Raw genomic sequence first — 223,483 nt, 5'->3', positions numbered from 1 at the left:
CGCGGACGACCGGAACTTCATCGAGAAGCTGTTCGGCCTCGGCGATTGATCGTCGGTGTAGGCCTCGGAAAGGCCTCGCCGGCATCGCTTGCAACGTCAGAGGGGTGCGCCGGACTTGCGATTGACGAAGCGTTCAGCATGTTGATCAGTCTTTCTACTACAGATTGGGCGCGTTAGGCTAAAATACTTCTCTCGCTTGCATCATCGTCGTGAGGCTTCGAGTTTGGGTCCGCGGTCGATGTCTGCCAAATCGATGTTTGCCAGCAAGGCGAAGCTTTCCAGGTCGGTGCTCGCCGACCTGGCGTCCGCCGCGACGGCGCCCCTGCGGAAGGACCGTGCCTCCCTGTTGATCGCCCGGTTCGGCATCGGCGTCACCGCCTGCCTCGCGATCCTCGGCGCCTACCTGATCTACGACCTGCGCGACGGCGCGTGGCGGCGCGCCGAGACGAACGCACAGAACCTGCTCGGCATGATCGAGGAGGCCGTGTCCCGCAACGTCGTGATGTACGACCTGTCGCTCCAGGCCGCCGCCGTCCGCGCCACCCAGCCGAACCTGATCGAGCTGCCGCCCGACCTGCGGCGCGAGGTGCTGTTCGACAACGCCGCCTCGGCGGCGGGCCTCGGCGTCATCGCCCTGGTCGACTCCTCCGGCCAGGTCCAGATCACCTCGGACCCGGAGACCACGAGCCGCCACTCGGTCGCCGACCTGCCCGAGTTCCAGCGCCTGAAGGCCGACCCGCAGGCCGGGCTGGTGATCACCGGCCCGCGGACGTCGCGCATCTCGGGCCGGTCGATCATGGGCCTGAGCCGGCCGATCGTGAAGGCGGACGGCACGTTCGGGGGGATGGTGAGTGGGGCGATCCACCTGTCGTACTTCCAGTCGCAGTTCGCACGGCTGCGGATCGATCCGGGCGCCCACATCAACGTCTTCCACCAGGACGGGACGCTGATGCTGCGGCATCCCTACGGGGCAGGCTACGTCGGGCGCAACGTCGCGGACGGGCCGGCCTTCCTGCGGCACCGCGAGGAGCGGCGCGGGATGTTCGTCGGCACCTCCACGCTCGACGGCAAGGACCGCCTCTACGCCTTCGCCAACCTCGAAGGCCTGCCGCTCGTCGTCAACGTCTCGACCGGCGTCGACAGCATCCGCGCCGTCTGGCTTTCGAAGGCGCTTTGGATCGCGGCGCTGATCCTGGGCCTGATCTGCGTCACCCTGGGCTCGATGCTGGTGCTCCACCGGGAGATGACCCAGCGCACGGTGGCGGAGGATTCCGCGCGCACCGCCAACGCCGAGCTGTCGCGCCTCGCGCTCACCGACAGCCTCACCGGCCTGCCCAACCGCCGCCGCTACGACGCGGCCCTCGACGAAGCCTGGCAGCGCGCCGTGCGCCATCGGGAGCCGATCGCGCTGCTGCTGCTCGACGCCGACCACTTCAAGCGGTTCAACGACCATTTCGGCCATCACCGCGGCGACGCGGTCCTCCAGGCCCTGGCCGCGTGCGTGCTGCAGCGCCTGGCCGGCCTCGACGCGGTCGCCTGCCGGATCGGCGGCGAGGAGTTCGCGGTGATCCTGTCCGGCCTGCCCGACGACGCGGTGCGCGCGCTCGCCGACCGCATCCGCCGCGCGGTGGTCGGGCTTCAGATCGCGCACGCCACCGATGTCGGCGGCGTCGCCACGATCAGCGTCGGCCTCGCCTGCCGGGTGCCGGGACCGGGCGACGACGCGGCGGCCCTGTTCGCCGACGCCGACGCCGCGCTCTACGCGGCCAAGCGCGCCGGCCGCAACCGCGTCCGCGCGGCGGCCCACGCTGCGCCGGCCGAGCCGGTCGCCCTGACCGCCTGAGGCGCGCCCGCCGACCGGAGCGAGGGCCGGATCGGCAACGCACATCCACCTACCAATTCACTTCCACCTACCAATTCAAAGCCACTCACCAATTCCATTGCACTTATCGAGGCACTTGCACCGACCCCGCGGCGTCCCCTCACCAGGCGACCTGGAACCGCCCGATGAACACGTCGGTGTCGATCGCGCGGCCGCCCTGGAGGGCGGAGGGCGCGGCCCGCGACCGGACGTAGTCGGCCATGATCCGCACGTTGCGGTCCGGGTACCAGTTCACCCCGACGCTCACGTCGCGCTCGATGCCGCCGCGGATCGCGCCGTCGTCGAGGTCGATCGCGCTCACGCGGGCGGCGAGCTCGAACACGCCGATGCCGCCGCGGCTCACCCGCGCCTCCTCGCCGACCTTCACCGCCTCGAAGATCGCGTAGGTCGTACCGTAGTTCGGCGTCACGGCGTAGGCGCGGCCCTGGCCGTTGAGCACGTAGCTGGCCTCGACGTAGCCGCCCTGGAACGAGACCGACCGGGCGCCGTCGAAGCGCGACACCTCGGTGCGGATGTACTCGGCCTGGATCAGCAGGCGTCCGGTGCGGTAGGCGGCCTCGAGGCCGAGCCGGCCGACGCTCGCCGCGTCGCGGATGTCGCCGGTGTTCACGAAGGGCCGCGCGAACAGGAACGCCTCCGAGCGGCTCGACAGGGCGAGCGGCGACTCGTCCCGCGGCAGGCTGCGGAAGCTTCCGGCGATGCCGAGATGGAGCACCGCGTCGTCGGTGTGGATCGGCGCGAAGGTCGCGCGCGTGGTCGAGGCGACGCCCTCGCTGCGGATGCCGGTGTTGGCGTTGCCGCCGAAGACGCTGGTGACCACGGTCCAGTCCTGACCGGACCGGCCGATCGCGAAGCCGAAGTTGCGGGCCGGCGCGAATGCGTCGGCGAGCGAGCGTTCGGTGAAGACGGTGTTGTTGTCGCTGGTCAGCTGGTCGAGGCTGAAGGGCTCCTTCATGTTGCCGACCGTGAGGATCATGCCGGGGATGCCCTTCCAGGCGATCGCCGCATCGTTGATCGGCCGCATCGGGTCGGCGAAATCGTACTGGAACGCGAGCTCGATGGTCTTGCCGAGGGTCAGGTAGCTCTCGATCCAGGAGCGCCGGACGCCCACGTTGTCGGAGAATGGCTCGGGGAACCCGGTCTGGCGGATGCCGGCCGCCCCGAAATCGAGCTGCAGCTTGCCGCCGATCCGAAGCTTGGCCGCGTCGTCGGGAAAGCGCAGCGTGATGCCCTTGTCGTCGACGGTCAGCGTCTCGCCGTAGGGGCCGGCAAGCGGCGACCCTTCGGCGGCGCCGGCAGGCGCCGCGCATCCGAGCAAGGTCGATCCGAGCAAGGTCGATCCGAGCAAGGTCGATCCGAGCAAGGTCGATCCGAGCAAGGTCGATCCGAGCAAGGCGGCGCGCGGGCCTAACCGCAGGATCGAACGGTCCGCCATCGCAACCTCCGCGGGCGCCGAACCAGGACCCGGGGCAAGGGATAGCGCGAAATCGCTGACGATATCGCGACACGCGGGCAACGGTCGCGCGGGTTTCACAGCATGGGAAGCGTCCGCGGACGCGGGCCGCGGGGAAACTGCGCCTCGATCATCGCGATCTCGGCCGCGTTGAGGTGGAGGGAGGCCGCGCCGGCATTCTCGACCGCCCGGGAGGCGCGGCCGGTCTTCGGGATGGTGAAGGTGTTCTCCATCCGCGTCAGGAACGCCAAAGCCACCGCGTAGGGCGTCGCGCCGTGCGCCTCGGCGATGCCGGCCAGCACGCGGCCGCCGGGGCTGGCGGGGTTCGGGAAGTCGCCGCTGCCGAAGGGTGAGTAGCCGACCAGCGCGACGCCGTTCTTGGCGCACCACGGCAGCACCGCGTGCTCGATCGCACGCTCGCCGAGATGGTACAGCACCTGGTTGCAGGCGATGCGGTAGGGGCCGGCGATGCGCAGCGCCCGGTCGAGGTCCTCGACGTCGAAGTTGCTCAGGCCCCAGGACAGGATCTTGCCCGCCTGCCGCAGGTCCTCGAAGCCGGCGATGGTCTCCTCCAGCGGGTGGTGGCCCGGCCAGTGCAGCAGGTAGGCGTCGAGGCGGTCGGTCCCGAGGCGCCGCAGCGACTGCTCGCAGGCGCGCGCCACCCCGCGGCGCGTGGCGTTGCCCGGCACCACCTTGGAGACGAGGAAGATTTCTTCCCGCGCGCCCCGGATCGCCTCGCCGACGATGGCCTCGCCGTCGCCGTACATCTCCGCGGTGTCGATATGGGTCATGCCGGCGTCGATGCCCGCGCGCAGGGCGGCGACGGCCGCCTCGCGGGCGGCGGCGTCGATCCGCCAGGTGCCCTGGCCGACCACCGAAACGTTGAGGCCCGTCGCGCCGAAAGGTCTGGCGTGCATCACGTGGATCCTGTCTCCAAAAGGCGCACCGTGCGCCCGGGAAGAGGCGCGCCGTGCGCCCCGAAGGTCCGGTCTCGTGGGCGCGGCCGCTCCATCGCCGGAACGGATGGCGCCTGCGCCTTAATCGCGCCATCATGGGACGTTGAGCAATGGCCCGGCACCAAGTCCGGACCTAGACTTTGGTCGATGCCCCGTTCCTGTGGCGGGGCGCCGTCCAGCCCGCTTCGTTCCGCACCGGGTCGAGAACGCTTCAGGATCGGTTTCGTGCACGCTGCCTGTCCGCCTCACGCCTCGTTCCTCGCCCAGGCGGACCACTGAATGCTCCCGCAGCATCGCTGGTTCTGGGCTCTCATCGTCGTCGCATCCGGCGGGGCGGGCCTCCTCTACAACCTGCTGTTCGTCGGCGGCACCTCGCTCGCGGCCGGCACGATCTACGGCCTCGCCGTCGGCGTGACGGTGCTGGCCTTCGACCGGGGCCTGATCCTCTCCGGCCTGCAGACGCGCCTGCGCCGCCTGCCGGCGATGCTGTACGTGCCCTCTGCCGAACTGCTCTACGTGCTGATGATCGCGCTCGGTTGCGCGCTCGGCGGCTCGGTGGTCTGGGCGCTCGGCCTCACCGACGACACGCTGTCCTCCGCGGTGCGGATCACCCCGCGGGTGCTGGCCTATTCGCTCGCGGTCTCGGCGCTCCTCGTCTTCGTCGTGCGGATGCGCGACCTCATCGGCGGCGAGGTGTTCGTGAACTTCCTCGTCGGGCGCTATCACAAGCCGGTGCGCGAGGAGCGGATCTTCCTGTTCCTCGACGTGGTCGGCTCCACCGCCTTCGCCGAGACGCACGGCGACCTGCGGGCGCAGGAATATCTCGGCGCGATCTTCGCCACGCTGGCCGAGCCGGTGCGGCGCAATGCCGGCTCCACCGACGACTACATCGGCGACCTCGCCATGATCACCTGGCCGATGGCCCGCGGCCTCAAGGACGCGCGCTGCGTCGCCTGCGTCTTCGACGTGCTCGACCGGATCGAGGCGGACGCCGCCGCCTGGACCACGCGGTTCGGCACCGTGCCGCGCCTGCGCGCGGCCCTGCACGGCGGCTCGGTGGTGACGGCGGAAGTCGGCGTCGATCGGCACAAGATCGCCTATTTCGGCGACGCGGTGAACGTCACCTCGCGGATCGAGGCCCTGTGCCGGCCGCTGGGCGTGAACATGCTGATCTCGCAGGACCTGCTCGACCGCCTCGACGCCTTGCCGGCGGGCATCGCGGCGCGGTCGCTCGGGGCGCACGCCCTGCGCGGGCGCGGCCAGCCGCTCTCCGTCGCGACCCTGGAGCGGGCCGCCCCCGAGATGCCGCAGCCTATCGAGACGGAGCGCCCGGCGCTTCGGATCGCGCGATGAGCGCACCCTGGCTCACCGGCCTGCGGATGGCGCTGCGCTTCGGCCTGCCGCTTCTGGGCATCCTCGTCGTCGGCCGCGCCATCGTCCTGTCGATCGGCGGCGAGATTTCGAGGGCGCAGTTCGCGCTCGGCGTGCTGCTGATGGCGGCCGGGTTCTCCGCCCGCCTCGTGCCGAAGCCGCGGACGCCGAAAGCGGCTGCGGGGAAACGTTCGTCGTGACCGGCCCGATCGCGATCTACGTCGACGCCGACGCCTGCCCGGTGAAGGACGAGACCTACCGCGTCGCCGCCCGCTACGGGCTGCACGTCTACGTCGTGGCCAACAGCTTCCTGAACGTGCCGCGCGAACCCTGGATCGAGCGCGTCGTCGTCGGCGACGCGATGGATGCGGCCGACGACTGGATCGCCGAGCGGGCTGGGCCGGGCAGCGTCGTCGTCACGGCCGACGTGCCGCTGGCCAGCCGCTGCGTGAAGGCGGGCGCGACGGTGATCGGCCCGAACGGCAAGCCGTTCTCGGAATCGGCGATCGGCATGGCGCTCGCCACGCGCAACCTGATGCAGGACCTGCGCGAGGCCGGCACGATCACCGGCGGGCCGCGCCCGTTCTCGGCGCGCGACCGCTCGGCGTTCCTCGGCGCCCTCGACCGAGCGGTGAACCGCATCCGGCGCGGCACCGCCTGATCCGGGACCCAGCACCATAAAGGGGCCGCGTCGGCGGCTCGACATGTACGGCGCAAGGGTTTCGACGCTTCGCGACGTCCCGAGCTGGGTCCCGGATCGCATTCCGCTGACGCCTCACCCGTCCGGGAAAACGGGCGCCGTACTCACCGAGCCGATCAACCGAAAATCCGATGATCCGGCGTGTTTCAGGCCGAGGCGATCGCCTTGAGGGCGTCGTTGATGCGGTCCTGCCAGCCCGGGCCGTCCTTCTGGAAGTGCGCCAGCACGGCGCTGTCGATGCGCAACGTCACCGACTCGCGCGCACCCGGGGCGGCCTGTGGCTGGCGCGGTGCCGGCGCCGCCGCCGCGGGCGCCGGGGCCGGCTTGGCGGTGGTCGCCGCCTTGAAGGCGGCCTCGGCCGCCTGGCGCGGATCGGTGATGCGGCGTGTCCGGTCGAAGGCCATGGTCGCGCCTCAGGCCTTCTTGGCGGCTTTGGCCGCGCTCTTCTTCGGGGCGGCCTTCTCGGCGCCGGCCTTCTCGGCCGCCTTCTCAGCGGCTTTGGCGGCTTTGGCGGCGGCGGCCTTCGTCAGCGGCTTGACCTCGGCGGCCTTCGCCTGCGCGTCGGAGGCCTCCTTGGCGAGGCGCAACGCCCGCAGGCGCACGGTGCGCTCGTCGACGGCCTTGATCGAGGCGATGTGCTCGGCCATGGCCTGGGCGCCCTCGCGCTGCATGCGCTCGGCCCGCTCCGCGCGTTCGGCCCGCTCCTCGGCCTTGTGCTTGGCTTCCTCTTCCGGAGTGCGGACTTCGTCCTCGGTGTCCGCGCCGGTATCGATCTCGTCGCTCATCGTATTCCTTTCGTCCCTGCCGGTGCCGTCGCGCCAAGGGCGCTCCACGTGCGAAGGGAGCGCTCCCGGTCGTCGGAATGGGCGGGTTCGGCGCGACCCGAGGACAGGTGGGCGGCCGGTTCGCATCGTCTCCGCCGGTCCGCCGCGAACCCGTCGCGGCGTGCGGAACTCAAGGTGGTGTAGCATGTCGGGCGCCCCGATGGCGAATGCCGCGGCGGCACGGACGGCAAGTCACGGCGACTTTTCCCGTGCCGTCGTAGCCTCGGGCGTCGTCGAAGCCGCCCGTCAGACCCGCCGGCACCTTGCGCCGGCGGCGTTTTCCTCTGTTCAACGCACGCGATAGTTGAGCGGGATCGTCACCGACAGGCTCGACTGGGTCACGCCGGGGGGCGCGGCCGGCAGGCTGCCGCGCACGGCGCCCAACGCCGCGCTGTCGATCTGGCCGACGCCGCTGCTGCGCGCGAGGCCGGCGCTCGTGACCTGTCCGGAGCGCAGCACGGTGAAGCGCACCATCGCCGTGCCGCCGGCGGTGCCGGCCGCCGCGCCCGGGTTCATCCGGCCGTGGATCGCCGAGCTGATCGCGCCGGTCCACTGGCGCATCGCGCTCGGATCGCTCCCGGCCGAGGCCCGGCCTGCCGCGTTCTCGCGCGAGGACGAAGCGGAGCTTCGGGTCTCGGCGCCCGCGCGGGCCTGGGCCTGCTTGGCCTTCGCCTCGCGCGCGGCCTTCGCCTTGGCCTCGCGGATCGCCTCCTTGCGCTCCTCGATCGCCTCGCGGCGCGCCTCCTCGATCTGCTCCTGGCGCTTCTGCGCCCGGATCTTCGCCTCGCGCTCGGCCTTGAGCTTGGCGAGGTCGACCTTCGGCTTCTCCGGCTCGGCCGGCTTTGCGGGCTCGGGGGCCTGCGCGACCACCGGCGGCGGGGGCGCCAGCGGCTCGGCCTGCTCGGCCTGCGAGGTGATGACCTGGCTCTCCGGCTCGACCGGGACGGCGTCGGGCGGCACCTCCGCGACGGTGGCCGGCGGCGGGGGCGCGACCACCGCCTCGTCGGGCTTGGCCTCGGCGGCGTCCGGCGGCGGCTTGGTCGGCTCCGCCTCGGCGGGCTCGTCCACGGGCTTGGTCTCGGGCGGGGCGGCCTCGCTCGCCTGGGTCTCGCTCGGCGCCTGCGTGTCCGCGTCGGTCATCAGCGGCGCGAGGTCGATCGAGATCTGCTGCTCGCCGGGGGGCGTCGGCGGCGTCAGCTTGAACAGGGCGAGGCCCGCCAGCGCGGCCAGATGCAGGGCGAGCGCGACGAGGAAGGCGGGAACGAGCCCCGACGAGCGGGAGTCCGGCCCGGTGTCGACGATGGCGGACATGGCTTACCGCGCCGCCCCGTTCGCCGGCGCGGCGGCGGGGGCGCCCGGAGCCGGTCCGCCCGGAGCAGGTCCGCCCGGAGACTGCGCGATCAGCGACACCTTGGTGAAGCCGGCCTGGCCGACGAGGCCCATGACCTCCATGATCTTGCCGTAGGCCACGTCCTTGTCGCCGCGGACCAGCATCACCTGGTCCTTGTTCTCGGCCGCCATGGCGCGCAGGCGCGGCACCAGCGTCTCGTTGGTGAAGACCTCCTTGGCGATCGAGGGCTTGCCGTCCTTGTCGATCGTCACCTCGACCGGCTTCTGCGACTGCGCGACCTTGGCGGCTGCGGTCTTCGGGAGCTGCACCGGCACGCCGGTGGTCATCAACGGCGCCGCGACCATGAAGATGATCAGCAGCACCAGCATGACGTCCACCATCGGCGTGACGTTGATCTCCGACATCGGAGCGGTGTCGAGGTCGTCGTCGTCGGAACCGCTCGCGCGGATCGAACCCATCGCCATGCGGCGTCCTCCGGGGTCGGCGGCTCGGGCCCCCAAGGGGCGGCCGCGTCGGGAATGGAAGGCCCGGCCGCCTGAGCGGGCCGGGATCGCGGGTCTCGGATGGTCGCGCGGCTATTCGGCGGCGGCGCGGTGCTGGACGCCGCGGTCGCGGGCGAGGCGGTTGCCGAGCAGGCCGATGCCGGAGACGAAGGTGCTCTGGATCCGCCCGACGTCGTTGGCGAGCTTGTTGTAGGCCATCACCGCCGGGATCGCGACGACGAGGCCGATCGCCGTGGCGAACAGCGCCTCGGCGATGCCCGGCGCCACCACGGCGAGCGAGGTGTCCTGGCTGCGGGCGATGGACGAGAACGAGTTCATGATGCCCCAGACCGTGCCGAACAGGCCGACGAAGGGCGCCGTGGACCCCGACGTCGCCAGCAGCGCCAGGCCGTTCTGAAGGCGCTTGACCTCGAGGGTCAACGCGCCGCGCATGGCGCGCTCGATCCGGTCGCGCCGCTCGGCGCGGGTCTCCGAGGCGTCCTGGTCGCGCCAGGCGTCCAGAGCCGCCTTCACCACGTGGCCGGCGATGCCCGGCATCCCCGTCTCCAGGCTGCCGCCCGAGCGCACCAGCGCGTCGAACGCCTTGGCCTGGCGCCGCGCGGCGGCGAGGCGGACGACCTTCTCGAACACCACGGTCCAGCAGGCGAGCGAGGCGACCACCAGCAGGATCATCACCCCCTTCACGATCGGGTCGGCCTGCAGGAACAGGCCCACGAACGAGAAGTCGTGACCGGCGTCGATCGGGGCGGAGGTCGGATCCATTGCGAGTTCCTTGCAAGGTCGTTCGGGTGCGGCGACGGCCGCGGGCCGCCCGGCGGCTCTGGGCCGCCGGCCGGTATCGGTTCTCAGGGGCGGCCGGCGTCGCGCGCCGGGCCGGCTCGGCTCAGCGGTCGAACGGAATGTTCGCCTTGGTCTCGGTCTCGGTGCGTTCGAGGCAGGCTTCGCGGGTCGCGTCGCCGCCCTCGCAGGCGAGCACGTCGCTGAGCAGCACCCGGCTCAGCTTCGGGCAGGCGATCCCGGGGAAGTTGAAGATCTTGACGGTGGTCTTGCGGGCCGGGATCGGCCCGAGCTCGGCCGCGACCCGCTTCTGCACGATCCCGTCGGTGTCGAAGGCGAACAGGTCGAGCTTGTACGACTTCAGCGCAGCCCCGCGGCTGTTGTCGACGACGATCGTGGCCCGGCAGGAATCCTCGACGGATTCGAGCCGGTTGAGCTGAAGCTTGAGCGGCGCGGCCTTCTCGCCGGCCGGCGCATCCTGCGCCATCGCGGACACGGCGAGCGAGGACGCGAGCACGAGGGAGAGCCCCACGCAGGCGGCGGTGTCCAGGGCGAGCCGCCTGATGCGGAGCCGGTTAAGCGGGACGCCTCGCCCGAGCATCTGTTGAGCCATCGAAACGCTTCCCATCCTCCGCTCCGCGGGCGGCCCGTCCGGCGCCCCGCGCCGTGTCGAATTCGTCTGCCGCCGGGTCCATCCGGTTCGCGAGGCACGAAGCGGACGGCCGCGGCCGCGAAGCGGGCGGCCGAGAGGACCGGCGCCATCGCATCGCCGTCTCGGACCCTCCCTCGGACCACGGCCTCGGCGCGTGTCTGGAAAGGGGCGATGCGGTCGTCCGGCCTCGCGAAGATGCGCGCCCCGGCGCGATCTCCCGCAAGAGCGGAATGCAATGTGCCTGCGCGGCGGAAGTATCCGAGGTGCAGGGCAAGGATCAAGAGCGGCGCTGAAAATCAGAGCCGTTCCAAACTGTTACGAATACATCTCGCGTTGCGGCGTGCATCCTTGCCGAATGGTCCCGGCCTGCCTTGCCGGATCTGCCCGGCCGCCTGGTGGGATCGCGGCCGGCGGCTCTCTTGATGGGGCGGGCATGCTCGACCATATCGTTCCGGGCCGGATCGATGGTCCGGAAGGGGTGCCGCTTGCGGGCCCCGCAACGAGGTGCCCGCCGGCATTCCGGTCACGGGGCCTCCACAGGGGCGTTGCCGATGACCCGTCCATCCCCGTTCGGACACCCGTTCCTGCTCGGATTCGACGAGATCGAGCAGGCGCTGGACCGGGTCTCGAAGGCCGCCAACGACGGCTACCCGCCCTACAACATCGAGCGCCTCGTCCGCACCGACCAGGAGCCGGACCGCCTCCGCATCACCCTGGCGGTGGCCGGCTTCACCCGCGACCAGCTCGACGTGATGCTGGAGGAGAACCAGCTCGTCGTCCGCGGGCGTCAGGTCGACGACAAGGAGCGGCTGTTCCTCCACCGCGGCATCGCGGCGCGCCAGTTCCAGCGGGCGTTCCTGCTGGCCGACGGGATGGAGGTGCTGGGTGCCGACCTGTCGAACGGCCTGCTCTCGATCGACCTCGCCCGTCCCGAGCCCGAGCGGGTGGTGCGCCGCATCGCCATCCTCGAGCGCGATTGATCCGCCGGCGAAACACCCCACATTCGATTCAGGCCCACGATCGCCGGATCGGTTCGATCAAGACGGGATCGTTTCCGGGCTGTTTGCTCTGCCTCGAAAGGAGGGCACGACATGACCGACCTCACCACCTCCCCGCTGACGGCCGCCGACCTCGACCCGGCCGAGTTCAACGCCGCCGACCTCGCGGCGCTCGGCGAAGGCCACATCGCCTACGTCCGCTCGATCCGGTCCGACGAGGTGATGCGCCTTTTCCCGCAGGCGCCGCAGCTCACCCCCGGGCTCGACCTGTTCGCCCTGCTGTCGGCGAGCGGCGCCCCGATCCTGCTCGCGGATTCGCGCGAGGTGATCCTCGCCAACGCCGCCGAGCACGACCTCTACCCGGTCAGCCTGCACTAGAGCATTTTCAAGCGAGGTGGATGCCGGCTCGCGTGAAGAAAATACGACTACACAGTCAGTTAGAGCATTTTCCGTGATCCGGAGATCATGGAAAATGCTCTAGCGGGCGTCGCCATCTCCGCCACCGCCGAGAGCAGCCGCGCGACGTCCTGCGGCCGCGACAGGCGGTGGTCGCCGTCGGCGATCAGCGTGAGAACCGTGCCCGCCGCCGGCAGCCTTTCGAGGATGCGAAAGGCATGCGGGTGCGGCACGTCCGGGTCGTTCATCCCCTGAAGGATGTGGACCGGGCAGCCGAGGTCGAGCGGACCGGTCAAAAGGCGGTTGCGCCGGCCATCCTCGATCAGCGCCATGCTGATCGCGTCGGGCTCCGGAGCGTAGGCGCTCTGGCGCAGCCAGACGCCGTCCTGTTCCAGCGTCCTGCGGATTTCGGGCGAGAATTTGTCCCACATCAGGTCCTCGGTGAAGTCGAGGGCCGGCGCGATCAGCACGAGGCCGGTCGGCGCCGGCTCGCCGCGCGCCGCGCAGTTGCGCGCCGCCAGGCAGGCGATCCAGCCGCCCATCGACGAGCCGATCAGCACCGGCGCCTCCGGTGCGTGCGCGGCGAGCACGGCTTCCGCGTCTTCGAGCCAGGTCGAGATCGTGCAGGCCGCGAACGCGCCCTCCGACTCGCCGTGGCCGGAATAGTCGAACCGCACGAAAAGCCGCCCCTCGGCGGCGGCGAAGGCGTCGACCGCCATCGCCTTGGTGGCGCCCATGTCGGAGTGGAAGCCTCCGAGCCAGACGATCGCCGGGCCGACGCCGTCGCGCACCCGCACCGCGATCCGACGTGCGTCCGCCCCTTCGCCTACCGTGACGTGCTCCAGCGTCGTGCCGTCCCGCATCCCGTTCTCCCGCCTTCGTCGAGGCCTGCGTTCCCGACCTGAACGCCGCGTCTTCAGCCGCCGTTTACCAGACCGTAAAGCGTACCCGTGATCCTATGACAATGAACGCTTCCCTGCGGCCGCGGCCCGCCTGCGCCCTCTCGCCGCGCGATCCCTCATGACGGAGGATCACCGGCCGGCGGTCGGATTTCCCGGCGACGCCGCGCCGCTGGCCGGCGCCTGCGTCCTCCAGATCATTCCCGAGCTCGATGCGGGTGGCGCCGAGCGCACCACCGTCGACATCGCAGCCGGCCTCGCCGCGGCCGGCGCGCGCGCGCTGGTCGCCACGGAAGGCGGCCGACTCGTCGGCGAGCTGCAGGCCAAGGGCGGCATCTGCCTGCCGTTTCCCGCCGCCTCGAAGAACCCGCTCCAGATGGCGCTCAACGTCGGCCGGCTGGCCCGCCTGTGCCGGCGCGAGGGGGTGCAGATCATCCACGCCCGCTCCCGCGCCCCGGCCTGGGTCGCGCTCGGCGCCGCGCGGCGGCTGAAGCTGCCCTTCGTCACCACCTATCACGGCAGCTATTCCGGCCGGACGGGCGTGAAGGTGCTCTACAACTCGGTGATGGCGCGCGGCGACGTGGTGATCGCCAACTCGCACTACACCGCCGACCTGATCCGGCGCCTGCATGCCGAGCAGGCGGGCGACCGCGTGCAGGTGATCCACCGCGGCACGGACCTCTCCGCCTTCACCCCCGTGGCGGTCGGCGCCGCCCGCGTCGAGGCGTTGCGCCGGAGCTGGGGCGTCGCGCCGCACGAGCGGGTCGTGCTGCTGGCGGCGCGTCTCACCGCCTGGAAGGGTCAGCGCATCCTGATCGAGGCGGCGGCGCTGCTCAAGGCGCAAGGGGTCGGCGACTTCGCCATCGTGCTCGCGGGCGACCCCCAGGGCCGCGTCGCCTACGAGCGCGAGCTCGACGCGCTGGTCGCGGCGCGCGGGCTCGAAGGCGTGGTCCGGCGGGTCGGGCATTGCACAGACATGCCGGCGGCCTTCCGGGCGGCCTCCGTCGTCGCGGTGCCGTCGGTGGAGCCCGAGGCGTTCGGCCGCTCGGCGGTCGAGGCCCAGGCGCTGGGCACGCCGGTGGTGGTGTCCGACCTCGGCGCGGTCCCCGAGACCGTCCTCAGCCCCCCCGAGGTTCCGGCCGGGCAGCGCACCGGCTGGCGCGTGCCCGCCGGCGACGCGGCGGCGCTCGCGGGCGCGCTGGCCGAAGCGCTCTCGCTCGGCGCCAGCGCCCGCGACGCGCTGGCGCGGCGCGAACGCGCGCATGTCGAGGCCAACTTCTCCCTCGCGCGCATGGTCGACGACACGCTGGCGATCTACGCCGGGTTGCTCGGCCGAGCGGGGCCGGCGTGACCGCGCGCCGACGGGAAGTTCTGCTGGGGGGCTTGTCTTTTTGCCCCGGACCTTCACATCACACGAAAGGCTTTCGCGTCGCGGAAGTCGGCATCGTGTCGAGTCGATCCCCGACATGTGTTGACTTGCCGCACGGTTCGGCCAAGGTAAGCTGTCCGGGATAGGCCGGAGCGATCGGTGGTCAGGGTAGCCCGGAACGGGATGCCAGCGGCCGCCGTTTCGTCGTTGCATCAGGAGAACACCGCCATTCGTAGACCCATGAGAGCCATGCCGGCCCCGCAGAAGGACGGGCCTCGCGCCAACCGGGACATCCGCGGCGTGCGCGACGTGCAGCTCATCGACGACACCGGCCTGAACCGGGGCGTCGTCGCCTTCTTCGACGCCTTGGCGCTAGCCGAAGAGGCCGGCCTCGACCTCGTCGAGATCGCGCCGAACTCCGTCCCTCCCGTCTGCAAGCTGCTCGATTACGGCCGCTTCCGCTTCAACGAACAGAAGAAGCAGAACGAGGCCCGCAAGCGGCAGAAGACGGTCGAGGTCAAGGAGATCAAGCTCCGTCCCGGCATCGACAAGCACGACTACGACACCAAGATGAAGTCGGTGCAGCGCTTCTTCGAGGAGGGCGACAAGGTCAAGGTGACCCTGCGCTTCCGCGGTCGTGAGATGGCGCACCAGGACATCGGCCTGCGCCTGCTCGAGCGGGTGAAGACCGAGACCGCCGAGATCGCCAAGGTGGAAAGCGAGCCGATGCTCGAAGGCCGCCAGATGATCATGATCCTGGCGCCGCGCTGATCCGTTCGCGCGCGTCACGAGATTCCGAAGCGCCGTCTCGCTCAGCGAGGCGGCGCTTTTCTTGTGCGAACCTACCCTGCGTTTCCGGGGCCGTGCATTCCGTGGATCCAGGCTTTCGCCGATCCGGCCCCCGGCCTATCTGCACGGGATGGCCCTGAACCCCGACGAGATCGAACGCTACGCCCGCCACCTGGTGCTGCCGGAGATCGGCGGCCCGGGGCAGGGCCGGCTGAAGGCGGCGCGGGTGCTGGTGGTCGGCGCCGGCGGGCTCGGCGCGCCGCTGATCCAATATCTCGCCGCCACCGGCATCGGCACGATCGGCATCGTCGACGACGACACGGTGTCGCTCTCCAACCTGCAGCGCCAGATCATCCACGGCACGCCGGACGTCGGGCGGCCGAAGGTCGAGAGCGCGGCTGACGCCGTCGCCCGCCTCAACCCGCACGTCGCGGTGGTCGCGCATCCGATTCGGATCGACGCCGCGTCGGCCGAGGCGCTGGCCGCCGACTACGACGTGGTCGCCGACGGCTCGGACAACTTCGCCACGCGGTACGCGGTCTCGGATGCCTGCTACCGAGCGCGCCGGCCCCTCGTCACCGCCGCGCTCGGCCGTTTCGACGGCACGCTCACCACGATCCGCGCCCACGAGACCGGGCCGGACGGCCGCCCGAACCCGACCTATCGCTGCCTCTTTCCGAACCCGCCGCCGCCCGGAACCGTCCCGCCCTGCGCCGAGGCCGGGGTGCTCGGGGCGCTCGCCGGCGTGATGGGCTCGTTGATGGCGATGGAGGTGATCCGCGCCGTGACGGATTTCGGCGAACCGCTGGTCGGCCGCCTGCTGATGGTCGACGCCCGCGCGATGCGGTTCGAGACCCTGGGCTACGCCTTTGACGAGGCGAACCCGCTCAGCGGTTCGGGATCTTCCCGAGAAGGCTGACGATCTCGCTCATGTCCCGCTGGTCCGCCTTGCCGAGGCAGCACTTCTTGAACTTCTTGCCGCTGCCGCACGGGCACGGATCGTTGCGCCCGACATCCTTGAACGGGTTGACCGCCGGCATGCCGTAGCCCTCGCGGGTCCAGGCGAGCTGAGTGATCGGGTCGTCCAAGTAGCCATGGTTCCACGGGTCGAGGCGCTCGCGGTCGTCCGGCTTGCGCTCGGCCTCGCGCAGGGTCTCCTTGAACCACGCGGCGTCGCTGAATTCGTCGGTGATGCGCTTGTCGCGCCGCGCCGCCTCGGCCCGCGGGGCGAGCTCGCGCAAGCCGAGGAAGGCGATCGCCTCCTCCCAGCCGATCCAGCCCATGCCGTCCTCGACGGCCGCCTTCGCGTCGTCGAAGCGGACCAGCAGGTCGCGCATGGCGCCGCGGTCGATCCGGCCCTCGATCGTGAGGTAGACGCAGGCGCCGAGCAGGGCCTGGCGCACGGCGTCGTCGACGGTGCTGTCGAGGACGAGCGCGAAGAGCGGGTCGGTCCGGCCGTCGAACAGGCTCGCCACCATCCGCGCGAGCGTCGTGGTGACGGCGTCGCCCAGGATCGCGTCGACGGTCTCCTCGTCCTGCTTGAGGAAGCGCAGGAGCGGTTCGAGCAGCCGCGCGTCGCGGGCGTGGGCCAGCACGTGCACACCCCAGAACAGCAGGTTCTCCTGCTCGGGCGTCAGCTCCGCGCCGGCGCCCGCCTCGGAGAGCAGGCGCAGGGTCTCGCCGGCGACGAGGTCCGGCTCTGCGAGCGCGCGCCGCAGCAGCGGCTCGGGCAGGGTCTCGGCCAGGGACAGCGCCTGACACAGGGATTCGGCGTCGGTCATGATCGGGGTCGCCTCGGTTGGGGTGGGATCAGCCGCGCAAGGTCGCGCCGGTCTTGCGGCCGACCTCGGCGACGATCCGGGCGCTCGCGGCCTCGATCTCCGCGTCGGTCAGCGTCCGCTCCACCGGCTGCAACCGCACCGCGATCGCCACCGACTTCGAGCCTTCGGGCACGCCGGCGCCTTCATACACGTCGAACACCTCGACGCCGGCGACGAGCTTGCGCTCCGCGCCCGCCGCCGCCTTGACGATCTCGCCGGCGGCGACGTCGCGGCCGACCACGAAGGCGAAGTCGCGCGACACCGGCTGGAAGTCCGAGAGCATCGCGGCGCCCTTGGTCTTGGTCGGCTTCTGCTTCGGCGCCGGGATCGCGTCGAGCACGATCTCGAAGGCCACCAGCGTGCCCTTCAGGTCGAGCGCCTTCATCACCCGGGGGTGCACCTCGCCGAAGTGGCCGACCTGGTTCTTCGGGCCGAACTGGAGCGTGCCCGAGCGGCCGGGATGCAGCCAGTCGGCGCCGGCGGCCACGACCTGGAGGCCGCCGGTCGGCACGCCCAACGCCGCGAGCATCGCCAGCGCGTCGGCCTTGGCCTGGAAGGCGTCCACGGTCGGCGCTGTGCCCTCCCAGTGCCGACCGCCGCCGGCGAGGTTCGCCGACCCCCGCCGCACGGCCGCGGCGCGGATGGTCTGACCCTCCGGCGCGTCGTCGGCGAAGCACTGCCCGACCTCGAACAGGGCCGCGTCGGGATAGCCGCGGTCGGCGTTGCGTTGCGCGGCGCGGAGCAGGCCCGGCACCAGGCTCGGGCGCATGTCGGAGAGCTCCGACGCGATCGGGTTGGCCAGGACGAGGTCGGCGCCGCCGCCGCCGAACAGCACCGCGTCGTCGTGCGGGATGAACGACCACGTCACCGCTTCCATCAGGCCGCGGCTTGCCAGCGCGCGCTTGGCGCGGCGGGTGCGCTTCTGGATCAGGGTCAGCGTCGGGCGCGTGATCCCCGCCAGCGGCGGCAGCGGCTTCGGCTCGATCCGGTCGAGGCCCGCGATGCGGATGATCTCCTCGACGAGGTCGGCGTTGCCCTCCACGTCCGGCCGCCAGGACGGCGGCACCACCTTCACCCGGTCGCCGGTGCCGGAGACCCGGAAGCCGAGGGCTTCGAGCGTCACCGTCATCTCGGCGCGGGACAGGTCGAGCCCGGCGAGGCGACGCACCTCGGACCAGGGGAAGTCGATGGCGTGGTCGCTCTCGGGCATCGCACCCGCGACCGTCGCCTCGGTCGGCGTGCCGCCGCAGAGGTCGAGGACGAGCTGCGTCGCCCGGTCGAGCCCCGTCAGCGTCGAGGCCGGGTCGACGCCGCGTTCGAAGCGGTAGCGGGCGTCGGTGATGACGCCGAGGCGCCGGCCGGTCTGCGCGATGTTGGCCGGATTCCACAGGGCCGATTCGATCAGCACGTCCGTGGTCGCGGCGTCGCAGCCCGAGGCCGCCCCGCCGACGATGCCGGCGACCGACTCGACGCCGTCGTCGTCGGCGATGACGACCATATCGCCGCCGAGCGCGTGGTCGCGCCCGTCGAGGCCCTTCAGGGTCTCGCCGGCGCGGGCGAGCCGGACGACGACGTCGCCCGCGACCTTCGCGGCGTCGAACACGTGCAGCGGCCGGCCGCGGTCGAAGGTCATGTAGTTGGTGATGTCCACGAGCGCGTTGATCGGGCGCAGCCCGATCGCCCGCAGCCGCGCCTGCATCCAGTCCGGCGATGCACCGTTGGTCACGCCGCGCACGAAGCGCAGCGCGAAGTGCGGGGCGAGGCCGCTCGCCGCCGGCACGTCGAGCGACACCGCGACGGGGCAGGGGCCTTCGCCCAGGATCTGCGGCTCGGCCGAAGATTTCAGGGCGCCGATTCCGGTGGCGGCGAGGTCGCGCGCGATCCCGAGCACCGAGGCGCAATCCGGGCGATTGGGGGTCAGGTTGATCTCGATGACCGGGTCGTCGAGCCCGGCCCAGAGGGCGTAGGGCGTGCCGACCGGCGCGTCCTGGGCCAAGTCGAGGATGCCGTCGTGGTCGTCGCCCAAGCCGAGTTCGGCCCCCGAGCATAGCATGCCGCGGCTCTCGACGCCGCGGATGTTGCCGACGGACAGGGTGATGTCCTTGCCCGGCACGTAGGTGCCGGGCGGCGCGAACACGCTCAGCATGCCCGCCCGCGCGTTCGGCGCGCCGCAGACCACCTGGAGCGGCTTTCCGTCCCCGGCGTCGACGCTGCAGACCCGGAGCCGGTCGGCGTTGGGATGCGGCTCGGCGCTGAGCACCTTGGCGATCACGTAGGGCTTGAGCGCGGCGGCCTTGTCCTCGACGCCCTCGACCTCGAGCCCGATCCGGGTGAGCGTCTCGGCGATCACGTCGAGGGACGCCTCGGTGTCGAGGTGGTCCTTGAGCCAGGAGAGGGTGAATTTCATGGGATTCGAGACGCTTCGGTTCAGGCGGCGCGCTGTCGCGCGATCGGAAGGATGGCGAGTTGCAGACGCTTGGGCGCTTCGAGGCCGCTCGACAGAGAAACGGCTTCCTGCGCATCCGCAACGAGCGTCAACGTCTGGGTTCGGCTGAAAAGGGGTGAGGGAGGAGCGTAATCGGCGGCATGACGCTGCTCCTGCAGGCTGCCGAACAGGAAGGCGACGCGTTCGATCCGCTCGTCGATCTGTCGGGCTTCCCGGCTTCGCAGCTTCTTGAGAACGGGTCCATGATCGAGCGAGCGATAGATCGGCGCCAGGATCGACGCCTTGCTCCATCCGACGAGGGCGTCGGAAAAGGTCGCGCACGGGGCGTGGAACACGGCGTCATACGCGCCGCTCACGGCACGCCGCATGCAGGCCTGCCGGAACGTCGGCTGCCCGGGACTCGCGGCGAGCAGTTCGGCCGTCGCGATCAGGTCGGCGACGAGGGGCCCTGGTATCCGGCGAGGCTTCATTCCGCGGCCTGGACGTCGTCCGAATACGGGGGCGGATCGTCAGGGAACGCGTAGATCAGATACGGGAAACGGTGTTCGCCGGCGGCTTCCAGAGCGTGCCCGAGTGCGACCATGGCTTCGCCGGTCACGCCGCCGCCCGTGACGCCTGCGCCGGGCTTGAAGCGCACCGTGATGAAGAGCGCATCCTCGCCTGCGGAGTTGGGACGTGCCTCGACGTGCGCTGCATCGAAACCCGCACCGTGCAACGACGCGCCGAGGACGCGCTGTGCGATCGTCTGGACCTCGAACTCGGTCATCGAAACCTCCCGAGACGTTTACCCCGTCAGCCCGCCGATCAAGCTCGGCACGTCGAGCGGGCGGAAGCCGTAATGCTCGATCCAGCGGATGTCGGCCTCGAAGAACGGCCGCAGGTCCGGCATGCCGTACTTGAGCATGGCGATGCGGTCGATGCCGACGCCGAAGGCGAAGCCCTGGAACTCGTTCGGATCGAGCCCGCAATTGGTCAGCACGTTCGGGTGCACCATGCCGCAACCGAGGATCTCGAGCCAGTCCGTGCCCTCGCCGAAACGGATCTCGCCGCCCTTGCGCGAGCACTGGATGTCGACCTCGGCCGAGGGCTCGGTGAAAGGGAAGAACGAGGGCCGGAAGCGCATCTTCACGGCGTCGACCTCGAAGAACGCCTTGCAGAACTCTTCCAGGACCCATTTCAGGTTGGCGATGTTGGCCGCCTTGTCGATCACCAGCCCCTCGACCTGATGGAACATCGGCGTGTGGGTCTGGTCGGAATCGTGCCGGTAGGTCCGGCCCGGGATGATCACCCGGATCGGCGGCTTTTGCGCCCGCATGGTGCGGATCTGGACCGGCGAGGTGTGCGTGCGCAGCACCTTGCGCTTCCCTTCCGCGTCGGGCGCGAGGAAGAAGGTGTCGTGCATCTCGCGCGCTGGGTGGCCCGGCGGGAAGTTCAGCGCGGTGAAGTTCAGCTCGTCGGTCTCGATGTCCGGGCCTTCGGCGACCGAGAACCCCATGTCGGCGAAGATCGCGGTGATCTCGTCGATGACCTGGCTGATCGGGTGGATGCGCCCGCGCGCTTCCGGCGCCTCGCGCAGGGGCAGCGTCACGTCGATGCGCTCGGCCGCGAGCCGGGTTTCGAGGGCCGCCTCGGCCAGCGCCTCGCGGCGCTGCGCGATCGCGCCCTGCACCCGGTCGCGCAGGCCGTTGATCAGGGGGCCGCGCGCCTTGCGCTCCTCGGGGCTCATGGCGCCCAGCGTCTTCAAGAGCTCGGAAACACTGCCCTTCTTGCCGAGCGCCGCGACGCGCACGGCCTCGAGCGACGCCTCGTCGGCTGCGGACGCGACCTGGGCAAGCAGGTCGCCTTCGAGGGTGTCGAGATCGGTCATCGCGGTCCCATCGCGTGCGGGTCGCCGCCCGGCGCAGCGGCGCGGGCTGGCGGACAAGGGGTCTGCGAACATGACGAAGGCGCGGCGCCCCCGAGGGAGCCCCGCGCCTTTCGCCGGTTCGTCGCTCGGATGGGGCTCAGGCCGCCTTGGCGGGCTGCGCGGCCGGCAGCGCGGCCTTGGCCTTCTCGACCACGACGGCGAAGCTCGCCGGCTCGTGGATCGCGAGGTCGGACAGCGCCTTGCGGTCGACGACGATGCCGGACTTCGCCAGGCCGTCGATGAAGCGCGAATAGGTCAGGCCGTGCTCGCGGACGGCGGCGTTCAGGCGCTGGATCCAGAGGGCGCGGAACGTACGCTTCTTGTTCTTACGATCGCGGTAGGCATACTGCATGCCCTTCTCGACCGCCTGCTTGGCGATGCGGATCGTATTCTTGCGCCGGCCGTAATAGCCACGGGCGGCCTTGAGGACTTTCTTGTGCTTGGCGTGACTGGTCACGCCGCGTTTGACGCGGGCCATGTTGTATCTCCTGGATCGAAAAAAGCAGTCTCGGCGGTCGTGAAGCGCTTACCGGCTGTTGGGCAGGAAGTACTTCTTCACGTTGGCGGCATCGCCCTCGAATAGGGTGGTGGTGCCGCGCAGGTTGCGGATCTGCTTCGTCGTCCGCTTGATCATCCCGTGGCGCTTACCGGCCTGGGCGTACATGACCTTGCCGGTCCCGGTGATCTTGAAGCGCTTCTTGGCGCCCGATTTGGTCTTCAGCTTGGGCATTTGGCTCTCCGCTGCGCGAAACCCCTGCCGTCCGACGATGGCCGGAGGGGTGCGCTCGATGGATGCTTCTGGTGGAGCAGCATGAACCGCCACGGCAGCCCTAACCGGCCGGGCGGTTCCACGCGGGGCGGCTTATGGCAGAAACCGCGCTCCGCTTCAATGCCTTCGCGGATGCCCGATCGATCCCGACGTTCCCGCCGGAGCGTCCGGAGGCCGGGTCACAGCTTGGCGGTAATGGTGGCGAGCACGGAGAGCGGCGCGCCGGGTGCGTTGTTGAACTGGTTGAACGGCTGCTCGATGTAGCGCCGGTCGGTGAGGTTGCGCGCGTTCAGCGAGAAGCGGCCGTGCTCGTCGAAATCGTAGAACAACGCCGCGTCCAGGTGCGCATAGCCGCCGACGGAGTAGCTGTTGTTCAGGTCGCCCGTGCGCCGCCCGACATAGGTGATGCCGCCGCCGACGGTCCAGCCGCGCAGGAAGCCGTCCTGGAACTGGTAGGTCGACCACAGGCTGGTGCTGAAGCTCGGCACGCCGACGAGGCGGTTGCCCACCGTGAAGGTCGTGTCCTTGGTGATCCGCGCGTCGAGCTGCCCGATGCTGCCGATGACCTTCCAGCCGGGCAGGATCTGGCCGGCCAGGTCCGCTTCGACGCCCTGCGAGCGCTGCTCGCCGGTGATCACCGAGAAGCCGGTGTTGGCCGGGTCGGTGGCGGCGACGTTCTGGCGGGTGATGCGGAAGGCGGCCGCGCTCAGGGTCAGGTCCGGCGTGAGGTCGAGGCGGCTTCCGACCTCGATCTGGTCGCCGGTCTCGGGGGCCGGGTTCGAGACGTTGAGGACGTTGGCGGTCTGCGGTTTGAACGAGGTCGTGTAGCTCGCATACAGCGTCAGCGGATCGAACGGCCGGTAGACGAGGCCGACGCGCGGCGAGGTTCCCGACAGCTCCTGGTCCGGCGGCACCGCGCGCGAGGTCGGCGTCCGATTGAAGTAGAACTGCGTTCCGGTGTCGTAGCGGACGCCGAGCAGCAGCTGCAGGCCGTAGCCGAGGTCGACCTGGTCCTGCACGTAGAGGCCGTAGAGGTCGTTGTTCTGCCGGAGGTCGCCCTGCAAGGTCGTGCCGACGACGGCCGAGCCGAAGGTCGGGTTGAGGAAGCCGACCGACGGGTAGCCGGTGCTCTGCGTCGTGTAGGAATGGCGATAGCCGTTGGTATACTCGAACCCGACGAGCACGGTGTTGCGCAGGCCGAACAGGTCGAACTTCGCGACCATCTCGGTCTGGCTGTCGATCGAGGCGTAGGCCGAGCGCACGGCGGTCTCCCGGCGTGCCACGATGCTGTTGTTGTTTGTCAGGCCGGTCGCGCGGGTCGCGATCAGGTCGAAGGCGCCGCCCTGGGCGCTGAAGACCTCGCGCAGGGTGACGTTCTCGTTCACGTCGTGCTCGATGCGGAGCAGACCGAAATTCGCCGTGCCGTTGTAGCGGCTGAAGGGCTCGCCGTAGTACCGGCCGATGTCGTCGAGGGGCACGCGCCCGTTCCGGGCGATCAGGCCCTCGTCGTATTGGGTGTCGGTGCGGGTGAACTCGCCGAGGAACGACACGCGGGTGTCGGGCGACGGGTTCCAGGTGAAGGCCGGCGCCACGAAGGTGCGGGAATTGTCCCGACCGCCGTAGTTGCGGAAGGTCGGGTCGGACTGCCCGGCGAAGCTGATGCGGGCCGCCAGGCCCTCGACGCTCGGGATCGGGCTCGACACCGAGCCCTGCACGCGGCGGAAGCCGAAGCTGCCGCCCTGGATGCTGAGGTCGCCCGAGGGCACCAGGGTCGGCTGGCGGGTGACGACGTTGATCAGGCCCCCCGGCTCGCCGCGGCCGTAGAGCACGGAGGCCGGCCCCTTCAGAACCTCGATGCGCTCCACGTCGGCGAGGTCGCGCTGGACGGTGTGGAAGTTGCTCGCCTGGTTCAGCAGGACGCCGTCGATCGCGTAGGTCTGGGTGGCGAAGCCGCGGATGATGAAGGTCTCGCTGCGGCCCTGCAGGGTGCCGCCCGGCTGCACGTTGCTGACGTTCTGCAACGCGTCGGCGAGGCGGACGTCCTGCTGGTCCACCAGCACGTCGCGCGGCACCACCTGGATCGATTGCGGCGTGTCCCGCAACGCCGTGTCGGTGCGGGTGGCGGTGGCCGAGCGTGCGGCGCGATAGCCGGCGACCGGGCCGCCGGCCCGCTCGGCGCTGACGCCGGTGACGCTCAGCTCCGACAGGACGACCTCGTCCGCCGCCGGGGCGGTCTGCGCCTCGGCCGCGGAGGCGAGGCCGGCCGTCAGCGAGACCACCGAGGCCAGCAAGCAACCGGTGGTCTCAGCGCGTCGTCGTCTCGTATCTCCGCCGTCCCAGACCATCGTTCTCGCTCGCGCTCATAGTGTCGGAGGCGATCGGCCCCGCTCGATCCCTTGGCGGATCATGGGCGGTACTTGCAATGATCGGACGAAATAAAGCGACGTATAAGCAAGATCCTTCGCGATGCGTCGCCCAAAGGGCACAACATCGATTTGGAATACTTCAAAACTATGATTTTACGATCTTGGTTTCCGCAAATGGCTCGGCTCGGTGTTTTCGGCCGACTTCGGCACCGTACAGGCTGTTCGCGCCGCCGGGTTCGCGTCGGGTCCGCGTCGGGTCCGAAGGGGCTTCGAGGATACCGGGGACAAGTCGCGGCGACGCCGACAGAGAGCTGCCTTCGCACCGCACAAGGAACCATAACCTTGGCCGTGGGTTTCGTTCATGTCCCACTCAGCCCGGGTCGGGTTAGATCCCCGAAACGCTGGCTACTCAGGAGACCTTTCGTGCGCATTGCCCAGATCGCCCCGCTCTCGGAAGCCGTACCGCCGAAGTTCTACGGCGGCACCGAGCGCGTCGTCAGCTGGATCACCGAAGAGTTGGTCCGCCAGGGCCACGACGTCACCCTGTTCGCGAGCGGCGATTCCGAGACCTCGGCCAAGCTCGCGGCCTGCACGCCCGAGGGTCTGCGCCTGCTCGGCTACCGCGACCACACCGCGAGCCACCTCGCGATGCTGCATCAGGTCCATCGCCGGGCGCACGAGTTCGATATCCTGCACTTCCACATCGACCTGCTTCAGTACCCGATGTTCGAGGACCTGAACCACAAGTGCATCACCACGATGCACGGTCGCCTCGACGTGCCGGACTTCATGCCGGTCTACAAGACTTTCACCGGGATGCCGCTGGTGTCGATCTCCGACAACCAGCGCGAGCCGATGCCGCCGAACGTCAACTGGCTGTCGACGATCCATCACGGCCTCCCGGCCCAGAACTGCCCCTATTCGCCGGAGGCCAAGGGCGGCTACCTCGCCTTCCTCGGCCGCATCTCCCCCGAGAAGCGCCCCGACCGCGCGATCGAGATGGCGATCCGCTCCGGCACGCCGCTGAAGATCGCCGCCAAGGTCGACAAGGCCGACCAGAAGTACTGGGACGAGGTCATCGAGCCGATGACCCACCACCCGCTGGTCGAGTACATCGGCGAGATCAACGAGGATCAGAAGAAGGAATTCCTCGGCAACGCCCTGGCGCTGGCCTTCCCGATCGACTGGCCGGAGCCCTTCGGCCTCGTCATGATCGAGGCGATGTCGGCCGGCACCCCGGTGATCGCCTTCCGCAACGGCTCCGTGCCGGAGGTCATCGCCGACGGCGTCAGCGGCGTCCTGTGCGAGACCATGGACGACGCGGTCGCCGCGGTCGCCAAGGTCAAGACCATGAGCCGCGCCGGCGTGCGCCGCCACTTCGAGACCGCCTTCACCGCCGAGTGCATGGTCAAGAAGTACGTCGCCGCCTACGAGCAGCTGCTTTCCGCCCGCGATTCGGTCATCGCGCTGCCGGGCGCCGCGTCCTTCGCCCCGCATTACGGCGAGATGAACGGCTCGGCCCGTCCGGCGATCTCCATCGCCGCGATGCCGGCCTGATCCCACACCTCCGGCATCCGGCTTGCTTCGGGCTGGATGCGGATGAGCTGACCGACGCGGACGAGGGTTTTCTCCGTCGGCTTGGCGTCGTACAAACGGCTCAATCAGACGGTCACCAGGGCCGCCGCATCGCAAATTCGCGATCCGGCGGCCCTTTCGATTCGCACTCCTGGATGCGCGGAGCAGGTCACGCATGGCGGACACGACGACGGCAAAGGCGCAGCTCGGCGGCGACGGATCGCGGACGGTCGCGCACGGCTTCCAGGATGCCGACGAGGTGCTGCCGCAGTACCATATCGAGGCGCAGACCTCCCTGGTCGACCGGCCGCTGCGCTCGCTGAAGTTCGGCGAGGCCTTCGCGGTGCTCGATTCCTTCGGCGACATCGGCGTGCAGCCGGGGCCGGAGGGGCTGTACTTCCAGGACACGCGCTACCTCTCGCGCCTGCACTTCACCATCGAGGGCCAGCGCCCGCTGATGCTGTCCTCGGTGATGCAGGACGACAACGGCGCGCTCTCCGTCGACATGACGACGCCGGACATCCGCCTCGACGGCGGCGACGAGATCACGCTGCCGCGCGAGATCATCGCCATCGAGCGCACCAAGTTCCTGTTCCGCGGCGCCTGCTACGACCGGATCGGCCTGCGCTCCTACGATTCGCGCCACCGGACGCTCCGGATCGAGGTGACGTTCGACGCCGACTACCGCGACCTGTTCGAGGTCCGCGGTACGGCCCGCACCAGCCGCGGCAAGCGCGCCGTGCAGGTCGCGAGCGAGCACGAGGTCCAGTTCCGCTACGTCGGCCTCGACGAGATCGTCCGCACCACCGCCCTGCATTTCGGGCCGAAGCCCAAGCTGCTCGAGCCCGGCCGCGCGGTGTTCGAGGTGACGCTCGCCCCCGAGGGCCGCGCCTCGCTGTTCGTCCGCGTGGTCTGCGAGGCGCACCGCGCCTTCACCAGCGCGCCCTCCGTCGAGAAGACCGGCGAGGACGCCGCCGCCGCGCTCTCGCTGGCCTCTGGCAGCACCGCGGTGAAGCCGCCGAAGGGCCTTTACGAGGGCATGGTCTTCGCCCGCGCCTACCGCGACGCGCGCCGGGACCTGCGCGAGCTGACCGCCGGCATCACTACGATCATCTCGTCGAACGACCAGTTCAACGAGGCCGCCTGCCGCGCCACCGCCGACCTTTACATGCTGGCCAGCCGCACGCCGGAGGGCATCTACCCGTTCGCCGGCATCCCCTGGTACTCCACGGTGTTCGGGCGCGACGGCATCATCACCGCGATGATGGCGCTGTGGATCGACCCGAAATTCGCCAAGGGCGTGCTGCGCTACCTCGCGGTGACGCAGGCCAAGGCGGTGGACCCGGCCGCCGACGCGCAGCCGGGCAAGGTGCTGCACGAGACCCGCCGCGGCGAGATGGCGATGCTCGGCGAGGTGCCGTTCCGGCACTATTACGGCACCATTGACGGCACGCCGCTCTTCGTGATGCTGGCCTCAGAATACTACGCCGTCACCGGCGACCGCGAGACGATCACCCGGATCTGGCCGGCGCTCGAGCTCGCGCTCGCCTGGATGAACGATTACGGCGACCGGGACGGCGACGGCTTCGTCGAATACGCCCGCGACACCGACAAGGGGCTCGAGAACCAGGGCTGGAAGGACAGCCACGATTCGATCTTCCACGACGACGGCCACCTCGCCAAGGGTCCGATCGCGCTGTGCGAAGTCCAGGGATACGTCTACGCCGCCAAGAACGGCATGGCCAAGCTCGCGGCGATGCTCGGCCACGACGCGATGGCCGAGACCTTGACCCTGGAGGCGGACGCCCTGAGGGATGCGTTCGACGCCGCGTTCTGGAACGAAGAGATCGGCACCTACGCCCTGGCGCTCGACGGCGAGAAGCGGCAATGCGCCGTGCGCTCGTCGAATGCGGGTCACGCCCTGTTCACCGGCATCGCCAAGCCCGAGCGGGCGGCGCAGGTGGCGGCGACGCTGCTGTCCAAGGACGGCTTCAACGGCTGGGGCGTGCGCACGATCGCCCGCGGCGAGGCGCGCTACAACCCGATGTCGTACCACAACGGCTCGATCTGGCCGCACGACAACGCGATCATCGCCATGGGGCTCGCGCGCTACGACCTCAAGCACGAGGCCGCGCGCATCTTCCAGGGCATGTTCGAGACCGCATTGTACCAGGACCAGAAGCGGCTGCCGGAACTGTTCTGCGGCTTCATGCGTCGGCGCCAGCGCGGGCCGGTTTCCTATCCGGTGGCGTGCAGCCCGCAGGCCTGGGCGGCGGCGGCGCCGTTCGCGTTCCTCTCGGCCTGCCTCGGCCTGGAGCTCGACCACGCCCGCAACCGCGTCCGCCTGCGCAACCCGATCCTGCCGGCGTTCCTCGACGGCGTCTCGCTCTACAACGTGCGGCTGGGCGAATCGCGGGTGGATCTCCGCTTCCACCGCCACGGCGACGACGTCACCGTCAGCGTGATGCGCCGCGTCGGCGACGCGCAGGTGGTGGTCCTCAAGTAGCTGCGCCGGGCATCTCGGGTGCAGGCATCTCGGGTGCAGGCATGTCGGCGTCGGATGTGTCGGCGTCGGGCTTGGCGACAGCCAGCACGACGCCGGCGAAGTCGCCGCGCTGCCATTGGCGCGCGACTGCGTAGGCGACGGCCTGCCCCGGGATCGCGAGCGTGACCTCGGCGGGCAGCCGGTGGCGGCGCGAGATCGCGAGCTTCGCGCCCGTCGCCGACATGTCGCGGATCACGCAAGGATGGGTCGCCCCGTCGGGGCAGACGATCGTGGCCGGCATCATCACCGCGTTGCGGCGGCCGCCGGAACGCTTCTCCGACGGCGCGGGCACGAGGCTGAGATGGCTGCCGGCCTTGGCCGGCTCGGACCCCGCCTTCGCATCCATGCCTCGGTGCTCCCTTCGCGTGCGCGACCCGTCGGGCGGCTTTTGTCCCGGCCCCATGTTGTCGTAAGCTTCGTTTCTCAAGAAGGGTTGAAGATGCAGGCTCCGCGCTCCGGGACTACGTCGTCTTGCGCGAGCAGGCCGACCTGCCCGACCATCCCCGGGCCTCCGGTCGTCGGGCGCCCGGCGTGAGCGTGCAAGCGAGCCCCCTCGATCTGGCGCAGGCGCTGCTCCGCTGCCCCTCGGTGACCCCCGAGGAGGGCGGCGCCCTGGCCCTGCTCGACCGGGTCCTCACCGAGGCCGGGTTCTCCGTCGCGCGTCCGGTCTTCTCCGAGCCCGGCACGCCCGACGTCGAGAACCTCTACGCCCGGATCGGATCGGGCGGCCCGTGCCTGCTGTTCGCCGGCCATACCGACGTGGTGCCGCCCGGCGACGCGGCGGCGTGGCGGAGCGGACCGTTCGACGGTGCGATGGCCGACGGCATCCTCTACGGGCGCGGCGCCGTCGACATGAAGGGCGGCATCGCCTGCATGCTCGCCGCCGCCCTGCGCTTCCTGCAGGCGCGCGGCCCGAATTTTTCCGGGTCGATCGCGTTCCTCGTCACGGGCGACGAGGAGGGGCCGGCGGTCAACGGGACCGTCAAGCTCCTCGATTGGGCGAAGGCCCGGGGCGAGCGCTTCGACCATTGCCTGCTCGGCGAGCCGACGAACCCGAGCACGCTCGGCGAAATGATCAAGATCGGGCGGCGCGGATCGCTCACGGGCAAGCTCACGGTCCACGGCCGGCAGGGCCACGTCGCCTACCCGCACCGGGCCGAGAACCCGATCCCGGGGATGCTGCGCCTCGCCTCGGCGCTCGCCGCCGACCCGCTCGACGGCGGCACCGCGCATTTCGACGCCTCGAACCTCGAATTCACGACGATCGACGTCGGCAACAAAGCCACCAACGTCATCCCGGCGGATGCGCGGGCGGTGTTCAACATCCGCTTCAACGAGGGCTGGGATGCCGAGACGCTCGGCGCCGAGATCCGCCGCCGCCTCGATGCGGCCGCCGGCAACGCCGTCCGCTACACCCTCGACCTCGCGCCCTCGAATTCCCCGGCCTTCCTCACGCGGCCCGACGCCTTCGTCGACCTGGTCTCGGACGCGATCGCGGCCGAGACGGGCCTGCGCCCGACGCTCTCCACGACGGGCGGCACCTCGGACGCGCGCTTCATCAAGGACGCCTGCCCGGTGATCGAGTTCGGCCTCGTCGGCGAGACGATGCACCAGGTCGACGAGTGCGTGCCGGTGGCCGACCTGGAACGGTTGACGGCGATCTACGTGCGGATGCTCGACGCCTACTTCCCAACCGGCGCCTGAGGAAGAGGCTCAGGCGCGCTCGCCCCGAATCCCGCGGCAAATCCAGCCCTTGCGCGACCGATTCCGGCACAGCACCCGGTAGCCGCCGCCGCGGAAGCGGCGGCTCTTCGAGCCGAGCCGGTCGCCGACGGCGATGTAGATCTGTCGCAGGCGCTGCACATGCGGGTCGTCGAGGCGCAACTCGATGCTCGCGCGGACGAGGGCGGCGGTGGCGGCGCGATCCTTCGGGTCGAGGGGCACCAGCGCCTCGCCGAGGATGATGCGCCCGACCTCCAGCAGAAGCGCGTCCTTGGACGGGTCCTTACCGGCGGCGAGCCGTTCGAGGTCGAACAGCGTCCGCACGCCGAGCGGCCACAGCCGCACGATCTTGTCCCGCCCGACGGAGCAGCAGAGCTGCGCCTGCGCGACCCAATCCATGATCTGGTAGACGCCGTAAGGTGTCTCGACGAACAGCATCAGGGGGTTGGCCGCAGCGAGGTTCTGCGTCGAGTGGATGTGGTGGTCGTCGAGCCGGACCCGGATCTCGCTGTCGATGCCGTCGACGATCTCGACCGGGGTGATCTTGAACGCCCGGAAGACCTCTTCTTCCTCGCGCTTGAAGTTCTTCAACTGGTCGCGCTGGATGATGCTGCGCAGGACGACCTCCGGCATGACGCCGGCGACGAAGCAGGCGGTGATGGCCGCGGCCGCCGTCACCGCGGGCGAGACCGGCACCACCAGCGTCACGAGCTGGCTTCCGAACCAGATGATCGAGGTGGAGACGATCGGCCCGAGGACGAAGCTGATGAGGATCTTGTTGGTCTCGTTGGCGATCATGCCTGGGCTGAGGTCGAAGTTCTTGATCGCGCGGTACAGGCTGCGCAAAGCCGTGATGTAGCTGCCGGCGAAGGCTGCGCAGATGCCGAGCAGCCAGACCATGCCGACGCCCGTCGGCGTCGGGTAGCTGAAGCCGCCCCAGCGCAGGCCGCTCGGCTCGGTCATATGCTCGGCGAGCACCGATAGGAGCAGGGACAGGCCGTAGAAGGTCGAGGTCGCCGCGAGGATTCCGAATGGGGCGGAGCCGATGATCCACGCGATCACCGAATAGTCCTCGCGCTTGCCGCGGGTCTCTTCCGCCCAGACCGTGCTCCGCTCGCCCTCCGCCCGGCCGGCCGCCGGGTCCCGGCTTCGGCGGGCGCCGACGAAGTACTTGTATTTCACGAACTCGAATGACGGAATCAGGTTGGTCCCGGCCGGGTCACCGATGTCGAACACGGTCGCGAGGTCGGTGATGATCTCCTGGCGGTGCTTCTTGATCGATTCCCGCACGGCGATGAAGATCAGCGGCGAGAAGAACGCGAAGCACGTCGCCAGATAGACGATGATCTGAAACGGGCCTTCCATGGTCGTCGCCCCCCCGGGTGCGCAAACAGCGCCCTCCACTTGCCGGGGGATCATCGCTCTTCGTGCTAGAAAAGCAATCTCAGATTAATTAAATGCGAAATCGTTAATCTCAGGTCGATAATCGACGCCGACGAAGCACAGCCCATGGGCGGGGGCCATCGGGCCGCAGCGGCTGCGGTCGCGGGAGGCGAGGATGTCTGCGACGCCGGCCGCGTCGAGGCGGCCGCCGCCGGCGAGCATCAGCGTGCCGACCATGCTGCGGACCTGATGGTGCAGGAACGAGCGCGCGTCGGTCTCGACCACGATCTCCTCCATTGACCCCATCGGCCGGCGGGTCACGTCGAGGCGGTCGAGGGTGCGCATCGGGCTGTTGGCCTGGCACTCGGCGGCGCGGAAGGCGGTGAAGTCGTGCAGGCCGAGGAGGCTCTGCCCGGCCGCGTGCATCGCCGCCGCATCGAGCGGCCAGGGCACGTGCCAGACCTGGCCGCGGGTGAAGGTCGGCGGGCTGCGCCGGTCGAGGATGCGGTAGCGATAGTGCCGGCGGATCGCCCAGTGCCGGGCGTTGAACGCCGGGTCGACGACCTCTGCCGAGAGAATCGAGACCGGGACCCGCTTCAGGTGCGCGTTCAGCGCGTCGCGCACCACGTCCGTCCGCCAATCCTTGGACAGGTCGAGATGGGCGACCTGATGCGTCGCGTGCACCCCGGAATCGGTGCGCCCGGCGCAGGTCAGCCCCTGCGTCTCGCCCGAGAACCGCGTCACCGCCGCCTCGATCGCGCCCTGCACGCTCGGATCCGCGGCCTGCCGCTGCCAGCCGCGAAACGGCGCGCCGTCGTACTCGATGACGAGCTTGTAGCGCGGCATCAGGCGGCCGGTTCGGTGCGGCGAGGGGCGGCGCCCTCCACGATCCCGGTCATACCAGGCGCGCCCCGGCTTCGAGCCGCGCGCCCCGCATGAACTCCGCGCCGCTCGCGGTGCCGCCCTTGCCGGCGCGGCGGAGTTCGAGAAGCCGCACGGCGCCCGAGCCGCAGGCGACCGTGCCCTCGGAGTCGAGCAGCGTCCCGGCGGCGGCGGAGCCGGGGGCGACCACGGCCCGCAGCACCTTCACCCGCTCCGCGCCCTTGCCGAGGTCGGCCTCGAAGAAGGCGCCGGGAAACGGGCTGAGACCGTTCACATGCGCCGCGACCGCCGCGGCATCCTGCGCCCAGTCGATCCGCGCCTCGTCGTTGCTGATCTTGCGGGCGTAGAGCACGCCGACCTCGTCCTGCGGCCGGAAGGTCAGGGTCCCGGCCTCGAGCGCCCGCAGAGCCCGCGCCATCAGGTCGGCGCCGAGCGGCATCAGGGCGTCGTGCAGGTCGCCGGTGGTCATGCCGGGCCGGATCGGGATGCGGTCTTCCAGCGCCACCGGCCCGGTGTCGAGCCCGGCTTCCATCCGCATCACGCCGACGCCGCTCGTCGCGTCACCCGCCATTACCGCGCGGTGGATCGGCGCCGCCCCGCGCCAGCGCGGCAGCAGCGAGCCGTGCAGGTTGAGGCAGCCGTGGCGCGGGATGTCGAGGATCGCCTGCGGCAGCAGCATGCCGTAGGCGACGACGACGGCGACGTCGGCGCGATGCGCGGAGAAGGTCTCGGCGGCCTCTCGGTCCTTCAGGGTCGAGGGCGTCAGCACCGGAAGCCCGAGCCGGTCCGCCAGCGCGTGGACGGGGGAGGGGCGGAGCGCCATGCCGCGCCCGGCCTTGGCAGGCGCGCGGGTGTAGACCGCCGCGATCGAATGGCCGTCCTCGGCCAGCCGCGCGAGCGTCGGCACCGCGAAGTCCGGGGTGCCCATAAAGACGACGCGCATGGTTGCTGTCCGCTCAGGCCGCGTCGCGCTTGGCCGCCTTGGTGAACTTCTTCACGATCCGGTCGCGCTTGAGCTTCGACAGGTGATCGATGAACAGCACGCCGTTGAGGTGGTCGATCTCGTGCTGGATGCAGGTCGCGAGCAGGCCCGCCGCCTCGATCTCCTGCACCGCTCCGTCGAGGTCGCGGAAGCGCACGCGCACCTTGTCGGGCCGCGCGACCTCGCCGTAGACCTCGGGGATCGACAGGCAGCCCTCGTCGTAGACGCGCGTCTCCTCCGAGGCCCAGACGATCTCGGGATCGAGGAACACCTGCGGGTTGCGTGACCCCTCCTCCTTCGAGGTGTCGATCGTCACCACCCGCTTGGTCACGCCGATCTGGATCGCGGCGAGCCCGACGCCGGGGGCGTCGTACATCGTCTCCAGCATGTCCTCGGCGAGCGTGCGGATCTCCTTCGTCACGGGGCCGACCGGCTCCGACGGCAGACGCAGGCGCGCATCGGGCAGGATCACGAGGGGACGGATCGTCATGGCTCGACCGGGTGGCGGGGCAGGTGAGGGGACAGGCGTGTCGCCGGAATAGGATGCGGGGGGAGGGCGGTCAAATGCCGCCGGCGCCCTCCACTTCGGTGCGATTCAGAACGCGGTTCGGCTGCGGATCGCCGCGGTGAGCGTGCCCTCGTCGAGGTAGTCGAGCTCGCCGCCCACGGGCACGCCGTGGGCGAGCCGCGTGACCTTCAGACCGAGCGCCTTGATCGCGTCGGTGACGTAGTGGGCCGTGGTCTGCCCGTCGACGGTGGCGTTCAGCGCGATGATGATCTCGGTCACCTCAGGGTTCGCCGCCCGCTCGGCGAGGCTGGCGATGTTGAGGTGCTCCGGCCGCACGCCGTCGAGGGCCGAGAGCACGCCGCCGAGCACGTGGTAGCGCGCCTGCACCGCGCCGGAGCGCTCCAGCGCCCACAGGTCCGACACGTCCTCGACCACCACCAGCACCGTCGGGTCGCGCTTCGGGTCGCTGCAGATCGTGCACGGGTCGCAGGTGTCGACGTTTCCGCATTCCCGGCAGACGACGATGCGCTCGACCGCGACCCGCATCGCGTCGGCGAGCGGCGCGAGCAGGGTGTCGCGCTTCTTGATGAGCTGCAGGGCGGCCCGCCGCGCGGAGCGGGGGCCGAGGCCCGGCATCCGGGCGAGCAGCTGGATCAGGCGCTCGATCTCGGGGCCGGCGACGGCTTGCGGCATGAAGGGTTCGATCGTCTCGGGACGGATGGGGGGCGTCCCCTCCGATACCCGCCTTCGCGCCCGGGTTGAAGGCGGCTTGCGGTCCCACGCGCCATGCGCGTCGCGATCGGCACCTTACAGGTGTGCCGAGGCCTGACAAAGCGGCCTCCGTCTGTCCTCCTCCCTCCCGGGTCCAGGTTGACGCGATTGCCTTACCGCCTGATCCAGAACGGGCCGGGAGCGGCGAACCAGCGTGCGGCGGTCCTGTACGACCGCACGGACGCTCCCTTGATCCGGCGCCGCGCGGCCCGGACCAGCGACACGGCGCGAGCAGGGGCCCGGGAGAGAGACCATGAGCGACATCGGCGATCACAACGCGGCCCACGGCGCCGAGGCGATCGGCCTGCGCAACCTGAAGGCCGTGCACTGGAACCTGGAGGCCCCGCGCCTCTACGAGGAATCGCTGGTCCGCGGCGAGAGCCGCCTGGCGCGCGGCGGCGCGCTGGTGGCCACCACCGGCAGCCACACCGGTCGCTCGCCCAAGGACAAGTTCGTGGTCCGCGACGCGAGCACCGAGAACGAGATCTGGTGGGAGAACAACGGCGCGATCACGCCCGACCAGTTCGCCACCCTGCTCGCCGACTTCCAGGCCCACGCCGAAGGCCGCGAGCTGTTCGCGCAGGACCTCTACGGCGGCGCCGACGCAGGCTACCGGGTGAAGGCGCGGGTGTTCTCGGAATTCGCGTGGCACTCCCTGTTCATCCGCAACCTGCTGATCCGGCCAGCCCGCGCCGAGATCGCCGGGTACGTGCCGGACATGACGATCATCGACCTGCCGAGCTTCGAGGCCGACCCGGCCCGCCACGGCTGCCGCTCCAAGACCGTCATCGCCATCGATTTCACGCGCAAGATCGTGCTGATCGGCGGCTCGGCCTATGCCGGCGAGATGAAGAAGTCGGTCTTCACCTACCTGAACTACATCCTGCCGGGCGCGGGCGTGATGCCGATGCACTGCTCGGCCAACGCGGCGCTCGACGCCGAGGGCGGCTCGGCGATCTTCTTCGGGCTGTCGGGCACGGGCAAGACCACGCTCTCGAACGATTCCTCGCGAAAGTTGCTGGGCGACGACGAGCACGGCTGGAGCCCGGAGGGGATCTTCAACTTCGAGGGCGGCTGCTACGCCAAGACCATCCGCCTCTCGCGCAACGCCGAGCCCGAGATCTACGCCACCACCGAGCGCTTCGGCACGGTGATGGAAAACGTGGTGATCGATCCTGAGACGCGGATCCCCGACTTCGACGACGCCTCGCTCACCGAGAACACCCGCTGCGCCTACCCGCTCGACTTCATCGCCAACGCGAGCGACACCGGCCGCGCCGGGCACCCGAAGAACATCGTCATGCTCACCTGCGATGCGTTCGGGGTGATGCCGCCGATCGCCAAGCTCACCGGCGCGGAGGCGATGTACCACTTCCTCTCCGGCTACACCGCCAAGGTCGCGGGCACCGAGCGCGGCCTGACCGGGCCCGAGGCGACGTTCTCGACCTGCTTCGGCGCGCCGTTCATGCCGCGCCACCCGAGCACCTACGGCAACCTGCTGCGCGACCTCATCGCCCGGCACGACGTCGATTGCTGGCTCGTCAACACGGGCTGGACCGGCGGCGGCGTCGGCACCGGTCGGCGGATGCCGATCCGCGTCACCCGCCGGCTGCTCTCGGCGGTTCTCGACGGCTCCCTGTCGAAGACCGAGTTCCGCCGCGACCCGTATTTCGGCTTCGCGGTGCCGGTCTCGGTGCCCGGCGTCGAGCCGCACATCCTGCAGCCGGTCAAGACCTGGGCCAACAAGGCCGCCTTCGCCGAGACCGCGAACCGCCTCGTCGGCATGTTCAAGGAGAACTTCAAGCGCTTCGAGCAGCACGTCGACGACGACGTGCGCGCGGCCGAGCCGAACGCGCAGTCGATGGCGGCCTGAGGTCGGGTCGGGCGGCTCCGTTCGGGGTCGCCCACCCATCCAAACCCGTCATTCCGGGGCTGCGCAGCAGAGCCCGGAATCCAGAGCCGCGACGGGTCCAGGGGCGGCGCCGGAGCTTGCGATCCGGCGAACGCGGCGGCTCTGGATTCCGGGCTCGCCTTCGGCGACCCGGAATGACGGCGCGGGGGGGCGAGGGCGCCTCAGCCTGGCCTGCGCTCGGACAGGAACGTCTTCATCCGCTCCAGCGCGCGCAAGATGTTCTCCGCCGAGTTGGCGTAGGAGAGGCGGATGTAGCCTTCGCCGTGGACGCCGAAATCCGGCCCGCCGATGACGGCGACGCCGGCTTGCTCCAGCAGCGACGCGGCCAGGGCTTTCGCCTTCCAGCCGGTGCGGCTCACGTTCGGGAAGGCGTAGAACGCGCCTTTGGGCACGATGCAGGACACGTCCGGCAGGTCGTTGAGGCCGTCGACCACGATCGTGCGGCGCCGATCGAATTCGGCGACCATCTCGGCCACGCAGTCCTGCGACCCGTCCAGCGCGGCGATGCCGGCCCACTGGGTCGCGGCGTTGACGCAGGAATGGGCGTTGACCGCGAGCTTGCGCGCCGCCTCGTAGAGCGGCTTCGGCCAGACCGACCAGCCGAGCCGCCAGCCCGTCATCGCGTACGTCTTCGACGCGCCGTCGAGGTAGATCAGCCGGTCGCGAATCTGTTCGTACCTGAGCAGCGAGTGATGCGCCTCGCCATCGTAAGTCATGGTGCCGTAGATCTCGTCCGACAGGATCGCGACGTCGGGATGGTCGGCGAGACCCTTCGCCAGGGCGTCGATCTCGGCCTTCGGCGTCACGCCGCCCGTGGGGTTCGCCGGCGAGTTGACGATGAGCAGCCGGGTCCGCGGCGTGATCAGCGCAAGGGTCTCCTCGGCCGAGAACGCGAAGCCGTTGGCCTCGCGGATCGGCACCGGCACAGGCGTCGCGCCGGTGAACTCGATCATCGACCGGTAGATCGGGAAACCGGGGTCCGGGTAGAGGATCTCGGCTCCGGGCTCGCCGAACATCAGGATCGCCATGAACATGGTGACCTTGCCGCCGGGCACGATCATCACGCTCTCAGGGGAGACCTCGACGCCGTGGCGCCGGTGGATGTCGCGGGACACCGCCTCGCGCAGGGGCAGGATGCCGGTGGCCGGCGTGTAGCCGTGGTGCCCGTCGCGCAGCGCCTGGATGCCGGCCTCGACGACGTGGGCCGGGGTTGGCATGTCGGGCTGGCCGATTCCGAGGTTGATGACGTCGCGTCCTTGAGCGGCGAGCGCGTTGGCACGGGCCAGCACCGCGAAGGCGTTCTCCTCGCCGATGCGTCCGAAGGCCGGAACGATCTGCATCATGGAAACGTCCTCCCGGTTCGCGCGGCCGGGCCGTCGAACGCCCGGCCGACCCGCCCCTTACTGCACGGAGCGTCCCGCGTGCACGGAGCGTGCCGCGGCGGGCGAGGCGATCAGTGCTTCGAGCGCTCGGCGAGCTTGCTCGCGCCGAACGACAGCGCGACGGCGATGGCGCCGAGGATCACGAAGGTCTTCACCGAGGCGTAGAACAGGGCCGGCTCGATGCCGGTGTCGGTGTAGAGCACGAGACCGATCGCGGCGAGCGGCAGCGAGATCAGGATGAAGAGCGGAACGAGCGGGTTCATGAACGGCACTCAGGTCGTGCGGGGCGGCGAAGTAACCCACGCGCTTGGACGGATCGCCCGTCCATAGCACCCCGGCGCGGTCGTGGGGACACCCGCCGCACCGTTTTTTTGCCGCGCATCGGGCCGAACCAGCCGCCGGCCTCAGGCCGGCACCCGCACCGTCGCGCGTAAGCCGCCGAGCGGACTGTCGTGGAGCGAGACGTCGCCGCCATGCGCGCGGGCGATGTCGCGGGCGATCGACAGGCCGAGCCCGGAGCCGCCCGCATCCTGGCGCGCGTCGTCGAGGCGCACGAACGGCTTGAACACCTCCTCGCGGCTTTCGACCGCGATGCCCGGGCCGTCGTCGTCGATCGAGACGAAGAACGCCCGCGCCTCGGCCCGGCCTGAGATCGCCACCGTCTCGCCGTAGCGGGCGGCGTTGGCGGCGAGGTTGAACAGGCAGCGCCGGAACGCGTCGGGCCGCACGGTGACGGAGGGCGACCCGGCGAGCTCGAAATCCGAGACCTGGGCGCCCAGGCGTTCCACGTCGGTGCGCAGGTCCTCGAGCAGGGCGCGCATGTCGGTGGGCGCCGCGTTCTCCGCCGAATCGCCGCGGGCGAAGGCGAGGTAGCCCTCCAACATGCGGCTCATCTCGTCGACGTCGCGCGAGAGCTCGTCGATCTCCGGGCTCTGGTCGATCAGAGCGAGGGAGAGCCGGAACCGGGTGATGATCGTGCGCAGGTCGTGGCTCACGCCGTTGAGCATCGTCGTGCGTTGCTCCATCGCGCGCTCGATGCGGCGCTTCATCTCGATGAAGGCGTGGCCGGCCTGCCGGACCTCGCGGGCGCCGCGGGGGCGGAACTCGATCTCGCGGCCCTTGCCGAACCCTTCCGCCACCGCGGCGAGCCGCAGGATCGGCTTGATCTGGTTGCGCAGGAACAGGATCGCGACGCCGAGCAGCACCATCGACGAGCCGATCATCCACACCAGGAAGATGTGCGAGTTCGAGGCGTAGGCCTGGGAGCGGCGCGCGGTGATGCGCATCACCCCGTCGGGAATCGCGACGCGAATCTCGATCAGGTTCGATCGGCCGACGGTGTCGATCCAGAACGGGCGGCCGATCTGGCGCTTCAGCTCGTCCGACAGCGCCTCGTCGAGGATCGAGAAGAACGGCCGCGGCCCGGGCGGCGGGATCTTGGCGCCCTTCAGGATGTCGAGGTCGAGGTTCAGCCGCTCGCCGGCGATGCGCGAGAGTGTCTCGGTGTCCTTGTCCTGGGGGTAGACCTCGTAGATGTCGATCAGCGCCGCGACGTCGGCCGTGACCGCCGAGGACAGGCGCTTGGTCACCAGCTGCCAGTGCCGCTCCATGAAGGTGTAGGCGATCACCGATTGCAGCAGCACCACCGGCGCGATGATGATGATCAGCGACCGGGCGTAGAGGCCCTTCGGCAGCAGGTCGCCGACGGCGCGCGAGACCCGCTTCCACAGGGTCCGCGGGTTAGCCAGCCGGCGCGAGGCCGAGCGGCGCGCGGGCGCGAGGTCCGGCGCGTTCACGGCGCGCGCCTGTCGGTGGCGAAGGATGTCGGGGCCGGCGGAAGGCGGCGCATCGGGCGGGGGTCCGGGCGAGGCCCCGGGATCGGGACGTCTCGGCCTTATGCCACCCCCGACGCGGCGCTCCAATGCGCGCCTGGTCCCGCGGTCGATCAGGTCGCGGGCGCCGGGCAGCACGAGGCCGCGGTCAGCCCGTCCTCGCGGACCTCGTGGGTGCCGGCCTCGGTGCTGCGGATGCGATAGCCCGGCGCGCCGGCATCGGCCGGCAGCAGGCCGATCACCTCGAAGATGCGGTTGCCGTTGCGGGCCGCCGCGAGGTCGCGGCGGCGGACGAGTTGTCCGAGATGAAACTTGTGGCCCATGTCGTGCCCTCCCACGCTCGCGCTCCCTTACGCATCGCGGGGCGGCTTCGGTTTCGCCTCGGGGATCGGGGACCGCGAGAGCGAGAGGATCGTCCGCTGCGGACGCCCGGACTTCTGGGCGATGTCCTCGTCCTGCGCCGAGATCACCTCGCGAGCCGGATCGTCGCCGTCGAGGCCGCCGAGGATTTCCATCGGGACGCGGCGGTTGGAGGCCTGCGAACCGTCCTCGTAGACCACGTCGAACAGCACGGAGCCCCGCTCCTGCGGCCTTTGCCTGGTGCGCTTACTCATTGCCTGCTTGGGGTTGGGGCCGACGTGAAACGCCGCCCGGGGATGGAACGGCTCCCGGTCCGGAGACGGGGCACGAAACGCCGCCCGGTCCGTCCCGCAAGAGCCGCGTGCGGCCGGCAGACGAGGCCGTGGCCGGCACGGAGCGTGAGATGGCGCAGGATCGGGCGTTTGGCAACGCACGGCACGCCCGCGCGCCCTGCAGACGTCGCGCAGACGTGACTCGCTGGCGGTGGTGTCGGTCTGATCAGCCGGCGAGGGACAGCTCGCTCTCGGTCGCGGCGCGCTCGCCGGCCGAGGACTTGATCCGGTAGCCCGGCTCGCCGGTGCGGTCCTCGGGCATCAGGCGGACGATCTCGCAGAGCAGGCCGGACGCGTCGTCCTTCACGGAGCCGAAGCCGCCGCGCGACTGACGGACACGCTGGCCGAGCTTGAACTTGTGGGACATCGAACATCACTCCTGGTCGCCGCGACGCCGGGTATCGAACCCGGGACGGGCGCGACGGATGCGGAGACGGATTCGGCTAGGGCTGAGGGCGCCGGCCCGAACGCCCGCGGGGTGAACCGCTGGCGGAGGGGCCGTCGCCGGGTTTCGGCTCGGCGAGCCGGTCTCGGTCTTACTTGCGGGCGCGGAGCTTGCGGGCGGCGAAGCGGGCGTCGCGCGCCTCCTTCTGCTCGGCGGCGAGGGCGGCCTGGCGCTCGGCCTTCTCTGCGGCGATGCGCAGCACCTCGGCGGCTTCGAACTCGCGCTGGGCCTTCGCCTCGGCGATCCGCTGGACCTCGGCGGCGAGCCGGGCGGCCTCGCGCTCCTTGTTGCGCTCCTCGCGGGCCTCGATCACGGCCTGGCGCTCGGCCTGGCGGGCGACCACGGCGGGATCGTCGGCGGCCGGCCGCGAACGATAGCGCGCCAGCATCGCTTCCCGCGCCTTCGCAGCGGTCTCGAGCCGGTCGGAGAACTGGTTGTCCTTGGATTGATTCACACAAGATCCTTATGCGCCACCGGCCCCATGCCGGATGCGGTCAGACGGGTCGGACCGAGGCGCACAGGTCGTCGCCTGCGGGGCTCGGCGGTGGTCGGCCCCCAGCGCTTGGCTGAAGGCGGTCCGCGGCGAGGTCGCCTCGCCGCGATTCGGTCGCGCCGTTCAGAAACGCGCGAAGCCGTCCCGGGTGGGACGGCTTCGACAACGATCCGAGGCGAACTCGGGTTCAGGCGGCCTGGAGGCTGCCGGCGGACTGCTTGCCGCTGCGACGGTCGGTCTCCATCTCGTAGGAGATCTTCTGGCCCTCGGTCAGGCCGCGCATGCCAGCGCGCTCGACAGCCGAGATGTGCACGAAGACGTCCTTGCCGCCGTCATCCGGCTGGATGAAGCCGAAGCCCTTCTGATCGTTGAACCACTTGACGGTGCCGGTGCTCATAGAAAATTCCGTATCTTATCAGGCGTCATAAGCCGACCGGCGCATGTGAATCACGCGCCAGATCGCTAATCGTCGAATTGTGGGAGAAAACACAGCGCACGACCATTACGGGCGGAGCGGCCGGATATCTGACCAGAAGTCGATGTTGTACTTTTTGCACACCCCGCGACATTTTGCAAACACCAACCGGCACGAACACGAAAGCGTGCCCGGCCGAGCGATGTCGCCGCCGCTCGAACCCGCGGTGCGTCGCCCGCGAATCCTCGGAGCGATCACGCGAAAGCGTGCTAGGTTGAAGTCATGCCCGCCACGCGCTCGTGCGGACGGTCTCTTCCTTCGAGGTGGACATGGCGCGCACCCCCGAGACCGGTGATTCCTCGGTCGTCTCGATGGCGGAGTACGACAAGCGCGCCAAGCGCATCGCCGGGAACACCGGCGCGATCGCCGAGGACCTGAAGAAGAGCCGCCAGGCGACGAGCCTGCGCCTGATCGAGACCGCCGAGCGCAAGGCCTCGACCCCGCGCCTGACGCTCGTCGAATCGGGCGACGAGCCGGCTGGCGCGGAGTAGGGCGCCGGAGCATTTTCAAGCGACGTGGATGCCGGCTCGCGTGGAGACGATGCGACCGCACGGATAATGCTCTAGGCGCCGGCCAGGCTCCGGCGCGCGCGGCGGCGCTGCAGGAGGAGGCTGGCGGCGAGCGCCGTGCCGATCACCAGCGCCGAAACCGCCGTCGTCAGGCTTCCCAGCGCATAGATCTCCGGCGTCGTCACCGTGGTGGTGAGCCCCTGGAGTTCGAGCGGCAGGGAGTTGCGGCCGCCGATCGCCTGGCTGGTGCGGGCGAGTTCGTCGAAGGACAGGGTGAAACCGAACAGTGCGACGCCGACCAGTGCGGGGGCCAGGATCGGCACCACGACGTGGCGCAGCGTCTGCGCCCCGGTCGCGCCGAGGTCGCGCGCCGCCTCCTCGTAGGCCGGATCGAACCGGTTGAAGACCGCGAACATGATCAGCAGGCCGAAGGGCAGCGTCCAGGTCAGGTGAGCGCCGAGCGCCGAGCTGTAGAGCCCCATCGCGGTGCCGTGGTCCTGCAGCCAGCCCCAGCCTGTGGCGGCGGCCAGCGCGTTGATCGCGTCGTCGACCAGCCGGAACTCGAGGCCGATCCCGAGGGAGACCACGATCGAGGGCACGATCAGGCTCGCCACCGCGATGGCGAAGAGCGCGTTGGCGCCGCGAAAGCCCTTGCGGAAGGCGAGGCCCGCGAAGAACGCCAGCACGACGGTGAGCACCATCACCACGAAGCCGAGCCGGAGCGAGCGCCCGAACGCCGCCCAGATGTCGACGATGCCGCCGCCGGCCCAGAGCTTGCCGAACCAGTGCGTCGAGACGCCGTTCATCGGGAAGGTCAGCCCGCCCTGCGGGCCCTGGAAGCTCAGCGCCAGGATCGTCAGGGTCGGGCCGTAGAGGAACAGCACGTAGAGCGCGAAGAACGCCGCCAGCGCGGTGAAGGCCAGGCCTCGGGGGCGGTCGCTCACGGCTACAGCTCCTTGCGCAGGTCGATCACCCGGGTCAGCCCGAGGATCATCATCAACACGGCAGCCAGCAGCACCACGGCGTTGGCGGCCGCCGCCGGGAATTGCAGGTACGACATCTGGACCTGGATCACCTTGCCCACGGAGGCGATCTGCTGCCCGCCCATCACGCCCACCGTGACGAAGTCGCCCATCACCAGGGTCAGCACGAAGATGGTGCCGATGGCGATGCCCGGCTTGCACAGGGGGACGACGACGCTCCACAGGGTCTGCCAGCCGGTGGCGCCCGCATCGTAGGCCGCCTCGATCAGCGACCGGTCGATCCGCGCCATGCTGTTGAAGATCGGCACGATCATGAACACCGTGTAGAGGTGCACGAAGGCCAGCGTCACCGAGAAGTCGGAATACAGCAGTCCCTCGATCGGCCGCTCGATCACCCCGAGGCTGCGGAGCGTGTCGTTGACGAGGCCGTTGCGCCCGAGCAGCGGGATCCACGAGATCATGCGGATCACGTTCGAGGTCCAGAACGGGATCGTGCACAGCAGGAATAGCGCCATCTGCACCGCGCGCGAACGGACGTGGAAGGCGAGGAAGTACGCCACCGGGAACCCGACCATCAGCGTGAACGCCAGCGTCAGCGCGCAGAACTTCAGGGTCGAGAGGTAGGTCCGCACCGTCGTGCACGGGTCGGCGAGGTTGCCGCACCCCTCGAACACGTCGCGGTAGTTCTGCAGCGTGAAGGCCGGGATGATCTCGTATTCGTTGTATTCCCAGAAGCTGACCATCAGCGTCAGCAGCAGCGGGATCGCGAGGAAGACCACGAACACCAGCGCCATCGGCGCCGCCTGGAGGTAGGGCAGGCGCCGGCGCGGGCGGGCGGGCGTCTCGGTTTGCTCCGTCTTCGCCGGGGCGTCGGCAAGCGCGGGAAGCGCCACGTCGCTCATTGCGAGACCTCCGACCGATGGAGCGCGCGCTCTTCCCTCCCCCCGCTGCGGGGGAGGGTACCCTGCGCAGCAGGGGGGGAGAGGAGAGCGCCGTATCCGGCGCTGTCGCTCCCCTCTCCCGACCCTCGCTGATGCGAGGCCCACCCTTCCCCGAAGAGGGGGGAGGGAAGCGGCGTCGCGGATATGGAAAGAACCCGCGTCACGCCGCGATGAACTCATTCCACTTGCGGACCATGTAGGTGTTCTCGTCCATCACCGCGTTCCAGCACGCCACCGCGCCCATGCGGGCCTCGAAGGAGCCGCCGTCGCGGGTGGCGCCGGCCTTTTCGAGCAGGCCGCCGTCGGGGCCGTGGATGTCCTTCTCGGCCGGCTTGCCCTCCATCCAGTAGGCCCACTCGTAGGGCTCCATCTGGGTCTTGGCGGTCTCGGGAACGGCGGAATAGTAGCCCTGGCGGTTGAGGTAGGCGCCGGCCCAGCCCGAGAGGAACCAGTTGACGAAGTCGTAGGCCGCATCGAGCTTGCGGCCGGTCAGCGTCTTCGGCAGGCCGAAGCCGGTGGCCCAGGCGCGGTAGCCTTCCTTCAGCGGCTGGTAGGTGCAGGCGACGCCCTGCGTCCGCACCTTGGTGACGGCGGGCGACCACATCGACTGGATCACCGTCTCGCCCGACGCCATCAGGTTCACGGATTCGTTGAAGTCCTGCCAGAAGGCGCGGAACTGGCCGGCGCGCTTGGCCTCGATCAGGAGCTTGATCGTGCGGTCGATCTCCGCCTTCGTCATGTTGCCCTTGTCGCCGTAGGTGTAGTCGCCGGTCGCCTCCACCACCATCGCCGCGTCCATGATGCCGATGGAGGGGATGTTGAGGATCGAGGCGCGTCCCTTGAACTCGGGATTCAGGAGCTCCCTCCAGCTGGTGATCGGGCGCTTGATCAGGTCGGGGCGGATGCCCAAGGTGTCGGCGTTGTAGGTGGTCGGGATCAGGGTGATCCACTCCGTCGGCGACGAGGCGAAGGACTTGCCGGTCTGGCCTTCGAGGTAGAACACCTTCTTCGGCGCGGTGCCCTGGTCGCCGATCGCCTTGCCGGCGATCTCGCCCTTGGTGAAGATCGGCGTGATCTTGTCCGCGTTCTTGATCCGGCGCGCATCCATGCCGAGGATGTTGCCCGAGGGGACGATCTTCTTCAGGCTGAAAAACTCGGTGTCGATCAGATCGAACGAGTTCGGCTGCGTCACCGCCCGCTTGGTGACCTCGTCGGTGACGACTGGGATGTACTCGATCGTGATCCCGAGATCCTCCTTCACCTTGCGGGCGATGTCGCCGGACTGGTTCACGGCGGTGCCGAGATAGCGCAGCGTCACCGGCTCGGCGGCGTGGACGGCGGGAAACCCGGTGATCGGCCCGGCCGCGAGCGCGGTGCCTGCCCCCTGGAGCAGCGTGCGCCGCGTGAACTTGATGCCGTTGGTCATCCGCGTGCTTTCCTTAGTCTATGTTGAGCGGTCGCGTCAGGCGTCGAGGCGGTGGGCGGCGTCCGGGTCCCAGCCGAGCGCGACCCGGTCGCCCGGCGCCAGCGGGCGGCCGGCGAAGGTGGCGTCGTCGAGGACCGCGCTCAGGCCGCCCGGCTCGGTCATCCCGTCCGCCTCGAGCGCCACCTGCACGCTGGCGCCCTGGTATTCGACGGCCAGCACGCGGGCCTGCACCGCGCCCGCGCCGGCCTCGGCCCCGAGCCGCATCCGGTCGGCCCGCACCGCGACCTTGCCCTCGGGCAGGGCGATGACGTTGTGGCCGCCGATGAAGCGGGCGACGAAGGCCGAGGCCGGGCGCTCGAACACCGTGCGCGGGTCGCCCGCCTGCTCGATCTTGCCGCCGTTCATCACCACCACGAGGTCGGACAGCGCCATCGCCTCCTCCTGGCTGTGCGTGACGTGGATGAAGGTGAGCCCGAGTTCCGCCTGGATGCGCTTCAGCTCCACCCGCATCCGCACCCGCAGGAACGGGTCGAGGGCCGAGAGCGGCTCGTCGAGGAGCAGCACCTTCGGGCCGGTGACCAGCGCGCGGGCCAGCGCCACGCGCTGCTGCTGCCCGCCAGAGAGTTGCGCCGGCAGGCGGTCCGCGAGGTGGCCCATCTGCACGAGGTCAAGCATCGCGTCGGCCTTCGTGCGGCGCTCGGCCTTGGCGACCCCGCGCATGCGAAGCGAGAACGCGACGTTGTCGCGGCAGGTGAGGTGCGGGAACAGCGCGTAGCTCTGGAACATCATCGCGGTGCCGCGCTCGGACGGCGGCGCGTCGCCGACGGCGCGCGGGCCGATCACCACCGCGCCGGAGCTGACGGCCTCGTGCCCGCCGATCATCCGCAGGGTCGTGGTCTTGCCGCAGCCGGACGGCCCGAGCAGGCAGCAATAGGCGCCCGACGGGATCTTGAGGTCGATCGCGTCGACGGCGAGCGTCGAGCCGTAGCGCTTCGTCAGCTGGATCACCTCGACGTTCATGCGGGTCCTTCGGTCGGCACGCCCTTCGCGAAAACCGGGGAGCAAGCCGCGGGCCATCACGGGCGCGGCGGCGTCGTAAAAGCGATGCCCGGGCCGTCGCACCGGGCGCCGGCGCATGGAGGCGATGCCCTGTCCGCAGGCGGGCCGGCGCCGGCATGCTTGTGGAGCCGGTCGCTTCGGTCTAACCCTCGCTCCCTCGGACACCCTGCCCGAACACCCTGGATGCGAGACGGCCGGAGACGGCGCGTCGGTCAGCGCCCTCCGCACGCGCGGTGGGTCCGCCGGAGTCCCACGAGTCCCATGCATGTCCCCCGCAGCGACGCCTACGTCCCTCCGAAAACGCCCGGCGCCCGGGTCCTCGTGGTCGAGGCGCGCTTCTACGACGGCCTGTCCGACGACCTGCTCGCCGGGGCGCTCGGCGCCGTCGCGGCGGCGGAGGCCCACGCCGCGGTCGTGACCGTGCCGGGCGCGCTGGAGATTCCCGCGACCGTCGCCATCCTGCTCGAGGCGGCCGAGGCGGCCGGCACGCCCTACGACGCCGTCGTGGCGCTCGGCTGCGTCATCCGCGGCGAGACCGGGCATTACGACATCGTCGCAGGCGAGAGCGCGCGGGCCCTGATGGACCTGTCGGTGCGCCTGCGCCTGCCGCTCGGCAACGGCATCCTGACCGTGGAGAACGAGGCGCAGGCCCACGCCCGCGCCCGCGTCTCCGAGATGAACAAGGGCGGCGGCGCGGCCGAGGCCGCCCTCGCGGTGCTCGCGCTCAAGCGCGCGGCCGCCGTCGCACGAGAGCCTGAACCCGCATGACCAAGATCAACCCGCGCACCGGCGCCCGGCTCTCCGTCGTGCAGGCGCTCTACGACATGGAGATCTCCGGCAAGGGCGTCCTCGACGCGCTCGCCGAGTTCGAGACCTTCTGGCTCGGCAAGGAGATCGACGGCGTGGTGCATCCGCCGGCCGAGACGGCCTTCTTCCGCGACCTGCTGCGCGGTGTCGTCGAGGAGCAGCGCGCGATCGATCCGCAGATCGACCAGGCCCTGAGCCAGGGCTGGCCGCTGAAGCGCATCGAGGTCGTGCTGCGCGCCATCCTGCGCGCCGGCACCTACGAGCTGATGTTCCGCCGCGACGTGCCGGCCCGCGCCGCGATCTCGGAATACGTCGACGTGGCCCACAGCTTCTACACCGGCGACGAGCCGGGCATGGTCAACGCCGTGCTCGACAAGGTCGCGCGCCAGACCCGCGCGGCGGAGCTGGCCGGCGCCAAGCAGGGGTGAGCGGCCGGGCGGGCGATCACGTGATTTCCTCGCGTCCCACCGAGGAGGCGCTGATCGCGCGCTACTTCGCCCCGCTCGCCGGCCCCGGCGCCGACGGCTTGCGCGACGACGCGGCGAGCCTCGCGCCGAGCCCCGGCCACGACCTCGTGCTGACGGCGGACGCGATCGTCTCCGGCATCCACTACTTCCCCGACGACCCGCCGGAATCGCTCGCCCGCAAGGCGCTCGGGGTGAACCTCTCCGACATCGCCGCCAAGGGCGCCGTCCCGCGCGGCTTCCTGCTCACCCTCGCCCTGCCGGCGGACTGGACCGAAGCCTGGCTGGCGCGCTTCGCCGAAGGGCTCGGACAGGCGAGCCGGGCGTCCGGCTGCCCGCTGCTCGGCGGCGACACGGTGAAATCCGGCGGGCCGGCGCTGATCGGCGTCACCGCGATCGGCGAAGTCCCTGCCGGGCGCATCGTGCGCCGCGCGACCGCGCGGGTCGGCGACAGGATCTGCGTCAGCGGCACCATCGGCGACGCAGCGCTCGGCTTGCGGATGCGGCTCGATCCCGATGCCGGCTGGGTCCGGGCGCTCGATGCGCCTGCGCGCGCGCACCTCGCCGACCGCTACCTGCACCCGCAAGCCCGCCTGGGTCTCGCCGACGCAGTCCTGCGCTTCGCGACCGCTTCGATGGACGTGTCGGACGGGTTGGCCGGCGACCTCGCCAAGATGCTGGCCGGCGCCGGCGCGACGGCCGAGATCGACGCGGCGGCGGTGCCGCTGTCCCCGGCTGCCACCCGCGCCATCGCGAGCCGGACGGACCTGTTCGACGTCGCCGTCACCGGCGGCGACGACTACGAGATTCTGTGCACCGTGGCCCCCGATTCCTGCGACGCGTTCCGCGCCGCGGCCGCTGCGGCCGGCGTGCCGGTCTCGGTCGTCGGCACCGTCGGATCAGGCAGCGGACTACCCGGCTTTCGCGATGCCGAGGGCGCCGCGCGCGTTTTCGCGGCGGGCGCGTTCAGCCATTTCTGAAAACGCCTCGGAGATCGTCCGGACCTTGGCGGGCGCGGTCGGCGCGACGGCCACGGGCGGATGGCCGAGCTGGCGCCGCACGTCGTCGATCAGGTGCGTCGCGACGATCGGGGTCCAGCGCGCGAGGTCGGCCTCCTGCACCGCAGCGCCGCCGCGCTCGTCCGCGTAGCTCTGCGCCGGAACCGAGAGCGAGCGCTGCAGCACCTGAAGCAGGGCGCCGTGCAGCGCCGGCGGTTGCATGCTCACGCGCTCCGCAATGAGGAACTGCACGGCGCTCGTCAGCACGTCGATCGTCGCCGCGAGCTTCGCCACCTGATCGCTGCTCATCGTGAAGCACTCTCTCCTTTATGCAACCAAGAGTAGTAGTTGCTATGGTTAATGCTGGGTTAACGCTCGGCTGAAGCGGCGATCGGCGATGCGGCCGCCCGCCGTCGCCGCCTAGACGGCCACTCACCCGGCGACCAGCGCCCTTCCGAAGAACAGAATTCAAAAGTCTATGCTGCAGCGCAGCAAGATCTCGTGGGGCCGATCGAAAGTCGCGTTTGCGCTCGACCGCGAAGTTTGGCAATCAAGTCTGGCACTTCTGCGAAGGAATGCCGAACCCGAGCCGATCGAGGGGACCCTGAGGGTTCGGCTCGACGACGACCAAGCCGACGCCACGCATCACGAGAACCAGGCATCACGAAAACAAGGGACGGGTGCATGACCGCTTTGCTGCTGATCATCCTGGGCGGGCTGTGCGCCGTCGCCTACGGAATCGTGACGATCAACGACGTGATGAAACGCGACGCCGGCACGCAGCGGATGCAGGAGATCGCCGCCGCGATCGCCGAGGGCGCGCAGGCCTACCTCAAGCGCCAATACGCCACCATCGGCCTCGTCGGCATCGTGCTCTTCGCAGCGCTCGCCTTCTTCCTCGGAATCAAGGTGGCGGTCGGCTTCCTGATCGGCGCGGTGCTGTCGGGGGCTGCCGGATTCATCGGCATGAACGTCTCGGTGCGCGCCAACGTGCGCACGGCGCAGGCGGCCTCGACCTCGCTCGGCGGCGGCCTCGAGGTCGCGTTCAAGTCCGGCGCCGTCACCGGCATGCTGGTCGCGGGCCTCGCGCTGCTCGGCGTCGCCTTCTACTACCTCTACCTCACCCGCGGGGCCGGCCTCGCGCCGGCCAGCCGCGAAGTCATCGACGCCCTGGTGGCGCTCGGCTTCGGCGCCTCGCTGATCTCGATCTTCGCGCGGCTGGGCGGCGGCATCTTCACCAAGGGCGCCGACGTCGGCGGCGACCTCGTCGGCAAGGTCGAGGCCGGGATCCCGGAGGACGACCCGCGCAACCCGGCCACCATCGCCGACAACGTCGGCGACAACGTCGGCGATTGCGCCGGCATGGCCGCCGACCTGTTCGAGACCTACGCCGTCACGGTCGTCGCCACGATGGTGCTCGCCGCGATCTTCTTCGGCGGCCAGGTCGACGTCGCGGGCCGCAACGTGCTCGAGGCGATGATGATCTATCCGCTGGCCATCGGCTCGTCCTGCATCCTCACCTCGATCGCCGGCACCTACGCCGTGCGGCTCGGGGCCAACCAGTCGATCATGGGGGCGCTGTACAAGGGCCTGATCACCGCGGGCGTGCTGTCGATCGTGGCGATCGCGGCGGTGAACTTCGCCCTGTTCGGCGGCCTGTCCACCAGCTTCACCACCTCCACCGGCGTCAGCTTCACCTCCGGCGGGCTGCTGGGCTGCGCGGTGATCGGCCTCGTCATCACCGCGCTGATCGTGGTGATCACCGAATTCTACACCGGCACCAACTTCAGGCCGGTGAAGTCGATCGCCGACGCCTCGGTCACCGGCCACGGCACCAACGTGATCCAGGGCTTGGCCGTCTCGCTCGAATCGACGGCGCTTCCGGCGCTGGTCATCGTCGGCGGCATCATCTCCACCCATGCGCTCGCCGGCCTGTTCGGCATCGCCATCGCGGTCACGGCGATGCTGGCGCTGGCCGGCTTCATCGTCGCGCTCGACGCCTTCGGCCCGGTCACCGACAACGCCGGCGGCATCGCCGAGATGGCGGGGCTGCCCTCCGAGGTCCGGCGCTCGACCGACGCCCTCGACGCCGTCGGCAACACCACCAAGGCCGTCACCAAGGGCTACGCCATCGGCTCGGCGGGCCTCGGCGCGCTGGTGCTGTTTGCCGCCTACACCTCAGACCTCGACTACTTCATCGCCAACGCCAGCGACACGCAGTACCGCTTCTTCAAGGGCGTCACGGTCGATTTCTCGCTGTCCAACCCCTACGTCGTGGTCGGGCTGCTGCTCGGCGGGCTGATCCCGTTCCTGTTCGCCGGCATGGCGATGACGGCGGTGGGACGTGCCGCGGGCGCCGTGGTCGAGGAGGTCCGCCGCCAGTTCCGCGAGAAGCCGGGCATCATGGCCGGCACCGACCGGCCGGATTACGGCCGCGCCGTCGACATGCTGACCCGCGCCGCGATCCGCGAGATGATCGTGCCGTCGCTGTTGCCGGTGCTGATGCCGATCGTGCTGTTCTTCGCGATCCAGCTCGTCGCCGGCAAGTCGCAGGCCTTCGCCACGGTGGGCGCGAGCCTGCTCGGCGTCATCCTCACCGGCCTCTACGTCGCGATCTCGATGACCTCGGGCGGCGGCGCCTGGGACAACGCCAAGAAGTACATCGAAGACGGGCACCACGGCGGCAAGGGCTCCGACGCCCACAAGGCGGCGGTCACCGGCGACACCGTCGGCGACCCCTACAAGGACACCGCCGGCCCGGCGGTGAACCCGGCGATCAAGATCACCAACATCATCGCACTGCTGCTGTTGGCGATCCTGGCGCACGCGTGAGGCGTGTCGATTCCCTCCCCCCTCCGCGGGGGAGGGAAGGGCGCCGTTCAACCGACCTTCCCGATCACTTCACACCGGAACGCGCCGTAGGCGCCGCGGGCGAGGCGGTCGGCCAGGGCCGGGAGGAACAGGGCGGCTTCCTCGGCGAGCCGCCAGGGCGGGTTGACCACGATCAGGCCGTTGCCGGTGAGCCGCGTGTCGTCGGGCCGATCGATCATCAGGTCGAGGCGGAGCGCCGGGCGGACGAGGGCGCCGTCGAGCACGCCCGCCATGCGATCGACGGCGGCGAGGTTCTTGATCGGATACCACGCCAGGAACACGCCGGTCGGCCACTTCGCCACCGCCTTGGCGAGGTGCGCGCCGAGGCGGTCGATCTCGCCCGGCACCTCGTAGGGCGGGTCGATCAGGACGAGACCGCGGCGCTCGGGCGGCGGGATCATCGCGTTCAGCGCGGTCCAGCCGTCGAGGTGGAGCACCTTGGTGCGGGCGTGTTCGTTGAAGCGCTCGCGCAGCACCGCATGGTCGGCGGGATGGAGCTCGACGAAGACGCCCTGGTCCTCGGCGCGCAGGAACTCGCGGATCAGCGCCGGCGAGCCGGGATAGGTCGTGGCACCGTGGCGCGCCCGGACCGCGGCGACGGCGGCGCGATAGGGCGTCAGCAGGTCCTCGACCGCTTCCGGGAACGGATCGTCGAGACGGCCCCAGCCGTCCAGCCATTCGGCGGTGCGGCCGGCCTCGTCGGCGGTGAGGTCGTAGAAGCCGAGGCCCGCATGGGTGTCGACGGCGCGGAAGGGAGCGGGCTTCAGGCAAAGGTGCGCGAGCACCCGCGTCAGCACGAGGTGCTTGAGCACGTCCGCGAAGTTGCCGGCATGGAAGGCGTGGCGATAGTTCATGTCCGCTGATCAAGCGGATCGCGCGGCCCGGGTCCAGCCGTCCGGCGCGGATTTCACCGCGAGGATCAGCGCGCGGCGCCGACCGTGATCTCGGGCGAGCGGCAATTGCCGCGCGCGACCTCCGGGCAGGAGGCGAAGCCGCGCAGGTCCTTGGTGAAGCAGATCCGCACCTCCTGCAGCTGCCCGCGGGCGCAGGACACCGCCATCATGTCCGGCCGCAGACCCTGGTTCGCGGTCACGAACTGCCGGGCGATCTCGATCGGCGCCAGGCGGCGCTCGGAGCCCGAGGTCTTGAGGTCGTCGGGAATCGTCACCGCCAGGCGTGCGGTCCGCGCGGCGTTGAAGTAGGCGGTCGGGTCGAGGCCGGAGCAGGTGCCGTGCTTGCGCCACTCGTAGCGGGCCAGCCCCTCGCTCGGGTAGACCTGGCCGGCCACCTCCATCGCCTGCGGGGTCGGCGAGCGCTGCACGGCCGAGCAGTTCTGCGGATAGCCGCGGGTGTATTGCGGCCACAGCCCGTGCACCACGAAGCCGAGGCCGCGCCCGGCCGCGCATTGGCGGTCGTCGCGCTGGCCGGCGGTCTCGCAATAGGTCGGCGACCAGGACAGGGCCAGGACGTAGAAGTCGAAGCTGCCGGGCGCGTCGTTGCCGCGGCCGTAGCCGCCGTAATCCTGAGCCTGCGCGCCTGCCGTGAGGAGGCCGGCCGTCAAGGCGGCGGAGCGGGCAGCCGCGATTGCGAGGCCGGCACGCCTCACGGGCGTGCCATGCGGCAGGCGGTGGCGTAGGCGTAGCTCAGGTCGCGGTCGAGGCCGTGGACGCAGAACTCGACGCCCCAGGTCGCGCCGATGATGCCGAGGCTCTCGCGCACGGAATAGTCGACCTTGCGGCGGACGCCGTCCGAGGTGGTGGCGGTCGCGCTGCAGAACCGGCGCGGGATGTAGTCGAGGCCCCAGGGCCGCCACGCCGTCCGCTCGATCGTGTCGTAGGACACGATCGTCAGGGACGAGTTCCAGAACTTCGCCTCCTTCTCGGCGAACTGCGTCGAGACCTTCTCCAGCACGCCCGCATCCTGGCAGGCCGGGATGTTCGCGTCGAACGGGAAGGCGCGCTCCTCGGAGGGCTCGATGTCCTCCCGCGCCGAGCGCGCGAAGGCCGGCTGGAGACAGCCGGCGAGGGTGAGGCCGACGCCGACGGCGACCGAGAGAGCGTTCGAGCGCATGGCGGGTGCTTTCCGCGAGGTGTCCTGCATCCGGCGACGTTGGCCCGGGGCACGCTCAAGTCAAGCCGGACGACCTTGGCGGCCACGCTTTCGCGATCCGGTGGGGCACGCGAGGCACACTCGTCGCTTCCTTGGCGCTCAGTAGATCGGCCCCGACGACAGCCCGGGGGCGGCCAGCGAAAGCGGCTCCTCGAATCCGCCCGGGTCTTCGCCGGGCAGGGCCGCCGCGACGCGCGGGGCGGGTCGTGCCGGCATCGGGCGCGGTGCGGGCGCCGAGGCGTAGGCCGAGGGCGCGACCGGGCGGGCCGGCGCGCGGGGGCGGGCCGGCGCGCGGGCGGCGCGCGACGTCGGCGAGGCGCCGTAGGGATCGTCCTCCTCGATATCCACCGGGGCCTGCGGCGGCGCCGGCTGGCGCTCGGGCGGGCGGGGGCGGGACATCGGCCGCGGGTTGTCGGAGCCGAGCTGCGGCGTGAACTTGATCAGCGGCTGGCAGATCCGCTTCAGCCCGCGCGGGTCGTGGCGGGCGAGGTCCACGTGGATGTGGTCGTAGTGGAACACGTTGGAGCCCGGCGCCAGCACGGTGGTGAAGCGCTGGCACGCGCCGAGGAAAACCTCGCGCAGGAAACCCTGCTCGGCTTCGGTGCCGCGCCAACCGCCCTTGACGGTGATGACGTAGCCGTCGGCGAGCTTGAACGACATCACGTCGATCGCGTTGCCGAAGGAGTGCTCGGAGAGCTTGGCGCCGACCTGGTTGTTCCTCCCGCGGCAGGCGTAGGAGCCGGCGTTGATCTCGGCGACCGGCTGCCCGAAATACAGGGCGGCGGCCGGCTGGATTGTGTCGGCGAGCCAGGCCTCGGCCTCGGCCAGCGCCGGGCAGCCGAGCGTCATCTTCTGCTTCAGGATCACGGCGCCGCCGCCCAGCCGCGTCACCCGGAACGGCTGGGTCATGCCGCAGGGGCCGGGTCCGTCGATCTCCTTGGCCGGCACGACGAACTCGGTCGGCTCGACCAGCTTCTTGGCCAGGCACACCTGTTCCGCCTGGTCGCGCCAGGCGTCGCGGCGCTCAAACTTGTTGATCGCACAGCCGGTGAGCCCCGCGCCGAACAGCGCAAGGGCGGAGAACGCGAGTACGCTACGCCACATGGTGCGGAGAATGCTCACGATCGCGTAAATGCGGTGCTAACGCTGCCGCCGTCGCGACGCGGGCCTTCGCATGGTAGGGCCTGCAAATGGCGGTCGCGTTCGTGCCATCGCGCATGAAACCTGCACGGGCTTGCGCGCCGCTGTCGCCGGCGCCGCCCCCGAACCGATAAGTCCAAGTCGCTCAAGTCAAGGACGCGTGATGCTCTCGTTGGTCGACCTGCGCCGCCGCATCGAAGCCGGCACCCTCACGCCCGAGGGCGCGATCCGGCTGTCGCAGGAGGCGATCCTCGCGCGCGATCCTGTGGTGCGCGCCACGGTGGTCACCGATCCCGCCCCCGCCGTCACCGATGCCGGACCGCTCGCCGGGATCGCGGTGGGCGTGAAGGACATCATCGACACCGCCGCGATGCCGACGCAGATGGGCTCGCCGATCTACGAGGGCTGGCAGCCGAAGACCGACGCCCCGATCGTGATGCGCCTGAAGGCCCTCGGCGCGGTGGTGCTGGCCAAGACCACGACCTCGCCCTTCGCCAGCGTCGACCCCACCGAGACCACGAATCCGCACGATCCCGGCCACACGCCCGGTGGCTCCTCGGCGGGCTCGGCCGCCGCGGTCGGGGCCGGGATGCTGCCGCTGGCGCTCGGCACGCAGACCGGCGGCTCGGTGATCCGCCCGGCAAGCTTCTGCGGCTGCGCCGCGATCAAGCCCTCGTTCCGGCTGCTGCCCACGGTCGGCGTCAAGACGTTCTCGTGGGCGCTCGACACGCTCGGCCTGTTCGGCGCCGGCGTCGGCGACGTCGCCCACGCGCTGGCCCTGATCGCCGCCCGCCCGGCAATCGACCTGGGCGGCACCCCGCCCGGCACGCCGCGGGTGATGGTCGTGACGCAGGACTTCGCCGAGGCTCCCGCGCCGGAGGCGAAAAGCGCGCTCGACCGGGCGCGGCAGGCCGCCGAGCGCGCGGGCGCGCTGGTGCGCGACTTCGCGTTGCCGCCGGAATTCGCGGCCGCGTTCGAGAGCCACGGGACGATCCAGGATTTCGAGGCGCGCCAGGCGCTTGCCTGGGAATACGCCCACCATCGCGACGCCTTGAGCCCGCGGCTCGGGCCGCAGCTCGACGCCGCGCAGGGGCTGGACGCCGCCGCCTACGACGACGCGCGCCGCAAGGCGCACCGGGCGCGGCGCCTCCTCAAGACGCTGTTCTCGGACTTCGACGCGATCCTGACCTATTCGGCCCCCGGCTTCGCCCCGCGGACGCTGGCCTCCACCGGTGACGCCCGCTTCAACCGCCTGTGGACGCTGATGGGCGTGCCCTGCGTGAACGTGCCGGTGCCGGGCGACGGCCTGCCGGTCGGCGTGCAGGTCATCGCGCGGTTCGGCGGCGACGGGCGCGCGCTCGCCGTCGCCGCGATGATCGAGGGCGCCCTGGAACGCTAGAGCATTTTCCGTGATCTCTGGATCACTGAAAATGCTCTAACCTGCTGTGTGGTCGCATTTTCTTCACGCGAGCCGGCATCCACCTCGCTTGAAAATGCTTTAGCGCCTCAGACCGTGGCGTCCTCGCCGAGCGTGTCCTCGACGTAGAGCTGCTCCAGCAGCACCTTGATCACCGCCATCATCGGCAGGGCCAGCGCGATGCCCCACAGGCCGAAGATCACGCCGAGCACGAGCTGCCCGGCGAAGATCGTGGCCGGCGGGATGTCGAGGGCGCGCTTCTGGATGAACGGGGTGAGCCCGTAGCTCTCCAGGCACTGCACCGCCAGGTAGACGCCGAGCGCGCCGAGCAGCGCGTTCGTCCCCGAGGCGAGGCTCGCCAGAAGGATGATCACGCCGGCGAGCAGGGGCCCGACCGTCGGCACGAAGGCCAGCAGGCCCGCCTGCAGCCCGAGGATCAAGGAGCCGCCGATACCGAGGAAGCTGAGGCCGGCCCAGATGCAGACGAAGATCACCGCCATCGTGATCAGCTGGCCGAACAGCCAGTGCCGCAGGGTCTCTCCGGCGCCGTCGAGCACCTTGGCCCAGCGCCCGCGCTTCTTCGGCGGGATGAAGCGCAGCACCCCGTCGCGGTAGCTGCCCGGGTCGGCGGCGAAGGACAGGCCGAGGAACACGATCACCAGCACGTTGCCGAGCGCGCTGAACAACCCGACGAGCACCGTGGCCGCCGGGCCGAGGACATTGCCGGCATCCGACAGCAGCGAGCTGGGGCTCTTGATCGCACCGGAAGCGAGGCCGGCGAGCCCGCCGGACTTCTTGTCGTCGTCCTTCGGCGCGGGCTTCTCGTCCTTACCGGGGCCGTTCTGGCCCGTGCCGTTCTGCCCCTTGTCGTCCGAGCCGCCGCCCGGTTCGAGCATCGGCAGGTCGATCCCGTAGGAGGACAACCACCCGGTGACGGTGCCCGCCTGGCCCTTGATCGTCTGGCCGAGGTCGCGGCCCTGCTGCACCACCGTGGCGCCGCCGAACCCGATCAGGCCGATGGCCGCGGCCGCCACCGCGAGGCTGGCGATCGTCAGCCTCAGGCCGCGGGGCAGGGGCAGGAGGTGGCCGAGGCCGCGGGTGAGCCCGTCGAGGAACACCCCGAGCAGCACCCCGGCGAAGACCAGGAACAGGGTGCCCACCGACATCCAGGCCAGCGCCAGGAACGCCACGAACGACACCACGGCGATGCCGGATGCGGCGAGCGGCAGGGTTCCCCGCCACGGGCCCACGGGGCCGGCGAACGCTTCGGTCTTGGGCTCGGCCATGTCGTCTTTCGTAACTGATGCGAGGTCGGCGCTCACGAGCGCTTGTGCGGCGTCGCGGTCAACCCTCGGTCGTCGCGGCGTCACCGAGGATCGCGGCCCAGCGCGCGGCGGCCGCGTCGTCCGCCTCCGCCGCCTCGACCCAGCCGCCCTTCGTCCCGTCGATCAGGTGCTCGCGCTTCCAGAACGGGGCCCGGGTCTTCAGATAGTCCATCAGGAAGCTCGCCGCCTCGAAGGCCGCGACGCGGTGGCTCGACGCGGTGATCACCAGCACGATGCCGTCGCCCGGCGCCACGAGGCCGTAGCGGTGGATCACCCGGACCGCCTGCAGCGGCCAGCGCGCCTCGGCCGCCGCAGCCACCCGCCCGATCTCGGCCTCGGCCATGCCGGGATAATGCTCCAGCTCGAGCGCCTCGAGCCGTCCGCCCTCGTCGCGGCACAGCCCCGTGAAGGTGACGACCGCGCCGGCGCGGCCGGCGAGCCGCCCGTTCAGCGCGGCGATCTCGGCGGCCACGTCGAACGGCGCGGCCTGGATCGCGACGGTGGGCAGGGGCGCGGCGCTTGGTGCGGCGGAGGGCGGAGGAGCGGGCGACATCGGGTTCTCGGCGCGGCGCAGCGGGGTGACGGTGACGGTGGCGCGACGACGAAACACGCTTGCGCCTGACTCGGCCATCGCCTGCGCCTATATGGCATATCGGCTCGCCGCCAGAAGGCGTGGGCCGATCGGCCCCGAAGGACGAAGACGTGACGCCCGAACTGATCCTTCCCTATGACGGCGTCCTGCCGGAATTCATCAGCCGCCCGGTCTGGTGCGGGCGCGGCAGCACCGCCATCGGCGCCGTGCGCCTCGGCAGCCAGGCCTGGATCGGCGACGACGGCGTGATCCGCGCGGACGGGCAGCCGGTCACCCTCGGCGACCGGTTCTGGCTCGGGCACCGCTCCACCGTCCACATCGCCACCTTCACCCACGGCACCACCGTCGGCGACAGGGTCACGGTGGGGCGCAACAGCGTGGTGCACGCCTGCACGGTCGGCTCCGACGTGGTGATCGAGGACGACGTCGTGATCCTCGACGGGGCCAGCATCGGCGACGGCGCGGTGATCGAGGCCGGCGCGACGGTGTTTCCGCGGGCGCAGCTCGCCGGCGGCTTCGTCTACGCCGGCAGCCCGGCCAAGCCGCAGCGCCCGATCGACCGGGCCGAGATCGACGAGCGCGCCGAGCGCCTGCGCGAGGCCGCGGGCGACCCGGCGCCCGTCGCGGCCGGCGATCCGCCGGAGGTGGAGGACACGGTCTACGTCGCCAGCACGGCCCGCGTCCGCGGACGCGTCAGCCTCGGTGCCGGATCGAGCGTGCTGTTCTCCTGCGACCTCCACGCCGAGGTCGGGCCGATCCTCGTCGGCGCCGACACCAACATCCAGGACAACACCGTGATCCGCACCCGCGGGGAGGGCGTCGTCATCGGCCGCGACACCACCATCGGCCACAACGTCCGCATCGGCGACAGCCGCATCGGCGCCCGCTCGCTGATCGGCATCGGCGCCTCGGTCGCCCCAGGCACGGTCATCGCCGACGACGTCATGCTGGCGGCAGGGAGTACCACCGATCCCGGCCAGCTCCTCGAAGGCGGCTACCTCTGGGGCGGCCGCCCGGCCCGCATCCTCGCCCCGCTGGACGCCGAGAAGCGCGCGATGATGGTCCGGATCGTCGAGGGCTATTGCGAGCACGGACGGGAATACCGGAAGGCCGAAGCCGGCCGGGGGTAAGCGCGGGGCGCGCACGAACCCCGCCGCGGCCACCGATTGCCCGGCTTCGGTGCTGTCCAAGGTGCGCGCATCCCCTCGCCCCGCCTGCGGGGAGAGGGCTTTGCCGACCTCGTCGTCGGCGAAGCGAGGCCGCAGCCGAGGGTGAGGGGGCTTCGACGGGGAAGCCTCATCCGGCACCTTCCCCTCACCGCCGCGTCGGCTCCGCCTCCGCTTCCTGCAGGCGCGACGCGGTGCCTGCAGGCCTCTCCCCGCCCGCGGGGAGAGGGGGCGTCTCTTCCTTCAGATCAATCCTGCGTCAATCCGCGAACGCCCTACCTCAATCCTCCAGCCCGATCAGCTGGAAGCTGGTGTGGAGGTCGTTCGACATCGGCACGTTGAGGCGCTCGCCGTTCGGCAGGCGCTTGAGGAACCAGCGCTCGTAGGTCCAGCGCAGCTCGCGGCTCTCGGCGAGGCGGCTGAAGGTGGCGGCGACCGCGCCGGCCATCTCCGGGTCGTCCTTGCGGAACATGATGCCGTAGGGCTCGAACGAGAGCTTGTCCGGCAGCACCGTGTACTTGGCGCCGTCGGTCCCGTCGTTGGCGATCAGGCCGTAGAGCAGGATTTCGTCGGTGGCGAAGGCGTCGGCCCGGCCGTCCTTGACCATGGCGTAGGATTCCGCGTGGTCCTTTCCGGTCAGGATCTCGGCCTGCAGCTTGAGCTTGGCCAGGATATCGCGCACGGCGCGCTCGTTGGTGGTGCCGGCCGTGACGACGACCTTCTTGCCGCCCAGCTCGCGATAGGACGCGATCGCCGAGGCCCGCGGCACCAGAAGCTTCGTCGCGCTGATGAACGTCACCGGCGAGAACGCCGCCGTGCGGCGGCGTTCGGCGTTGGCGGTGGTCGAGCCGCATTCGAGGTCGACCCTTCCCTCGGACACCGCCGCGAACCGCGTCTCGGAGGTCACCGGCTCGTAGCGGACCTTCAGGTCGGTGCGCCCGGTCTCGCGGCCGATCTCGTCGACGATCTCGCCGCAGAGGTCGATCGCGTAGCCGATCGGGCGCGGGCTGCCGTCGGCCCGCTTGCCCTCGACGAAGGAGAACGGGACCGAGCTGGTGCGGTAGCCGATCACCACCTCGCCCTTGGCGGCGATGGTCTTGAGCGAGCCGGTGAGCACGTCGACCGCCCCCGCCGGCCCGGGCGTCGCGATGAGCCCGACCGCTATCAGCCCCGCCGCCAACGCCGCGATCACCTTGCCTGACGCCATCGCGATACTCCTGGATACGGCAGGCAAAGCCCGGTCGGGACGGAGGCCTACTCGGCGGCGGCCACGGCGCCGACATGGTCGAGCCGCTGGTCGCTCGTGGTCAGCTGGCCCTCCCATTTCGCGACGGCGACGGTGGCGATGCTGTTGCCGAGCACGTTGGTCGCCGAGCGGCCCATGTCGAGGAACTGGTCGATGCCGATGATCAGCAGCAGCCCGGCCTCCGGGATGTTGAACTGCGTCAGCGTCGCCGAGATCACGACGAGCGAGGCGCGCGGCACGCCGGCCATGCCCTTCGATGTCACCATCAGCAGGAACAGCATCGTGAGCTGCTGCCCCCAGGTGAGCGGGATGTTGTACGCCTGCGCGATGAACATCACGGCGAAGGTGCAGTACATCATCGAGCCGTCGAGGTTGAACGAGTAGCCCATCGGCAGCACGAACGAGGTGATGCGGTTGGGCACGCCGAACTGCTCGAGGTTCGTGAGCATCTTCGGGTAGGCCGCCTCGCTCGATGCGGTCGAGAAGGCGAGCACGAACGGCTCCTTGATCAGGTTGAACAGCCGTTTGATCCCGGCTCCCCCGAGCATCAGGAAGCCGACGCCCATCAGCAGGCCCCAGAGCACGCCGAGGCCGATGTAGAACTCGACCAGGAACTTGCCGTAGGTGACGAGCACGCCGATGCCCTGCGTGGTGATCGTCGCCGCGATCGCCGCGAACACCGCGACGGGCGCGAACAGCATCACGTAGCCGGTGACCTTGAGCATCACGTCGGCCACGCCCTCGATGCCCTTGGCCAGGAAGTGGCCCTTCTCGCCGAGCGCCGCGAGCGCCACGCCGAAGAAGATCGAGAACACGACGATCTGCAGGATTTCGTTGTTGGCCATCGCCTCGACCGCGCTCTTGGGCACGAGGTGGGTGACGAACTCCTTCAGCGACAGCGAGGCGGCCTTCAGACCGGTGCCGGCGCCGACGTCGGGCAGCGGCAGGTTCAGGTTGTGGCCGGGCTGCATGATGTTGACGAGGACGAGGCCCAGCATCAGCGAGCAGAACGAGGCGCCGACGAACCACAGCAGCGCCTTGCCGCCGACGCGACCGACCGAGGCCGTATCCCCGAGATGCGCGATGCCGACGACGAGCGTCGAGAACACCAGTGGCGCGATGATCATCTTGATCAGCCGCAGGAAGATGTCGCTGATCAGCGCGATGTAGCCGGCGATCTCCTTGGAGGTCTGCGGATCGGGCCAGGTGATGCTACAGAGATAGCCGACCGCGATGCCCAGTAGCATGCCCACGAAGATCATGGTCGTCAGCCGCGAACCTGTCATCGGGAACTCCTGGGCGAATGCGAGCCGGCGCACGACTGTCCGTTAAGAGAATGTGAAGCAGGAAGCGCGCCATGCGCAAGCGGCTGCGCAGCTTTAATCCCGTCGTTTCAGACCTTTTGTTTTTTGCCGGGATCGGATGATCCGGCGTGGCATTCTCGTCGCGCCGCGGGCTATGCTTGGCCGCGGTCCCGCTGAAACTGCAGTCGCCGCGCCTTGTGGCCGCCGAGCCACAGGTGCGGTACGGGACTTGCCATGAATACGGGACTTGCCATGAATGCGGGACTTGCCCTCAAGGCACGGCGCGCAGACGGAGAGACGGGCACACGATGGATGTCTTCGTACAGCAGTTGATCAACGGGCTGACGCTCGGGTCGATCTACGGCCTGATCGCGATCGGATACACGATGGTGTTCGGCATCATCGGCATGGTCAACTTCGCCCACGGCGACGTCTTCATGGTCTCAAGCTTCATCGCCTTGATCGGCTTCCTGATCCTCACCACCTGGCTCGGCGTCTCGTCGATCGCGCTGGCCTTCCTGATCGTGCTCGTGGTCTCGATGGTGCTCACCGCGCTCTGGGGCTGGGCGATCGAGCGGGTGGCCTATCGTCCCCTGCGCGGCTCCTTCCGGCTGGCGCCGCTGATCTCGGCGATCGGCGTCTCGATCTTCCTCTCGAACTTCGTCCAGGTGGCGCAGGGCGCGCGCAACAAGCCGCTTCCGCCGATGCTGTCGGGCGGGATCACCCTGTTCGAGACCGACGGCTTCCAGGTGTTCCTGTCCTACAAGCAGTGCCTGATCATGGCGGTGACCGCGGTGCTGCTCACCGGCTTCTGGTACCTCGTCCAGCGCACGCCCTTCGGCCGGGCGCAGCGCGCCTGCGAGCAGGACCGCAAGATGGCCGCGCTGCTCGGCATCGACGTCGACCGCACGATCTCGCTCACCTTCGTGCTCGGCGCCGCGCTCGCCGCCGTCGCCGGCGTCCTGTACCTGATGTATTACGGCGTGGTCTCGTTCTCGGACGGCTTCGTGCCGGGGGTGAAGGCGTTCACCGCGGCGGTTCTGGGCGGCATCGGCTCGCTGCCGGGCGCGGTGCTCGGCGGCCTGATCATCGGCCTGATCGAGACGTTCTGGTCGGCCTACTTCTCGATCGAGTACAAGGACGTCGCCGCCTTCTCGATCCTTGCCGTGGTGCTCATCTTCATGCCGTCGGGGATCCTCGGCCGCGCCGAGGTCGAGAAGGTTTGATGGCCGCCGCCACACGCGGGGCCGTCGGCCTCCCCGGCATCCTCAAGGACGCCGCCTTCTACGCGCTCGGCACCTTCGCGCTGTGCGTGCCGGTGGTCGCCTTCCGGACCGATGCCGGCCCGACCGGCGGCCTCGAGCTGACGCCGCGCTGGGGCCTCGTCCTCGCGCTCTGCGCCGCGATCTTCCTGGCCCGCCTCGCGCAGCGCCTGATCCTGATGCGCCGCGACGCCCGCCGGGCGCTCACCCCGGCGCGTTCGCAGGCAACGGAGGCGGTCGGCGCCACCCCGAATGCCGGGCAGCGCGTCTCGATGCTGGCGCTGTGGCTGTTCATCGGCATCGCGCTGACGCTCCCCGTCGTCGCGGCGCTCGCCAGCGGCAGCCTCGGGGAGGGGCGCTACTGGATCGACCTCGGCATCCTGATCCTCACCTACGTGATGCTCGGCTGGGGCCTCAACATCGTCGTCGGCCTCGCGGGCCTGCTCGACCTCGGCTACGTCGCGTTCTACGCGGTCGGCGCCTATTCCTACGCACTCCTGTCCACAACCTTCGGCCTGTCGTTCTGGGTCTGCCTTCCGCTCGCCGGCCTGTTCGCCGCCCTGTGGGGCATGCTGCTCGGCTTTCCCGTGCTGCGGTTGCGCGGCGACTACCTCGCCATCGTCACGCTGGCCTTCGGCGAGATCATCCGCCTCGTGCTGATCAACTGGGTCGACGTCACCGGCGGCGGCGCCGGCATCTCGTCGATCCCGCGCGCGACCTTCTTCGGCATCCCCTTCACCGCGGGCGAGGACGGGTTCGCGGCCCGCTTCGGGCTGACCTTCGACTCGATGCACCGAGTCGTGTTCCTGTACTACCTGATCCTGGCGCTCGCCCTGATCACCAACGTCGTGACGCTGCGGCTGCGACGGCTGCCGATCGGCCGCGCCTGGGAGGCGTTGCGCGAGGACGAGATCGCCTGCCGCTCCCTCGGCATCAACACCACCACGACGAAGCTCACGGCCTTCGCCCTCGGGGCGGCCTTCGGCGGGTTCGCCGGCTCGTTCTTCGCCGTGCGCCAGGGCTTCATCAGCCCCGAGAGCTTCAACTTCCTCGAGAGCGCGATCATCCTGGCGATCGTGGTGCTCGGCGGCATGGGCAGCCAGGTCGGCGTCGCGATCGCGGCGGTGGCCATGGTCGGCGGCCCCGAGATGCTGCGCAACCTCGGGTTCCTGAAGGCGGTGTTCGGCCAAGGCTTCGATCCGAACGAGTACCGCCTGCTGCTGTTCGGCCTCGCCATGGTGGCGATGATGGTCTGGCGCCCGCGCGGGCTGATCTCGGAGCGAACGCCCTCGGTGGCGCTCGGCGAGCGCCGCGCGATCTCGGGCGCCCACGTCAGCGAGGGCCACGGTTGATGACGCGGCCTTCCCCCGACGCCGAGGCGGTGCTCACCGTCGACCACCTCACCATGCGCTTCGGCGGGCTCGTCGCCGTCGGCGACCTGTCCTTCAAGGCCCGGCGCGGCGACATCACCGCGCTGATCGGCCCGAACGGCGCCGGCAAGACCACGGTCTTCAACTGCATCACCGGCTTCTACAAGCCGACCGAGGGCAAGCTGACGCTGGCCCACGCCGACGGATCGAAGCACCTGCTCGAACGTCTGCCGAACCATGCCGTCAACCGGATCGGCCGGGTGGCGCGCACCTTCCAGAACATCCGCCTGTTCCAGGGCATGACGGTGCTGGAGAACCTTCTCGTCGCCCAGCACGCCCCGCTGATGCGGGCGTCCGGCATGACCGTGCTCGGACTCCTCGGCCTCCCGGTCTACCGCCGGGCGGAGGCCGCGGCGATCGAGCGGGCCAAGGACTGGCTCGGCCGCATCGACCTGATCGACCGGGCCGACGACCCGGCCGGCGACCTGCCCTACGGCGCCCAGCGCCGCCTGGAGATCGCCCGGGCGATGTGCACCGAGCCGGTTCTGCTCTGCCTCGACGAGCCCGCCGCCGGCCTGAACCCGCGCGAATCGGGCGAGCTCAACGCGCTGCTGCGCCACATCCGCGACGCGCACGACACCTCGGTGCTGCTGATCGAGCACGACATGTCGGTGGTGATGGAGATCTCCGACCACGTCGTGGTGCTCGATTATGGCGTGAAGATCGCCGACGGCACGCCCGGCGAAGTCCGCGCCGACCCGCGGGTGATCGCCGCCTATCTCGGCGTCGAGGACGAGGAGGTCGAGGCCGTCGAGGCCGAGGTCGGCCTCACCGTGACCCATCTGGAGGTCGAGGCTTGAGCGTCGCCGGCATCAACGTCCTCGTCGAGGAGACCCGGGCGCTCGCCGCCGAGAAGGCCGGGGTCCGCAAGACCCTGCTCTCGGTGCGCGGGGTCTCGACCTATTACGGCAGCGTCGCGGCTCTGCGCGGCGTCGACCTCGACGTCACCGAGGGCGAGATCGTCACGCTGATCGGCGCCAACGGCGCCGGCAAGTCGACCCTGATGATGACGATCTTCGGGGCGCCGCAGGCCCGCGAGGGCACGATCACCTACGACGGGCGCGAAATCACCCGCCTGCCGACCCACGAGATCGCCCGCCTCGCGATCGCGCAGTCGCCGGAGGGCCGCCGGGTCTTCCCGCGCATGAGCGTGCACGAGAACCTGCAGATGGGTGCCGCGCTCCACAACGGGCAGTACTTCGCGCAGGACCTCGAGCGCGTCTGCGCCCTGTTCCCGCGGCTGAAGGAGCGCCTGACCCAGCGCGCCGGCACCATGTCGGGCGGCGAGCAGCAGATGCTGGCCATCGCCCGCGCCCTGATGAGCCGCCCGCGCCTGCTGCTGCTCGACGAGCCCTCGCTCGGGCTCGCGCCGCTGGTGGTGAAGGGCATCTTCGATGCGGTGCGCGACCTCAACCGGCGCGACGGCATGACGATCTTCCTCGTCGAGCAGAACGCCTACCATGCGCTCAAGCTGGCGCATCGCGGCTACGTGCTGGTCAACGGCCGCATCACCATGAGCGGCACCGGGCGGGCGCTGCTCGCCGACCCCGCGATCAAGGCCGCCTACCTCGAAGGCGGGCACGGCGCCCCGGTGGAGGCCTGAAGCGATGCAGGGTGTGATCTACGAGGAAGAATCGATCGCGCTGTTCCTCCTCGTCACCGTGGCGATGGGCGGCTGGGCCGGGTGGATGGCCGCCCGGGGCCTCGCCAAGGCGTGGCGGCCGCTCTGGCAGATCGTGCCGGCGCTCCTCGCGGTGGCGGCGGCGGTGCGCTTCATCCACTTCGCGCTATTCGGTGGGACGCTTCTGTCACTGCACTACTATGCGGTCGACGCCGTCGTCGTCATGATCGTCGGGCTGGCGGGCTACCGCTGGACCCGGACGCGGCAGATGACGACCCAGTATCGCTGGCTCTACGAGCGGACCTCGCCCCTGACCTGGCGGAGCCGTGCGCCGGCGGCCGGCGAACCTTGATCGCGACCGCGGCGAGGCGCGTGCCGAGCGCACGATTCTTGCCCTTGGCCCGCGGTCCGAATTCAGATCACAACCAAGGGGATTTGCGATGAGAGCGATACTTCTGGCCGGCCTCGGTCTCGGTGCCATGCTCGCGGCGGCGCAAGGCGCAGAGATCAAGCTCGGCATCGCCGCGCCGATCACCGGCAACAGCGCGGCGATCGGGACGCAGCTCAAGAACGGCGCGACCCAGGCGGTCGAGGACCTGAACAAGTCCGGCGCGGTGAAGGGCACCACCTTCTCTGTCCTCGTCGGCGACGACGCGTCCGACCCCAAGCAGGGCGTCTCGGTCGCCAACAAGTTCGCCTCGGACGGCGTGAAGATGGTCGTCGGCGACTACAATTCCGGCGTGTCGATCCCGGCCTCCGACGTCTACCAGGACGCCGGCATCATCCAGGTGACCCCGGCCTCGACGGCGGTGAAGTTCACCGAGCGCGGCCTCTGGAACGTGTTCCGCACCTGCGGCCGCGACGACCAGCAGGGCGCGGTGGCGGGCGCCTACCTCGCAACGAACTTCAAGGGCAAGAAGATCGCCTTCGTCCACGACAAGACCCCCTACGGCAAGGGCCTGGCCGACGAGACACTGAAGGCGCTGAAGGCCAACGGCGGCAAGGACGCGATCTACGAGGGCATCAACCCGGGCGAGAAGGACTATTCGGCCCTCGTCTCGAAGCTGAAATCCAACAAGATCGACGTGGTGTATTTCGGCGGCTACTATACCGAAGCCGGTTTGATCCTGCGCCAGATGAGCGACCAGGGCTTGAAGGCGCCGCTGATGGGCGGCGACGGCCTCGTCGACAAGGAGCTGGTGGCGATCGCCGGCCCGGCGGCGGAAGGCACCCTGACCACGTTCCCGCCGGACGCGCGCAAGAACCCCAACGCCAAGGACGCGCTCGCCGGCTTCAAGGCCAAGGGCATCGATCCCGAGGGCTACACCCTCTACTCCTACGCCGCGGTCCAGGTGCTCGCCAAGGCGATGCAGGAGACCGGCTCGACCGACGGCAAGAAGCTGGCGGAGTGGCTGCACATGGGCAAGCCGGTCGACACCGTCGTCGGCCCGATCGCCTACGACAAGAAGGGCGACATCACGAAGCCCGACTACGTGATGTACCAGTGGAAGAAGAACGCGGCCGGCAACATCGACTACGCCGGCAACGAAGTCACCAAGTAGCGCTCGTCGCTCCGAAGACCGAGCCGTCCCGTGCCCTGCGGGGCGGCTCGTTCGTCTCCGTTCCGCGAGACAGATTGGCGGCTTTCCAGGCATAATCGCCGCCGAGCCGCGAAATCCCGGTGCGTCCGCCCGGGAATCGTGCACATTGCATCCCGCATGGGCGAAAACGCCCGGCTCCGACGTTCGGATCGACAACCGGGTGGACCCTGTGAACGCCGACGCGCCACGGCCTCGATCCGTGCGGGCAGACCGCACCCGGCCGGAGACGGCCCGGTTCCGGGTCATGAGTGCGTTTACTGCTTCGGTTCCGATGCGCGGCGCAGTTGTCCCCAGCCCATCGGCCAAGCTCGCTTCGCCGAGCCTCGTTCCGGCACCATCATTGCAGAGGCCCGGCCAGCGCCGGCCGCCCTCTGTGCGTCCGCCACACGCCGCACTGTCCGTGCGGCTCGTCACGGGAGTTTCGTCTTGACGCAATCCAACCTCGACCGCCGCGGGATCGTCGCTGGCCTCGCGCTCGGCGCGGCGCTGTTCGCAGCCGGCGCCCAGGCCCAGGAACTGACCGGCACGCTGAAGAAGGTGAAGGAGACCAACGCCCTCACCATCGGCTACCGCGATTCCTCGGTGCCGTTCTCCTACCTCGACGGCGACCAGAAGCCGGTCGGCTACGCGATGGACATCTGCCTGAAGATCGCCGAGGCGGTGAAGAAGGAGCTCAAGCTTCCGGGCATGGAGGTGAAGCTCAACCCGGTCACCTCCGCGACCCGCATCCCGCTGATCGCCAACGGCACGATCGACCTCGAGTGCGGCTCGACCACGAACAACGCCGACCGCCAGAAGCAGGCTTCGTTCACCAACACCCACTTCCTGACGGCGACCCGCTACGTCTCGAAGAAGGACGCCAAGCTGCACACGATCGACGACCTCAAGGGCAAGACCGTGGTCTCGACCTCGGGCACGACGAACATCAAGCAGATCAACGAGGCCAACACGGCCAAGAGCATGGGCCTGACCATCTTGCCCGCCAAGGACCACGCCGAGGCGTTCCTGATGGTCGAGACCGGCCGCGCCGTGGCCTTCGTGATGGACGACGTGCTGCTCGCCTCGCTGATGGCCGGCTCGAAGACCCCCGACGCCTACGAGATCTCGACGGAAGCCCTGTCGAAGCCCGAGCCCTACGGCATCATGCTGCGCAAGGACGACGCGCCGTTCAAGGCCGTGGCCGACGCTGCGACCAAGGCGCTGTACGAGAGCCCCGAGGGCAAGGCGCTCTACACCAAGTGGTTCGAGAAGCCGATCCCGCCGCGCAACATCAACCTGAAGCTCCCGATGAGCGACGCGATGGTGAAGCAGTTCAAGAGCCCGAGCGACAGCGCCGACCCGGCCGCCTACTGAGCCGGGCCGAGCGGATCCCGGGGGGCGCCCTTCGGGATCCGCGACGCGGATCGATCGAACGAGAAACGGTGAAGCGCGGGCGATGAACTACAACTGGAACTGGGGCATCTTCTTCGAACCATCCCCCGAAGGCACCGGCACCTATGCCGACATGCTGCTCTCGGGCCTGGTCTGGACGATCGCGACCGCGCTCTCATCCTGGGTCATCGCCTTCTTCCTCGGATCGCTCGTGGGCGTGATGCGCACGCTGCCGTCGAAGGCCGCGAACGCGGTCGGCACGGCCTATGTCGAGCTGTTCCGCAACATCCCGCTGCTGGTGCAGATGTTCCTCTGGTACTTCGTGCTGCCGGAGGTGCTGCCGCAATCCTGGGGCAACGCCCTCAAGCAGCTGCCGAACGCGCCGTTCTACACCGGCGTCGTCTGCCTCGGGTTCTTCACCGCCTCGCGCGTCGCCGAGCAGGTGCGCGCCGGCATCCAGTCGCTGCCGCGGGGCCAGGGCCTCGCCGGCACGGCGATGGGCTTCACGGTCTACCAGACCTATCGCTACGTGCTGCTGCCGAACGCCTACCGGGTCATCCTGCCGCCGATGACCTCGGAGTTTTTGAACAACCTCAAGAACACCTCCGTCGCGCTGACGATCGGCCTGCTCGAGCTCACCGCCCGGGCGCGCTCGATGCAGGAATTCTCGTTCCAGGTGTTCGAGGCCTTCACGGCCGCCACGATCCTCTACGTCCTCATCAACCTCTTCGTCATCGTGCTCGCGTCCCTCCTGGAACGCAGCGTGGCGGTTCCCGGGCAGCGCTGATGTTCTCGAACTTCGATTTCGGCGTCGTCTTCGGATCGCTGCCCTACCTTTTCGGGACGGGCATGGTGTTCACCGTGACCCTGACGGCGCTCGCCGCCGGCATGGGCGTGGTGCTCGGCACCCTGCTCGCCATGGCGCGGCTTTCGGGCGTGCCCGGTCTCAAACACGTGGCCAAGGTCTACGTCGAGCTGATGCGCTCGCTGCCGCTCGTGCTGGTGATCTTCTGGTTCTACTTCCTGGTGCCGTATATCGGCGCCTACCTCACCGGCGCCTCGCGGCCGATCCAGGTCGGCGCGTTCTCGTCGGCGCTGATCACCTTCACGCTGTTCGAGGCGGCCTACTTTTCCGAGATCATGCGCGCCGGCATCCAGTCGATCCCCAAGGGGCAGACCGGGGCGGCCTACGCGCTCGGCATGACCTACGCCCAGACGATGATCACCGTCGTGCTGCCGCAGGCCTTCCGCAACATGCTGCCGCTGCTGCTGACGCAGACGATCGTGCTCTTCCAGGACACCTCGCTGGTCTACGTGCTGTCGCTGACCGACTTCCTCGGCGCAGCCTCGAAGGTGGCCCAGCGCGACGGGCGCCTCGTCGAGATGTACCTGTTCGCGGCGGTCGTCTACTTCGCCGTCTGCTTCTCGGCCTCGTTCCTGGTGCGCCGGCTCCAGCGCCGCGTCGCCATCATCCGCTGATCGCCGTTTCACGTGATCGCCGTTTCCAAGTGATCGCTGTTTGAAGGACCGCGCCATGACCTCGACGCCGATGCCGGCCCCGACCGCCACGACGCCCGTCGCCCCCGGTTCGGTCGCGCCATCCGACTCCGGCCTGCAGTCCGGACCGCTGACGAGTCCGCCGCCGCGCATCGCCACCGGCACGCCGATGATCGCCATCGACAACGTCAGCAAGTGGTACGGCGACTTCCAGGTGCTGACGAACTGCACCACCCAGGTCGCCAAGGGCGAGGTCGTCGTTGTCTGCGGACCGTCGGGCTCCGGCAAGTCGACCCTGATCAAGTGCGTCAACGCCCTGGAGCCGATCCAGAAGGGCCAGATCACGGTCAACGACACCAAGGTCGTCGACAAGGCCACTGACCTGCCGAAGCTCCGCTCGCGGGTCGGCATGGTGTTCCAGCACTTCGAGCTGTTCCCGCACCTTTCGATCACCGAGAATCTCACGGTCGCCCAGCGCAAGGTGCTGAAGCGCCCGGCCGAGGAGGCGAAGAAGAAGGGCATGGACCTGCTCGCCCGCGTCGGGCTGTCGGCCCACGCCGACAAGTATCCCGGCCAGCTTTCCGGCGGCCAGCAGCAGCGCGTGGCGATCGCCCGGGCGCTCGCCATGAACCCGGTGGTGATGCTGTTCGACGAGCCGACCTCGGCGCTCGACCCGGAAATGGTCGGCGAGGTGCTCGACGTGATGGTCGAACTCGCCAAGGAGGGCATGACGATGATGGTCGTGACCCACGAGATGGGCTTCGCCCGCAAGGTCGCCGACCGGGTGATCTTCATGGATCGCGGCGAGATCGTCGAGGACGCCCGGAAGGAGGACTTCTTCGGCCAGCCCCGCAGCGAGCGCGCGCAGCAGTTCCTGTCGAAGATCCTGCAGCACTGACCGTTTGGTTCGGCGAGCCCGGCGCGACATCCACGCACCGGGCTTGGAGGCTCAGCGCTCGATCTGCACCGGGCCGTCCATGCCCGGCCAGTCCGAGTATCCGTTGGCGCCGCCGCCGTACCAGTAGGGTTTGGGCGCCTCCGCGAGCGGCGCGCCCGAGGCCAGCCGCGCGACGAGGTCGGGGTTGGCGATGTAGGGCCGGCCGAAGCTGAACAGGTCGGCGTGGCCTTCGGCCAGCTCCTTCTCGGCCAGATCCAGGGTGTACTGGTTGTTGCCGACATAGGCGCCCGAGAAGCGCTTGCGCAGGTCGAGGAAGTCGACGCCGTCCGGCACGTCGCGCGTCTGCTGCGTCACGCCCTCGATCGTGTGGATGTAGAGCAGGCCGAAATCGGACAGCGCGTCGACATAGGCGCCGAAGGTGGCATGCGGGTCGCTGTCCAACGGCGTCTTGCCGGGCTCGGTGGTCGCGGGCGACAGGCGGATGCCGACGCGGTTTCCCCCACCCCAGACCTCGGTGACGGCCTTCACCACGGCCAGCGGGAAGCGCAACCGGTTCTCGATGGAGCCGCCGTATTGGTCGGTGCGCGTGTTGGTGGAATCGCGGACGAACTGTTCCAGCAGGTAGTTGTTCGCCGAGTGGATCTCGACGCCGTCGAAGCCGGCGCGCTTGGCGTTCTCCGCCGCGCGGCGATAATCCCCGACGATCCCGGGGATCTCGTCCGTCTCGAGGGCGCGCGGCGTCACGTGCGCCTTCATGCCATCCTCGGTGAAGGCGGTGCCCTTCGGCTTGATCGCGGACGCCGAGACCGGCAAGCCGCCGTCCGGCTGAAGGTCTGGGTGTGAGATCCGGCCGGTATGCCAGAGCTGCAGGAAGATGCGGCCGTCGTTGGCATGCACCGTCGCGACGATCCTGCGCCAGGCCTCGACCTGCGCATCGGACCAGATGCCCGGGGTGTAGGCGTAGCCCACGGCCTGCGGCGAGATGTTCGTCGCCTCCGAGATGATCAGCCCGGCGTTGGCGCGCTGGCCGTAATAGTCGGCCGCGAAGTCCGGCGGCACCCCGGCGACGGAGGACCGGCTCCGCGTCAGCGGCGCCATGACGACCCGGTTCTTCAGCGTGAGGTCGCCGAGGGTGAAGGGCTGCAGCACGGGGCTGTCGGAGCGGGACATGCGAATCCTTGGCGGTGAATGTCGAGCGGCGCCATCACCAACGCCGGCGCCTCGATGCCGGAACAACGTTCCGCCCGCCGTGGAGTTCGCCGCAGCGCACCAACCCCTGGGCGGCTACTTCCCCGTCCAGTCGTGCCCCGCCACCAGCGCCTCCACCGGCTTCTGCCAGGTCGAGGGCTGGTCGTCGGAGCCGGAGCCGAGGGCGCATTGCACCATGACGCTGTCGCTCCAGCGGCCGTACTTGTAGCCGACCGCCGGCAGGTGGCCGACGCGGACGAATCCGCAAGCCTCGTGCAGGCGCAGCGACGCCGCGTTCTCCGAATCGATGTAGCCGATCATCTGCCGGTAGCCGCCCGCGGCGCAGGCCTCGATCAGCGCCGGCAGCAGGCGCCGGCCGATGCCGGCATGCAGATGCTCGGGATGCACGTAGATCGAGTGCTTCAGGGTGTAGCGGTAGGCCGGCCGCTTGCGGAACGGCACCGCGTAGGCGTAGCCCGCGACTTGCCCGTTCCGGTCGGCGACGAGGTGGGGCAGGCGCTTCTTGCGCATGGTCTTGCGCCGCCGCCGCAGGTCGTCCGGCAGCAGCCGGTCCTCCTCGAAGTCGCCGACGTCGCCGACGCCGCGGCGGATGTGGTGCTCGTAGATTGCCACCATCGCCGCGAGGTCGCCGTCCGATGAGGGGCGGATGACGATGTCGGCGCAGGGCGCGGCCGGCTCTGGCGTCGCGAGGGCGCCCGGCGCCGCGGCGTCCTCCATCAGCGCGCCTCGCGCATGACGTAGGTGTGGAAGCGGATCTGCCCGTCCGGCTCGACCTGCCGGTAGACGCCCTGGATCTCGGCCTCGAAGCCGGGGAACAGGTTGGCGGAGCGCTCGAACATCTTGAAGTAGTCCAGCATCGGCTTGGCCCGCTCATCGATCCGCTCGCCGGGCAGCACCGTGCCGATCCCGGGCGGGTAGACCAGAAGCAAGGTCGTCGCCACACGGCCCTCGGCCTCCGCGATCGGCACGAAGTCGACGTTGTTTCGCGTCAACATCTGGGCCGCGGCCTTGGGCGCCATCACCATCTCGGGCAGGTGCTGCGGCTGGAACTGCTTGCGCTGCAGCGCCGAGGTGCCGTGCTCGCGGTGGAAGGCGTGGAAGTCGGCGCAGAGGTCGCGCAGGCGGATGCCGCGGTAGCGGTTCGGCCGCCGCCGCACGAACTCAGGCATCGCGTCCTCCAGCAGCACGTTGTCGTCGTGCAGGCGCTTGAAGGCGACGAGCCCCGAGATCAGCGTGCCGGCCTTGGACGATTCGACGCCGGGCGTCAGCAGGAAGAGCAGCGAGTTGAGGTCGTTCTTCTCGGCGACGATCCGGTTCTCACGCAGGTACTGCGCGACGATCGGCGCCGGCACGCCGTGGGCGGCGTATTCCCCAGTCGCCCGGTCGAAGCCCGGCGTCAGCACCGTGAGCTTGTTCGGGTCGGTCATGGCGTAGCCGGGCGAGGTCTCGGGCCCGACATGGGTGAAGCCGTGCCAGCGCGCGCCGGGACGCAGCTCCCAGTGCTTCGGGTCCGAGGCGAGCACGTCCGTCGTCAGGCTCTCCCACGGCACGTCGACGCCGTCGGGGCCGGGCGTCACGTCGGGGACGAAGGGGTCGAAGAACCAGCGCCGGCTCGGATCGCCCTCCTTCTCCTCGAACTCGCGGCGGATGGCGCGGACCTTCTTGCGCCACTCGATCCCCAGGCGGATCGTGTCGTCCCACAGGATCATGCCGGACCGGCCCTTCATCATCTGCGCGCCGACGTCGAGCGAGGCGAAGATCGGGTAGAACGGCGAGGTCGAGGCGTGGACGAGGAAGCTCTCGTTGAGGCGGCGATGCTCGACGCGTCGGGTCTGGCCGCGGATATGACCGTCCTTGGTGTGGATCTGCGAGGCCTGGCTGAAGCTCGCGAGCTGCTTGTGGGTCGATTGCGTGGCGATGATGCCGGGGGAGGTCTCGTCGAGCCCCTTCAGCCCCATGGCGAACCGGCCCACGAAGAGCGGATGGAACTTCATGAAGCCGGCCCAGGCCTCGTCGAACAGGATGTAGTCGCACAGGTGGCCGATCTTCTCGACGACGCCCTGCGCGTCGAGGATCGTGCCGTCGTAGGTGCACTGCTCGATCACCGCGACGCGGAACGGGCGCTCGCGGCGCCAGGCCTCCTTGTCCTCCACCAGCGGGTTGCGGCGGATTTTTTCGCGAATGGCCTGCTCGTCCAAGGCCTCGTGGTAGATCGGGCCGATCAGGCCGTAGGCGTTGCGGTCGGTCTCGAGGAAGATCGGGATGCCGCCGGCGAGCATCAGCGCGCCGTGGTGGGCCGCCTTGTGGTTGTTGCGGTCGAACAGCACGAGGTCGCCCTCGGCCACCAGCGAGCCCAGCACCACCTTGTTCGAGGCCGAGGTGCCGTTGAGGACGAAGTAGGTCTTCTCCGCCCCGAAGATCTGGGCGGCCTCCTTCTGCGCCCTCAACGCCGGACCCTCGTGGGTCAGCAGGTCGCCGAGGTCGAGGACCGAGTTGTCCAAGTCGTCGCGGAAGATCGCCTCGCCGAGATGCTCGACGAAGATCCGCCCGATCGGCGAGCGGTTGTAGAAGATGCCGCCGTTGTGGCCCGGGCAGGTCCAGAGCTGGTTGCCCTTCTCGGCGTAGTCGACGAGCGCGCCGAAGAACGGCGTCTTCAGGGTCTCGGCATACTGCGTCACGCGGGAGACGAGGCCGCGGGCGATGAACTCGGGCGTCTCCTCGGCGAGGAAGATGTAGCCGTCGATGAAGTCGAGCAACTCGACCGGGATGTCTTCCAGGCGCTTGCGGCGCACGAGGATGACGATCGGCATCTCCAGCCCGCGCCGGCGCATCATGTCGATCAGCGACGCCGCCTTGCCGTCGAGGCCGCGCTTGCCCCAGTCGACGACCATGCAGCCGATCGCGGCGTCGGTCTGGACGGCGATCGCCGCGTCCTCGACGCGACGCGCGCGGATCACCTCGAAGCCGCGGCCCTCGACCGCCGTGACGATCTGCGCGACGCGGACGCCTTCGAGGTCGTCCGGATCGAAGGCCGGCGCGCACATCAGCACGGTGAATCGGCGGTGGAAGTCCATGGCGTGCCTCTGGCGTAGTGGGTCGGCGCCTGCCTGCGACGCCGTCGTGACGGTTGGATGACGGTCGCGCCGAATGGCGCGGGACCCGGCGGGCGCGGGCGGCCGACATCTGGTTCGCCCGGGTAATACGATCGCGTCGCCAAGGCCATGACGACGATGCCGCCGGGCGCCCGGCCGACATCGGATTCGGCGTCGCCTCCCGCGGGACTTCCCCGTTGCGGTTCGCCTCGCTTTCGCCCCAGCGGATGCCGACAAGACATGCGCTTAACGGATCCTTCACCTCAGCGCCGCGAGCGTCCGACCCGCATGAAGCCGAATCTCGCGATCCTTCGTCCTGCCCTCGCCGCCGCGCTGCTGGCGCTCGCGACCCTGCCCGCCGCGGCCCATCCGCACGTCTGGGTGACGGCAAAGGCCGAGATCGCCTACGCCGACGGCAAGGTCGTCGCCGTGCGCAACGTCTGGACGTTCGACGCCGCCTACACGGCCTTCGTCACGCAGGGGCTGGACGCGAACAAGGACGGCAAGCTCACGCCGGACGAGCTGCAGACCCTCGCCACCGAGAACACCGGCAACCTCGCCGAATTCGGCTACTTCACCAAGCTGAAGGTCGGCGGCAAGGAACAGGCCTTCGCCGACCCGGTCGAGCCGCGGATGGCGATGGAGGGCGACAGCCTCACCCTGAGCTTCCGCCTGCCGCTGAAGACGCCGCCGTCGCAGGGGCGCGGCGTGCTGGCGCTCGAAGTCTACGACCCGACCTACTTCGTCTTCTTCGGCCTGTCGGAGGCGCCCGACGCGGCGACGCTCGTCGGCGCGCCCGCCGGCTGCGCCGCCACGGTGACGCGGCCCAAGACGCCCGAGCCGAAGACGGCGGAGGCCGGATCGCCGGGCATGAGCGAGGCGTTCTTCGAGGCGCTGACGGCGGCCTCGGGCTACGGCGTGCAGTTCGCGAACCGGGTGCTGGTCGCGTGTCCGTAGGCGCCGCGCTAGCTGTCCCGCCGGCCCGGCGCCTGCCGCTGCGGCTTTCGCTGGTCGCCGCCGCGATCGGCGTCGCGGCCCTGGTCCTCGCGCTTCTGGTCTGGCTCGTGGCGCCCGGCCTCGCGACGCCACCGCCGCGGTCTCCGTTCGGGATCGGCTTCCGCGAGGCCGCGCCCTCGGCGACCGGGCTCGGCGGCTGGCTCCTGGCGATCCAATCGAGCTTTTCGCGGAGCCTCCAGGCCGCGCTCGCCGCGATCAAGGGCGGCGGCGACTGGACGCCGCTGGTCACCCTCGGTTTCGCCTACGGCGTCTTCCACGCCGCCGGCCCTGGGCACGGCAAGGCCGTCATCGCCGGCTACCTGTTCGCCGGCGAGCGAGCCCTGCGCCGCGGCTTCGGCCTCAGCTTCGCCGCCGCGGTTCTGCAGGCTTTGGTCGCGATCGCGATCGTCGGCACCGGCCGCCTCGTCCTCGGCGCCACCGCCGCCGGCATGACGCAGGCCGGCAACGCGATCGAGATCGCGAGCTTCGCCCTCGTCGCGGCGATCGGCCTCGCGGTGACCTGGCGCAAGGCCGGGCGGCTCGCCGACCTCGGCGCGCCGGGCGGCTGCGGCCCGAATTGCGGCCATGCCCGCCTCGCCGACGCGCGGGCGTTCGAATCCCTCGATACCTGGCGGGAACGCGTTGCCATCGTGGTCGCCGCCGGCTCGCGCCCCTGCGCCGGGGCGGTGCTGATCCTGGTCTTCGCCGCCGCGCAGGGGATGCTGGCGGCCGGCATCCTCGCCGTGTTCGCCATGGCGCTCGGCACCGCGCTCACCACCGGTGCGCTCGCGAGCCTCGCCGTCTTCGCCAAGGGCGCCGCCCTGCGCCTGGCCGGCGGCCGCGGACGGGCCGGCATCCTGGCGCTCGGCGCCCTCGAGCTTCTGGCCGGCGCCTTCGTGCTGGTGCTCGGGCTGGCGATGCTGTCGGGCGTCGCGCTCGACGTCGGCGGCTGATCGCCCCCTCGCCAACCCAACGCCAGCGTGCCACGCTCGCTCCCGGACACGATTCCCGGCAGCTCGAAGGTTTCGCATGGCAGGGTTCGACCACATCCTGAACTGGCGGCTGCTCTCCGGCTCGCACCCGTTTCCGGGGCCCGACGGCGGCACCTGCATCAACGAGGCCGCCCTCGTCGCCGCTGGCCTGCCCTATCGCGCGATCCGGTCCAGCGACGACTGCCCGCCCTGCTTTTCGCGCCCGCTCGCGGCCTATGCGCTCGGCCTCAACGACGCGATGCCGGACGCCGAGCGCCACCGGCTGATGGCCTTCGTCCTGCGCCTGTCGGGATCGGCCGACCTGCCCGCGGTCGAGATCGAGCGAACGGTGTTCCTGGCGCTGGCGAGCATCCGCCGCCTGCTGCCGCCGCTGCTGGAAAAGGCCGGGCTCGTCGACCTCGCCGTCCTTTGCGCCGCCGCGGGCGACATCGACGAGGCGCTGGCCGCCGCGCGCTCGGCCGCATGGCAAGGCGGCGCGCGGGCGCAGGCCGCCTCGGGGCGTCAGGCCTGGATCGCCGGGGCGCTGGCGGCGGCGGTCTCGCGCACGGCGACCGCGGCGATCCGCGCCGCCGACGACCCGCGCTGCGCCGCCGAGATCGCCGAGGGTGCGGCGGCGTTCGTGCCCGGCGCCTGGAGCCTGGCGGTCGACATCCTCGACGACGCCTTGGGGATCGGGCGTCAGGCGCCGGACGTGGACCTCATCGCCGCCCGGGGCCGCCTCGATGCCGCGCGGGCGGTCGCCCACGCCTGAGCGGCGCCGCGCCTCAGGCGGCTGCGGAGGCCGCGTCCAGGTCGAGCTCCACGGTCTCGCAGTTGTCGAGCCAGATCCCGGTCAGGTGGAAGAAGAACGTGCCGTGGCCGACCACCGCGATGGTCGCCTCCGGACGCGCCCGCAGCCATTCGCGGAAGCCGGCGACGCGCTGGTCGAACAGGTGCCGCGGCTCGACAGGATGCCGGCCGTCCTCGACGCCCTCCTCGGCGTGCCACCACACCTCGGGAAGGTGCCCGACATCGAGATGCGGGAATTCCGCCGCGATCTCCGAGGCGACCCGGCCGACGTCGCAGCTGCTCTCCTGGCACTCCCGGTGCAGCACCTCGACCAGGATCTTCGGCTCGGCCGGATGGTCGGCGAAGGCCAGCGCCGTGGTCTCGATCGCCCGTGTCAGGGGCGACACCACCACGAGGTCGAAGGGGATCTCGGCCAACGCCGCCCGCGCCGCGCGCGCCTGCCCCTGGCCGCGCGGGGTGAGGCGGGCGTCGCGGTGGTCGGGATCGCGGCCAGTGGCGCGGTGGGCGGCGTTGAAAGTCGATTCGCCATGTCGGAGGCAGACGATGCGGGTCGGGCCGTTCATGCGGGTCAAAGGTCTCATCGGTTCGGGCGAAGGATCAGGACAACAGTCAGGCGAAGCGGCCGCCGCGCTGGATCACCTCGATCTTGTAGCCGTCGGGGTCGGTGGCGAAGAAGAACGTCCCGAGTTCGGCGTCGCCGTGCTTGAGGGTCTTCACGTCGGTGGCCGGAAGCCCCTCGCGGGTGAAGCGGGCATGCTCGGCTGCTAGGTCTTCAACCACCACGGCGACGTGGCCGTAGCCGTCGCCGAGGTCGTAGGCCTTGGTCCGGTCCTTGTTCACCGTCAGCTCGATCTCGAACGGCGAGTCCGGCGCGCGCATGTAGACCAACGTGAAATCCGGGAAGTCGAAGCGGTCGGACACCCCGAGCCCGAAGGCCGTCTCGTAATAGGCGACGGAGCGCGTCTCATCGCGGACGCGGATCATCGCATGGACGGGCTTGGCCATTCTTCGCTCGCGGCTGGCAAGGTTCTCGGGTCTCCCGGACATGTGGCGCGATCCTCCGGTATGGAAAGGGCAGAAGCCGTGCGCCCCATCGCTGGCAGCCCCGCGCGCTTGCCGTAGAAGGCAAGGCGACCCTGCCGACCGATCGAGGCGCTCCGCATGACCGCTCCCATCCTGCTCGCCACCAGCCAGCCGCCCGACGAGGAAGCCGCCTGGCGCGAGGCGCTGGCCCGCGCGATGCCGGACGAGCGCCTCGTCACCGCCGCCGACGCCTTCGACCGGTCGGCGGTCACCATCGCGATCGTCGCCAACCCGCCGCCGGGGGCGCTCGCCGGCCTGCCGGCCCTAGCCTGGGTCCACAGCCTGTGGGCCGGGGTCGAGCGCCTGTTGCAGGACGCGACGCTACCGCCGGTGCCGGTCGTCCGGCTCGTCGATCCGACCCTGGCCCGCGCGATGGCCGAAACCGTCGCGGCGGCCGTGCTCGCCCTGCACCGCGATCTTCCCGTCTACGCTGCGCAGCAGCGCCGGCGGGAATGGCGCCAGCATCCGGCCCGCGCCGCCGGGCAGCGCCCGGTGGCGATCCTCGGCATGGGCGAGATGGGTCGCGCCTCGGCGGCGCTGCTGCGCGGGCTCGGCTTCCCCGTCCGCGGCTGGAGCCGGTCGGGCGCCGCGATGCCGGGCGTCGCCATGCATGCGGGCCGCGACGGCCTCGCGGCGGCGCTGGACGGCGCGGCGTTCCTGGTCAACCTGCTGCCGCTCACGACCGAGACGCGCGGCATCCTCGATGCCGACGCCTTCGCGCGGCTGGCGCCGGACGCCGGCGTGATCAATTTCGGGCGCGGCGCGCACCTCGTCGAGGCCGACCTGTGGCAGGCCCTCGACGCGGGGCAGGTCGGGCATGCGGTGCTCGACGTGTTCACGCAGGAGCCGCCGCCCCCGGAACACCCGGCCTGGACCCGTCCGGACGTGACCGTCCTGCCCCACGTCGCGGCGCCGACGGACGAGGCGTCCGCGGCCGCGGTGGTCGCAGCCGCGGTGGCGGCCTTCCGCAGCACCGGGCAGGTGCCGGCGGGCGTCGACAGAACCCGCGGGTACTGAGGGCGGCGCGCGCAAGCTCTCGCGCGATGTCGCTGCGTCGTCGTCTTGCGCGCGCGAAATGCACGTCGCCAGGGGAACCGGCGGAAACACGCCGTTACAAATTTGCTGCCGGGACCCGTCTTCGATTGTCGCCCGTCCCGGGCCATAAGGGGTGGCGAAGTCCCGTCGGGACGTGACCGAAGACGACCGCCGCCGATGAACGCGCCCGCCAACCCGCACATCCTGATCGTCGAGGACGACCGCGAGATCGCGAACCTGGTGGCGCGCTACCTGCGCGGCAACGCCTGCCGCGTGACGCTGGCCGGCGACGGCGCCGAAATGGACCGCGCGCTCGTCGACGGCCGGGTCGACCTCATCGTCCTCGACCTGATGCTGCCGGGCGAGGACGGCCTCAGCCTGTGCCGCCGCCTGAGAGAGAATTCCGCGATCCCGATCCTGATGCTCACGGCCAAGGCCGAGGAGATCGACCGTATCGTCGGCCTCGAGATCGGCGCCGACGACTACCTCGCGAAACCCTTCAACCCGCGCGAGCTGCTCGCGCGCATCCGTGCCGTCCTGCGCCGCACCGGCAACGAGGTGGCGGAGGAGGAGGGCGTGCGCCGGATGCACTTCGTCGGCTGGACGCTGGACGTCTCCCTGCGGCAGGTGCTGAGCGCGGAGGGCGCGCGCATCTCGATCACCGGCGCGGAGTTCGACCTGCTCCACGCCCTGTGCCTGCGCCCCGGCCGCGTGCTTTCGCGCGACCAGCTCCTCGACCTGACGCAGGGGCGCAGCGCCGGCCCGTTCGAGCGCAGCATCGACGTGCTCGTCAGCCGCATCCGCCAGAAGATCGAGCGGGATTCGCGCAATCCCGAGATCATCCGCACGATCCGCTCCGGCGGCTACCTGTTCACGCCGGACGTGACCCGGTCATGAGGTTCACATGAGCTTCGGTGGCATCAGGGCGCGGTTGCGGCCGCGCAGCGTCGCCGGGCAGATCGCGCTCCTCGTCGTCGCGGCGATCGTCGTCGCCCACGCGGTCGCGACCACGGCCTTCGTGCTTCTGCGCGAGCCGTGGCGGCCGGACGACCACCCCGGCGTCGCGGCCGGCCGCCTCGCGATCGTCGCGCGCCTGCTCGACTCGGCGGCGCCCCAGGACCGTGCGACTCTCCTCGCGAACGCGGCCCGCAGCGTGCCGAACCTCCAGATCGCCCCCTGGAGTGAGGCCGCGCCGACGGACGACGGCTCCGACCGTCCGGTCGTCCGCCGCCTGCGGAACGGGTTCGGCCGGGCGCTCACCGTGGTCGACATCGGCACGCCCGAGATCCGCAAGGCGGGCTACCTCCGGCTCGGTATCGCGACGCCGAACGGCGCGCGGCTGCAGGCGAGCCTGCCGGACGACCCGCTGCGCCCGCCGCACGAGGGCGCGATTATCTTCACCGTGATCTTCCTCGCCCTCACCCTGGCCCTGCTCTCGGTCTGGGCGACGCGGGCGCTGACGGCGCCGCTGGCGCGGCTCGCGGGCGCGGCCGAAGCCTTCGGCACCGGCGACGACCACGCGGCCCTGCCTGAAGCCGGCCCGCAGGAGGTCATCGCCGTCTCGCGCGCCCTCGACCGGATGCGCAACCGGGTGCGGCGCCTGATCGACGACCGCACGCAGATGCTGGCCGCGATCAGCCACGACCTGCGCACCCCGATCACGCGGCTGCGCCTGCGCGCGGAATTCATCGACGACGATCACGCCCGCACCATGACGCTGCGCGACCTCGACCAGATGAACGCGCTGGTCGAGGCGGCCCTTTCCTTCGTCCGCGACGGGCAGGGCGGCGCGGCGGGCGCGCGGACGCTCATCGACCTCGCCTCGGTGGTGCAGACCGTCTGCGACGGCTTCCTCGACGTCGGCGCCGACGTCGCGGTGACGCAGAGCCGGCACGTGCTGGTGCGCGGCCGGCCGGACGAGCTCGAGCGCGCGATCACGAACCTCGTGGACAATGCGGTGAAGTACGGCGGCGGCGCCCGCCTCGCCATGGAGCAGACGCCGCGCGGCGTCCGCATCGTCGTCGGCGACACCGGCCCCGGCATCCCGGATTCCGAGCGCGACGCCATGCTGCAGCCGTTCGTGCGCGGCGACCGGGCGCGCAACCTCAACGACGCCAGCGGCTTCGGCCTCGGCCTGTCGATCGTGCTCGCCATCGTCGAATCGCACGACGGCTGGCTGACCCTGACGAACCGCCCCGAAGGCGGCCTCGCCGCCGCGATCGAGCTGCCGCTGGCAGCCGCCGTCGCGCCCGAGCGCATCGAGACCCGGATCGCCGCCGCAGCGGAATGAGCGACGCGGCCTGCATCGCAGGCGCGCGAGCGGCGTTGAGGCCGAGAGGCATCGAAAGGCAGCACAGCATGGACGTCGGTTTCATCGGGCTCGGGCGCATGGGGCGCGCCATGGCGGCCAAGCTCATCGAGGCCGGGCACACGGTCCGGGTCTGGAACCGCTCGCCGGGCGTCGCGCAGGAGATCGTGGGCGCCACGCCGGTAGGAACCGCGGCCGAAGCGTTCGCGGGCGACGCCGCCATCACCATGCTCTCGGACGACGCCGCCCTGCGCTCCGTGATCGTCGAGGGCGGCTTGCTCGACGGCGCCGGCCGGCCGGGGCTGCACCTGTCGATGAGCACGATCTCGGTCGCCCTGGCGCAGGAACTCGCGGCCATCCACGCGCGGGCCGGCATCGCCTATGTCGGCGCCCCGGTGTTCGGGCGGCCCGACGCGGCCGCGGCCGGCGCGCTCAACATCGTCGCAGCAGGCGATGCCGCGGCGATCGAGCGCGCGGGTCCGCTCCTCGACGCGATGGGCACGAAGACGTGGCGTTTCGGCACCGAGCCGCATCAGGCCAACGCCGTGAAGCTCGCCGGCAACTTCATGCTGGTCTCCGCCATCGAGGCGATGGGCGAGGCCGCCGCCTTCGCCGAGGGGCACGGCGTGCCGGCCGCCGACCTGCTGACGATGCTCACCGGCACGCTGTTCGCCTCGCCGGTCTACAAGGGCTACGGCGCCTCCATCTCGGCGAGCCGCTACGAGCCGCCGGGCTTCGGGCTCAGGCTCGGCGCCAAGGATATCGGCCTCGTCCTCCGCGCGGCGGAGGCGGCGAACGTGCCGATGCCGTTCGCCGGGGTGCTGCGCGACAGCCTGATCGACGCGATCGCGCATGGCGACGGCGACAAGGACCTCGCGGCGCTGGCCACCGTGGCGACCCGGCGCAGCGGGCGCTGAGGCTCGCGCCGTCCCTCACTCCGCGCGACGGCGCCGTCGCCGGCGCCTTGCGCCCGGCCCGCGATGCCATACCTGAACCGTGCGGCCCGCGGATCGGGCTCTCGCACCCACGGGCCGACGCGCGGCCTTGCCGAGGCACGCCGATGATCTCGACCGAATCCGACATCCTCAACACCGCCGCGGCCTGGCGCCGCGACGGCCGCGCGGTGGCGCTCGCCACCGTGATCGAGACCTGGGGCTCGGCTCCGCGCCCGGTCGGCAGCCACCTCGTCGTCGACGAAGACGGCAACTTCCTCGGCTCGGTCTCCGGCGGCTGCGTCGAGGGCGCGGTGATCACCGAAGCCGCCGACGCGATCGCCGACGGCAAGCCGCGGGTGATCGAGTTCGGCGTCGCCGACGAGACCGCGTGGCGGGTCGGGCTCTCCTGCGGCGGTCGTATCCGCATCTTCGTCGAGCGGATCGACTGACCATGCGCGCCGACATCCTGGAAGGCTTGAACGCCGAGCGCGCCGGACGCCGCGCCGCGATCCTCGTCACCGATATCGCGGACGGCACGCAGCGCCTGGTGCGGGAAGCCGACATCGCCGGCGACGCCCTCGCCGAACCCCTCGGCCGTCACCTCGCCGCCGGCCGCAGCGGCCTGATCGAGGCCGGCGGCCGCACGCTGTTCCTCACGGTGCAGGTGCCGCCGGTCCGCCTCGTCGTGGTCGGCGCGGTGCACATCACCCAGGCGCTTGTGCCGATGGCCGCCGCCCTCGACCTCGCGGTGACGGTGATCGACCCGCGCACCGCATTCGCCAGCCCGGAGCGCTTTCCCGGGGTCGAACTGGTCGCGGATTGGCCTGAGGCAGCGTTCGGCGGCGCGGTGCCGCCGCTCGACCGCTACTGCGCGCTCGCCGCGCTCACCCACGATCCGAAGATCGACGATCCGGCGCTCAAGGCGGCGCTGTCTGCCGAATGCTTCTACATCGGGGCCCTGGGCTCGCGGAAAACCCACGCGGCGCGGGCGGTGCGGTTGATCGAGGCCGGCTTCTCCGAGGCGCAGATGGCGCGCATCCGCGCGCCGATCGGGCTTGCCATCGGTGCCGTGAGCCCGGCCGAGATCGCGCTTTCGGTGTTGGCCCAGGTGGTCGCCGCCCTGCGGCGGGCGCCGCGCGAGGCGGCCTCGTGAAGTTCGGGCCGGTTCCGGTCGAAGCGGCCCTCGGCCTGATCGCGGCCCACACCATCAAGGCCGGCGGCGCGACCCTGCGCAAGGGCCGGACGATCCTGGCCGAGACCGTGGCCGGGCTCGAAGCCGAGGGCGTGCGCGACCTCGTCGCCGTCGCCCTCGAACCCGGCGACGTCGGCGAGGACGCGGCCGCCGAAACGCTGGCGCGGCACCTCGCCGGCGCCGGCCTGCGCAGCGAGGCGCCGTTCACCGGGCGCTGCAACCTGTTCGCGAACGAAGCCGGCGTGCTGGTGGTCGATCGCGCGGGCATCGACGCGGTCAACGGCGTCGACGAGGCGATCACCGCCGCGACGCTGCCGCCGTTCAAGCCCCTCGTCGCCGGCGAGATGGTCGCGACCATCAAGATCATCCCCTACGCGGTGGCGGGAGACGCCTTGGCGCGCGCCTGCGCCGCCGCGTCGCCCGGGGCGCTACGGGTCGCACCCTACCGTCGGCGCCGGGTCGGGGTGGTCTCGACGCGGCTGCCGAGCCTCAAGGAGACGACGATCGACGGCACGCTGTCCGCGCTCGCCGCGCGGCTCGCGCCTACGGGTGCGGAGATCGTCGCCGACATCCGAGTGCCGCATTCCGCCACCGTGGTCGCCGACGCCCTGTCCGCGGCGATCGACCAGGAAGGCGCCGACCTCGTCATCGTGTTCGGCGCGTCCGCCATCGCCGACCGGCGCGATGTCATCCCGGCCGGCATCGAGGCGACCGGCGGCGCGGTCGTCCATTTCGGCATGCCGGTCGATCCCGGGAACCTGCTGCTGCTCGGCGCGTGCCGGGACGTGCCGGTGATTGGTGCGCCCGGCTGCGCCCGCTCGCCCAAGGAGAACGGCTTCGACTGGGTGCTGCACCGCCTGCTCGCCGACCTGCCCGTCACCCGCGCCGACATCGTCGCGCTGGGCGTCGGCGGCCTCCTGATGGAGATCGTGTCGCGGCCCCAGCCCCGGTCCGGCGAGCCGAGCGCGGCCGACGATGCCTGAGGCTGCCGTCGGCGCCGTCCTGCTCGCCGCCGGGCGCGGGACGCGGTTCGGAGCCGAACCCAAGCTGCTCGCTCAACTCGACGGCAAGCCGCTGGTGCGCCACGCCGCGGACGCCGCGCTCGCGGCGAAGGCCCGCCCGGTCGTGGTGGTGCTCGGCGCCCATGCCGCGGCGGTGCGGGCGGCGCTCAACGGGCTCGACGTGGCGTTCGTGGAGAACGCCGCCTTCGCCGACGGCCTCTCGACCTCGTTGCGGGCCGGGCTCGCCGCGTTGCCGCCCGGGACCGACGCCGCAGTGATCCTGCTCGGCGACATGCCCCGGGTGACGCCGGGGCAGATCGATCGCCTCGTCGCCGCCTACCGCGCGGCGCGACCGGCGCCGGCCGCGATCGCGCCGGTGGTCGAAGGGCGCCGCGGCAACCCGGTCCTGCTCGACCGGCGGGTACTCGCCGACGCCCTCGCAGGCCTGTCAGGCGACCACGGCGCCGGCCCGTTGCTGAAGGGCCGCATCGACGTGCTTGAGGTTCCGGGCGAGCCCGGAACGGCCCTCGACGTCGACACGCCGGACATGCTGGCACGCCTCTAGATTCTTGTCGCTGCAAAGGGTCTTCGCGCGCATCGCCATCGGTCGCGGTTAAAGACGCCTTGAGCGCTCAGGCCTTCTTCGCCTCGCTTCGACACCGATCCGAGCAGTAGCGAACCTCGTCCCACACCCGCTCCCACTTCTTGCGCCAGGTGAAGGGGCGCCCGCACTGCGCGCAGATCTTCGTCGGCAGGTCGCCCTTGCGGACCATCTTGCCCGAGCCGTTCTTGCCCGAGCCGTTTTGGCCGGCCTCACTATTGTCTCCGCCGCGCCGCGCCATCCCCGTCATCGTCCGATCTGTTCGGCCTCGGCGACGCCCACCGGCGACCAGCGCGTGATCTGGATGAAGCCGTCGCGGGCCGCGACCACCACGTGGCGCCTGTGGCGGTGGACGACCGTGCCGGGCGCATGCTTGTGCGCCTCGCGCCAACCCGCGGCCTCGGCGACGTAGACGCGGGCGTCGCCGAGGCGCGCCAGCGTCTCGATCGTGCCGAAGGCCCGCACCCGGCGCAGGATCGCGGCGACGTCGGCGCGGAAGTCGAGGGTGCGGTCGACGTCGCTGGCGCGTGCCCAGTACGAGCCGTCGCCCTGCGGCTCGGGCCGCCGCCACCGCGCCGGCAACTCGCGCCCGAGCGGCCCGATGGCGAGGCGCTGCGCCGCCATCTGGCACTTGGCCAGCAGCGTCTCGTGGTTCTCCAGCGTGTCGAGCGGGAACAGGTCCTGGGCGAGGATGTCGCCGGTGTCGAAGCCGTCCTCGGCGAGCACATGGGCGGTCACGCCCCAGGTCTCGAAGCCCTCCTCCACCGCCCGGAACAGCGGGTAGGGGCCGCGCCCCGTCGGCAGCGGCGAGGGGTGAATGTTCAGCCCGAAGGCGGCGCGGGTGCGCCACCCGGTGATCAGCCAGGGATAGCCGGCGACGACGAGCGCCCAGTCGCGCCCGTGGGCGGCGTTCAGCGCATCGAGATCCGACGCGCGCAGGCGCGAGAGCTGGATCGGCACCCGCAGCTGGCGGGCGCGCGCCACCACCACGTCGTTGTGATCGTAGAGGCCGTCGCAGGGGCGGGTGAACAGCTTGATCGGTGTCCAGCCGGCCTCGATCAGGCCCTCGAACACGCCGCCGAGGAAATCGATGCCGGCGAAGGCGAACTTCATGGGCCTGGATTCTCCGGCTGTCCCAACGGGATGCGACCTTGTGGAACGGCCGCGCCGACCGCCGCCGACTCCCCCCTCCACCACGATGCCTTAACTTCATCTTGCCGAACCGTCTCCACCGACAAGGGGCGTTCGGCGCCAAGGGACGTTCTGGGCCAATGGACGTTCTGTGCCATGGACGGGGGAGCGAGCATGCGACGGGTTCTGATCTACGGCGGCACCGGCGGCATCGGCCGGGCGACGGCGGACGCCCTCCGGCACCGCGGCTTCTGCCTGCACCTCGCCGCGCGCGACCGCAGCCGGTTGGACGCCGCCGCGGCGGAGCTCGGCGAGACCACCGTGACGGCCGGCGACGTGACCGACCCGGACTTCTTCGCGCAGGCGACGGCGGAGGCCGGCGACGCCCTCGCCGGGCTCGTCTACGCGGTCGGCACGATCAACCTGCGCCCGCTCGCTCGCCTGACGCGGGCGGATGCCGAGGCGGATTTCCGCATCAATGCCCTCGGCGCCTTCTCAGCGATCCAGGCCGCGGCCGGCGCGCTCAAGGCCGGCGCCGGCGAGGCGGGCGCGGGCGTCGTGCTGTTCTCCACCGTAGCGGTGGCGCAGGGCTTTCCGGCGCATGCCTCCGTCGCGATGGCGAAGGGCGCGGTCGAGGGCCTCGCCCTGTCGCTGGCCGCCGAGCTCGCGCCGCACGTGCGCATCAACGTGGTGGCGCCCTCGCTGACCCGGACGCCGCTCGCGGCCGCGATCACCGGCAACGCCACCCTGGCGCAGGGTATCGCGGCGATGCATGCGCTCCAGCGCCTCGGCACCCCGGAGGACATCGCGGGGCTCGCCGCCTTCCTCGTGTCGGCCGAGGCCGGCTGGATCACCGGGCAGATCATCGGCGCCGACGGCGGCCGCTCGATGTTGCGGACCAAGGGCTGAGGCGCTTGGCTCCACAAAAGTCGGCCCCGCGAAAGTCCCCTCGCGCCAAGACCCTGCGCTTCGTCCTCGGCGACCAGCTCAACCGCCGCGTGTCGAGCCTCGTCGACCTCGACGACGGGGACGTGGTGCTGATCGTCGAGGTGATGGCGGAGGCGACCTACGTCCGCCACCACAAGCAGAAGATCGCGTTCCTGTTCTCGGCGATGCGCCACTTCGCGGTCGAGCTCGAGGCCGAGGGCATTGCCGTCGACTACGTCCGCCTCGACGATCCCGGCAACACGGGCAGCTTCACCGGCGAACTCGAACGCGCGGCGGCCCGGCACGCCCCCACGCGGGTCGTGGTGACGGAGCCCGGCGAGTGGCGCGTCTGGGCGATGATGCAGGACTGGCGCGACGACCTCGCCGTGCCGGTGGAGATCCGCGACGACAACCGCTTCCTGTGCCCGCGGCGCGAGTTCGCCGACTGGGCCGGCGACCGGCGGGCGCTGCGCATGGAGACGTTCTACCGCGGCATGCGCCGCCGCACCGGGCTGCTGATGGACGGCAAGGAGCCGGTCGGCGGCCAGTGGAACTTCGACGCCGACAACCGCAAGAAGCTACCGAAGAACCACGCGGTGCCGAACCGCCTGCGCTTCGCGCCGGACGCGACGACGCGCGAGGTCTTCGCCCTCGTAGAGCGCCACTTCGCAGGGCATTTCGGCGACCTCGACGGCTTCGGATGGCCGGTGACCCGCGGCGAAGCCCTCGACGCCCTGAAGCACTTCATCGCCGACGGGCTGCCGACTTTCGGCGACTACCAGGATGCGATGAAGGCCGGTGCGCCGTTCCTCTACCACGCGCTGATCTCGCCACCGCTCAATGCCGGCCTGCTCACCGCGGAGGAGGTGTGCCGCGCCGCCGAGCGCGCCTACCGCGAGGGCGCCGCGCCCCTCCATTGCGCGGAGGGCTTCATCCGTCAGATCCTCGGCTGGCGCGAATACGTGCGCGGCCTCTACTGGGCGCGGATGCCGGCCTACGCCGAGACCAACGCGCTCGATGCGACACGCGACCTGCCGTGGTTCTACTGGTCGGGCGAGACCGAGATGAACTGCCTGGCGCAGGTCGTGTCCGAGACCCGGGCGCACGCCTACGCCCACCACATCCAGCGCCTGATGGTGACCGGCAACTTCGCTCTGCTTGCCGGCCTGGCGCCGGCCCAGGTCGAGGAATGGTACCTCGTCGTCTTCGCCGACGCCTACGAGTGGGTCGAGCTTCCCAACGTCCACGGCATGGTGCTGTGGGCGGATGGCGGCGTGATGGGCTCGAAGCCCTACGCGGCGTCGGGCGCCTACATCAACCGGATGTCGGATTACTGCGGCGCCTGCCGCTACGACGTGGCGAAGAAGGCCGGACCGGACGCCTGCCCGTTCAACTACCTGTACTGGAACTTCCTGATGGCCAACGCCGACCGGCTCGAGGGCAATCCGCGCCTCGCCATGCCCTACCGCTCGCTCGCCAAGATGACGCCGGCGCGCAAGGCCGAGATCGCATCCGATGCGGCCTCGTTCCTCGACGGCTTGAGCGCGGACGCGCCGTCCGCGTCACGTGCGATTCCCGATGAGGCCGGTAGGCGCTCGAAGGATCAGCTCCGCATCTTCTGATATCGGCCTATCGGAGCGGGCTCCAAACCGACAAAGCCACGTAGGGGCTCGGCCGCCGTGCGTTGCTCTCGATCTGGACGCCGCCCGAGACGCGAAAATTGTAGGCGCTGATTGCGAAGTCGGTGGCGTGGAGCCCGACGTTCCACTTCGTATAGCCGGACCGGTCGGCGTAGAGGCTGGCCTCCGGACCGAGGTAGGCGCCCCAGGCGCGATAGCCGAGGCCGATCCGGGACCAGGCCGAATCGCGGGCCGAGCCGAGCACCAAGGTGGCCTGGACCAGGGTCTCGTCGGTCGGGCGCGCCCAGACCTCGCCGTGCAGGCGCAGGCCCCACTGTACCGGCAGCGTCGCCTCGCTACGGCCGTCGATCAGGGCCTCGATGGCGCCTTCGGGGCCGGCGTAGAGGGCAACCACGCCCCATTCGGAGAACCATTGATAGCCGACCAGCGTCGCACCGAGCGCGGTGTAGCGCGACAGGCGCACGGGCCCGGACGTCGATGCGCAGACGCAGGGCGTCTCGTTGCGCCGTCCCCCGCCGACGCTCGCCAGCACGGCGAAGCCCGGGCGATCGAGCCTGTCGAGCGCGACCTTGGCGCCGACCGATAGGAAGTTCGCTGCGCCCGCATCGAGGCTGCCGAACAGGAGGGTGTCGACCTCGCCCGCGCACGCCGTGGAACATCCCGGCGCTGTGACTGCGAGCACGAGGCCCGCCACGCGCGTAGCGATCCACCGCCGTCCCGTCGATGCAGCCGGGCATCTCAACGCCGCGCCCCTCATTCAGGAACAAGATCTCAGTCTTTCGACGCGACGATGATGATTGTCGCGTGACCCGCCGTCTTCTCGATTCCGTTGCGGGCATCATTTCGGGGATGATCTGTTGTGGATTTATCAACCTCATGGGCGTCGAATTTACTTCAAGTCGGCAAATGCGTAAGCCGAGCAACTTGAAAGAAAATGTTCTTTGAGGTGGGTTTGCCAGCCTATCAACGATCGACGTCCGACGCGCTCGCACGGCCGCGGGGAAGCGGCGCTTGGCGGCGGTGCGGAACTCGGCTAGAGCCCGCGCCGGGACAGCAACCTGCGGCCACGTTTTGTATTCCGGTGCCCGAACGTCCGACGTCCTCACGGTTCTCGCCAACCAGGAGGGGGACCGCCTGACCGTCGGCGACATCGTCGCGGTCTTGCGGGATCGTGCCTTCGCGCTGCTGGTGGTGCTGCTCGGCCTGCCGAACTGCCTGCCGATGCCGCCGCCGATCCCGCTGGTCTGCGGCCTGCTGCTGCTCCTCGTCGCGGTGCAGATCGCGATCGGCAAATCCTCGCCTTGGCTGCCGAAGGCGCTGCTCGGGCGCTCGGTCGCCCGAAAGGACGTGGAGCGCGCGGTCAAGCGCGCCGTGCCGGTGTTGCGGCGGCTGGAGCGGTGGTCGCGGCCGCGGCTCAGCGTGTTCGAGACGGCGCTCGGCATGCGCGGCATGGGCATCGCGCTGCTGACACTGTCGCTCGCCCTGATCGTCGCGGCGCCGGTGATCGGCCAGATTCCCCTCGGCCTCGCGGTCTGCCTCGTCGGCCTCGGGCTGGTCGAGCGCGACGGCATCCTGGTGCTGGTCGGGCTGGGGATCGGAAGCCTCGGCGTGCTGCTCAACGCCGGCTTCGCTTACGCGATCGTCGCAGGGATCATCAGTCTCTTCCACCTCTGAGCCGAAACGCTCCGAATCGCATCGCTTGAGTTCACGCCTCGAGGTGTCTCGGCTTGACGAGGCGGTAGAGCAGACCGCCGCGCGGGCCGGCCAGCATCGACACGAGATACAGGGCACCCGCCGCCAGCACGATCGCCGGCCCGGTCGGCAGGTCGAGATGGTAGGACAGGCTGAGGCCGGAAAAGCTCGCCAGCACCGCGATCAGCATCGAGGCCGGGATCAGCGTGCCGAGGTCGCGCGCCCAGAACCGGGCTGCGATCGCCGGAAGCAGCATCAGGCCGACCGCGAGCAGGGTGCCGAGCGCCTGGAACCCGCCGACGAGGTTCATCACCACCAGGCCGAGGAAGGCGTAGTGCACCGGGCCGCCGCTGCGACTCACCGTGCGCAGGAACAGCGGGTCGACGCATTCCATCACCAGCGGGCGGTAGATCAGGGCGAGGCCGAACAGGGTCGCCGTCGCGATGCCGCCGAGCAGCAGCAGCGCCGGGTCGTCGAGGGCTAGCACCGTGCCGAACAGGATGTGCAGCAGGTCGATCTGCGATCCGCGCAGCGACACCAGCAGGACGCCGGCGGCGAGCGAGATCAGGTAGAACGCGGCGAGGCTCGCATCCTCGCGGATCACGGTGGAGCGTGTGACGAGGCCGGCGAGCAGCGCGACAGTGAGCCCGGCCACCAACCCGCCGAGCGTCATCGCCGGCAGCGACAGGCCGGCCACGAGGAACCCGACCGCGGCGCCGGGCAGGATCGCGTGGCTCATCGCCTCGCTCATCAAGCTCATCCGGCGCAGCATCAGGAACACGCCGACCGGCGGCGCCGAGATCGACAGGGCGAGGCAGCCGACCAGCGCCCGGCGCATGAAGCCGAACTCGACGAACGGCGCAACGAGATCGATCACGCCGCAGTCTCGCGCTGTTCGGTGGAGGCCGAGTGGTGATGTCCATGCCCATGCCCGTGCTCGTGGGCATGGGCGTGGTCGTGCCCGCCTCCCGGTGCGTCGAGCCCCGCCGCGGCTTGAGCGTGGTCGTGGGCGCAGATCGCGGCATCCTCGTCCCAGGCCTCCGACAGGCGGGTGGCGCGGGCGAGGTTCTGCGGCGACAGCACCGACGCGGTCGCGCCCCAGGCCACCGGCTCGCGGGCGAGCAGCAGGGTTTTTGGGAAATGCGCACGCACCTGCGCCAGGTCGTGCAGGGCCGCGACGATGGTCCGGCCCTCGCCGTGCCAGGTGCGGATCAGCGCGATCAGGTCGTCGGTGGTGCGTGCGTCGACCCCGGTGAAGGGTTCGTCGAGGAGGATCACCTGCGCGTCCTGCAGGATCAGGCGGGCGAACAGCGCCCGCTGGAACTGCCCCCCAGAGAGCGTCCCGATCGGGCGCGCCTCGAAGCCGGACAGGCCGACGGCCTCGAGCGCCCGCTGGACGGCGCCGCGATGGCCGAGCAGGCTGCGCCAAGCGCCGGAGCGCCGCCACAGGCCCATGCTGGCGAGATCGAGGACACTCAAGGGGAAGCTGCGATCGATCTCGTCGGCCTGCGGCAGGTAGGCGAGGGTGCGCGCCGGCATGCCACGCAGGATCTGCCCGTCGAGGCTCGGGATGTCGCCGATCAGCCCCTTGAGCAGGGTCGACTTCCCGGCGCCGTTGGGTCCGACCAGGGCGAGCAGGTCGCCGCGGCGGATGGTGCCGTCGAGGTGATGCACCGCCGGATGCCGGTCGTAGCCGAGCGTCAGGCAGTTCAAGCGGATGTCGCCGGGGGTCGGCGCGCCCGCACTCATGTGCCGAGCGTCCAGGCGATCGCCAGCCACAGCGGCCCGGCGAGCGCGGCGGCCAGGCCGAGGCGGAACGCCAAGCCGCTGTGGAACAGCGACGCGGACGAGGAAGCCGGCGGGCGTGATCTGGGTCTCAAGGGAGGCGATCTTGATCGAGGGGCGCGAAGGCCGGGCGTCGATCCGTTGCCCGGACCGGGTGCGCGGCCTATAATCTCCGGTGATACACTGTAACACCGGCAGCGTTCAATCGCGGTCGGGACGCCAAGGCTGGGACGCAAGGAGCGGAATGCACGACCACGCCGGGCACGAGGGAGGCGCGTGCGGGGCCGACCACGCCGCCGCGACCATGGCGCGTGCCGAGAAGCTCTGCCGCGACCGCAGCCTGCACTTCACCAAGCTGCGCCACGACGTGCTCCAGGCCGTCGCCGAGACCGGCAAGCCGATGGGGGCCTACGACATCGCCGAGCGCCTCAGCGGGCCCGAGCGCCGGGTGGCGGCGGTGTCGGTCTATCGCGCGCTCGACTTCCTCACCGAGAACGGCCTCGTCCACCGCATCGCCAGCCGCAACGCGTTCGTCTCCTGCGCGCACGAGCACGGCGCCGGGGAGGGGCTGGTGTTCCTGATCTGCCGAAGCTGCGGCGGCATCGACGAGACCACGTCGCCGGAGATCGAAGCCGGGCTCGGCCGCACCCTGGAGCGGGCAGGCTTCCGCCCCGCGAGCCGCATCCTCGAAGTCGAGGGCGAGTGCGGCGCCTGCCATGGGCGACAGGGCGACGACGCGCATTGAGGGAGACGGCCGGCGGCGGACGATGCGCTCCCTTCCCACCCACCACCTCATCCTGAGGTGCCGCGTCACCGGCCTCGAAGGAGGTCTGCAGAACGCGCACGATCCCTGGAGGGCTCCTTCGAGGCTTCCGCTTCTCGTCCGCACCTCAGGATGACGTGGATGGTAGGATCAGCCGCCTGACAGGAGTCAGCGCCGCCGAAAATCAGACCCTGGAAACGCTCAGAACGCGTTGCGATAGGCGCGGCGCGAAAACACCGTCTGGAACATGATCTGGATGTCGAACCAGATCGACCAGTTGTCGATGTAGTGCAGGTCGTGGGTGACCCGGCGCTCCATGTCGAGATCGGTCAGCGTCTCGCCGCGCAGGCCGTTGACCTGCGCCCAGCCGGTGATGCCCGGGCGGACGTTGTGGCGCCGCGCGTAGAGCGCGATGCGTCGCTCGAAGCTGCGATCGTGGGCGAGCGCGTGCGGCCGCGGCCCGACGAGCGACATCTCGCCCTTCAGCACGTTGAGGATCTGCGGCAACTCGTCGATGTTGGAGCGGCGCAGGAAGGCGCCGACCCGGGTGATCCGCGAATCGTTGCGCGAGGCCTGCTTGAACACCGCGTCGGATTCCACCTTCATGCTGCGGAACTTGAACACGCCGAAGGGCTGCTGGTTGAAGCCGTAGCGCTTCTGCCGGAAGAACACCGGGCCGGGACTGTCGAGCTTGATCGCAACCGCCACCGCCGCGAGCAGCGGGCTCAGTGCAAAGAGGGCGATGGTGGCGAGCGTCACGTCGAGGATGCGCTTGAGCAGAACCTCGGCAATGCTCAGGGGGCGGCGCCCGATGTTGATGCCCGAGAGCCGGCCGACGCGGGAGACTTGCATGTCGGGGAAGCGGTCGAGCACCGAGCCCGGGCGCAGGTGCAGGGCCGCCGGCACCCGAAGGAACGCGTCGATGCAGCGCTCGACCTCGGCGGTGTCGGCCCAGGGCACCAGGATGAAGACGTCGTCGGGTCGCAGGAACCGCACTACGGAGACCGCGAGGTCGAGGTCCTCGGACATCTGGGCGTGGCGGGTCGCCGCGTCGGCCCGGGTGTCGATTCGGCGGAGGTAGCTCGTGCCGACGACGCGCAGGCCGAGGGAGTCGGCTTCGTTGCTGGCGTAGAAGCGGGCGATGTCGTCCTCGAAGCCGACGAGGTGGACGCGGCTGACCGAGCTGGAGGCCGGCGTCACGCCGCGGCGCACGAGGCCGATCATCGCCGCGTGCGCCAGCATCAGCGCCGGCAGGCCGCAGACGAACAGGGTCAACGCGACGACGCGGGAGACGTCGTTGGTAGTCTTGGTGATGAAGCCCACGACCAGGGCGGCCGCCCACGCGACCAGCCACAGGGCGGCGCTGCGCTGGAGCGACGCCTTCTGCGCCAGCATCGCCTCGATCGCGTATTCCTCGCGCAGGGCCGAGGTCGAGACGATGACGAAGGCGAGGAGTCCCGAGAGCTGCAGGCCCCAGCTCGACGACAGCGGCATCACCTCGCCGTTGAGGATGTAGAAGTAGCCGTATTCGATCACCATCGCGGTCAGAACGATCGACAGCATGTCGATCACCGCCACCGAGGCCGAGATGCCGACGCGGAACGCGTCCCGGCTCCGGCGCGGCAGCAGGGCCGCCCAAACCGTGCGCCGCCGCTCGGCCGAGGTCGGCAGCGGTTGGAAGGTCTCGGGCAGACGATCTTGAAACATCTGGCGCGCCATGTTCCGAACTGAACCGGACAGTGTCCCGAAACGACGCACATCGTGGGTCGCAACGAGCACTCTTGGACGACGGAGCAAGCGTAGGGCCGTGATCACGACGCCCGTGACCTTGCGCTAGACTCTTTCGCCATAAGACGCCGACCGGCGCGTCGCAACGTGAGGAAACTACCGAGAAGACCATTTCCCTAAGTTAAGAACGCAAAAGGAAATTGATTATCGTCGTTACCCTACGGATTCGGTGGGGAATGCGTTTCGCGCTCACGCTTCATATCGTCGTGATGATTTAGAAAACATGACTTCGCAGTAGTCAGCGGCCGCGCGGGTCCGCAAGTCGCGTGACGACCCGGCGGCTTCGACGGGGCGCGCAGACTTGCGTGCATAAGGGGATGAGAGCGGACGCCGAGGGCAGGTGAGGCTTCTAGTGAGAGCGGGCTCGACTCCGTCAAAGCCGTGTTCGAGAGCTTGAAGACTTGGCATCGGCCCCGACGGGCGAGTTCGTCCACCGGCCAGGCACAGTCCAAGCGAAGGCTCGGCTAAATCGAAGACTTGGCTGCATCGAAGCCCCGGCCCGCGTGCGCGGAGGCCGGGGCCGCGCGATCATTCGGCGGCGACGGCGTTCTCGGCTCCGCCGACGGTCTGGATGGTCTCGAAGCCCTCGAACTGCGGATGTCCGAGATAGAGCGGCTTCGTCGTCGGCACGCGGCCGTGCGCCTTGCGGAACTGCTCGGAGCGGGTCCAGGCCTCGAAGTCTGCCTTCGAACGCCAGATCGTGTGCGACGCGTAGAGGATGTGGTCGTCCGCCTCCGGTCCGCGCAGCAGGTGGAACTCGACGAAGCCCTCCATCTCGCCGAGGTGGCTGTCGCGCCCGAGCCAGACCTGTTCGAAATCGGTAGCGGAGTCCTTAACGACTTTGAAACGATTCATCGCAATGAACATCAACATCTCCATGATTTGATGGCGTCCGGCCATCGTTCCGAAGTCGGACTGCCGGTCTGCGTAGTTCCCACCCAGGGTTGCGGCCGGACGACGACCGCAAGTCGAGAACTCACTTACTATAGTTTTAGCGCGGGCATGAGGCGGGTAAGCGCGAACGCGGTGACAACCGCCCTGCTGGAACGATCTAAGCTTGCATTCTCGTTTAATTCGTGTCCTAGTTGTTTTTGTTGAAGCGCTCGGGTGGGTAGCCCTTCGCCCTCGCCGGGCGTCGGCAGGGCACCGTCAGGCGCGCGCGAGGCAGGTGGCGGCCTGCGTGACTGGGTGTCAATCGTCCGAGCGGCGGCAGAACCGCGCGAGGATGGCGGTGCGCCCTAAGTTGTGGCCGCGAAACAGGACTGTGTCCGACGATGATGCCGAAACAGACCACCGACGTCGACCGCCTCGTCGGGCTCCGCATCACCGCCCTGCGCAAGGCCCGCGGGTTGAGCCAGACGGCGCTCGGCACGGCGGTGGGCGTCACCTTCCAGCAGGTGCAGAAATACGAAAAGGGCCAGAACCGTGTCGGCGCCGGGCGCCTGCGCGAGATCGCCCGGCTGCTCGACGTGCCGGTCTCGGCCTTCTTCGAGGAGAAGGACGAGGGCGCGGCCCCGAAGGAGGACGTGTTCGGCTTCCTCAGCGCGCACGGCGCGATCGAGCTGCTGCGCGCCTACGCGCTGATCGAGAACGACCAGATGCGCCGCGACGTGCTCGCGATCGTGCGGACGGTGGCCAAGCTCGGTCAGCCGCAAGCCGACGTGGCCGAGGCCGAAGCCGCCGAGTAACGCGATCTGATGGGCACCACGGGGGCGCGGTCCGCTGCGGCCTGCGCGGCGGTCCGCGTCAATCCTCCAGCGCGATCAGGTGGAAGAACGTGCCGGTGACGCGGCCGCGCCGATGCCCGGCGAAGCCGAGGTCGGTTCCTTCCGCATCCGCGACCCGGCAGAACGCCTCGTCCTCCGCCGGCGGTGGGGTGAGTTCGGTGGCGTAGTGGAACTCGTGGCCGACGAGGCGCAGCCCGGCCGGCCCCAGCAACCCGTCGCCGATCGGGTGGGCGACGCGGTATCCGAGATGGAGCTTGCGGGCCTTGTACGAGGTCGCGACCGGCAGCAACCCCGCCATCGGATGCCGGATGCCGGCGGCGTCCTCCAGGCTGTCACCCAGAACCATGTAGCCGCCGCACTCGCCGTGCACCGGCCGCGTCTCGGCGAAGGTCCGTAAGCCGTCGCGGAAGGTCGTGGCTGCGGCGATGCGGCCGGCATGCAACTCCGGATAGCCGCCGGGTAGCCAGCATACGTCGCAGCCGTCGTCCGGCGCTTCGTCGGCGAGCGGCGAGAACGGCACGATTTCGGCGCCTGCCGCCTGCCAGCCCGCCGCCTGATGCGGGTAGAGGAAGCTGAACGCCGCGTCTGCGGCGACCGCGATGCGCTGGCCGGGCGGGCAGGGGAGGGCGCCCGCGCCGACGGGGACCGCACCGCCCGCTGCGGCCAGAATCGCGTCGCAGTCGAGCCCCTCGACGGCGAGGTCGCCGAGGCGGTCGAGGCGGGCGTCGAGGTCGGCGGTCTCGCGCGCCTGGACGAGCCCGAGATGGCGCTCGGGCAGGACCAGCGACGCGTCCCGCATCAGCGCGCCGAGCACCGGGATGCCGACGCGCTGCAGCCCGGCCTCGACGAGGCGGCGATGGCGGGCGCTGGCGACCTTGTTCAGCACCACCCCGGCGATCTTGACGCGCCGGTCGTAGAGAGAGCAGCCGAGCGCGATGGCGGCGGCCGATTGCGCCGCCCCGGAGACGTCGAGCACCAGCAGCACCGGCCAGCCGTAGCGGGCGGCGATGTCGGCGTTCGCCCCCGTGCGGCCCTCGCCGGCGCGGACGCCGTCGAACAGGCCCATCGACCCTTCCGCCACGACGATGTCGGCATCGCGCACGGCAAAGCCCGCGACCGCGTCGAGGAGGGCCGGCCCCATGGCGAAGCTGTCGAGGTTCACGCTCGGATGGCCGGTGGCGGCGGCGTGGAAGGCCGGGTCGATGTAGTCCGGCCCGCATTTCACGCCCCGCACGCGCAAGCCGCGCCGGGCGAGCGCCCGCATCAGCGCGAGCGTCACGGTGGTCTTGCCGGAGCTCGACCGCGGCGCGGCGACGAGGATGCCGGGCACGCTCATGCGTTCGAATCCTCGGCGTCCACCGTCCCGACCGCGCCGCCGGGCCGGAACCGGCGGTCGTAGTCGGCGGCGTAGAGCGCGCTCTCGCGAAAGTCTTCGGCGCCGAGCGCCGGCCCGACGAGGATGAGCGCCGTGCGCTCGATGCCCGACCCCGCCACCAGGTCGGCGATCGTCGCCAGCGTGCCCGTGATCACCCGCTCGTCCGGCCAGGAGGCGCGGAACACCACGGCGGCCGGGCAGGGCGCGCCGTAGAACGGGATCAGCTCGGCGACGACCTTGTCCAGGATGTGGATCGAGAGGTGCAGCGCGAGGGTCGCGCCGGTGGCGGCGAAGGCGGCCAGCGTCTCGCGCTCCGGCATCGCGCTCGCCCGGCCGGAGGTGCGGGTGAGGACGACCGATTGCGCCACGCCCGGCACCGTCAGCTCGCGCTTCAAGAGCGCGGCCGCGGCGGAAAACGCCGGAACGCCCGGCGTGACCGTGTAGGGGATGCCGATGCGGTCGAGGCGGCGCATCTGCTCGGCGAGCGCGCTCCAGATCGAGAGGTCGCCGGAATGCAGCCGGGCCACGTCCTCCCCGCGCGCATGCGCCGCCTCGATCTCGGCGACGATCGCATCGAGGTCGAGCGGGGCGGTGTCGACGATCCGCGCGCCGGGCGGGCACCAGCCGAGGATCTCCGGCGCGACCAGCGAGCCGGCATAGAGGCAGACCGGGCAAGCCGCGATGCGGTCGCGCCCGCGCAACGTGATGAGGTCGGGGGCGCCCGGTCCGGCGCCAATGAAATGGACGGTCATGCGGTCGCGATCTGCGCCGCTCGGGCGCGCTTGGATTCAAGATTCGGGTGTTCGGCGCCCGTCGGCGCCATCGCCGCGAGCGCGCAGGTGACCCGCCCGTCGTCGATGCGGGCGAGGACGAGGCGTCCGCCCTCGCCAGCCACCGCCAGGGCGGTCGCCTCGGCCAGCGAGCCGACGCCGCGCGACTGCTCGATCCGGGCCGAGCGCGTCGGCACGCGCGGATCGACCGAAAGGAGCGCTTCGGGCTCCACCGACGCGGGCACGAGGCCGAAGGCGGCGGCGGCCTCTTGGATCGCCGGCTCGCCGGCGCGGTCGGCGGCGGTGACGATGGCGACGAGGGCGCCCCCGCACGCGGCCTCGTCGAGGGCGCGGCGGATCAGGGCGACGATCGCTTCGGGGGCGACGCCGTGCCGGAAGCCGATGCCGGCGACGAGGCGGGGTCCCGTCACGGCTTGGTCCAGGCCCATTGCGTCACCGGCATCGCCGCCCGCCATCCGTGCAGACCGCCGACCGGGTCGGCGCGGGCGATCGACAGCCGCCGCAGCGACCCGCCCTGCGCGGAGAAGGCGGCGAGCAGCACCGCCTCGCCCTCCAGCGTCACCGCGTTGGCCACGAGCCGGCCGCCGGATCGCAGGGCGGCCAAAGCCGCCGGCAGCACGCCCGGTGCCGAGAGGCCGCCGCCGACGAAGATCGCGTCCGGCGCCGGCAACCCGGCGAGCGCGTCCGGCGCCGGGCCGTGGACGACGGCCAGTCCCGGCACGCCGAGGGTCTGCGCGTTGCGGGCGATGCGCTCGGCGCGCGCGGGATGGGCCTCGATCGCCAGCGTCCGCATGGCGGGATGGCGCAGCATCCATTCGATACCGACCGAGCCGGCGCCGGCGCCGACGTCCCAGAGCAGTTGCCCCGCGAGCGGACGAAGCGCCGCGAGCGTCACGGCGCGGATCTCGGCCTTGGTCAGCTGCCCGTCGTTCTCGAACCAGCCGTCGTCGAGCCCGGCGGCGAGGCCGACCGCGCGACAGCCGGGCTCGCCGACCACCTCGATCGCCAGGGTGTTCAGGGCGTCGATGTCGCCGAGGTCAAAGCCGCGCGCCGGGCTCTCACGCAGGCGCTCGCGCGGGCCGCCCATGGCCTCGCACACCGTGATCCGCGAGGCGCCGAAGCCGCGTTCCGTCATCAGCGCCGCGACCGCGGCCGGCGTCGTCCCGTCCCAGGACAGGACGAGCAGGCGCGCGCCGGGCTGCAGGTGGCGGACGACCTGCGCGAGCGCCCGGCCGTGCAGCGTGACGCAGGCGCATTCGGCGAGCGGCCAGCCGAGGCGGGCGCAGGCGAGGCTGAAGGCGGAGGGAAGCGGGAAGGCGCGGATCTCGGCGGCCGGTACGATCCGGGCGATCTCGGCGCCGATGCCGTAATGGAACGGGTCGCCGGTGGCGAGCAGGCAGGTCGGCGTCCCGCGCCGCGCCAGGATGTCGGGATAGGCGTCCGAGATCGGACTCGGCCAGGCGCGCGATTCCGCATCGAGCCGGCCGGCGAGCGCGAGGTGGCGGCCGCCGCCATAGACCACGCGGGCGCCGTCGAGCGCCGCGGCGGCCGCGGGCGAGAGCCCGGCGCGGCCATCCTCGCCGATCCCGACGATCGCGAGCCACGGCGCGGGCCTCGACACCGGTTCGGGCCTATCGGACAAGGCGGCCATGCGGATCCTCATCCTCGGGGGCACGACGGAGGCCAGCGCCCTCGTCCGCGGCCTTCTCCCCCATCCCGGCCTCGCCGTCACCCTGTCGCTGGCCGGCCGCACCGCGAACCCGGCGGTCGAGGCGGTCCCGACCCGCGTCGGCGGGTTCGGCGGCGCCGAGGGTCTGGCCCGCTACCTGCGCGACGAGGCGGTCGATCGGCTGGTCGACGCCACCCACCCGTTCGCCGCGCGCATCGGCCGGAACGCCTCTGACGCCGCGGCGGCGGCCGGCGTGCCGCTCCTGGCGATCCGCCGCCCGGCCTGGGCGCGCGCGCCGGGCGACCTCTGGAACGAGGTCGAGAGTGTCGCGGACTGTGTCGCGGCGCTGGGCGCGGCGCCCCGGCGCGTCTTCCTCACGGTGGGCCGGATGGAGGTCTCTGCCTTCGCCGCGGCGCCCCAGCACGAATACGTCGTGCGCACGATCGAGCCGCTCGGCGACGCGCTCCCCGTGCCGCGCCTCACGGCGATCCGCGCGCGCGGCCCCTTCGACGAGGCCGCCGAGACGGCGTTGATGCGGGACGCCGCCATCGCGGTGCTGGTGACCAAGAACGCCGGCGGCGCCGCGACCTACGGCAAGATCGCTGCGGCGCGACAGCTTCGGCTGCCGGTGGTGATCGTGCGCCAGCCCTGGAAGCCGGCGGTCGAGACGGTGGCGGACGCAGCCGGGGCCGTGGCGCGGCTCGTCGGCGCGGGCCGGCCTCATCCGACGCTGCGCGGCGTGTAGACGAACGGCCGCTCGCCCGGCCCGCGCGGGATCAGCCGCGTGGTCGAGGCGCCGATGACGACCATCGTCGCCATGTCGGCGGTGGCCGTGCGCGCCTCGGTCAGCGTCATCACGCGGATCGCCTCGTCGGGGCGCGTCACGGCGCGGGCGAACACCACCGGCGTGTCGGGCCGCCGGATCTCGGCGGCGATGCCGAGGGCCTTGCCCAGCTGCCAGGGCCGAGCCGACGAGATCGGGTTGTAGAGCGAGACCACGAAGTCGGCGCGCAGCACGGCTTCGAGCCGGGCGGTGATCACGTCCCAGGGTTTGAGGTTGTCCGACAGCGAGAGCGCGCAGAAGTCGCCCCCCAGCGGCGCGCCGAGGCGGGCGGCCGCCGCCAGCATCGCGGTGATGCCGGGCTCGACGGTGATCGCGAGGTGGCGCCATGCCGGATCGCCGGCCTCCACCGCCTCGAACACCGCCGCCGCCATCGCGAACACGCCGGGGTCGCCGCCCGAGACCACCGCCACCCGCCGGCCGGAGGCCGCCAGTTCCAGCGCATGGCGCGCGCGGTCCACCTCGACACGGTTGTCGCTGGCATGCCGCGTCAGCCCCGGCCGATCGGGCACGCGGGAGACGTAGGGGATGTAGCCGATCAGGTCCTCGGCCGCATCGAGCGCAGCCTGCGCGCGCGCGGTGAGCAGCCCGGCGTCGCCCGGCCCGAGGCCGACGACCGCGAGGCTTCCGCCTCCCGCGACACGTGCGCTCACGGCCTGCGGCCTTCGCCCGGCACGAGCACCATCGAGAAGTAGGGCGCCACGTCGTCAGGTTTGTCCGCCAGCGGCACGACGCGCTCGCCGGCCATGGTGCCGCGCTCGACGTAGACGGCGCGCCCGAGCAGCCCGGCCTCGCGCAGGGCGGCGCGGACCTTCGGCAGGTGGCGCCCGAGCTTCATGATCACGGCGGCGTCGGTGCCGGCGAGCCGCGCGGCGAGGTCGGCTGCCGGCAGGGTCGCCGGCAGCACCGTCAGCACGTCGTCGCCCCAGGTGATCGGCGTGCCGGCCTTGGTCCAGCAGCCCGACATGCCGGTGACGCCGGGCACGACCTCCACCGGGAATCGGTCCTTCAGGCGCCGCCACAGGTGCATGAACGAGCCGTAGAAGAATGGGTCGCCCTCGGACAGGATCGCCACGTCGCGCCCGGCGCCGAGGTGGTCGGCCAACTGTCCCGCCGCGTCGTCGTAGAAGGCGGCGAGCGCCCCGACGTAATCCGGGTGATCCGGGTGCAACTCGGTGGTGTAGGGGTAGGCGAGGGCGAACTCGCGGGCGGGCTCGGGCGGCAGCACCGCGTCGGCGATGGTGCGGGCGTTGCCGCGGCGGCCCTTCTTGCAGAAGTGGACGAGGACCGGCGCGTGCTCCAGCACCCGCATGGCGCGGACGGTGAGGTAGTCCGGGTCGCCCGGGCCCATGCCGACGCCGAACAGCGTGCCGGTGACGGCCGCCGCCGGCCGGTCCGGCTGCGCGGCCGGCGCCTCCGCGAAGCGGTTCTCGCCCGCGTCCATCACTCGATCTCGTTGGCGAGCGCGTTGACGGCGGCGGCTGCCATCGCGCTGCCGCCGCGCCGGCCGTGCACCACGACGAACGGCACGCGCCCGTCGCGCGCCAGCGCCTCCTTCGATTCGGCGGCGCCGATGAAGCCGACGGGGATGCCGATCACCGCCGCCGGCGGCGCGACGCCCTCGTCGAGGAGCTCGAGCAGGCGGAACAGCGAGGTCGGCGCGTTGCCGACCGCCACGACGCTGCCGGGCAGGTGCTCGCGCCACAGCTCCATCGCGGCGGCCGAGCGGGTGGTGCCCATCTCGGCGGCCATGGCCGGCACGCGCGGGTCGGTGAGGGTGCAGATCACGCGGTTCTCGGCCCGCATCCGCGCACGGGTGCAGCCGTCGGCCACCATCCGCACGTCGCAGAGGACCGGCGCACCGGCGCGCAGGGCCGCCTCGCCGGCCTCGGCGAAGGTCTCGGACATCTCGACGTCGGCCGGCAGGTCGGTCATGCCGCAGGCGTGGATCATCCGCACGATCACGCGCTCGGCGGTGCCCGACCAGCGCGAAAGGTCGGCCTCGGCGCGGATCATCGCGAAGGACCGGGCGTAGATCGCGCCGCCGTCGCGCAGGTACTCGTGGCGGGCGCTCATATCGTGGTCCCGATGGTTTGTTCGGCGCTTGGCTGCCGACGGAGGGAAGAGGGGCCGAACGCCTGTGCCAGTGCGCCGGGTTTCGCCCTCCATACGCGCTCCAGCGCCGCGTCGAAAGTCAGTTCCCAAGCCGGCGCATCGCCGGGCGCGCCGTCGAGGACGACGCCGTAGGTCCCTGCGCGCGCGACCAGCGTCAGGTCGGCGCGGCCCGGGTGGGCGCAGCCCTTGGCGCAACCGGAGACGTGCGCCGTCAGCCCCGCCGCGGCGAACGGTCGGAACGCCTCCGCGAGCCGGGCGGCATCCGCCCCCGTCGGCGTCGAGCCGGAGGCGCAGGCCGGCGCGCCGGGGCAGGTGGCGACCGCGCGGCGCGGGTCGTCGGGCGCGGTGACGAAGCCGGCGGCGGCGAGTTCGGCCGCCGCATCGCACCGACACTGCGACCGCGGGCCGCGCACCGGCAGGACGAAGCCGCGCGTCGGCGAGACGCGGATGTCGTCCGCGTCCAGGTCGTCCGCGACCTGCGCCAGCCGGACGAGCATCGCCACGGTGCAGCGTCCGAAGGGCGCTTCGATCGGGAGGAATGGCGGTGCTTCACCGGAGAAGGCGCCTTTCCCTCTCACCTCCCCAGATGAGGGGGGGAAGAGCGTCGCGCCGTTTGCCGACAAAGCCATCACCATCTCGGCACGCGCGTCGGCCGAAAGGTCGCGGACGCGGCGATGGCCGCTCGCGGCGAACCTGCTCAACAGCGCTGCGACCGCTGGCGCGACCCGCTCAGCGTCCCAGGTTCCGACCCACGCGACGCCGGACACTTCGGCGAGGCCCAAAACCGCCACGCCGGGTCCGACCGCTCGCACGTGGATGTCGGCCGCGATCTCCGCCGGATCGAGGCCGGCGCCCTCGATCAGCACCAGGGTCTTCGGCGGTAGGCCGGCGATGGCGATCCCGTGCGCCTCGATCGCGCGGGCGATGCCCGCCACGTCGATCGCCTCGCCTGCCAACCCGGCGAGCGGGCTCGTCAGGGTGAGGCGCTGCGGGCCGCCGTCGGCGCGCACGTCGCCGAGGCCGGCCGCGTCCAACGCCGCGACGAGACCGGGGCGGGTGGCCTCGCTCACGCCGCGCAGCTGCAGGTTGGCGCGGGCGGTGACGTCGACATGGCCGTTGCCGAAGACGCGGGCGGCGTCGGCCACCGCACGGAGCTGCGCCCGCGTCAGGATGCCGAGCGGCGGATGGATGCGCGCGAGCAGCCCGTCGCCGGTCGGCATCGGGCGGGCGAGGCTCGGGCACCAGCCGCGGCGGCTCGAGGCCTCGGGGAGGACGCGGCGGGACGCACTCATTCCGCCGCCTGCGGCATCAGCTCGTCGGCCGGCATCGCGTTGCGGCGGCTGGTCCAGAGCCCGCGGGCGCGGGCCTCGTCGAAGCGCTCCAGGATCGCCCGGGTCGCCGCCGGGTTGGCGGCGCGCAGGGCGTCGAAGGTGTCGAGGTCGGCGATCCAGGCGCCGTAGAGCCGGTCGAAGTCGGCGTCGGTCACGGCGTCGGTGGCGGCGGCGAGCACGAACACTGCGTCGAGCCCCTGGGCCAGCTCCTGCGCGCCGCGATAGCCGTGGCGAAGCTGGCCGGCGATCCAGCGCGGGTTCGCCAAGCGGGCGCGGACGAGGCGGGCGGCGTCCTCGCGGGCGGTGCGCGCCTTCGGCGCCTCGGGATTCGAGGCGTCGAGGCTGTAGAGCGTCGGCGTGCCGCCGGCGAGCGACGCCGCGGCCGCGAACCCGCCCATGGCGTCGGCGGCGGCGTCGCCGTCGAGCAGGTCGCGCTCGGCCACGTCGAAGGCGTGAAAGTAGGCGTCGGCCTGAGCGACCCGCGCGGCGAAGCCCGCATCCGCGCCCTCGGCGTCGCCGTAGGCGTGGCTGCTGGCCGCGAGGTAGGCGCGCCCGAGGTCGTTTCGGTCGGCCCAGGCTCCGTCGAGGGCCGTCTCGGCGGCGCCGGCACCGTAGCGGCCGGGCGCCGCGCCGAAGACCCGGGCCTGCCCCTCGCCGCGGCGGCGGGCGGCGGCGAGCGGGTTCTCGTCGTCCTCCTCGTCGCGCTCGGCGACGGCGCGCGCGGCACGGTCGAGGAGGGCGAGGGTGTCGGGAAAGGTGTCGCGGAACGCGCCCGAGACACGGCAGGTCACGTCGATGCGCGGGCGGTCGAGCAGGGCGAGCGGCAGTACCTCGAAGCCGGTGACGCGGGTGGAGGCGTGGTCCCAGGTCGGGCGCACCCCCATCAGTGCAAGCGCGTGCGCCACGTCCTCGCCGCCGGTGCGCAGGGTCGGCGAGGCCCAAAGGTCCATGACGATGCGGGCGGGATATTCGCCCTCGTCCTGCAGGTGCCGCAGCACGATCGCGGCCGCCGCCTTCTCGCCGAGCAGGGTCGCCGCCCGGGTCGGCAGCGCGCGCGGATCGAGGGTGGTCAGGTTGCGGCCCGTCGGCATCACGTCGGTGCGCCCGCGCGAGGGCGAGCCGGACGGGCCGGGCGGCACGAAGCGGCCGTCGAGGGCAGCGAGCAGGCCGGCGCGCTCCGCGCGCGCGCTCGCGGCGACGGCGTCCGGCGCGCCGTCCGGTGCGCGGCCGAAGACGTGGAGCCCGTCCCGGAACGCGGTCTCGCCGAGGTCGCACAGATGCGCGTCGAGCGCCGCGAGTGCGTCGGCCATGGGCGTGTCGGCGTCGATGCCGGCGCCCCCCAGCAGGCCGGCCGCCTCGGCGTCGTCGAGGATGGCGCGCGCGATCAGCGCCGCGCGGCGCGGGTCGAGGACGCTCGCGGAGCTGTATTCCTCCACGAGCTCGCGCAGGCGCGCCGCCTCGGGATCGAGGCCGCCGGCCTCGACGGCGGGCGTCAGGTGCCCGAGGGCGACGCCGCCGAGCCGGCGCTTCAGCGGGGCCGCCTCGCCGGGATCGTCGACGATGAACGGATAGACCACCGGCAGGGCGCCGACGGCCCGCGCCGGCCAGCACCCGGGCGACAGCGCGACGGCCTTGCCCGGCAGCCACTCCGTGGTGCCGTGCGTGCCGAGGTGAACTAGGGCGTCGAAGTTGCGGCGCAGCCCGAGGTGGAACGCGAGGTAGGCGTGCGTCGGCGGCTCGTCGGGGTCGTGGTAGCCGGCCTTGCGGTCGTCCGACCGGCCCCGGTCGGGCTGGAGGAAGATCGCGATGCGGCCCGCCGCGCCCAGCTCTCCTTCTCCCGCAGAGGGGGGAGGGGATGTGTCGTGGCCGGACCTCACGATCCCGAATCGGAAGGAGCCGTCCCGGATGGCGGGGTCGGCGTCCGGCGCGCCCCAGCGTTCGGTCAAAACCTGGCGCGACGTCTCGGGCAGGGTCGCAAGCCAACCCCTGTAGTCGGCGAGCGACACCGCGAAACCCTGCACGCCGTCCGTCAGCGCGTGCATGAGCGCGGCGGCCTCCGGCAGCGATCCGCCCGCGTAGCCGGCGTCGGCGAGGTCCGACACGATCGCACGGGCGCTCTCGGGCGTGTCGAGCCCGACGGCGAAGCCGGCGCGGCCGCCGCGGGACGGGTAGTCGGACAGCACCACGGCGATCCGGCGTTCCGGCGCGGGCGTCGCGGCGAGGCGCAACCAGGCGGCGGCGCGGTCGGCGAGTGCGGCGATCCCCGGGGCGTAGGGGACCGCGCGGCGCTCGGCGTGCCCGTCGACGGCTTCAGCCTCCTGCTTGAACGAGATCGGAAACCCGGAGAGCCGGCCGTCGAACTCGGGTAGCGCCACCTGCATGGCGAGGTCGGCCGCGTTCATGCCGCGCGCCGAGGCCTCCCAGGCCTCCTGCGGGCTGCCGACCGTGAAGGCCTGCAGCACCGGGCAGTCGGCTGCGTCGAGGACGAAGCCGGCGTCCTCGCGCGCCGAGAAGGCGGTGGCGGCGACGATCAGGTCGGGCTTTCGCGCGCGGATCGCCGCGCGGACGACCTCGACCGCCTCCGGGTCCTTCAGGCTCGCCACCGCGACGGTCAGCGTCGCGATGCCCCGCTGGCGCAGCGCCGCGGCCAGCGCGTCGGCCGGCGCGCCGTCGCCGCCGAGCGCCGCCGAGCGGTAGGCCAGGATCAGCGCGTGCGGGGCGGGCGCGTCGGGTGCCGTCAACCCGAGCGGGGAGGCGCCGACGGACAGGGCGGTCTCCAGTGGCAGCGGCCCGCAGCCCGGGCACCAGGCGAACCCGCGCGGCAGGGTCTCGGGCGGCTCGACGGGTGTCGCGAAACCGATCTCGGCCGCGATCCGCCCGAGCATCCGGCGCAGGTTCTCGGGGCCGCCCGCGCGGAAATAGGCGTCGAGGATCGGGGCGAGGTCGGGCGCGGTCGAGAGCTCGACGAGGCGCGGGTCCGGCCGGTCGCAGCCGGGAAGGATCGCGAGCGGGATGCCGGCGGCCCGGGCCGCGGCGGCGCAGCGTTCGACGCCGTAGCGCCAGTAGTCGAGCCCGCCGAGGCAGCGGATGACGACGACCTTCGCCTTCGCCACCACCGTTTCGACGTAGAGGTCGACCGACATCGGGTGGCGCAGCCGCGACAGCTTGGCCAGCCGCAGAGACGGGAAGTCCGGCCCGCAGGCGGCGTGGGCGTTTGCCATGCCGAGCAGGTCGGAATCGGTGAACGACAGGAAGACGACGTCGCCGGGCTGCTGCCCGAGGTCGACCGCCGCCTCGCCGTCGTCGAGGCTCACCGTATCGATGCGGATCAGGTGCATGCGCTGAGTCAGCCTGCCGATTCGTCGGGCTCGTCGGCGACGAGGCGAGGCCGGTTCGGGAAGGTCACGCCGTCGTAGATTTCCGAGGCCGGCAGGACGATCCCGAGCGCTGAGATAGAGACCGTCGCGGCGAGGCCGAGCAGCCGTGTCTCGGCCCAAGTCCGGTCGGGCTCGCGCGTCCACAGGCGAACTTCCGCCGCGTTGGGCTCGACCAGCACGATGTGCTCGAGGTCGGCCATCGTGCGGTACTCGGCGAGCTTTTCGAACGCGTCGAAGTCCCGCGCGCTCGGCGACAGCACTTCGACGACGACCCGCGGCTGCGCCGCCTTGAGAGCGTTCGGATCGCGCGGCCCACAATCGACGCCGATGTCGGCGCGGCGGATCTGGCCGGGCAGCGTCTCGACGCTGCCGTCACCGGTGAACGGGCGGCATCCGCTGCCGCGCAAGGCCGTGCGCAGCCAAGCAAGGACGTTCACGACGATGTCGTCGTGGACGTTGCGAGCACCCGCCATCATCCGTACCGGCACTCCGCCGACGAGCTCGTAGCGCTCCGCCTGGGCTTCCTGCCAGGCGAAGAACGCATCCAGGCTCATCGGGCTCTCGCGGCGGTCCAGCATCCCGGGATCTGCGGTGGTCGTGAAAACGGGCAGTGTAGCGCGGGCGGCGGACAAGCCCTAGCCGGCCAGCGCTTCCGCGACCGCACCCTGGTCGAAACCCTTGAGGCCGATCACCACCAGGGTGCCGTCGCGCGGCTCGCTCGCGGTCCAGGGCCGGTCGAAATGATGGGTGATGCGGCGGCCGACGCCCTGCACCACGAGGCGCATCGGCTTGCCCTCGACGGCGCAGAAGCCCTTGATCCGCAGGACGCCCTTGGTCTCCGCCGCCTTCTCGACGCGGGCGGCGAGGTCGGCGGCGGTGATCGCGGTGCGGACCGGGAGCGCCACGGTCTCGAAGTCGTCGTGGTCGTGGTCCTCGCCCTCGCCGTGATGCGACGGGCGCGCGTCGAGGTCGTCCTCGGCGGCGGCCTGGAGGCCGAGCAGCACGCGCGGGTCGATCCGCCCGTGGGCGGTCTCGACCACCTTCACCGCGCGGGGAAGCTGGCGCTCCACCTCGACCCGGACTGCGGCGAGGCCGGCGGCGTCCATCATGTCGGCCTTGTTGAGCACGACGAGGTCGGCGCAAAGGAGCTGGTCCTCGAACACCTCTTCCAGCGGGTTGTCGTGGTCCACGGCCGTGTCGGCGGCGCGCTGGTTCGCCAGCGCCTCGGGGTCCTCGGCGAAGGCGCCGGACGCCACCGCCGGCCCGTCCACCACCGCGACGACGCCGTCCACGGTCACCCGCGAGCGGATCGCCGGCCACTGGAAGGCCTGGACCAGGGGCTTCGGCAGGGCGAGGCCGGAGGTCTCGATCAGGATGTGCTCGGGCGGGTTCGGGCGGTCGAGGAGCGCCGTCATCGCCGGCACGAAGTCGTCCGCGACGGTGCAGCAGATGCAGCCGTTGGGCAGCTCGACGATCGAATCCTCGGTGCAGCCCTCGATGCCGCAGGCGGCCAGGAACGACTTGTCGAAGCCGACGTCGCCGAACTCGTTGACCAGGATCGCGAGCCGGCGCCCGCCGGCGTTCTCGACCACGTGGCGCACCAGCGTCGTCTTTCCGGCACCGAGGAAGCCGGTGACGATGGTGCAGGGGATCTTCGCAACGATGGTCATGGGGATCTCGCCGATGGCTCAGGCCGCGCGCGGCGGAAACGGGGGGATGCGGGCGACGACGCCCTTGCGGAACTCTTGCGGGCGCTGCTTCCACGGCACGATCCCGTCGGGCGTGCCGGCGTAGAGCCCGACGCCGTCGAGGATGATGCGTGCCGACGCCGCGGGGTCGAGGTCGCCGTAGACGTAGGTCCAGCGATCCTCCGCCGCCACCGCGACGGTGCAGGGCCGCTTGCAGACGGAGAGGCACTCGACCGCCTCGATCGTCACCCCGTCGGGCGCCGGCAGCGCGCGCAGCGCGTCGAGCAGGCGGGCGCCGGCACGCGGGCCGTCCGGTGCGTCGCCTTCCATGCGGCAGGTGGTGCAGACGTAGAGGACCGTGTCAGCCACGGGCGCCTGCCGCGGTCTTCGGCCCGAAGGTCTGCCACGCGCGGCCGAACGCCAGCCCGATCACCGCCCAGAACACGAAGGCGATGGCGAGCGAGCGCGCGGCGAACTGCGCGGCGAGGCCGGCGGGAAGCTCGGAGGGCGTCGCCGCCACCTCCGGCGCGCCGGCCAGATGCGGCGCGACGATGAGCACAAGTCCGCCGAGGATCGTGATCGGCACCCGGCGGATCGCGATGAGGTAGATCCCCATCGCGGTGGCGGCGGCGGTCATCAGCCACCAGACCTGGCGCGCGACCAGAGGAGCCGCCTCGCTACCGGGCAGCTCCGGCGGCAGGCCCAGCGCCGGCGCGAGCGCCACGGCGAGGAAGCCGGCCACCGCGAAGGCGAGGCCGCGTTCGGGCGACGGCTCGCGGCCGGTCGCCAGCATCACCGCGCCGAGCAGCAGCGCGTAGCCGATCCCGCCGACGAGGGTCGCGAGCCCGGTGAACAGCATGCGCGGCAGGCCCGCGCCCGGCTGCCACTCGGGCGCGGCCTTGGAATCGTGGTCGTGCCCGGCATGCGCCAGCACGATCGGCAGGCGATCGGGCATCGGGGCGACGGCGGCTGCGGAGCCGGGGGTGGCCTGGGTCTCGTAGCGCTCGGCCGCGATGATCAGCGGCGAGGTGAGCGCGAGTTCGAGGCCCGTCACCAGGACGGCCGCGAGGAAGCCGGCGGCGAGCGCCGCCGACAGGAGCCGGATGAGCATGGGAGCGCCTGGGTTCAGGCGGTCAATGGCAGGGGAAGTTCTGCGTGTGCCGGAAGTCGTGCGCCGCGTTGTGCAGCGCCGAGGCGGGCGAGAAGCCGGCGAGGAACACGAGCCCGAGGCCGAGCATGGCGGCGACGGCGATGGCGACGAAGCCTTCGTTCGCGCGGGTGCCGGTTTGGGTGAGGGTCTGGGTGGTCATGTCGACAACATCTCCGGCCGCCCCGCCGGCGGCGTTCGAGAAAGCGCGGGGGACGGCAGGTCTCCTGGCTCGCGGATCGCCGCGCCTGCCGCCTTCCCGAAACATCGGTGGCCGAGGGCAGGAGCTAACCGCTCACAGTTGCGGGGGCAGCCGCGGAATCGGGTTTCCCCTCACCGCATTCCCTTTTCACCCCGTCTCCGGGGCACCGTCTCCACCAGCCATAGCCTGTCCGGCGCACCCGCACAACGGAGGCTTTGACGGGCACGCCACGGTTGGGGCATGGGTCTTCGCCATGCAGCAGGCCGCGCCTCGGACGACCCTCGTGCTCGGCGGTGCGCGCTCGGGCAAGAGCGCCTACGCCGAGAGGCTGATCGAGGCGGAGCCCGGCCCCTGGTTCTACCTCGCAACGGCGCAGGCCTGGGACGACGAGATGCGCGCGCGGATCGCCCTCCACCGGTCCCGCCGGTCCGGCGACTGGATCACGCGGGACGTGCCGACGGCGCTGGCCGCGGCGATCGCCGACGCGCCGGGACCGGTGCTGGTCGACTGCCTCACGCTGTGGCTCACGAACCTGATCCTCGCCGACGCCGACCTCGACGCCGAGACGCAGGCCCTGGTCATCGCCTGCCGGGCGGCGCGGGGCCCCCTCGTTCTGGTCTCGAACGAGGTCGGCCTCGGGATCGTCCCGGACAACGCGCTCGCCCGCCGCTTCCGCGATGCGGCCGGGCGCCTCCACCAGGCCCTCGCGGCCGAATGCGACCGCGTCGTGCTGACGGTCGCCGGGTTGCCGCTGACCGTGAAACCGCAGGGAACGTCATGACCGACGACGCCAAGCCCGACGACGCCAAGCCTGACGACGCCAAGCCTGACGACGCGACGCGCCATCGCGAGAAGATGGAGAAGCGCAAGGCGGTTCAGGACGCCGAGGTGGCGGCCAAGACGATCGAGAAGGGGCTCCTCATCGTCAACACCGGCCCCGGCAAGGGCAAGACCACGGCGGCGCTCGGCCTTGCGCTCCGCATGCTCGGACGCGGGCACCGGGTCGGCATCGTGCAGTTCATCAAGGGCGCCTGGGACACCGGCGAGGCGCATGCGCTCAAGGTCTTCGGCGACCGGGTCGCGTGGCACGCCATGGGCGAGGGCTTCACCTGGGAGACGCAAGACAAGGCTCGCGACATCGCCGCCTGCCTCAACGCCTGGAACCAGGCGACCGACCTGATGGCCGACCCCGGCATCCGCCTGCTCATCCTCGACGAGCTCAACATCGCGCTGCGCTACGACTACCTCGACCTCGATGCGGTGGTCGCGACGCTCAAGGCCCGCCGCCCGGACCTCCACGTCGTCGTCACCGGCCGCAACGCCAAGCCCGCGCTGATCGAAGCCGCCGACCTGGTCACCGAGATGGGCAGCGTGAAGCACCACTTCGCAGCGGGCGTGAAGGCGCAGGAGGGCATCGAGTTTTGATCGGTCGTCGGCGCGGCGTGGTGCGCCTTCCAGGCCAGCCAGTCCTCGATGCGCAAATTTTCGACGCGGTCGAACTCGCGGCCGTTGTCCGCGAATGCGGGCAATGTGCGAGCGCCGCGCAAGCATCGGCCTACAAATCCACTGGGTCCGGCTCTGCCCGATCGACAGGCTCGATATCGCCTTCGCGATCGAGCGATGGAAGCCCGTCGAGCGGGGCGATCAGGGTCGGGTGCACGATCGTATCAATGGCGAAATGGTCGCCGTCGCTTTGCATGACGGCGTGGTTCCGATTTTCAGGAAGCACTCTGATCGTTCGCTTCATTGCATCCGATCGCTCCGCTTTCTGGCGAGCTTATGCCGCGCGGAAGGAGGAAGGACATCTTTCTTCCTTCGCCATGCCTTCGGTGACGGCATGACCCGCGCCCTGATGATCCAGGGCACCGGCTCCGACGTCGGCAAGTCGCTGATCGTCGCCGGGCTCGCGCGGGCCTTCACCCGGCGCGGGCTGCGCGTGCGCCCGTTCAAGCCGCAGAACATGTCGAACAACGCCGCCGTCACCGCCGACGGCGGCGAGATCGGGCGGGCGCAGGCGCTGCAGGCGCGGGCGGCCGGCGTCGCGCCGTCGATCCACATGAACCCGGTGCTGCTCAAGCCGCAGAGCGAGGTCGGCTCGCAGGTTGTGGTGCAGGGCCGCATGGTCGCGACCGTGAAGGCACGCGACTACCAGGCCTGGAAGCCGAGGTTGCTGGAAGCGGTGCTCGACAGCTTCTCGCGGCTGAAGGCCGAGGCCGACCTCATCCTCGTCGAGGGTGCTGGCTCGGCCTCCGAGGTGAACCTGCGCGCCGGCGACATCGCCAACATGGGCTTCGCCCGCGCCACCGACACGCCCGTGGTGCTGCTCGGGGACATCGACCGCGGCGGGGTCATCGCCAGCCTCGTCGGCACCAAGGCGGTGATCGACCCGGACGACGCCGCGATGATCGTCGGCTTCCTGGTCAACCGCTTCCGGGGCGACCCGACCCTGTTTTCCGACGGGATGGACCTGATCGCGCGCCACACCGGCTGGGCGAGCCTCGGCCTGATCCCGCATTTTCCGCAGGCCGCGCGCCTGCCGGCCGAGGACGTGCTCGGGCTCGTTGGGTCGGCCGGCCCGGCCGCGACCCGCATCGCCGTGCCGGTCCTGCCCCGGATCGCCAACTTCGACGACCTCGATCCGCTTCGCGCCGAGCCGGCGGTGGAGGTGGTGCTGGTGCGTTCCGGCGAGCCGATCCCGGGCGACGCGGCCCTGGTGCTGCTGCCGGGATCCAAGACCACGATCGACGACCTCGATTTCTTCCGCGCGGAGGGATGGGACGGGGATCTGCGGGCGCATCTACGCCGCGGCGGGCGGGTCCTGGGGCTGTGCGGCGGCTACCAGATGCTCGGGCGGACGCTGTCCGACCCAGACGGCATCGAGGGCGCGCCGCGCACCGTTCCGGGGCTCGGGCTGCTCGAGGTCGACACGGTGATGACGCCCCTGAAGCGCCTCGAGGCGGTTTCCGGCACGAGCCTGCCCGACGGCATCCCGTTCTCCGGCTACGAGATGCATGTCGGCGACACGACCGGCGCCGATTCGAGCCGGCCGCTGCTGCGCCTGGCCGACGGACGCGCCGACGGGGCGGTGTCGGCCGACGGGCTGGTCTGCGGCACCTACGTTCACGGGCTGTTTTCCGACGACCGGCAGCGGGCCGCCTGGCTCGCCCGCCTCGGCGCGCGATCCGACGGCGCCTCCTACGAGGCCGGCATCGAGCGGGTGCTCGACGCGCTCGCCCTGCACCTCGAACGCCACGTCGACTGCGACCGGCTGCTGGCGCTGGCCCGGTAGGGACTCGCGCGCGTGACAGGCGAGCGGGTCCTGTTCCCGTCGCGGGTGATACGCGCTCCGAACCGCGCCACCGCCCGATAGGCAGGCGCCGCGTCCCGGCCTAGGCTCCGCCGAAAGCGCGGTCCTTCGCGAAGGGACCGCCGGACGCCGAGGAACGCCCTATGACGCCCATTGACACCGCGGCCGACGACGCGCTCGCCCGGCGCACGATCGCGACGGTGACGTGGCGGCTGATGCCGCTGCTCGGGGTGATGTACCTGGTCGCCTACATCGACCGGCAGAACATCTCCTACGCCAAGCTGCAGATGGTCGGGGATCTGGGATTGAGCGAGAGCGTCTACGGGCTCGGCGCGTCGCTGTTCTTCCTCGGCTACTTCCTATGCGAGGTGCCCGCCAACGTCATCCTGGAGCGGGTCGGCGCGCGGCTGTGGTTCGCCCGGATCATGGCGACCTGGGGCCTGATCACGGTGCTGCTCGGCTTCACCCAGAACACGGTGATGTTCTACGTGCTGCGCTTTCTGCTGGGCGTCGCCGAGGCCGGCTTCTTCCCCGGCGTGCTGTTCGTGCTGACCCTGTGGTTCCCGCAGAAGCACCGCGCCGCGATGATCGGCTGGTTCATGATCGCGAGCGCGGTGGCCAACGCCGTCGGCGCGGCGGTCGGCGGGGCGCTGCTCGACCTCGACGGCGCGCTCGGGCTCAAGGGCTGGCAGTGGGTCTTCGTCAGCACCGGCGTGCCGGCGCTGTTCCTTGCGGTGATCGTCCTGCTCGTCCTGCCGGAGGGACCGGAGAAGGCGCCCTGGCTCGATCGCGCCGGCCGCGACTGGCTCAGCCGGACGCTGGAACAGGAGCGCGAGGCCGGCGGCAAGGTCGAGCACGGCAACCCGTTCGCGGCGCTCCTCGACCGGCGGGTGTGGATGCTCGCCAGCGTCTACGTCGCGTTCCCGCTTGGCGCCTACGGCCTGAGCTACTGGCTGCCGACGGTGGTGCGGAGCTTCGGCGTCACCAACACCGTCAACGGCTTCATCAACATCATCCCGTGGGTGGTCACCGGGTTCGCCCTGTGGTGGGTGCCGCGGCATTCCTCGCGGACGGGCGAGCAGACCTGGCACGTGGTCGGGCCGGGGCTCGTCGCGGCCGCGGCGCTGGCGCTGAGCGTGGTTGTGCCGGGGTCGGGCCTGAAGTTCGCCTGCCTGTGCGTGGCCGCCGCCGGCATCTTCTCGGCGCAGCCGGTGTTCTGGTCGCTGCCGCCGACCTTCCTGAAGGGCGCCTCGGCCGCGGCCGGCATCGCGGCGATCAACTCGGTAGGCAACCTCGGCGGCTTCATCGCACAGAACGCGGTGCCGATGATCCGAGACCGCAGCGGCAGCGACCTCGTGCCGATGATCTTCCTCTCGGCCTGCCTCGTGGTCGGCTCGTGCCTCGTCTTCGTGGTGCTCGGCGCCCTGCAGCGCGACGCCGGCCGCCGCGCCGCGGTTCAGAGCGTAACGAGCAAGGCGCCGACGGTCGCGAGCCCCCACAGCAGTGCGCAGGCGGTGCGGTAGAGGCGCAGCGCCCGCGCGATGTCCTCGGCGGTGGCCGCCGCGCGGCCGTCGCCCATCCAGGCATCCTCGACCGCGACGCCGGCGTAGACCCGCGGGCCGGCGAGCCGCAGGCCGAGCGCGCCCGCCATCGCCGCCTCCGGCCAGCCGGCGTTCGGCGACCGGTGGCGGCGTGCGTCGCGGCGGATCGCGCGCCAGGCGCCGGCCGGCGAGGCGCCGCGATGGAGCCCGGCGGCGGTGACGATCAGCACGGCGGTGAGCCGCGAGGCCGGCAGATTCACGAGGTCGTCGAGGCGGGCCGAGGCCCAGCCGAACGCTTCGTGACGCGGGGTGCGATGGCCGACCATGCTGTCGGCGGTGTTGATCGCCTTGTAGAGCGCACCGCCCGGCAGGCCGCCGAGCCCGATCCAGAACGCCGGCGCGACGATGCCGTCGGAAAAGTTCTCCGACAGGCTCTCGATCGCGGCGCGACAGATCGCGGCCTCGTCCAGAGTCTCCGGATCGCGCCCGACGATCATCGCGACCGCACGGCGACCGCCGACGAGGCCCTCGGCCCGCAGGCCCTCCGCCACGCGGGCGACGTGCTCGTCGAGGCTGCGCTGCGCCGGCAGGCTGGCACTGGCGAAGGCGAGCAGCGCGATCGCGGGAAGCGTGCCGGCCAGTCCCGCCAGCGCCGTGAGGCCGAGCGCGACGGCGCCGACGACGGCGACGAGGATCAGGAGGGCGAGCACCCCGCCGAGCCGCCGCGCCCGGGCAGCCCCTCGGTTCAGCCCGCGGTCGAGCGCGGCGATCAGCCGGCCGATCCAGGTGACAGGGTGGCCGAGCGCCCTGTAGAGCGCGTCCGGATAACCGAAGGCCGCCTCGATCGCGAGGGCGAGGGCGAGGATGGCGAGCGTGTCGGGCGGATGAGCGAGCGCGGAGGACATGGCGTCTGGGATTTCGGTGTGCCCGAGGGGGAGCCGATCGCCCATGGCGGCGACCTCGACGCGGCGCGCCGGATGTTCCCGCAGGCGCCGGAGCCGTGGCTCGACCTCTCGACCGGGATCAATCCGGTCCCCTATCCCTGCCCGCCGCTCGACGCCACCCTGTTCCACCGGCTGCCCTCGGTGGCCGACCACGCGGCCCTGCGCGCGGCGGCGGCGCGGGCCTACGGCGCGGCGGCTTCCTGCATCGTGCCGGCGCCGGGCACGCAGATCCTGATCGAGACGATCCCGCGCCTCGTCGCGCCGAGCGCGGCCGCCGTCGTCGGGCCGACCTATGCCGAGCACGCGGCGGCCTGGGCGCGGGCCGGGCATGCGGTCTCGGCGGTGCGCGACCTCGGCGAGGCCGGGGACGCGCAGGTCGTCGTCGTGGTCAACCCGAACAATCCCGACGGCCGGACCTGGCCGGCGTCGACCCTGCTGGCGGCGGCCGACGACCTGTCCGCCCGCGGCGGGATGCTCCTCGTCGACGAAGCCTTCGCCGACTTCGAGTCCGTCGTGAGCCTGTGTCCCTATCTCCGCCCGGGACTCGTGGTGCTGCGCTCCTTCGGCAAGACCTACGGGCTCGCGGGCCTGCGGCTGGGCTTCGCCGTCGCCGAGGCGGGCCACGCGCGCCGGATCGCCGCCGCGCTCGGGCCGTGGGCCGTCGCCGGGCCGGCGCTGGCGATCGGCCGAGCCGCCCTCGGCGACGCGACGTGGCGCAGCGAGGCCGCAGCCGCGCGCGCCGCCGACGCGGGACGGCTTGACCGCATGATCGCGCGGGCAGGCGGTACGTCGGTCGGCGGGACCGTCCTGTTTCGCACCGCCGACTTCCCCGATGCGCCGGGCCTGTTCCGACGGCTCGGCGAGGCCGGCATCCATGTCCGGCGCTTCACGGAGGCGTCGGCGCGCCTGCGCTTCGGGCTTCCCGCGGACAAGGACGCCTGGTGCCGCCTGTCGCGGATCCTCCGGTGAGGGCGGATCCTCAGGTCAGGGTGGGGCGCCGATCGAACACGGCGACGAGGAGGGCGGCGACGGCGAAGGCGATGCCCACCAAGCAGACCCCGGCCCAGCCGGCGAGCAGGAAGGCCTGCGATCCGGCGTAGGCGCCGATCGCCCCGAACACGAACATCGCCGTGAACAGCACTGTGTTGATCCGCCCGCGGGCGCCGGGGACGAGGGCGTAGGCGCGGGTCTGGTTGGCGATCAGTGCCCCGTTCATGCCGATGTCGATCAGCAGCACGCCGACGGCCACGGCGCCGAGCGACCACGTGCCGCCGGCCCAGAGCACCGCGAAGGCCGCGACGACGAGGAGGCTGCCGCCGACCACCACGGGCCGCGCCCCGCGCAGGTCGGTGAACCGGCCCGAGACCGGTGCCACCAGCGCGCCGCAGACGCCGATCACCCCGAACAGCCCGGCGCCGGCCGCGGTCAGGTTGAACGGCTCGGCCTCCACGAGGAGCGCGAGCGTCACCCAGAACGCATTGAAGGCGGCAAACAACAGCGCCTGCGACAGGCTGGCGTTGCGCAGCACGGGCTGCGTCTTCGCCAGGTGCAGGATCGACAGCATCAGCGCGCGGTAGCGCAGACGCTTGGCCTCCGTGCGCGGCAGGGTCGCCGCCGCGATCGCCGCCATCCCGAGCGAGACCGCGGCGGCCGCGAAGAACACCGCCCGCCAGCCGAGATGCGCGCCGACGAAGCCGCTGACCGTCCGGGCGAGCAGGATGCCCGAGAGCAGCCCGGTCATCACCTGCCCGACGACGCGCCCGCGGCTGGCATCCGGCGCGAGTTCCGCCGCGAAGGGCACCGCCTGCTGCGCCGCCGACGAGAGGAAGCCGATCAGCAGGCTCGCGAGCACCAGGACGGATAGATTCGGGCTGAGTGCCGCGACCACCAACACCACGCTCAGCGCGAGCAACTGCGCGATGATCAGCTGGCGCCGGGGCCAGGCGTCGCCGAGCGGCACGAGGCCGACGATGCCGAGCCCGTAGCCGACGAGGCACGCGGTCGGCACCCACAGGGCGGCGCGCGGCCCGAAATCGGCCACGAGCAGCCCGAGCAACGGCTGGTTGTAATAGATGTTGGCGACCGCACCGCCGGCGATCAGCGTCAGCCCGATCCGCGCGGTCGTGCTCAGAGCCGGATGCGGCGAAACCGTCGAGACGTCGCTCACGAGCGGGCTTTCGGATCGCGCGAGCGGTTCGGCGCTGTGAGCATGTCGGTCGGCTCTCGCATGGTGGGTGATCGAAAGTCGCCTAGGCGGGGTCCGGTGCCATGGCAACGGCGGGTGGCGCGGGGCACGGCCGCGTAGGAGTGGCGCACCCGGTGTCGATTCCGGACCCGCCTCCCTATGTTCCTTTGCGGAACGTTGTTCCGCGCACGGCCCGATCGCTCGCAATCGATTTGTCGATCGAGGCGTTCCGGGTTCTGATGCCGTTCATGCGACGGATGACACCGATTCGTGCCGCGGAGCGCATCCGACGCTTCGAGAAGGAGAGGATTTTCATGCCGAACTACCGGGTGGATTTCGAGAAGCAGATCTTCGGGCTTCCCTTCACCATCGGATCGGTGGAGATCCATCGCGCGCGCGACCCCGACCGCGCCCGGCGGGCCGCCGAGCTGAAGTTCGCCCGCCAGTACGGCCTGGGCGACTGGCGCGAGCGCGCCGACAGCGCCGTGGTGGCGCAGGCCGGCGACGAGCGCCGATAGGGCGTCGTACCTCGCCCGGAGGGTCTGGTCCCGCGCGCCGTCACGCCGTAAACGGTGTGGCCGACGGCATCGCCGTCCGGGACGACCGGGGCCTCCGCGGCGGCCGGTTTCGAGGCGAGACGCGGACGGCGATCCATGGCGGCGATCTCTTTCTTCGGCGACCTCCTCCAGACCATCAGCGATCGCGGTCGCGACCTCATCGGCATCGGCCGCGGCGACCTCGCCGCCCGGGCCAACGCCGCCGAACTGGTCAAACTCTGCGACGACCTGATCTCGCGGCGCGGCGAAGCCTCCGGCGTCGCCCTGGCGCGGCTGATCCTCGACCGTTACGCGACGCTGGGCACCGACGAGCGCCACGCCTTCCTGCGACTCATCGCCATCGAGTTCGACGCGGATCACGACGCGGTGGACGCCGCGATCGAGGCCTACCGCGCCGACCCGACCCGCGCGCGCCTCGGAAGCCTGCACGAATCGGCCGAGCCGCGCTCCCAGGAGCTGATCCGCCGCCTCAATCTCGCCCGCGACGGGACGCTCAGCCTCGTGCGCATGCGCGAGGACCTGTTCGACCTGCGCCGAATCCTGCGCGACGAGGGCGAGCCCAACCTGATCGACGCCGCCGACAGCCTCGATTCGGATTTCGAGCACCTGTTCGCCTCGTGGTTCAATCGCGGCTTCCTGGTGCTGCGCCACATCGACTGGACGACGCCGGCCCACATCCTCGAAAAGATCATCCGCTACGAGGCGGTCCACGAGATCGCCGGATGGGACGACCTGCGCCGCCGCATCCAGCCGGTGGACCGGCGCTGCTTCGCCTTCTTCCACCCGGCGCTGGTCGACGAACCGCTGATCTTCGTCGAGGTCGCCCTGACGAGCGCGATCGCGCCGGCGATCGCGCCGATCCTGTCGCAGGCGCGCGACCCGCTGCCGCTGAAGTCAGCGACCACGGCGATCTTCTACTCGATCTCGAACTGCCAGAAGGGCTTGGCCGGCGTCACCTTCGGCAACTTCCTGATCAAGCAGGTGGTGGAGGACCTCGCCCGCGAGATCCCGACCCTGAAGACCTTCGTCACGCTCTCACCAGTCCCGGGCTTCGCGCGCTGGCTCGACCGCGAGCGGCGCGCGGACGCCCCGCAGGGCCTGACCCGCGACGACATCGAGGCGTTGCGCCAACTCGACGAACCGGATTGGGCGACCGATAAGGCGAAGTCCGACGCCGTGCGCAAGGCGCTGCTGCCGGCCGCCGCCGCCTACTTCCTGCGCGCCAAGAACGAACGGGGCCGACCGCTCGATCCGGTGGCCCGCTTCCACCTCGGCAACGGTGCCCGGCTCGAGCGGATCAACTTCCTCGGCGACGTCTCGGAGAAGGGGCTGAAGCAGTCCTACGGGCTGATGGTCAACTACCTCTACGACCTGTCGGCGATCGAGAAGAACCACGAGACCTATGCCAACCTCGGCACGGTGTCGGCCTCCGGCGCCGTTTCGCGCGAGTTGCGCGCCAACCTGCCGCCGCCGCGCTCCGTCGCCCTCGCCGAGGCGTGAGGCGGGTGGGCCGAAGTCGATCATCCGTTCCGCTGGGCGTTGTGTCATGACGAATCATCTCTTCGCGCTGATCCGCGAGGCCTTGCCGGCGGAGGCCGCGGCCAAGACCTTCATCGAGACTCCGGACGGGCGCCGCCACAGCTACGCCGACATGCTCGCGCGCAGCGGCGCCTACGCGAACGCCCTCGTTGCCGCCGGCGTCCGCCCTGGCGACCGGGTCGCGGTGCAGGTCGAGAAGAGCGCCGAGGTGGTGTTCCTCTATCTCGGCGCGGTCCGGGCCGGCGCGGTCTTCCTACCGCTGAACACCGCCTACACGGCGGCCGAGGTCGCCTACTTCCTCGGCGACGCCGAGCCCGCCCTGTTCGTCTGCGACCCGGCCAAGCGCGCGGCTTTGGCGCCGGTCGCCGAGAATGCGGGTACCACCCGCGTGCTCACCCTCGACGCCGCCGGCCGAGGCACCATCGCCGAGGCGGCTGACGCGCAAGGGGCGGACTTCGCGGACGTGGCGCGGGGGCCGGAGGATCTCGCCGCGATCCTCTACACCTCCGGCACCACGGGGCGCTCGAAGGGCGCCATGCTCAGCCACGATAACCTCGCCTCGAACGCGCGCACGCTGGTCGAGGCCTGGCGCTTCACCGCCGACGACATGCTGATCCACGCGCTTCCGGTGTTCCACACCCACGGGCTGTTCGTGGCGATCAACACCGTGTTGGCCTCGGGCGGCAGCATGCTGTTCCTGCCGCGGCTCGACGCCGGCCTGATCCTCAAGCTGATGCCGCGGGCGACCAGCATGATGGGCGTGCCGACCTTCTACACCCGCCTGCTCAAGGATCCCGGCCTGACCCAGGCGGCGACCGCGCATATGCGGCTGTTCACCTCCGGCTCGGCGCCGTTGCTCGCCGAGACCCACGCCGAATGGCAGGCCCGCACCGGCCACGCCATCCTCGAGCGCTACGGCATGACCGAGACCAACATGAGCACCTCGAACCCCTATGGCGGCGAGCGCATCGCCGGCACGGTCGGGTTCCCGTTGCCGGGCGTCGAGCTACGCGTCGTGGATCCGGACACGGGGTCCGCGCTCGGTCCCGAACAGGTCGGGATGATCGAGGTGAAGGGTCCGAACGTGTTCAAGGGCTACTGGCGCATGCCCGAGAAGACCGCGGCCGAGTTCAAGGTGGACGGCTACTTCGTCACCGGCGACCTCGGCAAGGTGGACGGGCGTGGGTACGTCCACATCGTCGGCCGCGGCAAGGACCTCATCATCACCGGCGGCTTCAACGTCTACCCGAAGGAGGTCGAGACCGAGATCGACGCGATGCCGGGCGTCGTCGAATCGGCGGTGATCGGCCTGCCGCACGCCGACTTCGGCGAGGGCGTCACCGCAATCGTGGTCGGCGCCGAGGACGCCCCCGACGAGAAGGCGGTGCTTGCCTACCTCGAAGGGCGCCTCGCCCGCTTCAAGTGCCCGAAGCGGGTGCTATTCGCCGACGACCTGCCGCGCAACGCCATGGGCAAGGTCCAGAAGAACATCCTGCGCGACCAGCACGCCGGCCTGTATCGCGACGGTGCCGGCGCAGCCTGACCGGTCAAGGATTGAGCGTTCGCCGCGTTCGCTTACCGAGGCGGCGTGCCGCCCGCGCCTCCGGCAGGCGCGTCCGAGCGAGAGCCCGCTGGATCACTCCGCCGCCTGCTGCATCCGCAGGCGCTGGTTCTGTCCGATGGTGCGGGAGATCAGGGAGCGGCGCGCGCTGTAGCTGGCCGAGACCAGGGGATAGTCCACCGGCAGGCCCCACTTGGTGCGGTAGGCCTCGGGCGACAGGCCGCGCAGCGTGAGGTGCCGGCGCAGCGCCTTGTAGGGCTTGCCGTCCTCGAAGCTGACGATCGTGTCCTGGCGGATCGAGGCGCGGATCTGCGCATCGGTCGGCTTGGCCAGCACCGGCTTCGGCGGGGTCGCCAGGCCCGTGAGCGAGCCGTGGACCGTGCGGATCAGGTCCGGCAGGCCTGTCGCCGGTACGGAGTTGCGCGCGACGTAGGCGGTGAGGATCTTCGCGGCGAGGGCGATGGGGTCCGTCGTGGTCTGCACGGTTCGTCTCCTTCCGAAGGCTGTCGGGTCGGTGCGTGTCCAAACGTGCTGTCGCCGGGAACTCGATGTCGGCGTCGTCGATCACCCGGAACGGTCGCGGCAGGTCGGCCTGCCCCGGCACGATTATGCGCGCGGAAGGCCGAAACACAACTTCTGCGCGACTCAATCAGTGATTTAAATCTACTTAGAATTGATTAACAGGCTCAAGTCGGTTGCAATAAGACGCCTCTGAGGTCGTCGCCCTGCGGTTTCGCGTTTGGGAGCATGAGGTTGGCCACCACCGACGCGTCGACGCCTCGACAGTCCAAGCTATACAATTCCCGGTTGCATTTGCGGTCATCGGCCGAGTGCGGCGGTTTGGGCGCGGCTCAGGTCTTTACCGCTGGGCGATCGTCGCCGAGAACCGGATGCGGAGGAGCGCAACATGGAAGTCCTGGTCGTCGGTGCGGGCGTCGTCGGTCTCGCGGTGGCGCGCGCCCTTGCACTGCGGGGACACGAGGTGGTCGTGGCGGAAGCGGCCGAGGCGATCGGCACCGGCGTGTCCGCGCGCAACTCGGAGGTGATCCACGGCGGGATGTACTACCCGGCGGGCTCGCTCCGGGCGAAGCACTGCGTCGCCGGCGCGCGGATGCTCTACCGTCTCTGCGCGAGCCACGGCATCGGCCACCGCGCCTGCGGCAAGCTGATCGTCGCCACGACGGACGCCGAGGCCGGGACGATCGCCGCGATTCGCGATCGTGGCGTCGAGAACGGCGTCGAAGGCCTGGAGCTGCTGGACGCCGCCCAGGCCCGGCGCCTGGAACCCAACATCTCCTGCACCGCAGCGCTGCTGTCGCCGCAGACCGGCATCGTCGACAGCCACGGCCTGATGCTCGCCCTGCAGGGCGAGCTCGAGGATCGCGGTGGGGCGATCGCGCTCCATACTCCCGTCACGGGTTTGGCGCGCAAGGCTGGCCGCTGGGTCGCAACCTTCGGTGGCGCGACGGCGGGCGAGTACCCGTGCGATGCCGTCGTCAACGCCGCCAGCCTCGACGCGCAGACGCTCGCCGCCCACACGGACGGGTACCCGGCCGAGCGGGTGCCGCGTCGCGTCCTGGCCCGGGGCAACTATTTCGGCTTCACCGGCAAGGCGGCCTTCGGACGCCTGATCTACCCCGCGCCGGTCGAAGGCGGGCTCGGCACCCATCTCACCCTGGATCTCGCCGGCCGCATGCGCTTCGGGCCCGACGTCGAGTGGATCGATGCGATCGACTACCGGGTCGACCCGTCCCGCGGCGACGCCTTCTACGCCGCGATCCGGCGCTACTGGCCGGGCCTGCCCGACGGATCGCTGGTCGCGGATTATGCCGGCATCCGGCCGAAGCTCACCGGCCCCGGCGAGCCGGCCGCCGACTTCCGCGTGGACGGGCCGGCGGAGCACGGCCTGCCCGGCCTCGTCCACCTGTTCGGGATCGAGAGCCCAGGCCTGACCGCGAGCCTGTCGCTCGCCGAGGACGTGGCCGACCGGCTGGCGGCGTGACGCGCACGGGCTCGGAAGGCCCGCGAACCGTCAGGACAGGATGCGCAGGGCCAGCGGCACGAAGATCGCGGTGAGGAAAGCGTTCAGACCCATGGCGATGCCGGCGAAGGTGCCGGCGACCTCGCTGACCTGGAACGCCCGCGCGGTGCCGACCCCGTGGGCCGCGAGCCCTACCGCGAAGCCGCGCGCGCGCATGTCCCGGATGCCGAGGGCCTGCATCAGCGGCGTCACCAGGATCGCGCCGGTGATGCCCGTCAGCATCACCAGCACCGCGGTGAGCGTTGGGTCTCCGCCGAGCGCCTCCGAGATGCCCATGGCGACGCCGGAGGTGACGGATTTCGGGCTGAGCGAGACGATCACCGCTTCCGGGATGCCGAGGGCGCGCCCGAGCAGGATCGCGCTTCCCAGGGCGACCGTGCAACCGGAGACCAGCGCCGCCAGCATCGGCAGGAGCGCGCGCATCACCGTGGCGCGGTGCTCATAGAGCGGCATCGCCAGCACCACCGTCGCCGGCCCGAGCAGGAAGTGGACGAATTGCGCGCCGTCGAAATAGGTGGCGTAGGGGGTGCCTGTGAGCGTCAGCACCGTGCTGGTGATCGCGATGGCGATGAGCACCGGGTTTACCACCGGGTGCCGCCCGCTCGCCGCCGAGATCCGGTCGGCCACGAGGTAGGCGACGAGCGTCACCGTCAGCCAAAGCAGCGGCGTGCGCGCGAGGTAGACCCAGACCGCGAACTCGCCGCTCACCGCTCGCTCCCCGTCCGCGCCGTCAACCGCGCGACCCAGAGGAAGACCAGGACGGTGGCGACCAGCGCAGCGGCGGTGGAGACCACCACCACGACGGCAAGGCGCAGGCCCTGCGCCTGGACCACGTCGAGGCGCCCGACGATCCCGGCGCCGGCCGGCACGAACATCAGCGACAGGTTGGAAAGCAGCCCGCGCGCCGTCGTCTCCAGCGTTCCATCGGTGAGCGGCTTCGGCAGGATTTGCGCGAGGCGCAGCGAGCGCCGGTCGCGCAGCACGAGGAAGGCCAGCATCAGCGCCATGCCGAGGACCGGGCCGGGGACGGGCAGGCCGGCGCTGCGAGCGAGGCCTTCGCCCAGCAGCTGCGCCAGCAGGATCAGGGTGAGGCTCGCGATCATCGATCGCCGCCGCTCAGGCCGGATCGAGGGCGATGCCGGGAACACCCTCGCCGCGGGCCCGCGCGATCCCGGCCTCGTCGAAGCCCAGGAGCTTGCCGAGGCGCCAGACCAAGGCCTCCTCGAACTCGTCGATGGTGCCGTCGGCGGCGGCCACCGACCACGCCATCGCCAGGATGCGCCCGCGCTCGCCGGCATCGGCCTCGTGCGGCAGCATCTCGACGAGGCTCGCCACGTCGCGGGTCTCCGAATCGAAGGCGGCGGCGCGTGCGATCAGGGCGTCGGCGGATTCGGCGCTCACGGCGTAGCGCCCGCGCACCAGCCGCGCGAGGCGCTCCGATTCCGCCGGCGCCAGGATGCCGTCGGCCCGCGCCACGTGGACGAGGAGCGCGGTGGCGGCCAGATGGGTGTCGTCGCCCGGCGCCTCGTGCGCGGCGACGCCGAGGGCCTCGGCGGCATAGGCCCGCAGGCGTGCGATCAACGACATGGCGATGTTCCGGCAACCGGCGCGCCCGGTACGACCGGACCCTTCCCGCCACATCCGCGCCCGTCAAGGACGCGCGGGGCCGCTCATGCGCTTCCCCGTCCCGGCGTGTCCCGCCTGCATCGCCGAGCGCGCGCTGCACGGTCTCGCCTTGCCAAGCGGGGACCGGACGGCTATGCACCGTGGCCTCGGCATCCGCCTTCGACGCGGCCGCCGACGGATGCCGCTTTAGCTCAGCTGGTAGAGCACCTCATTCGTAATGAGGGGGTCGGGGGTTCGAATCCCTCAAGCGGCACCACTACTTAGTGCTTTCCTCGTTTCCCTAAGACGATCGCAGGCCGGCGAAGGCTGAGCGGGCTCCACGGAACCGTTCGTCGGATTTCGCTGGAATATTCGAGTCGATGGCGCGACGCACAAGGCGGCGCTAAGGTGCCTGCGCGGCGTACAGGACCCTCGATATGCGAAGCTTCATCCTCGCTCTGGCGATCGCGAGCGCGCCATTCCCCGCGTTCGCGATCTGCAACTGCGCGTGCGTGAATGGCAACGCTGTGGCGCGATGCTCCTCGACGGCGGACAACATCCCGATCTGCCAGGTGCTGTGCCCGCCATCCGTCGCCACGCAGTCTATCTCCGGGCCTTCGGTCGCGCCCCCCGGTGCACCGCAGCGTCGGCCCGACACCGTGATCATCAACCAGCAGAACGACGAGCTGAGATCCCAAGGCATCACGCCAAGAGATGGGCAGCCGCTCCGCTGACCGGCGGACAGTCGGCTGAGGCGGAGCACGCGTTTCGGCGTGACGGAGCGGATGCTGGAGCGCGCGGCGACTGGTTGTTCTCAGGTCTGATCTCGAGTTTCAGAAGGCGCGTCTCCCTTCGGAAACGCACGCGGCGCGGCCGAGGGTCGCTGCGCCGACGATGTCCGGAACGGCGCCCCTGAACGCCGGGTTTGCCACCGACCGAGCGCGGCACGCAGGACGCGCCGCCCGATCGATGGGAAGACACGATGTCCAACAAGCATCTCAAGACCGACGTGCCGACCGATGCCGACCTGAAGGGGAACCCGGGGATCGGGCAGTCGAAGGGCCTGACCGGCCACGACATCGCGGACATCGAGGCGGACTCGACTGTCGAGGGCGACACCGCCAACGAGACCAAGCTCGACGGTGGCATCGATCCGAACCATCGGGGCCGGACGAACAAGTGACCGTGTCGTAGATCGAAGGCTGAGGCGGCTTGCGTCGGATGGCGGCCCGCCTCAGTCCCCGGCCTTCTTCGAACGCGGGCCAAGCGTCGATGCGATGCTCGTCCATCGCCACGGCTTCTGTGCTCTATCATCGGAAAGGTTTTAATCCCGAATGCTGCGTGCGCGTCGGCACGTCGAGACGGAAAGCGGCTCCCCATCTTGGGTTCAGGCAGAGAGAAACGAACCCAAATCCGGGTTTGACCTGCACAGGAGCCACGCCGTCACCATGAAGACCCGTATCGCCGCCTTCGCCGCCGCTGCTATTCTCGGCGTTGCCTCGATCTCGTCCGCGATGGCCTACGAGACCCCTTCCCGCTACACCGGCTATTCGCCCTACGCCGTCGAGACGACGGGTTCGTTCGGCGGATACGGCCCGCGCTTCGACCGCGACCCGGCCAACTGCCGCATGAGCTCGGCGGCCGAGGGCAACGCCAACCAGCAGAACTTCCCGGTGAAGCAGTACGGCCAGACCTCCGGCGGCAACCGCTGCTGATCGGTCGCGCGACACTGAGCGTCAGGTTCGAGCGGCGGGGTGCGAGCCCCGCCGCCTTCGTTTGCGCCTCCGCGGCTTCCCATCCGGCGTCCATGGCGACATGGTCCGCGCAGGTCCGATCCCGCGCGAGCTGCCGATGACCCCGTCCGACCCCGTCGCCGCCTTCCGCACCGCCCTCGGCGAGGGCGGCGTGCTCACCGGCTCCGACACCGCACGCTACACCCGCGACCAGCGCGATTTGATGCAGGGCGAGGCCGACGCCGTCCTGCGGCCGAGATCGGTGGCGGAGGTGCAGGCGCTCGTTTGCCTGGCGAAGGCCGAGGGTTTTGGGCTGGTGCCCCAGGGCGGCAACACCGGCTACGTCGGCGGGGCGACGCCGCAGGCCGGCCGGCGGCAACTGGTGGTGAGCCTGGAGCGGATGGCGCGCATCCGCTCCGTCGACCCGCTCGACTTCACGCTAACCTGCGATGCCGGCGCGATCCTCGCCGACGCGCAGGCTGCGGCGGCCGCGCACGACCTGCTGCTGCCGCTGAGCCTCGGCGCGGAGGGAAGCTGCCGCCTCGGCGGCAACCTCGGCACCAATGCCGGCGGCCTGCAGGTTCTGCGCTACGGCATGACCCGCGACCTCGTCCTCGGCCTGGAGGCGGTGCTGCCGGACGGCTCGTTATTTTCCGACATGAAGCGTTTGCGCAAGAACAACATCGGCTACGACCTCAAGCAGCTCTTCGTCGGCGCCGAAGGCACGCTCGGCATCGTCACCGGCGTGGTGCTGAAGCTGTGGCCGGCGCAAAACCACCGCGCCACCGCATGGCTGCAGCTCGCCGCCGACGCGCCGATCCCCGAGATCGCCGCGTTCCTCCGTCGCGAGACCTCGGACCTGGTCACGACCTTCGAGCTGATCTCGGCCTCCTCGCTCGCGCTGGTCGCCGAGATGCGCGGCGCCCCGACCGGGTTCGCCACCGGGGAGGGCGGAGCGGTGCTGCTCGAGCTCTCGTCCTCGTCTCGGCACATCCGCCTTGACGACGTGCTGATGGCCGCCCTCGAATCGCTGATGGAGCGGGGGTGGATCACCGATGCGGCGTTGGCGAGCTCCGAGGCGCAGCGCCGGGCGATGTGGGCCGTGCGCGAGACCATCCCTGAGGGCGAGAAGCACGCAGGCGGCTCGGTGAAGCTCGACATCGCCGTGCCGCTCTCGCAGCTCGGCGTCTTCCTGGTCCGGGCCGGCGCCGTGCTGGCGGAACGGATGCCGGGCGTGCGCCTGTCGTTCTACGGCCATGTCGGCGACGGCAACGTGCACTACAACCTGATGGTGCCGGCGGGCGAGGACCGGCTCGCCTTCACCCGCCGGGTCGAGGACGGCATCGCCCACGAGATCTACGCGGTGGCGATCGACCTCGGCGGCAGCTTCAGCGCCGAGTACGGAATCGGCCGCTTCAAGCGCGACCTGCTCCATCGCTACGCCGACCCGACCCGTCTGACCTTGATCGAGACGATCAAGCACGGCCTCGATCCGGACGGGCTGATGAACGCCGGGGCGATGACCGAGCGGCCTTGATGCCGGCCGCCGCCTTTCCACGACTCGCGCCTCTCATCGAGTCCACGCTTGGCGCCCGAAGAAAATACATGCATATGCCTGTTTCGGGTGAGGCGCCCCGATTCGCGCGAGGGTGATATGATCGTGGCCAGTCCGTCCCATGCCCTGTCTGGATCGCTCGCCCGCGTTCTGGCGCGCCGCGGGGTACATTACGGCTGGGTCTCAGCCGCGGTCACCTTCCTGACCATGCTGGTGACGGCCGGCGCGGTCGGCGCCCCCGGGGTGCTGATCCTGCCGTTGCAACGGGAGTTCGGCTGGGACACGGCCTCGATCTCGTCGGCGCTGGCGATCCGCCTCGTGCTGTTCGGCTTGATGGGCCCGTTCGCGGCCGCCCTGATGAACCGCTACGGCCCGCGTCGGATCGTGCTCTTGGCGCTGGCGCTGATCGCCTCCGGCCTGCTGGCCTCGCTCGCCATGACCCAGCTCTGGCAGCTGATCCTGCTCTGGGGCGTCGTCGTCGGCGTCGGCACCGGGCTCACCGCGCTGGTGCTTGGGGCGACGGTGGCGACGCGCTGGTTCTCGCACCGCCGCGGCCTCGTCGTCGGCCTGCTCACCGCGAGCTCGGCGACGGGACAGCTGATCGTTCTGCCGGTCCTCGCGGCGCTCACCGAGGCGATGGGCTGGCGTGCGGCCCTGCTCACGATCTGCGGCCTGCTCGGGCTGGCGGCGACCTTCGTGTTCCTGCTTCTGCGCGACCGACCGGAAGATGTCGGCCTGCTGCCCTATGGCGAGACCACCGCGAACGCCGCCCCGCCGCGCGGGCTGGCCGTGGGCGCCATCGCAGCCCTGCGCGGGGCGGCGCGGACGAAGGTGTTCTGGGTGCTGTTCTTCACCTTCTTCATCTGCGGCGCGAGCACCAACGGGCTGATCCAGACCCACTTCATCCCGCTCTGTGCCGACTATGGGCTGCGCCCGGTCCAGGCGGCGAGCGTGCTCGCCGGCATGGGCGTTTTCGATTTCGTCGGCACCGTCGCCTCGGGCTGGCTGTCGGACCGCTACGACAACCGCTGGCTGCTGTTCTGGTACTACGGCCTTCGCGGGCTCTCGCTGCTGTGCCTGCCGTTCTCGGACTTCTCGTTCACCGGGCTGTCCCTCTTCGCGGTGTTCTACGGCCTCGACTGGATCGCCACAGTGCCGCCGACCGTGAAGCTCGCCGCGCAGCGGTTCGGGCGCGAGCGCGCGAACGTGGTCTTCGGCTGGGTCTTCGCCGGACACCAGCTCGGCGCGGCGACGGCGGCCTTCGGCGCCGGCCTGTCGCGCACGGAGCTGCAGAGCTACCTCCCGGCCTTCTTCGCCGCCGGCGCGCTTTGCCTCGTCGCCTCGGCGCTGATCCTCACCCTGAGCCCGCCGCGGCGGGAGGGCGTGCCGGGCGCGTTGCCCGCCGCCGGCTGAAGCCTCATACCGGCCTCCGCGCCGCCGCGACCGGGCATCGACCCCCGTCGCCGCGGCGGCCGCCCACGACGGAGGACCAAGCACGGTGTTCAGCCACATCACGATCGGCAGCAACGACCTCGCCCAGACGAAGGCGTTCTACGACGCGCTCTTCGCCGCGACCGGCGGAGAGCCGGGTTTCGAAGATGCCAAGAGGCGGCTGATCTACGCGCACCGCGGCGGCCGACTGATCGTCACCAAGCCGGTCGACGGGAAGGCCGCGACCGGCGCCAACGGCGGCACCATCGGGTTCACGATGGAAAGCCCGGACGAGGCCAAGGCTTGGCACGACGCCGGCGTCGCGAACGGCGGCACATCGGTCGAGGACCCACCGGGCGAGCGCACGGGGTCCGCCGGCAGGATGTACCTCGCCTACCTGCGCGATCCGGACGGCAACAAGCTCTGCGCGCTCTACCGTTTCCCAAGCTGACGCGGCCGGCGGCTACACCGTCCGGTCGACGAGCCGCCCCTGGCCGGCGGGCGCCGGCGGCGAGGCGGACGCCGCCGTCTCCGCGAGCAGGGTGGCGACCCCTTTCTGCGCGTCGATCTGCTGCCGCGCGACCGCGGTGCCGATCGACTGAGACAGGGCACCGGCCTGCATCTGGACGGCTTGGGCAACGAGGCTGGTCATGCCCCATCCTTGCCCCGCGACGATGAAGGACGGGTTACGCGGGTGCTGCGAGGTTCGTCGCGGGATTCGGCAGGGGGCCGGCTTCGGCCCAACGTCTGCTTCGCGAGCCGAAGCCGGTAACGCCTAGGTCTTCTGCGGGTCCAGCATGACCCAGAGGCGCTCGATCCGGCCGTCGACGACGTCCGCCACGTCCGAGCCGGTGACGACGACGGGTCCGTCGCTGGGGCCGGCACGCCAGCGCAGGACGCCGAAACCGTGATGCCCGACCGCGGCGCCGTCGGGCACGAAGCGGAAGTCCGGCCCGAACTGTTCGAGAAGCTTGCCGGCGACCTCGGAGATCGCCGCACGACCCCTAACGACGTTCGCGGGCTCGTACATGACGGGGCCGGCGCCATAGAGCTCGTCCAGAGCGCACGCACGCATGCTGCCGTCACGTTCGTTGAACACCCGTTCCAGGTTCGCGCGGAGCAGGCGGTCGTAGTCCGGCCCATCCGTCGTCGCGGGCGTGATTGCGTCCGGCACGGTGCATCCTTTCGCGGTAGTGATGTCACACGCGAGCGTATCGGCCGGGATGGCGGGTGAGAAGGTGCGGACGGGTGGAGATCCGCCCATCGCAGACACGACGATTCGCTGTCTCGTCTGGAACCGTCCCCGCCAGGTCACCCGATCACGATCCGCGTCCGCGGCCCCAGCCGCCGCAGCAGCCGCAACAGGTCCGCGCGCTTCAGCGCGACGCAGCCCTCCGTCGGCGTGTAGCCCGGGCGGGCGACGTGCAGGAAGATCGCGGAGCCGCGGCCGGGGCGGATCGGGCCCCGGTTGTGGTCGAGGTCGATCACCACGTCGTAGAGGCCGTCGTCGCGCCACATCCGCTCCGCGCTCACGCCGGGCGCGGGGAGGGCGATCGGGCGGTTGTAGCGCCGGTCGCGGACGTCGTCGCACCAGCCGTCGCCGGGGGCGGTCCGGCGCAAGGGTAGGGCGGTGACGGGGCGGGCGAGGTTGTCCGGCCTGTAGCTGCCGCCGCGCAGGCGAAACCGGCCGCGCGGCGAGCCGCCGTCGCCCTCGCGCTTCACCTGCACGATACCACCACTGCCGAGCGCGCAAGGGATGATTGCGGCGCCCGCCTGCAGCAGGCCCTTGCGCCGGTCGCCGACCCGCGGATGCACCTTGAGCGTCGCCAAGGTTCGGGCCGTCCCGGAATCGCGGTGGCGTTCATGAGGGCGGGGACGCTTCGTCATGATGCTGGGCGAACCTGAGGTGCGGGCGGCCGGAGGGCGGGAACGTGGCGTCCCTGCGCAGTGAAGCGTGGCGGCGGCGGGTTGGCTGTCACGAAAAGGGTCGTATAATTGTGCACAAGCCAATTCCCCGCCGCGAAAAGCACGTTATTCTAAGGCGTCTACCCGGGTCGAAGAACCCTCGGGTCCTTTGGGAGCGAGATCGTCCGAGCACCGGAACTCCGGGGCGCGATCCGTTCCGGTCGTGCCCAGTCGAAGAGTTCCACGGACGATGTCCAACGCCTACCGCCTCCTCATCTGCGACGACGACGCGATCCTGCGCGAGACCCTGACCGAACAGCTCGACCTCTGCGAGGAGTTCACGGTGGTCGCCGAGATCGATGCGGGCCGCGCCATCGCCCGCGTCGCCTCCGACCGGATCGACCTCGCGGTGATGGATGTCGGCCTGCCCGACATGGACGGCCGAGAGGCCGTCCGCCTGATGCGCAAGAACGGCTTCAAGGGCCCAGTCATCATGCTGACCGCCCAGGATTCCGAGGCCGACACCGTCGAGGGCCTCGAGGCGGGGGCCAACGACTACGTCACCAAGCCGTTCAAGTTCGCGATCCTGCTCGCCCGCATCCGCGCGCATCTGCGCAGCCACGAGGCCTCCGAGGACGCGGTCTTCCAGATCGGTCCCTACACCTTCAAGCCGGGGGCGAAGCTCCTGGTCGGCGAGCGCGGCTCGAAGCTGAAGCTCACCGAGAAGGAGACCGCGATCCTGCGCTTCCTCTACCGCGCCGGGCGCGAGGTGGTCGGCCGCGACACGCTGCTCGCCGAGGTCTGGGGCTACAACGCCCAGGTCACGACCCACACGCTGGAAACCCACATCTACCGGCTGCGGCAGAAGATCGAGCCGAATCCCGGGCTCGCCGCGATCCTCGTCACCGAGGGCGGCGGCTACAAGCTGCTGCCGTGATCCCGGCATGAGCGCCGCCCCGTTCGCCCTGCTCCGCGAGACCCTGGCAAGCCCGATCGGGACGCTCGTGCTCCTGACCGATGCCGACGGGCGCCTGCGCGTCGCCGACTTCGACGAGGACCAGGACCGGATGGAGGCGCTTCTCGACCGCGCCTACGGACGCGGCGGCTGGTTTGTCTCCGCATCCCGGCATCTCAGCCGGGCTCTCCGCCCATTGACGCGCTACTTCGACGGCGACCTCACGGCGGTCGACGAGGTCGAGACCGCAACGGACGGCACAGTGCTTCAGCGCGCGGTCTGGGCGGCCCTGCGGACCGTGCCCGCCGGCACCACCGAGAGCTACGGCGCGCTCGCGGCGCGGATCGACCATCCCCGCGCGGTGCGCCCTGTCGGCGCGGCCAACGGCGCGAACCCGATCTGCATCGTGGTGCCGTGCCACCGCGTCGTCGGCGCGAACGGCACGCTCACCGGCTACGGCGGCGGATTGGACCGCAAGCGCTGGCTCCTCGACCACGAGGCGCGCCATGCCGGCGTCGGCGACAGAAAACCGCCCGCCGACTTGTTCGGGGCGGCCCTGCTCCGCTGACCCCGCATCCGCTCGCCCGTGACGACCGGATCACGGACGAATCCAACCCGCTGCGTGGCCGCATTTACTTCATGGGCGCCGGTACCCACCCGGCTCCAAAATGCTCTAAGCATCGTCGATCGGACGCAAAGGATCTCTGCGGGTTGGGCATCGAAGACGACATCGCGATCCTCGCCGCCGCGCCGGTCTTCGAAGCGTTCGGGCGCGACGCCCTGCGCCTGCTCACCTTCGCCGCCGAGCGCCGATCGCTGGAACCGGGAGAGACTCTGTTCAGCCGCGGCGATCCGGCCGACGGCGGCTTCGTTGTCCTGTCCGGCACGATCGCCCTCGCGCCCCGTGTAGCCGGCGGCGACACGGTGCTGGCCGGCCGTTCGGCGCTGATCGGGCGCCTCGCGCTGTTCGTTCGCGGCGAACGTCCGGGCGACGCCGCCGCGCAAGGTGCGGCCGAGGTCATGCGCATCACCCCGACCCTGATGCGCCGCGTGCTGGAGGAGTTTCCCGATGCCGCCGCCGTGATCCACGACGCGCTGGCCGACGACCTTTCCGCGCTGAACCAGGGTTTCGCGCGCGTGCGCGCCATGCTCGACGCGGATTGATCGGGCTCGACGCCTGGTCAGGTTTGCGGCACCAACGCGCGGGCTGCCTCGACCACGGCGTCGCCGCGGATGTGATGAAGCATGTGGCCGATTCCTGCGAGGCGCTCGAAGCGCGCGCCCGGGATCATGCGGGCGGCCAGCGCACCGTGCATCATCGGGTTGACCACGATGTCGGTGTCGCCCGTCAGAATCCGAACCGGCACCCGGCAGGTGGCGTAGGCCGCCGCGCTCCGGCTCAGCGCCGCCCAGAGCGAGAGCGCGTCCTCGGCCTCGGCGACGATCTGGCCCGGGCGCCCGGCGAAGCCGAACGGGAACGCTTCGGCGAAGGCGCGCGGCATGGTCTGGGGCAGGAACATCGCGTTCCACAGCAACGGCAGCAGCGTCGGGTCGGCGGAGGCGCCGAGCGCGTCCGACAGCATCGGCCCCGAGACCGGCGCGGCGCGCGGGCCGAACAGCACCTGCTCGAGGCGGAGTTCCGGAAAGCAGACCGGGGCGAGCGCCACGATGCCCGAGACTGAATCCGGGTAGAGCATCCCGTAGGCGAGGGCGACGGCGCCGCCGTAGGAATGCCCGAGGATGACCGGGCGATGCAGCCCCAACGCCTGCACGGCTGCGTGGATCAGCTCGGCCTGTCGCCAGGGCGACGCGTCGGCGCCGCGCACGCGGGCGCTGTCGCCATGCCCCGGCCGGTCGACGGCGACGACCCGGAAATGCCGGGCCAGCGCCGGCACCGGGCCGAGCCACATGTCCTCCAGCGTCATCAGCGTGCCGTGGATTGCGACGAGGTCCGGCCCGGTCCCTGTCTTGGCGTAGGCGATGGTGCGCCCGCCCGGCAGGTCGACGACCTTGCGCCGGACGATCCGCTCGGTCACCGCGGCGGGACCGGGCGGCCCGGAGGCGTCGAGCAACGAAGCCGCCATCTCAGGTCGAGCGCTCGCGTCCGCGCGAAGAGCCCGGCTTTCCGCTGCCGACGCCCGCGAGGGTCAGGGCCGCAAGGCCGAGGCCGATCAGCCCCGCCGTGGCGGCGACGGGGTGCAAGGTCGCGCGGGTGTAGGCGCTGGTGCGCATCACGTAGCCCGGCTGGGTGCCCCGGACCTCGCCCGCGTCCTTCGGCGCGTGCAGCGCGCCGGACGGGTCGCGCGGGTCCTCGCCGCGCTTCTGCATGGCGATGATCGCGGGGGCCAAGAGATCGTAGGCGCCCGGCGCGAACTCCTTGCCGGCCACCATCAGCTTGCCGCCGCCGCCGACGACGATGTCGCGCTGCGGATGCACGGCGGCATGCAGGATGGCGTTCGCCACCTCCTCGGGCGGGTAGATCGGAGGCGGCAGCATCGGCTCCCGGTCCATGTAGTTGCGCGCTCGCTGCGGCAGCGGCGTATCGATCGAGGTCGGCTTGACCAGCGTCACCGAGACCGGCGCATCCTCGGCCAGCAGCTCCATCCGCAGGGCGTCGGTGAAACCCTTCACCGCGTGCTTGCTCGCCACGTACATGCCTTGGAACGGGAAGGCGAGGTCGGAGGCGACGCTGCCGAGGTTGATCAGCGCACCGCCGCGCCGGCGCAGGTGCTCGACCGCGACGAGCGAACCGAACACGGTGCCCCAGAGGTTGGTCTGGATCAGGCGCGCGTTGTCCGCGTCCGAGACCTCGCGCAGCGGACCGTAGATGGTGAGGCCGACGACGTTGACCCAGGTGTCGAAACCGCCGAACGCGGCGATCGCCCGGTCGGCCACGGCCTGGACATCGGCGCGGTCGCCGACATCGCAGGGGACGGCCAGGGCGCGGCCGCCGGCCGCCTCGATTTCCGCCTGCACCGTCGCCAGCACGTCTGCGCTGCGGGCGGCGAGCACGACGGTCGCCCCGCGCTCCGCGGCCATCCTGGCGGTCGCGAGCCCGATGCCGCTCGACGCGCCGGTGATGACGACGACCTGGTCGCGCAATGCCTTGTGTTTCATGGCCCTGTTTCCCGTAAACGCTCCGCGCACCGGTCGGCGCGGCGCCGCAATGTCCGGGACCTACCCACGAGGCGCCGAGATGTTGCCGGAGGGCGGCCCGATTCCGTCCGCGTCGGTTGCACGCAGGTGCGCGATCGCCCCGTCAACGCCCTCAGGTGACAGAGCGGACGGCCGCTTGTAAGCACGGGCGCTCGCTGAAAACCTGCCCGGAAGCCCCATGTCGCACGCTGCCCTCGCCCAGACCATCGAAGCCGCCTGGGAGGACCGCGCCGGCGTCGACACGAACACGCGCGGCGCCGTTCGCGAAGCCGTCGAGGCGGCGCTGGCGCTGCTCGACTCCGGTGAGGCCCGGGTCGCCGAGAAGAGCGGCAACCAGGATTGGGTGGTCAACCAGTGGCTGAAGAAGGCGGTGCTGCTCTCCTTCCGCCTCAACGACATGGCGCCGATCTCCGGCGGCCCCGGCGCGGCGCCGTGGTGGGACAAGGTGCCCTCGAAGTTCGAGGGGTGGAACGAGGCCGAGTTCCGGGCCGCCGGCTTCCGCGCCGTGCCCGGCTGCTTCGTGCGCCGCGGCTCCTACATCGCCCCCGGCGCCGTTCTGATGCCCTCGTTCATCAACCTCGGCGCGCGGGTCGGCAAGGGCACCATGGTCGACACCTGGGTGACGATCGGCTCCTGCGCTCAGGTCGGCGACAACTGCCACATCTCGGGCGGCGCCGGCATCGCAGGCGTGCTCGAGCCGCTGCAGGCCAACCCGGTGATCATCGAGGACAACTGTTTCATCGGCGCCCGCGCCGAGGTCGCCGAGGGCGTGATCGTCGGCGAGGGCAGCGTGCTCTCGATGGGCGTCTACATCGGCGCCTCGACCCGCATCGTCGATCGCACCACCGGCGAAGTCTTCTACGGCCGCGTGCCGCCCTACTCGGTGGTCGTCTCCGGCACCATGCCCGGCAAGCCGCTGCCGGACGGCTCGCCCGGCCCGGGCCTGTACTGCGCCGTCATCGTCAAGCGCGTCGACGCCGGCACCCGCTCCAAGACCGCGATCAACGAGCTGCTGCGCACCTGATCCGGGCAGGGCACGACCCGATGCGCGAGACCCTGACCCTCGACCTCATGGTGGCCGGCCACGCCGTGCCGACCCCCTGCGACCGGGTCGGGTCCGGCGCCGACGTGCTGCTGCTGCCGGCGCTCTCGACGATCGCGTCGCGGGCCGAGATGGCCGGGCTCGCCGCGCGTCTCGCCGCGGCCCATCGCTGCCTGATCCCGGATTGGCCCGGCTTCGGCGCGCATCCGCGGGCGCGGCTGCCGCTGAACCCGGCGACGTTCCACGCCTACCTCGACGCCCTGCTGGCAGCCGCCCCCGGCCCCTACGCGATCGGGGTCGGCGCGGGGCACGCGGCGGCCTACCTCGTCGCCGCCGCGCGACGGCATCCGAAGGCGTTCGCGCGGCTGGTGCTGGTGGCCCCGACATGGCGCGGCCCGCTTCCCACCGTGATGGGGCCGGAGCGACAGGGCCTGTTCACCGCGATCCGCCGCGCCGTCGAGGCGCCACTCCTGGGCGACGCCCTCTACGGCCTCAACATCCGCCCGAAGGTGATCGGCCGGATGATGCGCGCCCACGTCTACGGCGACGCCGCGCATGTCACCGATTCGCTGATCGCGGAGAAGACCGCGATCACCCGGCAGCGGGGTGCGCGCTTCGGCACGGCGGCCTTCGTCACCGGCGGGCTCGATCCGGTGCCGACGCGCGACGCGTTCCTCGGCCTGTTCGGCGACGGCCTGCCGCCGGTCCGGGTGCTGCGCCCGAGCCGCGCCCCGCGCCGGTCCGCTGCCGAGATGGACGCGCTCGTCGCCTCCGGCCGCGTCGAGGGCCGACCGGTGCCGGGTGCCCTGAGCCCGCACGAGGAATACCCGGACGAAATCGCCGAGGCGATCCGCGCAGCCTGAGTCCCCCTCTCCCCGCGGGCGGCGAGAGGGAATGCGCGCTCAACAATCGTCCAGGGCGACGTGGCGATCGATCGCTCCGGCAGAGATGGCGTCGAACAAACCGCTCAGCTCCAGGCGTGCGACGGCGGCGCTACGCCGTTCAGCGCGTGGTTGCCGACGATCGCCACCTTCCAGCGGACGGGGTCGTGCAGCGTGTGCGTCCGCGCGTTGCGCCAGTGGCGGTCGAGGTTGTGCTCGGCGAGCGTCGAGCGCGTGCCGGCGAGCTCGAACAGCTTGTTCGAGGCCGCGAGCGCGATCTCGGTGGTGAGCACCTTCGATTCCGCCACCGCGATCTTGGCCGCGTCCACCAAGGCCGCGTCGTGGTCGGGGAGGGCGGCGTCGATCGCGAGGCCGGCCCGGTCGAGGATCGCCTCGGCCGCGTGCAGGCGGATGGTGAGGTCGCCGACCGCCTGGATGGTGTAGGGGTCGTCGGACGCCCGCGCCTGGTCGGCGTCGATCCAGGGCCGCGCCTTCTCGCGCACGAAGGCGATGGTGTCGTCGAGCGCCGCGCGGCCGATGCCGGCGTCGATCGCCGCCTGGATGATCTGGAAGATCGCCCCGTCGAGGCGCGGCAGCTCCTGGTAGGCCTTCCAGGCCGGGACGAGGTGGCTCTTCTCGACGCGCACATTCTCGATCAGCACCGTGCCGCTCGCCGTGCCGCGCTGGCCGAAGGCCGACCAGTCGTCGATCACCGTGAGCCCGGGCGCGTTGCGGTCGGCGATCGCGTACCAGGCGCGGCCGGCATCGTCGACGGCGACGATCGGCACGAGGTGGGCGAGCAGCGCGCCCGTGGCGTAGAACTTCTGGCCCTGCACGATCACGTGGTCGCCGTGATCGGTGAAGTGGGTGGCGAACTCGGCGGCACGCGGCGTACCCTTCTCCGAGAACGCGTTGCCGAAGCGGGTGCCGCGCAGCACCTCGGCGAAGAGCAGCGCCTGCTGGTCCGGGTCCGACACCGTACGGATCGCCGCGACGATGCCGAGATGGTTCTGCGCGATCTGCGCGATGGAGGGGTCGGCCGCCGCGACGATGGCGACGACCTGTGCCAGCGTCCGGTACGAGACCTCCGGGCCGCCGTGGGCGCTGGGCACGTTGATCGACCACAATCCGCTCTGCGAGAACCGGTCGAGCTCCGCCAGCGGCCGGGCATGCGCCAGGTCGCGTTCGGACGCGCCGGCGCGGATCGAGGCGGCGAAGTCATGCGCGACCCGGATCGCCTCGGCGTCGTCGCGGATGACGTGGGCGGGCTCGGCCGGCCGGACCGGCCCTGGGGCGCCCTGCGCGGGCGCGGTCCCGGCGAGGGAACGGGTGTCGACGGCGATGTTCATCGGTGTCTCCAGAGTGAGAGTGCTCGCTCGCGCCTTTCCTCCCCTCACTGCGAGGGGAGGGGGCAGGGACCGGCTCGGCGCCTACGCCGCCTCGGCGCGCTCGGCCCGCGCCGCCTCGAGCGCGCGCACCCGCGGGATGATATGCTCGCCGAAATACGCGACCTCTTCCTGGAAGTGCAGGAAGGCGAGGAGCGCGAGGTCGGCGCCGGCATCCTTCAGGGCGAGGATGCGCTCGGCGATCTGGTCCGGGGTGCCGATCAGGTTGGTCTTGAAGCCGTCGTTGTACTGGACGAGGTCCTCGAAGGTGGACTTCGCCCAGTTGCCCTCGCCCTCGGGCGAGGCCTTGCCGGCATTCTTCGCCTCGTGGCCGAACGCCTTCACCGCGTCTGTGTTGGCGTGGTCGATGATCTCCTGCAGCACAGCGCGCGCCTCTTGCTCGGTGTCGCGCGCGATGACGAAGGCGTTCACGCCGACCTTCACCGTGTGGCCGTTGGCGGCGGCCTTCGCTTGGAGGTCGTCCACCTGCGCGCGGACGCCCGCCGGCGTGTTGCCGTTGGTGAAGTACCAATCGGAGACGCGGGCCGCCATGTCGCGCGCCGCCCGCGACGACCCGCCTTGGAAGATCTCCGGCGTCACCGCAGGCTTCGGCTTGAGGTTGTAATTGGTGTAGCGATAGAAATCGCCGCGGAACGTATAGTTCTCCTGGGTCCAGATCCCGCGCAGCGCGGTGATGAACTCCTCGGAGCGGCGATAGCGCTCGTCGTGGTCGAGCCACGGCTCGCCGATGGCGCGGAACTCACCCGAGAACCAGCCGGAGACCAGGTTGATCGCGATGCGGTTCTCGGTCAGCTCGCTGATCGTGGCGATCTGCTTGGCGGCGATGGTCGGGTTCCACGGCCCGGGCAGCAGCGCGGCGATCACCTTCAACTTCGTGGTGGCAGCGAGCAGCGCGTGGCTGAACGCCACCGATTCGTGCTGGAACTCGGCGCCGTAGCCGGCGGTGAAGCGGATCTGGGTCAGCGCGTAGTCGAAGCCGGCCTCCTCGGCGATCCGCGCGAGCTTGCGGTTGTAGTCGGCATCCCAGCTCGTGCGCTGCGGGATCGTGCTGATCACGAGCCCGCCAGACACGTTCGGCACCCAATAGGCGAAGCGGATCGGCTCCTCGGTCGCGTTGCGGTTGGTCATCGGATGTCCCCCTCCTCGTCCGTCGTCACTTGTCGGTGCGATACGATCGTCCAGCGCATGTCCCTGATGGGTTACGCGCCGATCGGCCGAACAGATGCGCCCTGTAGGCGTGCCTTCAAAGTATTTCCAAAGTCCTGATCCAGGTCAAAGGAAGCAAAGCGCAAATTTTTGCTGGATCAGGCAAGGACGTTCCACTGGCCGCAGGTCCGGCGGGAGAAACCTTCCATCGTGGGCATCCAGGAGGCGGGGCCGCCCGTGGAGAAACGGCATCGCACCCACTTCGTTCTTCTTAAAGAACGTTTCAGTCCGCCGATGCGTGGGATGATTGCAAATTTCGCCTCGTACTCACGTCCGAGAGAACAAAACCCCTCGATCCGATCGCTTGAGAAGACGTTCGCCTCGTTCGCCGCGTTCTTTTGCAAGAACGTTTCATTGACCGCGCAGGCCGCACGCCTCACCTTCAGGAGGACATCGCGGCAGGGTCCGGAACGATGGGGGCGGCCTTCGCCCTCCAGCCCCGTCTTTGTCCCGCGACACCCTCAATTCGAGACGAGACCTTGACGATGACGCGACCAAAACTCGTGGGCTTCAGCGCCAACCTCCAGCGCCCGTCCAAGACCCGCGCCCTGGTCGAGGCCGTGGGCGAGTCCGCCGCGGCGGATGGCGGCTTGGACCTGCGCCTGTTCGACCTCGTCGACGCCGGCACAGGCCTCGGCGCGGCCTGGTCGCGGGATGCGCTGTCGCTGCCGGCCCGCCGCGTGGTCGAGGCGATCGAGGGGGCGGATGCGCTCGTCGTCGGCTCGCCGGTCTACAAGGGCAGCTTCACCGGCTTGTTCAAGCACCTCTTCGACCTGATCGACCCGCTGGCCTTGGCCAACAAGCCGGTCGCGATCGTCGCCACAGGCGGCGGCGCCCGCCACGCGCTGGTGGTCGAGCATTCCTTCCGGCCGCTGTTCGGGTTCTTCGGCGCCCTGCAGGTGCCGACCACCGTCTACGGCTCCGACCCCGACTTCACCGACGGGCTGCCGACCGATCCCGGCGTGCGCGACCGCATCGCCCAGGCCGGCGCCCAGCTCGCCGCCCTCGTCCGCGCCGCGGGAGCAGCGGAGGCCGCCGCCCCCGCGGCCCGCGCGGTCGCACGCTGAGGCCGGCGATGCTCGACCGTCGCCGCCTGCTCGCCACGGCTTTCGCCGCGGCGCTGCCCCTGTCCCGTGCCGCGCGCGCCGCGGAGCCCGGCGTCCTGCGCATCGGCTACCAGAAGAACGGCATCCTCGTCGTCGCCAAGCAGCGCGGCGTCATCGAGGAGCGGCTGGCGCCACTCGGCCATTCGGTGCGCTGGGTCGAGTTCTCGTTCGGGCCGCCGTTGCTGGAGGCGCTCTCCCTCGATGGCATCGATTTCGGGCAGACCGGCGACGCCCCGCCGATCTTCGCGCAGGCCGCGCGATCGAGCCTCGTCTACGCCGCGGCGCAGGAGGCCGGCGGCTCCGGCTCGGGAATCCTGCTGCCGAAGGGCTCGGCGATCAAAACGCTCGCCGAGCTGAAGGGCAAGCGCGTCGCCTTCGCCAAGGCGTCGAGCGCCCACAACCTCACCGTCGCCGCCTTGGAGAAGGCCGGCCTCACCTATGCCGACATCGAGCCGGTGACGTTGGCGCCGGCCGACGCCGCGGCGGCGTTCTCGCGCGGCAGCATCGACGCCTGGACGATCTGGGACCCGTACTACGCCATCGCCGAAGGCGGCGACGGCGTCCGCGTGCTCGCGACCGCCAAGGAGATCGCCCGGCAAAACAACTTCTTCCTGGCGAGCCGCGCCTTCGCCGAGGGCCGCGGCGAGGTGCTTTCCGAGGTGATCGACGTGCTCGGGGGCGTCGCGCGCTGGTGCGGCGAGAACCGCGGCGCGGTCGCCGACCTGCTCTCGAAGGGCACCGGCGTGCCGCTCGCCGCCACGCGCCGCGCGGTAGACCGCACCGACTACCTCATCGGCCCGATGAACGACCGCGTCGCCGCCGAGCAGCAGGCGATCGCCGACCGCTTCCACGCCCTGAAGCTGATCCCGAAGCCCATCCGCGTCGCCGACGCGGTCTGGACGCCACCCGCACGCAACGGCTGATCCGCGATGACCGACGCCCCCCTTTCCCCCGCGCCGCGCGCCGCACTCGACACCCTGACGGAGGCCGGCGCGCCGATGCGCCGCCGCACCGTGCTCTCGGCCGGGCTCGGCCTCGCCGCCGCCATCGCCCTGCGCCCGGCGCGCGCCGCCGCCACCGTGCGGATCGGCTACCAGAAGTACGGCTCGCTCGTCCTGCTGAAGGGCCGCGGCAGCCTCGCGAAGGCGTTGGCGCCGCTTGGCTACGACGTCACCTGGTCGGAGTTTCCCTCCGGTCCGCCCTTGCTGGAGGCGCTGAACGCCGGGGCGATCGACCTCGGCTCGGCCGGCGAGGCCCCGCCGATCTTCGCGCAGGCCGCCAGCGCCGACCTGCGCTACGTCGGCACCGAGCCGCCGGCCCCGCGCGGCGAGGCGATCCTCGTGCCGAAGGACAGCCCGGTCCGGTCCGTGGCGGAGCTGCGCGGCAAGACCATCGCGCTCAACAAGGGCTCCAACGTGCACTTCCTCGTGGTGCGCGCCCTGGAGAAGGCCGGCGTTCCCTACGACGCGGTGAAGCTCGTCTTCCTGTCGCCGGCGGATGCCAACGCCGCCTTCGTGCGCGGTGCCGTCGACGCCTGGGCGATCTGGGATCCGTACCTCGCGGCGGCCGAGCGCTCCACCGGCGCGCGCGTGCTGGCCGACGGCAGCGGGATCGCACCGAACCGGCAGTTCTACCTGTCGCGCCGCGGCTTCACCGAGGCGAGCCCGGAGGTCGTCGTCGCGATCCTGCGGGCGGTCGCCGAGGTCGACACCTGGGCCGCCGGCAACGGCGCCACGGTCGCGGCCGAGCTTGCGCCTTCGGTCGGCATCCCGGCGCCCGTGCTGGCGGTGGCGCTCGAGCGCCTGTCCTACGGCGTCGCCCCCCTCGACGCGCAGGCGATCGCCGACCAGCAGGCCGTGGCCGACGCCTTCCACGCCCTCGGCCTCCTGCCCAAAGCCATCCGGGTCGCCGACGCGGTCTGGACCCATCCGGAACGGAAGGCGGAGATCCGATGAGCACCACCCCCTCCCGCATCCGCGACGCCGCGCTGCCCTGGCTCTTGCCCGTCGCGATCGTGCTCGGCTGGCAGGCGGCGGTCTCGGCCGGCCTGGTCTCGAACCGCTTCATGCCGGCCCCGCTCGACGTGGTCCGGGCCGGGATCGAGGCGGGGCGCACCGGCGAACTCTGGACCAACCTCGGCGTCAGCACGCTGCGCGCGCTCGCCGGCTTCGTGGTCGGCGGCGGCATCGGCTTCGGGCTCGGCCTCGCCAACGGCCTGTCGCGCCTGTCCGAGCGGCTCACCGACACCTCGGTGCAGATGGTGCGCAACGTGCCCCACCTGTCGCTGATCCCGCTGGTGATCCTGTGGTTCGGCATCGGCGAGGAGGCCAAGCTGTTCCTGGTGGCGCTCGGGGTGTTCTTCCCGATCTACGCCAACACCCTGCACGGCATCCGCTCGGTCGACCCGGCGCTGGTCGAGATGGGCCGCGTCTACGGCATGTCGAACGCCGAGCTGTTCCGCCGCGTGGTGCTGCCGGGGGCGCTCCCGTCGATCTTCGTCGGCCTGCGCTACGCGCTGGGCATCATGTGGCTGACGCTCATCGTCGCCGAGACCATCTCGGCCTCGTCCGGTCTCGGCTACATGGCGATGCAGGCGCGCGAGTTCATGCTCGTCGACGTCGTGGTGCTGGCGATCCTGATCTACGCCGCGCTTGGCAAGCTTGCCGACGCGCTGACGCGGCAGCTGGAACGCAGCTGCCTCGCCTGGAACCCCGCCTACAGGAGCGCCTGATGCTGCGCGACGCCAACCTTCGCGACACCCCGCAGCCGCCGGACGCCGACACGAATGCGGGTGCCTTCGCCCTTGGCGACAGGGAGAGGGGCGTGACCTCTTCGAAAACGGTTGATCCCTCCCCCCATTCCTCGCCCGACCGGGAGAGGGGAGCTCGCGGCATCGCCGTCACCGTTCGCGACCTGCACAAGAGCTTCGACGGCAACGCCGTCATCTCCGGGCTCGACCTGTTCCTGCCCGCGGGCGGCTTCACCGCGGTCGTCGGCCGGTCCGGTTGCGGCAAGAGCACCCTGCTGCGCCTGATCCTCGGGCTCGAGGCGCCGACCGCCGGCCGCGTCGCGCTCGACGCCGGCGAACCCGGCCTGCGGCGGAGCGAGCGGTCGCGGCGCATCATGTTCCAGGAGCCGCGGCTGCTGCCTTGGGCGCGGGTGGTCGACAACGTGACGGTCGGCCTGTCCGGCATCGGCACGAAGCCGGAACGGCGCGAACGCGCGCTCGTGGCCCTCGACCAAGTCGGGCTCGCGGACAAGGCCGGCGCTTGGCCCGCGACCCTGTCGGGCGGCCAGCGTCAGCGCGTGGCGTTGGCGCGCGCGCTCGTCAGCGGCCCCGGCCTGCTGGCCCTCGACGAGCCGCTGGGCGCCCTCGATGCGCTCACCCGCATCGGCATGCAGGATCTGATCGAGCGGATCTGGCGTGCGGACGGGTTCACCGCGCTCCTCGTCACCCACGACGTCGGCGAGGCGGTGGCGATGGCCGACCGCATCCTCGTGGTGGATTCCGGCCGCATCGCCCTCGACCTGCGGGTCGATGTGCCCCGGCCGCGCCGCCGCGGCGACCCCGACCTCGCGCGCCTCGAAGGCCGCATCCTCGAACACCTGCTCGGCGCGCCCCAGGCCGCCTGAGCCGACACGGAGATCTTTCGATGACCGCCTCGACCGACAGCACGATTCAGGACGGGAAGACGGACGTCCTCTGGTTCCTGCCGACGCATGGCGACGGCCGCTACCTCGGCGCGTCCGAGGGCGCCCGCGACGTGTCGCTCTCCTACCTTCGCCAGATCGCGCAGGGCGCAGACGCGCTCGGCTATTACGGCGTGCTGCTGCCGACCGGCCGCTCCTGCGAGGACAGCTGGGTCGTCGCCTCCGCGCTCGCCCCGCTGACGCAGCGCCTGCGCTTCCTCGTCGCCGTGCGCCCGGGCCTGATGGAGCCCTCGGCCGCCGCCCGCATGGCCTCGACCCTGGACCGGATCTCCGGCGGGCGCCTGCTGATCAACGTCGTCACCGGCGGCGACCCGGTGGAGCTGCGCGGCGACGGCGTGTTCCTCGATCACGATGCGCGCTACGCGGTGACCGACGAGTTCCTGCACATCTGGCGCGGGCTGATGGCCGGCGAGACGGTGACGTTCGAAGGCAAGCACCTGTCGGCCGAGAACGGCCGGCTGATCTTCCCGCCGGTGCAGAAACCCTACCCGCCGCTCTACTTCGGCGGTTCGTCGCCGGCCGGCATCGACGTCGCGGCCGAGCATTGCGACGTGTACCTGACCTGGGGCGAGCCCCCGGCGGGCGTCGCCGAGAAGATCGCCACCGCACGCGCCGCCGCCGAAAAGCGCGGCAAGTCCTTCTCCTACGGCATCCGCCTGCACGTGATCGTGCGGGAGACCGAGGGCGCCGCCTGGGAGGCGGCCGACAGCCTGATCTCGAAGCTCGACGACGCCACCATCGCCAAGGCGCAGGCGACGCTGAAGCGCCAGGATTCCATCGGGCAGAGCCGGATGATGGCGCTGCACGGCGGCAGCCGCGACAAGCTGCAGGTCTCGCCGAACCTCTGGGCCGGCGTCGGCTTGGTGCGCGGCGGCGCCGGCACGGCGCTCGTCGGTTCCGCCGACCAGGTCGCCGACCGGATGAAGGAGTACATCGACCTCGGGATCGACCGCTTCATCCTGTCGGGCTACCCGCATCTTGAGGAGGCCTACCGCTTCGCCGAGCTGGTCTTCCCGAAGCTGCCGCTCCGCGCCACCACCGGCATCGGACCGACCAACGCCCGCAACGACGGCCCGTTCGGCGAGGTGATGGCCAACGACATCGTGCCGACGCGCCAAGTCTCTGCGCACTGAAAGCTAGCCTCGGACGTGCCACCCGCGCGGCGCATCCGGTCTTCTCAAGCCTCCCGCGCCATGCTATCCGGCGCGGATCGCGGGTGTAGCTCAATGGTAGAGCAGCAGCCTTCCAAGCTGAATACCCGGGTTCGATTCCCGGTACCCGCTCCATACCTCCCAAATCCCATGAATCGGTCGCAGTCGCGGCGTCGCCTCTATCGTGCGACCGCCGCGAAGTGCTCGATCAATCGCGGGCCGTCCCAGATCTCGATCGCGCGACCTTCGGCCAGGGCGAGGGCATGCGCGATGGCCTCGTCGTCGCCGTAGGCCGGGAGTGCGTGCAGGCTCTTCGCGCCGTCGGCGCCGGTGACGACGGCATGGTAGCGCGGCCCTTGCGCCGGCACCTTTCGGGCGCGGGCGGTGTCGGCGCCCGGCGGCAAAACTTCGTCGCGGATGGGCTCGGCGTCGTTCGCGACCGCATCCCGCTTCTCGGCCATCCGGTGAGGTCTCATCCAGGCGGGGTGGAGGAGACGTCCTGGCCATCCGCGCATCGCCCAGCGATCCACGGCGTCGACTCGAAGAGACTTCGGCGAAGAGGCAGGACGCGCCGGACCGTCACGTGCCCGATGGATGATCCGCGCAAGTTGTAGGTTAGGTGCGCGGTCGCAGCACAGCACCAACATATGTTAGGTGAGCGGTACCGGGCGTGTGGCGTCACCCTGCGACCGAAACGCCGCCTTCGGCTCGATCAACGTCCGCTGAGAGCCGTCACCCGCATCGTCGCCTGCGGGGATACGCCCAATGCTCGATGACCCATTCAGGGGGCCGGGATCGCCCGTCGCCTCACGCTTGGAGGCGACGGGCGTTCGTTGAGGTCAGGCGGCGGCGATGGTCGCCTTGACGATCTTGTCGGGGGAGCGCGGCGGCTCGCCCTTGTTGATCGTGTCGACCACGTCCATGCCTTCGGTCACCTTGCCCCAGACGGTGTACTGCTTGTCCAGGAAGCGTGCGTCGTCGAAGCAGATGAAGAACTGCGAGTTCGCCGAGTGCGGGAAGTTGGTGCGGGCCATCGAGCAGGTGCCGCGGGTGTGCGGCTCGGCGTTGAACTCGGCGTTCAGGTCGGGCAGGTCGGAGCCGCCCGAGCCGGTGCCGGTCGGGTCGCCGGTCTGGGCCATGAAGCCGTCGATGACGCGGTGGAACGGGACGCCGTCATAGAAGCCCTGGCCGGCCAGAGTCTTGATGCGCTCGACGTGGTTCGGTGCGAGGTCGGAGCGCAGCGCGACGACGACGCGGCCCTTGGTGGTCTCGAGGACGAGGTTTTCGGTGTCGGCCATGTCGGTCTCCGGGTTGGTCGGGGAAGGGGCGCTGCGCCGGTCGGCGGCGCGGCGGGGTGTTCGGGTGCCGTCATCCGGGTCGGTTCGCGACGACCTTCCGGTAGACGAAACGTAGGGCGACGGGTCGCCCGGCGATCGCTCGGCCGAGGCCGGGCGTGATGCGCGCCGGCAGGCAACGGCTCAGGCCGTCGAGGGTCGCATGCACCAGGGTCGGGCGCGTCTTGGGCCCGACGCCCCTCGCATACGTGATCCGCGGCGGCCCGATCAAGCTCCCGTCCCGCCGGAGCGACAGGCGGGCGGTGATCTCGATGTCGGGCGCGTCCTCGAGCGAGGCCGGAGGGCGCCAGCACGCTGCGAGCGCCGGATAGAGCTCGGCCAGCGTGTTCGCGCGGGGGACGGGGCGTGTCTCAAGCGGCACCACGATCGTCGCCCGCAGGGTCTGCGGGAGGCTCAGCGGGTAGCCGGGCCCCTCGCCGTCGAGGGCATAGCCGTAGAACGGCTGGCCGTCCCACGCACCCGCCGAAGCGGGCGCGAGGGCGGCCAGCAGCGCCGCCGCCGCGCGCCGCCCTCGCATCGCGGCTTACTTCGCCTTCTCGGCCAGCTGCATCTTGACGATCTTGTCCGGGTTCTGGACCGCGCCGCCGGCCGCGCCGGGGGCGGCCCTCTTGATCTTGTCGACGACGTCCATGCCGTCGGAGACGAGGCCGACCACGGTGTACTGCCCGTTCAGGAACGACGCATCGCCGAGGCAGATGAAGAACTGCGAGTTGGCCGAGTTCGGGTCCGACGAGCGGGCCATGCCGACGGTGCCGCGGCGGAACTGCGCCGAAGAGAACTCGGCCGGGATGTCGGGCAGGCTCGATCCGCCGGTGCCGTTGCCCTTCGGGTCGCCGGTCTGCGCCATGAAGCCGTCCATGACCCGGTGGAACTTAAGGCCGTTGTAGAAGCCCTGAGCGATCAGCGTCTTGAGCTGCTTGACGTGCTTGGGCGCGATGTCGGGGCGCAGCTCGATGGTGACGCGGCCGTCCTTCGTGTCGAGGAAGACGGTGTTGGCGTCGGCGGCGCGGGCGGCCGAGCTGCCCACGGCGAGGGAGATCGCGAGCGCGAAAAATGCGGTGCGGCGGTTCATGGGGAATCGTCTCCTTGGAAGGGGTGGTGGCCTAGCTTCGGCTTGCGAAGCGGGCCGCGAGACGTTCGGCCACCTGGTGCGGCACGAAGGGCGACACGTCGCCGCCCATGGCCGCGATCTGGCGGACGAGCGTCGCGGTGATCGGGCGGACCTGGATCGAGGCCGGCAGGAACACGGTCTGGATTTCGGGGGCCATCGCGCCGTTCATGCCGGCGAGCTGCATCTCGTAGTCGAGGTCGGTGCCGTCGCGCAGCCCGCGGATGAACAGGCTAGCCTTGCAGCGGCGGGCCGCGCTCACCGCGAGGTCGTCGAAGGTGGCGATCTCAAGCTCCGTCCCCTCGGCCTCGGCCAGGGGCCGGCAGGTCTCGATCAGCAGCTCGGCTCGTTCTTCGGCGGTGAAGAGCGGCGCCTTGCCGGGGTGGACGCCGATCGCGATGACGAGGCGCGGCACAAGCCGGCAGGCCTGGCGGACGACGTCGAGATGGCCGTTTGTGACCGGATCGAAGGAGCCGGCATAGAGCGCGATGCGGTTCATGCCCGCAACGCCCTAGAGGATTTTCATGACGAACGGAACCGCCGCTCCGGCCGAATGGGCCGGGAGCCCGAAACGCGAGAAGGGCGGAAGCTTGTGCCTCCGCCCTCCTCGCGTGTTCCGATCGATGCAGGCGCCTGGGCGCTTGGCGGTAGATCCTAGTAGGTGCCGAACTTGTAGTTGATGCCGGCGCGAGCGAGGCTGCCCTCGGTCGAGACGCGCGAGATGTAGCCGATCCCCGGGGTGCCGGCCGGGCCGACGTTGGCGACGACGAGGTTGCGGCTTCCGAGGTCGTAGCGGATGTACTCGCCCTTGATCGTCACGGCGCTGGCACGGAAGACGTTCAGGAAGGACTCCGTCGGCAGCGCGTACTCGATGCCGCCGCCGTAGGCGTAGCCGGTTTCCATGTTGGAGCGGCGGGCGGCATAGGTCACCGGCGCGCCGGTCTGGAAGGTGATGGACTGTGTCACGTCTCCGTAGGCGAAGCCGCCGGTGCCGTACACGAACACCCGGTCGAAGGCGTAGCCGACGCGGCCGCGCACCGTGCCGAGGTAGTTGAGCTCGGTGCGGTAGCTGTTGGTCAGGACGTTGGCGTTGAAGACGGGGTTGAAGATCGTCTCGGTGCGGCGGTGCTGCAGATCGGTGTACTGCGCGTCGGCCTCGACGCCGACGACGATGCCGGAGCCCGGCGTGAACTGGAAATTGTAGCCGATCTGGCCGCCGCCGGTGAAACCGTCCTGCGGCAGCGGCACGCTCGGGCGGCGCAGGTTGCGGTCGACGTTGAGCTGCAGGGCGCCGATGCCGGCGGTGCGGACGTTGTCACGCTCCGAGAAGGCGTAGCCGGCGTTCGCGCCGAGGTAGAAGCCGGTCCAGGTGAAGACCGGGACGGGCGTGAACACCGGCGGCGGCGCGCGGCGCGGAAGGTCGGCGGCGCCGGCGGCGGCTGCGAGGGCCGTCGATGCGACGGCGGCGAGGGCGATGGACTTCAGCACGGGCGGCATCCGGGGTTGGTGTCTGGTGTTGCCGACCAGTAACCCCAACAGCCTCCTCTATGATATGACTTAACGGCAACACTCGGAAACAGGCGTTTTCTGAATTTCCGTGACATGCCGTAGATCTATACGCTACGTTTCTTACAGAAAATTCATCCGTCGAATCTGAACTTTTTTGCGACCGCATCGCGCGGCGGCGCGGCCCTGCAGGACGACCGAGCCGTCCTGCAGGGCGCCTCGCTCACACCGCCTCGTCGGCGATCTCGCCGCCCTCGTCCTCGCCGGCGATGTGCTCGACCGAGACGACGCGCTCGTCCTTGGCGGTGTCGAACACCGTAACGCCCTGCGAGGCGCGGCCGACGACGCGGATGTCGTCCACCGGCACGCGGATCAGTTGCCCGGCATTGGTCACGAGCATGATCTGGTCGCTCGGCTCGACCGGGAAGGAGGCGACGAGGTTGCCGTTGCGGGCGTTGACCTCCATCGCCTTGATGCCCTTTCCGCCGCGGCCCGAGGTCCGGTACTCGAACGACGAGGTCCGCTTGCCGTAGCCGCGCTCGGCGAGCGTCAGCACGAACTGCTGGTTGGCGCCCATCTCGGCGTAGCGCTCCTGCGACAGCAGCGGCGCGTCGGTGGCGGCCTCCTCGGCGTCGGCGTCGTTCGCTTCGGGCGCGGTGTCGCCGATGACGGCGCGCTGCATCTTGAGGAAGCCGACCCGCTCCTCGGGTGTCGCCTCGAAGCTGTTCAGGATCGTCATCGAGATGACGCGGTCGCCCTTGCCGAGGCTGATGCCTCGCACGCCGGTGGAATCGCGGCCCTTGAAGACGCGGACGTCCTCGACCGGGAAGCGGATGCACTGGCCGAGCGCGGTGGTCAGCAGCACGTTCTGCTCGGGGCGGCAGATCTCGACGTGGACGATGTGGTCGCCCGGATCGAGCTTCATCGCGATCTTGCCGTTGCGATTCACCTGCACGAAGTCGGACAGCTTGTTGCGTCGGACGCCGCCCGAGGCGGTCGCGAACATCACGTCCAGCGTCTCCCAGGAGCTCTCGTCCTCGGGCAACGGCATGATCGTGGTGATGCGCTCGGCCTGGTCCTGCAGCTGCAGGATGTTGACCAGCGCCTTGCCGCGGGCGTTCGGCGCCGCCATCGGCAGGCGCCAGACCTTCTCCTTGTAGGCCTGGCCCTGGCTGGAGAAGAACAGCACCGGCGTGTGCGTGCTCGCCACGAACAGGCGGGTGACGAAATCCTCCTCGCGGGTCGACATGCCGGAGCGGCCCTTGCCGCCGCGTCGCTGGGCCCGATAGGTCGAGAGCGGCACGCGCTTGACGTAGCCGGCGTGGCTCACGGTGACGACCATGTCCTCGCGCTGGATCAGGTCCTCGTCGTCGACGCTGGAATCGTAGTCGAGGATCACCGTCCGCCGCGGGGTGGCGAACTGAGTGCGCACCTCGGCGAACTCGTCCTTGACGATGGTCTGGATGCGTGACCGCGAGCGCAGGATGTCGAGGTAGTCGGCGATCTCGTCGGCGAGCGACTTAAGCTCGTCGCCGACCTCGTCGCGGCCCAGAGCCGTCAGGCGCTGCAGGCGCAGGTCGAGGATCGCGCGGGCCTGCACCTCCGAGAGCCGGTAGGTGCCGTCGTCCTTCACGCGGTGGCGCGGATCGTCCACCAGCGCGATGAGGGGTGCGATGTCGTGGGCCGGCCAGTCGCGCGCCATCAGCGCCTCGCGCGCCGAGTTCGGATCGGGCGAGGTGCGGATCAGGCGGATCACCTCGTCGATGTTGGCCACCGCGATGGCGAGGCCGCACAGGACGTGGGCGCGCTCTCGGGCCTTGTTCAGCAGGAACTTGGTGCGGCGGGAGACGACCTCCTCGCGGAAGTCGATGAAGGCCTGGAGCAGGTCCTTCAGGTTCATCAGCTCGGGGCGTCCGCCGTTCAGCGCCACCATGTTGCAGCCGAAGGAGGATTGCAGCGGCGTGAAGCGGTAGAGCTGGTTCAGCACCACCTCCGCCATCGCGTCGCGCTTGATCTCGACGACGATGCGCATGCCGTCGCGGTCGGATTCGTCGCGCAGGTCCGAGATGCCCTCGACGCGCTTCTCCTTGACCAGCTCGGCGATCTTCTCGACCAGCGTGGCCTTGTTCACCTGGTACGGAATCTCGGTGAAGATCAGCGCCTCGCGCTCCTTGCGCAGCTCCTCCACGTGGGACTTGGCCCGCATGATGATCGAGCCTCGTCCGGTGGCGTAGGCCAACCGCGTGCCGGCGCGCCCGAGGATCGAGCCGCCGGTCGGGAAGTCCGGCCCGGGCACGATCTCGGTCAGCTGCTCGATGGTCAGGCTGGGATCGTCGATCAGCGCGATGCAGGCGTCGATGAGTTCGCCGAGGTTGTGCGGCGGGATGTTGGTCGCCATGCCGACGGCGATGCCGCCGGCGCCGTTGACGAGAAGGTTCGGGAAGCGCGCCGGCAGCACCGAGGGCTCTTCGCGCGACTCGTCGTAGTTCGGCTGGAAGTCGACGGTGTTCTTGTCGATGTCGGCGAGCAGCGCGGTCGCGGGCTTGGCCAGGCGCGATTCCGTGTAGCGCATGGCGGCGGCCGGATCGCCGTCGACGGAGCCGAAGTTGCCCTGCCCGTCGATGAGCATCAGGCGCATCGAGAAGTCCTGCGCCATGCGGACCAAGGCGTCGTAGATCGATTGGTCGCCGTGCGGGTGGTAGAGGCCGATCACGTCGCCGACGATGCGGGCCGACTTGACGTACTTGCGCTCGGGCAGGTGCCCGCTCTCGTAGGCCGCGAACAGGATGCGCCTGTGCACCGGCTTGAGGCCGTCGCGCGCATCCGGCAGCGCCCGGCTCACGATCACGCTCATCGCGTAGTCGAGGTAGGACCGGCGCATCTCGTCGGTGATGGAAACGGGCTTGATGTCGCTGGCGGGCGGCGGCGTGCCGGCCCCTGTCTCGTCGTTGTCGGCCAAGGGCTTTATCCGTGTGGCGAAGGCCCCGCGTCCGGAGCCGGTGTCTGGTGCGGCGCACGCCGAAAGGCCGCGGGCGGCACGACGTGGGGGAAGACGAATGATATCAGACGGTTAATTATTCCTCCCGCGGCACCGGCGCAAGCACCTGATCCACCCCTGTCCGGCGCTCTTTTCGAGAGCGTCAACGACGCTCGCAACCGTAGGATCGCGTGCCGGAGCGTGCATCTCCACAGACCGGCCAAGCTCGCCCCGGAACGCTGCCGAACGATCCGCAAGGTTTGGGTGCGGTGCGGGGAACAACAGCTGGGCCGGCAGCTTCTGTGACAGATGTGGCTGTTCACACCCGGCTCCGCGTCGGGGATCGCCTCTGCGCGATTCGAACCGGCCACGAGCCCTGAAACGATGAGGATGCTGGCCTGATGCGGCGCACGCACAACATGCCCTTCGGCGCCGAGATCGCCGGCGACGGCGTCCGCTTCGCGCTCTGGGCGCCGACCGCCGAGGACGTCACCCTGGTGGTCGACGGCGCCGACCACGCGATCCCCGACGCCGACGAGGGCTGGCGCCGGACGACCGTGCCGGGGGTGGCGGCCGGCGCGCGCTACGGCTTCCGAATCGACGGCGACCTCGTGGTGCCCGATCCCGCCTCGCGCTTCCAACCGGACGACGTCTCGGGGCTGTCCGAGGTGGTCGACCCGTCGGCATTCGCCTGGACCGACGCCGCCTGGACCGGCCGTCCGTTCGAGGAGGCGGTGATCTACGAGACGCATGTCGGCACGGCGACGCCTGAGGGCACCTATGCCGGCCTTCAGGCGCGCCTTCCCGACCTCAAGGCGCTCGGCGTCACAGCGATCGAGCTGCTGCCGCTCGCCGACTTCAAGGGGACCCGCAACTGGGGCTACGACGGCGTGCTGCCCTACGCGCCGGACGCCGCCTACGGCCGCCCCGACGACCTCAAGCGCCTGATCGACGCGGCCCACGGCCTCGGGCTGATGGTCTACCTCGACGCGGTCTACAACCACTTCGGGCCAGCCGGGAACTACCTCCACGCCTACGCCAAGAGCTTCTTCACCGAACGTCACCAGACTCCGTGGGGCGCCGGCATCAACTTCGACGGCAAGGAGAGCGGCCACACCGTGCGGCAGTTCTTCATCCAGAACACGCTGTACTGGCTCGGCGAATACCATTTCGACGGCATCCGCTTCGACGCGGTGCACGCGATCCTCGACGATTCGCCCAAGCACTTCCTGGCCGAGCTCGGCGAGACGGTGCGGGCGACCTTCCCTGATCGACAGATCCACTTGATGCTGGAGAACGAGGCCAACCAAGCGCGCTGGCTCGAGCGCGATGCGACCGGCAAGCCCGTCCAGCACGACGCGCAGTGGGCGGACGACTTGCACCATTGCTGGCATGTTCTGCTGACGGGCGAGGATTCCGGCTACTACGAGAGCTTCAGCGACAAGCCGGTCGAGCGTCTGGCCCGCTGCCTGTCGGAGGGCTTCGCCTACCAGGGCGAGCCCTTCAAGACGCTGGGCGACCATCCCCGCGGCGAGCCCTCGGCGCACCTGCCACCGACCGCGTTCGTCACCTTCCTGCAGAACCACGACCAAGTCGGCAACCGGGCGCTCGGCGAGCGCCTGAGCCACCTCGCCGACCCGGCGAGGCTCGACCTAGCCCGCGCCGGCTTGCTGCTCGCGCCCCAGATCCCGATGCTGTGGATGGGCGAGGAGTGGTCGGCCTCGACGCCGTTCCTGTTCTTCGTCGACTTCGCGCCGGACGAGGACCTGAACAAGGCCGTGCGCGAGGGACGCCGCAAGGAGTTCAAGAGTTTCGCGGCCTTCGCCGACGACACCTCGGTGATCCCCGACCCGACCGAGGCCGAGACCTTCGAAGCCTCGAAGCTCGATTGGGCGGAGCGCGAGCGATCCCCCCATCGCGAGGTCCTGGCCGAGACGACGCGCCTGCTGGCCCTGCGCCGGGACGTGGTGGTGCCGCTTGCCAAGTCCGGCTATCGCGGGGCCAAGGCGAACCTGCCCCGTGCAGACGTCGTAGACTGCACCTGGTCCTACGACGGCGGGACGCTGCGCTTCGTCGCCAACGTCGGCAACGGGCCGTATTCCGTCGAGGCCGGCGACGACACGCTGGTTTGGACCAATGCGCCGGACGGCACCGGTGCAATTTTGCCCGCTTGGACGGGCGTATTCCTGACGAAAGCGGCCCGATGAGCAGCGCACTGCAACGCCTGGCCGACCTGGCCGGCATCGCCGACGGCTACGTCGACGCCTTCGGCAAGCCGGTCGAGACCCCGCTCGAGGTTCGCCGCGGCATGCTCGCCGCGCTGGGCTTCGCGGTCGAGAGCGACGACGCCGTCGCCCGCAGCCTCGCCGAGGCCGAAGCGTTGCGGAACGGCCTGATCCCGCCGTTGCTCCCGGTCGAGGCGCGCCGCGCCGCCCGCGTGCCGGTCCGCGGCGAAGGGACTGTGAACTGGCGCCTCGTCGACGAGCGCGGCAGCGCCCGCGAGGGCCGGGCCGCCCTGTCGGGCGACACCGCCGGCTTCGAGCTTCCGCCGCTGACGCCGGGCTACCACCACCTCACGGTGACGCTCGGCGACCGCACGGCGCAGGCCTGGATCATCTCCGCTCCGCAGCGCTGCTGGCGTCCGCGCGCCTACGCCGACGAGGGTGCGAGCGATTGGGGTCTCGCCGCCCAGCTCTACGGGCTGCGCTCGGACGACAACCTCGGCATCGGCACCTATGCCGACGCCGGCCACGCGGCGCACGATGCGGGCCTGCGCGGCGCCTCTTTCCTCGGCCTCAGCCCGGTCCACGCGCTGTTCTCCGCCGACCGCACGAAGATTTCGCCCTATTCACCGTCCTCGCGCCTGTTCCTCGACACGCTGTTCATCGCGCCGCGAAGCCTTCCGGGCTTCGCCGGCTCGCGGGCGGAGGCGTTGCTCCTCGAGATGGCGCCCCGTGTGGAAGCCATTCGCGACGCGGCGCTCGTCGATCACCAGGGCGTATGGGACGTGCTCTCGCCGGTGCTTCGGGCGCTGTGGGACGAGTCCGACGCCAAGCGCGGCGCGGATGCCGGCTTCACGGCGTTTCGCGCGGAGGGCGGCGAGGACCTGCAATCTCACGCCACGTTCGAGGCCCTGTCGGAGCACTTCAAGGGGCAGGGCGCCCAGTGGCTCGGCGACTGGCCCGAGGCCTATCGGCGCGCCGGGACCGAGGCCGTCGTCGCCTTCGCGGAGGAGCACCGGGACGCGGTCTCTTATCACGCGTGGTTGCAGTACCTCGCCGACCGGCAACTCGCCGACGCGTCGGCGCGGGCGCTCGCCACCGGCATGCGGATCGGCCTCTATCGAGACCTCGCGGTCGGCGCCGACCGCGGCGGCTCCGAGATCTGGTCGCATCCCGAGCGTTTCGCCGACCGCGTCTCGATCGGCGCGCCGCCCGACCTGCTGGCGCCCAAGGGCCAGGATTGGGGCCTGCCGGCGTTCGACCCGCTCGAGATGGAGCGCGACGGGCTCGCCGCCTTCCGGGCGCTGGTACGCGCCAACATGCGCCATGCCGGCGCGATCCGCATCGACCACGCCTTCCAGCTCGCCCGCCTGTTCCTGATCCCGCTGGGCGGCGGCGCAAAGGACGGCGCCTACGTGGCGATGCCGTTCGAGCCGATGATCGCGGTGCTGCGGCTGGAGAGCCATCGAAACAAGTGCCTCGTCATCGCCGAGGATCTCGGCACCGCGCCGCAGGGCTTCTCCGACGCGCTGATGCAGGCCGGCATCCTGAGCTACCGCATCCTCGCCTTCGAACGCGAGCAGGACGGGCGGTTCAAGGCCCCCGACGCCTACCCGCGTGACGCGCTCACCGCGATCACCACCCACGACCTGCCGACCTTCGTCGGCTGGTGGCGCGGGGTCGACACCGACACGCGCCAGTCGCTCGGCCTCTACGACGCCGAGCGGGCCGAGGCCGAGCGGACCGAGCGGGTCACCGAGCGCCGCCGCCTGTCGGAGGCGCTGGCCGGCCAGCAGCTCATCGTCGGCGCCGAGCCGCCGGACGTCGCGCCGTTCGAGGCCGCGGCGCGCTACCTCGCCCGCGCCCCGTCGATGTTGACGGCGGTGCAGTACGAGGACGTGGTGTCCGAGCTGAGCCAGGCCAACGTTCCGGGCTCGACCGAGGGCTATCCGAACTGGCGGCGCAAGCTCGACCGCGACCTGAACGCCATCGCCGCCCCCGGCGGCCCGCTGGCGAAGCTCGCCGCTTCGCTGTCTGCCGAGGATCGTGGCCCGCGCTCGGGCGCTGCGCGTCTCGCGACGGCGCCGCCGCGGGCGACCTATCGGCTCCAATTCCACAAGGACTTCACCTTCGCCGACGCGGAGAGGATCGTCCCGTATCTCGCCAAGCTCGGCATCAGCCACGTCTACGCCTCGCCGCTGCAGAAGGCGCGGCCCGGCTCGACTCACGGCTACGACATCGTCGACCACGGGGCGATCAACCCGGAACTCGGCGGCGAGGCCGGCTTCGTCCGCCTGTCGGACGCCCTGCGGGCGCACGGGCTGAAGCTCCTCCTCGACATCGTCCCGAACCACATGGGCGTCGGCGGCGCCGACAACCCGTGGTGGCTGTCGGTGCTCGAATGGGGCGCGCTCTCGCCCTTCGGCCACGCCTTCGACATCGACTGGGAGCGCCTGGGTGCCAACCGCAACCTCGTCATCCCCTTCCTCGGCGAGCGCTACGGCGAGGCGCTGGAGAACGGTAACCTCGAACTCAAGTTCGACGCAGAGGCCGGCGCCTTCAGCGTGTGGCACTACGAGCATCAGTTCCCCATCCGCCCGCTGAACTACCCGACGATCCTCAACCGGGTGCTCGCGGCGCTCGGCGACGTGGACGAGGAGGCGCAGGGCGAGCTGCTGGCCATCTCCGAGCGCCTGCGCGCCATGGGTGCCGAGACCGACCCGAAACGGCGTCACGCCTTCCCCGAGGAGGCCGAGGGGCTGAAGCGGCGTCTCGCCGCCGTCTGTGCGGTGTCGCCTGAAATCCGCGCCGCCGTCGACCGCAGCTTGAAGCTGCTCAACGGCTTCAAGGGCCGTCCCGACAGCTTCGGCCCGCTCCATCGGCTGCTCGAAAGTCAAGCCTACCGCTTGGCGCATTGGCGCGTCGCGTCGAGCGACATCAACTATCGGCGCTTTTTCGACGTGAACTCCCTTGCGGGCCTTCGCGTCGAGCTGAACGACATCTTCCACCGCTCGCACGAGACCGTGTTCCGGCACGTCCGCGAGGGGCGGATCGACGGCCTGCGCATCGACCATATCGACGGGCTGGCCGACCCGCAGGGCTACGCGCGGGCGCTGCAGGCCGCCGTTGGGCCGGGCTTCTACGTCGTCGTGGAGAAGATTTTGGAGCCGGGCGAGAAGCTTCGGCCCTGGCCTGTGGCCGGCACCACCGGCTACGACGTGCTGAACCACCTCGACGGCATTCTGGTCGATCAGGGCAAGCGCGGGAAGATCAAGCGTCTCTACGAGTGGGCCACCGGCTACGACGAGCCCTACGGCTTCCAGCTTCGCGCCGCGAAGGCCGAGATCCTGGAGATCAGCTTCGCGAGCGAACTCGAGGTGCTGACCAGCGACCTCAAGGAGATCGCCGACGCCGACCGGCGCACGCGCGACTTCTCGGTCAACGCGATCCGCCGGGCGCTGATCGAGATCATCGCCCGCTTCCCGACCTATCGCAGCTACCTGCCGCCGGACCTCGACGAGAGCGACGTCGAGGCCGAGGACATCCGGTTGATCGAGGGCGCGGTCGCCAAGGCCAAGCGCTGGTCTGCGTTGCCGGACCGCTCGGTGCACGACTTCGCCGCCGCCGCCCTGATCGGACGGATTGAGACCGCCGGTCCCGGCAGGCCCGATCCGAGTGTGATCCTGCGCTTCCGCCGCCGCTTCCAGCAGCTCACCGGCCCGGTGATGGCCAAGAGCCTGGAGGACACGCTGTTCTACCGCTACGCGATGCTGCTCGGCCTCAACGAGGTCGGCGGCGACCCGGGCGAGTATGGGCTGGACGCCGAGCACTTCCACGGCCTGCAGGCGGCGCGCGCCCGCGACTGGCCGAACGCCATGATCACCACGGCGACGCACGACACCAAGCGCGGCGAGGATGCACGCACGCGCCTGCTCGCCCTGTCCGAGCTGCCGGAGGAGTGGGCCCGGGCCTGGGACCTCTGGCGCACGGTCGCCGGCCCGCATCTCGCGAGCATCGACGACGAGCCAGCGCCGGACGCCAACGACCAGTGGATGTTCTTCCAGGCTATCCTAGGGGCGTGGCCGCTCGAGTTGCTCGACGCCGACGCGCCCGACGCGATCGAGGACTTCCGCAAGCGCCTGACTGCCTACAGCGAGAAGGCGATGCGCGAGGGCAAGCGCCGGTCGAGCTGGGTTAACGTCGACGCGGCCTACGAGGGCGCGGTCGCCAAGCTGTTCGAGGCGCTGATCGCACCGGGCTCCGCGTTCCTGGCCCAGCTCCGGCCGTTCGCCCGCCGCCTCGCCCATCTCGGCATGATCGCCGGCCTCGGCCGCACGGTCCTCAAATGCACGCTGCCGGGTCTTCCCGACGTGTACCAGGGCACCGAGTTCTGGGACTTCTCGTTCGTCGACCCCGACAACCGCCGGCCGGTGGACTACCCGGCCCTCGAACGCGCCCTCTCCGATGAGGGGGCCGTGCCCGGGCTGCTTTCGCGTTGGCCGGACGGGCGTGTGAAGCAGGCCACCCTGGCGCGACTGCTCGCCGACCGCGCCGCGCGGCCGGCCTTCTACGCCGAGGCCGACTATCGCGCGATCGAGGCCGCCGGCCCGCGGGCCGAGAACGTGATCGCCTACCTGCGGTCCGACGCGAGCACGGAGGGCGACCTGTTCGTCGCCGTCCCGCGCCTGGTCGCCGGATTGGTGACGGACGAAACGTGGTCCGGCGCAGGCTTTGCCGGCACGACCGTCGACCTCGGCGCCGGCACCCGCTGGCACGACATCGTCACGGGGGCCGACTACGAGGGGTCCGCGGATTTCGGAGCGCTGTTTTCCGCGCTTCCCTACGCCGTGCTCCGGCGCCGGACCTGAGACCCCGCGTGCCGTGCCGGATCATCGGACACGGCACGCACCCGGCATTCGGGCGTTAGCCGATGACGCCATCCCATATTTTCGAGGCCAGCATGAACGCACCGACAACCGCATCGAGGAAAGCCGCAGCGGACGGGGCGGCCCCCGTCTCGCCGCCGGCCGGCCTCGCGACGGGGGGCTCGGGAGCGCGCGTCCTGGGGCCGCGGATCTACAACCTGTTCCCGCTCCTCGTCGGGCGGGTGTCGGATTGGACGGCGGAGCTGCCGCGGATCGCGGAGCTCGGCTTCGATTGGGTCTACCTCAACCCGTTCCACGCCACCGGCGGGTCGGGCAGCCTCTACGCGGTCGCCGACCCGGAGCGCCTCGACGACCGCTTCCGCGACGACGACGGCACCGACGACGACGCGCAGATCCGGCGCTTCTGCGCCGCGGCCGAGGCGGCCGGCCTGTCGGTGATGACCGATCTCGTCATCAACCACACCGCCAACGACGGACGCCTCGCCCGCGAGCGGCCGGACTTGTTCGTCAAGGAGGCCGACGGCTCGATCGCGAGCCCGGCGGCGGTCGATCCCGACGACCCGACGATCCGCACCGTCTGGGGCGACTTGGCCGAGCTCGACTACCATTCCGAAGGTCCGCGCAACGAGCTGACCCGGATCTGGGACGCCTACATCGCCCACCTCCAGGGCCTCGGCGTCGCCGGCTTCCGCTGCGACGCCGCCTACAAGGTCCCGCCGGAGACCTGGCGCGCCCTGATCGGCCAGTCCAAGGCACGCGAGGCCGGCTGCCTCTTTGCCGCCGAGACGCTGGGCTGCACCTTCGAGGAGGCGAGGGCCACGGCCGGGGCGGGCTTCGACTACCTGTTCAACTCGTTCGCGTGGTGGGACCTGAAGAAGCCCTGGGCGTTGGAGCAGTACGAGCGCCTGCGCGTCATCGCCCCCTCGATCGCGTTCCCCGAGAACCACGACATGCCGCGTCTGGCGGCCAAGGTGACGGGCGCGGCAGACGTCGTCGCCGCGCAGCTGCGCAGCCGTTACGCGCTGGCCGCATTCTACTCGGCTGGCGTGCTGATGCCGATCGGTTACGAGTGGGGCTATCGCCGCCCGGTCCACGTCGTCGACACCACGCCGGCCGACCGCGAGTCAGACACCGGAATCGACATCTCGGCCTACGTCACCGCGATCAACGCGCTCCGCGCCGAGCTTCCCGCCGCGAACGTCGAGGGCGCGCAGGCGCACATCTCGTCGCCGGATGCGGACTTCGTCGCGCTCGCCCGCTACGACACCGGGCACCCGGCCTCCGCGCGGCACGCCGTGATCCTGATCTTCAACCCGACCGACAAGCCCGTGCCGGTCGATGCCGGCGCGCTGATCACCCGCACCGGCGGCATGCTCGGGCCGTTCGTCGATCGCACCCCCGAGGCCGAGCCGATCGCCTTCCATCCCGGCAGCGCCATCGACCTGGCGCCCGGCGAGCTGCGGATCATCAGCGCCGAGGCCGCTGTGGTGACGAAGCTGCCGAGCCGCGGCACGCCGGACGGCACGGGCCGCGTCGTGATCGAGGCGGTAGCGCCGGAACTCGACGGCGGCCGCTCCCCGGTCAAGCGCGTCGTCGGCGAGAGCTTCGTGGTCGAGGCCGACATCTTCTCGGACGGGCACGAGATCCTGAACGCCGCGATCCTCTCCCGCGTCGTCGGCGCGACCGAGTGGCGGCGCGACCCGATGGTGTTCGTCGACAACGACCGCTGGGCCGGGCATTTCCCGCTGGAGAAGAACGCCCGCTACGAGTTCACCATCGAGGGCTGGCGCGACGGCTTCTCCTCGTGGATGCGCGACACCCTGAAGAAGCGTGACGCCGGAGTGGACGTGCGCCTCGAGACCATCGAGGGCGTTACCCTGGTCCAGACTGCCGCCGACCTCGCCGAGGGACGCGACAAGGAGCGGCTGCACGCGCTCGTCGCCGCGCTCGGCGCCGAGGAGACCGGCTCCGCCGCCCAGCTCGACCGCATCCTCGTCCCGGATTCTGCCAGCCTCGTGCGCCGCAACGCCGAGCGGGTGAACGCCTCGCGCTATCCCGTCGTCGCGCAGGTGATCGCCGACCGTCTCGCGGCCCGGTTCTCGGCCTGGTACGAGATCTTTCCGCGCTCGCAATCGATGGACGTGAACCGCCACGGCACCTTCGACGACGTGATCGGCCGCCTGCCGGAGATCCGCGAGCTCGGCTTCGACGTGCTGTACTTCACCCCGATCCATCCGGTCGGGCGCACCAACCGCAAGGGCAAGAACAACACCCTGAAGGCGCTGCCGGGGGACGTCGGCTCGGTCTACGCGGTCGGCACCGAGGAGGGCGGCCACGAAGCGGTCCACCCCGATCTCGGCACGCTCGCCGACTTCGAACGCCTCGTCGCGGCGAGTCACGCCCACGGTATGGAGGTCGCCCTCGACTTCGCGATCCAGTGCTCGCCCGACCACCCCTGGATCAAGAACCATCCCGAATGGTTCGAGTGGCGCCCGGACGGGACGCTGAAGTTCGCCGAGAACCCGCCGAAAAAGTATGAGGACATCTCGAACGTCCACTTCTACGGCGGCGCGCTGCCGTCGCTGTGGATCGAGCTGCGCAACATCCTGCTCGGCTGGTGCTCGCGCGGCGTGCGCATCTTCCGCGTCGACAACCCGCACACCAAGCCGATCCCGTTCTGGGAATGGGTGATCGCCGAGGTGAACGGCCGCTACCCCGACGCGCTCTTCCTCGCGGAGGCCTTCACCCGGCCGAAGATGATGAAGAAGCTCGCCAAAGCCGGCTACCAGCAGAGCTACACCTACTTCACTTGGCGCAACACCAAGGCAGAGCTGACGTCCTACGCGATGGAGCTCGCCGGCGAGATGGGCGAGTACTACCGCCCGAACTTCTTCGCCAACACGCCGGACATCAACCCGCACTACCTCCAGACCAGCGGGCAGGCGGGCTTCGTCGTGCGCGCGACGCTGGCTGCGACGCTGTCGTCGGTCTACGGCATCTACAACGGCTTCGAGCTGTGCGAGGCCGCGCCGTATCCCGGCAAGGAGGAATACCTCAACTCCGAGAAGTACGAGCTGAAGGCCTGGGACTACGACCGCCCCGGCAACATCCGCGAGCACATCGTCAAGCTCAACCAGATCCGTCGCGAGAACCCCGCGCTCTGGGACTTCCGCAACGTCGTCTTCACCGGCGCCTACAACGACGAGATCATCGCCTACGCCAAGACCACGCCCAATCGCGACAACTGCGTGTTCGTGATGGTCAACCTCGACCCGAAGAACCGCCAGGAATGCACCTACGAGGTGCCGCTCTGGCTGCTCGGCGAGGATGACGGCGGGGCGGTGGCGGTCGAGGACCTGCTCGACGGATACACGTTCGAGTTGCGCGGCAAGTCCCACCGCATCGCCCTCGATCCGGTCGAGCGGTCCTGCGTGATCTGGCGCCTCAGCCGTCCGAAGCGGGTTGCGGGCTGAAGCCGCCCGTGTAACCAGAAACGGCGCGCGATCGGCCCGGTCGGTCGCGCTGTCGCCACCATCCTGCGGTTAGACAGCTGCACACCGATCACGTGACGACCTCGTCGTGCGGGACCGGCCCGACAAGCCCCTGAATCCGACGTGCGAGGCAACGACGCGATGATCGATCGCAGCGATCCGCAATGGTACCGTGACGCCATCATCTACCAGATCCACGTCAAGTCGTTCTTCGACTCGAACAATGACGGGATCGGTGATTTCGAGGGCCTCACCCAGCGGCTGGACTATGTCCGAGACCTCGGCGTCACCGCCATCTGGCTGATGCCGTTCTACCCGTCCCCGTTGCGGGACGACGGCTACGACATCGCCGACTACGAGGAGGTCAACCCGTCCTACGGGACGATGGCGGACTTCCGCCGCTTCGTGGAAGCCGCGCACGAGCGCGGCCTGCGGGTGATCACCGAGCTCGTCATCAACCACACCTCGGACCAGCACCCGTGGTTCCAGCGCGCCCGCGAGGCGCCGGCCGGGTCGCCGGAGCGCGACTTCTACGTCTGGTCGGACACCGACACGCCATATTCCGACACGCGGATCATCTTCCTCGACACCGAGACCTCGAACTGGACCTGGGACCCGGTCGCCAAGCAGTACTTCTGGCACCGGTTCTACAGTCACCAGCCGGACCTGAACTTCGACAACCCGAAGGTGCTGGAAGCCGTCATCGAGACGATGCGCTACTGGCTCGACATGGGCGTCGACGGCCTGCGCCTGGACGCGATCCCCTACCTGATCGAGCGCGACGGCACGAACTGCGAGAACCTTCCCGAGACCCACACGGTCATCAAGGCGATCCGCGCGGCGCTCGACGCGAGCTATCCCGACCGGATGCTGCTGGCCGAGGCTAACCAGTGGCCGGAGGAGACCGCGCAGTATTTCGGCGACGGCGACGAATGCCACATGGCGTTCCACTTCCCGCTGATGCCGCGGATGTACATGGCGATCGCCCGGGAGGACCGGCACCCGATCACCGACATCATGCGCCAGACGCCCGAGATCCCGGAAGGGTGCCAATGGGCGATCTTCCTGCGAAACCACGACGAGCTGACGCTCGAGATGGTGACCGCGGAGGAGCGTGATTACCTCTGGTCGTTCTACGCCGCCGAGCGCCGCGCCCGCATCAACCTCGGCATCCGCCGCCGCCTCGCGCCGCTGCTCGAGAACGACCGGCGCAAGATCGAGCTGATGAAGTCCCTCGTCCTGTCCATGCCCGGAACGCCGGTGCTGTACTACGGCGACGAGATCGGTATGGGCGACAACATCTATCTCGGCGACCGCGACGGCGTGCGCACGCCGATGCAATGGTCGCCCGACCGCAACGGCGGCTTCTCGCGGGCCAACCCGCAGCGCCTGTTCCTGCCGGCGATCCAGGACCCGATCTACGGCTTCGACGCCCTGAACGTCGAGGCGCAGACGCAGTCGCAGACCAGCTTGCTGAACTGGACGCGGCGGATGATCGCCATCCGCAACAACAGCACGGCGTTGGGCCGCGGCTCGATGCAGTTCCTGTATCCTAGCAACCGCAAGGTGCTGGCCTGGATCCGCGAGTTCGAGGGCGAGCGCGTGCTCTGCGTCGCCAACCTGTCGCGCGCGCCGCAGGCGGTGCAGCTCGACCTGTCGGAGCTGCGCAGCGCGGTGCCGATCGAGCTCACCGGCGGCAGCGAATTCCCGCCGATCGGCGAGCTGCCCTACCTGCTCACCCTGCCGTCCTACGGTTTCTACTGGTTCTCGCTGTCGTCTGCGAACACCGGCACGGTCGGGCCGATGAAGGAGGCGCCCGAGCTGTTCACGCTCGTGCTCACCGGCGGCATCGAGAGCCTGATGGCCGGCCGCGAGCGCGTCGCCTTCGAGCGCACCGTGATCCCGCCCTTCATCGCCAGCCGTCGCTGGTTCGGCGCCAAGGGCTCGCGGATCAAGAGCGTGAAGGTCGTCGACTGCGCCACCGTGAAGGAGGCCGGCGGCGAAGCCCGCTTCCTGCTGCCGCGCATCGACGTGCAGCTCTCCAACGGCGAGCGGCAGCAATACTTCGTGCCCGTCGGCGTCGACGAGGGCCGCGAGGACGAGACGCTGCTCGAATTCGCCGTGGCGCGCGTGCGCCGCGGTCCACGCACCGGCTTGCTTTACGGGGCTGCGGCCTCGCCCGACTTCGCGATCTGCCTCGCCGAAGGCATGCGCGACGGCCGCGAGATCCCGACCGAGGGCGGCAAGCTCGTCCTCTCCTCGACTTCGGCGTTCGACCACAACGTGCCGTTCGAGGCCGCCGACGTGCGCCGGCTGTCGGCCGAGCAAAGCAACACCTCGATCGCCATCGGCGCGAAGATGATGCTCAAGCTGCTGCGCCGCCTGCAGCCGGGGACCCATCCCGAGGTCGAGGTCGGGCGCTTCCTCACCGAGGAGGCGAAGTTTCCGAACACGCCGGCGCTGCTCGGCACCCTGGAGCACGTCGCCGAGGACGGCACCCGCACGGCGCTCGCCGTGCTGCAGAGCTTCGTCCTGAACCAGGGCGACGCCTGGACGGTGATGCTCGAGGGCCTGCGCCGCGACTTCGAGACCGTGGTGCTGGCTCCCGAGAGCGAGGCGCCGACGCCGGAGGACGCGTTCCACGACCACCTGCGCTGGGCCGAACTCCTCGGGCGCCGCACCGCCGAGATGCACAACGCCTTCGCGATCGAGACAGCGGACGCGGCCTTCGCCGCCGAGCCGTTCACGGCCGACGACCTGGCGGTGCTCGGCGCCGACGCGAAGCATCAGGCCGACCGCGCTTTCCGCGGGCTCAAGGGCATCGCCGAGCGCGGGCTCGACGCCGGACGCCCGGCGAGCGCGGCTCTGGCCGAGCGCCGGGCCGAGGTCGACGCGCTGATCGCGTCGCTGACGCGCGATCCGCCGAAGGGTGCGTTCAAGACCCGCATCCACGGCGACTACCACCTCGGACAGGTGCTGGTATCGAGCGGCGACCTCGTACTGGTCGACTTCGAGGGCGAGCCCTCGCGGCCGGCCGACGAGCGCCGGGCGAAGTCGACGCCGCTGCGGGACGTCGCCGGGATGCTGCGCTCGTTCGCCTACGGCGCCGAGACGGTGACCCGCGAGATCGCCGGCCGCTTCGCCGATTCCGAGGAACGCGCGCGCAACGCGGCCCTCGCCTGGCGTGGCATGATCGATGCGGCGTTCCTCGAAGGATACGGAAACGCCGTCTCCGAGAGCCGCGCCGCCGTGACCGACCCGGCGACGCAGGACCGTCTGTTGCGCCTCTGCCTCCTGACGAAGGCGCTCTACGAGGTTGATTACGAGGCGAACAACCGCCCGGACTGGATCGAAATCCCCGCCCGTGGGGTTCTGACCATTCTGGAGGACGCCAAGGCGTCCTGATCCAAGGCGCGGGCCGCCGAGGCGAAAACGGCCTCCCCGGCCCGTGCGGAGACTGACGGACTTGAGGCCCTCGCCCGACCCATTCGGGCGCGGCCCCGGTCACCCGAGAGAGGCACCTGAATGACGGCCATCGACCAGACCTTCGCGACCCGCTCCGACCCGTCGGACACGAACCAGGTCTCGAATGTCCCCTCGTCCGGCTCCGCGCCGGCGGGGGCGGCGCACGGCGTCCATCCCGATGCGATCGCGGCGGTGATGGCCGCCAACCATGGCGACGCCTTCAGCGTGCTCGGTCCGCACCAGGCCGGACCCAGCACCTGGGAGGTTCGTGCCGTGCTGCCGGAGGCCAAGTCCGCTGCGTTGATCGTCGGCGGCGACGCGGTGCCGTTCGAGCGGCGCCACCCGGAAGGGTTCTGGGTCGCGAAGGTCGAGAGCCAGGGCCGGCCGCTCTACGAGATCGAGGTCGAGACCTGGGATGGAGCCAAGCGCCGCCGGCACGACCCCTACGGCTTCGGTTCGTCGCTGGAGCAGCACGACGTCGACACCCTCCGCGAGGTTGGCACCAACCTCGTCTACAAGATCCTCGGCGCGCAGCTCGGCTGCCTCGACGGCATCGACGGCTTCCGCTTCGCGGTCTGGGCCCCGAACGCCAAGCGCGTGAGCGTCGTCGGCGATTTCAACGAGTGGGACGGGCGCCGCCATCCGATGCGCCTCTGGCAGAACGGCGGCCTCTGGGAGCTGTTCGTTCCGGGGCTCAAGGCCGGCCAGAACTACAAGTTCGAGATCCGCGGCCCCGACGGGTCGCTGCTGCCGCTGAAGGCCGACCCGGTCGCCTTCGCCGCCCAGCACCCGCCGCAGACCGCCTCCGTGCTGCAGGGCACGAGCGAGCCCGCCTGGCACGACAAGGCCTGGATGGAGACGCGTGGCGAGAAGGACCCGCGGCATGCGCCGATCTCGATCTACGAGGTCCACCTCGGCTCGTGGGCGCGGGTGCCCGGCGAGGGCAACCGCTACCTCACCTACAAGGAGTTGGGCGAGCGGCTGATCCCCTACGTCAAGGAGATGGGCTTCACCCATATCGAGATGCTGCCGATCACGGAGTTCCCGTTCGACGGGTCGTGGGGCTACCAACCGGTGTCGCTGTTCGCGCCGACGAGCCGCCACGGCACCCCGGACGACTTCGCGGCGTTCGTGAACGCGGCGCACGCGGCCGGCATCGGCGTGATGCTCGACTGGGTGCCCGGCCACTTCCCGCTCGATGCGCATGGGCTCGGCCAGTTCGACGGCACGCACCTCTACGAGCACGCCGACCCGCGCCAGGGCTTCCACCAGGATTGGGGCACCTACATTTACAATTTCGGCCGCGCCGAGGTGGCGACGTTCCTCGCCGCCAACGCCCGGTTCTGGCTCGAGCACTACCACCTCGACGGCCTGCGTGTGGATGCCGTCGCCTCGATGCTCTACCTCGACTACTCGCGCCGCCAGGGCGAGTGGATTCCGAACCAGTACGGCGGCAACGAGAACCTCGATGCGATCGAGTTCCTGCGCAAGACCAACGAGGCGACCTACAGCCACGCCCCCGGCACCATCACGGTCGCCGAGGAATCCACCTCTTGGCCCGGCGTCTCGCACCCGACCTATACCGGGGGGCTCGGCTTCGGCTTCAAGTGGAACATGGGGTGGATGCACGACACCCTGAACTTCGTCTCGACCGATCCGATCCACCGGCGCTACCACCACCACGACTTGACCTTCGGGCTGCTCTACGCCTTCTCCGAGAACTTCATCCTGCCGCTGTCCCACGACGAGGTCGTGCACGGGAAGGGCTCGCTGCTCGGTAAGATGCCCGGCGACCGGTGGCAGAAGTTCGCGAACCTGCGCGCGTATTTCGGCTTCATGTGGGGACACCCGGGCAAGAAGCTGCTCTTCATGGGCGGCGAGTTCGGCCAGGAGCGTGAGTGGAACCACAACCAGTCGCTCGACTGGCACCTGCTCGACGACCCGGCCCACGCCGGCGTGAAGGACGTGATCCGCGACCTCAACCACCTCTACGTCTCGACGCCGGCGCTCCACAGCCGCGACACCGAGGCCGCGGGCTTCCAATGGCTGGTGGCGGACGACCAGGACAACAGCGTCATCGCCTGGGCGCGCAAGGGCCGCGAGGCCGGCCAGATCGCTCTCGTCGTCTCGAACTTCACCCCGGTGCCGCGCGAGAACTACCGCGTCGGCGTGCCGGCGGCGGGTTACTACCGCGAGGCGTTCAACTCGGATGCCGGCATCTACGGCGGCTCGAACGTGGGCAACATGGGCGGCCGTGAGGCCGACGCGACGCAGAGCCATGGCCAGGCGCATTCCCTGAGCCTGACCCTGCCGCCGCTCTCGACCATGATCTTCGTTCGCGAGGGCTGACGACAAGGGCGGCCGCGCCGCAAGCTGCGGCCGCCCTTGCTGTTTGATGCGCAGGAGGTCGCGTTGCTCGATTCGGTTCGGACTTCGTCGGTCTTCCTCCCGAGCATCCGCCTGCACGTGGCGGAGGCCGGGCCGGCCGACGGCCTCCCCACCATCGTGCTGCACGGCTTCCCGGAGTTCTGGTACGGCTGGCGCCGCCAGATCGGCCCCCTCTCGGAGGCGGGCCTGCGCCTCGTCCTACCGGACCAGCGCGGTTACAATCTCAGCGACAAGCCCGGGGGCATCGCCGCCTACCACCTCGACCGGCTCGCCGGCGACGTGATCGAGCTCGCCGACCATTACCGTTTCGCGAAATTCCGCCTCGTCGCGCACGATTGGGGTGGGCTGGTGGCGTGGTGGATTGCCTCGTTCTACCCCGAGCGGATCGAGCGTCTGGCGATCCTCAACGCGCCGCACCCCGCGATCTTCGGCCCCTACATCCGGCGGCATCCGACGCAGCTGCTGCGCAGCGCCTATGTCGCATTCTTCCAGATCCCCCACCTGCCCGAGAAGCGTCTGACCGCGAGCGACTGCACCGTGCTGCGGCAGGCGCTGGCGACGACCAGCCGAAAGGGCAGCTTCACCGACGCCGACCTCGATCTTTACGCCGCTGCCTGGGCGAAGCCCGGCGCGATGACCGGCATGCTGAACTGGTACCGCGCGCTGCGCCTGCCGCGGGCGAGCACCGCGCCGCGGGTGACGGCGCCGACGCTGATCCTGTGGGGCCGCCGCGACCACGCTTTGGGGAGCGGCCTCGCCGAGGCGAGCCTCGAGCTTTGCGACGACGGACGTATCGAATGGTACCCGGAGGCGACGCACTGGGTGCAGCACGATGCGGCCGACGCGGTGAACGCATCCCTCGTCGCGTTCCTGCGCGCCTGAGAAGACGCCGTTCCGAGACCTGAAAAGACGAAGCCCGCGGATCCTACGATCAGCGGGCTTCCTCACAAGATACCCAGTTAAGAGGCGCGAGCCTCAACGCTTGAACTTGCCGTCGTACTTGAACTCGGGCGCAGCCTTGAGCTGATCCTTGGTGGCGCCGATGATCGCCTTCCACTTCTTCGCGCCCTCGTCGTAGCCGAGCGCAACGGAGGCCGGCTCGACCGAGACGTAGCGCTCGCCCATACCGAGGAAGCCGCCGACGGAAATGATGTAGCTGGTGAGCTTGCCGTGCTCCATCGCGAGATCCTTGATCTCGCCGACGTTGTTGTTCGAGCCGTCCATCACGTTGAGGCCGATGAGGTTGTAGCTCAGCACCGCATCCTGCGGCACCGGCACGAACTTCGCGGCCGTGGTCGGGGTGGTCTGCTCGGCGGCGAACGCCGCGCCGGAGACGGTGAGGGCGACCATGGATGCCAGGATCAGACGACGCATTGCAATCTCCAAGACCCGAAAGGGGTGCCTAGGAATGCCCTGCGGCCTCGATCGTTCCGTCACCGATTCGCGACGCATCGCGAGCGTCGCCCATGGTCTTGCACGCGCGAAAAAGCCCGCGAACCTTTCGATCCGCGGGCTTTGTGTTGGGGTTCGGCGTCAGGCAGCCTGCTTGCGCTTCTCCGGCATCGCCTTCTCGGACTTCGCGTCGGCGCGCGTTTCGGTGCGCACCTCGTTGCGTCCTTTGGCGGCCGTGAGCGGGAGCTCGATGTCGAGGCCCAGCGTCGAGACGCCCTCGCCGCGCTCCAGCGTGATCTTCACCTTGTCGCGCTCGACCGAGACGTGCTTGGCGATGACGGCCAGGATCTCCTCGCGGAGCGTGATCACGAGGTCGGGCTGGCCGGTCTCGGACCGCTCGTGGGCGAGGATCAGTTGGAGGCGCTCGCGGGCGACGGAGCCGGAGGCGCGCTTGTTGAAGAGGCCGAGGAGGGTCATGCCGCCCTCCGCAGGAAAAGCTTGTCGAGGAAGGACTTGCGGTCCGTCGGCATCGTCATCGGCAGCGTCTCGCCCTTGAGCCGGCGCACGGCGTCGGTGTAGGCGCGGGCGGGCGCGCAGAGCGGGTTGTTCAGCGTGACCGGGCAGCCGACGTTCGAGGCGCGAAGCACCTCCTGGCTCTCGGGAATGATCGCCAGCAGCGGGATCGACAGGATTTCGAGGACGTCTTCGACCTTGAGCATGTCGCCGCGGTCGGCCCGGCTGGGGTCGTAGCGGGTGAGGATCAGGTGCTTGTCCATGTTCTCGCCGCGCTCGGCCTTGACCGTCTTCGAGTCGAGCAGGCCGATGATCCGGTCGGAATCGCGCACCGACGAGACTTCCGGGTTGGTCACCACCACCGCGACGTCGGCGTGGCGCATGGCGAGCTGGGCGCCGCGCTCGATGCCGGCGGGCGAATCGCAGATCACCCAGTCGAACTTCTCGCGCAACTCTTCCATGACGCGAGCGACGCCCTCGTCGGTCAGCGCGTCCTTGTCGCGGGTCTGCGAGGCCGGCAGCAGGTGCAGGGTCTCGAGCCGCTTGTCGCGGATCACCGCCTGGTTGAGCTTGGCGTCGCCGTTGACGACGTTGATCAGGTCGTAGACGACCCGGCGCTCGGCCCCCATGACGAGGTCGAGGTTGCGCAGGCCGACGTCGAAGTCGACGACGCAGACGCTCTGTCCTCCCTGCGCGATCGCGGCACCTAGTGCCGCCGTGGTCGTCGTCTTGCCGACGCCGCCCTTGCCCGATGTGACGACCAAAACCTTTGCCACGCGTGTCGCTCCTTGATCTGCGGTGATCGGATCGAGTTCTGAGATTTCGTAGGTCAGTCCAAGCCCGCCATGCGGATCGCGCCGCCGTCGAGCCAGATCTGTGCGGGTTTGCCCTGGAGCTGCGTTCCGATGTCCTCGGCCGTGCGGACGAGGCGATCGATCCCGAGCAGCTCGGGCTGGAACTTGCGGCAGTAGATGCGCGCGCGCGGGTTGCGGGCGGCGCCCGCGATCGCCCGGCCGCGGAGCGCGCCGTAGATGTGGATCGAGCCGCCGGCCAGGATCTCGGCGCCGGAAGAGACCGAGCCCATCACCGTGACGTCCCCGGTGGGATGAACCACCGTCTGCCCGGAGCGGACCGAGCCCTCGATCGTGATCGAGGTCGAGACCGGCTCCTCCGGGACCTTCGGCAACGCGAGGTCGGGCAGGTCCAGGTTGCTGGCCGGGCGTCCGCCGATCAGCAGCGGCGGCAGGCCGGCCGCGATGCTCCCCACGCCCTCGAAGCCGAGGATGCGGACGCGGCGGCCGATGAGGTCGGCGACGAGCGCCTGAAGCGCTTCGTGGTCCGGGCGAAGGGCGCCGAGATCGAGGATGATCGCGCGTCCGTCGAACAGGGTCGGCGAGCGCTTCAGCGCCGCGTCGAGGTCTGCCAGCCAATCGGCGAGCGGCGCTTCGGGCTTCAGCGCCATCGCCTTGAACGCACGGCCCCGGAAGGCGAGGGCGCGCGGGGCGGAAGGCTTGGCGGCGGGTTTGGCCGGCCCGGCAGGCTCGGTCGCCGGGGCGGGGTCGGCAGGCTTTGCCGGGTCCGAGGCCGCCGCAGCGGTCTCGGGCGCGGGCGATTCGGTGCCGGCCAGCAGGCCAACCGCTTCCGGGGAAACGGCTTTTTCGGGCTGTGCCGAAACGGGACGGTCGGGGTCCGGAAAGAGCTGTGTTTTCACGGGTCAACGATTCCTTACCGGATCATTGACGGCGGATATGGTTACCGAACGGTTAAGGATGGTGATCCTGTCGCCATCTCATGCCGGTATCCTGTGATCGCGGCCTCAGGTCCGCTCCAACAGTGCCAACCGGATCGCGTCCTCGACGAGGCGGACTTCCACGGCTTGGCCGGTGAAGCTCGGATTGAGGTCGTCGGCGGCCTTGTAGAGGCCGTCGATCGCGATCAGCTCCGGCTCGAACTTCCGGCACCAGATCCGCGCGTTCGGGTTGCCGGCGGCGCCCGCGATCGCGCGCCCGCGCAGCGGGCCGTAGACGTGGATCGACCCGCCGGCGATCACCTCGGCGCCCGAGGCCACGGCCCCCATCACCGTGACGTCGCCTTCGAGGTGCAGCACCGCCTGGCCGGAGCGGACCGGCGCGTCGAGGATCAGGGAGACGGCCGCCGCCTGCGGCGCCGGCGCCAGCGCGGCGGCCTCGGGGGAGGGGGCGTCGGGCTCCGGCATCTCGATCTCGCCGGCGGGGCGCCCCCCCGCCAGGGCCGGCGGCAGGCCGGGTCCGAGCAGGGCCGGAGCGGCCCCCTCGATCCCGTAGATCGCGATGGCGCGGGACGACAGCTCGGCCACAAGCCCGGTCAGGTCGTCGCGGTCGAGGGTCAGCCCGGTCAGGTCGAGGATCACCGGCCGCCCGGAGAAGAAGGCCGGCGCGCGCTGGCGCAGGGCGTCGAGGTCGGCGAGCCAATCCTCCACCGGAGGCAGCGGCGCGAGCACGGTCGCCATGAACGAGCGGCCGCGGAAGCGGATCGGCGGACGGGGCGCGTCGGGCTTGGGCTGGGTCACGGGGGCGGGCATCTCGCGTGTCGGGCCTGGACCTCGCCTGCATGCGGCGTGCGCGCCCGCGGAGCAATCCTCGCGATCGGCTTGCCCACCCCGATGGTGATCCGAGGTCGGCAGGACACGTGCGAGCACCACGCCGCAATCCCTGCTCGAAACCCTGCTAAGCCGTTGCGCGCCAACTGGAATGGTTCTGAAACATAGCGGTTGCAACGGCGCCTGCGGCCTTGCTACCCCCGGCATCGATCGCGCCCCCTTGCGGGGCGAAGCCCGAGGGATGCACCGCGATGGCTCAGCAGAAGGACGCACGGCGCGGTCCGGCCTACCGCCTCGCGGTGGCAGGGCGGATCGTGCTCGCGGTGCTCGGGGGCTACGGGGTCGCGGCGCTGCTGACCGCGCTCCTGTCGCTGACGCTGCCCCTCGTCCGCTCGGAGGCGGTCGCGAGCGCAACGCTCGTGAGCTTCGCGGTGATGGTGGCGGTGGTGGTCTACGTCTTCGCCGCCCGCGCCCTCGGGCGCGCCGCGCTCGCGGTCGTCGGCCTCGCAGCCGTCCTCGGCGGCGGGCTCTGGCTCGCGAGCGGGTTCTCCGCCGCCGGTGCCGCATGAGGCAAGGCTTCCGCCAGTCGATGGCGTGGCTGCACGCGTGGTCCGGCCTCGTGGTCGGCTGGGTGCTGTTTTCAGTCTTCGTCACCGGCACGGCGAGCTACTATCGCGCCGAAATCTCGCAATGGATGCGGCCGGAGTTGGTGGCCGGCGCGAGCGACCCGGCCCGCTCGGCCGACCTCGCTGCCGCCTACCTGCAGAAGGCGATGCCCGACGCCGTGGGCTGGTACGTCGAGCTGCCGAAGCCCGAGAAGCCGGCGGTCGGCGTCATGTGGTGGAAGAGCCTGGACGGTCCGTTCCACCAGGCGCTGCTCGACTCCACGAGTGGTGCGCCGGTCGCGGCGCGCGACACGCGAGGGGGCGACTTCCTCTACCGCTTCCACTTCGAGCTCGGCATGCCGCCGCTCTGGGGCCGCTGGATCGTCGGCACTTGCGCGCTGGTGATGCTGGTGGCGCTGGTCTCCGGAATCGTCACCCACCGGCGGATCTTCGCCGACTTCTTCACCTTTCGGCGGCGGCGCTCGCAGCGCGGCTGGCTCGACGCGCACAACGTGTTCGGCGTGCTCGCGCTGCCGTTCCACCTGATGATCACCTACACCGGCCTCGTCACCCTCGCGCCGATGTACATGCCCTGGGGCGTCGCCGCCGCCTACAAGGGCGACGAGATGCGCTTCTACGTCGACAGCGGGCTGATGCCGGACCTGCGCGGCCCGGCGGGCAAGCCCGGCACGCTGGCGCCGCTCTCAAGCATGATCGCGCAGGCGATCGCGGAACGCGGCGAGGCGCCGGAGGGCGTCTCGGTCTACAACCCCGCCGACGCCGCGGCTTCGGTGGTCGCGATCTTCGAAGAACCGCACGGCCTCGCCCACGAGCACCCGCAGATCGCGTTCGACGGCACCACCGGCGCCGTCCTCGGACGCAACGGCGCGACCCGCGCCGCGGCCAAGACCTCTACGGTGATGCTCGGCCTCCACGAGGGCCACTTCGCCGGCGCGGCCCTGCGGGCGCTGTTCTTCCTCTGCGGAATCATGGGTGCGGCCACCGTCGCCACCGGCCTCGTGCTGTGGGCCGTGGCCCGCGCGCCGAAGGGGGTGGAGGCGGACGGCTTCGGCTTAAGGCTGGTGCGCGTGCTGAACCTCGGCACCATCGCCGGCCTTCCGGCGGGGATCGCCGCCTACTTCCTCGCCAACCGCCTGCTGCCCCTCGACCTCGCGGCCCGTGCCGACTGGGAGGTCGGAATGTTTTTCGGGGCCTGGGCGCTGGTGGCGGTGCTGGGCGCCGTACGCCCGGCCGGGACGGTCTGGCGCGAGGGCCTGGCGCTCGTCGGCGCCTTGTTCCTCGCGGTCCCGTTCGTCGGCGCCATCGCCACCGGCCTGCATCCACTCGTCGGCGAGTTGCGCTTCCTCGGCTTCGACGCCGCGATGATCGTCCTCGGCGTGCTGTTCGTGCTCGCCGCGCGCAAGGCCGGGCGACCGCGGCCTCCGCAGGCGCAACGCGCGGACGCCGCCATCGCCGGACGGGAGGCCCTGCGAGTATGACCGCCATCGTCGTCGCCCTCAACCTGGCGCTCTGCTTTGCCGGCCTCTCGGCGCTGGCACTCAGCCTCGACCGCCACCACCGCGACGCCTTCCTGGTGCGGGCCGGCGCGGCGCGCGCGCGGACCTTGCGAATCGCCGGCTGGGCCAGCATTGGGCTGTCCTTCGCCGCGGCGGTGACGCTGGAGGGCTGGAACTTCGGGCCGGTGCAATGGGTCGGCACCTTGACCGGCGCGGCGCTCCTCGTGGTCGCGTTCCTGTCCTACAGGCCGGGCTGGCTCAGGCCGGCTGCGCTTCTGGCGCTGCCCGTCGCCCTGGTGACGCTGCCGCTGGCGCTGTACGGCTGAGCAGCGTCTCGCTGCCCAGAACCACTGCCCAGAACCACTGCCCAGAACCACTGCCCCCTTGCCGCAGAGGCCGACTCCTTATATTGCGGCGCAATAGCTCGAACCCGTTCTCGACCCGGCGTGGCCGACCGTAACAGCGGTCCGTCCCGTGGCGGGTTCTACTCGCTTCGGAAACACCATGAAGCTGCGCAACATCGCCATCATCGCCCACGTCGACCACGGCAAGACGACGCTCGTCGACAAGCTGCTGTCGCAGTCCGGCTCCTTCCGCGACAACCAGCGGGTCGAGGAACGGGCGATGGACTCGAACGACCTCGAGAAGGAGCGCGGCATCACCATCCTGGCCAAGGCGACCTCGGTCGTCTGGAAGGACACCCGCGTCAACATCGTCGACACCCCCGGCCACGCCGACTTCGGCGGCGAGGTCGAGCGCATCCTGTCGATGGTCGACGGCGTGATCGTGCTGGTGGACGCGGCCGAGGGTCCGATGCCGCAGACCAAGTTCGTGGTCGGCAAGGCGCTCAAGATCGGCCTGCGCCCGATCGTGGCCATCAACAAGGTCGACCGTCCGGACGCTCGCATCACCGAGGTGGTGAACGAGGTGTTCGACCTGTTCGCGGCGCTCGACGCCACCGACGACCAGCTCGACTTCCCGATCCTCTACGGTTCGGGCCGCGCCGGCTGGATGGCGACCGCGCCGGACGGCTCGCAGGAGGACGGCCTCGCGCCGCTGTTCGACCTCGTGCTCGAGCACGTGCCCCCGGCAAAGGTGGAGGAGGGTCCGTTCCGGATGCTCGGCACCCTGCTCGAGGCCAACCCGTTCCTCGGCCGCATCATCACCGGCCGCATCGCGTCCGGCACCGTGAAGCCGAACCAGGCGATCAAGGTGATGGACCGCGAGGGCAAGCTCGTGGAGACCGGCCGCGTCTCGAAGATCCTCGCGTTCCGCGGCCTGGAGCGCGCGCCGATCGATGTCGGCGAGGCGGGCGACATCGTCTCCATCGCCGGCCTCGTGAAGGGCACCGTCGCCGACACGTTCTGCGACCCGCAGGTCGAGACCCCGATCCAGGCCCAGCCGATCGATCCGCCGACCGTGACCATGTCCTTCATCGTCAACGATTCGCCGCTCGCCGGCACCGAGGGCGACAAGGTCACCAGCCGCATGATCCGCGACCGTCTGTTCAAGGAGGGCGAGGGCAACGTCACGCTGAAGATCGAGGAGGCCGCCGACAAGGACAGCTTCTTCGTTTCCGGTCGCGGCGAGTTGCAGCTGGCAATCCTGATCGAGACCATGCGTCGCGAAGGCTTCGAGATCGCCGTCTCTCGTCCCCGCGTCGTGCTCTCGAAGGACGAGGATGGCGGCATCCTGGAGCCGGTCGAGGAGGTCGTGGTCGACGTCGACGAGGAGTATTCGGGCGTCGTCGTGCAGAAGATGTCGGAGCGCAAGGCCGAGATGATCGAGATGCGGCCGTCGGGCGGTGACCGCCTGCGCCTCGTCTTCCACGCGCCCACCCGCGGCCTCATCGGCTACCAGAGCGAGCTGATGACCGACACGCGCGGCACGGCGATCATGAACCGCCTGTTCAAGGCCTACGAGCCCTTCAAGGGCGAGATCGCCGGCCGCCGCAACGGCGTGCTGATCTCGAACGACAAGGGCGAGGCCGTGGCCTACGCCATGTGGAACCTGGAAGACCGCGGCCCGATGATGATCGAGCCCGGCGCCAAGGTCTACCAGGGCATGATCATCGGCGAGCACAACCGCGAGAACGACCTCGAGGTGAACGTGCTCAAGGGCAAGAAGCTTACCAACATCCGCACCACCTCGAAGGACGAGGCCGTGCGCCTGACGCCGCCGATCCGGATGACGCTGGAGAAGTCGCTCGCCTGGATCCAGGACGACGAGCTGATGGAAGTCACGCCGAAGTCGATCCGTTTGCGCAAGACCCATCTCGACCCGAACGACCGCAAGCGCTTCGAGCGCTCGAAAGAAGCCGTCACCGGCGCCGTGTAAGGTCCTCGACCGCACCAGCAAGAAGGCCCGGGCATCGCTACCCGGGCCTTTTTTCGTTCCTGGCGTCCGCCGCCGCGAAAGCACGACAGCAAAGCGTTTTCAGCCGGCGCCCGGGTCGGCGTCCTCGTCCTTCGAAGCGCCGCCCTGCGGTCCCTTGCCCGGATGCCCGTCGGTCTTCTCGTTCGGGTCCATCACCGCGTCCGGCGCGACGTTGGCGGGCTTGCCATTCGGGGGCTCGTCCGAAGAGTTGCCCGAAGGCTTGTCGTGCTCGCTCATTTCCCCTCCTCGCGCTCGGCTTTGTAGTGCCCGTCGGCGACCGACTGGTCGGCCTGTGGGCCGCGGGACGCCTTCTGGTCGGAATGCCCGCCCGACGAGCCGCCGGGCGTCGGCGGAGCGCGGCCAGGCTCGCCGCCCTGCTTCCAATCGGCCTTCCGCTCGGGGTCGGACTTGCCGCCCGTTCCCATGTCGGTGATCGCCGACTGCTCGGCGGTGTGCCCGCCGCCGCCGGCCGCGGGCTTGCCGCTGCTGCCGACTTTGTCGTCCGGCTTGCGGGTGACGGTCTCCGAGGCTTCGTCCGTGTCGCGGGCCATCAGCACTTCCCGTCGTCCTGCCCGACGGCGGCGGTGGCGCGATCGATCGCCTCAGAGGCGGTTGCGCCCGGCTGGCCCTCGCCGCGGATCGCCCGCAGGTTCTCCGGCGGCGTCTCGGCCTCGGTCTGGTCGGTGGCGTCCTCGCTCTTCATGCCCGAGGCGATCCGCGCGGTCTCGGCCTCGCCCGCCGGGTTGCCCTTGAGGTCGGCCTGGGTCCGGGATGGGGTGCCGACGTCGAGGGGCGAATCCTGTCCGAGATCCTGGCCGTTGTGGTCCGTGTTCGCGGAAAAACCCTTCAGTGAGGAGCGGTCTGCGTCGTGCTCGGCCATGGTGTGCCTTTCGGGCTGTCGATCCATCATGTGGATCGACAACACCGATGGCGGGCGACGGTTGCCTCCGACGCCCCGCGCGATCAGGCCACGCCGGACGCCGGCTCGGGCTTGCCGGACCGCATCAGGGTCACGAATCGGTCGAACAGGTAGTGGCTGTCGCGCGGACCCGGCGAGGCTTCCGGGTGGTGCTGCACCGAGAAGGCTGGCCGGTCGGTGAGGGTGAGTCCGCAATTCGAGCCGTCGAACAGCGAGACGTGGGTCTCGACCGCGGTCTCGGGTAGGCTCGCCGGATCGACGGCGAAGCCGTGGTTCATCGAGACGATCTCGACCTTGCCGGTGGTCTTGTCTTTCACGGGATGGTTCGCGCCGTGGTGGCCCTGGCCCATCTTCACCGTGCGCCCACCGAGCGCGAGGCCCATAAGCTGGTGCCCGAGGCAGATGCCGAAGGTCGGAACCTTCGAGGCGAGCAGCTCGCGAATTACCGGCACCGCGTATTCGCCGGTCGCAGCCGGGTCGCCAGGACCGTTCGACAGGAACACGCCGTCCGGCTTCAGCGCCAGGATGTCGGCCGCGCTGGTGGTCGCCGGCACGACGGTAACCGTGCAGCCGGCCTCGGCCAGCAGCCGCAGGATGTTGCGCTTCACGCCGTAATCAATCGCGACGACGCGCAGGCCCTCGCCCGGTACGCCGCGGCCGTAGCCCGCCTTCACCGTCCAGGTCGATTCACTCCAGTCGGAGCGCTCGCGGCTGGTCACCGGGGGCACGAGGTCGAGGCCTTCCATCGGCGCGAGGGCCGCGGCGCGCGCCTTCAGGGCCTCGCGGTCGAAGTTGCCCTGCGGGTCGTTGGCGATCACCGCGTTCGGCATGCCGTGGTCGCGGATGCGGGCGGTGAGCGCGCGGGTGTCGATCCCGGTGATGCCGATGATGCCGCGGGCCTTCAGCCACGCGTCGAGGTGCGAGGACGAGCGCCAGCTCGACGGCTGGGTCACGGCCGAGGCGATCACCGTGCCGCGCACGCCCGACGCCGGGGCGGCGTCGAGGCTTTCGAGATCCTCGTCGTTGGTGCCGGTGTTGCCGATATGCGGGAAGGTGAAGGTGACGATCTGCCCGGCATAGGACGGGTCCGTCAGGATTTCCTGGTAGCCGGTCATCGCCGTGTTGAAGCAGACCTCGCCGTCGGCGACGCCGGTCTGGCCGATGCCGAAGCCTTCGAGGATGGTGCCGTCGGCCAGCACCAGCAACGCGGTGGCGACGGGCTCGGCCCAGGGCTCGGGCACGGCGGCGTCTCTCGGCGCGGAAGCGCTGTCTTGCAGCATCACGGTGATCTCGCTTATGTCCGGCCACGACCGGCGCCGTCGAGACGGCGCGAGCGGGCGGCGGGTGATCGTGTGCGGCGGTCTTATCGAGCCCGCGGCGACGGGGTCAATGTGGTGCCGCATCGAACGCGGCTCAATCGCTGCAAACCGCAGGCCAGCCACCCGTTTCTGCACGACCTTCGCTTTCGCGCCACCTCCGTTCCGCACCACCTCAAGGACAAGCCCGATGCTTCGCGCCCGCCTCACCACCGAGATGAAGGAGGCCATGAAGGCCGGCGAGAAGGCCAAGCTCGCGACGATCCGGATGATCCAGGCGGCGCTCAAGGACAAGGACATCGAGGCGCGGGGGCTCGGCAAGGAGCCGGCGAGCGACGACGAGATCCTGGCGCTGCTGCAGAAGATGATCAAGCAGCGCAACGAATCGGCTGCGGTCTACGAGCAGGGCGGCCGTCCGGAGCTGGCCGAGAACGAGCGCGCCGAAATCGCGGTGATCGAGACCTACCTGCCCAAGCAGATGGACGAGGCCGAGACGCAGGCTGCGATCGATGCCGCCATCGCCGAGGCGGGCGCCGCCGGCCCGAAGGACATGGGTAAGGTCATCGCGATCTTGAAGGGCACCTATGCCGGCCGCATGGACTTCGCCAAGGCGAGCGGATTGGTGAAGGCGGCGCTGAACGCGAAGGCGTGACGCGACACCGCGGTTCTGCCCGCTATCCACCGTCGTCCCGGGGAAGGGACTCGGTGCGGGTGCCTGCGGTATACATCCCGGTCCGAACACCGGACACCGGACCCGCCGCATACCTGTGCGCTACCCGCCCCACATCCTCGAAGAGATCCGCAACCGGCTTCCCGCCTCCGACGTGGTCGGCCGGCGTGTGAAGCTGAAGAAGGCCGGGCGCGAGTGGCGCGGGCTGTCGCCGTTCAACGCCGAGAAGACACCGTCCTTCTACGTCAACGACCAGAAGCAGTTCTATCACTGCTTCTCTTCCGGCAAGCATGGCGACATCTTCAGCTTCTTGATCGAGACCGAGGGCCTGAGCTTCCCCGAGGCCGTCGAGCGGCTGGCCGGGGAGGCCGGCGTGTCGCTGCCGGCGCCCAGCGCCGACACCCGCGAGATGGAGACCAAGCGCCGCGGCGCGATCGAGGTGATGGAGTTGGCGACCGCCTGGTTCGAGGAGCGGCTGGCGTCCCCCGCCGGCGCGGCCGCCCGCGCCTACCTCGACCGGCGCGAACTCGGCCCCGAGATCCGCAGCCGTTTCCGCCTCGGCTACGCGCCGGCCGACCGCTACGGCCTGCGCGACCACCTCGCGGCCAAGGACGTCGACAAGGCGCTGATGGGCGAGCTCGGCCTGCTGGTGACGGGCGAGGACATCGCCGTGCCCTACGACCGCTTCCGCGACCGCATCATCTTCCCGATCGCGGACGTGCGCGGCCGGGTGATCGCCTTCGGCGGCCGCGCGATGCAAGCGGACGCGAAGGCCAAGTACCTGAACTCGCCCGAGACGCCGCTCTTCCACAAGGGGCAGGTGCTCTACAACCTGAACCAGGCGCGCAAGGCCGCCCACGATCGCGGTACGATCATCGCCGTCGAGGGCTACGTCGACGTGATCGCGATGACGTTGGCGGGGCACGCAAACACCGTTGCGCCGCTCGGCACCGCGCTCACGGAAGAGCAGCTCGGCCTGCTGTGGCGGCACGCCGACGAGCCGGTCCTGTGCTTCGACGGCGACGGCGCCGGGCAGCGTGCCGCGTTCCGCGCGCTCGACGTCGCACTGCCGATGCTGGAGCCGGGCCGGTCGCTGCGCTTCGCGACGCTGCCGGAGGGCCAGGACCCCGACGACCTGCTGCGCTCTGGCGGCGCGGCGGCGATCGACAAGGTGGTCGAGGCGGCCAAGCCCCTGGTCGAGGTGCTGTGGAGCCGCGCCGTCGAGACCGGCTCGACTGACACCCCGGAGCGCCGCGCCGGCCTCGCCAAGACCCTGCGCGGACTGATCTCCGGCATCCGCGACGAGACGGTGCGGAGCTATTATCGCGACGAGATCGAGGAGCGCCTGCGCGGTCTCTCGCCCCGCAGCGCGCCTCAGCAGCGCGGCGCCTACCAGCCGGGCGGACGGCAGAATACTTACCTAAGGAAGCCTCGCCCCGGCGATCCACCGCCGTCGCCGCGGCTCACCGCCGGGCCGAGCGCCGGGCTTGCCCGCTCCAACGGGTTTTCCGGCAGCGGCAGCTCCCGCGAGGCGATGATCGTGGCGAGCCTCCTCGTCCACCCCGAGCTGCTCGGTCTCGAAGCGGAGGACCTCGCCGCCCTCGATCTCGAGGATCCGGATGCGGTGGCCCTGCGCTCGCTGCTCCTGGACCGCGCGGCCGACGCCGCCGACCCGGACGTGGCGGTGGTGGAGAACCGCCTGGCCCGGGCGGGGCTCGAGGCGGCGAGCGCGCGGCTCGCCGCGCGGGTGCGCCCCGGCGACCGTTGGGCGCTCGATCCGCATGCCGACCTGGTCAAGCTGGAAGACGCATTGCGTCAGGCCGTGATCTTGCACCGCAAGGCCGGCGCGCTAAATAGCGAACTCCGACAGGCGGAACGTGCGCTCGTCGAAGAAGAAACAGAGGCGAACTTCGCTTGGCTGTGCGACGTCAAGGAGCGCTTGGCGGTGATCGCGGGAGCGGAGACCGAGGCGGACCTGCAGGACACGAACGACTCGACTGTGTCGTAGGGCCTGTGCGATGGCGGAATACGAAGCGCCTTCGCGGCATGGTTAACAATCGGTCAAGCGTCTCGCTTGCATACCGAGTCCGAGCTACGACGCGGTCGAAGTGATTCGTCCGGGTTCCACACGCATTGCGGCGCCGACGGCGCGGCGTGGCCGAGAGGCCCCCGCATCGTGCCGCGCCGAAACAATAGGCTGATCATGGCGACGAAGGCAACGGAACGGGACGAGACGGACACCGCTCCGGCAGAGCAGACCGATGGGCCGCTCCTCGACCTGACGGATGCTTCGGTCAAGCGGATGGTGAAGCTCGCCAAGAAGCGCGGGTACATCACCTACGAGGAGGTCAACGAGGTCCTGCCCGAGGGGCAGTCCGACCCCGACCAGCTCGAGGACGTGCTGTCCCAGCTCTCCGAGATGGGCATCAACGTCGTCGAGGCCGAGGAGACCGACGAGGCCGCCGCCGACAAGCCCGCCAACGGCGAGGCGTCGGAGGACGAGGAGGGCGCCGAGGGTACGGAGGTGGCCGAGGTCGCCCCGACGCGCGCCGTCGCGGTCGTCACCGCCACCAAGGAGCCGACCGACCGCACCGACGACCCGGTGCGCATGTACCTGCGCGAGATGGGCTCGGTCGAGCTGCTGTCGCGCGAGGGCGAGATCGCCATCGCGAAGCGGATCGAGGCCGGCCGCGAGGCGATGATCGCCGGCCTGTGCGAGAGCCCGCTGACCTTCCAGGCGATCATCATCTGGCGCGACGAACTCGTCGACGGCAAGGTGCTGCTGCGCGACATCATCGACCTCGAAGCCACCTATGCCGGCCCCGACGGCAAGAACCCGCAGATCGCCGAGGGCGCGACCGAGGGAGAGGAAGCCGAGGCCGAGACGCCGGCGCCCGAGGGCGGCGACGACGACGACGACATGGAGAACAACGTCTCGCTCGCGGCGATGGAAGCCGAGATCAAGCCGCGCGTGCTCGAGACGTTCGACGCGATCGCCAACAACTACCGCAAGCTGCGCAAGCTCCAGAACGAGGAGACCGCGCGCAAGGCCGGCAACGAGAAGACGACGCCCGCCCAGGAGAAGAAGCAGGCCGAGTTCAAGGACACCGTCGTCGCCGACGTGAAGTCGCTGTCCCTGAACAACAACCGCATCGAGGCCCTGGTCGAGCAGCTCTACGACATCAACAAGCGCCTTATCTCGCATGAGGGCCGCCTGATGCGCTACGCCGAGAGCCACGGCGTCGCCCGCGACGAGTTCCTGCGCCACTACCAGGGCTGGGAGCTCGACCCGAACTGGATGACCCGCGTCGGGACGCTCGGCGGCAAGGGCTGGAAGAACCTCGTCGAGAAGGGTTCGAAGCAGGTCTCGGACCTGCGCGAGCAGATCCTGACGCTCGCCTCCGAGACGGGCCTGGAGATCGGCGAGTACCGCAAGATCGTCAACATGGTCCAGAAGGGCGAGCGCGAAGCCCGCCAGGCCAAGAAGGAGATGATCGAGGCCAACCTCCGCCTCGTGATCTCGATCGCCAAGAAGTACACCAACCGCGGCCTGCAGTTCCTGGACCTGATCCAGGAGGGCAACATCGGCCTGATGAAGGCCGTCGACAAGTTCGAGTACCGCCGCGGCTACAAGTTCTCGACCTACGCCACCTGGTGGATCCGCCAGGCGATCACCCGCAGCATCGCGGATCAAGCGAGAACCATCCGCATCCCGGTGCACATGATCGAGACGATCAACAAGATCGTCCGCACCTCGCGCCAGATGCTGCACGAGATCGGCCGCGAGCCGACCCCGGAGGAGCTGGCCGAGAAGCTGGCCATGCCGCTGGAGAAGGTGCGCAAGGTCCTTAAGATCGCCAAGGAGCCGATCTCGCTCGAGACGCCGATCGGCGACGAGGAGGATTCGCACCTCGGCGACTTCATCGAGGACAAGAACGTCGTCCTGCCGATCGACGCCGCGATCCAGTCGAACCTGCGCGAGACTACGACGCGCGTACTCGCCTCGCTCACGCCGCGCGAGGAGCGCGTGCTGCGCATGCGCTTCGGCATCGGCATGAACACCGACCACACCCTCGAAGAGGTCGGCCAGCAGTTCTCGGTGACCCGCGAGCGCATCCGCCAGATCGAGGCGAAGGCCCTGCGCAAGCTGAAGCACCCGAGCCGGAGCCGGAAGCTGCGGAGCTTCCTGGACAACTGAGCGGCCGATCCGCCATGACGTGTTGCGCCGACTCGTGTCGGCGGACCACGTCGTCGGCGGCCCGAAGCCTTGCTTTGGCGGTCCGCGAACCCACCTTGGCCGTATGCTTGAGCGTCGCCAGCATCCACCCGTGCCGCCGACCGCCGCAGCCGACGGCTCGGAGGCGGACGACGTGCCGTTCGGCGCGCTGCAGGAATGCGTCGCGATCCGCGACTGGTTGCTGAGCGAAGGAGCGCGCCTGCCCGAGCCCGACGACCTGATCGCTGGCTTCGCCGAGCGCCTGAACCAGGTCGGCGTGCCCGTCGATCGGACCTCGACGGCGATCGACACGCTGCATTCCGAGTATTCCGGCATCGGGCGCATCTGGACGCGCGAGGCCGGCACCACGGTGCGGTTGTTTCCGCACGGCGAGGCTTCCGAGCGCGCCTACGCGGCGAGCCCGTTCCGGAGGGTGCACGAGGACGCCGCATGGCTGATCCTCGATCTCGCCGACACGCCGGACGACGCCTACTCGGTGATCCCCGACCTGAAGGCCGCCGGCTACACCCACTACATCGTCGTGCCGCTGTTCTTCACCAACGGCACCCATAACGGCATCACCTTCGCGACCCGCGACCCGGACGGGTTCCGCGACGAGGACGTCGCGATCCTGCGCTTCGTCATGCCGGCGCTCGCCGCGGTGATGGAGATGCGCCTCGTCACCAAGCAGCTCGACACGGTGCTGCGCATCTACGTCGGCGACGAGCCGCACCGGGCGATCCTGTCGGGGGACATCCGTCGCGGCCAGGTGAAGCGCATCCGCTCGGCGATCCTGTTCGCCGACATGCGCGACTACACCCGCATCTCGGCGGACATGACGCCGGAAGAGGCGGTGGACCTGCTCAACATCTTCTTCGACTGCCTGGTCCCGCCGATCGAACGCGAGGGCGGCGAGGTGCTGAAGTACCTTGGCGACGGCCTGCTCGCGATCTTCCGCGAGCCGGGCGACGACCTCGGCGGCGCCGCCAAGGGTGCGCTGACGGCGGCGCAGGGCGCACTCCAAGCGCTGGAGGAGGCCAACACCCTTCACCAGTTCGCGGTGCCGATGATGGCCGGCATCGCGCTCCACCACGGCGAGGCCGCCTACGGCAACGTCGGCTCGGGCACGCGGCTCGATTTCACCGTCATCGGCCGCGACGTGAACATGGCGAGCCGCATCGCCCGGCTCAACAAGACGCTGGGCGAGCCGCTGCTGATGTCGAAGCCCTTCGTCGACTTCCTGTGGGGCGATCCGGTGCCGCTCGGCGAGCATGTCCTCGACGGCTTTTCCGAGCCGATGATGGTCTACCGGCCGCGTCCGAAGCCGCATCGCCGCCAGGGCTGATCTCAGCCCCGCAGCGTCAGCGTGCCGCCGGCGATGCTGAAGTCGCGCACCCGCTTGAGGAACGACATCCCAAGCAGGTTCGTGCCGAGGCCGCCGCCGGGCACGACCACCGCTTCGACGTCGCGCACGGTGACCGGCCCGATCCGGATCATGCCGATGCGCACCGGGGCGACCCGCACAACGCCGTTGGCCGTCATCACCGATTGGGTGAAGTCGCGCGGCGTGAGGACGAGGCCGAGACGCGCGGCCGCCTCCTCGGTGAAGCTGCACGCGGTGGCGCCGGTGTCGACCATCATCCGCAGCGAGCGGCCGTCCACCAGGGCGTCGGCGAGGAAGTGGCCGCTGCGGTCCGCATTGAGGGCGATCGCACTCGGTGCCGAGGAGGATGGCGGCGCCGCGGGCGCCGGTCGCGCGTCGGCCTTGCGGTGAGTCAGGCGGTCGCCGACCCCGCCGAGCACGCCTGCGGCGAGGCCGGCCCCTACGCAGAGCAACAGGATCGTCCGCAACGCCAACCTCCGCGCCCCGAGGGGGACCGGCGGAGACCACCACGGAACCGGTGAACGATACGTGGCGCCTCGCGCGTACCCGGCGGAAACCCGCCGCCTTTCGTGCCGACAGGGTTTCCGAACCGTCTCGGCATCACGACGACAGACGGCGACCAACCTGCGCGCTCGCCCTTTTGACGGGGTTGACCGGGCCGGCCAGTGGGACCACATCTGCGGTGTTCCAGGGAGATCCCCGGCAAGGGGCTGAGAAACCGCTGGCAGGTTCGCAAGGGCTCGCGGCGCGGAAATCCTTCGAACCTGATCCGGTTCACACCGGCGTAGGGATTGGACCGTGGGCGTCATCCTCGTGGACGGATCGCACCAGCTTCTCGAAGGAAGCGTCAGGCCCGGTCTCTGCGACACCACGCGGAGGATCTTTTGGGTCGTCACCCAGCATCACCGATCGGGGTTCGCCGGACGAACGGCGGCACGAACCCGTCCGTCACGTTGCCCGTCCGCGCCGACGTCGCCATCGTCGGCGGCGGCCTGATCGGGCTGTCGATCGCCTGGCGCATCGCGCAGTCCGGTCGGTCCGTCGCGGTCGTCGAGCGCGAGACCATCGGGTCCGGCGCGAGCCTCGCCGCCACCGGCATGCTGGCGCCCGCGGCCGAGCACGAGCCCGGCTCGGACCCGCTGCTCCCGCTCGCCCTCGATTCGCTGCGGCGCTGGCCCCGGTTCCGCGACGAGCTCCAAGCGGCCGCCGGCCACGACATCGATTACCGCGAGGACGGGACGCTGGTATTGGCCATCGGCCGCGACGAGGTCGAGCGCCTGCGCTTCCGCTACGACCTGCAGCGCCGCTCGGGCGTCGCCGCCGAATGGGTCGCGGGCACCGAGGTCCGCCGCCGCGAGCCGGCCCTGCGCCCCTCGGTCACCGCCGGCGTGTTCTGCCCGCTCGACCACCAGGTCGATCCCAGCCGGGTGATGGCGGCGCTCGTGCAGGCCTGCCGTGGCGCCAGCGTGGCGCTCGTCGAGAACAGCCCGGTCGTCGCCCTCGAACGGACATCCGGGCGCGTCACCGGCCTCCGCACCGCCAATGGCGTTCTGCAGGCCGACACCGTGATCCTGGCGGCCGGCGCCTGGAGCGGGGAGGGCGGCCTGCTGCCCCAAAACCTCGCCCTGCCGGTCCGCCCGCTCAAGGGCCAATCGTTGGCGCTGAAGACGACCGCGCGCACCGGCACGCTGTCGCACATGGTGTGGACCGAGCAGGTCCACATGGCACCGAAGGGCGACGGCCGCATCGTCGTCGGCGCGACGGTGGAGGATTGCGGCTTCCGCCCCGGCGTCACCGCCGGCGGGCTCTACGCTCTTCTGGAGGGCGCGCGGCGCGTGCTGCCCGGCATCGAGGAGATGGAGGTCGAGGCGGTGTGGAGCGGGTTCCGCCCGACCTCGGACGACGACGCGCCGATCCTGGGCGAGATCGCCCCCGGGCTGGTCGTCGCCACCGGCCATCATCGCAACGGCTACCTGCTCGCCCCGGTGACCGCCGACGCGATCGCTGCCCTCGTCACCACGGGCGCGATGCCGGCGGTGGCCCGGGATTTCTCCCTCGCGCGGTTTACCGCAAGCCAGGACGTGAGGGCTTCGGCATGAGGCTGACGGTGAACGGGCAAGCCCGCGAGATCGAGGCCGCCGACCTCGCCGCGTTGTTCGCGCACGCGGCGGAGGAGACCGGCAGCCCCGATCCGCAGGGGGTCGCCATCGCGGTCAACGGCCGCGTCGTCCGCCGTCGCGATTGGGAGCGTACCCCTATCGCGGACGGCGACCGCATCGAGATCGTACGCGCCATGCAGGGAGGCTAGAGGATGCTCGAGACGCTCACACCCCTCCGTCCGGAGGCCGACGACCCCTTCGTCGTCGCCGGCGTCACGCTGAGTTCGCGCCTGTTCATCGGCACGGCCGGCTATCCGACGCAGGTGATCATGCGCGATGCGGTCGCGGCCTCGGGGGCCGAAGTCGCCACCGCCTCGATCCGCCGGGTTTCGCTCCAGGGCCACGGCTCGGACACGGTCAAGATCCTGAAGGGGCGTCGCTTCCTGCCCAACACCGCCGGCTGCGAGACCGCGCGCGACGCGATCATGACCGCGGAGCTGGCGCGCGAGGCCCTCGACACGAACTGGATCAAGGTCGAGGTCATCGGCGACCGCGAGACGCTGTACCCGGACGTGACCGAGCTGATCGAGGCCTGCCGCCACCTCGTCGACGACGGCTTCGTCGTGCTGCCATACTGCAACGACGACCCGATCGTCTGCCAACGGCTCGCCGACCTCGGCTGCGCCGCAGTGATGCCGATGGGCTCGCTCATCGGGTCGGGCATGGGCATCGCCAACCCGGCCAACCTGGAGCTGATCTGCCGCCGCATGAGCGTGCCGGTGATCGTCGATGCCGGCATCGGCACGGCCTCCGACGCGGTGATCGCGATGGAGCTTGGGGCCGACGCCTGCCTGATCAACACCGCCGTCGCCAAGGCCGACGACCCCGTCCGCATGGCCTACGCCATGCGCGGCGCGGTCCAAGCGGGACGCGACGCGTATCTTGCCGGCCGCATTCCCCGACGCGGCCGGGCCGAGCCGTCGAGCCCGCAGCTCGGCCTTGTCGGCTCGTAGCCTGCCGTCGCCCCTGTTGGCGGTCACCGACCGGCACGGGCCGCGCCCCCTGGTGGAGGCCGTCGCCGCCGTGCTCCACGGCGGCGGTCGCTGGGTCTGGTTACGCGACAAGGACTTGCCGCCATCCGAGCGGCGGGAGCTGGCGGCGCGGATCGCCGAACGCGTCGGCCAGGCCGGCGGCTTGCTCACCGTCGGCGGCGACGCCGACCTCGCGGCCGACCTCGGCGCCGGACTCCATCTCGGCGGCGGGACGGATCGATCCGCCATCGCCGCGGCCCGGCAACGGGTCGGCGCAGCCCTCGTCGGCATCTCGGCCCACACGCTCCGAGACGTCGCGGAGGCGGCCGAGGGCGGCGCGGACTACGTGACGCTGAGCCCGATCTTCCCCACCGCGAGCAAGCCCGGCTACGGCCCCGCCCTCGGGATCGGGGCCATCGCCGAAGCTGTGCGGATCGGAATTCCGGTGATCGCGCTCGGAGGGATCGATATCATCACCGCCGCCGAATGCCGTCGGCACGGCGCGGCGGGTATGGCCGTGATGGGCGGCCTGATGCGCGCCGCCGACCCAGCGGCTGAAACGCGCGCGCTTTTGAGCGCCTGGGCAACCCGCTCGGACGAGCGCTGAGGCAGGATCAAAGGATCGCAGGATCCTGGCTGCCCGCTCGGCGTTTCGCCGAAAACCGCTCTCGATCGGTTTCGCCCACCCACCCCCTCATCCTGAGGTGCGGCATCAGCCGCCTCGAAGGAGCCATCCAGCTCGCGCGCGATACCTGGAGGCCTCCTTCGAGGCCTCCGCTTCGCTGCAGCACCTCAGGATGAGGTCGCTGATTGGGAGCGAATAGATTCGGCAAACCTACTTCGTCGGCGCAGGCCCGTAGGGCGGGCGCGGGATCGCGCGGTGGGCGGCGCGCAAAGCTGCCGACCAGCGTTCGCGCAGGTCGTGGAAGTAGCCCTCGCCGGCTTCGATCCGGTGGTTGACCTCGAGGTCGAGGGCGTTGCGGCGGGCGAGGGCAATGTCGATCGGAAGGCCGACGCCGAGGTTCGAGCGCATCGTCGAATCCATCGAGACGAGGCCGACCTTGAGCGCGTCGTAGAGCTCGGTCTCGAACTTCACGGCGCGGTCGAGGATCGGCTTGCCGTACTTGTGCTCGCCGATCTGCAGGAAGGGCGCGTCGGTGCTGCACTCGATGAAGTTGCCGGCCGAGTAGATCAGGAACAGCCGCATCGGCTCGCTGCCGATCTGGCCTCCGAACAGCAGCGACACGGAGAACCGAAGCCCCGCCGCCTCGAATCCGGTCTTCTCGATCGCGCGGACGCGGCGGATGGCACGGCCGACGAGCTGGGCCGCCTCGAACATCGTGGTCGTCTCGACGAGCTTCAGCTTCGGCTCGCCGTCGTCGCCGGTCACGCCCTCGGAGAGCAGGCTCAGCACCGATTGCGTCACCGAGAGGTTGCCGGCCGAGGCCAGCATCATCACCCGCTCGCCCGGCACGTTGAAGTGGTGGAGCTTGCGATAGGTCGAGATGTCGTCGAGCCCCGCATTGGTGCGGGTGTCGGCGATCATCACCAGGCCGTCCTCGACAAGGACGCCGACGCAGTAAGTCATGGGATCAGGCTTTTCGAAGAGGTGCGCGCGTCAGGATTGCGGTGCCGCCTGGGCTTGCTCCACCCGGAGCTTCACGTCCAGCGTTTCGGTGCCGCCGCCGGTGCGGCTGCCGCGGATCGGGGCGGCGCCGAGGTAGTCAAGGCCGGAGGCGACGCGGATGTAGGCCTCCGTCGTCGCGTCGCCGGTGGTCGGGTCGAAGCCGACCCAGCCGAGATCGGGCACCAGCGCTTCGGCCCAGCCGTGCGGCGTCTGCTGCTCGGCGTCGCTTCCCTCCGGACGGTGGTATCCGGAGACGTAGCGGGCGGGAATCGCCCGGTGCCGGGCGGCGGCGATGAAGACGTGGGCGAAATCCTGGCACACGCCGGCCTCCGCCGCGAAGGCCTTCGGCGCGGGCACGGCGGCGCTGGCAGGGCCCGGCGTGTAGCTCATGTGCGCGTGCACCGCGGCCATCAGGCGGTGCAGGAAGGGGAGCGCGGCCGGATCGCCGGCGGTGGCGACCGCGTCGGACAGCGCCTGGATCTCCGGGCTCGGCAGGACGAGGTCGGTGTCGCGCAGGTAGAACGTCTCGGGCAGCCGCTCGACGGCGCCGCGGACGATGCCGTGGGTCTCGTGGGTGTCGACCTCGCCGGTCACCCGGATCACCAGGGCGTCGGAGGCCTGATCCGGCGTGAACCAGTGCACGACGTTGCCGTAGCCGTCCTCTCGCTCGGTGAGCCGGCCGTCGACCGACGGCTCGATACGCCAGCGGCGGACGTACTGGCCGTCGTGGTCGCGCGGCGTCATGCGCAGGACCTGGATCAGCCCGCGTGCCGGTTGCTCGTAGCTGTAGATGGTCTCGTGGACCACGCGGATGCGCATGCGTCGATTCTGCCCGTCTTGCCTCTGCCGGCGTGATTCGTGCCGGCTTTGCCTTCGCCGTCCCGCCTCCGCCCATCTCGGCGGTGCCGACGGTCGGAGCCTCGCGCGGCCCCGGTGCCACGTTCTACACGACGTTCCGCGGTCGGGTGCAACCGAGCCCGCGTCCTTGGAAGCCGAATCGCCACGTCTTCCGCGGACCTCGGCGCTTCAGCCGAGATACTGGTCCGCGATCGCGGCGCCGACCTTGTTGTTCTCGCCGATGAACGCGATCACGAACTCATGCAGCCCCGAGGCGAAGACCCGGTCGATCTCCTCGCTTTCCAGGCGCGCGAGCAGGTTGCTCGCGAGGCGCTGGCTCGCGCCGCGGCGCCCGTAGGCGTCGGCGATCAGGTCGAGATGCTCGACGAGCACGCCGTAGCAGTTGGCGAAGGAGCGCGGCATCTGCCGGTTGAGGATCAGCAGGTCGGCCACCAGCAGCGGCTTGACGCTCTCGCGATACACCCAGTGATAGGCGTTGAAGGCGGAGACTTCGCGCAGGATCGTGGTCCACTGGAAGTAGTCGAGGCTGCCGCCGACGGTCTCGGATGCCGGCAGGAGGATCTTGTACTTCACGTCGAGGATGCGGGCGGTGTTGTCGGCCCGCTCGATCGCGGTGCCGAGCCGCGTGAACCAGTAGGTGTCGTTGCGCAGCATCGTCCGGTAGGCCGAGCCGTCGAAGGTCAGCGAGATGCCCTTCACCCAGTCGAGGAAGCGCGAGAACGCGTCGCGGTCGAGGTCCTTCTTCTCGTAGGACCGCAATTCGAGCCACGCCCCGTTGATGGTGTCCCACATCTCCGTGGTGAGCGCGGTGCGGACGCTCCGGGCGTTCTCGCGCGCACTCTCGATGCAGGAGCGGATCGAGGACGGGTTGTGCGGGCTGAAGGCGAGGAAGTCGCACACGGTGGCGGCGTTCACGCCGTCGTAATGCGGCTTGAAAACCTCCGGGTCGCCGGCAGAGGCCAGCGCCGAGGCCCATTCGTTGGTCTCGCCCCCGCCGTAGCTCGTCGGCAGCGAGGCCAGCCGATGCGCGGCGTCGAGGATGCGGGCGACGAATTCCGCCCGTTCGACGTAGCGCGAGAGCCAGTAGAGGTTGTCGGCAGTCCTGGAGAGCATGGCTGTTTCGCTGGGTCTCTTCGGCTCGGCCCGGAGGCGTGCGCCGCTCCGCGGTTCTCGGTGAGGGCAGGCGTCAGGCCGTCACGCGTCCAGGACCCAGGTGTCCTTCGTACCGCCGCCCTGGCTCGAATTCACTACCAAAGATCCCTCCTTCAACGCCACGCGGGTGAGCCCGCCCGGCACGATGCGGATTTCGTCGGCGCCGCACAGCACGAAGGGGCGCAGGTCGACGTGGCGCGGGGCCACGCCCGAGGCGACGAAGGTCGGGCAGGTGGAGAGCGAGAGCGTCGGCTGGGCGATGAAGCCGTCCGGCGCGTGGCGCAGGCGCTTGGCGAACTCCTCGATCTCGCGCTTGGTCGCGTGCGGCCCGACGAGCATGCCGTAGCCACCCGACCCGTTGACCTCCTTCACGACGAGCTCTGACAGGTTGTCCATCACGTAGGAGAAGGCCTCCTTCTCGCGGCAGCGATAGGTCGGCACGTTGTGCAGGATGGGCTCTTCGCCGGTGAAGAACTTCACGATCTCCGGCATGTAGCTGTAGACCGCCTTGTCGTCGGCGATGCCGGTGCCCACCGCGTTGGCCAGCGTGACGCTGCCGCGCTCGTAGGCGTTCATCAGGCCCGGCACGCCGAGCATCGAATCGGGGCGGAACACCAACGGGTCGAGGAAGTCGTCGTCGAGGCGGCGGTAGATCACGTCGACCCGGCGCGGCCCCTCGGTGGTCCGCATGTAGACCACGTCGTCCTTGGTGAAGAGGTCGCCCGCCTCCACCAGCTCGACGCCGAGCTTGTCGGCGAGGAACGAGTGCTCGTAGAATGCCGAGTTGTAGCGGCCGGGCGTCAGCAGCACGACGGTGGGGTCGCGGGTCGCCGTCACCGGCGCGAGGCTGCGCAGCGTCGCGAGCAGGGCGTCCGGATAGTTCTCCACCGGCGCGACGCGGTGGCGGGAGAACAGGTCCGGGAACAGCCGCAGCATCACCTCGCGGTTCTCGAGCATGTACGACACGCCGGAGGGGATGCGGGCGTTGTCCTCCAGCACGAAGAAGTCGTTCTCGCCGGTCCGGACGATGTCGATGCCGGCGATGTGCACGTAGAGGTCGTGCGGCACCCGGAACGAGCGCATCTCCATCCGGTAGTGGGCGTTCTTGTAGACGAGGTCGGCCGGGATGATGCCGGCCTTGATGCATTCCTGGGCGCCGTAGATGTCCTTCAGGAACATGTTGATCGCGGTGACGCGCTGCTTCAGCCCGCGCTCGAGGAAGCCCCATTCCGGCTTGGTGATCACCCGCGGGATGATGTCGAACGGGATCAGCCGCTCGGTCGATTCGTTGTCGCCGTAGACCGCGAAGGTGATGCCGATACGCCGGAACAGTAGCTCGGCCTGGCTGCGGCGGGTGTTGAAGTGATCGACAGGCGTCGCGTCGAGCCACGCCTTGAGCTGGCCGTAGGCCTCGCGGACGTCGGCTTGGCTCGTCGCGCTGCCTGCGAAGGCGGTCATCTCGTCGAAGGCTACGCCCGCCATACAGTCTCTCCCCGATACGGCACGCTAGAGGCAAGAGGCGCGCCACGCAAAGGGATTACGAGCTTGTCCGAGGCTCGTTCCAAACACGTCTCAGATCAGGCGCAGGCCCTTTAAGCTGGCATGACCCGATCGGCCGAGGATGACGTGGTCGTGCACCACGATCTTCAGCGGGCTCAACACGGCGACGACCTCGCGAGTCATCGCCACGTCGGCGGCCGAGGGCGCCGGATCGCCCGACGGGTGGTTGTGCGCCAGGATGATCGCGGTCGCCGACAGTTCGAGCGACCGCCGCGCCACCTCCCGCGGGTAGACCGGCGTGTGGTCGACCGTGCCGCGCCCCTGGATCTCGTCGGCGATGAGGTGGTTGCGCTTGTCGAGGAACAGCACCCGGAACTCCTCGCGGGTGGCGAAGGCCATGGTGGCGCGCAGGTACTCGATCAGTTCGGCCCAGGAGGAGAGCAGCGCGCGCTGTGCGATGGCGCCCCGCGCCAGCCGCCGCCCGGCCGCCTCCATCAGCTTGAGGTCGGCGACGACCCCGGCGCTGACGCCCTCGACCTCGGCGAGGCGCGCCGGCTCGGCGCTCAGCACCTCCGCGAAGCTGCCGAAGCGGCGGATCAGCGCCTTGGCCAGCGGCTTCACGTCCCGGCGCGGGATGGCGCGGAACAGGGCGAGCTCGAGCAGCTCGTAGTCGGGCAGCGCGTCGGCGCCGTGCTTGGTGAAGCGCTCGCGCAGGCGGTCGCGATGGCCGAGATAGTGCGGCGGCGCCTCCGGCTTCGGGGCGACGGCCGGCCGTTCGGCGAAGAGCCCGTGCTCGGCCTCGTCGCCGGGGCCCGGCACGGCCTCAGGCTCCCGGGTTGGCGGGCTGGTTCAGCCCCTTCGGCGACACCGTGAAGATCTCCACGCCGGTCTCGGTCACCGCCACCGTGTGCTCGAACTGGGCCGAGAGCGAGCGGTCGCGGGTCACCGCGGTCCAGCCGTCGGAGAGCACCTTCACCGCCGGGCGGCCGAGGTTGATCATCGGCTCGATCGTGAAGAACTGGCCCGGCCTCAGCGGCACGTCGTAGCTCGCCTCGACGTAATGCAAGATGGTCGGCGCGTCGTGGTAGCTCCGGCCGAGGCCATGGCCGCAGAAGTCGCGCACCACCGAGCAGCGCTCGCCCTCGGCGTAGGTCTGGATCGCGCGGCCGATGTCGTTGGTCGAGCCGCCGGGCTTCACCGCGGCGACGCCGCGCATCAGCGCCTCGTAGGTGATCTCACAAAGGCGGGCGGCCTTGCGCGGCACCTCGCCGACGAAGGCCATCCGGCTCGAATCGCCGTGCCACCCGTCGAGGATCAGGCACATGTCGAGGTTGACGATGTCGCCCTCGCGCAAAGGCTTGTCGTTGGGGATGCCGTGGCAGACCACGTGGTTGATCGAGGTGCAGATCGATTTCGGGTAGCCGCGATAGAGCAGCGAGGCCGGGTAGGCGCCGTGATCCATGGCGAACTCGTAGGCGAGCTTATCGAGCGCCTCGGTGGTCACGCCGGGCTGGGTCGCCTCCATCAGCACGTCGAGGCCTTCCGCCGTCAGGCGTCCGGCGCGGCGCATGCCTTCGAAGCCCTCCGGCCCGTGGATCGGTGCTTGGGGCACCCGCCGCGTCGCTTGGTCTTGCTGGGTCATCGAGGGGCTTGTCCGCGCCGGGCCGGTCTTCGACAGCTTATGTACGGCGTGGCCGCCGCAGCGCCAAGTCACGGAACTCTACGCCGGGCGACCGACCCGGCGCCGCGTGACCTGAGGGCGCCTGCGTTCGCTCCGAGGCTTGCGCCGGACGGAGGCACGGCGGCATAAGCGGGGCTCGGGCGACCCGGTGCGACGGGTCCAAAGGCACAGGACGGCGCGATGGCTGACAGGGCGGTACCGCACTTCCACAACGAGCTCGGCGTCGCGGTCATCCATGTCGGCTCGCGCGAGTTCATGTGCATCGGCGCGCTGCCGCCGTTCGACCACCCGCACGTGTTCCTCGACATGGGTGCCGACAACGAGATCATCTGCCAGTACTGCTCGACGCTCTATCGCCACCGCGCCGACCTGAAGGCCGGCCACGCCGACCCGGCGGCGAGCGTCTGGCACGACCAGAAGGCGGCGGCCGAATAGGGCCATGCCGCGAAGCCTGATGCCGCGAGACCCCGGGCCGGCGCTGAGCGTCGCCGTGGTCGGCGGTGGGATCGGCGGGCTGACCGCGGCGCTGGCGCTGAACGCCGCCGGCCACGCCGTCACGATCGCCGAGCGCCGAACCGGGTTCAGCGAGGTCGGCGCCGGTCTTCAGCTCTCCCCGAACGCGAGCCGCGTGCTCGCCGACCTCGGCCTCGCGGCGGCCCTCCGGCGCGCCGGCTCGGAGCCGCCGGGCGTCGTCGTCCGCGCGCTCGATTCGGGCCGCAAGATTGGCGGCGTGACGCTCGGCGCGGCGGCGCGCGACGCCTTCGGTGCGCCCTACTACGTCATCCACCGGGCCGACCTTCAGACCCTGCTCCTCGACGCGGTGCGCTCGCGCCCCGGCATCCGCCTGATGATGGGCCGCGAAGTCACCGGCCTCACCGAGACCGAGGACTGCGTCACCCTAGCCCTTGAGAGCGGGAACGGCGCGCGCAGCGAAAACCTGTCGGCCGACTTGGTCGTCGGCGCGGACGGCCTGCGCTCGCGCATCCGCGTCCACCTCGATCCGCGTGGGCTCAGCCAAGCCGGGATGGCCGCCTGGCGGGCGATCGTGCCGCGTGAGGCGGTGCCGGAGGCGCTTGCGGGCGAGGCGACCGGGCTCTGGCTCGGGCGCGGCCGCCATGTCGTCCACTACCCGATCCATGCCGGGCGCGACCTCAACGTGGTCGCGGTCGTGCCGGAGCGGCAGGGCGACGAAGATTGGGGGCGGCTCGGCGAGCCGGCGGTGCTGCGCGCGCAGTTCCGCGACTGCGCGCCGGATCTGGCCGAACTCCTGACCGTGCCCGATTCCTGGCTGGTCTGGTCGCTCGCCGACCGGCCGGTGGCGCGCCCGATCGCCCGCGGCCGGATCGCGCTGCTGGGCGACGCCGCCCACCCGGTTCTGCCGTTCCTGGCGCAAGGTGCGGCACTGGCGATAGAGGATTGCGCGATTCTTGCGCAGTGCCTCGCCGCGCAGCCCGTCGCCGAGGCGCTCGACGCCTACGCCAGGGCCCGTCGGCGCCGGGTCCGCCGGGTGCAGCGCGCCGCCCGCGCCAATGGCCGGACCTACCATGCCGGCGGCATCACCGCCTTCGTGCGCGACGCGGTGATGCGTCGTCTCGGCCCAGACGGCATGCGCGAACGCTACGCCTGGCTCTACGGTTGGACGCCGGACGCTTGATCTCGAGAAACTTGATCTCGTTCGCGCCGACGGTTACCTCTTCGGCGCATCGCAGGGCCGCTTGCCGAAATTGGTAGACGGAAGGCACTTAAAATGCCTCGGGCTTCGCCCGTGTGGGTTCGAGTCCCACAGCGGCCACCACGCCCCGATCCATCCCCCGATCCTTGCCCGGCACCGGCCGTCCTGATACGCGAGCGGGATCATCTCCAGGGATTGCGGGTGAGGGCGCGCGGCGCCCGCTCCGCAGAACCGTACCCCGCAGGGTTAGCCGCGGGCATGGCGCGTGCCTGCCCGGACGACCCTGCACCCGCCATCGGGCCGCGCGACCTCCCGCGCCGGCCCCGCCGAACCTGATAGGATGCCTGCGATGGCCCGCGAATTCATCTACCACATGAAAGGCCTGACCAAGACCTACACCGGTGGGAAGAAGGTGTTGGACAACGTCAACCTGTCCTTCTACCCCGATGCCAAGATCGGTGTGCTCGGCATCAACGGCTCGGGCAAGTCGACGCTCCTGAAGATCATGGCCGGCATCGACACGGAGTGGACCGGGGAGGGCTTCGTCGCGCAGGGCGCGCGGGTCGGCTACCTGCCGCAGGAGCCGCAGCTCGATACGACCAAATCGGTCCGCGAGAACGTGATGGAGGGCGTCGCCGAAAAGCAGGCGCTGCTCGACCGCTACAACGAGCTCGCGATGAACTATTCCGACGAGACGGCGGACGAGATGACCCGCCTCCAGGACGAGATCGAATCGCAGAACCTCTGGGAACTCGAATCCAAGGTCGACCAAGCCATGGAGGCCCTGGGCTGCCCGAGCGACGAGCAGCCGGTCGCCACCCTGTCGGGCGGCGAGCGCCGCCGCGTCGCGCTCTGCCGGCTGCTGCTGTGGGAGCCTGAGCTGCTGCTTCTCGACGAGCCGACCAACCACCTCGACGCCGAGACGGTGAACTGGCTCGAAGGCCACCTCAAGAACTACCCGGGCGCGATCCTGATCGTGACCCACGATCGCTACTTCCTCGACAACGTCACCAGCTGGATCCTCGAGCTCGATCGCACCAAGGGCATCCCCTACGAGGGCAACTATTCGGCCTGGCTGGTGCAGAAGCAGAAGCGCCTGCAGCAGGAGGGCCGCGAGGACATGGCGCGCCAGCGCTCGATCGCCCGCGAGCAGGAATGGATCTCCGCCTCGCCGAAGGCGCGCCAGTCCAAGTCGAAGGCGCGTATCACGCGCTACGAGGAGCTGGTCGCCAAGCAGAACAACAAGGTCGACGCGGCGGCGCAGATCGTAATCCCGATCGACGAGCGGCTGGGCAACAACGTCATCGAGTTCGACCACCTCAACAAGGCCTTCGGCGACCGCCTGCTGATCGAGGACCTGTCGTTCAAGCTGCCGCCGGGCGGCATCGTCGGCGTGATCGGCCCGAACGGCGCCGGCAAGACGACGCTGTTCAAGATGATCACCGGCCAGGAGAAGCCGGACGGCGGCGACATCTCCGTCGGCACGACGGTGAAGCTCGGCTACGTCGACCAGTCGCGCGACGCGCTCGACCCCAACGCCACGGTCTGGCAGGAGGTCTCGGGCGGCAACGACATCATCTATTTCAACAAGCGCGAGATTAATTCGCGCGCCTACTGCGCGGCCTTCGCCTTCAAGGGCGGCGACCAGCAGAAGAAGGTCGGCACGCTGTCGGGCGGCGAACGCAACCGCGTGCACCTCGCCCGCACGCTGAAGGGCGGCGCCAACGTGCTGCTGCTCGACGAGCCGACCAACGACCTCGACATGGAGACCCTGCGCGCCCTCGAGGACGCGCTGGAGGATTACGCCGGCTGCGCCGTCATCATCAGCCACGATCGCTGGTTCCTGAACCGCATCGCGACCCACATCCTCGCCTTCGAGGGCGACAGCCACGTCGAGTGGTTCGAGGGCAACTTCTCGGATTACGAGGCCGACAAGATGCGCCGGCTCGGCGCCGACTCGCTGATGCCGAAGAAGATCAAGTACAAGAAGTTTTCGCGTTGAAATAAACCGCGACTTGGCTTCCGTCTTCTCAAGAGATGGAGGCCAGGTTTTCTGCAGCCAGCGGCGTCTTCGCTCAATTCGGATGCTCCGCGAACCCGGTTCCATCCTCTCCCCGTCATTCCGGGGCTGCGCAGCAGAGCCCGGAATCCAGAACCTGAGGTCGAGTTCTAGATTGCGCCATCTGCGGCTCTGGATTCCGGGCTCGACTACGACGCCCCGGAATGACGGGCAGGGGGCTCTCGGCCGGGAGACGCGTTCAAGGGTCCCGAACCACAAACCAAAACGGCCGCACCCCTTCCGGGATGCGGCCGTTTTCGTTCGAGGCGAGAGGCCTAGAAGTACGACTTCAGCGTGCCGCGGCGGCGCACGTCGAGGGTGGCGCAGTGGAACGAGCCGCCGAACGGGCCGTAGCTCAGGAACGGCGCCGGGATCGGGTCGAAGCCCCAGTCCTTGAGCGCCTTGATCAGCGTCGGCTGGCTCTGGTCCACGACGATCTTCTTCTCGTCGATGGCGAGCACGTTGATCGAGGTCCAGGGCGAGCACATCGAGATCTTGCTCATGAAGCCTTCGACGGGGTCGGGGCGAGGGGCGACGAGCACGTCCCACTTCTTCAACACCGCCGGCAACTTCTCGACGTCGATGTAGTCCGGGTTGACCAGCACCTTGCCCGGGGCGAGCGGCATGAACGACGAATCGATGTGCATCGGCTGCGGGCAGCGGCTCTCGATCTCGTGGACGCGGAAGCCCGAGCCGAGGTGGCGGCGCAGCCACTCGATGCCCATCAGGTTCGTCACGTTGGAGCGGGTGACGAAGATGTCGCGGCCGCAGCGGACGAAGTCGGCGGCGTCGAAGACCGGCTCGAACTCGTTGACCGTGAACTGCATCGGCTCGCCGGCCTTCAGGTTCGGCACGCGGTAGTCGTAGTTGTACAGCTCGTCGGTGAGCTGAGGCCGCGGCGCGGAGGTCCAGCGCGCGCCGGCGCGGAAGTATTCCTTGAACAGCGAGCGGTAGGCGTCGCCCTCGAAGTAGCGCGAGCGCCAGCACATCGGGCTCTCGATGATCTCGTCGCCGATCACGAGGTACGGGTCGCGCGGGCAGGCGACGCAAAAGCCGCGGGACGACCAGCGCGGCGCGCGGTACTTCTTCGAGAAGTCGATGGTGTCCGGGCGGCGGATCTTCACGCCCTCGCCGGCGAGGATGCGAATGAAGTTGTCGAGCTCTTTCTGCGCGAGCTTCTTCATAAAGCCCGGGTAGCGGAAGCCCGAGGCGAAGCGGTAGAACGGCTGCGCCGCCCGCGGCAGGTTGAAGATCACGGTCAGGTGGTGCGTCGGGATCGTGGCGCCGTCGAGGGATCCGACGATCACCTCTTCGAGCGGGTCCCACTCGTTCCACGCCATCACAGGCGAGTGCGGCGCGGGGATTCCGGGTTCCCTGCTGACGAAGCCGTCGGCGCGGGCGTCGTCGAGCACGGCCTCTCCGGCCGAGTGGGAAGCGTCGCGGTCCATGGTGATCCCTTCGTGATGCGCCGTGCGGGCGGTCTGCTCGGGGTGAAAACCCCTGGTGCCGCTTTGGTCCGCACTGTGTCTATCGGGTGATAGACATTGCCGATCGTTGCTGCAACTTGAGCCTTACTCCTCGTCCGCAGCGGTCTTTTTCGGTCGAAATCGCGGCGAGAATCCAGCATCAAGCCACCCCCGAGCTTGAAAGAGGATCATGAAACGTCTGACGACCCTGGCCCTGATCGCCGGCCTCTGCACGGTCGTCGGCCTGTTTCTGTCCTCCGGTCTCGAGGATGTGGCCGCGGCGGTGGTGAGTGCCGGTTGGGGCGCCCTGGCGGTCGTCGCCGCGCGCGCCGTGGCCGTCGCATGGGCCGGCCTCGGCTGGTACGTGATCTTCCCCGTCTCCGGCCGGCCGAACCTCTCTGCCTGCATCAACCTGCGCTTCGTGCGCGAGGGCATCAACACGCTGCTGCCGGTGGCGACGGTGGGCGGTGACTTCGTCGGCGCGCGCCTCCTGGCCAAGCGCGGCGTCGCCGGCGGCCTCGCCGGCGCGAGCATGTTCGTCGACATGATGACACAGGCGCTGACGCAGCTGCTGTTCACGCTGGGCGGCCTCGGGCTGCTGGTGTGGCTCGCCGGCGACGGCCCGATCGTGCGCACCGTAGCCGGCGGCCTCGCCATCGCGGCGCCGGCCATCGGCGCGTTCTACCTGATCCAGCGCCGGGCTGGGCACCGCCTGATCCAGGGCATCGTCGATCGCTTCGCCTCGGGTCGCGAGTGGCAGGCGCTGGGTGCCGTCGACGTGCTCTATGACAACCTGCGCCGCCTCTACGGCGCGCCCCTGCGCATCTTCTCGGGCATCGGCGTGCACCTCGTCGGCTGGCTGATCGGCACGATCGAGGTCTACGTCTGCCTGCACTTCATGGGATACCCGGTGAGCTTCGCCGAGGCGATCGTGATCGAAAGCCTCGCCCAGGCCGTGCGTGGCGCCGCCTTCGCGGTGCCCGGAGCGCTGGGCGCGCAGGAGGGCGGCCTGATCGCGCTCTGCGCCCTGTTCGGCATCCCGGCGGAAGTCGCGCTCGCCCTGTCACTGGTGAAGCGCCTCGCCGACCTGCTCGTCGGCGTCCCCGGTCTCTGGCTCTGGCACACGCAGGAGGGCCGCCTCCGCCGCGAAGCCGCCGAGGCGGACGCCCCCGCGCCGGAGGAGGAGCGGGCCACCTTTCGCCGGGTCGGCGGCGCCTCCGTGCCGGCTACGCTTGGACCGTTCTACAGCTACGCGCCCCCCCGCGGCGCGAACGCCCACAGCGAGGACGCCGCGGTGCCGGAATTGAAGAAGTGCGCCTGATGCGCCGGTTCCTCGTCGCGCTGGCGCTCGCCGCCGCCGCGGTCCCGGCGTCGGCCGCCGACGATCCGGCGGTCGCCGTTGTCGACGGGCTCTACGCCCGCTTCGACGCCACCGTGAAGAACGGCGCCGGAACCCTGAAGGACCGGGTCGACGCGGTCGGCCCGACCCTCGAGCGATCCTTCGACTACCCGGCGATGGTCCGCCTCGCGATCGGCGCCAAATGGGCCGACTTCACCCCCGAGCAGCAGGGCGCGATCACGGAGGCGTTCCGGCGCAACTTCGTCGTGACCTACGCCAACCGCCTCGCGCGGGCGGCGGGCGCGAAGTTCGAGGTGACCCGCAAGAGCGAGCCGAGCGGTAGCAACCAGCGCGTGCTCACCCACGTGACCACCCCGGACGGCGACGATTCGCAGATCGACTTCGTCGTGAACGCCGACAACCGCATCCAGGACGTGCTGCTCAACGGCAACGTCAGCGAGGTCGCGGGACAGCGGGCGACCCTCGGCCCACCGCTGAAGGCAGGCGGGGCCGACGGGGTGCTGAAATTCCTTCGCCAACGCACCGACGGCATGCTGACCGCCAAACCGGCGCCTTGAACGGCCTGCACAGAGCCTTCGCGCCGCCCGCCGCGGCCCACCGATTCTCGCCTCCCGCGACCGAGCGACGTTCCCATGGACCTCACCTGGCTCTCGCCGATCCTCCTGGTCCCCGCGCTCGCGGGCTGCCTCTACGCGTTGACCGCGGCGTTCCTCGCCGGGCGGTTCTCCGCGACGCCGGCGCCCGAGTTCGCTGAGGGCGTGGATCGGCCGTCGGTCACCGTGCTGAAGCCCCTCTGCGGCCTCGAGCCGAACCTGTTCGACAACCTCGCGACCTTCTGCGCCCAGGACTATGCCGGCCCGGTGCAGATCGTGTTCGGCGTGCAGAGCGTCGGCGATCCCGCGATCGGCGTCGTGCGGCGGATCGAGGCGGCCTTTCCGGCGCTGCGGATCGACCTCGTCGTCGACGCGCGCCAGCACGGCTCGAACCGCAAGGTCTCGAACCTGATCAACATGTCGGACGCGATCGCCAACGAGGTCGTCGTGCTCGCCGACAGCGACATGGTGGTGCGCCCAGACTACCTCACACGGGTCGTGGCCGAGCTGTCGGCCCCCGGCGTCACCGGCGTGACCTGCCTCTACCACGGCATCCCGGCCGACCGGGGCGTCTACGCCCAGCTCTCGGCGCTGGCGATCGACGTGCAGTTCCTGCCCAACGTCGTGATGGGCACCGCTCTCGGCCTCGCCAAGCCCTGCTTCGGCTCGACCATCGCCTTCACGGCGGCGTCCCTCGCCAAAATCGGCGGCTTCGCGACCTTCAAGGACGACCTCGCCGACGACTACGCCATCGGCGAGGCCCTGCGTGGCCTCGGCGGCCGGGTGGCGATCCCGAATTTTACGATCGGGCATACCTGCGTCGACACCGCGATCGCGGGCCTCTGGAGCCACGAGCTGCGCTGGAACCGCACCATCCGCAACGTCGACCCGGCTGGCTATGCCGGCTCGATCGTCACCCACGCCTTTCCGATCGCCCTCATCGCGGCACTCATGCCGGAGGCCGGCGCAACCGCGCTCGGCGTCGCCGCGCTGGCGCTCGCCTGCCGCATCATCCTGTCGATGCGGCTGGAGCGCGCCTTCGGCATAGGCCCCCATCCCTACTGGCTGTTGCCGATCCGCGACATCCTCTCGTTCGCGAACTTCTCATGGAGCTTCGTATCGGGTGCGGTGACATGGAAAGGTCACGATTATCGCGTCGTTGCGGATGGAACGCTTATTCCGGAGGGCAATCTCGGCCAGGATGCTGAGTCGCCCACCGTCTGACCTTGCCAGCCCGCCGTCTCGACTTGCGGTTTCGCTCTCTCGTCCCCGATTCGTCGTCCTTCCGACCCGATCGCCCTGCTCTGAGGCCTTGAACCCCATGCGCACGCTCTTCCTTCAGGCTCCCACCTTCGACGGCTTCGACGGCGGCGCCGGTTCCCGCTACCAGGCCAAGCGCGAGATCAAGTCGTTCTGGTATCCGACCTGGCTCGCCCAGCCGGCCGCCCTGGTGCCGAACTCGAAGCTGATCGACGCGCCGCCGCACAACATCAAGCTGCCGGAGATCGTCGCCCAGGCCAACGACTTCGACATGGTCGTGCTCCACACCTCGGTGCCGTCGTTCAAGTCGGACGTGAAGACCGTCGAGGCGCTGAAAGCCGCCAACCCGAAGCTGATCGCCGGCCTGATCGGCGCGAAGGTCGCGGTGGACGCCGCCGGCGCGATGGCCCAGGCCCCGTGCATCGACTTCTGCGCCCGCAACGAGTTCGACTTCACCGTCAAGGAAGTCGCAGACGGCACGCCGATGTCGGAGATCAAGGGTCTGTCCTATCGCAACGCCGACGGCGTCGTGGTCCACAACGAGGACCGCGAGATCATGACCGACATGGATCAGCTTCCCTTCGTCACGAGCGTGTACAAGCGCGACCTCGAGATGGAGAAATACTTCATCGGCTACCTGAAGCACCCGTACATCTCGTTCTATTCCGGCCGCGGCTGCAAGAGCCGCTGCACCTTCTGCCTGTGGCCGCAGACGGTGGGCGGGCACACTTACCGCACCCGCTCGGTCGCGCACGTGATCGAAGAGATCAAGTACTGCCTGAAGGAGTTCCCGCAGACGAAGGAGTTCTTCTTCGACGACGACACCTTCACCGACAACCTGCCCCGCGCCGAGGAGATCGCGCGCGAACTCGGCAAGCTTGGCGTGACCTGGTCGTGCAACGCGAAGGCGAACGTTCCCCGTGAGACCCTGGAAGTGCTGAAGGCCAACGGCCTGCGCCTGTTGCTGGTCGGCTACGAGTCGGGCAACCAGAAGATTCTGAACAACATCAAGAAAGGCATGCGCGTCGAGGTCGCCGAGAAGTTCACCAAGGATTGCCACGACCTCGGCATCGCCATCCACGGAACCTTCATCGTCGGCCTGCCGGGCGAGACCCGCGAGACGATCCAGGAGACGATCGCCTTCGCCAAGCGCATCAATCCGCACACCATCCAGGCCTCGCTGGCGGCGCCTTACCCCGGCACATTCCTCTACAAGCAGGCGGTGGAGAACGGCTGGCTCGACGTCGAGAACGCCGAGCTCGTCGATGAGAACGGGGTGCAGATCGCACCGCTGCACTACCCGCACCTGTCGCATGCCGAGATCTTCGCGGCCGTCGAGGAGTTCTACCGGAAGTTCTACTTCCGCGCCCCGAAGATCGCCTCGATCGTCTCCGAGATGGTCCGCTCGCCCGACATGATGAAGCGGCGCCTGCGCGAAGGCGTGGAGTTCTACCGCTTCCTCAAGGAGCGTCAGGGTACCGCCAAGGCCGCCTGAACCCTTTCGGTCTCATGAAGTCGTCGGCCGGGCCTCGCAGCCCGGCCGTTTTCGTTTATTGGGCCGGGGGCCCCGGCGGGTGGAGGGCAGGTGCCCTGCTCGCGATCTGCGTTCCTGGGGAGTGTCCGTGAAGCGTCTCGTCGTCACCGCCGACGATTTCGGCCTCAGCCGCGAGGTCAACGAGGCCGTCGAGCAGGCCCATCGCGACGGCATCCTCACCGCGGCGAGCCTGATGGTGTCGGCACCCGCCGCCGCGGACGCGGTCGCCCGCGCCAGGCGGATGCCGTCGCTGCGGGTGGGGCTGCACCTGGTGCTGGTCGAGGCCTGGCCGACGCTGCCGGCCGCCCAGCTGCCGGACCTGACCGATGCGGACGGCCTGATGCGCCGCGACATGGAGCGCCTCGGCCTCGACCTGGCGCTGAAGCCTGCCGCCCGGCGCCAGCTGAGCGCCGAGATCACGGCGCAGTTCGAGGCGTTCCGGGCGACGGGTTTGTTGCTGGACCATGTCAACGCCCACAAGCACTTCCACGTCCATCCGCTGATCGCGGGCGCGGTGCTGGCGATCGGGCCGCGTTACGGGGTGCGCGCGATTCGGGTGCCGCGCGAGCCCCGTGCGGTGCTCAGGCTGGCCGAACCCGGCGCGACGCCGCGTGCGGCCCTCGACACCGCGCCTTGGGCGGCGCTGCTCGCGGTGCGCGCCCGCAGGATGAGCCTGACGATCCCCGACCGCACCCTCGGGCTGGCTTGGTCCGGGGCGATGACGCCGCCCCGCGTCGCCGCGCTGCTGGCCAACCTGCCGGACGGGCTGACGGAACTCTACACCCATCCTGCCACCGCCGCAGGTTTCCCGGGCGAGGCTCCCGGCTACGCCTACGCCGCCGAACGCGACGCGCTCGTCGCTCCCGAAGCGATGGCGATTCTCGCGCAAGAAAAGATCATCCGCGGCGGGTTTTCGGATTTTTCGTAGGGCGCACGGCGGATAGACCACGCCTTCGGCGAATAGAGAACGATCCGATCAACGTCGTTGATACTATATTATATGCATTGTATAACCGCTACTAATTGCATTAGGCATTATATACGCGCGATAGCGTCACGTTACGAAGGTTTCACGCAACAAGACCCGGCCGCGACCGGGACGGCCACGCCCGCGCACTGATCGCGTCTTCCAGCGAAACGAAAACGGCGCCGTCCTTGGGAGGACGGCGCCGCGTTCAAGGCTTCAGAGACGACCGCCGTCACTTCACGGCGGCGGGCTCCGCGTGGACCTTGGAGCCCACACCCGGCAGGCGTCCGGCTTCTTCGCCTTCGGGACGGTCGGCATCGGGCTGCCTCGGCGGCGGGCCGAGGAAGGCCGGGACCACGAAGAAGGCCGCGATCAGCGTAAAGAACAGCGACAGCGCCAGCAGCTTGCCCATGCTCGCAGTGCCGGGATGGCTCGACAGCACCAGCGAGCCGAAGGCGGTGCCGGTGGTCAGCGCCGAGAAGAAGATCGCCCGCGTCAGGCTGGAGGCCAGCATGTCGGTGACGCCGGCGCGCCAGGCGATCACGTAGTAGATGTGGAAGGCCACGCCGACCGCGAGCATCAGCGGCAACGCGATGATGTTGGCGAAGTTCAGCGGCATGCCGACGACGTGCAGGGCCATCAGCGTCCACAGGGTGGCGAGCACCAGCGGCCCCAGCGTCATGGCCACGTCCCACGGCTTACGCAGCGCGACCGAGAGGATGATGAAGATCAGGACGAGGGCCGTCACCGCCGCCTGAACGAAGGCGCCGAGGATGGTGTAGCTCGACGAGGTCGTGGCGATCGGCGCGCCGGTGGCGTGCGGCGCGACGGTCTGGATCTCGGCCGCGAACTGGCGCAGCACCTCGTCGTCGTTCGAGTTACCCTTCGGGTGGACCTCGATGCGGGCGCGGCCGTCTGGGGCGACCCACTCGGCCTTCAGCTGCGGCGGCAGGTTGGCGAGGGTGATCTTCTCGGGGTGCAGAATCCCGCGAAGCCGCGCGAGCAGGGGACCGAGATCGGTGGTGAGGGCGACCGACGCGGCTTCGCGCTTCGCCACCGGGGCGGCCGCGAGTTTCTCGAGCGTCCGCGAGAGTTGCCCCGCGGTCTTGTTGCCAGGCGCGTTGCCGCCGGCGATGCCGGACAGGGCGGTCGCGGTGTCCTTCAACGCCTTGACGTTGTCGGCGTCCGTCGGCGGCGGTGGCTTGCGCGTCGGGTTCAGGATCGGATCGAGCAACTCCGCCGTCTCGGCGACGGTCGCGAGCTTCTTGTCCTGGTCGCGTGGCACGAAGGTGTCGATGCTCATGATGTCGGCCGCAAGCGGCAACGCGGCGAGCTTCTTGGTCACCTCCGGCACGGCGTCCACGCTCGGCGCCAGCACGTCGGCAACGTTCGGGCTCGTGGCGGGGTCCTTGATCAGGTCGAGGTAGGTCGCGATCGATTCCACGTGCGGGCTGCGCAGGTGCATCGGGTTCGAATCGAACGGCAGCTTCCACAGCAGCGGCGCGCCGGCCAGCGTGATCAGGCCGACGGCGATCAGCACGGCCTTGCGGTTGCGGATGATCCACGGATCGACGCCGGCGAGCCACGTCGTCTCCACCGCAACCTTCTCGCCCTTCGGCCGGAAGACAGCGATGAGCGCGGGCAGGAAGGTGATCGCGAACAAGTAGGCCACGACCATGCCGACGCCGGCGATGAGGCCGAGCTCGGAGACGCCGCGGAAGGCCGTCGGCAGGAAGGCGAAGAAGCCGGCGATGAGGGACACCGCCGCCAGCGTCAGCGACCAGCCGACGCCGCGCGCGGCGGCGCGAATCGCGTCTTCGAGGGTCGGCTGCTCGTAGCGGTCGGCGCGGTAGCGGACCGAGAACTGGATGCCGAAATCGATGCCGAGGCCGACGAACAAAGCCGCGAAGGCGACCGAGATCGGGTTCAGCTCGCCGACCATCAGCAAGCCGAGCGCCGCCGTGACGATCAGGCCGGAGAAGGTGGTGATCAGCACCGACACGACCAGCGGCGCCGAACGGAGCGCGAGCCACAGGAACAAGACGATGGCGCCGACCGTGACGAGGTTGTTGAGCAGCGCGTCGTCCGAGAGCGTCGCGAACTCGTCGTCGGCGACCGCCACCGGGCCGGTGAGCCGCATCGTCAACCCGTGCTCGGCATCGATGTTGAGATCCTTGGCGACGTTGCGGATCAGCTTGGTCGCCGTGTAGCCCGGCTGCAGCGCGTTGAAGTCCAGCACCGGCTGCATCAACACGAACTTGCGCAGGTCGGTGGTCTTGCTCTCGCCGCCCGAGAGAAGGAGCTGCCAGGACATCCGCGCGGGCTTGCCGTCGAGCACCGTCTGCAGCGTCCGGTCGATCTCGCCCATCGGCTTGTCGAGGTCTTCGATCTTGGCGTCGCCGCTCTTGATGCCGCGCGCGCCGAGCCCGAGGACGCGCATCACGCCGCGCAGGCTCGGATCCGAGGCCAGCGGCCCGAGCAGGCCCTGTTGCTGCACGAGCTGCTCGGTGGTCTTCTCGAGCTCCGCCTGCGGAAGCAGCAGCAGGCCGTTCTTCTCGAAGAAGGGGCCGCCGTCGGGGCGGTAGACGGTCTCGATCAGGTTCTTGTGGACGGCGATCGCCTTGGCGAAGGCGTTCGCGGCCTCCTCGGCCTGCTCCGGCGTCTTGCCGTCGATCACCGCCACGACGGTGTTCGTGCGCTGCGGGAACGCCTTCTCGTAGTTGATCTCGTCCTGGCGCCACGGCTCCTTCGGGTCGATCAGGCGCTCGACATCGGTGTTGATGCGGAACAGGTGCGCGGCGACCCCGGTGCTCGCAGCGGTAATCAGCGCCACCAGGGCGATCACGACCCACCGATGCCGGACGGAAAACGCGACGAGTCGTTCGATCACGAGTACCCTACCTACCTGGAGCTGCCGCCCTTCCAGGCCGCATCCCTCTCGAACCTTCGATGCTGCCGCCCCGGTTCCCGCAGGATCCGTCGGCGGCGCGAGCCCTTGGACCGAGCCCTCGGGCCGACCCTAATGGACGAAGCGCCGGACCCCGACGCGTCGACCTCTCGTCCGTCCACGGCCCGGCATAGCTGCAGGACCCGGCCCGTTCGCGGTCCGCACGTCTCACGATGCCGTGTGGACGCAAGCGCGACGCCGACCGGGTTCGCGCACCGGACGACGTCGGGAAAAGACGCATCCAAGGCACGATCGTTGCGCCAAGGCCGCAGCGCTCAGTAATCTTGCAGCCCCCCGATTGCAACGCAGCGACACCCGGCGCGCCTCGCTCTCCCCATCGATGTGTGGCGCCAGCGCCGTTTCGCACTGCAATATCACCGTGGATGCGGTTTACCGGGAATGCCGTCGCATTGCCGACGCAATGGCAGGATGGGGTCCGCGCTAACGAATTGTGCGCCCGGCGATGGCGACGGGGGCTGTGGCCCGCTTGCGTCAGCGCCGCAAACACCGGCACAGAACGGCCCAGAACCCGCCCGTTCAGATCGGTTCCAGGCTAGAGCGCTGGAATTCGAAATTTTTTCACGTTAAGCAGCCCCTGGTTCGGGGCTACGCAAACAGGAGCCGTATCTTGGGAATCCCCCTCCGGTATGTCGCGACGATCGGCAGCTACATCCTCAAGCAGCATCTCACCGGCCGGAAGCGCTATCCGCTCGTGATGATGATGGAGCCCCTGTTCCGCTGCAATCTCGCCTGCGCCGGCTGCGGCAAGATCGATTACCCCGACGAGATCCTGAACAAGCGCCTGCCTGTGGCCGACGCGCTTGAGTCCGTGCGCGAGTGCGGCGCACCCATGGTCGTGATCGCCGGCGGCGAGCCGCTGCTGCACAAGGACCTGCCGCAGATCGTCGAGGGCATCATCGCGCAGAAGAAGTTCGCGATCGTGTGCACGAACGCGCTGCTGCTCGAGAAGAAGATCAAGGAGTACAAGCCGAGCCCGTACTTCACCTGGTCGATCCACCTGGACGGCGACAAGGAGATGCACGACGGCTCGGTGTGCCAGCGCGGCGTCTACGACAAGGCTGTCTCGGCGATCGCCAAGGCCAAGGAGATGGGCTTCCGCGTCACCATCAACTGCACGTTCTTCAACAATTCGTCCTCGGACAAGATCGCCGACTTCTTCGACAGCGTGACGAAGATGGGCATCGACGGCATCACCGTTTCGCCCGGCTACGCCTACGAGCGCGCGCCCGACCAGCAGCACTTCCTCAACCGCAAGGCGACGAAGGACCTGTTCCGCGGCGTGTTCCGGGCCGGCAAGGAGAAGGGCCGCCAGAAGTGGGCCTTCCAGCAGTCGGGCCTGTTCCTCGACTTCCTGGCCGGCAACCAGACCTACCATTGCACGCCCTGGGGCAACCCGACCCGCACCGTGTTCGGCTGGCAGAAGCCCTGCTACCTGCTCGGCGAGGGCTACACGGCCACCTTCAAGGAGCTGATGGAGGAGACCGACTGGGATTCCTACGGCACCGGCAACTACGAGAAGTGCGCCGACTGCATGGTCCACTCGGGCTACGAGGCCTCCTCGGTGGTCGATTCGGTCCGCAAGCCCTGGAAGCCGCTGATCCACGCCTTCCGCGGGATCAAGACCGAGGGCGAGATGGCCCCCGAGGTCAGCCTCGAGAACCAGCGCCCGGCCGAGTTCGTGTTCTCGCGCAACGTCGCCCAGAAGCTGTCCGAGATCAAAGCGTCGGGCGTCGACACCAAGCGCGAAGCCCGCAACCGCACCGCGGCCTGATCCGCACGCAGATCGGATCGACTTCGGCGATCCATCGAAGCCCGCGGCCGTCACAGGCCGCGGGCTTTCTTCGTTTTTGGGCAGGTCGAGCGGCGAGGGAGAGGGAGTCTAGATCTCCGACAGGCCGAACTCTGCGCCGAGTGCTGCCCGCGCGGCGGCGAGCGCCTTGAACGCCGCGGACGAATCGCGCGCGAGGCCGATCAGGTCGCGCGGTCGGGCGCGGCCGGTCGCGAGCGCGCGGAGCACGGCCAGGATGTCGGGATCGCCGTTGGGCTTCAGCGCGTGGGCGGCGAAGGCCGGTAAGGCCCGCTCGGCCGGATCGCAGACCACGCGGATCGCAGCGAAGGGTAGGCCGTACCGGGCGGCGTAGGCGACGGCCACGTGCGATTCCATGTCGACGCCCGCGGCCCCGGTCGCCCGGCGCAGGGTCGCCTTGTCCGCGACCGTGAGTATCGCGGCGTCGACGCCCGCGAGGTCGGCCGTCACCACGCGTCGTCCCGTCGTTTCGAGCTTTTTGAAAAGTATCGCGGTCCAGCGGGCGTCCGCGGCCCAGCGCTCGCCGGCGACGATCCCGGTCGCGACCACGACGTCGCCGGGCCGCAGGGCCGGATCGAGGCCGCCGGCGATGCCGAAGCTGACGACGCCACCGCAACCGGGTGCGGCGCGCGCGTCGAGCAGGACGCGCAGGCGCTGGGGGCTTCCGCCGGCCTGGATCGCCTCGACCCCGGGGCCGGTCGCGATGCGGGCCTCGCGGGCGAGGCCCGCGACCACGAGGACGTTCGGCTGCAAGGACATCGGCACCGGTCTGAAGCGGAGGAGCCGCGGATCGGGCGACGATTCCCACCCGAATCGAATGCGCCGGGAGCGAGCCCCGGCGACGCCTCACATGCCGTAGGCGACCTGGCGGCTGTTGCCGCGCTTGAGGTTGCGGTAGCGCGCCATCGCCCAGAGCGGGAAGAACTTCGGGTAGCCATGGTAGCGCAGGTAGAACACCCGCGGGAAGCCGGTGGCGGTGTAGCGCTCCTCGTTCCAGAAGCCGTCCGCCCCCTGGGTCCGCGCGAGGAAGTTGATACCGCGCGTCACGGCCGGGTCGTCGCATTCGCCCGCCGCCATCAAGGCCAGCAGGGCCCAGGCGGTCTGCGAAGCCGTGGAGGAGCCGGCCTCGAAGGCCGGATCGATCTTGTAGCTCGACGCGTCCTCGCCCCAGCCGCCATCCGGGTTCTGGATGCGGATCAGCCATTCCACCGAGCGGCGGATCTCCGGCGATTGCGGGTCGACGCCTGCGGCGTTGAGCGCGCAGAGCACCGACCAGGTGCCGTAGATGAAGTTCATGCCCCAGCGGCCGTACCAGCTGCCGTCCTGCTCCTGGTCGTTGAGCAGATAGGTCACGCCGCGGTCCAGCGCCTTCGAGGATTCGCGGGTCTCGCCGAGCTGGGACAGCATCGAGACGACGCGGGCCGTCACGTCCGCGGTCGGCGGATCGAGCAGCGCGCCGTGATCCGAGAACGGGATGTGGTTCAGGTACATGTGGTTGTTGTCGGCGTCGAACGCCGCCCAGCCGCCGTCCTTCGACTGCAGTCCCTCGACCCATTCGCGGGCGCGGGCGATCGAGGCGGTGTAGTCCGGCATGTTCGCCACCAGCCCGTGCTGGCGCATGGCGCGGTCCATCGCCATCACGACCACGGCGGTGTCGTCGAGGTCGGGGTAGTGCGCGTTGGCGTACTGGAAGGCCCAGCCGCCGGGTCGGACCTTGGGCTTGGCCGCAGCCCAGTCGCCGGCGATGTCGAGCACCTGGCGCGGCAGCAGCCAGTCGAGCCCGGCCCGGGCCTGGCCCTCGGCGTCGGTGCCGCCGGCCTCCAGCAGGGCGTGGCCGGCGAGCGCCGTGTCCCAGACCGGCGAGACGCAGGGCTGCACGTAGGCCTCGTGCGCCTTGACGACCACGAGCTTCTCGATGGCGTCGCAGGCGACGCGGACCTGGGGATGGTCCGGGCCGTAGCCCATCGCCTCGTACATCAGCACGGTGTTGACCATGGCCGGGAAGATCGCCCCGAGGCCGTGCTCGCCGTTCAGGCGCTCGCTGACCCAGGCGCGGGCCTTCTCCATCGCCCGCAGGCGGATGCGCTTGGGGAAGTGCCCCTCGACCTTCTGCAGGATGCGGTCAATGCCGCCGAAGATCGGCGTCCACGGCCAAGTCGCGTGCGGGCTGCCGGGCCAGCGACGGACGCTGGACGGCGGCGTCAGGAACAGCTCGCCGATGCCGATCCCGCGCGGGTTCTTCGCCAGCGGCTTCGTCGCCTGCAGCACGAAGAGCGGCACCATCACGCAGCGCGCCCAGTACGACACCTTGTCGAGGTGGAACGGGAACCACTTCGGCAGGAACATCACCTCGACCGGCATCACCGGCACCGCCGCCCACGGCACCTCGCCGTAGAGCGCAAGGATGAAGCGGGTGAACACGTTGGATTGCGCGGCGCCGCCGCGGGAGAGGATCGCCTCGCGGGCGCGGCGCATGTGCGGCGCCTCGATGTCGTCGCCGATCATCTTGAGGGCGAAGTAGGCCTTCACCGTGCAGCTCATGTCGAACGGCCCTTCGTGGACGAGGGCCCAGCCGCCATGCTTCTCCTGCGTGCGGCGCAGGTAGTTGCCGATCTTCGGCTCGAGGCCCTCGGGGGGCTTGGTGTCGCGGAACTGGTGGAACAGGATGTACTCGGACGGGATCGTGGCGTCGGCCTCGAGCTCGAAGCAGATGTGCCCGTCGTCGTGGGACAAGGCCGTGAGCGCACGGGTCGCCCGCGCGACACCGTGATCCACGTCGTCGAGGGAAATCGCCTGGGTCTTCGGGCGTTGCAGCGCCTCGACCTTGTTCACAGCCTCTCGCATCATCCTCGCCTCAACCGGCCACAACTCTCGAACCGAACCCGATCGTCCCGGATCGGGTCACGGCTCGCCCGCCTCGTCTCGCCTACGCACGTGCCGTACCGGCGCGTCGCCGGCCCGCACGAATCGTCGTCCCGGTCGTGCCTCATGCCGCGCCGCGCGTGCGTGCCGCATCGCACGACAGGGCGAGCGCAGCCGTCTTTCCGGAGCGGATCGACCCCTCGATCGTCGAGGGCAGCCCGGTGGCCGTCCAGTCCCCGGCGAGCACGAGGTTCGCCCACGCGGTCTCCGCCCCGGCACGGCGCGCGGCCTCGGCCGGCGTCGCGGCGAAGGTCGCGCGCTTCTCCTTGACGATCTGCCAGCTTGGCAGTTCCGGTGCAAGGTCGGCAACGGTGGCGATCTCGGCCCAGATCTGCTTGGCTAGATCTTCGCGCGGCACGTCGAGCAGCCTGTCGGCACCGCTGATCGTCACCGAATAGCGATCGGGGTAAGCAAATAGCCACTCGGTCAGCGAATTCACCATGCCGAGGATCAGCGGCGAACCGGGCTTCGGCACCATCTTGAAATGCGCGTTGACGATCGACCGGAACGCCTTCGGCGCCGACAGGCCGGGCAGCATCTCGGAGGCGACCCAAGGGGGCAGCGCCAGCACCACCGAATCGTCCGCGGCCAGCTCGACCGCTCCGTCCGAGAAGTCGAGCCGTTCGACGCCCTTGGCGCCGAGGCCGAGCCCGCGCAGGCGCCGGCCGAAGCGGACGCTCGCGCCCTGCGCTTCGAGGGTGCGCAGGGCGGGGTCGACGAAGGCGTAGGACAGGCCCTTCACCGCCACCAGTGGGCGACAGGCCGCGCCGCCGGCGCCCAGCGTCTCGCGCAGAATCTTGGCGGCGAGGCCGACGTCGCTCTCGGCGACCTCGGTGTTCAGCGCGGCGAGGAGGACGGGATGCCAGAGCCGGTCGTAGAGCGGGCCTTCGCAGGCCATGCTGGCGCCGATGGTGCCGCCGGCGCCGTCCGCCTTCCCGGCCGCCGCACGCAGGATGCCCAGGGGCGCGAGATAGTCCCGCGCGCGGCTTCCCGGCACGCGGCGCGCCTTGCTCAGCACCCACCACGGCACGCGGCCGGCGTTCGGGCGCAGGGTCCAGCGTTCGCCGGTCTTCAGGTCGGCGAAGGGGAACAAGGCCTCGTCCGGTCCGGTCAGGGCGTCGTCCGGCGCGCCGATCCGCTTCAGGAAGTCGAGGGAATCGGTGTTCCCCGACAGCAGCAGGTGGTTGCCGTTGTCGAGTTCCAGCCCGAGCGTCGGATCGTAGTAGGAGCGGCAGCGGCCGCCGGCCTGCTTGGCGGCCTCATGCACGACGACGCGTGCCCCGCGCTCCACCAGGGACAGAGCGGCCGAGAGGCCCGCGAGCCCTGCGCCGACGACGTGGACGGTCCCCATCAGACGATGCCGTGCCGAAGCGCAACGGCGACCAGGGCGAGCTTCTTCGGCTTCACCCGCGCCCGCGGCATCGCCCAACCGCGCTTCAGCAGCGCGACGAGGTAGAGCCGGTAGGCCGCCGCCATCAGCCGGGCCGCCTTGGTGGGCTTGCGCGGGCTCTTGGCGATGATCGCCCAGGTCTCCGCGTAATGCGCCTCCGCCTCGGCGGCGACGGCCGCGCACACCTCGCCGATGCGCGGGTGCGCGATGGCCGATTGCGGCGTCGGATCGCTAAGCCCGATGGCGGCCAGCTTCTCCCGCGGCAGGTAGAGGCGTCCGCGCTCGGCGTCCTCGTCGATGTCGCGCAGGATGTTGGTGAGCTGCAACGCCCGGCCCTCGTGCCAGGCGAGCTTGATGCCCAGCGCCTCGGGCATGCCGAAGATCCGCACCGACAGCCGGCCGACGGCGCTCGCCACCCGGTCGCAATAGAGGTCGAGGGTCGCCTCGTCCGGCGCGACGATGTCCTCGAACGCATCCATCGCCATGCCGTCGATCACGGCATGGAAATCCGCACGCTTCAGGTCGTAGCGCTGCACCGGCACGACAAGGTCGCGCACCCGCGCGGGCGGCTTGCCGGCGTAGAGCGCGTCGACGTCGGCACGCCAGCGGTCGAGCTCGGCCGCCCGTACGTCGGCCGCGCCGCCGTCGTCGGCGACGTCGTCCACGGCGCGGCAGAACGCGTAGACGGCGTACATCGCCTCGCGCCGCTCCTTCGGCAGCAGCCGCATGGCGGTGTAGAACGACGAGCCGGCCGCCGGCAGGGCGGGGGCCTCGTCGGCGGGCAGCGCCGTCGCGGTGGCTGTGGCGGTCATGGGAAAACCTTGCCGTGCGGCGCCGCGCGCACGATGCGGCCGCGGAACGGCCGGCGCGCCAGCGTCGCGGCGATGCCGCCGAGCGCGGTCAGCGCGAAGCCGACCTTGCCGTGGTGGACCTTCTCCGAGAGCGGGTCGCGGTCGAGCAGGCCTCGGGCGAGGATCACCGCCAGCCGATGGATCGCCGCGATCTCCAGAGACAGGCGCAGGTCGTCGATCAGGTCGGGCAGCACCTTGCCGTCGTCGAGCAGGCCCAGCGTCCGCTCGGCCAGCTCCCGGACGACGGCGCGCAGTTGCGGCGACGCCTTGTCGGCGCCCAGCATCGCGACGGTGGCGCCGTGCCGGTCCAGCGTGTCCTGCGGGAGGTAGACCCGGTCGAGGGCGCGGAAGTCCTTGCCGCAATCCTGGAGGTGGTTGACGATCTGCAGGGCGGCGCAGATCGCGTCCGACGCGGCCCAGACCCGGGCCGGATCCTCGCCGTGCACGTCGAGGACGTAGCGGCCGACCGGCATCGCCGAGTAGCGGCAATAGTGGATCAGCTCGTCCCAGTCGGCGTAGCGGGTCTTGCGCGCGTCCATCCGGAACGCGTCGAGCAGTTCGAGCGCGTGGCGCGGCGGCAGACCGCGGGCGGCGAGCTCGCGCTTCAGCGGCTCGGCTTCGGGATCGGACGGGCCGGCCCCGGTCAGGGCGTCGGCGAGGCCGTCCAGCAGCGCGAGCTTGCGCTCGGGCGACAGCTCGGCGTGGTCGGCGACGTCGTCGCCGGCGCGGACGAAATCGTAGAAGGCCAGGATCGCGCCGCGATTCTTCGGATGGATCAGGTGCGAGGCGACGGGGAAGTTCTCGTCGTTCGCGCCCTTGCCGGAGCGCAGCTCGGTGGCGGAGCCGGGGGCGCTCATCGCGAGACTCCCGGTAGGTATCCGGCGGCGCGGAACCAGTCGATCGCGTCGGACAGCCCCTCGCGGTAGGGCCGGGCGGTGTAGCCGAGCTCGGCCCGCGCCTTGGCGTCGGAGAAGAACATCCGGTAGCGCGACATGCGGATGCCGTCGATCGTTGCGAAGGGCTGCTTGCCGGTGATCCGCGCCATCTGCTCGGAGACGAAGGCGATCGGGTAGACCACCGCCCGCGGCAGGTTCACCGTCGGCGGCTTGCGGCCGACCATGCCGGCGATGTCGCCGAGCATCTGCGACAGCAGCACGTTCTCGCCGCCGAGGATGTACTTTTCGCCGACCCGCCCCTTGCGCAGGGCGAGCAGGTGGCCGGCGGCGACGTCGTCCACGTGGGCGAGGTTGAGGCCGGTGTCGACGAAGGCCGGCATCTTGCCGAGCGCCGCCTCCTGGATGATGCGGCCGGTCGGCGTGGGCTTCACGTCGCGCGGGCCGATCGGCGTCGAGGGGTTGACGATCACCGCCGGCAGGCCGCTTTCCGCCACCATCTCGTCCACCACGCGCTCGGCCACGACCTTGCTGCGCTTGTAGGCGCCGATCGCGGTCTCGGGCGTCAGCGGTCGCGTCTCGTCGGAGGGCGTGACGCCGTCGTCCGGCGGCTTGATGGTCGCGACGCTCGACGTGTAGACGACGCGCTCGACGCATTCGTCGCGGGCGGCGCGCATCAGGTTGCGGGTGCCGTCGCGGTTGGTCCGGACGATCTCTTCCATGTCGGGCGCCCAGAGCCGATAGTCGGCGGCGGCGTGGATCAGGTAGCGCTGGCCCCGCATCGCAGCCGCGCAGGCCGCCGGGTCGCGCATGTCGCCCTCGACCACCTCGACGTCGTCCCAGGTCAGGTTGGTGCGCGGGCTCGTGGCGCGCACCATGATGCGGACCGGAAAGCCGGCGTTGCGGAACACGTCGACCAGGGCGGGGCCGAGGAAGCCGCTGGCGCCGGTGATCAGCACCGGGCCGAGGTCGGAAGAACCGCTTGGGGTCGCCTCTGCCATCACGCTCGAATCGTCACGGGAACACGGGCGATGCCCTCGATTTGGGCATCGCACCGCAGCAACGCGGCTTTTGTCATCGAATGGCGCGCACGACAAGGCGATCCGGGCCACAGGGGACCCGGATCGCTTTTTGCGGCCTGCGACTCAGGCGAGGCGGAGGCGCGAACGGCCTTCCTGTCGCTCGGGCAGGATTTCCTCGACCTTTTTGACGATGCTGGCGGCGTCGAGGCCGGCTTCGGCGTACATCTTGTCGGGGCTGTCGTGGTCCTGGTAGGCGTCCGGCAGCGTCATCGTGCGGACCCGCA

216 protein-coding genes, 3 tRNA genes, 1 pseudogene and 2 riboswitches (1 of these 222 cut by a window edge) are annotated in these 223,483 nt (G+C 70.4%); of the genes and pseudogenes, 104 read left to right on the top strand and 116 right to left on the bottom strand.

Features of this window, described 5'->3' with window-relative positions:
- Both FV226_RS01095 and FV226_RS01090 read left to right on the top strand, forming a co-directional pair.
- A protein-coding gene (locus FV226_RS01095; RefSeq protein ID WP_147751617.1) for a transglycosylase domain-containing protein crosses the window boundary here: on the top strand, positions 1–49 show its 3' end. 2,153 nt of this gene lie to the left of the window's left edge; only the last 49 of its 2,202 coding nucleotides appear in the window; the start codon falls outside the window, past its left edge; the stop codon is at positions 47–49.
- 189 nt (positions 50–238) lie between these two features.
- Complete coding sequence (locus FV226_RS01090; protein WP_238270713.1) at positions 239–1,843, top strand: sensor domain-containing diguanylate cyclase; 1,605 nt, start codon at positions 239–241, stop codon at positions 1,841–1,843.
- A 139-nt stretch (positions 1,844–1,982) separates the two neighbouring features.
- Here FV226_RS01090 and FV226_RS01085 read toward each other — a convergent pair whose 3' ends face one another.
- Complete coding sequence (locus tag FV226_RS01085) at positions 1,983–3,317, bottom strand: porin (protein ID WP_210246488.1); 1,335 nt, start codon at positions 3,315–3,317, stop codon at positions 1,983–1,985.
- Positions 3,318–3,412: 95 nt separating this feature from the next.
- On the bottom strand, positions 3,413–4,252 hold the full coding sequence (locus FV226_RS01080) for an aldo/keto reductase (RefSeq protein WP_147761444.1): 840 nt from the start codon (positions 4,250–4,252) through the stop codon (positions 3,413–3,415).
- Between the two features lie 318 nt (positions 4,253–4,570).
- Between FV226_RS01080 and FV226_RS01075 the strand changes: the two genes are divergently transcribed.
- Genes FV226_RS01075 through FV226_RS01065 form a run of 3 tightly spaced genes read left to right on the top strand, consistent with a single transcriptional unit; the run spans position 4,571 to position 6,323 of the window.
- Positions 4,571–5,644, top strand: a complete 1,074-nt coding sequence (locus tag FV226_RS01075; protein ID WP_147754415.1) for an adenylate/guanylate cyclase domain-containing protein — start codon at positions 4,571–4,573, stop codon at positions 5,642–5,644.
- Positions 5,641–5,862: a hypothetical protein gene (locus FV226_RS01070; protein ID WP_147754414.1), complete on the top strand. Its 222-nt coding sequence runs from the start codon at positions 5,641–5,643 to the stop codon at positions 5,860–5,862. Before FV226_RS01075 ends, FV226_RS01070 begins: the two co-directional genes overlap by 4 nt.
- Positions 5,859–6,323 carry a YaiI/YqxD family protein gene (locus FV226_RS01065; protein WP_147761443.1) on the top strand — a complete coding sequence of 155 codons (465 nt, stop codon included), beginning with the start codon at positions 5,859–5,861 and terminating at the stop codon, positions 6,321–6,323. Before FV226_RS01070 ends, FV226_RS01065 begins: the two co-directional genes overlap by 4 nt.
- A 185-nt stretch (positions 6,324–6,508) precedes the next feature.
- On the opposite strand, the gene FV226_RS01060 is transcribed toward FV226_RS01065, so the two are convergent.
- The 6 genes from FV226_RS01060 to FV226_RS01035 form a co-directional block, all read right to left on the bottom strand.
- Positions 6,509–6,766, bottom strand: coding sequence for a BrnA antitoxin family protein (locus FV226_RS01060; RefSeq protein WP_147761442.1), 258 nt, complete (start codon positions 6,764–6,766; stop codon positions 6,509–6,511).
- Positions 6,767–6,775: 9 nt separating this feature from the next.
- Entirely contained in the window at positions 6,776–7,147 is a 372-nt protein-coding gene (locus FV226_RS01055; RefSeq protein ID WP_147754411.1) for a hypothetical protein, read from the bottom strand.
- Between the two features lie 327 nt (positions 7,148–7,474).
- Entirely contained in the window at positions 7,475–8,497 is a 1,023-nt protein-coding gene (locus FV226_RS01050; RefSeq protein ID WP_147761441.1) for a TonB family protein, read from the bottom strand.
- A 3-nt stretch (positions 8,498–8,500) separates the two neighbouring features.
- Positions 8,501–9,001, bottom strand: a complete 501-nt coding sequence (tolR, locus tag FV226_RS01045) for a protein TolR (protein WP_147761440.1) — start codon at positions 8,999–9,001, stop codon at positions 8,501–8,503.
- A gap of 111 nt (positions 9,002–9,112) precedes the next feature.
- Positions 9,113–9,802: a MotA/TolQ/ExbB proton channel family protein gene (locus FV226_RS01040; protein WP_147754494.1), complete on the bottom strand. Its 690-nt coding sequence runs from the start codon at positions 9,800–9,802 to the stop codon at positions 9,113–9,115.
- A gap of 121 nt (positions 9,803–9,923) precedes the next feature.
- Positions 9,924–10,430, bottom strand: coding sequence for a Tat pathway signal protein (locus FV226_RS01035; RefSeq protein WP_238270730.1), 507 nt, complete (start codon positions 10,428–10,430; stop codon positions 9,924–9,926).
- Positions 10,431–11,020: 590 nt separating this feature from the next.
- Between FV226_RS01035 and FV226_RS01030 the strand changes: the two genes are divergently transcribed.
- Positions 11,021–11,449: an Hsp20 family protein gene (locus FV226_RS01030; RefSeq protein WP_147754493.1), complete on the top strand. Its 429-nt coding sequence runs from the start codon at positions 11,021–11,023 to the stop codon at positions 11,447–11,449.
- Between the two features lie 111 nt (positions 11,450–11,560).
- On the top strand, positions 11,561–11,845 hold the full coding sequence (locus tag FV226_RS01025; RefSeq protein WP_147754492.1) for a DUF1150 domain-containing protein: 285 nt from the start codon (positions 11,561–11,563) through the stop codon (positions 11,843–11,845).
- Between the two features lie 59 nt (positions 11,846–11,904).
- Here the strand turns inward: FV226_RS01025 and FV226_RS01020 are convergent, their stop codons facing one another.
- Positions 11,905–12,726, bottom strand: a complete 822-nt coding sequence (locus FV226_RS01020; RefSeq protein WP_147761439.1) for an alpha/beta hydrolase — start codon at positions 12,724–12,726, stop codon at positions 11,905–11,907.
- 157 nt (positions 12,727–12,883) lie between these two features.
- Here FV226_RS01020 and FV226_RS01015 point away from each other — a divergent pair, with 157 nt between their 5' ends.
- The 3 genes from FV226_RS01015 (at position 12,884) to moeB (ending at position 15,839) form a co-directional block, all read left to right on the top strand.
- Positions 12,884–14,113, top strand: a complete 1,230-nt coding sequence (locus FV226_RS01015; RefSeq protein ID WP_147761438.1) for a glycosyltransferase family 4 protein — start codon at positions 12,884–12,886, stop codon at positions 14,111–14,113.
- Between the two features lie 267 nt (positions 14,114–14,380).
- Complete coding sequence (gene infC, locus FV226_RS01010) at positions 14,381–14,902, top strand: translation initiation factor IF-3 (RefSeq protein WP_238270738.1); 522 nt, start codon at positions 14,381–14,383, stop codon at positions 14,900–14,902.
- Between the two features lie 148 nt (positions 14,903–15,050).
- Complete coding sequence (gene moeB / locus FV226_RS01005) at positions 15,051–15,839, top strand: molybdopterin-synthase adenylyltransferase MoeB (RefSeq protein ID WP_147761437.1); 789 nt, start codon at positions 15,051–15,053, stop codon at positions 15,837–15,839.
- Here moeB and FV226_RS01000 read toward each other — a convergent pair.
- The 8 genes from FV226_RS01000 to FV226_RS00965 all read right to left on the bottom strand — a co-directional run bounded on the left by FV226_RS01000 (position 15,808) and on the right by FV226_RS00965 (position 24,131).
- On the bottom strand, positions 15,808–16,701 hold the full coding sequence (locus tag FV226_RS01000) for a DUF1186 domain-containing protein (RefSeq protein WP_147761436.1): 894 nt from the start codon (positions 16,699–16,701) through the stop codon (positions 15,808–15,810). The genes moeB and FV226_RS01000 overlap by 32 nt on opposite strands.
- A gap of 28 nt (positions 16,702–16,729) precedes the next feature.
- On the bottom strand, positions 16,730–19,147 hold the full coding sequence (gene pheT, locus FV226_RS00995; protein WP_147761435.1) for a phenylalanine--tRNA ligase subunit beta: 2,418 nt from the start codon (positions 19,145–19,147) through the stop codon (positions 16,730–16,732).
- A 20-nt stretch (positions 19,148–19,167) separates the two neighbouring features.
- Complete coding sequence (locus FV226_RS00990; protein WP_147761434.1) at positions 19,168–19,656, bottom strand: hypothetical protein; 489 nt, start codon at positions 19,654–19,656, stop codon at positions 19,168–19,170.
- Complete coding sequence (locus FV226_RS00985) at positions 19,653–19,952, bottom strand: hypothetical protein (protein ID WP_147761433.1); 300 nt, start codon at positions 19,950–19,952, stop codon at positions 19,653–19,655. Before FV226_RS00985 ends, FV226_RS00990 begins: the two co-directional genes overlap by 4 nt.
- 18 nt (positions 19,953–19,970) lie before the next feature.
- Positions 19,971–21,053: a phenylalanine--tRNA ligase subunit alpha gene (gene pheS / locus FV226_RS00980; protein ID WP_147761432.1), complete on the bottom strand. Its 1,083-nt coding sequence runs from the start codon at positions 21,051–21,053 to the stop codon at positions 19,971–19,973.
- 136 nt (positions 21,054–21,189) lie between these two features.
- Positions 21,190–21,570 (bottom strand): 50S ribosomal protein L20, encoded by a 381-nt coding sequence (gene rplT, locus FV226_RS00975; RefSeq protein ID WP_147751300.1) that lies wholly within the window; start codon positions 21,568–21,570, stop codon positions 21,190–21,192.
- 48 nt (positions 21,571–21,618) lie between these two features.
- Positions 21,619–21,822 (bottom strand): 50S ribosomal protein L35, encoded by a 204-nt coding sequence (gene rpmI, locus FV226_RS00970; protein ID WP_018044555.1) that lies wholly within the window; start codon positions 21,820–21,822, stop codon positions 21,619–21,621.
- Between the two features lie 218 nt (positions 21,823–22,040).
- Positions 22,041–24,131, bottom strand: coding sequence for a TonB-dependent siderophore receptor (locus tag FV226_RS00965; protein WP_246691451.1), 2,091 nt, complete (start codon positions 24,129–24,131; stop codon positions 22,041–22,043).
- A gap of 519 nt (positions 24,132–24,650) precedes the next feature.
- Between FV226_RS00965 and FV226_RS00960 the strand changes: the two genes are divergently transcribed.
- Together FV226_RS00960 and FV226_RS00955 are read left to right on the top strand one after the other, a co-directional pair.
- Positions 24,651–25,784, top strand: coding sequence for a glycosyltransferase family 4 protein (locus FV226_RS00960; RefSeq protein ID WP_147761430.1), 1,134 nt, complete (start codon positions 24,651–24,653; stop codon positions 25,782–25,784).
- 193 nt (positions 25,785–25,977) lie between these two features.
- Positions 25,978–28,308 carry a glycogen debranching N-terminal domain-containing protein gene (locus tag FV226_RS00955; RefSeq protein WP_147761429.1) on the top strand — a complete coding sequence of 777 codons (2,331 nt, stop codon included), beginning with the start codon at positions 25,978–25,980 and terminating at the stop codon, positions 28,306–28,308.
- Here the strand turns inward: FV226_RS00955 and FV226_RS00950 are convergent.
- Entirely contained in the window at positions 28,301–28,693 is a 393-nt protein-coding gene (locus FV226_RS00950; protein ID WP_147761428.1) for a hypothetical protein, read from the bottom strand. The genes FV226_RS00955 and FV226_RS00950 overlap by 8 nt on opposite strands.
- A gap of 185 nt (positions 28,694–28,878) precedes the next feature.
- Between FV226_RS00950 and dapE the strand changes: the two genes are divergently transcribed.
- Entirely contained in the window at positions 28,879–30,051 is a 1,173-nt protein-coding gene (gene dapE, locus FV226_RS00945) for a succinyl-diaminopimelate desuccinylase (RefSeq protein WP_147761462.1), read from the top strand.
- A gap of 9 nt (positions 30,052–30,060) precedes the next feature.
- Here the strand turns inward: dapE and FV226_RS00940 are convergent, their stop codons facing one another.
- From FV226_RS00940 to recR, 5 genes are all read right to left on the bottom strand, one after another.
- Positions 30,061–31,434 (bottom strand): hypothetical protein, encoded by a 1,374-nt coding sequence (locus FV226_RS00940; RefSeq protein WP_147761427.1) that lies wholly within the window; start codon positions 31,432–31,434, stop codon positions 30,061–30,063.
- Positions 31,435–31,518: 84 nt separating this feature from the next.
- Positions 31,519–32,298, bottom strand: coding sequence for a tRNA pseudouridine(38-40) synthase TruA (gene truA, locus FV226_RS00935; RefSeq protein WP_147761426.1), 780 nt, complete (start codon positions 32,296–32,298; stop codon positions 31,519–31,521).
- Between the two features lie 49 nt (positions 32,299–32,347).
- A complete protein-coding gene (gene fmt / locus FV226_RS00930; protein WP_147761425.1) occupies positions 32,348–33,277 on the bottom strand; it encodes a methionyl-tRNA formyltransferase in 930 nt (309 codons plus the stop codon).
- Positions 33,278–33,290: 13 nt separating this feature from the next.
- Positions 33,291–33,806: a peptide deformylase gene (locus tag FV226_RS00925; protein ID WP_147761424.1), complete on the bottom strand. Its 516-nt coding sequence runs from the start codon at positions 33,804–33,806 to the stop codon at positions 33,291–33,293.
- A 105-nt stretch (positions 33,807–33,911) separates the two neighbouring features.
- Positions 33,912–34,517: a recombination mediator RecR gene (gene recR, locus FV226_RS00920; RefSeq protein WP_147761423.1), complete on the bottom strand. Its 606-nt coding sequence runs from the start codon at positions 34,515–34,517 to the stop codon at positions 33,912–33,914.
- A 331-nt stretch (positions 34,518–34,848) separates the two neighbouring features.
- Here recR and FV226_RS00915 point away from each other — a divergent pair, with 331 nt between their 5' ends.
- Positions 34,849–36,468, top strand: coding sequence for a phosphoenolpyruvate carboxykinase (locus tag FV226_RS00915; protein WP_147761422.1), 1,620 nt, complete (start codon positions 34,849–34,851; stop codon positions 36,466–36,468).
- A 200-nt stretch (positions 36,469–36,668) separates the two neighbouring features.
- Here the strand turns inward: FV226_RS00915 and FV226_RS00910 are convergent, their stop codons facing one another.
- From FV226_RS00910 to FV226_RS00875, 8 genes are all read right to left on the bottom strand, one after another.
- Positions 36,669–37,850 carry a pyridoxal phosphate-dependent aminotransferase gene (locus FV226_RS00910; protein WP_147761421.1) on the bottom strand — a complete coding sequence of 394 codons (1,182 nt, stop codon included), beginning with the start codon at positions 37,848–37,850 and terminating at the stop codon, positions 36,669–36,671.
- Positions 37,851–37,960: 110 nt separating this feature from the next.
- Entirely contained in the window at positions 37,961–38,152 is a 192-nt protein-coding gene (locus FV226_RS00905) for a hypothetical protein (protein ID WP_147751313.1), read from the bottom strand.
- A gap of 141 nt (positions 38,153–38,293) precedes the next feature.
- Entirely contained in the window at positions 38,294–39,637 is a 1,344-nt protein-coding gene (locus tag FV226_RS00900) for an ATP-binding protein (protein ID WP_246685301.1), read from the bottom strand.
- 197 nt (positions 39,638–39,834) lie between these two features.
- On the bottom strand, positions 39,835–40,044 hold the full coding sequence (locus FV226_RS00895; protein ID WP_147751315.1) for a hypothetical protein: 210 nt from the start codon (positions 40,042–40,044) through the stop codon (positions 39,835–39,837).
- Between the two features lie 27 nt (positions 40,045–40,071).
- Positions 40,072–40,335 (bottom strand): hypothetical protein, encoded by a 264-nt coding sequence (locus tag FV226_RS00890; RefSeq protein WP_147751316.1) that lies wholly within the window; start codon positions 40,333–40,335, stop codon positions 40,072–40,074.
- 244 nt (positions 40,336–40,579) lie between these two features.
- Positions 40,580–40,780, bottom strand: coding sequence for a hypothetical protein (locus FV226_RS00885; RefSeq protein WP_147751317.1), 201 nt, complete (start codon positions 40,778–40,780; stop codon positions 40,580–40,582).
- Between the two features lie 169 nt (positions 40,781–40,949).
- Positions 40,950–41,312 carry a DUF6481 family protein gene (locus FV226_RS00880; protein ID WP_147751318.1) on the bottom strand — a complete coding sequence of 121 codons (363 nt, stop codon included), beginning with the start codon at positions 41,310–41,312 and terminating at the stop codon, positions 40,950–40,952.
- A gap of 226 nt (positions 41,313–41,538) precedes the next feature.
- A complete protein-coding gene (locus tag FV226_RS00875) occupies positions 41,539–41,748 on the bottom strand; it encodes a cold-shock protein (protein WP_147726903.1) in 210 nt (69 codons plus the stop codon).
- A 347-nt stretch (positions 41,749–42,095) separates the two neighbouring features.
- On the opposite strand from FV226_RS00875, the gene FV226_RS00870 reads away from it, so the two are divergent.
- Complete coding sequence (locus FV226_RS00870; RefSeq protein ID WP_147751319.1) at positions 42,096–42,317, top strand: hypothetical protein; 222 nt, start codon at positions 42,096–42,098, stop codon at positions 42,315–42,317.
- Positions 42,318–42,388: 71 nt separating this feature from the next.
- Here FV226_RS00870 and FV226_RS00865 read toward each other — a convergent pair whose 3' ends face one another.
- From FV226_RS00865 to FV226_RS00845, 4 genes are all read right to left on the bottom strand, one after another.
- Positions 42,389–43,279, bottom strand: a complete 891-nt coding sequence (locus tag FV226_RS00865) for an ABC transporter permease (RefSeq protein WP_147761419.1) — start codon at positions 43,277–43,279, stop codon at positions 42,389–42,391.
- A 2-nt stretch (positions 43,280–43,281) separates the two neighbouring features.
- Positions 43,282–44,220: an ABC transporter permease gene (locus FV226_RS00860; protein ID WP_147761418.1), complete on the bottom strand. Its 939-nt coding sequence runs from the start codon at positions 44,218–44,220 to the stop codon at positions 43,282–43,284.
- A 199-nt stretch (positions 44,221–44,419) separates the two neighbouring features.
- Positions 44,420–45,685: an extracellular solute-binding protein gene (locus FV226_RS00850; RefSeq protein WP_147761417.1), complete on the bottom strand. Its 1,266-nt coding sequence runs from the start codon at positions 45,683–45,685 to the stop codon at positions 44,420–44,422.
- A gap of 36 nt (positions 45,686–45,721) precedes the next feature.
- Positions 45,722–46,705 (bottom strand): ABC transporter ATP-binding protein, encoded by a 984-nt coding sequence (locus FV226_RS00845; protein WP_147761416.1) that lies wholly within the window; start codon positions 46,703–46,705, stop codon positions 45,722–45,724.
- 300 nt (positions 46,706–47,005) lie between these two features.
- Here FV226_RS00845 and ribH point away from each other — a divergent pair, with 300 nt between their 5' ends.
- From ribH to thiL, 3 genes are read left to right on the top strand one after another with little or no spacing between them, the layout of a single operon-like run.
- Positions 47,006–47,512, top strand: coding sequence for a 6,7-dimethyl-8-ribityllumazine synthase (gene ribH, locus FV226_RS00840; RefSeq protein WP_147761415.1), 507 nt, complete (start codon positions 47,006–47,008; stop codon positions 47,510–47,512).
- Positions 47,509–47,979 carry a transcription antitermination factor NusB gene (gene nusB / locus FV226_RS00835; RefSeq protein WP_147751325.1) on the top strand — a complete coding sequence of 157 codons (471 nt, stop codon included), beginning with the start codon at positions 47,509–47,511 and terminating at the stop codon, positions 47,977–47,979. The genes ribH and nusB overlap by 4 nt, the downstream gene beginning before the upstream one ends.
- 23 nt (positions 47,980–48,002) lie before the next feature.
- The gene (gene thiL, locus FV226_RS00830) at positions 48,003–48,995 is read left to right on the top strand and encodes a thiamine-phosphate kinase (RefSeq protein WP_147761461.1); all 993 of its coding nucleotides are present in this window, start codon (positions 48,003–48,005) and stop codon (positions 48,993–48,995) included.
- Here the strand turns inward: thiL and FV226_RS00825 are convergent.
- Positions 48,927–49,307: a hypothetical protein gene (locus FV226_RS00825; protein ID WP_238270753.1), complete on the bottom strand. Its 381-nt coding sequence runs from the start codon at positions 49,305–49,307 to the stop codon at positions 48,927–48,929. The two genes, thiL and FV226_RS00825, sit on opposite strands and share 69 nt — an antisense overlap.
- Before the next feature lie 390 nt (positions 49,308–49,697).
- Here FV226_RS00825 and FV226_RS00820 point away from each other — a divergent pair, with 390 nt between their 5' ends.
- On the top strand, positions 49,698–51,845 hold the full coding sequence (locus FV226_RS00820; protein WP_147761413.1) for a sodium-translocating pyrophosphatase: 2,148 nt from the start codon (positions 49,698–49,700) through the stop codon (positions 51,843–51,845).
- Between the two features lie 47 nt (positions 51,846–51,892).
- Here FV226_RS00820 and rlmJ read toward each other — a convergent pair whose 3' ends face one another.
- The 4 genes from rlmJ to FV226_RS00800 all read right to left on the bottom strand — a co-directional run bounded on the left by rlmJ (position 51,893) and on the right by FV226_RS00800 (position 55,097).
- On the bottom strand, positions 51,893–52,738 hold the full coding sequence (rlmJ, locus tag FV226_RS00815; RefSeq protein WP_147751328.1) for a 23S rRNA (adenine(2030)-N(6))-methyltransferase RlmJ: 846 nt from the start codon (positions 52,736–52,738) through the stop codon (positions 51,893–51,895).
- 65 nt (positions 52,739–52,803) lie between these two features.
- Positions 52,804–53,445: a ribonuclease T2 gene (locus FV226_RS00810; protein WP_238270755.1), complete on the bottom strand. Its 642-nt coding sequence runs from the start codon at positions 53,443–53,445 to the stop codon at positions 52,804–52,806.
- A 41-nt stretch (positions 53,446–53,486) separates the two neighbouring features.
- On the bottom strand, positions 53,487–53,954 hold the full coding sequence (locus FV226_RS00805; protein ID WP_147761412.1) for a hypothetical protein: 468 nt from the start codon (positions 53,952–53,954) through the stop codon (positions 53,487–53,489).
- Positions 53,955–54,092: 138 nt separating this feature from the next.
- Complete coding sequence (locus tag FV226_RS00800; protein WP_147761460.1) at positions 54,093–55,097, bottom strand: extensin family protein; 1,005 nt, start codon at positions 55,095–55,097, stop codon at positions 54,093–54,095.
- A gap of 199 nt (positions 55,098–55,296) precedes the next feature.
- On the opposite strand from FV226_RS00800, the gene FV226_RS00795 reads away from it, so the two are divergent.
- Positions 55,297–56,532 (top strand): amidase, encoded by a 1,236-nt coding sequence (locus FV226_RS00795; RefSeq protein ID WP_147761411.1) that lies wholly within the window; start codon positions 55,297–55,299, stop codon positions 56,530–56,532.
- A gap of 107 nt (positions 56,533–56,639) precedes the next feature.
- On the opposite strand, the gene FV226_RS00790 is transcribed toward FV226_RS00795, so the two are convergent.
- Together FV226_RS00790 and FV226_RS00785 are read right to left on the bottom strand one after the other, a co-directional pair.
- Positions 56,640–57,836: an AI-2E family transporter gene (locus FV226_RS00790; RefSeq protein ID WP_147761410.1), complete on the bottom strand. Its 1,197-nt coding sequence runs from the start codon at positions 57,834–57,836 to the stop codon at positions 56,640–56,642.
- A gap of 58 nt (positions 57,837–57,894) precedes the next feature.
- Positions 57,895–58,428 (bottom strand): molybdenum cofactor biosynthesis protein MoaE, encoded by a 534-nt coding sequence (locus FV226_RS00785; protein ID WP_147761459.1) that lies wholly within the window; start codon positions 58,426–58,428, stop codon positions 57,895–57,897.
- A gap of 149 nt (positions 58,429–58,577) precedes the next feature.
- On the opposite strand from FV226_RS00785, the gene FV226_RS00780 reads away from it, so the two are divergent.
- A complete protein-coding gene (locus tag FV226_RS00780; RefSeq protein WP_147761409.1) occupies positions 58,578–59,597 on the top strand; it encodes a gamma carbonic anhydrase family protein in 1,020 nt (339 codons plus the stop codon).
- Between the two features lie 316 nt (positions 59,598–59,913).
- Here FV226_RS00780 and FV226_RS00775 read toward each other — a convergent pair whose 3' ends face one another.
- Together FV226_RS00775 and FV226_RS00770 are read right to left on the bottom strand one after the other, a co-directional pair.
- Positions 59,914–60,840 (bottom strand): amino acid ABC transporter substrate-binding protein, encoded by a 927-nt coding sequence (locus FV226_RS00775; RefSeq protein WP_147761408.1) that lies wholly within the window; start codon positions 60,838–60,840, stop codon positions 59,914–59,916.
- 47 nt (positions 60,841–60,887) lie between these two features.
- Positions 60,888–62,165 (bottom strand): dicarboxylate/amino acid:cation symporter, encoded by a 1,278-nt coding sequence (locus tag FV226_RS00770; protein ID WP_147752780.1) that lies wholly within the window; start codon positions 62,163–62,165, stop codon positions 60,888–60,890.
- A gap of 326 nt (positions 62,166–62,491) precedes the next feature.
- Here FV226_RS00770 and FV226_RS00765 point away from each other — a divergent pair, with 326 nt between their 5' ends.
- The 10 genes from FV226_RS00765 (at position 62,492) to FV226_RS00720 (ending at position 71,863) form a co-directional block, all read left to right on the top strand.
- Complete coding sequence (locus FV226_RS00765) at positions 62,492–63,409, top strand: branched-chain amino acid ABC transporter permease LivH (protein WP_147752781.1); 918 nt, start codon at positions 62,492–62,494, stop codon at positions 63,407–63,409.
- Positions 63,409–64,797, top strand: coding sequence for a high-affinity branched-chain amino acid ABC transporter permease LivM (gene livM / locus FV226_RS00760; protein WP_147761407.1), 1,389 nt, complete (start codon positions 63,409–63,411; stop codon positions 64,795–64,797). Before FV226_RS00765 ends, livM begins: the two co-directional genes overlap by 1 nt.
- Positions 64,797–65,675 (top strand): ABC transporter ATP-binding protein, encoded by an 879-nt coding sequence (locus FV226_RS00755; RefSeq protein WP_147761406.1) that lies wholly within the window; start codon positions 64,797–64,799, stop codon positions 65,673–65,675. The genes livM and FV226_RS00755 overlap by 1 nt, the downstream gene beginning before the upstream one ends.
- Entirely contained in the window at positions 65,672–66,478 is an 807-nt protein-coding gene (locus FV226_RS00750) for an ABC transporter ATP-binding protein (RefSeq protein WP_147761405.1), read from the top strand. The genes FV226_RS00755 and FV226_RS00750 overlap by 4 nt, the downstream gene beginning before the upstream one ends.
- A 4-nt stretch (positions 66,479–66,482) precedes the next feature.
- Positions 66,483–66,848, top strand: a complete 366-nt coding sequence (locus FV226_RS00745) for a DUF6867 family protein (protein ID WP_147752785.1) — start codon at positions 66,483–66,485, stop codon at positions 66,846–66,848.
- Positions 66,849–66,936: 88 nt separating this feature from the next.
- Complete coding sequence (locus FV226_RS00740) at positions 66,937–68,058, top strand: branched-chain amino acid ABC transporter substrate-binding protein (protein ID WP_147752786.1); 1,122 nt, start codon at positions 66,937–66,939, stop codon at positions 68,056–68,058.
- A 495-nt stretch (positions 68,059–68,553) separates the two neighbouring features.
- A complete protein-coding gene (locus FV226_RS00735) occupies positions 68,554–69,450 on the top strand; it encodes an amino acid ABC transporter substrate-binding protein (RefSeq protein WP_147752795.1) in 897 nt (298 codons plus the stop codon).
- 82 nt (positions 69,451–69,532) lie between these two features.
- A complete protein-coding gene (locus FV226_RS00730; protein ID WP_147752787.1) occupies positions 69,533–70,255 on the top strand; it encodes an amino acid ABC transporter permease in 723 nt (240 codons plus the stop codon).
- The gene (locus FV226_RS00725) at positions 70,255–70,947 is read left to right on the top strand and encodes an ABC transporter permease subunit (protein ID WP_147752788.1); all 693 of its coding nucleotides are present in this window, start codon (positions 70,255–70,257) and stop codon (positions 70,945–70,947) included. The genes FV226_RS00730 and FV226_RS00725 overlap by 1 nt, the downstream gene beginning before the upstream one ends.
- A gap of 187 nt (positions 70,948–71,134) precedes the next feature.
- Positions 71,135–71,863 carry an amino acid ABC transporter ATP-binding protein gene (locus FV226_RS00720; RefSeq protein WP_147752796.1) on the top strand — a complete coding sequence of 243 codons (729 nt, stop codon included), beginning with the start codon at positions 71,135–71,137 and terminating at the stop codon, positions 71,861–71,863.
- Positions 71,864–71,914: 51 nt separating this feature from the next.
- Here the strand turns inward: FV226_RS00720 and FV226_RS00715 are convergent, their stop codons facing one another.
- From FV226_RS00715 to FV226_RS00705, 3 genes are all read right to left on the bottom strand, one after another.
- Complete coding sequence (locus FV226_RS00715) at positions 71,915–73,033, bottom strand: alkene reductase (protein WP_147761404.1); 1,119 nt, start codon at positions 73,031–73,033, stop codon at positions 71,915–71,917.
- Between the two features lie 114 nt (positions 73,034–73,147).
- The gene (locus FV226_RS00710) at positions 73,148–73,789 is read right to left on the bottom strand and encodes a GNAT family N-acetyltransferase (RefSeq protein ID WP_147752790.1); all 642 of its coding nucleotides are present in this window, start codon (positions 73,787–73,789) and stop codon (positions 73,148–73,150) included.
- The gene (locus FV226_RS00705; RefSeq protein ID WP_147752791.1) at positions 73,789–76,146 is read right to left on the bottom strand and encodes an Orn/Lys/Arg decarboxylase N-terminal domain-containing protein; all 2,358 of its coding nucleotides are present in this window, start codon (positions 76,144–76,146) and stop codon (positions 73,789–73,791) included. Before FV226_RS00705 ends, FV226_RS00710 begins: the two co-directional genes overlap by 1 nt.
- Positions 76,147–76,452: 306 nt before the next feature.
- Between FV226_RS00705 and FV226_RS00700 the strand changes: the two genes are divergently transcribed.
- From FV226_RS00700 to FV226_RS00690, 3 genes are all read left to right on the top strand, one after another.
- Positions 76,453–77,121: a DUF1007 family protein gene (locus tag FV226_RS00700; protein WP_147752792.1), complete on the top strand. Its 669-nt coding sequence runs from the start codon at positions 76,453–76,455 to the stop codon at positions 77,119–77,121.
- On the top strand, positions 77,112–78,113 hold the full coding sequence (locus FV226_RS00695) for a nickel transporter (RefSeq protein WP_147761403.1): 1,002 nt from the start codon (positions 77,112–77,114) through the stop codon (positions 78,111–78,113). Before FV226_RS00700 ends, FV226_RS00695 begins: the two co-directional genes overlap by 10 nt.
- A 76-nt stretch (positions 78,114–78,189) precedes the next feature.
- Positions 78,190–78,903 (top strand): hypothetical protein, encoded by a 714-nt coding sequence (locus tag FV226_RS00690; RefSeq protein ID WP_147761402.1) that lies wholly within the window; start codon positions 78,190–78,192, stop codon positions 78,901–78,903.
- Between the two features lie 13 nt (positions 78,904–78,916).
- Here the strand turns inward: FV226_RS00690 and FV226_RS00685 are convergent, their stop codons facing one another.
- Positions 78,917–79,504 carry a histidine phosphatase family protein gene (locus tag FV226_RS00685; RefSeq protein ID WP_147761401.1) on the bottom strand — a complete coding sequence of 196 codons (588 nt, stop codon included), beginning with the start codon at positions 79,502–79,504 and terminating at the stop codon, positions 78,917–78,919.
- 46 nt (positions 79,505–79,550) lie between these two features.
- Positions 79,551–79,946 (bottom strand): VOC family protein, encoded by a 396-nt coding sequence (locus FV226_RS00680; protein WP_147752930.1) that lies wholly within the window; start codon positions 79,944–79,946, stop codon positions 79,551–79,553.
- A gap of 156 nt (positions 79,947–80,102) precedes the next feature.
- Between FV226_RS00680 and FV226_RS00675 the strand changes: the two genes are divergently transcribed.
- From FV226_RS00675 to FV226_RS00640, 8 genes are all read left to right on the top strand, one after another.
- Complete coding sequence (locus FV226_RS00675; RefSeq protein ID WP_147761400.1) at positions 80,103–81,041, top strand: glyoxylate/hydroxypyruvate reductase A; 939 nt, start codon at positions 80,103–80,105, stop codon at positions 81,039–81,041.
- A 195-nt stretch (positions 81,042–81,236) separates the two neighbouring features.
- Positions 81,237–81,956 (top strand): response regulator, encoded by a 720-nt coding sequence (locus FV226_RS00670; protein ID WP_147761399.1) that lies wholly within the window; start codon positions 81,237–81,239, stop codon positions 81,954–81,956.
- A gap of 7 nt (positions 81,957–81,963) precedes the next feature.
- The gene (locus tag FV226_RS00665; RefSeq protein WP_147761398.1) at positions 81,964–83,349 is read left to right on the top strand and encodes an ATP-binding protein; all 1,386 of its coding nucleotides are present in this window, start codon (positions 81,964–81,966) and stop codon (positions 83,347–83,349) included.
- Between the two features lie 68 nt (positions 83,350–83,417).
- Entirely contained in the window at positions 83,418–84,284 is an 867-nt protein-coding gene (locus FV226_RS00660) for an NAD(P)-dependent oxidoreductase (protein WP_147761397.1), read from the top strand.
- A 143-nt stretch (positions 84,285–84,427) separates the two neighbouring features.
- A complete protein-coding gene (locus FV226_RS00655; RefSeq protein ID WP_147761396.1) occupies positions 84,428–84,751 on the top strand; it encodes an XdhC family protein in 324 nt (107 codons plus the stop codon).
- A 2-nt stretch (positions 84,752–84,753) separates the two neighbouring features.
- Positions 84,754–85,455: an XdhC family protein gene (locus tag FV226_RS00650; RefSeq protein WP_147761395.1), complete on the top strand. Its 702-nt coding sequence runs from the start codon at positions 84,754–84,756 to the stop codon at positions 85,453–85,455.
- Positions 85,452–86,477 carry a molybdopterin-binding protein gene (locus tag FV226_RS00645; RefSeq protein WP_147761394.1) on the top strand — a complete coding sequence of 342 codons (1,026 nt, stop codon included), beginning with the start codon at positions 85,452–85,454 and terminating at the stop codon, positions 86,475–86,477. The genes FV226_RS00650 and FV226_RS00645 overlap by 4 nt, the downstream gene beginning before the upstream one ends.
- A complete protein-coding gene (locus tag FV226_RS00640; protein WP_147761393.1) occupies positions 86,470–87,060 on the top strand; it encodes a nucleotidyltransferase family protein in 591 nt (196 codons plus the stop codon). Before FV226_RS00645 ends, FV226_RS00640 begins: the two co-directional genes overlap by 8 nt.
- Before the next feature lie 67 nt (positions 87,061–87,127).
- Here the strand turns inward: FV226_RS00640 and FV226_RS00635 are convergent, their stop codons facing one another.
- Both FV226_RS00635 and FV226_RS00630 read right to left on the bottom strand, forming a co-directional pair.
- Positions 87,128–87,268 carry a DUF2256 domain-containing protein gene (locus FV226_RS00635; RefSeq protein WP_147761458.1) on the bottom strand — a complete coding sequence of 47 codons (141 nt, stop codon included), beginning with the start codon at positions 87,266–87,268 and terminating at the stop codon, positions 87,128–87,130.
- 74 nt (positions 87,269–87,342) lie between these two features.
- Complete coding sequence (locus FV226_RS00630) at positions 87,343–88,209, bottom strand: formyltransferase family protein (RefSeq protein ID WP_147761392.1); 867 nt, start codon at positions 88,207–88,209, stop codon at positions 87,343–87,345.
- Positions 88,210–88,401: 192 nt separating this feature from the next.
- Between FV226_RS00630 and FV226_RS00625 the strand changes: the two genes are divergently transcribed.
- Both FV226_RS00625 and FV226_RS00620 read left to right on the top strand, forming a co-directional pair.
- The gene (locus tag FV226_RS00625; RefSeq protein ID WP_147761391.1) at positions 88,402–89,136 is read left to right on the top strand and encodes an SDR family oxidoreductase; all 735 of its coding nucleotides are present in this window, start codon (positions 88,402–88,404) and stop codon (positions 89,134–89,136) included.
- A 5-nt stretch (positions 89,137–89,141) separates the two neighbouring features.
- Positions 89,142–90,776, top strand: coding sequence for a cryptochrome/photolyase family protein (locus tag FV226_RS00620; protein ID WP_147761390.1), 1,635 nt, complete (start codon positions 89,142–89,144; stop codon positions 90,774–90,776).
- Positions 90,777–90,783: 7 nt separating this feature from the next.
- Here the strand turns inward: FV226_RS00620 and bcsS are convergent, their stop codons facing one another.
- Positions 90,784–91,488 carry a cellulose biosynthesis protein BcsS gene (bcsS, locus tag FV226_RS00615; protein WP_238270770.1) on the bottom strand — a complete coding sequence of 235 codons (705 nt, stop codon included), beginning with the start codon at positions 91,486–91,488 and terminating at the stop codon, positions 90,784–90,786.
- Positions 91,489–91,865: 377 nt separating this feature from the next.
- On the opposite strand from bcsS, the gene FV226_RS00610 reads away from it, so the two are divergent.
- On the top strand, positions 91,866–92,468 hold the full coding sequence (locus FV226_RS00610; protein ID WP_147752932.1) for an exopolysaccharide biosynthesis protein: 603 nt from the start codon (positions 91,866–91,868) through the stop codon (positions 92,466–92,468).
- A gap of 31 nt (positions 92,469–92,499) precedes the next feature.
- Here the strand turns inward: FV226_RS00610 and FV226_RS00605 are convergent, their stop codons facing one another.
- Genes FV226_RS00605 through FV226_RS28870 form a run of 3 tightly spaced genes read right to left on the bottom strand, consistent with a single transcriptional unit; the run spans position 92,500 to position 94,366 of the window.
- Positions 92,500–93,324, bottom strand: coding sequence for a metal ABC transporter permease (locus FV226_RS00605; protein WP_147761457.1), 825 nt, complete (start codon positions 93,322–93,324; stop codon positions 92,500–92,502).
- Between the two features lie 35 nt (positions 93,325–93,359).
- Entirely contained in the window at positions 93,360–94,235 is an 876-nt protein-coding gene (locus tag FV226_RS00600) for an ABC transporter ATP-binding protein (protein WP_147761388.1), read from the bottom strand.
- Positions 94,232–94,366 carry a hypothetical protein gene (locus FV226_RS28870; protein ID WP_281406013.1) on the bottom strand — a complete coding sequence of 45 codons (135 nt, stop codon included), beginning with the start codon at positions 94,364–94,366 and terminating at the stop codon, positions 94,232–94,234. Before FV226_RS28870 ends, FV226_RS00600 begins: the two co-directional genes overlap by 4 nt.
- Before the next feature lie 149 nt (positions 94,367–94,515).
- Between FV226_RS28870 and FV226_RS00595 the strand changes: the two genes are divergently transcribed.
- Entirely contained in the window at positions 94,516–95,016 is a 501-nt protein-coding gene (locus FV226_RS00595) for a Fur family transcriptional regulator (protein WP_147752916.1), read from the top strand.
- Between the two features lie 219 nt (positions 95,017–95,235).
- Here FV226_RS00595 and FV226_RS00590 read toward each other — a convergent pair whose 3' ends face one another.
- Complete coding sequence (locus FV226_RS00590) at positions 95,236–96,741, bottom strand: exopolysaccharide biosynthesis polyprenyl glycosylphosphotransferase (protein ID WP_147761387.1); 1,506 nt, start codon at positions 96,739–96,741, stop codon at positions 95,236–95,238.
- Positions 96,742–97,350: 609 nt separating this feature from the next.
- Entirely contained in the window at positions 97,351–97,689 is a 339-nt protein-coding gene (locus FV226_RS00585; RefSeq protein ID WP_147752914.1) for an antibiotic biosynthesis monooxygenase, read from the bottom strand.
- 407 nt (positions 97,690–98,096) lie between these two features.
- Here FV226_RS00585 and FV226_RS00580 point away from each other — a divergent pair, with 407 nt between their 5' ends.
- The gene (locus FV226_RS00580; RefSeq protein ID WP_147761386.1) at positions 98,097–98,510 is read left to right on the top strand and encodes a helix-turn-helix transcriptional regulator; all 414 of its coding nucleotides are present in this window, start codon (positions 98,097–98,099) and stop codon (positions 98,508–98,510) included.
- Positions 98,511–98,568: 58 nt separating this feature from the next.
- Here the strand turns inward: FV226_RS00580 and FV226_RS00575 are convergent, their stop codons facing one another.
- The 4 genes from FV226_RS00575 to cbiE are packed head-to-tail and all read right to left on the bottom strand — an operon-like array spanning position 98,569 to position 102,366.
- Positions 98,569–99,885 (bottom strand): cobyrinate a,c-diamide synthase, encoded by a 1,317-nt coding sequence (locus FV226_RS00575; protein ID WP_147761385.1) that lies wholly within the window; start codon positions 99,883–99,885, stop codon positions 98,569–98,571.
- Positions 99,882–100,676, bottom strand: coding sequence for a precorrin-4 C(11)-methyltransferase (gene cobM, locus FV226_RS00570; RefSeq protein WP_147761384.1), 795 nt, complete (start codon positions 100,674–100,676; stop codon positions 99,882–99,884). Before cobM ends, FV226_RS00575 begins: the two co-directional genes overlap by 4 nt.
- Complete coding sequence (locus tag FV226_RS00565) at positions 100,673–101,143, bottom strand: cobalamin biosynthesis protein (protein WP_147761383.1); 471 nt, start codon at positions 101,141–101,143, stop codon at positions 100,673–100,675. The genes cobM and FV226_RS00565 overlap by 4 nt, the downstream gene beginning before the upstream one ends.
- Entirely contained in the window at positions 101,122–102,366 is a 1,245-nt protein-coding gene (gene cbiE / locus FV226_RS00560; protein ID WP_147761382.1) for a precorrin-6y C5,15-methyltransferase (decarboxylating) subunit CbiE, read from the bottom strand. Before cbiE ends, FV226_RS00565 begins: the two co-directional genes overlap by 22 nt.
- Here cbiE and FV226_RS00555 point away from each other — a divergent pair.
- Complete coding sequence (locus tag FV226_RS00555) at positions 102,365–103,129, top strand: cobalt-precorrin-6A reductase (protein ID WP_147761381.1); 765 nt, start codon at positions 102,365–102,367, stop codon at positions 103,127–103,129. The two genes, cbiE and FV226_RS00555, sit on opposite strands and share 2 nt — an antisense overlap.
- Here FV226_RS00555 and cobJ read toward each other — a convergent pair.
- From cobJ to FV226_RS00505, 10 genes are all read right to left on the bottom strand, one after another.
- Positions 103,105–103,878 carry a precorrin-3B C(17)-methyltransferase gene (cobJ, locus tag FV226_RS00550; RefSeq protein ID WP_147761380.1) on the bottom strand — a complete coding sequence of 258 codons (774 nt, stop codon included), beginning with the start codon at positions 103,876–103,878 and terminating at the stop codon, positions 103,105–103,107. The genes FV226_RS00555 and cobJ overlap by 25 nt on opposite strands.
- Positions 103,875–104,669 (bottom strand): precorrin-2 C(20)-methyltransferase, encoded by a 795-nt coding sequence (locus FV226_RS00545; RefSeq protein WP_147761379.1) that lies wholly within the window; start codon positions 104,667–104,669, stop codon positions 103,875–103,877. Before FV226_RS00545 ends, cobJ begins: the two co-directional genes overlap by 4 nt.
- Positions 104,669–105,301 (bottom strand): precorrin-8X methylmutase, encoded by a 633-nt coding sequence (locus FV226_RS00540; RefSeq protein ID WP_147761378.1) that lies wholly within the window; start codon positions 105,299–105,301, stop codon positions 104,669–104,671. The genes FV226_RS00545 and FV226_RS00540 overlap by 1 nt, the downstream gene beginning before the upstream one ends.
- On the bottom strand, positions 105,298–106,632 hold the full coding sequence (locus tag FV226_RS00535) for a hypothetical protein (protein WP_147761377.1): 1,335 nt from the start codon (positions 106,630–106,632) through the stop codon (positions 105,298–105,300). The genes FV226_RS00540 and FV226_RS00535 overlap by 4 nt, the downstream gene beginning before the upstream one ends.
- The gene (gene cobN, locus FV226_RS00530; RefSeq protein ID WP_147761376.1) at positions 106,629–110,009 is read right to left on the bottom strand and encodes a cobaltochelatase subunit CobN; all 3,381 of its coding nucleotides are present in this window, start codon (positions 110,007–110,009) and stop codon (positions 106,629–106,631) included. The genes FV226_RS00535 and cobN overlap by 4 nt, the downstream gene beginning before the upstream one ends.
- Before the next feature lie 8 nt (positions 110,010–110,017).
- Positions 110,018–110,602, bottom strand: a complete 585-nt coding sequence (locus FV226_RS00525) for a Uma2 family endonuclease (protein WP_187278693.1) — start codon at positions 110,600–110,602, stop codon at positions 110,018–110,020.
- Between the two features lie 81 nt (positions 110,603–110,683).
- A complete protein-coding gene (gene cobW, locus FV226_RS00520) occupies positions 110,684–111,718 on the bottom strand; it encodes a cobalamin biosynthesis protein CobW (RefSeq protein WP_147761374.1) in 1,035 nt (344 codons plus the stop codon).
- Between the two features lie 18 nt (positions 111,719–111,736).
- On the bottom strand, positions 111,737–112,105 hold the full coding sequence (locus tag FV226_RS00515) for a DUF1636 domain-containing protein (protein ID WP_147761373.1): 369 nt from the start codon (positions 112,103–112,105) through the stop codon (positions 111,737–111,739).
- Positions 112,098–112,847: a CbtA family protein gene (locus FV226_RS00510; RefSeq protein WP_147761372.1), complete on the bottom strand. Its 750-nt coding sequence runs from the start codon at positions 112,845–112,847 to the stop codon at positions 112,098–112,100. Before FV226_RS00510 ends, FV226_RS00515 begins: the two co-directional genes overlap by 8 nt.
- Positions 112,848–112,869: 22 nt before the next feature.
- The gene (locus tag FV226_RS00505; protein ID WP_147761371.1) at positions 112,870–113,046 is read right to left on the bottom strand and encodes a CbtB-domain containing protein; all 177 of its coding nucleotides are present in this window, start codon (positions 113,044–113,046) and stop codon (positions 112,870–112,872) included.
- 36 nt (positions 113,047–113,082) lie between these two features.
- Positions 113,083–113,271: riboswitch (cobalamin riboswitch) on the bottom strand.
- 67 nt (positions 113,272–113,338) lie between these two features.
- Between FV226_RS00505 and cobU the strand changes: the two genes are divergently transcribed.
- Positions 113,339–113,866 (top strand): bifunctional adenosylcobinamide kinase/adenosylcobinamide-phosphate guanylyltransferase, encoded by a 528-nt coding sequence (gene cobU / locus FV226_RS00500; RefSeq protein ID WP_147761370.1) that lies wholly within the window; start codon positions 113,339–113,341, stop codon positions 113,864–113,866.
- A complete protein-coding gene (gene cobO / locus FV226_RS00495) occupies positions 113,863–114,510 on the top strand; it encodes a cob(I)yrinic acid a,c-diamide adenosyltransferase (protein ID WP_147761369.1) in 648 nt (215 codons plus the stop codon). Before cobU ends, cobO begins: the two co-directional genes overlap by 4 nt.
- Positions 114,511–114,640: 130 nt before the next feature.
- Here cobO and FV226_RS00490 read toward each other — a convergent pair whose 3' ends face one another.
- Positions 114,641–114,832: a hypothetical protein gene (locus tag FV226_RS00490; RefSeq protein WP_147761368.1), complete on the bottom strand. Its 192-nt coding sequence runs from the start codon at positions 114,830–114,832 to the stop codon at positions 114,641–114,643.
- A gap of 90 nt (positions 114,833–114,922) precedes the next feature.
- Here FV226_RS00490 and FV226_RS00485 point away from each other — a divergent pair, with 90 nt between their 5' ends.
- Positions 114,923–116,374, top strand: a complete 1,452-nt coding sequence (locus FV226_RS00485) for a cobyric acid synthase (RefSeq protein WP_187278692.1) — start codon at positions 114,923–114,925, stop codon at positions 116,372–116,374.
- A 161-nt stretch (positions 116,375–116,535) separates the two neighbouring features.
- Positions 116,536–117,915: an MFS transporter gene (locus FV226_RS00480; protein WP_147761367.1), complete on the top strand. Its 1,380-nt coding sequence runs from the start codon at positions 116,536–116,538 to the stop codon at positions 117,913–117,915.
- On the opposite strand, the gene cbiB is transcribed toward FV226_RS00480, so the two are convergent.
- The gene (gene cbiB / locus FV226_RS00475) at positions 117,849–118,838 is read right to left on the bottom strand and encodes an adenosylcobinamide-phosphate synthase CbiB (protein ID WP_147761366.1); all 990 of its coding nucleotides are present in this window, start codon (positions 118,836–118,838) and stop codon (positions 117,849–117,851) included. The two genes, FV226_RS00480 and cbiB, sit on opposite strands and share 67 nt — an antisense overlap.
- On the opposite strand from cbiB, the gene cobD reads away from it, so the two are divergent.
- Positions 118,818–119,846: a threonine-phosphate decarboxylase CobD gene (gene cobD, locus FV226_RS00470; protein WP_147761365.1), complete on the top strand. Its 1,029-nt coding sequence runs from the start codon at positions 118,818–118,820 to the stop codon at positions 119,844–119,846. The two genes, cbiB and cobD, sit on opposite strands and share 21 nt — an antisense overlap.
- 10 nt (positions 119,847–119,856) lie before the next feature.
- Here cobD and FV226_RS00465 read toward each other — a convergent pair whose 3' ends face one another.
- A complete protein-coding gene (locus FV226_RS00465; RefSeq protein WP_147761364.1) occupies positions 119,857–121,044 on the bottom strand; it encodes an MFS transporter in 1,188 nt (395 codons plus the stop codon).
- Between the two features lie 332 nt (positions 121,045–121,376).
- Between FV226_RS00465 and FV226_RS00460 the strand changes: the two genes are divergently transcribed.
- The 3 genes from FV226_RS00460 to FV226_RS00450 all read left to right on the top strand — a co-directional run bounded on the left by FV226_RS00460 (position 121,377) and on the right by FV226_RS00450 (position 124,701).
- A complete protein-coding gene (locus FV226_RS00460) occupies positions 121,377–121,580 on the top strand; it encodes a hypothetical protein (RefSeq protein ID WP_147750156.1) in 204 nt (67 codons plus the stop codon).
- Positions 121,581–121,715: 135 nt separating this feature from the next.
- Positions 121,716–123,119 (top strand): malonyl-CoA decarboxylase, encoded by a 1,404-nt coding sequence (locus FV226_RS00455; RefSeq protein WP_147761363.1) that lies wholly within the window; start codon positions 121,716–121,718, stop codon positions 123,117–123,119.
- A 46-nt stretch (positions 123,120–123,165) separates the two neighbouring features.
- Positions 123,166–124,701, top strand: a complete 1,536-nt coding sequence (locus FV226_RS00450; protein ID WP_147761362.1) for a malonyl-CoA synthase — start codon at positions 123,166–123,168, stop codon at positions 124,699–124,701.
- A 93-nt stretch (positions 124,702–124,794) separates the two neighbouring features.
- Here FV226_RS00450 and FV226_RS00445 read toward each other — a convergent pair whose 3' ends face one another.
- Positions 124,795–125,202 (bottom strand): MucR family transcriptional regulator, encoded by a 408-nt coding sequence (locus tag FV226_RS00445; protein WP_147761361.1) that lies wholly within the window; start codon positions 125,200–125,202, stop codon positions 124,795–124,797.
- Positions 125,203–125,626: 424 nt separating this feature from the next.
- On the opposite strand from FV226_RS00445, the gene FV226_RS00440 reads away from it, so the two are divergent.
- Entirely contained in the window at positions 125,627–126,721 is a 1,095-nt protein-coding gene (locus tag FV226_RS00440) for an NAD(P)/FAD-dependent oxidoreductase (protein WP_147761360.1), read from the top strand.
- Between the two features lie 30 nt (positions 126,722–126,751).
- Here the strand turns inward: FV226_RS00440 and FV226_RS00435 are convergent, their stop codons facing one another.
- The 3 genes from FV226_RS00435 to FV226_RS00425 are packed head-to-tail and all read right to left on the bottom strand — an operon-like array spanning position 126,752 to position 128,347.
- Entirely contained in the window at positions 126,752–127,468 is a 717-nt protein-coding gene (locus tag FV226_RS00435) for an LrgB family protein (RefSeq protein ID WP_147761359.1), read from the bottom strand.
- Positions 127,465–127,863, bottom strand: a complete 399-nt coding sequence (locus tag FV226_RS00430) for a CidA/LrgA family protein (protein ID WP_147761358.1) — start codon at positions 127,861–127,863, stop codon at positions 127,465–127,467. The genes FV226_RS00435 and FV226_RS00430 overlap by 4 nt, the downstream gene beginning before the upstream one ends.
- A 13-nt stretch (positions 127,864–127,876) precedes the next feature.
- The gene (locus tag FV226_RS00425) at positions 127,877–128,347 is read right to left on the bottom strand and encodes a TerB family tellurite resistance protein (protein ID WP_147761357.1); all 471 of its coding nucleotides are present in this window, start codon (positions 128,345–128,347) and stop codon (positions 127,877–127,879) included.
- Positions 128,348–128,566: 219 nt separating this feature from the next.
- On the opposite strand from FV226_RS00425, the gene FV226_RS00420 reads away from it, so the two are divergent.
- The 7 genes from FV226_RS00420 (at position 128,567) to FV226_RS00390 (ending at position 133,535) form a co-directional block, all read left to right on the top strand.
- Positions 128,567–128,642, top strand: a tRNA-Thr gene (locus FV226_RS00420).
- Between the two features lie 160 nt (positions 128,643–128,802).
- Positions 128,803–129,099: a hypothetical protein gene (locus FV226_RS00415; protein ID WP_147761356.1), complete on the top strand. Its 297-nt coding sequence runs from the start codon at positions 128,803–128,805 to the stop codon at positions 129,097–129,099.
- Between the two features lie 248 nt (positions 129,100–129,347).
- Positions 129,348–129,548, top strand: a complete 201-nt coding sequence (locus FV226_RS00410) for a hypothetical protein (protein ID WP_147761355.1) — start codon at positions 129,348–129,350, stop codon at positions 129,546–129,548.
- A 265-nt stretch (positions 129,549–129,813) separates the two neighbouring features.
- Positions 129,814–130,080 carry a hypothetical protein gene (locus FV226_RS00405; protein WP_147761354.1) on the top strand — a complete coding sequence of 89 codons (267 nt, stop codon included), beginning with the start codon at positions 129,814–129,816 and terminating at the stop codon, positions 130,078–130,080.
- Between the two features lie 136 nt (positions 130,081–130,216).
- Entirely contained in the window at positions 130,217–131,635 is a 1,419-nt protein-coding gene (locus FV226_RS00400; protein ID WP_187273540.1) for an FAD-binding oxidoreductase, read from the top strand.
- A 117-nt stretch (positions 131,636–131,752) separates the two neighbouring features.
- Positions 131,753–133,066: an MFS transporter gene (locus FV226_RS00395; protein ID WP_147761353.1), complete on the top strand. Its 1,314-nt coding sequence runs from the start codon at positions 131,753–131,755 to the stop codon at positions 133,064–133,066.
- An 85-nt stretch (positions 133,067–133,151) separates the two neighbouring features.
- Complete coding sequence (locus FV226_RS00390; RefSeq protein WP_147761352.1) at positions 133,152–133,535, top strand: VOC family protein; 384 nt, start codon at positions 133,152–133,154, stop codon at positions 133,533–133,535.
- Between the two features lie 12 nt (positions 133,536–133,547).
- On the opposite strand, the gene FV226_RS00385 is transcribed toward FV226_RS00390, so the two are convergent.
- The 3 genes from FV226_RS00385 to FV226_RS00375 all read right to left on the bottom strand — a co-directional run bounded on the left by FV226_RS00385 (position 133,548) and on the right by FV226_RS00375 (position 134,971).
- Positions 133,548–133,736 carry a putative motility protein gene (locus tag FV226_RS00385; RefSeq protein WP_147761351.1) on the bottom strand — a complete coding sequence of 63 codons (189 nt, stop codon included), beginning with the start codon at positions 133,734–133,736 and terminating at the stop codon, positions 133,548–133,550.
- Between the two features lie 123 nt (positions 133,737–133,859).
- A complete protein-coding gene (locus tag FV226_RS00380) occupies positions 133,860–134,258 on the bottom strand; it encodes a nuclear transport factor 2 family protein (RefSeq protein ID WP_246685655.1) in 399 nt (132 codons plus the stop codon).
- A gap of 137 nt (positions 134,259–134,395) precedes the next feature.
- Positions 134,396–134,971 (bottom strand): L,D-transpeptidase family protein, encoded by a 576-nt coding sequence (locus FV226_RS00375; RefSeq protein ID WP_147761350.1) that lies wholly within the window; start codon positions 134,969–134,971, stop codon positions 134,396–134,398.
- A gap of 268 nt (positions 134,972–135,239) precedes the next feature.
- Here FV226_RS00375 and FV226_RS00370 point away from each other — a divergent pair, with 268 nt between their 5' ends.
- The 3 genes from FV226_RS00370 (at position 135,240) to FV226_RS00360 (ending at position 137,108) form a co-directional block, all read left to right on the top strand.
- Positions 135,240–135,926, top strand: coding sequence for a response regulator transcription factor (locus tag FV226_RS00370; protein WP_147750089.1), 687 nt, complete (start codon positions 135,240–135,242; stop codon positions 135,924–135,926).
- A 7-nt stretch (positions 135,927–135,933) separates the two neighbouring features.
- Positions 135,934–136,512 (top strand): methylated-DNA--[protein]-cysteine S-methyltransferase, encoded by a 579-nt coding sequence (locus FV226_RS00365; RefSeq protein ID WP_147761349.1) that lies wholly within the window; start codon positions 135,934–135,936, stop codon positions 136,510–136,512.
- 143 nt (positions 136,513–136,655) lie between these two features.
- Positions 136,656–137,108 (top strand): Crp/Fnr family transcriptional regulator, encoded by a 453-nt coding sequence (locus FV226_RS00360; protein WP_147761348.1) that lies wholly within the window; start codon positions 136,656–136,658, stop codon positions 137,106–137,108.
- Positions 137,109–137,125: 17 nt separating this feature from the next.
- Here FV226_RS00360 and FV226_RS00355 read toward each other — a convergent pair whose 3' ends face one another.
- A complete protein-coding gene (locus FV226_RS00355) occupies positions 137,126–138,028 on the bottom strand; it encodes an alpha/beta hydrolase (RefSeq protein WP_147761347.1) in 903 nt (300 codons plus the stop codon).
- A 1-nt stretch (position 138,029) separates the two neighbouring features.
- Positions 138,030–139,061, bottom strand: coding sequence for an SDR family oxidoreductase (locus FV226_RS00350; protein WP_147761346.1), 1,032 nt, complete (start codon positions 139,059–139,061; stop codon positions 138,030–138,032).
- Positions 139,062–139,278: 217 nt separating this feature from the next.
- On the opposite strand from FV226_RS00350, the gene dapD reads away from it, so the two are divergent.
- Together dapD and FV226_RS00340 are read left to right on the top strand one after the other, a co-directional pair.
- The gene (gene dapD, locus FV226_RS00345; RefSeq protein WP_147761345.1) at positions 139,279–140,124 is read left to right on the top strand and encodes a 2,3,4,5-tetrahydropyridine-2,6-dicarboxylate N-succinyltransferase; all 846 of its coding nucleotides are present in this window, start codon (positions 139,279–139,281) and stop codon (positions 140,122–140,124) included.
- Positions 140,125–140,144: 20 nt separating this feature from the next.
- Positions 140,145–141,005, top strand: a complete 861-nt coding sequence (locus tag FV226_RS00340) for an alpha/beta fold hydrolase (protein ID WP_147761344.1) — start codon at positions 140,145–140,147, stop codon at positions 141,003–141,005.
- Between the two features lie 104 nt (positions 141,006–141,109).
- Here FV226_RS00340 and FV226_RS00335 read toward each other — a convergent pair whose 3' ends face one another.
- Positions 141,110–142,372 (bottom strand): SfnB family sulfur acquisition oxidoreductase, encoded by a 1,263-nt coding sequence (locus tag FV226_RS00335; protein ID WP_147761343.1) that lies wholly within the window; start codon positions 142,370–142,372, stop codon positions 141,110–141,112.
- Positions 142,373–142,453: 81 nt separating this feature from the next.
- Positions 142,454–143,557: a dimethylsulfone monooxygenase SfnG gene (sfnG, locus tag FV226_RS00330; RefSeq protein ID WP_147761342.1), complete on the bottom strand. Its 1,104-nt coding sequence runs from the start codon at positions 143,555–143,557 to the stop codon at positions 142,454–142,456.
- A gap of 563 nt (positions 143,558–144,120) precedes the next feature.
- Here sfnG and FV226_RS00325 point away from each other — a divergent pair.
- From FV226_RS00325 to FV226_RS00295, 7 genes are all read left to right on the top strand, one after another.
- Entirely contained in the window at positions 144,121–144,702 is a 582-nt protein-coding gene (locus FV226_RS00325; protein ID WP_147750098.1) for an NAD(P)H-dependent oxidoreductase, read from the top strand.
- Positions 144,703–144,710: 8 nt separating this feature from the next.
- Positions 144,711–145,664 (top strand): aliphatic sulfonate ABC transporter substrate-binding protein, encoded by a 954-nt coding sequence (locus FV226_RS00320; protein ID WP_147761341.1) that lies wholly within the window; start codon positions 144,711–144,713, stop codon positions 145,662–145,664.
- Between the two features lie 6 nt (positions 145,665–145,670).
- On the top strand, positions 145,671–146,696 hold the full coding sequence (locus FV226_RS00315) for a sulfonate ABC transporter substrate-binding protein (RefSeq protein ID WP_147761340.1): 1,026 nt from the start codon (positions 145,671–145,673) through the stop codon (positions 146,694–146,696).
- Positions 146,693–147,472, top strand: coding sequence for an aliphatic sulfonate ABC transporter permease SsuC (gene ssuC / locus FV226_RS00310; protein ID WP_147750101.1), 780 nt, complete (start codon positions 146,693–146,695; stop codon positions 147,470–147,472). The genes FV226_RS00315 and ssuC overlap by 4 nt, the downstream gene beginning before the upstream one ends.
- On the top strand, positions 147,472–148,374 hold the full coding sequence (locus FV226_RS00305) for an ATP-binding cassette domain-containing protein (protein WP_147761339.1): 903 nt from the start codon (positions 147,472–147,474) through the stop codon (positions 148,372–148,374). The genes ssuC and FV226_RS00305 overlap by 1 nt, the downstream gene beginning before the upstream one ends.
- Before the next feature lie 20 nt (positions 148,375–148,394).
- Positions 148,395–149,585 (top strand): FMNH2-dependent alkanesulfonate monooxygenase, encoded by a 1,191-nt coding sequence (ssuD, locus tag FV226_RS00300; RefSeq protein ID WP_147761338.1) that lies wholly within the window; start codon positions 148,395–148,397, stop codon positions 149,583–149,585.
- Between the two features lie 79 nt (positions 149,586–149,664).
- Positions 149,665–149,738: transfer RNA gene (locus tag FV226_RS00295), tRNA-Gly, on the top strand.
- A 44-nt stretch (positions 149,739–149,782) separates the two neighbouring features.
- Here the strand turns inward: FV226_RS00295 and FV226_RS00290 are convergent.
- The 7 genes from FV226_RS00290 to gyrA all read right to left on the bottom strand — a co-directional run bounded on the left by FV226_RS00290 (position 149,783) and on the right by gyrA (position 156,531).
- Positions 149,783–150,064: a hypothetical protein gene (locus FV226_RS00290; protein ID WP_147750104.1), complete on the bottom strand. Its 282-nt coding sequence runs from the start codon at positions 150,062–150,064 to the stop codon at positions 149,783–149,785.
- Between the two features lie 378 nt (positions 150,065–150,442).
- The gene (locus FV226_RS00285; RefSeq protein WP_147750105.1) at positions 150,443–150,901 is read right to left on the bottom strand and encodes a peptidylprolyl isomerase; all 459 of its coding nucleotides are present in this window, start codon (positions 150,899–150,901) and stop codon (positions 150,443–150,445) included.
- Positions 150,902–150,971: 70 nt separating this feature from the next.
- On the bottom strand, positions 150,972–151,475 hold the full coding sequence (locus FV226_RS00280) for a hypothetical protein (RefSeq protein WP_147761337.1): 504 nt from the start codon (positions 151,473–151,475) through the stop codon (positions 150,972–150,974).
- 6 nt (positions 151,476–151,481) lie between these two features.
- Positions 151,482–152,030, bottom strand: coding sequence for a peptidylprolyl isomerase (locus tag FV226_RS00275; protein WP_147761336.1), 549 nt, complete (start codon positions 152,028–152,030; stop codon positions 151,482–151,484).
- Between the two features lie 31 nt (positions 152,031–152,061).
- On the bottom strand, positions 152,062–152,565 hold the full coding sequence (coaD, locus tag FV226_RS00270) for a pantetheine-phosphate adenylyltransferase (protein ID WP_147761335.1): 504 nt from the start codon (positions 152,563–152,565) through the stop codon (positions 152,062–152,064).
- Positions 152,566–152,720: 155 nt separating this feature from the next.
- The gene (locus FV226_RS00265; protein ID WP_147761334.1) at positions 152,721–153,554 is read right to left on the bottom strand and encodes a porin family protein; all 834 of its coding nucleotides are present in this window, start codon (positions 153,552–153,554) and stop codon (positions 152,721–152,723) included.
- A gap of 241 nt (positions 153,555–153,795) precedes the next feature.
- Positions 153,796–156,531, bottom strand: coding sequence for a DNA gyrase subunit A (gene gyrA / locus FV226_RS00260; protein ID WP_147761333.1), 2,736 nt, complete (start codon positions 156,529–156,531; stop codon positions 153,796–153,798).
- Positions 156,532–156,950: 419 nt separating this feature from the next.
- On the opposite strand from gyrA, the gene treZ reads away from it, so the two are divergent.
- The 6 genes from treZ (at position 156,951) to FV226_RS00230 (ending at position 173,883) form a co-directional block, all read left to right on the top strand.
- Complete coding sequence (treZ, locus tag FV226_RS00255; protein ID WP_147761332.1) at positions 156,951–158,756, top strand: malto-oligosyltrehalose trehalohydrolase; 1,806 nt, start codon at positions 156,951–156,953, stop codon at positions 158,754–158,756.
- Positions 158,753–163,639: a malto-oligosyltrehalose synthase gene (locus FV226_RS00250; RefSeq protein WP_147761331.1), complete on the top strand. Its 4,887-nt coding sequence runs from the start codon at positions 158,753–158,755 to the stop codon at positions 163,637–163,639. The genes treZ and FV226_RS00250 overlap by 4 nt, the downstream gene beginning before the upstream one ends.
- A 92-nt stretch (positions 163,640–163,731) precedes the next feature.
- Positions 163,732–167,130, top strand: coding sequence for a maltotransferase domain-containing protein (locus tag FV226_RS00245; protein ID WP_147761330.1), 3,399 nt, complete (start codon positions 163,732–163,734; stop codon positions 167,128–167,130).
- A gap of 159 nt (positions 167,131–167,289) precedes the next feature.
- On the top strand, positions 167,290–170,553 hold the full coding sequence (gene treS, locus FV226_RS00240) for a maltose alpha-D-glucosyltransferase (protein WP_147761329.1): 3,264 nt from the start codon (positions 167,290–167,292) through the stop codon (positions 170,551–170,553).
- Positions 170,554–170,673: 120 nt separating this feature from the next.
- Positions 170,674–172,962, top strand: a complete 2,289-nt coding sequence (gene glgB, locus FV226_RS00235) for a 1,4-alpha-glucan branching protein GlgB (protein ID WP_147761328.1) — start codon at positions 170,674–170,676, stop codon at positions 172,960–172,962.
- Between the two features lie 63 nt (positions 172,963–173,025).
- A complete protein-coding gene (locus FV226_RS00230) occupies positions 173,026–173,883 on the top strand; it encodes an alpha/beta hydrolase (protein WP_147761327.1) in 858 nt (285 codons plus the stop codon).
- Positions 173,884–173,976: 93 nt separating this feature from the next.
- On the opposite strand, the gene FV226_RS00225 is transcribed toward FV226_RS00230, so the two are convergent.
- The 5 genes from FV226_RS00225 to minC (FV226_RS00205) all read right to left on the bottom strand — a co-directional run bounded on the left by FV226_RS00225 (position 173,977) and on the right by minC (FV226_RS00205) (position 177,466).
- Positions 173,977–174,375 carry a PRC-barrel domain-containing protein gene (locus FV226_RS00225; RefSeq protein WP_147750117.1) on the bottom strand — a complete coding sequence of 133 codons (399 nt, stop codon included), beginning with the start codon at positions 174,373–174,375 and terminating at the stop codon, positions 173,977–173,979.
- 159 nt (positions 174,376–174,534) lie between these two features.
- Positions 174,535–174,870, bottom strand: coding sequence for a cell division topological specificity factor MinE (minE, locus tag FV226_RS00220; RefSeq protein ID WP_147761326.1), 336 nt, complete (start codon positions 174,868–174,870; stop codon positions 174,535–174,537).
- Positions 174,867–175,682, bottom strand: coding sequence for a septum site-determining protein MinD (minD, locus tag FV226_RS00215; RefSeq protein ID WP_147750119.1), 816 nt, complete (start codon positions 175,680–175,682; stop codon positions 174,867–174,869). Before minD ends, minE begins: the two co-directional genes overlap by 4 nt.
- 53 nt (positions 175,683–175,735) lie before the next feature.
- Positions 175,736–176,368: a septum site-determining protein MinC gene (gene minC / locus FV226_RS00210; RefSeq protein WP_147761453.1), complete on the bottom strand. Its 633-nt coding sequence runs from the start codon at positions 176,366–176,368 to the stop codon at positions 175,736–175,738.
- Positions 176,369–176,722: 354 nt separating this feature from the next.
- Complete coding sequence (gene minC, locus FV226_RS00205; protein WP_147761325.1) at positions 176,723–177,466, bottom strand: septum site-determining protein MinC; 744 nt, start codon at positions 177,464–177,466, stop codon at positions 176,723–176,725.
- A 269-nt stretch (positions 177,467–177,735) separates the two neighbouring features.
- Here minC (FV226_RS00205) and FV226_RS00200 point away from each other — a divergent pair, with 269 nt between their 5' ends.
- The 4 genes from FV226_RS00200 (at position 177,736) to typA (ending at position 181,943) form a co-directional block, all read left to right on the top strand.
- Positions 177,736–178,053 carry an iron transporter gene (locus FV226_RS00200; RefSeq protein ID WP_147761324.1) on the top strand — a complete coding sequence of 106 codons (318 nt, stop codon included), beginning with the start codon at positions 177,736–177,738 and terminating at the stop codon, positions 178,051–178,053.
- Positions 178,050–179,588, top strand: a complete 1,539-nt coding sequence (locus FV226_RS00195; protein ID WP_147761323.1) for a PepSY-associated TM helix domain-containing protein — start codon at positions 178,050–178,052, stop codon at positions 179,586–179,588. The genes FV226_RS00200 and FV226_RS00195 overlap by 4 nt, the downstream gene beginning before the upstream one ends.
- The gene (locus tag FV226_RS00190; RefSeq protein ID WP_147761322.1) at positions 179,585–179,932 is read left to right on the top strand and encodes a DUF3325 domain-containing protein; all 348 of its coding nucleotides are present in this window, start codon (positions 179,585–179,587) and stop codon (positions 179,930–179,932) included. Before FV226_RS00195 ends, FV226_RS00190 begins: the two co-directional genes overlap by 4 nt.
- 178 nt (positions 179,933–180,110) lie before the next feature.
- The gene (gene typA, locus FV226_RS00185) at positions 180,111–181,943 is read left to right on the top strand and encodes a translational GTPase TypA (RefSeq protein WP_147750124.1); all 1,833 of its coding nucleotides are present in this window, start codon (positions 180,111–180,113) and stop codon (positions 181,941–181,943) included.
- Between the two features lie 99 nt (positions 181,944–182,042).
- Here the strand turns inward: typA and FV226_RS27835 are convergent, their stop codons facing one another.
- The 4 genes and pseudogenes from FV226_RS27835 to carA form a co-directional block, all read right to left on the bottom strand.
- Positions 182,043–182,219 (bottom strand): hypothetical protein, encoded by a 177-nt coding sequence (locus FV226_RS27835; RefSeq protein WP_187277294.1) that lies wholly within the window; start codon positions 182,217–182,219, stop codon positions 182,043–182,045.
- Positions 182,216–182,533 (bottom strand): hypothetical protein, encoded by a 318-nt coding sequence (locus FV226_RS00180; RefSeq protein WP_147761321.1) that lies wholly within the window; start codon positions 182,531–182,533, stop codon positions 182,216–182,218. Before FV226_RS00180 ends, FV226_RS27835 begins: the two co-directional genes overlap by 4 nt.
- Positions 182,534–182,538: 5 nt before the next feature.
- A pseudogene (locus tag FV226_RS00175) lies at positions 182,539–182,862 on the bottom strand (hypothetical protein); the annotation flags it as partial.
- A gap of 83 nt (positions 182,863–182,945) precedes the next feature.
- Positions 182,946–184,181 carry a glutamine-hydrolyzing carbamoyl-phosphate synthase small subunit gene (carA, locus tag FV226_RS00170; protein WP_147761319.1) on the bottom strand — a complete coding sequence of 412 codons (1,236 nt, stop codon included), beginning with the start codon at positions 184,179–184,181 and terminating at the stop codon, positions 182,946–182,948.
- A 226-nt stretch (positions 184,182–184,407) separates the two neighbouring features.
- On the opposite strand from carA, the gene FV226_RS00165 reads away from it, so the two are divergent.
- From FV226_RS00165 to FV226_RS00150, 4 genes are all read left to right on the top strand, one after another.
- Positions 184,408–184,869, top strand: coding sequence for a GatB/YqeY domain-containing protein (locus tag FV226_RS00165; protein ID WP_147761318.1), 462 nt, complete (start codon positions 184,408–184,410; stop codon positions 184,867–184,869).
- Between the two features lie 115 nt (positions 184,870–184,984).
- Positions 184,985–186,895 (top strand): DNA primase, encoded by a 1,911-nt coding sequence (gene dnaG / locus FV226_RS00160; protein ID WP_147761317.1) that lies wholly within the window; start codon positions 184,985–184,987, stop codon positions 186,893–186,895.
- 195 nt (positions 186,896–187,090) lie between these two features.
- Entirely contained in the window at positions 187,091–189,085 is a 1,995-nt protein-coding gene (gene rpoD / locus FV226_RS00155; protein WP_147750129.1) for an RNA polymerase sigma factor RpoD, read from the top strand.
- 103 nt (positions 189,086–189,188) lie between these two features.
- Positions 189,189–190,448 (top strand): adenylate/guanylate cyclase domain-containing protein, encoded by a 1,260-nt coding sequence (locus tag FV226_RS00150; protein ID WP_147761316.1) that lies wholly within the window; start codon positions 189,189–189,191, stop codon positions 190,446–190,448.
- A gap of 2 nt (positions 190,449–190,450) precedes the next feature.
- Here the strand turns inward: FV226_RS00150 and FV226_RS00145 are convergent, their stop codons facing one another.
- Complete coding sequence (locus FV226_RS00145; RefSeq protein ID WP_246685345.1) at positions 190,451–190,954, bottom strand: TIGR02281 family clan AA aspartic protease; 504 nt, start codon at positions 190,952–190,954, stop codon at positions 190,451–190,453.
- A 213-nt stretch (positions 190,955–191,167) separates the two neighbouring features.
- Positions 191,168–191,296, top strand: a riboswitch (TPP riboswitch).
- 144 nt (positions 191,297–191,440) lie between these two features.
- Here FV226_RS00145 and thiO point away from each other — a divergent pair.
- Genes thiO through FV226_RS00125 form a run of 4 tightly spaced genes read left to right on the top strand, consistent with a single transcriptional unit; the run spans position 191,441 to position 194,224 of the window.
- Positions 191,441–192,586 carry a glycine oxidase ThiO gene (gene thiO, locus FV226_RS00140; protein WP_348644080.1) on the top strand — a complete coding sequence of 382 codons (1,146 nt, stop codon included), beginning with the start codon at positions 191,441–191,443 and terminating at the stop codon, positions 192,584–192,586.
- Positions 192,583–192,795, top strand: a complete 213-nt coding sequence (gene thiS, locus FV226_RS00135; protein ID WP_147750132.1) for a sulfur carrier protein ThiS — start codon at positions 192,583–192,585, stop codon at positions 192,793–192,795. Before thiO ends, thiS begins: the two co-directional genes overlap by 4 nt.
- 3 nt (positions 192,796–192,798) lie before the next feature.
- Positions 192,799–193,599, top strand: a complete 801-nt coding sequence (locus FV226_RS00130) for a thiazole synthase (protein ID WP_147761313.1) — start codon at positions 192,799–192,801, stop codon at positions 193,597–193,599.
- Positions 193,586–194,224, top strand: a complete 639-nt coding sequence (locus FV226_RS00125; RefSeq protein WP_246691449.1) for a thiamine phosphate synthase — start codon at positions 193,586–193,588, stop codon at positions 194,222–194,224. The genes FV226_RS00130 and FV226_RS00125 overlap by 14 nt, the downstream gene beginning before the upstream one ends.
- Before the next feature lie 228 nt (positions 194,225–194,452).
- Here FV226_RS00125 and FV226_RS00120 read toward each other — a convergent pair whose 3' ends face one another.
- From FV226_RS00120 to map, 6 genes are all read right to left on the bottom strand, one after another.
- The gene (locus FV226_RS00120) at positions 194,453–195,205 is read right to left on the bottom strand and encodes a peptidase (RefSeq protein WP_147750134.1); all 753 of its coding nucleotides are present in this window, start codon (positions 195,203–195,205) and stop codon (positions 194,453–194,455) included.
- 30 nt (positions 195,206–195,235) lie between these two features.
- Complete coding sequence (locus FV226_RS00115) at positions 195,236–196,063, bottom strand: transglutaminase family protein (protein ID WP_147761312.1); 828 nt, start codon at positions 196,061–196,063, stop codon at positions 195,236–195,238.
- 207 nt (positions 196,064–196,270) lie between these two features.
- A complete protein-coding gene (locus FV226_RS00110) occupies positions 196,271–197,215 on the bottom strand; it encodes an alpha-E domain-containing protein (RefSeq protein WP_147750136.1) in 945 nt (314 codons plus the stop codon).
- An 81-nt stretch (positions 197,216–197,296) separates the two neighbouring features.
- The gene (locus tag FV226_RS00105; RefSeq protein ID WP_147750137.1) at positions 197,297–198,736 is read right to left on the bottom strand and encodes a circularly permuted type 2 ATP-grasp protein; all 1,440 of its coding nucleotides are present in this window, start codon (positions 198,734–198,736) and stop codon (positions 197,297–197,299) included.
- Positions 198,737–198,826: 90 nt separating this feature from the next.
- Positions 198,827–199,573 carry a DNA repair protein RadC gene (gene radC, locus FV226_RS00100; RefSeq protein WP_147761311.1) on the bottom strand — a complete coding sequence of 249 codons (747 nt, stop codon included), beginning with the start codon at positions 199,571–199,573 and terminating at the stop codon, positions 198,827–198,829.
- Between the two features lie 4 nt (positions 199,574–199,577).
- Complete coding sequence (map, locus tag FV226_RS00095) at positions 199,578–200,396, bottom strand: type I methionyl aminopeptidase (protein WP_147761310.1); 819 nt, start codon at positions 200,394–200,396, stop codon at positions 199,578–199,580.
- A 219-nt stretch (positions 200,397–200,615) separates the two neighbouring features.
- Here map and FV226_RS00090 point away from each other — a divergent pair, with 219 nt between their 5' ends.
- The 4 genes from FV226_RS00090 (at position 200,616) to ettA (ending at position 204,109) form a co-directional block, all read left to right on the top strand.
- Entirely contained in the window at positions 200,616–200,870 is a 255-nt protein-coding gene (locus tag FV226_RS00090) for a zinc-finger domain-containing protein (protein ID WP_147750140.1), read from the top strand.
- A 19-nt stretch (positions 200,871–200,889) separates the two neighbouring features.
- A complete protein-coding gene (locus FV226_RS00085; protein ID WP_147761309.1) occupies positions 200,890–202,089 on the top strand; it encodes an FAD-dependent monooxygenase in 1,200 nt (399 codons plus the stop codon).
- A gap of 55 nt (positions 202,090–202,144) precedes the next feature.
- Positions 202,145–202,230, top strand: a tRNA-Leu gene (locus FV226_RS00080).
- 226 nt (positions 202,231–202,456) lie between these two features.
- Positions 202,457–204,109: an energy-dependent translational throttle protein EttA gene (gene ettA, locus FV226_RS00075; RefSeq protein WP_147750142.1), complete on the top strand. Its 1,653-nt coding sequence runs from the start codon at positions 202,457–202,459 to the stop codon at positions 204,107–204,109.
- Between the two features lie 332 nt (positions 204,110–204,441).
- Here the strand turns inward: ettA and FV226_RS00070 are convergent, their stop codons facing one another.
- Positions 204,442–205,614, bottom strand: coding sequence for an amidinotransferase (locus tag FV226_RS00070; protein WP_147750143.1), 1,173 nt, complete (start codon positions 205,612–205,614; stop codon positions 204,442–204,444).
- A 208-nt stretch (positions 205,615–205,822) separates the two neighbouring features.
- Here FV226_RS00070 and FV226_RS00065 point away from each other — a divergent pair, with 208 nt between their 5' ends.
- The 5 genes from FV226_RS00065 to hpnK all read left to right on the top strand — a co-directional run bounded on the left by FV226_RS00065 (position 205,823) and on the right by hpnK (position 211,307).
- Positions 205,823–206,953 carry a flippase-like domain-containing protein gene (locus FV226_RS00065; RefSeq protein WP_147761308.1) on the top strand — a complete coding sequence of 377 codons (1,131 nt, stop codon included), beginning with the start codon at positions 205,823–205,825 and terminating at the stop codon, positions 206,951–206,953.
- Complete coding sequence (locus FV226_RS00060) at positions 206,953–207,549, top strand: ABC transporter substrate-binding protein (RefSeq protein ID WP_246691448.1); 597 nt, start codon at positions 206,953–206,955, stop codon at positions 207,547–207,549. Before FV226_RS00065 ends, FV226_RS00060 begins: the two co-directional genes overlap by 1 nt.
- A 75-nt stretch (positions 207,550–207,624) precedes the next feature.
- Positions 207,625–208,809 (top strand): bacteriohopanetetrol glucosamine biosynthesis glycosyltransferase HpnI, encoded by a 1,185-nt coding sequence (gene hpnI / locus FV226_RS00055; protein WP_147761306.1) that lies wholly within the window; start codon positions 207,625–207,627, stop codon positions 208,807–208,809.
- Positions 208,810–208,906: 97 nt separating this feature from the next.
- Positions 208,907–210,340 (top strand): hopanoid biosynthesis associated radical SAM protein HpnJ, encoded by a 1,434-nt coding sequence (gene hpnJ, locus FV226_RS00050; RefSeq protein WP_147750147.1) that lies wholly within the window; start codon positions 208,907–208,909, stop codon positions 210,338–210,340.
- Positions 210,341–210,467: 127 nt separating this feature from the next.
- On the top strand, positions 210,468–211,307 hold the full coding sequence (gene hpnK / locus FV226_RS00045) for a hopanoid biosynthesis-associated protein HpnK (RefSeq protein WP_147761305.1): 840 nt from the start codon (positions 210,468–210,470) through the stop codon (positions 211,305–211,307).
- A 271-nt stretch (positions 211,308–211,578) separates the two neighbouring features.
- Here the strand turns inward: hpnK and FV226_RS00040 are convergent, their stop codons facing one another.
- Entirely contained in the window at positions 211,579–214,236 is a 2,658-nt protein-coding gene (locus FV226_RS00040; RefSeq protein ID WP_147761304.1) for an MMPL family transporter, read from the bottom strand.
- A gap of 685 nt (positions 214,237–214,921) precedes the next feature.
- On the opposite strand from FV226_RS00040, the gene hpnH reads away from it, so the two are divergent.
- Positions 214,922–216,085, top strand: coding sequence for an adenosyl-hopene transferase HpnH (hpnH, locus tag FV226_RS00035; RefSeq protein WP_147761303.1), 1,164 nt, complete (start codon positions 214,922–214,924; stop codon positions 216,083–216,085).
- Positions 216,086–216,193: 108 nt separating this feature from the next.
- Here the strand turns inward: hpnH and FV226_RS00030 are convergent, their stop codons facing one another.
- The 6 genes from FV226_RS00030 to hpnA all read right to left on the bottom strand — a co-directional run bounded on the left by FV226_RS00030 (position 216,194) and on the right by hpnA (position 223,178).
- On the bottom strand, positions 216,194–216,880 hold the full coding sequence (locus FV226_RS00030; RefSeq protein ID WP_147761302.1) for a phosphorylase: 687 nt from the start codon (positions 216,878–216,880) through the stop codon (positions 216,194–216,196).
- A gap of 87 nt (positions 216,881–216,967) precedes the next feature.
- Positions 216,968–218,965 (bottom strand): squalene--hopene cyclase, encoded by a 1,998-nt coding sequence (gene shc / locus FV226_RS00025; protein WP_147750161.1) that lies wholly within the window; start codon positions 218,963–218,965, stop codon positions 216,968–216,970.
- A gap of 142 nt (positions 218,966–219,107) precedes the next feature.
- Entirely contained in the window at positions 219,108–220,394 is a 1,287-nt protein-coding gene (gene hpnE / locus FV226_RS00020; RefSeq protein WP_187277237.1) for a hydroxysqualene dehydroxylase HpnE, read from the bottom strand.
- On the bottom strand, positions 220,394–221,245 hold the full coding sequence (hpnD, locus tag FV226_RS00015) for a presqualene diphosphate synthase HpnD (protein ID WP_147750153.1): 852 nt from the start codon (positions 221,243–221,245) through the stop codon (positions 220,394–220,396). The genes hpnE and hpnD overlap by 1 nt, the downstream gene beginning before the upstream one ends.
- Positions 221,242–222,141, bottom strand: coding sequence for a squalene synthase HpnC (hpnC, locus tag FV226_RS00010; protein WP_147761301.1), 900 nt, complete (start codon positions 222,139–222,141; stop codon positions 221,242–221,244). The genes hpnD and hpnC overlap by 4 nt, the downstream gene beginning before the upstream one ends.
- Entirely contained in the window at positions 222,138–223,178 is a 1,041-nt protein-coding gene (gene hpnA, locus FV226_RS00005; protein WP_147761300.1) for a hopanoid-associated sugar epimerase, read from the bottom strand. The genes hpnC and hpnA overlap by 4 nt, the downstream gene beginning before the upstream one ends.
- Positions 223,179–223,483 lie beyond the last annotated feature (305 nt).

Source organism: Methylobacterium sp. WL12, from assembly GCF_008039475.1.
Classification (GTDB): Bacteria; Pseudomonadota; Alphaproteobacteria; order Rhizobiales; family Beijerinckiaceae; genus Methylobacterium; species Methylobacterium cerastii.
This window is presented reverse-complemented; position numbering and strand designations above follow the sequence as displayed.

What these genes read in the sequence shown, in the direction of transcription:
- FV226_RS00755 (WP_147761406.1), top strand. Translation starts at nt 64,797, where the DNA reads ATGACGCGGCCTTCCCCCGACGCCGAGGCGGTGCTCACCGTCGACCAC.
- FV226_RS01075 (WP_147754415.1), top strand. Translation starts at nt 4,571, where the DNA reads ATGCTCCCGCAGCATCGCTGGTTCTGGGCTCTCATCGTCGTCGCATCC.
- FV226_RS01015 (WP_147761438.1), top strand. Translation starts at nt 12,884, where the DNA reads ATGACGGAGGATCACCGGCCGGCGGTCGGATTTCCCGGCGACGCCGCG.
- FV226_RS00595 (WP_147752916.1), top strand. Translation starts at nt 94,516, where the DNA reads ATGCACGACCACGCCGGGCACGAGGGAGGCGCGTGCGGGGCCGACCAC.
- cbiE (WP_147761382.1), bottom strand. Translation starts at nt 102,366, where the DNA reads ATGGCCGCCTTGTCCGATAGGCCCGAACCGGTGTCGAGGCCCGCGCCG.
- FV226_RS00860 (WP_147761418.1), bottom strand. Translation starts at nt 44,220, where the DNA reads ATGAGCGACGTGGCGCTTCCCGCGCTTGCCGACGCCCCGGCGAAGACG.
- FV226_RS00705 (WP_147752791.1), bottom strand. Translation starts at nt 76,146, where the DNA reads ATGGACTTCCACCGCCGATTCACCGTGCTGATGTGCGCGCCGGCCTTC.
- treS (WP_147761329.1), top strand. Translation starts at nt 167,290, where the DNA reads ATGATCGATCGCAGCGATCCGCAATGGTACCGTGACGCCATCATCTAC.
- FV226_RS00940 (WP_147761427.1), bottom strand. Translation starts at nt 31,434, where the DNA reads ATGGAAGGCCCGTTTCAGATCATCGTCTATCTGGCGACGTGCTTCGCG.
- FV226_RS00120 (WP_147750134.1), bottom strand. Translation starts at nt 195,205, where the DNA reads ATGACTTACTGCGTCGGCGTCCTTGTCGAGGACGGCCTGGTGATGATC.
- FV226_RS00725 (WP_147752788.1), top strand. Translation starts at nt 70,255, where the DNA reads ATGTTCTCGAACTTCGATTTCGGCGTCGTCTTCGGATCGCTGCCCTAC.
- FV226_RS00225 (WP_147750117.1), bottom strand. Translation starts at nt 174,375, where the DNA reads ATGCGTCGTCTGATCCTGGCATCCATGGTCGCCCTCACCGTCTCCGGC.
- pheT (WP_147761435.1), bottom strand. Translation starts at nt 19,147, where the DNA reads ATGAAATTCACCCTCTCCTGGCTCAAGGACCACCTCGACACCGAGGCG.
- rplT (WP_147751300.1), bottom strand. Translation starts at nt 21,570, where the DNA reads ATGGCCCGCGTCAAACGCGGCGTGACCAGTCACGCCAAGCACAAGAAA.
- FV226_RS00740 (WP_147752786.1), top strand. Translation starts at nt 66,937, where the DNA reads ATGAGAGCGATACTTCTGGCCGGCCTCGGTCTCGGTGCCATGCTCGCG.
- FV226_RS00165 (WP_147761318.1), top strand. Translation starts at nt 184,408, where the DNA reads ATGCTTCGCGCCCGCCTCACCACCGAGATGAAGGAGGCCATGAAGGCC.
- FV226_RS00670 (WP_147761399.1), top strand. Translation starts at nt 81,237, where the DNA reads ATGAACGCGCCCGCCAACCCGCACATCCTGATCGTCGAGGACGACCGC.
- FV226_RS00590 (WP_147761387.1), bottom strand. Translation starts at nt 96,741, where the DNA reads ATGTTTCAAGATCGTCTGCCCGAGACCTTCCAACCGCTGCCGACCTCG.
- truA (WP_147761426.1), bottom strand. Translation starts at nt 32,298, where the DNA reads ATGCCGCGCTACAAGCTCGTCATCGAGTACGACGGCGCGCCGTTTCGC.
- FV226_RS00200 (WP_147761324.1), top strand. Translation starts at nt 177,736, where the DNA reads ATGGCTCAGCAGAAGGACGCACGGCGCGGTCCGGCCTACCGCCTCGCG.
- infC (WP_238270738.1), top strand. Translation starts at nt 14,381, where the DNA reads ATGCCGGCCCCGCAGAAGGACGGGCCTCGCGCCAACCGGGACATCCGC.
- FV226_RS00485 (WP_187278692.1), top strand. Translation starts at nt 114,923, where the DNA reads ATGACCCGCGCCCTGATGATCCAGGGCACCGGCTCCGACGTCGGCAAG.
- FV226_RS00195 (WP_147761323.1), top strand. Translation starts at nt 178,050, where the DNA reads ATGAGGCAAGGCTTCCGCCAGTCGATGGCGTGGCTGCACGCGTGGTCC.
- FV226_RS00305 (WP_147761339.1), top strand. Translation starts at nt 147,472, where the DNA reads ATGCTGCGCGACGCCAACCTTCGCGACACCCCGCAGCCGCCGGACGCC.
- typA (WP_147750124.1), top strand. Translation starts at nt 180,111, where the DNA reads ATGAAGCTGCGCAACATCGCCATCATCGCCCACGTCGACCACGGCAAG.
- cobN (WP_147761376.1), bottom strand. Translation starts at nt 110,009, where the DNA reads ATGCACCTGATCCGCATCGATACGGTGAGCCTCGACGACGGCGAGGCG.
- FV226_RS00585 (WP_147752914.1), bottom strand. Translation starts at nt 97,689, where the DNA reads ATGTTCATTGCGATGAATCGTTTCAAAGTCGTTAAGGACTCCGCTACC.
- FV226_RS00775 (WP_147761408.1), bottom strand. Translation starts at nt 60,840, where the DNA reads ATGGCGTCAGGCAAGGTGATCGCGGCGTTGGCGGCGGGGCTGATAGCG.
- FV226_RS00505 (WP_147761371.1), bottom strand. Translation starts at nt 113,046, where the DNA reads ATGACCACCCAGACCCTCACCCAAACCGGCACCCGCGCGAACGAAGGC.
- FV226_RS00355 (WP_147761347.1), bottom strand. Translation starts at nt 138,028, where the DNA reads ATGGCGGCTTCGTTGCTCGACGCCTCCGGGCCGCCCGGTCCCGCCGCG.
- sfnG (WP_147761342.1), bottom strand. Translation starts at nt 143,557, where the DNA reads ATGACCAACCGCAACGCGACCGAGGAGCCGATCCGCTTCGCCTATTGG.
- FV226_RS00690 (WP_147761402.1), top strand. Translation starts at nt 78,190, where the DNA reads ATGGCAGGGTTCGACCACATCCTGAACTGGCGGCTGCTCTCCGGCTCG.
- FV226_RS00790 (WP_147761410.1), bottom strand. Translation starts at nt 57,836, where the DNA reads ATGGCCGAGCCCAAGACCGAAGCGTTCGCCGGCCCCGTGGGCCCGTGG.
- FV226_RS00510 (WP_147761372.1), bottom strand. Translation starts at nt 112,847, where the DNA reads ATGCTCATCCGGCTCCTGTCGGCGGCGCTCGCCGCCGGCTTCCTCGCG.
- cobM (WP_147761384.1), bottom strand. Translation starts at nt 100,676, where the DNA reads ATGACCGTCCATTTCATTGGCGCCGGACCGGGCGCCCCCGACCTCATC.
- FV226_RS00685 (WP_147761401.1), bottom strand. Translation starts at nt 79,504, where the DNA reads ATGAACGGCCCGACCCGCATCGTCTGCCTCCGACATGGCGAATCGACT.
- FV226_RS00540 (WP_147761378.1), bottom strand. Translation starts at nt 105,301, where the DNA reads ATGAGCGCCCGCCACGAGTACCTGCGCGACGGCGGCGCGATCTACGCC.
- recR (WP_147761423.1), bottom strand. Translation starts at nt 34,517, where the DNA reads ATGCCGCAAGCCGTCGCCGGCCCCGAGATCGAGCGCCTGATCCAGCTG.
- rlmJ (WP_147751328.1), bottom strand. Translation starts at nt 52,738, where the DNA reads ATGAACTATCGCCACGCCTTCCATGCCGGCAACTTCGCGGACGTGCTC.
- carA (WP_147761319.1), bottom strand. Translation starts at nt 184,181, where the DNA reads ATGCTGCAAGACAGCGCTTCCGCGCCGAGAGACGCCGCCGTGCCCGAG.
- FV226_RS00625 (WP_147761391.1), top strand. Translation starts at nt 88,402, where the DNA reads ATGCGACGGGTTCTGATCTACGGCGGCACCGGCGGCATCGGCCGGGCG.
- FV226_RS01090 (WP_238270713.1), top strand. Translation starts at nt 239, where the DNA reads ATGTCTGCCAAATCGATGTTTGCCAGCAAGGCGAAGCTTTCCAGGTCG.
- FV226_RS01040 (WP_147754494.1), bottom strand. Translation starts at nt 9,802, where the DNA reads ATGGATCCGACCTCCGCCCCGATCGACGCCGGTCACGACTTCTCGTTC.
- FV226_RS00130 (WP_147761313.1), top strand. Translation starts at nt 192,799, where the DNA reads ATGCTCGAGACGCTCACACCCCTCCGTCCGGAGGCCGACGACCCCTTC.
- FV226_RS00720 (WP_147752796.1), top strand. Translation starts at nt 71,135, where the DNA reads ATGATCGCCATCGACAACGTCAGCAAGTGGTACGGCGACTTCCAGGTG.
- FV226_RS01035 (WP_238270730.1), bottom strand. Translation starts at nt 10,430, where the DNA reads ATGGCTCAACAGATGCTCGGGCGAGGCGTCCCGCTTAACCGGCTCCGC.
- hpnI (WP_147761306.1), top strand. Translation starts at nt 207,625, where the DNA reads ATGGACCTCACCTGGCTCTCGCCGATCCTCCTGGTCCCCGCGCTCGCG.
- treZ (WP_147761332.1), top strand. Translation starts at nt 156,951, where the DNA reads ATGCGGCGCACGCACAACATGCCCTTCGGCGCCGAGATCGCCGGCGAC.
- FV226_RS00060 (WP_246691448.1), top strand. Translation starts at nt 206,953, where the DNA reads ATGCGCCGGTTCCTCGTCGCGCTGGCGCTCGCCGCCGCCGCGGTCCCG.
- FV226_RS00105 (WP_147750137.1), bottom strand. Translation starts at nt 198,736, where the DNA reads ATGGCGGGCGTAGCCTTCGACGAGATGACCGCCTTCGCAGGCAGCGCG.
- FV226_RS00430 (WP_147761358.1), bottom strand. Translation starts at nt 127,863, where the DNA reads ATGATCGCGAGCCTCACCCTGATCCTGCTGGCGCAGCTGCTGGGCGAA.
- FV226_RS00715 (WP_147761404.1), bottom strand. Translation starts at nt 73,033, where the DNA reads ATGTCCCGCTCCGACAGCCCCGTGCTGCAGCCCTTCACCCTCGGCGAC.
- hpnA (WP_147761300.1), bottom strand. Translation starts at nt 223,178, where the DNA reads ATGGCAGAGGCGACCCCAAGCGGTTCTTCCGACCTCGGCCCGGTGCTG.
- FV226_RS00245 (WP_147761330.1), top strand. Translation starts at nt 163,732, where the DNA reads ATGAACGCACCGACAACCGCATCGAGGAAAGCCGCAGCGGACGGGGCG.
- FV226_RS00325 (WP_147750098.1), top strand. Translation starts at nt 144,121, where the DNA reads ATGACGCGACCAAAACTCGTGGGCTTCAGCGCCAACCTCCAGCGCCCG.
- livM (WP_147761407.1), top strand. Translation starts at nt 63,409, where the DNA reads ATGGCCGCCGCCACACGCGGGGCCGTCGGCCTCCCCGGCATCCTCAAG.
- FV226_RS00290 (WP_147750104.1), bottom strand. Translation starts at nt 150,064, where the DNA reads ATGGCCGAGAAGCGGGATGCGGTCGCGAACGACGCCGAGCCCATCCGC.
- FV226_RS01000 (WP_147761436.1), bottom strand. Translation starts at nt 16,701, where the DNA reads ATGACCGACGCCGAATCCCTGTGTCAGGCGCTGTCCCTGGCCGAGACC.
- hpnJ (WP_147750147.1), top strand. Translation starts at nt 208,907, where the DNA reads ATGCGCACGCTCTTCCTTCAGGCTCCCACCTTCGACGGCTTCGACGGC.
- cobU (WP_147761370.1), top strand. Translation starts at nt 113,339, where the DNA reads ATGCAGCAGGCCGCGCCTCGGACGACCCTCGTGCTCGGCGGTGCGCGC.
- FV226_RS00915 (WP_147761422.1), top strand. Translation starts at nt 34,849, where the DNA reads ATGAGCGACATCGGCGATCACAACGCGGCCCACGGCGCCGAGGCGATC.
- FV226_RS01085 (WP_210246488.1), bottom strand. Translation starts at nt 3,317, where the DNA reads ATGGCGGACCGTTCGATCCTGCGGTTAGGCCCGCGCGCCGCCTTGCTC.
- FV226_RS00150 (WP_147761316.1), top strand. Translation starts at nt 189,189, where the DNA reads ATGCTTGAGCGTCGCCAGCATCCACCCGTGCCGCCGACCGCCGCAGCC.
- FV226_RS00460 (WP_147750156.1), top strand. Translation starts at nt 121,377, where the DNA reads ATGCCGAACTACCGGGTGGATTTCGAGAAGCAGATCTTCGGGCTTCCC.
- FV226_RS00905 (WP_147751313.1), bottom strand. Translation starts at nt 38,152, where the DNA reads ATGAACCCGCTCGTTCCGCTCTTCATCCTGATCTCGCTGCCGCTCGCC.
- tolR (WP_147761440.1), bottom strand. Translation starts at nt 9,001, where the DNA reads ATGGCGATGGGTTCGATCCGCGCGAGCGGTTCCGACGACGACGACCTC.
- coaD (WP_147761335.1), bottom strand. Translation starts at nt 152,565, where the DNA reads ATGAACCGCATCGCGCTCTATGCCGGCTCCTTCGATCCGGTCACAAAC.
- FV226_RS00545 (WP_147761379.1), bottom strand. Translation starts at nt 104,669, where the DNA reads ATGGACGCGGGCGAGAACCGCTTCGCGGAGGCGCCGGCCGCGCAGCCG.
- rpmI (WP_018044555.1), bottom strand. Translation starts at nt 21,822, where the DNA reads ATGCCCAAGCTGAAGACCAAATCGGGCGCCAAGAAGCGCTTCAAGATC.
- FV226_RS00795 (WP_147761411.1), top strand. Translation starts at nt 55,297, where the DNA reads ATGCTCTCGTTGGTCGACCTGCGCCGCCGCATCGAAGCCGGCACCCTC.
- FV226_RS00320 (WP_147761341.1), top strand. Translation starts at nt 144,711, where the DNA reads ATGCTCGACCGTCGCCGCCTGCTCGCCACGGCTTTCGCCGCGGCGCTG.
- FV226_RS00875 (WP_147726903.1), bottom strand. Translation starts at nt 41,748, where the DNA reads ATGAGCACCGGCACCGTCAAGTGGTTCAACGATCAGAAGGGCTTCGGC.
- FV226_RS00885 (WP_147751317.1), bottom strand. Translation starts at nt 40,780, where the DNA reads ATGTCCCACAAGTTCAAGCTCGGCCAGCGTGTCCGTCAGTCGCGCGGC.
- FV226_RS01025 (WP_147754492.1), top strand. Translation starts at nt 11,561, where the DNA reads ATGACCGACCTCACCACCTCCCCGCTGACGGCCGCCGACCTCGACCCG.
- cobO (WP_147761369.1), top strand. Translation starts at nt 113,863, where the DNA reads ATGACCGACGACGCCAAGCCCGACGACGCCAAGCCTGACGACGCCAAG.
- FV226_RS00665 (WP_147761398.1), top strand. Translation starts at nt 81,964, where the DNA reads ATGAGCTTCGGTGGCATCAGGGCGCGGTTGCGGCCGCGCAGCGTCGCC.
- FV226_RS00675 (WP_147761400.1), top strand. Translation starts at nt 80,103, where the DNA reads ATGACCGCTCCCATCCTGCTCGCCACCAGCCAGCCGCCCGACGAGGAA.
- FV226_RS00315 (WP_147761340.1), top strand. Translation starts at nt 145,671, where the DNA reads ATGACCGACGCCCCCCTTTCCCCCGCGCCGCGCGCCGCACTCGACACC.
- rpoD (WP_147750129.1), top strand. Translation starts at nt 187,091, where the DNA reads ATGGCGACGAAGGCAACGGAACGGGACGAGACGGACACCGCTCCGGCA.
- FV226_RS00455 (WP_147761363.1), top strand. Translation starts at nt 121,716, where the DNA reads ATGGCGGCGATCTCTTTCTTCGGCGACCTCCTCCAGACCATCAGCGAT.
- minE (WP_147761326.1), bottom strand. Translation starts at nt 174,870, where the DNA reads ATGACCCTCCTCGGCCTCTTCAACAAGCGCGCCTCCGGCTCCGTCGCC.
- FV226_RS00490 (WP_147761368.1), bottom strand. Translation starts at nt 114,832, where the DNA reads ATGAAGCGAACGATCAGAGTGCTTCCTGAAAATCGGAACCACGCCGTC.
- FV226_RS00910 (WP_147761421.1), bottom strand. Translation starts at nt 37,850, where the DNA reads ATGATGCAGATCGTTCCGGCCTTCGGACGCATCGGCGAGGAGAACGCC.
- FV226_RS00070 (WP_147750143.1), bottom strand. Translation starts at nt 205,614, where the DNA reads ATGGACCGCGACGCTTCCCACTCGGCCGGAGAGGCCGTGCTCGACGAC.
- FV226_RS00285 (WP_147750105.1), bottom strand. Translation starts at nt 150,901, where the DNA reads ATGGCCGACACCGAAAACCTCGTCCTCGAGACCACCAAGGGCCGCGTC.
- FV226_RS00985 (WP_147761433.1), bottom strand. Translation starts at nt 19,952, where the DNA reads ATGACCGAGTTCGAGGTCCAGACGATCGCACAGCGCGTCCTCGGCGCG.
- FV226_RS01070 (WP_147754414.1), top strand. Translation starts at nt 5,641, where the DNA reads ATGAGCGCACCCTGGCTCACCGGCCTGCGGATGGCGCTGCGCTTCGGC.
- FV226_RS00405 (WP_147761354.1), top strand. Translation starts at nt 129,814, where the DNA reads ATGAAGACCCGTATCGCCGCCTTCGCCGCCGCTGCTATTCTCGGCGTT.
- FV226_RS00525 (WP_187278693.1), bottom strand. Translation starts at nt 110,602, where the DNA reads ATGAGCCTGGATGCGTTCTTCGCCTGGCAGGAAGCCCAGGCGGAGCGC.
- cbiB (WP_147761366.1), bottom strand. Translation starts at nt 118,838, where the DNA reads ATGTCCTCCGCGCTCGCTCATCCGCCCGACACGCTCGCCATCCTCGCC.
- FV226_RS00605 (WP_147761457.1), bottom strand. Translation starts at nt 93,324, where the DNA reads ATGCGCCGGGCGCTGGTCGGCTGCCTCGCCCTGTCGATCTCGGCGCCG.
- FV226_RS00870 (WP_147751319.1), top strand. Translation starts at nt 42,096, where the DNA reads ATGGCGCGCACCCCCGAGACCGGTGATTCCTCGGTCGTCTCGATGGCG.
- FV226_RS00440 (WP_147761360.1), top strand. Translation starts at nt 125,627, where the DNA reads ATGGAAGTCCTGGTCGTCGGTGCGGGCGTCGTCGGTCTCGCGGTGGCG.
- FV226_RS01050 (WP_147761441.1), bottom strand. Translation starts at nt 8,497, where the DNA reads ATGTCCGCCATCGTCGACACCGGGCCGGACTCCCGCTCGTCGGGGCTC.
- FV226_RS00350 (WP_147761346.1), bottom strand. Translation starts at nt 139,061, where the DNA reads ATGAAACACAAGGCATTGCGCGACCAGGTCGTCGTCATCACCGGCGCG.
- FV226_RS00275 (WP_147761336.1), bottom strand. Translation starts at nt 152,030, where the DNA reads ATGAACCGCCGCACCGCATTTTTCGCGCTCGCGATCTCCCTCGCCGTG.
- FV226_RS00635 (WP_147761458.1), bottom strand. Translation starts at nt 87,268, where the DNA reads ATGGTCCGCAAGGGCGACCTGCCGACGAAGATCTGCGCGCAGTGCGGG.
- FV226_RS00425 (WP_147761357.1), bottom strand. Translation starts at nt 128,347, where the DNA reads ATGTCGTTGATCGCACGCCTGCGGGCCTATGCCGCCGAGGCCCTCGGC.
- FV226_RS00415 (WP_147761356.1), top strand. Translation starts at nt 128,803, where the DNA reads ATGCGAAGCTTCATCCTCGCTCTGGCGATCGCGAGCGCGCCATTCCCC.
- FV226_RS00085 (WP_147761309.1), top strand. Translation starts at nt 200,890, where the DNA reads ATGCCGCGAGACCCCGGGCCGGCGCTGAGCGTCGCCGTGGTCGGCGGT.
- FV226_RS00650 (WP_147761395.1), top strand. Translation starts at nt 84,754, where the DNA reads ATGCGCGCCGACATCCTGGAAGGCTTGAACGCCGAGCGCGCCGGACGC.
- ssuD (WP_147761338.1), top strand. Translation starts at nt 148,395, where the DNA reads ATGACCGCCTCGACCGACAGCACGATTCAGGACGGGAAGACGGACGTC.
- moeB (WP_147761437.1), top strand. Translation starts at nt 15,051, where the DNA reads ATGGCCCTGAACCCCGACGAGATCGAACGCTACGCCCGCCACCTGGTG.
- FV226_RS27835 (WP_187277294.1), bottom strand. Translation starts at nt 182,219, where the DNA reads ATGAGCGAGCACGACAAGCCTTCGGGCAACTCTTCGGACGAGCCCCCG.
- FV226_RS00555 (WP_147761381.1), top strand. Translation starts at nt 102,365, where the DNA reads ATGCGGATCCTCATCCTCGGGGGCACGACGGAGGCCAGCGCCCTCGTC.
- FV226_RS00370 (WP_147750089.1), top strand. Translation starts at nt 135,240, where the DNA reads ATGTCCAACGCCTACCGCCTCCTCATCTGCGACGACGACGCGATCCTG.
- FV226_RS00630 (WP_147761392.1), bottom strand. Translation starts at nt 88,209, where the DNA reads ATGAAGTTCGCCTTCGCCGGCATCGATTTCCTCGGCGGCGTGTTCGAG.
- ribH (WP_147761415.1), top strand. Translation starts at nt 47,006, where the DNA reads ATGCATGTCCCCCGCAGCGACGCCTACGTCCCTCCGAAAACGCCCGGC.
- FV226_RS00115 (WP_147761312.1), bottom strand. Translation starts at nt 196,063, where the DNA reads ATGCGCATCCGCGTGGTCCACGAGACCATCTACAGCTACGAGCAACCG.
- FV226_RS00845 (WP_147761416.1), bottom strand. Translation starts at nt 46,705, where the DNA reads ATGAACGTCGAGGTGATCCAGCTGACGAAGCGCTACGGCTCGACGCTC.
- FV226_RS00925 (WP_147761424.1), bottom strand. Translation starts at nt 33,806, where the DNA reads ATGACGATCCGTCCCCTCGTGATCCTGCCCGATGCGCGCCTGCGTCTG.
- FV226_RS00480 (WP_147761367.1), top strand. Translation starts at nt 116,536, where the DNA reads ATGACGCCCATTGACACCGCGGCCGACGACGCGCTCGCCCGGCGCACG.
- FV226_RS00450 (WP_147761362.1), top strand. Translation starts at nt 123,166, where the DNA reads ATGACGAATCATCTCTTCGCGCTGATCCGCGAGGCCTTGCCGGCGGAG.
- FV226_RS00340 (WP_147761344.1), top strand. Translation starts at nt 140,145, where the DNA reads ATGCGCGAGACCCTGACCCTCGACCTCATGGTGGCCGGCCACGCCGTG.
- FV226_RS00890 (WP_147751316.1), bottom strand. Translation starts at nt 40,335, where the DNA reads ATGAGTAAGCGCACCAGGCAAAGGCCGCAGGAGCGGGGCTCCGTGCTG.
- FV226_RS00655 (WP_147761396.1), top strand. Translation starts at nt 84,428, where the DNA reads ATGATCTCGACCGAATCCGACATCCTCAACACCGCCGCGGCCTGGCGC.
- hpnC (WP_147761301.1), bottom strand. Translation starts at nt 222,141, where the DNA reads ATGAGCGCCCCCGGCTCCGCCACCGAGCTGCGCTCCGGCAAGGGCGCG.
- FV226_RS00710 (WP_147752790.1), bottom strand. Translation starts at nt 73,789, where the DNA reads ATGGAGGACGCCGCGGCGCCGGGCGCCCTCGCGACGCCAGAGCCGGCC.
- FV226_RS00385 (WP_147761351.1), bottom strand. Translation starts at nt 133,736, where the DNA reads ATGACCAGCCTCGTTGCCCAAGCCGTCCAGATGCAGGCCGGTGCCCTG.
- FV226_RS00565 (WP_147761383.1), bottom strand. Translation starts at nt 101,143, where the DNA reads ATGGGCCTGGACCAAGCCGTGACGGGACCCCGCCTCGTCGCCGGCATC.
- ssuC (WP_147750101.1), top strand. Translation starts at nt 146,693, where the DNA reads ATGAGCACCACCCCCTCCCGCATCCGCGACGCCGCGCTGCCCTGGCTC.
- FV226_RS01030 (WP_147754493.1), top strand. Translation starts at nt 11,021, where the DNA reads ATGACCCGTCCATCCCCGTTCGGACACCCGTTCCTGCTCGGATTCGAC.
- FV226_RS00535 (WP_147761377.1), bottom strand. Translation starts at nt 106,632, where the DNA reads ATGAGTGCGTCCCGCCGCGTCCTCCCCGAGGCCTCGAGCCGCCGCGGC.
- FV226_RS00395 (WP_147761353.1), top strand. Translation starts at nt 131,753, where the DNA reads ATGATCGTGGCCAGTCCGTCCCATGCCCTGTCTGGATCGCTCGCCCGC.
- FV226_RS00580 (WP_147761386.1), top strand. Translation starts at nt 98,097, where the DNA reads ATGATGCCGAAACAGACCACCGACGTCGACCGCCTCGTCGGGCTCCGC.
- cobW (WP_147761374.1), bottom strand. Translation starts at nt 111,718, where the DNA reads ATGACCATCGTTGCGAAGATCCCCTGCACCATCGTCACCGGCTTCCTC.
- FV226_RS01060 (WP_147761442.1), bottom strand. Translation starts at nt 6,766, where the DNA reads ATGGCCTTCGACCGGACACGCCGCATCACCGATCCGCGCCAGGCGGCC.
- FV226_RS00335 (WP_147761343.1), bottom strand. Translation starts at nt 142,372, where the DNA reads ATGAACATCGCCGTCGACACCCGTTCCCTCGCCGGGACCGCGCCCGCG.
- FV226_RS00800 (WP_147761460.1), bottom strand. Translation starts at nt 55,097, where the DNA reads ATGTGGCGTAGCGTACTCGCGTTCTCCGCCCTTGCGCTGTTCGGCGCG.
- FV226_RS00365 (WP_147761349.1), top strand. Translation starts at nt 135,934, where the DNA reads ATGAGCGCCGCCCCGTTCGCCCTGCTCCGCGAGACCCTGGCAAGCCCG.
- FV226_RS00770 (WP_147752780.1), bottom strand. Translation starts at nt 62,165, where the DNA reads ATGACAGGTTCGCGGCTGACGACCATGATCTTCGTGGGCATGCTACTG.
- FV226_RS00190 (WP_147761322.1), top strand. Translation starts at nt 179,585, where the DNA reads ATGACCGCCATCGTCGTCGCCCTCAACCTGGCGCTCTGCTTTGCCGGC.
- FV226_RS00410 (WP_147761355.1), top strand. Translation starts at nt 129,348, where the DNA reads ATGTCCAACAAGCATCTCAAGACCGACGTGCCGACCGATGCCGACCTG.
- minC (WP_147761453.1), bottom strand. Translation starts at nt 176,368, where the DNA reads ATGGCGCTGAAGCCCGAAGCGCCGCTCGCCGATTGGCTGGCAGACCTC.
- FV226_RS00280 (WP_147761337.1), bottom strand. Translation starts at nt 151,475, where the DNA reads ATGCGAGGGCGGCGCGCGGCGGCGGCGCTGCTGGCCGCCCTCGCGCCC.
- FV226_RS00250 (WP_147761331.1), top strand. Translation starts at nt 158,753, where the DNA reads ATGAGCAGCGCACTGCAACGCCTGGCCGACCTGGCCGGCATCGCCGAC.
- FV226_RS00640 (WP_147761393.1), top strand. Translation starts at nt 86,470, where the DNA reads ATGCCTGAGGCTGCCGTCGGCGCCGTCCTGCTCGCCGCCGGGCGCGGG.
- ettA (WP_147750142.1), top strand. Translation starts at nt 202,457, where the DNA reads ATGGCCCGCGAATTCATCTACCACATGAAAGGCCTGACCAAGACCTAC.
- FV226_RS00375 (WP_147761350.1), bottom strand. Translation starts at nt 134,971, where the DNA reads ATGACGAAGCGTCCCCGCCCTCATGAACGCCACCGCGATTCCGGGACG.
- nusB (WP_147751325.1), top strand. Translation starts at nt 47,509, where the DNA reads ATGACCAAGATCAACCCGCGCACCGGCGCCCGGCTCTCCGTCGTGCAG.
- FV226_RS00730 (WP_147752787.1), top strand. Translation starts at nt 69,533, where the DNA reads ATGAACTACAACTGGAACTGGGGCATCTTCTTCGAACCATCCCCCGAA.
- hpnD (WP_147750153.1), bottom strand. Translation starts at nt 221,245, where the DNA reads ATGACCGCCACAGCCACCGCGACGGCGCTGCCCGCCGACGAGGCCCCC.
- map (WP_147761310.1), bottom strand. Translation starts at nt 200,396, where the DNA reads ATGACCCAGCAAGACCAAGCGACGCGGCGGGTGCCCCAAGCACCGATC.
- hpnE (WP_187277237.1), bottom strand. Translation starts at nt 220,394, where the DNA reads ATGGGGACCGTCCACGTCGTCGGCGCAGGGCTCGCGGGCCTCTCGGCC.
- FV226_RS00820 (WP_147761413.1), top strand. Translation starts at nt 49,698, where the DNA reads ATGACCGCTTTGCTGCTGATCATCCTGGGCGGGCTGTGCGCCGTCGCC.
- FV226_RS00680 (WP_147752930.1), bottom strand. Translation starts at nt 79,946, where the DNA reads ATGGCCAAGCCCGTCCATGCGATGATCCGCGTCCGCGATGAGACGCGC.
- FV226_RS00700 (WP_147752792.1), top strand. Translation starts at nt 76,453, where the DNA reads ATGAAGCCGAATCTCGCGATCCTTCGTCCTGCCCTCGCCGCCGCGCTG.
- fmt (WP_147761425.1), bottom strand. Translation starts at nt 33,277, where the DNA reads ATGCGCGTCGTCTTTATGGGCACCCCGGACTTCGCGGTGCCGACGCTC.
- FV226_RS00065 (WP_147761308.1), top strand. Translation starts at nt 205,823, where the DNA reads ATGAAACGTCTGACGACCCTGGCCCTGATCGCCGGCCTCTGCACGGTC.
- FV226_RS00600 (WP_147761388.1), bottom strand. Translation starts at nt 94,235, where the DNA reads ATGAGTGCGGGCGCGCCGACCCCCGGCGACATCCGCTTGAACTGCCTG.
- FV226_RS00805 (WP_147761412.1), bottom strand. Translation starts at nt 53,954, where the DNA reads ATGCGCTCGAACGCTCTCTCGGTCGCCGTCGGCGTCGGCCTCACCCTC.
- FV226_RS00030 (WP_147761302.1), bottom strand. Translation starts at nt 216,880, where the DNA reads ATGTCCTTGCAGCCGAACGTCCTCGTGGTCGCGGGCCTCGCCCGCGAG.
- FV226_RS00090 (WP_147750140.1), top strand. Translation starts at nt 200,616, where the DNA reads ATGGCTGACAGGGCGGTACCGCACTTCCACAACGAGCTCGGCGTCGCG.
- FV226_RS00745 (WP_147752785.1), top strand. Translation starts at nt 66,483, where the DNA reads ATGCAGGGTGTGATCTACGAGGAAGAATCGATCGCGCTGTTCCTCCTC.
- glgB (WP_147761328.1), top strand. Translation starts at nt 170,674, where the DNA reads ATGACGGCCATCGACCAGACCTTCGCGACCCGCTCCGACCCGTCGGAC.
- FV226_RS01080 (WP_147761444.1), bottom strand. Translation starts at nt 4,252, where the DNA reads ATGCACGCCAGACCTTTCGGCGCGACGGGCCTCAACGTTTCGGTGGTC.
- dapD (WP_147761345.1), top strand. Translation starts at nt 139,279, where the DNA reads ATGTCGCACGCTGCCCTCGCCCAGACCATCGAAGCCGCCTGGGAGGAC.
- FV226_RS01020 (WP_147761439.1), bottom strand. Translation starts at nt 12,726, where the DNA reads ATGCGGGACGGCACGACGCTGGAGCACGTCACGGTAGGCGAAGGGGCG.
- FV226_RS00950 (WP_147761428.1), bottom strand. Translation starts at nt 28,693, where the DNA reads ATGGATGCGAAGGCGGGGTCCGAGCCGGCCAAGGCCGGCAGCCATCTC.
- FV226_RS01055 (WP_147754411.1), bottom strand. Translation starts at nt 7,147, where the DNA reads ATGAGCGACGAGATCGATACCGGCGCGGACACCGAGGACGAAGTCCGC.
- FV226_RS00850 (WP_147761417.1), bottom strand. Translation starts at nt 45,685, where the DNA reads ATGACCAACGGCATCAAGTTCACGCGGCGCACGCTGCTCCAGGGGGCA.
- cobD (WP_147761365.1), top strand. Translation starts at nt 118,818, where the DNA reads ATGAGCGAGCGCGGAGGACATGGCGTCTGGGATTTCGGTGTGCCCGAG.
- FV226_RS00180 (WP_147761321.1), bottom strand. Translation starts at nt 182,533, where the DNA reads ATGGCCCGCGACACGGACGAAGCCTCGGAGACCGTCACCCGCAAGCCG.
- FV226_RS00660 (WP_147761397.1), top strand. Translation starts at nt 83,418, where the DNA reads ATGGACGTCGGTTTCATCGGGCTCGGGCGCATGGGGCGCGCCATGGCG.
- FV226_RS00400 (WP_187273540.1), top strand. Translation starts at nt 130,217, where the DNA reads ATGACCCCGTCCGACCCCGTCGCCGCCTTCCGCACCGCCCTCGGCGAG.
- shc (WP_147750161.1), bottom strand. Translation starts at nt 218,965, where the DNA reads ATGCGAGAGGCTGTGAACAAGGTCGAGGCGCTGCAACGCCCGAAGACC.
- pheS (WP_147761432.1), bottom strand. Translation starts at nt 21,053, where the DNA reads ATGACCGATCTCGACACCCTCGAAGGCGACCTGCTTGCCCAGGTCGCG.
- FV226_RS00895 (WP_147751315.1), bottom strand. Translation starts at nt 40,044, where the DNA reads ATGGGCCACAAGTTTCATCTCGGACAACTCGTCCGCCGCCGCGACCTC.
- FV226_RS00765 (WP_147752781.1), top strand. Translation starts at nt 62,492, where the DNA reads ATGGATGTCTTCGTACAGCAGTTGATCAACGGGCTGACGCTCGGGTCG.
- minC (WP_147761325.1), bottom strand. Translation starts at nt 177,466, where the DNA reads ATGCCCGCCCCCGTGACCCAGCCCAAGCCCGACGCGCCCCGTCCGCCG.
- FV226_RS00575 (WP_147761385.1), bottom strand. Translation starts at nt 99,885, where the DNA reads ATGAGCGTGCCCGGCATCCTCGTCGCCGCGCCGCGGTCGAGCTCCGGC.
- FV226_RS00110 (WP_147750136.1), bottom strand. Translation starts at nt 197,215, where the DNA reads ATGCTCTCCAGGACTGCCGACAACCTCTACTGGCTCTCGCGCTACGTC.
- FV226_RS00955 (WP_147761429.1), top strand. Translation starts at nt 25,978, where the DNA reads ATGGCGGACACGACGACGGCAAAGGCGCAGCTCGGCGGCGACGGATCG.
- FV226_RS00785 (WP_147761459.1), bottom strand. Translation starts at nt 58,428, where the DNA reads ATGTCGCCCGCTCCTCCGCCCTCCGCCGCACCAAGCGCCGCGCCCCTG.
- thiS (WP_147750132.1), top strand. Translation starts at nt 192,583, where the DNA reads ATGAGGCTGACGGTGAACGGGCAAGCCCGCGAGATCGAGGCCGCCGAC.
- FV226_RS00990 (WP_147761434.1), bottom strand. Translation starts at nt 19,656, where the DNA reads ATGAAGCCTCGCCGGATACCAGGGCCCCTCGTCGCCGACCTGATCGCG.